Source organism: Leptolyngbya sp. BL0902, from assembly GCF_016403105.1.
Lineage (GTDB): Bacteria > Cyanobacteriota > Cyanobacteriia > Phormidesmidales > Phormidesmidaceae > Nodosilinea.
On the sequence record NZ_CP046155.1, the window covers coordinates 3,100,757 to 3,326,950 of the forward strand.

Here is a 226,194-nt window from a genome sequence, read left to right on the forward strand (position 1 = left end):
AATCAGGGGGTGCGGGCCAGCAGCAACAAAGACAGCCTCTATGCCAGCATTGCCAGTATTCACCTGCTGCAAGGTAACGTTTCCGCCGCCCGATCCGCCCTCACCCAGGCCCTGGCGCTCAACAGCACCAATGCCCAAGCCCAGCACCAAATGGGCTACATCCTATTTCAGGAAGGCAACCGCGAAGCTGCCTTTGAGCACCTCATGCGGGCGGTACGGATCAACCCTGATTTGGTGTCTGCCCACGCCTTGCTAGGGGGCATTCTGCTAGAGCGAGAGCAGTATCTCCAGGCAGTGCTGTCCTATCGTCGCGTGGCGGAGGCCCGTCCTGATGACCCGGCGGCCTTTTATAACCTAGGGCTTGCCCTGTGGGGGCAGGGGCTCCAGGCTCAGGCTGTGTCGAATATCGAACTGGCCCGCTCTATGTACTTGCGCCAGGGCGACCCCGAAGGGGCTGAACGCGCCGCCGCCCTGATGAGTTTTTGGGGCGTTGCACCCTAGGCACGACCCAGGTATTTCCCTATGGATGCCCCCTAAACGCTCTAACGGACGCCGCTAAAATAGCCCAGTCCATTAGAGCGTAGCTGTAGGGGCGCTACACCTTGCCTAGGAAACCAGGGTGATCGTGGTTAGATAACTGCCTGACTGATCACCCCTGGAATGCCTAGGGCAGAGGTGGGTTAGGCGAGGACAGGGGTTTTCGCCTGCAACAGGCTTTGGAACATGGCCAAGCCATCGGTACTGCCCAACAGAGAGTCAGCGGCCCGTTCGGGGTGGGGCATTAGGCCCAGCACATTACCCTGGCGGTTGCAGATTCCGGCGATGTTATTCAGCGATCCGTTGGGGTTGGCGGCATCGGTAACGTTGCCCTGGGTATCGCAGTAGCGCAACACCACCTGCTGATGTTCCTCTAGCTCCGCCAGGGTAGCGGCATCGGCGTAGTAGCTGCCTTCCCCGTGGGCAATGGGTAGGGTGATGACCTGGCCCTGGCGGTAGCCTGCGGTAAACGGTAGCGTAGTGCGTTCGATGCGGAGGGGCACTCGGTCGCAAATGAACTGCATATCCCGATTCCGCACCAGGGCACCGGGCAGTAGGCCCACTTCAGTCAAAATTTGGAACCCGTTGCAGATGCCCAGCACCCATTTGCCTTGGTTGGCGTGGGCCACCGTGGCCTGCATGGCGGGGGAGAATCGAGCAATGGCCCCACAGCGCAGATAGTCGCCGTAGCTAAAGCCCCCCGGCACCACCACCACATCGAGGTCGCTGAGGTCGCTGTCTTCGTGCCAGACCATGCGGGTGGGTTGCCCCAACAAATCGCGGGTGACGTAGGCCACATCGCGGTCACAATTGGCTCCAGGAAAGACGATTACGCCAAATTTCATCGGGGTGAAGGGGTAAGGTGTGGTGTCCTAGGGACATTGAATTTTGAACTTTGAATTCTGAACTTTGAATTCTGAACGCTAGCCGCCCTAAACTGGCACCGCTAGAGCCTCCAGCTCAAAACGATAATTCTCAATAACGGGGTTAGCCAAAAGCTGATCACACATGCGGTCGATCTGCTGGCTGGCGGCGGCCTCGTCAGCGGCTTCTAGGGAAAGTTCAATATACTTGCCGATGCGGATGGAATCGACATTGGTGTAGCCCATGTGGGCTAATCCAGACTGCACCGCCGTCCCCGCCGGGTCTAGCACCGACGGACGCAGGGTGACATAAATACGAGCGCTGTACTGAGGCATGGCCGACTCCGCCACGGACTGAACTAAAACGGTCTCCACCGAATACATTATCGTTGAACCAACGGCAACTGCATCGATTACGAACCAGCCCCATCCTACCCCATCCCGTGGGTTGGTAGAATAGAGCCAGCACGAACGAGCAAGCATGGCCCGACGCACCCGCAGTCAAGAGAAGATTCTATCCACCCTCAAGGGCGTAAGCCAACCGATCTCTGCCCAGTCCCTCTACATCGAAATGCGACAGGAGGGATCGACCCTAGGTTTGGCCACAATTTATCGCGCCCTCGATGCCCTCAAGCTGGAAGGGGCTGTGCAGATGCGGACGCTGCCCTCCGGGGAAGCCCTCTACAGCCTGCCCCAGGAAGATCGCCACCACCTCACCTGCTTACAGTGCGGCAACTCCATCGCCATTGATGAATGCCCCGTCCACGAGCTAGAGAAACAGCTCCATACCGCCCATCAGTTCAAAATTTTCTACCACACCCTAGAATTTTTCGGCCTCTGTCCCCAGTGCCAGGGCCTTCTCTCCGCCACCTCCTAAGACCGTAGTTATCGGTCAGGGTTGGGTGATGTTTTGAATCACTGGAGCAGGTGTGATCCTTAGGGGATTCTAAGCATTCCTGATCCCCGAAACGATCTCCGCTACTATCCACCTAGGCGGCGTGCAGGGGGTTGATCTGGGCTGTTTCCCCAAAATAGACCCTCGCCTGGATAATCGTTGCCAAAGGTACGCTATTTCGCGGCTTTAACCCGGTAGGATACTACAGGTTTACCCGCTGGTTTGCTGCCCCAAAGGTCATTCTGGATCGGCCCATGACTGATTGGCCTATCCCTTTGAGGGCAACGGCACTGAATCTCACTGGATTGAATCTCACTGGAGGAATAGTCATGGTTGCAATCGCGTCGGTACATGGGAGAGAAATCCTAGATTCTCGCGGCAATCCAACGGTTGAAGTGGATGTGGTGCTGGAGGACGGCAGCAAGGGACGGGCCGCTGTGCCCTCCGGCGCGTCTACCGGGATTCGCGAAGCCGTGGAACTGCGGGACGGCGACAAGGCCCGCTACGGTGGCAAGGGCGTCCTCAAGGCCGTGGCCAACGTCAACGACACCATCGCCCCGGCGGTGAAAGGCATGGACGCCGCTGACCTCGCGGCGGTGGACGGCAAAATGCTGGAGCTGGACGGCACCGAGAACAAGGGCAACCTAGGGGCCAACGCTATCCTGGGTGTGTCCATGGCCGTGGCCCGTGCCGCTGCGGAGTCTGCCGGGGTGCCCCTCTACGTGGCCCTGGGCAGTACCGATTCGGTGCTGTTGCCCGTGCCCTGCTTCAATATCATCAACGGCGGTGCCCACGCCGACAACAGCGTAGACTTCCAGGAATTCATGATTGCCCCCGTGGGTGCCCCCAGCTTCACCGAAGCTCTGCGCTACGGGGCCGAGGTCTACCATGCCCTCAAGTCTGTGCTCAAAAAGGCGGGCTATAGCACCGGAATCGGCGACGAAGGCGGCTTTGCCCCCAACCTCAAGAGCAACGTCGAAGCCATCGAGGTGATTTTGCAGGGCATCGAAAAAGCTGGCCTGCGCCCCGGTGACGACATCGCCATCGCCCTCGACCCCGCCGTCAGCGAACTCTACCAAGAGGACGGCAGCTACCTGTTCTACAAATCCGACCAAAGCCGCAAATCCTCCGACGAAATGATTGACCTCTGGGAAAGCTGGGTGAACCAGTTCCCCATCGTCTCCATCGAAGACGGCCTGGGTGAGCAAGACTGGGAGGGCTGGAAACGGATGACCCAGCGCCTCGGTGGCCGCATTCAACTGGTGGGCGACGATGCCTTTGTCACCAACCCCGCCATCATCGCCAAGGCCATCCAAGACGGTGTGGGTAACTCCACCCTAGTCAAGGTGAACCAAATCGGCTCCATCACCGAAACCCTGGCCGCCATCAAAATGTCCCACGATGCGGGCTACACCTGCATGGTCAGCCACCGCTCCGGCGAAACCCCCGACGACTTCATCGCCGATCTTGTCGTCGGTGCCATGACCGGACAAATCAAAACCGGAGCCCCCTGTCGAGGCGAACGACTCTCCAAATACAACCAACTGCTCCGCATTGAAGAAGAACTGGGTGCTAAGGCAAAATACGCCGGAACCAGCGCCTTCAAGCAGTAGGCCCAGCCTACCCATCGCCCTAGCGCCACCAACACCAAAGGGTCGCACCGCTCGGCGCAGCCCAGCCGCAGAACCCAACGCCTTTCAGGGGTGTTGGGTTCTGACCATTCTCAGCCTGCCCTGGGACAATGCCTGCTTTCCCGCCCCCTGGTTGGCCCGCTAAGATCGGGATTGAGCCAAGTTTTCCTTCGGTGGCCCCGGATGATCCCGACGGGTGGAAAGGTTAATGTAGAAATATTGTTATTTAGGAGGCGAGGCGAACTCCGTCCTAGCCTAGGGGTATTCTCAGTGTCATCCCCCGCCCCGCCGATGGTGCAGGATCATCTTTGCTGACCACCCCAAAGCATGACACCCTGCCTAGGGTTGTGATCCCTTTTCTCCGCAGCTAGCCGCCGGATTCGGAATTCATGGCGTTTCAACGATATCCCCTTCCAACCGTTCAAAAAGTGAGTCAGTTGATTCGCGGAACGTTGGTGCTGCCCATGGCCGAAGCTCAGCCCAAGGAGACGGCCTCGGAGGACGACGAAAACATCCCAGACTCCCTCGATGCCCTCGGAGACCTCTTTCGAGTGGGGGACGATCTGGACGAAAACCTGCCTGCTCCCAATACCGACGGGCGCTGGTATGTCAGCACGCTGGATCCTTCAGAGGTGTTGACCAAGCTTCCCGGCCTGTGGCTGGCCCCTGGCATTCGGCTCGTCACCTATCTGCGCCAAGACAAGGAGGGCGGCATGGGGATGACCGTGGCCCTGCCGAGTTTGCTCAGCACCACCGAGCGCCTAGAATCGGCCATTGAAGCCCTAGCTCCCGATCAAATGCCCAATCCCATGGGGTCGCTGCCTAATTTAATGGGCGGCATTGAGGGGGATGGATCCCTAGCATCTTTTTTGTCGGCGTCTATTTTCATGCGAGAAATTCGAGAATTTGGCCGCTTTGGCCGCTATACCCGCTGGACTTACCATCGTTTTGTGGATGCTGTGCCTGCCAAGCTTCCCTGGCAGTGGCGGGCCAAAATGCCGGAGGACTTTTTGCCCAAGGTGGTGCTGCGGCCCGACTCGGAGGTCATCGTGGAGTTCTATACCTGTCGGGTGCAAAAGCCCATCGCCCTCTTCCGCCACCTGGATCGCTATCCTCCCAATAGCTACGCGGCGACCCACCAAGACCAAGTTATTGCGGTTGCAGGGGCTCCCGGAGCTTAGCAGAGAACTGGGGAGAGCCGCGGGTGACGTTTCTCTGACGGTTTCTAAAGATCCTCCCAAGGATAGCGGCGGAAACTCAGCCCCAACCAGTAGACTTAGACATAGTTGGAATCATAATTCCGCATTTTCCCTGTTTTCAAGGAGCCCCTCCAGCCGATTTGTGCCGCCGCGATTGCCATGCAGAACCGCCCTCCCTATCCCCTCCAACCCCTCGCCACCCTCACCCAGACCGAGACCGAGCGAGTGGAAGAAGTGCTGCGACTGCTAGAGAATCTGTTTCAGCGGGAGAAGGCCACGGCCCAATCGGTTCTGGACTGTCTCTATGACGTGGGGGCGGTGCGATTGATTGATCAAAAAGTGCCCATTAGCGCCCTGCGCTGGCCCCTTAAGGGGGTTGCCCGCCTCAGCAAACCAATCTTTCGCATCTTTGCCCTGCGCTGGATGATGCAGAATTGCCCCTGGCTGATTACTCGCTGGATGTTTAACCTACTGCGCTTTGACGGGCCTCCTCTCATTGAAACTGAGGAAGTGGCTCCGGTCATTGATGTCGCCCCCACCCCTGCGGCCCTGCCCCCGCGCCTGGAAGCACCCTTGCTAGAACGGCAGGCTGCGGAAATCAATGCCCTGCGTGGCCGGGTCAGTTGGCTAACGGCAACGGTAGTGGTGTTGCTCATTCTGGGCGGCATGAACTGGATGAGCTAGAGCCCCCAGACTAGTCGGCAATGGGGCCATCGGAGGGTAAGGGTTGCGACGGCGACGGACTCCCTGATCCTGGGGCTAGGGGGAAGCGTTCCGATGGGCTGAGGGGGGCTGACAGAGAAGGATTCGACGGGTTAAGGGGCATGGCGGGATTGGTGAGCCCGTCTGGATCTCCCAGCGGATTAGCGCCGGGATCGCCTAAACTGGGCGCACCAGGCACACCTTGGGGAAGGGCATCGGGGAAGGGGAAGGTATTGGCATTGGGGTCGCTGAGGTCAATGTCGCGGGGTAGGGTCGCTAGGGCCACCCGCTCGCCGCCGACGGAACGCAGAATATCCAGCACCCCCACCACATCTTCGTAGCGGGCATCGCGGGCGGCATAGAGCACCATCAGCCCGTTGGGGTTGACCTGGCTAAACTGAAGCAGCACATCGTAGAGCAGGTCAATGCTGACGGGCTGCTGATCTAAATACACCTGGCCTAGGTCATCGACACTAACGTAGAGCCGATCTCCCATGGAACCCATCTGACCGGGCAGAGGCTGTCCGGTTTGGGCCGAGGGCAAATCTAGACTAATGGCCTGCTGCCGGGTGAGGCCCACCGCCGCCAGAATAAAAAAGGTGAGGATACAGAAGATCACGTCGATCATTGGAATGATCTCTAGCCGTACGTCTTCCTTGGGGCTGTCGAGCAAGTCAACCTTCATAGGGGGCTAACCTCCGGGGTAGGGTCGGTTGAAGGGGACAGGGAGGCCGAGGCTTCCGAGGGAGCAAGGATTTTCCCCTGGGCCCAGCTTTGGCGGTAGAACAGTTCGAGTTCGCTGCCCGCCTGCCGAAACATTTTTGCCTGTCCGAAGATAAAACCCTGGAACAAGCGGTAAAAAGCCAAGCTGATGATGGCCACAATCAACCCCGTAGCAGTGCTAATCAGGGCTTCGCTAATGCCCAGGGAGGTGCCAGCGGTGGCATCGCCGCTGCCCAGGTCGCTAATTTGAATGGAGCCCAGGGAGTTAATCAACCCCAGCACCGTACCCAACAGCCCCAGCAGCGGGGAGAGGGCAATGACGGCCTCTAGAACTTTGTCGCCCTTGCCCATGATCGCCAGTTCTTCGTTGGCGGCGGTCTCTAGGGCAAGGCGAAACACTTCAGGATCGGGGGCTTGCAGATTTAACGCCGAGGACAAAAACCGCCCCATGGGCAGGGCACTGGATCGCTGGGCAATGTCTGCCGCTGCGCCCCAGTCTCGCCGTGCCGCCTCCAGCACCCGCCCCGACACCTCCCGTTCGCGGGTGAGGATGCGCGACCAAAACCAGATCCGTTCTAGAATCGTCCCCACTGCCAAAATGGACAACAGCAGCAGGGGCCACATGGCGATGCCGCCCCGTTCAAATAATTCCGGTATACTCACACCACTCTCCTCATTGCCACAGCATCTAGGGCATTCTCACGGATACTTCGCCACGGATATCTCGTAACGGATATTTCGCGAAAGCATAACAATTGTAGTGAAGATAGGCCCCTTTCAACAGGACTGCCGAGCAACGGCCCTTCAGATAGTCCTAGTCCTTCAGCTATCTTTGAGGGATCTCCTCCCTAGGTCTGCGGTGAGCACGTCATTGGCCCAAAATCTGATCCAAAATCTTTGCCGCCGCCCGCCGACAGGCTCCCGGTTCTCCTAGGGTTTGGCGCAGGGTTGCATAGCCTGCCAGCATAGCTTGGCGATGGTCGGAGTTTTGCAGCAGATCCAGCGCCGCCGTTGCCAGGGCTGCGGGGGTGGCTTCCCACTGCAAAAATTCTGGCACGATGGCCTGGTTCACGGCCAGGTTCACGGGCGACACGTAGGCCACCTTGAAGTTGAGCAGGTAGTAGGCAATGCGGGCGCTGAGGGGGTTGAGGCGGTAGGCCACCACCTGGGGCACGTTCATCAGGGCAATTTCGAGGTTGGCGGTGCCGGATTTGGTAATCGCCACATCGGCGGCAGCAATGGCATCGGTGGGTTGATACTCGGCGGTGGGTGTGACCAATCGCCCCGGTAGCTGGGCCTGGGCGAGGGCTTGGTCAAAGGCGGGTTGCAGTTCCGCCGATGAGACGGGCAGCAGAAAGAGAACGTCGGGACACTGTTTCTGGATAATCTGCGCCGCCTGGATTATCGTGGGCAGCAGGTATTTGACTTCCTGGCGACGGGAGGCGGGCAACAGGGTAACGATGGGTTGATCTGCCTTTAGGCCCAACCGTTGACGGGCTTCCTGGCGGTCTGGCGGCACCGGGTAGCGGTCTAGTAGGGGATGGCCCACCCAAGACACCTTGGCCCCAAAGCGCTGGTAGTAGTCGGCTTCGGCGGGAAAAATAGCCAGCATTTGATCGCTGTAGCGCACCAGTTTTTGGCTGTCCTTTTCGGAAAAGGCCCACACCCACTGCTGGGGGGCAATGTAGTAGGTGATGGGCACCTGGGGCAGGGATTGCCGCAGAAATTGGCCCATGGCCAGGTTGGGGTTCATGTAGTCGATCAGCACCACCGCATCGGGAGGCTGGGCCAGCAGGGCACGTTTGGCCTGCCGTTGCAGCCGCAGGGTGGGCAGCAGGTAGGGCAGGGCTTCAAAAATGCCGACGGAGCCGATGGTGGTGGTATCGCCCACCAAGTCTGCCCCGGCCTGGGCCATGCGGGGGCCACCCAGCCCCGCAATCGTGATATCCAGACCCCGATCAGCGGCTTCCTGGCGCAGAGCCGTCACCAAAAACGCCCCCTGAAGGTCGCCCGATACCTCTCCGGTGCTGATAAAAATCCGCCGGGTGGAGCCGGATGTTGCCGTCGGTGCCGCCATCCCTAGTCTGCCTCGGTGGAACGGCTGGAACGCTTGCGGCTGGGGGTGGCCCCTCGACGGTCGGGCTGCTGGGAGGACGCCTTCAGGAATTGGCTAAAGTGGCGCACCAACTCGTTATCCGACCAAGGTTCTAGCTTGTCTAGGGCGCTGGCTAGGGATGCGCCAGAGCGATAAACCAGACGATAGGCTTGCTTCAGTTGGCGGTAGTCTTGGCCCTCGTTTTGGTCGGCCAGTCCAGCCCGCTGCAAGCCTACTTGGTTCAGCCCCCGCACCAGGGCCGGGTTGCCGTTCACCATGGTAAAGGGGGGCACATCCCGGTCGATACGGCTGAGGCCACCGATGTAGGCATAGCGGCCAATGTGGACAAATTGGTGTACTCCCACCAGGCCACTAATCCGCGCCCAGGATTCTACATGGACGTGCCCTGCTAGGGCCACGGAGTTGGCCAACACAATCTGATCTTCGAGGATGCAGTTGTGGGCCACATGGGCGTAGGCCATCAGCAAATTGTGATTGCCCAGCCGTGTCACCACATCGGGGGTGGTGGGGCGGTTGATGGTGACATATTCGCGAATCAAGTTGTGATCGCCAATCTCCACCTGGGTGATGGCCCCGTCGTACTTGAGGTCTTGGGGTTCTAGGCCAATGGCGGCACCGGGGTAAACGCGGTTGTGGGCACCTAGGGTAGTGTGGCCGTCAATCACCACATGGGCTCCAATGTCGGTGTTGGGGCCAATGGTAACGTGTTCGCCAATCACCGCATAGGGGCCAACTTTCACACTGGGATGGAGACTGGCCCCGCTGTGGATCACGGCGGTGGGGTGAATCAGCGTAGTAGTCAACGACTTGCCTCCAGAAGCCAGCACTTGAAAGACACAAACGGGAATAGGGAAATGCCGCCACGGGCTAAAACAGGGCTCAGGGCTGACCATCTTCCCTGTTCTAGGGAAGTGCCCCTCACCCGCCTAATCAACAACCGAGAACATCAGTTCTCCTTCGCAGGCCAGTTGGCCATCCACCTCGGCTCGACCAAACATTTTGCCAAACCGCATCCGTTTAATGGCCAACAGTTCCACGGTCATGATCAGCTGATCACCGGGGACTACCGGACGCCGAAACCGCACCTTATCAATCCCAGCAAACACACACAGGCCGCTGACCCCGTCAATTTGGGTGAGCACAATGCCGCCCACCTGGGCCATGGCCTCCACAATCAGCACCCCCGGCATGATGGGCCGACCGGGAAAGTGCCCCTGAAAGTGGGGCTCGTTGAAGGTGACGTTTTTAATCCCCGTGGCCTGCTTCCCCGGCACATAGTCAATGATCCGATCCACCAGGGCAAAGGGGTAGCGGTGGGGCAAAAGGGCCTGGATTTCCTCGGTGGTGTAGGTGGTTTTTACCACGGGCTGGGTGTCTGCCGCTGTGTCGAGGCTGGCAACCGCCGTTTGGGGGCTGGGGGAAGTGGCTTCAATCACGGTGATGTCGATACGCTCCTAGGTCTGCAATGGAAAGGGCAGGATTTCGGTTTGATCTACCCAGGGTTAGCCCTGGGCTGGTTCCGGCCCACGCGCTGGGGACGATGCCAACTGGCCTACGGCTTTCCAGTTCTGTCACTATACCGCCCCTGGGGGACATTCCAGGGCCGAACGCTGGATCGCCTGGGCGAGGGCGGCATGGAGGCGGTGGCTAGCCTTGTAGGCCACCACATGGGCCAAGGGCAAGCGCCCCAGCAGGCCCAAATCGCCGATTAAATCGAGCAGCTTGTGGCGCACGGGTTCTTGGTCAAACCGCAGGGGCGGGTTTACCCAGCCCTCATGGCTGCACACCAGAGCATTGTCTAGGCTGCCGCCCTTGATCAGTCCCTGCTGCTGAAGGGCGTCGATCTGGTGGGCGAGACCAAAGGTACGGGCCGGGGCAATGGCGGCGGCAAAGCTATCGGGGGCAAAGGGATCCGCTGTGGGTTGCCAGCTAAACCACTGATGCCCAATGGCCGCAACGTCAAAATCAATGCCGTAGGTGAGGCGGGGGGCCTCCGCTGGAAAAGCGGCGATCCAGGCATCGCCCTGCTGGAGGGTGATGGGTTGGGCCAAGGTCAGCGCTGGGGCGGGTTCTGGTTGGGCCACCGTTCCGGCCTCCCGAATCGCCTCTACCCAGCCCAGGGCCGATCCATCAAGCAGGGGCAGTTCCGGGCCGTCGATGTCGATGTACAGATTATCCACCCCCAGCCCCACCAGGGCCGCCAGCAAATGTTCGACGGTGCGTACCGTGGCCTCGCCTTGGCGCAGTTCGGTGGACAGCAGGGTTTGATCCACCGCCGCCACCTGGGCTGGAACCTGGGGCTGGTTGGGCAAATCCGTTCGCACAAAGACGCGCCCGGTGTGGGCCGGGGCCGGACGCAGGGTGACGGTAGTGACAATACCAGAATGCAGCCCGATGCCCTGGCGCTGCACCGCCGCCGCTAGGGTCGCCTGCCCGGAATCATGGCCAGATGCGACCCTAGCCACGGTTAGAGCGAGATTCGGAACTGTCTCGGAACCAGGGATCGGGGAATCAGTGCCCACCATTAGAATCGCTCCCCAATGCCAAAGTGTAGGCGGCCCTCGCCTTCATTGCTGAAGCCGTAGTCAATCCGCAGGGGGCCAAGGGGGGTTTGCACCCGTGCACCCAGACCATAGCCAAAGCCGCTGCCCGGTTTGCCCCGCGACGGCCCTGGTGCCCCCGGCACAGCATTGCCGCTGCCTAGGGATGACCCAGCATCAAAGAACAATGCCCCACCCAGGAAAGAGAACAGCGGGAAGCGGTACTCCGCTGTGAACTGGGCATAGCTGCGACCACTGCCCACTTCGCCTTCTTCATAGCCGCGAATGGAGTTGGTGCCTCCCAGGGCAAAGGCTTCGTAGGGGGGCACATCCCCCACAATGGTGCCCAGTTGGATGTTGAAGGCGAGAGCTTGGGGGCCGTCGCTGAAGTTGATCCACCGCACGGGGAGATACTGGCTGTAGCTGCCCCGCAGGCGGTTCATGAAAATACTGCCCTGACCCAGGGGAATTGACTGTTCAGAATTGAGGCGCAGTACGCTACCGCTGGTGGGGTTAAAGACGTCATTGCGGCGATCTAGGGTGGCCGATACCGGAACCGTCCACAGCAGATCCGTCCCCGTACCGCTGAGGGTGAGGGGGTTTCCCGCCGCATCCACCGGGCTGATGGTGCCATCGGCATCGCGGGCCGAGATATTTTGAGCCGTGGTGCCCACCGCGACGACCCAGCCATTGTTTAACGGACGACTGAACGTGACGCCGCCGCCCAGTCGCCGAATCCGCACGCGGTCGCCGTTCGGGAGGTCGATAGGGTTGGGGCCACCGTCAAAGTTTAGGTTGATGGCACGACGGGCAAAGGCATTGGCGGTATAGGAGGTGCGGAAGGGATCCCCGGCAATCCAGGGATCGGTGAAGGATACGTCAAAGAGGAGATCCCGCGTACTGACCTGGGCCTCCGCCGAGAGCTTTTGGTTGTTGCCGCCAAAGTTGTCCTGGCGATAGCTGACCGTACCAAAAATATCTCCAGTGAAGTTAAAGCCCAGACCCGCCGCCACCGATCCCGTGCTGCGTTCGGTAACGTTGACAATTAACTTCACCTGGCGGGGGTCGTTTGCTGCGGGTTCTAGCCCAGGCCGCACATCTTCAAAGATCTGTAGCCCAAACACCCGCTGGAAGTCCCGCTCGATCTGAGCCTGGTTGAATACATCCCCTGGCTGGGTCTGAAATTCGCGGGTGATGATGTGGTCGTGGGTGCGGCCCCGCAGGGGGTTGCCTTCCTCGTCCACGCTCTCCCCTTGGTCGTTGAAGAACCGCACTTCAATGGTTTCTACCACGCCCTCGGCCACTTCTAGGGTCACAACTCCAGCTTCGGTGACGCGGGGAGCCGCCACCACCTGGGCCAGCACAAAACCATTGTCTTGGTACCACTGGTTCAGTTCCAGGATGCCGTCCTGGAAGTCGAGCAGGTTGATGATTTCACCCCGTTGATCGTCAAAAATCTCATCCACCACCGCCTGGGGCAACACCTGATTCCCCGTTACCCGTACTTCGGTCAAGACCGGGTTGGGCTGGGCCAAAAAGGTAACGCGCACCCCTAGGTTGGTATCTTCGGGGCGGGCGTCCACATCGGCAAAAAAGCCCGTAGCAAAAATACTGTTGATGTCCCGCTGGAGTTGGGTGCGGGTGGTGGTGCGTCCGGCGCGGGTTTCGATCACGCTATAAACCAGATTGATCAAGTCTGGAGACAGATCACCATCGGGGGCCGTCACCAACACCTCCGACACCAGCACCCTGGGTTCTTCGGGTTCTGTGGCGGCCGGGGGCGGAGTTGCAGGAGTTGGGGGGGCTGCGGGTTCCGTGGCTTCCCCTGGTGCAGGGCTGGCCTCCTCCGGGCTGGGTTGAGGCACCCCCTGGGGTTGGTTGCGTCGCTCTACCGCGCCATCCAAAATGCGCTGGGCATCGTCGGGGCTAATCTCACGCGGGCCAGTTTGGCTGAGGGCAGTGCCTTCCGAAACAGGTGCCCCCAACCCCTGCAAGCTAGGGCTTTGGCTCAGGTCTAGGGTGGGCTGGGGCGGCTCGGCCATCCACTCCACCACTGCACTGGGCCGATACTCATCGACCACCGCCTGCAAATCTTCGGGCACGGTGCTGACCGGAATCAAGGTTGTGACCTCCGGGAGACCGATGGGCAGGGTTTGATCCCCAGATGCCGATGCAGTCGGCAAGGTCTCCATCGGGCCAGACTCTTCCGGCAACCCAGCCTCGTCAGCGCTTGGGGTCGCCGCTAGGGGGTCTGCCCCCGCAGAAGCCGAGTTCTGCGGGGGTGGGGTCGGCACCGCAGGACGCAGGGCGTCTGCCGATAGGGCAGCGGGGGGCAGATCCTGGAGCGTACTTGTTGCCTCAGTGGCCTCCGTCAGCGTCGGATCGGCCTGCGCCGCCGTTGGGGACAGCCCTACCAGCCCAGCAGCCGTCAGAAGCACTAACCATTTAGGAGATACCTGCATCCACACACCTATGAACGACATCCACACACCACGCGGCCTAATCCGTTACTGGGCCTAGGGCACCCTACATTAGCCCTGAACCAAGCCGCCCCCAGGGTCGGACAAATTCTACCGCATTGACGGATTTCAACGCTGATGGGACTGTGCCATTACACGCTCTAGCACACGCTGATAAGCCTGCTCGACCTGGCCCAGATCCTGGCGAAACCGATCCTTATCCATCACCCGCTGGGTTTCATCCTCCGTGGCTTGATCCCACAGACGACAGGTGTCGGGGCTGATTTCATCCCCCAGCAGCACATTCTGCTGGCGATCTAGGCCAAACTCCAATTTGAAGTCCACTAGGGTGATGGCGCAACTGGCAAAGAACTCGGTCAGAATTTGGTTGATGCGTTCAGCTTGACGGCGCAGCTCGGCGATCTGTTCCTCGGTGGCCACCTGCATAACTCGCATCCGGTCGGGCGTCAGCAGTGGATCCCCTAGGTTGTCGTCCTTATAATAAAACTCCACCAGCGGCGGATTGAGGATCTGGCCCAGGGGCAACCCCGTTTGGCGACACAGGCTCCCCGCCGCCACATTCCGCACCACCACCTCCAGGGGAATAATGGTCAGCGCCTTCACCCGCATCTCCCGCTCGCCCGTGGTTTCCAGCCAGTGGGTGGGCACCCCCGCCGCCTCTAGTCGCTGGAAGAGATAGGTGGAAATAGCGCAGTTAATCTTGCCCTTATCGACGATTTGACCCCGCTTTTGGGCATTGAATGCCGTGGCATCGTCTTTAAAGTAGGTCAGCAGCACCGCCGGATCATCGGTGGTGTAGATGATTTTGGCTTTGCCTTCGTAGAGTTTTTTGCCAGCCATGGTGCAAGAGACATAGAGGGGCGTCCCTATATTAGCGGTTTATTGGGCGCTGTTTTTTGTGGTTTCGCGCCCATTATCTTCCAGCCATTCCGCTGCATTCATATTTTGAACCAGCTTAGGCATTCCCTCGGTCTTAGCACTGAGCCCCTAACGAACTCATCTAAAACCTAGCTCAAGGATGCAGCCTTCAACGATGCAGCGTTTTTAACAATTCCCTAGGTCGTGCCAATACGACATCAGGATAACGGTCGCGGTGATGAACAAACATATAGTGCTCATACTGATACCAGTGCATTTCACCCTTTTCTTTGTTGCAGGGATAGCAAATCACCCAGAAGTTTCTAAAATCTAGCGACAACCAGGGATATTGAGATCTGGGCAACTTGTGATCGATGCTACGAACTTTGAATTGGCTAAAGTAGTCACCACAAACAGGGCACTGCTGATCAGAGTTTTCCCACACCCACTGACGACTTTCCTCTGTGGTGCCACAGTCATGATCGCCGTTGACATAGCGCCATCGGTCAAATTCATGATATTTCTCTAAATCCTGCTCTGTCAGGCGATGGTAGCGATAGCCACCCACCTTGTCGGCCAGCTTAAATAGCTCTTCTAGGGAATAATCCTTTTGAAAGTCCATAGGAATCAGTTAAGGGAATAAGTAGAATGGCTAAATTAACATTAATGTTGGCTCTGGGTTTCGACTATGCTCAACCCTCTGGCTACTTGGCGGGTGGGCGTTGAGCGAAGTCGAAATGCATCTTACAAACAATTGTGACCATGGACTTAAAACTCAGTTCAAATATTAGGCGATAAGCATTGAGTGGTTTTATCGCTTTCGTTTCTTAGACTTGATGACATTCGATGAGCGCGACTGGCGAGGACGAAAGTCAATCATCTCAGGTTCTTCATCTGGAAAGAACTGATCGATCTTCTGGGCGATACTTTCCATGGTTTCACTCAGCGTTTGGTGAAACCCATTGATCTCTTCTGAGGTCTGATATCGACTACCAATTCTATCGGCCTCTAAAAATAAATCTTCTAGGGATACATCGTCTTCTTGATAGGTTGCCAAAAAGGCATTGATTTTGCGATGAAGCTGGATGACATTCTCCCAGCCCACATTTTTATAATGCTTTTGCCTTAGCCAATCTTGATCGATTTTAGACAACAGCTTTCTCCGCTGGGTATTCGAGCTTTGCAGCTCTCGATATCCCATGCCATCAAACAAGCGCTTCTTCGCTGATTTATTTGCCATTATGCTATCCTAATGTCCATCTCAAGACGCGAATCATGGCCTTGCGTAGCTCGCTGTCTTCATAGCGCAATAGCTCGTCAATGTCGCGGGCCAAGCGTAGCCGAATTTGGTCAAGGATATTTTTGAGAGCCTTGTTGTCCTTTTGTAGGCGCTCATTGGCGTCTATCAGTTCATCATTGCGGGTTGTCAAGGTTTGAACCTTTGATGCTAAGGCTTGATTCTGCTGATTGAGCGCTTCAATTTTGCGTTGAAGTTCACTCTCTTCCTGAGCTAGTTCCTCTTTGTAATGGGCCAAATTCTGATTGCGTTCTTCCTGCTTGGCCACCGCTGCTTCCAGGCGCTGACAGTCTTGGGTGAGGCGTTCTAGCCGCTTCTCAGCCTGACTGCGCCGTTGACCGAGGGCACGGTTATTGTTGGATAGCTCGTTATTTTTTTGAATGAACGCTGCGACTAGCCCCCTAGCCGCAGGTCTATCCCTCAGAAGCGACAATAGCTGTTCGCAGTCCTCTGGGCTGAGGGCTTGGCTCACGTTTTTGTTAATGCCATAGCGATCTTTGAGGAGGGCTTGTAGGTCAGATTTCGATGGCATGGGTGGACAAACAGGCTGTGGGGCACGAGCATCTGAGATCAGTGTACCCAGACTGTTGCCCAGATCAGACCCACAGATTTACGGCGATTGAGTTTTGTTTTGTGACGCCTCACCGATGGATCTAAATCCCCAAAATTATACGGGCGATGTTGAGGTAAATCAGCACCCCCAGCACGTCTACGGCGGTGGTGATGAAGGGGGCGGACATCAGGGCGGGGTCAAATTTGAGGGATTTGAACAAAAAGGGCAGGGCCGATCCAGCGAAGGAGGCAATGACGGAAATGGCGAACAGGCTGCTGCCCACCGCCAGGGCCACGCCCCAATCGCCCTGGAGTAGGTAGGCCCAGAGGGTGACGGCTAGCCCCAGCAACAGCCCCAGCAGGCTTCCGGCCAGGGTTTCTCGGCGGATGATGCGAACCATGGCGGAGGGTTGCAGGTCTTCGGTGTTGAGGCCGCGAATCACCACGGTGGAGGACTGGGCACCGACGTTGCCCCCGGCGTCGATCAGCAGCGGGATAAACGCCGCCAGCACCACCACCTGGGTTAGCACCTCCTCCTGGCCTTTGATCACCGCACTGGTGGCGGTGTTGGTGACCAGCAGCACCAGCAGCCACACCACCCGTCGCCGCACCACCGTCCACAGGTTGACCTGGAAATAGTCGTCCTTGGCGGGCTGCACCCCCCCAGCGGTGTAGATGTCTTCGGTCACTTCCGCCTCAATTACGTCCATCAGGTCATCCACGGTGACGATGCCCACCAGCCGCCGTTCGCTATCCACCACGGGCAGGGCGATGAAGTCGTAGCGCTGGATCAGGCGGGCGGCTTCCTCCTGGTCGGTTTCGGTGTAGACGTAGATCACGTCTGGGTTCATGATCTCCCGCAGGGGTTGTTCCAATGGAGCCACCACCAAATCCCGCAGCGAGAACGCCCCCAACAAGCGGCGCGAGTCGTCGGTGACGTAGAGGGTGTAGATGGTTTCGGAACGGCGGGCCACCTGGCGAATGTGCTCGATGGCCTGCTGAGCCGTCCAGCCCTGCCGCAGGGTGACGAACTCCGAGGTCATGATTCGTCCGGCACTGTCGGCGGGGTAGCCCAACAGCAGGGCGGTGGCCTCCCGTTCGGCGGGGCTGAGGGCGGGCAGCAGGCGGTTCACCACCTTGGCGGGCAGTTCCTCAAACAGTTGCGCCCGGTCGTCGGGAGACATCCGGTCGATAATTTCCAGCACCTCCGGCTGCCGAAATTCCGCCAGCAGCGCTTCCTGTACCCGCCGAGGCAGGTGTTCATAGACCTCAATAGCCTCATCCTTGGGCAACAGCCGAAAGGCGACGGCCTGGTAGGTGTCGGGCAATTCGTCAATAATTTCCGCCACGTCGGCGGGCTGCATAGGGGCCAACTGGGCACGCACGGCCTCGTATTGGTTAGCCTCTAGCTGGGTTTGGATATCTTGGGTGGTGTCTAGCATGGGGGATGGTTTTCTTTGGCGGTGGACAGCCCTTGATCTAGGACGATTTAACGAATAACAAATAAGGTTGAGCGACAATTTCTAATGATTCTCGTGTCTAGCTTTTCCCTCGTTCCCCAATCCCTGATTGACGTTTTGAAGGAGAGAAATAATTCTTTTCATCCGTTTTTATCTGAAGGTCAGATATACGACGCAGAGAGACAATAGTAAACTTCATATTCTGTTGAAAGTTCCTTTTTAGGGGTTGCCCAACGAGGTGGTACATTGCTTCGCGAATGCATCCTACGTATTGAAATAGGCGCTTTAAGCTGGTCATTTCATGACGGTTTTAGATGCCCAAAATCAGGCGGGCGATGTTGAGGTAAATCAGCACCCCCAGCACGTCTACGGCGGTGGTGATGAAGGGGGCGGACATCAGGGCTGGGTCAAATTTGAGGGCTTTGAAGAGGAAGGGGAGGGCAGCTCCGGCGAAGGTAGCAATCAGGGAAATAGCGATCAAACTGAGGCCCACCGAGACCGCAACGCCCAGATCCCCCTCTAGGACAAAGGCCCAGAGGGTGACGGCACTGCCCAGCAGCAGGCCCAGCAACAGCCCCGCTAGGGTTTCGCGCCCGACGATGTAGACCATATCCGAGGGTTGCACATCTTCGGTGTTGAGGCCGCGAATCACCACGGTGGAGGACTGGGCACCGACGTTGCCCCCGGCCCCAATCAGCAGCGGAATAAAGGCGGTGAGGATGACCACCTGCTGAAGCAAGTCTTCCTGGCCTTTGATCACCGCACTGGTGGCGGTATTCGTCACCAGCAGCACCAGCAGCCACACCACCCGCTTGCGGGCCACGGTCAGCAGGTTAGTCTCGAAATAGTCATCGCCGACGGATTGCACCCCCCCGGCGGTGTAGATGTCCTCGGTGACTTCCGCCTCAATCACGTCCATCAGGTCATCCACCGTGACGATGCCCACTAGGCGCTGCTCTCGATCCACCACGGGCAGGGCCAAAAAGTCGTAGTGCTGGATCAGCAGGGCCGCTTCTTCCTGGTCGGTGTCGGTCTGCACATACACCACCTCCTGGGTCATGAGTTCTTCGACCCGTTGATCGGGCTGCGCCACCACCAAATCCCGCAGGGACAGGGTGCCCAGCAAGCGACGGGAATTGTCGGTGACGTAGAGGGTGTAGATGGTTTCGGAACTGCGGGCCAAACGCCGGATGCGATCCAGCGCTTGGGCAGCGGTGAGACTCCCCCGCAGGGTGACAAACTCGGAGGTCATGATCCGTCCGGCGCTTTCGTCCGGGTAGCCCAGCAGCAGGGCCGTAGCCGAGCGCTCCGCCGGACTCATATCCACCAACAGCCGCCGCACCACCTTGGCCGGAAGCTCATCAAACAACCGCGCCCGGTCATCCGGCGACATGCGATCTACAATGTCCAACACCTCCGGGTGCCGAAACTCCGTCAGCAAATTTTGCTGTACTCGGCTGGGCAGATATTCGTAAACCTCAATCGCCTCATCCTTGGGCAACAGCCGAAAGGCCACCGCCTGAAAGGTATCAGGCAGTTCGTCAATCATCTCGGCCACATCGGCGGGCTGCATGGGAATCAGCATGGCCCTCACATCGTCAAAACGCCCGCTTTCGAGCAACCCCTGTAGTGACGCCTGGGCTGTGTCTTGAACCATAGCCATCTCCTGCCCCAACGATTGTTAAGATAGCCTACATCGGTGCCCAAACCCCTTAACCTGCTGTAAACCTTAGCTCTGCCCGACTCCATTCTGGCCTCGTGTTCTCCGGTGAAACGGCCTAGGTGGGTTCCTCAAGCTCGTGGAGTGAGCCTAGGCGGGGGAGAGGGGGTTGAGGCCAACCAACGGCGATCTAGTTCTGGGGGTTGAGACGGTTGGCAATCAGCGCCACAACGATCATCGGCAGCGACACACCCATGCAGATAAGCCAGTGTTCTAGGTTGAGGGGCGCGGTGCGGAAGAGAAAGTTCATCACTCCCACCTGGCTAAAGCAGATTTGCAACACCACCGCCACCAAAATGCCGTAGCCGATGGCCGAGGCATCTCCTAGGGGCACCTTCATGCCTTGCAGCCGCGCTGATACGGAAGCCCAGAACTGGGTCATGCTGAGTAGGTAGATAATGCGTCCGGCTACGAGGGCTTGGATGGCCATGGTGCGGGCGAGGGCCAGGAGTTGCTGATTGGCCTCGTCACCGCTGAGGTCGGCGGGGATCCAGCCCAAGTCCACCCCATTGCGGCGCACCCACTCGAACATACCGAAGATCAAAATCCAGTTGAAGACGGAAATCAGGGCGATGCGGTGCAGCAGCGGTTTTGACAATAGCGGCTGGTTGGGGGTGCGAGGGGGGCGGTTCATTAGATTAAAGGATTTTGGCTCGAAGGCGAGGGGCACGGTCATGGCGATGGAATTGACCATGTTTAGCCACAGCACTTGTAGGGAGAGGATGGGCAGTACGTCCCCCCGGCCAATCAGCACGCTGAGCAGAATGGTCATGGATTCGCCGCCGTTGACGGGCAGGATGAAGGCGATGGCTTTCATCAGGTTGCGGAACACGTTGCGCCCTTCCTCCACCGCCGCTTTGATGGAGGCAAAATTGTCGTCCGTGAGGATCATATCGGCGGCTTCCTTGGCCACTTCGGTGCCCGCCTTGCCCATGGCGATGCCGATGTCCGCTTGCTTGAGGGCGGGGGCGTCGTTCACCCCATCCCCTGTCATGGCGACGATGTGACCCTTACTTTGCAGGGCTTCCACCAGGCGGAGTTTTTGCTCTGGGGCCACCCGCGCAAACACGGAGCCGTTTTGGACAGCGTTGGTCAATTCGGTGGCATCAAAGGTGGCCAGTTCCTTTCCGGTGTAGGCGATTACCTCCTCGGTGGGGCTCAGGCCCATGCGGTCGGCAATGGCGGCGGCGGTGACTTTGTGATCTCCGGTGATCATCTTCACTTCGATGCCAGCGGTTTGGCAGGCTTCCACGGCGCGGATGGCCTCGGAACGGGGCGGGTCGATCATGCCCTGCAACCCCAGGAACACCATCTCGGCCTTCAGGTCGTCGTGGTCAAAATGGTGGCCGTGGAAGGCTTTTCCTGCAAAGGCCAACACCCGCAGCCCCCGTGAGGCCATGCGTTCGGCCTGAAGGACAAGATGATCCCGATTGATCGGCTGGGCGGTGCCGTCGCCCATCAGCACCGCATTGCAACAGGCCACAATGGCTTCCACGGAACCCTTCATCAACAGCCACTGCCCCGGCCCATCCTGCTGGTGCAGGGTGGCCATGTACTGAAATTCCGACTCGAAGGGGATGCTGTCGATGCGGGGATAGCTGGCGTTGAGTTCCTGGCGGTCAAACCCGGCCTTCCGCGCCGCCACCAGCAAGGCTCCCTCGGTGGGGTCGCCCACCACGCTCCAGTCGTGATCCTTATGTTCCAGTTCCGAATCGTTGCAGAGCATTCCTGCTTGCAAACACTGGGCTAGGGGCAGGGGCAGAGCCTCCGAGGGCACGGGGTTATCTTCCCCGTCGCGCAGTTCGCCGTGGGGGGCATAGCCCACACCCGTTATGTCGTAGTGATGACCTCCGGCGTAGAGGGTTTGGACGGTCATCTGGTTTTCGGTCAGGGTTCCGGTTTTGTCGGAGCAGATCACCGTGGCGCTGCCCAGGGTTTCCACGGCGGGCAACTTGCGAACAATGGCGTTGCGGCTGGCCATGCGCGACACCCCAATGGCCAGGGTAATCGTCACCACGGCGGGCAAGCCTTCGGGGATGGCACTCACCGCTAGGGCCACCGCCGCCTCAAACATCTCCAGGGGAGAATTGCCCCAACCCAGCCCCACGGCAAAGGTGACTGCCGCCACGGAGAGGATGGCATAGAGCAGGGTTTTGCTGAAGCGGTCAAACTTGCGCGTCAGGGGCGTCACCAAACTGCCCCCCGCCTCCATCAGTTTGGAAATGCGCCCGGTTTCCGTATTCAACCCGGTGGCGACGACGATGCCTTCCCCCTGGCCAAAGGTGACGAAACTACCCGCATAGGCCATGTTGTGACGGTCGGCCAAACTCGTATCAGCGGGAAGGGTCTCCAAATCCGGCTGCTTTTCCACCGCCACGGATTCCCCCGTTAGGGCAGATTCATTAATTTGCAGCGTCCGCCCCCGCAGCAATCGCAAATCAGCGGGCACCTTATCGCCAGAGTTCAGCAGCACAATATCCCCCGGAACCAGGTCGCGGGAGGACACTTGCTTGGTCTGGCCATCCCGCCGTACCATGGCCTCGGTTTCCACCGCCGCCGCCAGGGCTGCAATGGCGCTTTCCGCCTTCGATTCCTGAACAAAGCCGATAATGGCGTTGATCACCGTGACGCCCCAAATCACCCCGGCATTCGTCCACGACCCCAGCAGCGCCTTGATTAACCCCGCCACCAGCAGAATGTAGAGCAACGGCTGATTGAACTGGAGCAGGAACAAAATAATCGGGTGCTTGCCCTTTTTGCCTTTAATTTCGTTGGGGCCGTAGCGATCTAATCGGGCATGGCTCTCCTTCTTCGAGAGCCCCTGATCGGGATCGACCCCCAACTGCTGAATCACCACCTGGGCCGACACATGGTGCCACGCCAACTCCTCTGCACCGGGCTGAGGGGACGTGGGCTGGGATGGGGAAAGGGACTGCGCCATGGCACATCCTCCTTGAACTAACAAACCATTGGGGAAGGGATTTACGGGAGCATGACCTTGCGATAGGGGCTATATCAACGCGCACCTTTGCCCTTCCCGGCACTGGTTCCATACTACACGGCACCCTGAAGCAAGCGGCTTTGGCACGGACGTTTGAGAGGGGCACCGTCGGAATCATCTCCGTTCTCACCCATCCTGCCCAACACCCCGAGGCTGATCCACTGACCGTCGCGAGGGTGTCTTGGGTTGAGGCTGGTTTTCTCATACTGAATCCGGCTTGCTTCCCCCAGGGTGGGCTGACCGGGCCTCAGGCCACGGAGCTTAACCCGCACTGAGGTTCCCCTAAGGTTTATCGAAGTGGAAATCGGGGTTTTCGAGATCTGATTTGGTATCAGACCTCCATGCGTCCCTGGCAGCGGGGACAAAGGCCGTAGACGGTAAACTGTCCATCTAGCAGCGCAAAACCACGATTTCGGGTTTCTCGAGCAGTGACTTCGGTGATAGCGTCGTCTTCAAATTCCTGCACATCGCCGCACTGCACACAAACCAGGTGGTGATGCTGTTCCCAAATGGGGCTTTTGAGTTCGTAGTATTTGCGCCCTTCTGCCAGTTCTAGCTCTTGCAAAAGGCCTAATTTCACCATCACATGTAGTGCGCGATACACGGTAGACACGCTAATTTTTTCGCCCTGCTCCCCAAGGTACTGATAAATTTCTTCGGCACTAAGATGATGGCAGTTAGCCTTTTCTTTGAACAGGGTGAGAATTTTTTGTCGCTGCACCGTCAGCCGAAAGCCTTCCCGATTTAGGGTTTCTTTCAACAGTCCAGGGCTAATCATCGCCTGGGAGTCTGGGGTGTCTGGTAGTGGTGTGTCGTGCTCACCCATTCTGACCTCTAGCATGGATACCCTGCGCTACGTTTGTAAAAGCTTGTCCTTTAGAACAATTTGGGAAGGACATAGAGTTGAAGATGGAATCGTTATTGAAAATGATTTTCGATATTTAGATAACGATATTTTAAGTTTGCTTTCCGCGAGTGAAGTGGTTATTGAAAATCATTTTCGCTAGGCAAAAATATCGCTTTCATGGCATCGTTCTCCTTGTGTTTAATCAGTAAAGAAACTATCATCAAAGGCCATGGACGATGGTTCAACCGTCATCATGACCTGATGCCACGGTTGACAACATGACCGCTGGAATGGGCCAAAAACGCCAATTTTGAAGGAGAGTGCTATGCCTATCACCGAAACCTTGCTGCAATCCTACGGAGAGGTTGTGGATAACTGCATTGGGCTGGAAAAATCGGTGACGGAGCCGATTATTGAGGGACTGGGCACCGTCTACGCCAGCTTTATGGCGCTGTATATGCAGTACCAAAAACACCATTTTGTGGTGGAAGGTTCGGAGTATTACATGCTCCACGACTTTTTCTCGGAGAGCTACGAGGCCGTCCAAGATCATGCCCATGAGGTGGGTGAGCGGCTGCACGGGCTGGGTGGCGTTCCTGCCGGACGGCTGACCACCCTGGCCAACCTCTGCGCCTTCGAGCCGGAGGGGGATGATGTCTACCGCTGCCGGGTGATGATTGCCAACGACATGAAGGCCGAACAGGCCATGATTGAGCTGATTCGTCGGCTGGCGTCCCAGGCTGAAAGTATGGGCGACCGCGCCACCCGCCACCTCTACGAGCAAATTTTGCTGAAAACCGAGGAACGGGCCTATCACCTGGAGCACTTCCTCACCCCCGACAGCCTGAAGCTGGCTTGGTAAGGCAAGTTCGCTCGATAAGACCATTGGTCTACGCCGTTTTGTCGTCAGCTTAGACGCTACGGCTCTGAGATCCATAGCGATGGGATCCCTAGCACTGAACGGCTTTGGGTGAAATGAATCCATCCGGCCCATCATTGAACGTGGGCCAAAAGTGCGATTGCACGGTCGGGGGTGACTCGGCTGTGCATTTTTTTCTGGGGCATCACCCGCAGGTTTGGCCCCTGTTTACAGGCTCCCATGCAGCCCGTGCCTTCTACGGTGATGTGCCGCAAATCGGGGTTGCCCTCCACTTCACCCTGAAGCGCTTGCAGGATGTGCTGTCCGCCCTGCCGAAAACATTTGCCCTTGCGGCACACCTGAATGCAGGCAGGTTTGGTGGCAGCGGGTTTTGGACAAGTCTTTCCATTGGTCTCGACCGCTTTTCTGGCCACCGTAGCAGCCTCAGCCAGGGCGTCTTTCAGGGCTTGGGGCACCTCGGTTTCGGGCCAGGGGATGAGGTTTAAGCCCCGCCAGCGGTCGTCGTCGCGGTAGGCCCACACCTGCACCCAGGCACCGGGTTGCAGTTCGCGCACCAGCATCGGACGCAGATACTTGGGCAGCTTAACCGCTACCTCTCCCTCGGCGGCGTGGAGGATCAGCCCCTTAAGTTTGCCCTTGGCCGACCGCATTGGCCCAGTGTATTGCCCCCGTAGCACCTGACCCTGGGGACTAGAGCTAGGTTGGGAAAGACCTGGTTGAGGCGCAGGGGCCACCACCATAGCCGAAGCAGACCGAGAAAATCGAGAGGATTCGTCACGCATTATTTAGCAATCCTTTGCTGCCAGCAGCGATTGAGGTGGGCGGCGAGATCGGCCTTGGGGGCGGTTTGGGTTTTGACGACGCTCCAAATTTGAGCCAGGGCCAGGGGCGTTTCGGCGGAGACCCGCAGGGGTTGATGCACCCCGCACTGGCAGGGAATGGCGAGGGTTTGCAAACGGCGGTAGACCTCCCAAGTGGCGACCCGGTCGAGGTCGAGGGGAAGGGTTAGCGCGGAGGATGGGCCAATGAGGACAGGGGAAGAAGAGAGCGGCATAGCCAGGGGAATGAGAGACCTTTGGTATGGGGGACGACCAGGGCAAAACCCACCGCTGGCCCACGATCCTCTTGCCATTGGTTCTGAATAAAGGATGCCTGGGTGCCTCAACCAAAGGGCTGGCGTGACTCCCAAAGAGGGCTCAAGTTCTCTGCTAGCAAACGCTTGAGAGGTCTACAGCGCTGTGCTAGAGCATTTGAGGAACCATCCTTAATGAAGATCGTTTCCACTAAGATAACCAACCCCTGAGTTTAATGCAATAGACTTTCAATAAGGAGATTCTGTGAAAGCTGGAAAACCCTTGTATATGAATCAATTCAAGCTTTAACCTGAAATTAACTCTCAATGAAAAAATGCAGCAGCTTAGACTAACTTTCGATAAGCCCAGTTCTTAGCCCCCCTACTCCGACTCCTACAACGTCTGAAGTGTGACCAGTCTGTCCTCGGTGAGCGGCGTGGGGGTGAGGCTGTAGAGAATGCCATCGGCCACGGATACCAGGTTGAGGTAGTAGGGATCCTCCCCTGCCTTAGCTACTCGATAAATCCGCACGCCCGTTTCGGTAGAGAGCACTTCCCCCGTGATGTTGCTGAGGGTGTAGCCCTGGGCTTCCAAATTGTCTTGAAGGGATCGTGCTGCGCCGCGCCAGCCGCCTTCTACGGGGCTAGTCCAGCAGGCTTCACCACCGCAGTCGGCCTGTTGCGCCCCCTGGAAGTGGGGAAAATTAGCAAAGGGCTGGGGTTCAGGAGCGGTGGTGTCTGCTGCGATGGTTTCCGCGATGGGTTCCGGTGCTGGATCCGCCGCAATCGGTTCTGGGACAGGTGACTCAGGGGCAGCGGTTACGGGAGGTTCAACAGCCGCAGGGGCCACCTCCGAAATGGCTTCCGGGACAGGTTGTGGACTGGGGGGAATGACCCTCGGTGCTGGATCCACCGCTACCGCAGCGGGCATTGTTTCGGGAGGAGAAACAACCGGAAGGGGTAGCTCTGGTTCCGCTTGGTCTGGACGGGTTGGCAGTACGGCCACATCCATCGTCACCGTGGGCGGTTCTTCGAGGGCTGCGAGATCTTCGGTTTCGGGGGTGCTAGACGACCAGGGTAAACCCAGTAATACCCCATGGGCACCCAAGGATGCCGCCAAACACAGCCCTCCTAGCCAAGGCTTGAGCTTGGCCAGCCCCAATGGTCGGCCTGAGGTGCGTGGAATGGGGGTGGAATGGGTGGAAACCTGTAGAGTCATTATCGCAAGACTTTGGCAGTAGTTTTGGCTAGATAACGGGATCAGTTCACCATTAGCTTACGCCAAATCACCTGATCAATCTATGAGTTTACAGGGAAATTAAGGATTTCCAAGCCCGTCAGGCGGCGATATTGCGCCTATGCCAGTTGCCACTCGCCGCCACCTATACGGGGATGATTTTTTAATTTGTTGGGAAACTATGTCAATAAGCGCTACAATGCAGTCGAAGTTGACGCCCGGAGACATTCCTCTGAGGGCGCTTTGAAGGTTTGAGGTATTCGACGTGTCAAGCAAATTAGGACGACGTGCATTTTTAGGGGCCGGAGCCGCCGCTACCGCCATCGCAGTGGGAGGCTTAAAATCACAATCTGCCCAGGCTCAGTTTCCGTGGTTCCGCAATCGAGGTCAGGTTGTTAATCTCTACTCGTCGCGCCACTACGACACCGACGAACAGCTCTACGACGGCTTTCGACAGGCCACTGGAATCCGAGTCAACGTGGTGGAAGCTGAGGCTGATCAGCTCATTGAGCGCATTAGAAGCGAAGGCCAAAATAGCCCTGCCGACCTCTTGATGACTGTCGATGCAGGTCGTCTATGGCGGGCAGAACAGGAAGGTCTATTCCAGGCGGTCAACTCCTCGGTGCTGACGGGGGCCATTCCTGACCACCTGCGCCACCCCGATGGGCAATGGTTTGGCCTGACCCAACGGGCTAGAGTGCTGATGTACCACAAAGATCGGGTTAACCCCTCAGAACTGTCTTCCTACGAAGATCTCGTTGATCCCAAGTGGCGGGGACGCATCCTCACCCGGAGTTCCACCAACATTTACAGCCAGTCTTTGGTCGGGTCTCTGATTGCCGCCCATGGCTCCGAGGAAACCGAAACTTGGGCGCGGGGCTTGGTGGCCAACCTAGCCCGCGATCCCCAGGGGGGCGACACCGACCAAATCAGAGCCGTGGCGGCTGGTTTGGGGGATGTGGCTATCTCCAACACCTACTACCTGGCTCGGCTGATTAAGTCGGATAACGCCGCAGATCGGGCCGTGGCCGAAGCGATTGGCGTGTTCTTCCCCAACCAAAATGACCGGGGCACCCACGTCAATATCAGTGGAGCTGGAGTGCTACGCAGCGCCCCCAACGCCGCCGCCGCCATTCAGTTTCTAGAGTACTTGGTGAGCCCAGAGGCTCAGCGCATCTTCGCTGAAAGCAACAACGAGTACCCCGTGGTAGAAGGCGTCGCCATCGACTCCGTAGTGGCCAGCTTTGGCGAGTTCAGGGCCGATCCCCTCAATGCCGCCGTCTTTGGCCGCAATAATCCCGAAGCTCTTCGCATTACCGACCGCGCTGGCTGGAAGTAATTCCACGCCCGCCACAGACGGCCCGCTCCCCACCCGTCAAACCGTAGGGGCGAGGAAACCTCGCCCTGCCAGATGTCTACCTGTGGGCAGCATCAGGGTTGCGTCCTGTCTTAAATCAGCGAAGATGGGAAGCGACGCATCTTGTATTAACCCCATGGCCGAGGCTCTGAAACTAGCGGTAAACGGCACCCTCATGCGGGGGCTAGAACTCAACCCCAACCTGATCCAGGCTGGGGCTGAGTTTTTGTATGAAGCTACAACCACGCCCAACTATCGCCTATGGTCGATTCAAGATCGGCATCCGGCCATGGTGCGCGTGGCTGAAGACGGTGTAGCCGTAGCCCTAGAGGTCTGGCAAATGTCCGCTGGGGGGTTGGTGCAGGTGCTCTTGCAAGAACCGCCCGGATTGTCTATCGGCAAAGTTACCCTCAGCACAGGGGAAACGGTGTTGGGGGTGCTGGGGGAACCGATCCTCTGCGAAGGCCAGCGGGAAATTTCCGAATTCGGCGGCTGGCGGGCCTATAGGGCGCAGTCTGCCCACCCATAATAGGGGGCTCTCCGGCAGAGTATCCTGCCAGCGGCGGAAATGTTAGGGCCACCGTCAGATTGTGAGGGGGGATACGGCCAGGTCACAGTGCCTCTGCTAGGGTAGGGTAAATCCGTAAATTCCACATTTCACATTTCACTTTATTACGTTCCCTCCCAGAGATAGAAAAAACAAAAAAGAGGGCACTATAACAATGGTTGACCTTATCACTCCAGGAAATGCAGGTCATGGAAATTCCCCAAGCTATCATTGACGATCTGATTTTGACCCTCCACCAGTCCCAGCGATCTACGGTATTGATCGGCGGCACCAGCGGTCAAGCAGCCAATGACGTCAACCTCCACAATCAGAGCCGTCGCCATCGTCAGCAGCAACAGGCCATTGCCTCGGTCATTGGCACCGTGATGGAGTTTGCCAGCGACGATGTCAAAGCCCGGTTGGCCTCCAGCTACCAGCAATCGCCCAGCTTGCCCAAACCCCAATAGGCCCAATCAATCCGTTTTTTGCTCGACCCCAAACCCCACCAGCACCAGGGTATCGAGGGGTTGTCCAGGCTCAGGATGCTGATAGTTGAGAATGCGACGAATCCGCATCTTGGGATTAACCAACACAATGGAATCCACGGAAACTACGCGGGTGTAGGGCGTAGTCATCAAGAGTTCGCGGTTGCTGGGGTCGTAGCGAAAGCTCGACACAATGGGACGGGCTTCCTCGTAGGCTCGATCTCGCAGGTAGTCTCCGGTGATGATGCCATGGGTCTGTTGTTTGGGCACAAACAGCGCCCGCAGCTCCTGGGAAACCTTTTCGCCCTTATCAGAAACCGTGTGAAAGACCAGGTTGAACCCCGGTAGGCCATCGAGGTTGTCTGGAACGGCGTAGGCGTTGTCGGCCAAGACTTGGCGCTTTAGATCAGGGGAGATGGCCTCTACCTGAAAATCGGTGTGGGAACGCTCAACCTCCTGGTGGGTGAGGTAGTGGTAGGTGCGCTCAATCGACCAATGGCCAATGCAGCACTCAAAAAAATAGTGAATGTCCGAAAGATTCATTGCCATTGGCGACCTAAAAACCTCAGTATTCAGCCTCCCTTATCGTAACCCTAGCGCGAAACAGCCACGATTCAGCCATCGGTGCATAGCGCCTAGATCCGGGTTGACCAGGAAAACTGGCTAGATCCCATAGCGGTCGAAGGGGCCAGAGACCTAACCCCTAGGTGAATCCAATGCTGTAGAGGCGCAGTTTTCGCGCCCGCCACAGAATCCTGGGTTAGTCAGGCAGGTCTAGTCCCCATTGTTAGGAATTGCAGGTAGCCATGGCCATTGAGTAAAAATGCTTACAGATTATCCTAGCCAGGGGCGTACAATCAGCCCCAACACTGGGTGTACCGGATCGCGCTCCACCTTGCCGACCCGCATCACCATGGCTATAGTGAAGAGAGAAAAATATTAAGAAACGTAAATTAAAGTCTCATTTTTTGTCGATTGCTTGACCTCAGCTTTTCCTAGCCCTGCTCCCATTGTGGATGTTGCCCTATGCCCTTCTCCGCTGAAACTGCCCGCATTCTTGCTGAGCCCCTCGTCACAGCATTCTTTCAGGAAACGGCGGGGGAGTGGCGGTCAGAGCGCCGTTACTACACCCTCAGCAGCGGCGAAACCCAGGAGGTAATCAGCCAAATCACCATTGATTTTTTGGAGCCGGGGCATCCCCAACTGCTGCACCTCGCCGATCTGCACCAGATCGGCCCCAACACGCCGCTCATTTGTGGCACCGCCGTATCCTGGGAAAGTAACTATGTGGGCACAGGCAAAAAGCCTGTCAAGGGCAGCACCCTGTTTGGTGTGCGCGGCACCACACTGTATCGAGATCGGGGCTTTGCCACTAGCAAACCCGTCACCGCCCAATACACCTTCCGCGATAACCGCACCCTGCAACTCAAAACCCAGTACAACGGATCCTCCTTTGAAGAAGAAATTCGGCTGATTGGCCAACGCTACCGCACTCGGCAAACGGTGATCTCCCGCGCCGGAGAAGAACTGATGATTGGCCAATACCTCGAAACCCGCTGTTAGGGATTCTGCACTAATTCTGCTACCCACGGGAGGAGGGAGGAACTGTAGCGCGGCGGGAACGTTGGGTGAGCAATCCGTGGCGGGGGCTGAGGAAAAATGCTAGGACAAAGAACCCAGAGGCCACCAGCACAATGGCGGGGCCAGAGGGTAGGTTGAAATAGTAGCTGAGGTACATGCCGCTAAGGCTGGAAATGACGCCAATGCCTGCCCCCAGCGCCATGACCTGATGCATCCGGGGCACCAGCAGGTAGGCCGTTGCGCCAGGGGTAATCAACAGCGCTAGGACGAGGATTACCCCCACCACTTTCATGCTGGCCACCACGGTGAGGGCAATCAGCACCATGAGGCCAAGGTTGAGCCGCCCCACGGGCAAGCCACTGGCCTGGGCACCGAGGGGGTCGAAGCTATAGAACAGTAATTCTTTATAGAACAAAGCCACCGCCAACAGCACTAAGGCGGCAATGATGGCGGTATCTCGCACATCGCCGGGGGTAACGCCGAGAATGTTGCCAAAGAGAAAGTGATTCAGGTCGATTTTGTTGTCTTTTTGAATCGTCGTAATTAACGTAATGCCGAGGGCAAAAAAGGCCGAAAAGACAATGCCCATGGCGGCATCTTCTTTGATGGGCGACCGTCGATGAATCCAGGCGATCAGCACCGTGCTAATCACCCCGGCGATGAACGCCCCCGCAAAGATATTCACCCCCAGCCAAAAGGCCAAGGCCAGACCGGGCAACACCGAATGGCTAATGGCATCCCCCAGCAGGGCGAGGCGCTGCACCATTAGGTAGCTGCCCACCACCGAGCAAATGATGCCCACCATCACCGCCACCGCGAGGGATCGCTGCATGAAGGCGAATTGCAGCGGCTCGTAGAACCAATTCAGCAGGGCCAAACTGGGCCACAACGTAGGGGATAACACCGAGCTAGGCGGCATGGCCAAAGAAACCAATGTGGCCCCCGTAGGCGCGGGTCATGTTGTCACGGGTGAGCACCCACTCGCGGGGGCCAGCGGCAATGAGTTCTTTATTTAAGAGAATAATCTGATCAAAATTGGTGATGGATTCGCCCAAATCGTGGTTTACCACCAGGACGGTTTTTCCGGCATTGGCCAGCTCATGGAAAATCTGAAAAATCACCGCCTCAGTTTTTTGATCCACCCCCACAAAGGGTTCATCAAAACAGAAGATTTCCGCTTCCTGGGCCAGGGCACGGGCCAAAAATACCCGCTGCTGCTGTCCACCCGAGAGGGCACCGATGGGGCGATCTTGAAAGTCCAGCATCCCCACCCGATCCAGAGCATCCCTTGCGATTTGGCGACTGGTGGCCGAAAACCGATGCAGCCAGCCCGTTTTTTTCACGCGGCCCATCATCACCACATCCCACACCGTGGCCGGAAACGTCCAGTCAATCTGGGAGCGCTGGGGCACGTAGGCCACCCGATCCAGTTGGTGCGCCAGAAGATCATCGCCGTAGGTCACGCGCCCCGTCACCGTCGGAATCAGCCCCAGCATCGCCTTCATCAGCGTGCTTTTGCCTGCACCGTTGGGGCCAAAGACACCCACCAGCCGACCGGGCCGCACCGTGAGGTTAATGTTCCGCAACGCCTGGGTATCGCGGTAGTTCACCGTGAGGTGATCCACGGTGATTTTGGGGGCGTTTTGGGCGTCGCCGTTGGGGATGCGAGGGGAACGGGGTGCCATAAAAATCTCCAAAGATCGCCGAGTCTGGATGGCCCTCTCCCCCAGCCCCTCTCCTTCCTGGGAGAGGGGAGCTAGAAGCTTTTAAAGTTCCTTTTCCTTAGGGAGAGGGATTTAGGGTGAGGGGACAGAAAGGGAAGCTTTCAAAAATGAAACGATTATGAAAGATAGTGTACCGTAAAAATGAAAGGATTATGAAATGTAGCCCATGCAACGAATTGTTAACCTCTCCCAATCTCCACGCTATCGATCCCTGGCCCTGTTGTTATCGGTCGTTGGGGCAGGATTGATGGGCTGCGACTCCGCCGAGCGAGGGAATGTCGCCGCTGGGGATGACTCCGGCAGACCTGCTGTAGTCGCGACGAGTACGATCATTGCCGACTGGGCTGATCAGATTGGCGGCGACCAGATTGAACTGACCAGCATCCTCCAGCCCGGTGCCGATCCCCATGTGTATGAGCCTGTGCCCGCCGACAGCATTGCCTTTGAGCGGGCCGATTTGATTCTCTACAACGGCTACAACCTAGAGCCGGGTCTGATTCGGCTGCTGAATGCGGCGGGGGCCAATGCCCAACGACTGGCCGTGGGCGAAGTGGTGCCGCCCCTGGATTTGGAAGACAACGGCAGTACCGTCCCCGACCCCCACGTGTGGGGCGATGTTAGCAACGCCGTGCCCATGGTGGAGGCGATTCGGGATGCGCTGATCGAGTTACATCCCGACCAGGCGGAAACCTTCCGGGCGAATGCCGCCGCCTATATCGAAGAACTGAACCAACTGCACGACTGGATTGGAACCCAAACTGCCACCATTCCCTCGGCCCAACGCCAGCTCGTCACCACCCACGACGCCTTTCAGTACTACGCCAACGCCTACGGCCTGACCGTAGCTGGAACCCTGATCGGCCTCAGCACCGAGGAGCAGCCCAGCGCCCAAACGGTGCAGCAGTTGGTGACGGTGATTCGCAACCTGGGCGTACCCGCCATCTTTGCCGAAACCACCATCAACCCCCAATTAATCCGCACCGTAGCCCAGGAGGCCGGAGTCACCCTAGCCGATCAAGAACTCTACGCCGACTCCATCGGTGAACCGGGCAGCGAGGGCGACAGCTATCTACGCATGATGGCCGCCAATACCCGGGCCATTGTCACCAACCTAGGCGGCACGGTGACGGAACCGTAGCCCTGCATCAGTCCCCATGGCCCCTGTCTCTACTGCGAGATAGAGATGTTTTTAGGAAACGTAAACTAAAGTGAAGACAGTCTCGCCGCCGTCGCCTAGTTTAGCCATCTCCCCTGCGGTGGGAGAGGCCCACTGAAGCCAGGACGGCGGGGATTCGTGGTCAGACGCAGTTGGCTAGAGGATGATCGTCGGTATGGCTACAGATATCAAGGACAACGGGCATCCCAGGCGATGGCGAAATGAGTCCCATCGGCCCTGGCTCGGTAGTATTTTGTTAGTGGCCTTGGCCCTACTGGGTAGCGGCTGTCGGGGTTGGCAAGAACCTACGGCCCTGGCCCAACCCCAGCCATCAACCGAGGAGGCTGGCCCGATTGTGGTGGATGTAGCCACCGCCCAAGCCGCCGCCGCCGAAGCCCGCAGCTACACGGGTAGCACCCAGCCCGTTCGTCAGGTGTCTTTGCGTTCCCAGGCGGAGGGGAGTTTGCTCAACCTCAGCTACAACGTGGGCGACACGGTGGCCCAGGGGCAAGTGGTGGGCACCCTAGAACAAACCCTGCTGCAAACCGCCGTGGGCGAGGCCGAAGCGGAACTGGCGGCGCGGCAGTTTGAAGTTACCCGCGCCGAGGCGGAACTGGCAGACATTCGCACCCGCATCAACCAGGCCAACCTCGACCTTCAACAGGCCCGCAACGATGCCCAACGCCTGCGCACCCTCGCCAACGAGGGAGCCATCGCCGAACAAACCGCCGAACAGGCCGAAACCACCCTGGGCGGTGCCCAACAGGCGCTTACCTCCGCCCAGGAACAGGTGCGCACCCGTGAGCAATCCGTGGCGGCGGCAAGGCAGCGGGTGGTGGCCCAGCAGGCCATTGTGCAAGAAACCCGCCAGCGCCTGTCCTTTGCCAACCTCACCGCCCCCCTCAGCGGCGTGGTGCTAGAGCGGGTGGTGGAACCGGGGGATTTGGTGCGCCCCGGAGAAGCGGTGCTGACCTTGGGCGACCTCTCCGAGGTGGTGGTGGTGATTGAGGTGGCCGACCGCAACCTCAGCGATGTTCGCCTGGGCCAATCCGCCACCGTGACTATCGACGCCCTGCCGGGGGAAACCTTCCGAGGCCAAGTGACGCGCATTTCGCCCCTGGCCGACCGTACCTCTCGCCTAGTGCCCGTAGAAATTACCCTGCCTAACCCCGGTAGCCGCATCGGTAGCGGTCTGCTGGCCAGGGTGACGGGGCTAGGAACGACCACCAACGCTGTTTTGGTACCCGAAAGCGCCCTCTCCGTGGGCGAGGGGGGAGGCCAGGGTGGCCGACCCGGTGGTGGGCCAGGTAGCGCTCCATCGGGAGGGGGAAACAACGGTCAAGCCACTGGCCAAGGCGGTGCCCCAGGAAACCAAATCTTTGTCCTCCAGCCCCAGGGTGATGTCTTCGTTGCGGCCCCTCGTTCGGTGCAAATCGGTGAACGCAGCGACGGCCAAGTGACGGTTCTGGCTGGGCTTTCTCCCGGAGATCGTTATATTGTCCGTAGTGGCCAACCCATTACCCCAGGGGCCACCGTGCAGCCCAGTTTGCTATCGGATTAGGATGCTCCAAGCTAGGGCAGGCGTCCGGCCTGTCAGCCTTGAAGCCCTGCTTCTACCTGAGATTCTGGAATCCTATCGCGGGCCTTGCCCACCCTACCATTCACCCGACTCCTGACTCCCGACTTCTCACGACCCCATTCCCATGACTCAATCTCCCCTTTCTCCCCAACGCTTTAGCATCAGCGGCTTGGCGATTCGGCGGCACATTGGCACCCTGATGCTAGGTCTGACGGTGTTTGTGATGGGCTTTTTCATCACCAGCCAGTTGCCCGTGGATTTGCTGCCGTCAATTACCTATCCGCGCATTGGTCTGCGGGGAAGCGCTCCGGGGTTGTCGCCCGTGGTGGCGGTGGATGAGGTGACGCGCCCCCTAGAAGAAGCCCTAGCAACGACGGAAGGGGTGGTGCAGATTTATTCCCAAACCCGCGAAGGCCAGATCAGTATTGACCTGTTTTTTGAACCGGGCGGCGATATCGATCAAGCCCTCAACGACGCCACCGCAACCTTAAACCGCGCCCGTGGCACTTTGCCCGACAGTGTTGAAACACCGCGCCTGTTCAAGTTTGATCCCTCCCAGCTTCCGGTCTACGAAATGGCGCTGACCTCGGATCGGCTGAGTTCCCAGGAACTGCGGATCTTTGCCGAAGAGGAACTAGAGCGGGAACTGCAACAGGTGCCCGGAGTGGCCAACACCGATGTCTCCGGTGGCGTGGAGGAGCAGGTGCAGGTGAATGTGGATTTGCCTCGGCTGCAAGCGGTGGGTTTGGGCCTGAATGACGTGATTGCGGCCCTGCGGGAGCGCAACCAGGATGTCTCCGGCGGACGACTGCGGGGGGGCGAGGCGGAAACCCTGACCCGACTGGTGGGACGCTTTACCTCGGCGGCGGAACTGGAAACGTTGCCGATTACCGTTCCCGGCACCAACCCGCCCCGGCAGGTGTTTTTGCGGGATGTGGCCACCATTCAGGACGACACCGAGGAACAGCGGGTATTTGTCACCCTCAATGGCCAGCCAGCGGTGAAGGTGAGTGTGCAAAAGCAGCCCGCCGCCAACACCGTGGATGTGGTGGATGGGGTGAAGGCCAAGCTAGCGGAAATGCAGCAGGCAGGCCAAATGCCCGACGGCATGGACATGACCGCCACCCTAGACGAGTCGCGCTTTATCCGTAATTCCATCCAAAATGTGGCCGTCGCGGGGCTAACCGGGGCCACCCTGGCGGCGATTACAGTGCTGCTATTTTTGGGTTCCCTGCGCCAAACCTTGATTATTGTGCTGGCGATTCCCCTGGCGTCCCTAGCCGCTCTGATCATGATGGGGCTGTTTGGCCTGTCGCTGAATGTGTTTAGCCTGGGCGGCTTGGCTCTGGGGGTGGGTATTGTGGTAGATAACTCCATCGTCATGCTGGAGAACATTGCCCAGCGGGCCGAAATGATGGAGCGCTCCCCCCTGAAGGGCCGTTTTCGCCAGCAGGAAGCCCTGTTCCAAGCCGAGGCCAGTAGCCGCGAACTCGAATCCGCACTCCTAGCTTCGACAACGACAAACCTAGTGGCGGTGCTGCCCTTTCTGCTGATTGGCGGCTTCATTTCCCTGATTTTTAACGAACTGATTTTGACCGTCAGCTTCTCGGTGGCGGCGTCCTTGGCCGTGGCCCTCACCATCGTCCCGGCCCTATCCGCCCGGATGTTGATGGGACGCCCCACCCCGTCACTGCAAAATGTGGGGCCGTTTCGGTGGTTTAACCAGCAATTGGAGGGCGTTACCCTGGGCTACAGCCGCTTTTTGGGTCACGTTTTGCGCCATCGCCTTTGGGTGATTGCCTTGGCCCTGCTGGTGTTTGGCGGCAGCAGCCTGTGGATGGTGCAGCGCATTCCCCAGGAAATTTTGCCCAGCATCAACACAGGCCAAGCCCGTGTCTTCGTCCAATTTCCAGCGGGCACCACCGTGGAGGCCAATCGGCGGGTGATGCAGGCGGTGGATGAGGTGCTGCTGTCCCAGCCCGAAACGGCCTACGTCTTCACCACGGCGGGGGGCTTCCTGTTTGGCAGCAACACCAGCGCCAACCCCCTGCGCGGCAGCAGCACCATCAGCCTGCAACCGGGCAGCAACACCGCCGCCTATGTGGAGCGAGTCAACCGCGAACTGAGCCAACTGCCCCTGGTGGGCACCCTGATTCGGGTTAGCCAAGAAACCGTGCGCGGCCTGGTGCTCAGCAATTCCCCGGTGCGGGCCGATGTGGACTTGGGGCTTCAGGGTGACGATCCCCAAGCCCTGGCCCTGGCCGGACGGCAGTTGGTTGCGGCCCTCGGTGAGCAAGCCACCCTCGCCCGCTATCGCCCCGACGGTGAAGCGCCCCAGGATGAGCTCCAAATCTTGCCCGATTGGGGGCGGGCGACGGACTTGGGCCTTTCGGCCACGGATCTGGGGGCGACGATTCAAACGGCGCTGAATGGATCAGTACCCACCCAGCTTCAGCGGGGCAATCGCCTGGTGGATATCCAGGTGCAGCTCACCCCCGGCACTGTGCAGCAATCGGCCCAACTGCTGGATATTCCCCTGGTCTCCCGCACCGGACAGCGGGTGCAACTGGGCGACATTGCCACCGTAGCCCTCGCCCCCGCTCCGGGGGAAATTCAGCGCATCAACCGACGGCAGGTGTTTCTGGTGGCGGGTAGCCTCTCCGAAGGGGCCAGCCTCGGTGCCGCCCTGGCCGAAGCCGATGCCATCTTTGACCAGTTGGAACTGCCCCCCGGCGTCACCCGTCTGCCCAGTGCCGCCGCCGCCACCAACGATGGCCTTCAGCAGTCCCTCGCCGTCCTCGGTGCCCTGGCCACCTTCCTGGTGTTTGTGGTGATGGCGGTGCAGTACAACTCCCTGATCGACCCGCTGGTGATTATGCTGACGGTTCCCCTAGCCCTAGCGGGGGGGATTTTGGGCCTATTTGCGACCCAAACCGCCATTGGGGCAACCGTGGTGGTGGGTGCCGTGCTGCTGGTGGGCATCGTGGTCAACAACGCCATCATCATGGTGGAATTGGCCAACCAGATTTACAACGACACCGGATGCTCCCGCCAGCAGGCGATTCTGCAAGCGGCTCCCCGCCGTCTGCGCCCGATTTTGATGACCACCGTCACCACGGTACTGGGCCTGTTCCCCTTGGCCCTAGGCATCGGCGAAGGCTCAGAATTTCTGCAACCCCTGGGCGTGGTGGTGTTCTCCGGCCTCTCCCTGGCCACGGTGTTGACCCTGTTCATCATCCCCTGCTTCTACACCCTGCTCCACGGCGATCTAGGCCGGGGCCGAGGCCGGGGCGAAGTCCTAACCGTAGAAAAGCGCCTCGATCCCCCCGAACCCATCACCCCAGCGGAATTGCCCCTGCCCTAGACCTCCGGCATCGCTATTCCCCTAGTGGTCAACCTTCGTTGAGGCGAGAACATACGGTAGGTTGGACAATGTCCAACCTACTGTGCTTTATGGCGGTTTTGGCCTACATAGAGGGTGCATTTGTGGCTCTACCCAACCCTTGGCGATGCTCTGGCCGCCTTAATGGGTCGCAATACGCCCCTGGGAAATCGAGGAAATCTAATCAGGACTTGGTATCACACGGTGGATAACCCTATGGATGATGTGCTGACCTTTTGGTTCAAAGATCTTCAGCCCCAGCAATGGTGGGCAGCGGATCCCGCTTTCGATGCCCAGCTCAGGGAACGCTTTTGGGATCTCCTGCAACGGGCGGCGGCGGGAGAATTATGGCCTTGGCGGGCCACCGCTGCCGGACGCTTGGCGGAAATTATCGTCCTCGACCAGTTTTCTCGCAATATCTATCGCCAGACCCCCCAGGCTTTTGCCCAGGACGGCATGGCGCTGGTGCTAGCCCAGGAGGCCGTAGCCGCCGGAGCCCTGGCCGATCTGGCCGATCCAATGGAACGTGCCTTCTTACTCATGCCCTACATGCACAGCGAGTCGAAGCCCATCCACGCCCAGGCCGAACCCCTGTTTCAGGAGCATACCCCTGCCGACAACCTAGACTTTGAGCGCCGACATCGGGCCATTATTGACCGATTTGGCCGCTATCCCCACCGCAATGCCATCCTGGGACGGGCTTCTACCGAGGAGGAACTTGAGTTTCTCAAGCAGCCCGGATCTCGCTTTTAACCCCCGCTGGACGCCCTCCGTCCCCTTTCAACTGCCCCTAGGACTCCCCGCCCAGTCGAACTCTCCCTGCATCTCCCTCGCTGTTCCCGCCTTTCAGCCATGACTTCTACCTTTCCTCTGTCCCCCCCATCGTTCCAAACCCAGTACACCAACGACCAAATCCAGGGCATTGCCGTCGTCAGCCAACTGGCCGTGGCGGATCTGGAGCCCAGCCGAACCCATCGCTTTTACTTTCAGGGGGTGCAGATGGGCACCGGGCAGCATTGGTACGTCCCGGTGATGGTGGCAAAGGGGAATCGCCCTGGCCCCTGCGTGGGCTTGGTGGCGGGAGTCCATGGCGATGAGGTGAGTTCCTTTCGGGCCGTGCAGCGGATTATGGCGCAGTTAGACCCGTCAACCATGGCGGGTTCGGTCTTGGCGACCCTGGGGGTATCGCGTCCGGCGGTGGAATATACCCAGTCTTGGTGGCCCACGGCCCAAGGGGGCGGCACCTCCTACGACCCCAACCGCCTATGGCCTGGGGATGAACAGGGCGACACCGCCCCCAGCCGCCATGCGGGGTTGCTGTGGAATCGGCTGTTTCGGCCCAATGTGGATCTGGCGATGGACTATCACACCGTCACCACAGGCAGCGACTTCACCCTCTTTCTCTACGCCGATTTGCGCCAGCCAGCGGTGCGCCAGATGGCGGAACTGTTCCCGGTCGATCAGGTGATGGATGACCCAGGGATCGACGGTACCCTGGAGACCGCCTTTGTCACCGCCGGGATTCCAGCCATGACCGTGGAAATTGGCCCCCCTCGACGCTTTGATGCCGACAAAATTGACCGGGCGGTGGAGGGCAGCCTCAACGTCCTCAAGCACCACGGGGTAATCCCTGGCCCCCTGGGTCGCACCGCTGCCGATAGGGGCGCGGTTTTTGGTAATGCCATGGCATCTATTCGGGCCACCCAGGGCGGATTTTTGGAACTCCTGGTGGATCTCAACGCCCCAGTCACGCAAGAGCAGCGGGTAGCCCTTCAACTCAATGCCTTTGGGGATGTGGTGGCCGAGTATCATAGCCCCGTAGCGGGGGTTGTGGCCATTGTGGCACGGGATGCCCTCTGTGAACCCGGTTCGCGGGTGATGCAAATTTTGTATCGCCAGGATTAACCGGAGAACGACCGCAGGATCTCAGTTTCCTCGCTCTCCCAATCAAGACGGTGGCCCGAACAATCTACACCGGAAGGGCAGCAACCTGATACCCTACTGGCTATCCCTTTCTGTGATGTGCAACCCATGGCCGACCCCAACGACTTTAACGACTACCTCCCCGAACAAAAGCCGGAGGAGTACTCCATCGAAATCCCGGCGGATCAGTCACCGCTCAACCTAGATCAAGTGCCCTCTGGCCAAGATGTGATGGGCCGCATCGAGCAGCGGGGCATGGCCTACAGCCGTCTGTCCCGTGGGCTGGCCCCGTGGTGGATTCTGATTTCGGGCTGGGTAGTATTTGGCGGGTTGGCCCTGGGGTTGCTGAAGATGGCCCTGGCGGGCAATGTCCTGTCTTGGGTGCTGCTAGGAATCGTGGTTCTGCCCCTGATCATTCTGGCCCAGGGCACCCTGGCAAAGGTCTCTGCGCGTTCCTAGCAACAGCGTGGATCCAGTTTTTCATCAGCTCAGGAAACCGCTATAGTTAGCTTCAACTTCCTGGATAATCTGGACTATAAGGATATCGCCATGTCTGCAAATTTGCTGCCCCCAACAGAAATCAAAAAAGCCACAAACTGGGTGATTGGCCTGAGTATTGTGCTGGTGATTCTGGGAACGTTAGCTATTTTTTCACCTCTGTTCGCCTCTGCCTTTTTCGTCCTTATGCTGGGCTGGATCAGCCTGATTAGCGGCATCATCATGATTATCCAGTCATTTCAGGCCGATCCTGTGCGCGGACGCTGGCTCACACTGGTGGTAGGGCTATTCTACAGTTTGGCAGGGCTATTCATCATTTTTAATACTACAAAAAGCGTTGCTATCCTCACCCTCAGCTTTGGCATTTTGTTCATTGCTGAAGGTATCACGACCATTGGGATGGGATTTACCAATCGGGTAGGGCAGTCGATGTCCTGGCTGGTGGTGCTCAACGGAATTATCACCCTCATTTTGGGGATCTTAGTCATTAATGGCTGGCCCTCCACCGCCTTCTGGTTCATTGGCACCTATGTCGGTATCAGCATTTTATTTAGCGGGATGTCCCTACTGGCTGCGGCCCTCGCCGCCCGAAAAGCCATGGCAGACTCTCCGGCTAGCCCAGCGGTCAGCGATGCCGAGTAAGCCACTCATCCCCCTGTCCCTTCTACCCTAGCGACTGGAGACAGCTGCGTAGGTTTGGATCAAGGTTTCGGCCTGGTCAGCGGTGAGGGATCGAGCGACGAGAAAACCCTGGATGGCGTCGCAGTTCAGTTCCCGCAGGCGCTGGGCTTGGAATTTGGTTTCCACACCTTCAGCCACAACCGCCATACCGAGGGATTTGGCGATTTGAATAATGGCGGTGACGATACTGACGTCATCGTGGTCAATGTCGATATTTTCGACAAAGGACTGGTCAATTTTGAGGGTGTCGATGGGAAACCGCTTGAGGTAGCTGAGGGACGAGTAGCCCGTACCAAAGTCATCAATACTGATGCTGACGCCCATCCGTTGCAGGGTGGATAGGGTACTTAGCACCAATTCTCCGTGGCTGAGCAGCATACTTTCGGTGACTTCTAGGCCCAGGCTGGTGGCAGGCAGCCCGGTGCGCCCCAGCATAGCGGCAACATAGTCAGGAAATTCAGGCTGTTCAAATTGGGCGGCGGCAACGTTGACATTCACCCGCAGGGATTGGGTCGAAGATCGCCGTTGTTGCCAGGTGGCCATCTGCCGACAGGCGGTTTCAAAAATCCAATCACTGAGGGGCACCATCAGCCCAGTTTCTTCGGCCAGAGGGATGAAGTCGATGGGGGCAACGAGGCCCCGCTGGGGATGCTGCCAGCGCACCAGAGCCTCGAAGCCCACCAGGGTTTGGCTGGCCAAATGCACAATAGGCTGATAGTGCAGCACAAATTCCTGCCGTTCTAGGGCTTGGCGCAGGTGGGTTTCCATTTCAAAAAGCTGGATTGCGCTTTCGTGCATGGCAGGGTTGAAAATTTCGTAGTCTGAGGACGGCCCCCTGGCCTTGGCTCGATACATGGCATTGTCGGCGTCGCGCAGCAGGTCGTCGCCCCGCTGGTATTTGGGGCTGCCCAGGGCCACGCCCAGGCTGGCAGAGGTGAAAATAGTGTGCCCCATCACCGTAAAGGGGGCTTTCATGTCGGTTTGGATGCGCTCGACCACCTGGATCACCTCGGTGACGGTGGCAATGGATTCCAGCAAAATCACAAACTCGTCCCCGCCTAAACGGGCCACGGTGTCGGCACTGCGAATGTGGCGCAGCAATACCTGGGCAATCTGAATCAACAACTGATCCCCTACCAGGTGGCCCAGGCTGTCGTTGATCACCTTGAAGCGGTCGAGATCAATAAACAGCACCGCAAATTGCTGATCGGGGTAGCGCTTGGCCCGCTCCAGCGCCCAATCAAGCCGTTCGGTGAACAAGGTGCGGTTGGGGAGTCCGGTGAGGGCATCGTGGAGGGCTTGGTGGCGTAGTTCCTCTTCGGCTAGTTTACGGTCGCTGATGTCAATAAAGGTGACGACCACTTGGTTAATCTGTTGCTGTTCATCAAAGGTGGGGAAGGCGTTGATTAAGGCCCAGGTGCAGTCCTCGGGCTGTTCAGAATGACGAATGCCGACCAGTTGATTTTCCATGGGTCGCCCCGTCGCCAAGACTCGGTTGACCGGATACTGTTCCACCGGAATGAGGGTGCCGCTTTCGTCCATCAGGGGCCAGGTGGGTTCCAGTGCCCCTTGGCCCAAAATGTCTTCCACAGGGAATCCTAGGAGCTGCGACCCCATGCGATTGCACATGGTGATGGTGGTATCCGGCGCATGGACGATCACCCCCGCTTGCAGATGATCCACCAGCAGGCGATAGTTGGCTTCGCTGTGGCCCAACCGTTGCAGCGCCACCGCTAGCGATTGGGTCTGTTCCTGAAGGGCTTGGTTGGCCTGGGCCAGGGCTTCGGTGCGTTCCTCCACCCGCTGCTCTAGGTTGGCCAGGGTAGATCGTACCTGGGTAGCCATATGGTTAAAGGCATCGGCCACCGCTGCAAATTCGTCCTCCCCGGTCAGTTCCAGGGGCTGATCGAGATCTTGTCGGGCAATGCGTTCTGCCGCCGCCACCAGTTGATCGAGGGGCTGGATAATCCGCCGCCCCAGCAGCACACTGGCCCCCACCGCCAGGCCCAGGGCACTCAGGGCCGTTACCACCAGAGCCGCACTGCTTTGGTGAGCGGTGCGAGCCAGGGCTTGGCGGGCATAGTCTGATCGTTCCTGGGCCTGCTGGCCGATCTCGTCCAGAATTTGGTCAATGTCGCGGTTGATATTGCTCGATACAATGCGGCTCACCTGCACCTGTTGGTCTAGCAGCAGCAGCGATCTCATACTTGCCAGGTAGGTCTGGGCAAGGGCTCGGTTTTCCGCCGTCCACCCCGCCCCAAGGGGTTGGGCCAGGGCCCGATCAGCCTGGTCTAAGCTGCGCTGAAGATCGCTGAGGTAGGCCGGGTTGTGGGTACTCATGTAGGCTTGCTGCTGAGCCAACAGTTGCCACAACTGAACCTCTAGGGTTGGGTTTTCGGTCGCGGCTATCGCCTCGGCCAGCGACCGCAGCTTGGGGTAGAGGTTGTGGTGAACCCCATCGCCGCTCACCTGCTGGATGGTGCCTTGGAAGGCCATCTCATAGTTTTCAAAGAGCGCAGCTAAAAGCGCAAAGGAGGGGGCAAAATCGGCGTCTTTTGCGGTTAATTCCTTCAGATCGGTGAGGTTTTCCCTTGCCCGTGCTAGATACTGCTCGTTGGTTTCGATATAGTGCTGACTGCGCCGGGGATCCTCCCCCTGTCGCCAGCGATCAAAATATTCCCGTTCGGCCCGACGGGCCAGCAGAAAATTCCGTTGCAGCCGCAGGCTCAGTTCCCGCACTTGGTGAGCCTGGTTGAGGGTGGTTTGGCTGTGGTAGCGCAGCCGCTGCAAGCTGCTGTAGCCAATCACTGCACTCAGGCCGTGGAGAATCAAAATCACCCCAAACCCCAGCCGTAGCTGACCGCGAATGGTTTTGGGCATATATCGGCAGAGCCAAGCCATCTTCATCGCACCTCCGTTGCCTGGGCCAGGTATTGCAGGGCTGTAGCCTGGAGTTGATCGGCAGCGATGCGGGGATCTTCGCCGTCATAGATACGGTGAATGGCGTTAGTAATGGCCATCGCCACCCGGTTCCACTGGGGGTGCAAGACAACGGTGGGGCGCGATGTCCGCATCGCTGTTTGCACCGTCAGAGCGTAGTTCAGATCCATGGCTTCGGTGTAGACCGACGGCGTCAACCAACTGGAAAAGCGCGGTGCCCCCCCGGTGGCTACGGCAATTTTGGCCTCCATGGCGGCACTGGTTGCCCACTGGATAAATAACCAAGCCGCCGAGGGCTGGGGTGATGTTTTCGGGATTCCTAGCCCCCAAAGCCAGTGGCCCGTCAGGCTTTGGCCCTGCCCTAGGGGCAGCCCTGCATAGCCCACATCTCCAGCAATGGCAGAGGTGACAGGATCTTCAAAACTGGGGCCAAACAGGCTGGCGTCAATGTAAAAGGCGGCTTTTCCAGCGCGGAACAGGTCGGTGGCCTCGGCCCAGTCCATCTGTTTAATGGTGGGTGGCCCAGCCCGCATCAGGTTGGCATAGGTGGTCAACCCGGCCACAATACGCGGGTCGGTCATGCGGGGGCGGCTCCAGTCGCCGTCAAACCAGAGGTTAAAGGGCAGCGGCGTAGGATCATTGCCCCACTCATTCAGCACAACCCCCGTCACCGTATCAATAATCGTGTCGGCGGGCACACCCCGCAGCACCATGCCCACCGCCTCTCCGCTGGCATTGATTTGGCTGGCGGCTTGCACCAGTTCCACCATGGTTTGGGGCACTCGCCCATCCAAAAAGCGATTGACCAGTCGCTGGTTGTAAAACAGGATGTAGACCTCCACCGTGGCCGGGATCCCAAACAACGCAGCACCCTCATCACCGGGGGGAAACATCGCCGTCTGCCGAAAGCCCTCTGGAAAATCGTAGAGGTTGTAGTCGCGGGCGGTGAGGGTAGGGTCGTGGATGAAAGGGGTCAGGGGTTGGAGACAGTCCCTTTGCCAGAGGCGATAGGCGGTGGAGTCCATCGGCAAGAAGAACACATCAACATCCGATCCCTCGCGATGGAGAGCCGCTTCCATCTCGGTAAAATAGTCCGACTCTGGCACCACTTCAAGGTTCAGGGTCATCCCTGTTATCGCCTCAAACTCGCCCAAGTGGGGGCGCAGTCCGGTCGTCCAGGGATGATCATTCAACAAGAGATGCAGCGCCGTTCCCGCAAATTGCCGCCCCATCTCCCCATTGGGTTGCGTAGAGTCTTCCTCGGGCTCATCAACCACGGGAGGCAGAGCAGGCGGATGACAACTTGTCGCTAGGCTGGGCAGCAAACCCGACGCCAGCGCCAGCTTCAGCAGGTGCCGACGGGGAAAAGCCCCAAAACGATCCCAGGGATCTGGCATGGCAAGCGACCTTGTAACGATGATCCTAGGCTGTAGATCTCAAGACAGCAGGCTCGGCATGGGAGAGCCGCTCACAGGCACGAAGGCTACCGCCCAGCCCTGCCCCCAGCTCCAATTTTCCCACCGTCAGGGGCAATCGCTTCAGGATAGCGACCCTACTCCAAGGCTGTTCTCCCATTAGAACCCCTAGGAACTCGGAACATGCCCAGAGAAAGCCCCGCTGTGTCACAGATCGTTACATTTCTCGATTGTTCTTCATTGAAGAATACCGATCCCAACCATCGAAAATCACGATGGCTGCTCCCTTTGCCCCCACACCCCCACTCCGGTGGGCCATTCCCACGCCTATTCAGCACCTAGCCAAGGGGTTCCCGTGTCGAATAGTTAACATTTATTTACAAAAAGTGCCTATTCGAGAATCAATCGGCCCAAAAACTCGCTACTTAATTGAGTTTTGTTAATAGCCCCTATATCTGAGTTCAATTTTGTGATCAAAGGATTTTTGGAATGCCCACAAATCAAGGGTTTCCGCAGGTTGAATTATTGTTAACCTGTGCCAAGAACCGTCAATTTACGCGACTATAATGCTCAAGAGCAATCACCGTCCGAGGAGCGGTTATACCGACAGGCCCCAGGGCCGAGGGTATAGTGACCCCCAAGGCGATATGATGCTCGCTGTTTGCTTTTGTCTAGAGAGAGGAGAGTCTCCATGACAACTACCCCGCGCGAGCGGGAGGCGAAGGTCAAAGTCATCGTTGACAAGGATCCGGTGCCTACTTCCTTTGAGAAGTGGGGCAAGCCCGGACACTTTGATCGGACTTTGGCTAAAGGCCCCAAAACCACCACTTGGATTTGGAACCTCCACGCTGACGCTCACGATTTCGATAGTCATACCAGTGACCTAGAAGATATTTCGCGCAAGATCTTTAGTGCGCACTTCGGTCACCTAGCCGTCATCTTTATCTGGCTGAGCGGCATGTACTTCCATGGCGCTAAGTTTTCCAACTACGAAGCCTGGATGACCAACCCCACGGGCTTCAAGCCCAGCGCCCAGGTCGTTTGGCCCATCTTTGGCCAAGAGATCCTGAACGCCGATGTGGGCGGCGGTTTCCAGGGGATTCAAATTACCTCTGGTCTGTTCCAGCTCTGGCGGGCCTCCGGCTTTACCAACGGCTTCCAGCTTTACTGCACCGCCATTGGTGCCCTGGTGATGGCTGGCCTGATGCTGTTTGCGGGCTGGTTCCACTACCACAAGGCCGCTCCCAAGCTGGAATGGTTCCAAAACGTGGAATCCATGATGAACCACCACCTGGCGGGCCTGCTTGGTCTGGGCTGTCTGGGTTGGGCGGGGCACCAAATCCACGTCTCGCTGCCTGTAAACAAAATGCTGGATGCGGGCGTGGCTCCGCAGGATATTCCCCTGCCCCACGAGTTCATCCTGAATAAGAGCTTGATGGCGGATCTGTACCCCAGTTTTGCCGAGGGTCTGAAGCCCTTCTTCACCCTCAACTGGGGCGTCTACGCCGACTTCCTCACCTTCAAGGGTGGGATCAACCCCGTCACGGGCGGTCTGTGGCTGTCGGATACGGCTCACCACCACCTGGCGCTGGCGGTTCTCTTCATCGTTGCGGGCCACATGTACCGCACCAACTGGGGCATCGGCCACAGCATGAAGGAAATTCTGGAAGGCCACAAGGGTGATCCCCTGCTGTTTGGTGGCAAGGGCCACGATGGCCTGTACGAGAACCTGACCACCTCCTGGCACGCCCAGTTGGCGGTGAACCTGGCCATCCTCGGTTCCATCACCATCATCGTGGCGCAGCACATGTACGCCATGCCGCCCTATCCGTACATCGCGACGGATTACCCCACCCAACTGTCGCTGTTTACCCACCACATGTGGATTGGCGGCTTCCTGATTGTGGGGGCTGCGGCCCACGCCGCGATCTTCATGGTGCGCGACTATGATCCCGCCGTGAACATGGATAACGCCCTGGATCGGATGCTCCGCTCCCGCGATGCGATTATCTCCCACCTCAACTGGGTCTGTATTTTCCTCGGCTTCCACAGCTTTGGTCTGTACATCCACAACGACACCATGCGGGCTCTGGGCCGTCCCCAGGATATGTTCTCGGATTCCGCCATTCAGCTTCAGCCCATCTTTGCTCAGTGGGTGCAAAGCTTCCACGCCGCCGCCGCTGGCGGTACCGCGCCCAACGCCCTGGCTGGGGTTAGCCCCATCTTCGGTGGCGATGTGATTGCGGTGGCTGGCAAAGTGGCCATGATGCCCATGACCCTCGGCACCGCCGACTTCATGGTGCACCACATCCATGCCTTCACCATCCACGTGACGGCGCTGATTCTTCTCAAGGGCGTGCTGTACGCTCGCAGCTCTCGTCTGGTGCCCGACAAAGGCGAACTGGGTTTCCGGTTCCCCTGCGATGGCCCCGGTCGGGGTGGCACCTGTCAGGTTTCCGGTTGGGACCACGTGTTCCTGGGCCTGTTCTGGATGTACAACTCCCTGTCCATCGTAATTTTCCACTTTAGCTGGAAGATGCAGTCCGACATTTGGGGTACCGTTAGCCCCGATGGCACCGTGTCTCACATCACGGGTGGCAATTTTGCCCAAAGCGCCATCACCATCAACGGTTGGCTGCGCGACTTCCTGTGGGCTCAGGCTTCCCAGGTGATCGGTTCCTACGGTTCCGCCCTGTCCGCCTACGGCCTCATGTTCCTGGGTGCCCACTTCGTTTGGGCCTTCAGCCTCATGTTCCTGTTCAGTGGTCGCGGCTACTGGCAAGAACTGATCGAGTCCATTGTGTGGGCTCACAACAAACTCAAGGTGGCTCCCGCCATCCAGCCTCGCGCTCTGAGCATCACTCAGGGTCGGGCGGTGGGTGTGGCTCACTACCTCCTCGGAGGCATTGCCACCACCTGGGCCTTCTTCCTGGCTCGTATCATCGCGGTGGGCTAGGTTTCTCGTCATGGAATCTCCTGGGGGCGCGAAAGCTTCGGCCCAGCGCCCCTACCAGCCGCAACATGACTCAAATGTCGTACTAAATCCGTTTTGATTCATGGCAACTAAATTCCCTAAATTTAGCCAGGATCTGGCAGCCGATCCGACCACACGGCGGATCTGGTACGGGATTGCCACCGCCCACGACTTTGAAAGCCACGATGGCATGACGGAGGAGAATCTTTACCAAAAGATTTTCGCCTCCCACTTTGGCCACCTGGCAATCATCTTCCTGTGGACTTCGGGCAACCTGTTCCACGTCGCCTGGCAAGGTAACTTCGAGCAGTGGATCAAAGATCCGCTCAACGTGAAACCCATCGCCCACGCGATTTGGGATCCCCACTTTGGTCAGCCTGCGGTAGATGCCTTCTCCCAAGCTGGTTCCTCTACTCCCGTTAACGTCGCCTTCTCCGGGGTCTACCACTGGTGGTACACCATCGGGATGCGAACCAACACCGACCTGTACTCCGGGGCTGTGTTCCTGCTGATTCTGTCCGCCATCTTCCTGTTCGCAGGTTGGCTGCACCTTCAGCCCAAGTTCCGCCCCAGCCTGTCCTGGTTCAAAAACGCCGAGTCTCGCCTCAACCACCACCTAGCTGGTCTGTTTGGGGTTAGCTCCCTGGCTTGGACGGGTCACTTGGTACACGTCGCCATCCCCGAATCTCGTGGTGTGCATGTGGGTTGGGATAACTTCCTCTCCATGAAGCCCCACCCCGAAGGTCTGCTGCCCTTCTTCACCGGAAACTGGGGCGTGTATGCCCAGAACCCCGACACCTCTAGCCACGTCTTCGGCACGGCCACGGGTGCAGGTTCTGCCATCCTCACCTTCCTGGGTGGGTTCCATCCCCAGACCGAGTCTCTGTGGTTGACCGACATGGCTCACCACCACCTGGCCATCGCGGTGATCTTCATCGTGGCTGGGCACATGTACCGCACCAACTTTGGTATCGGCCACAGCATTAAGGAAATCCTGAATGCCCACAAGCCCCCCAAAGGCGGTCTTGGCGAGGGTCACAAGGGTCTCTATGACACCCTGAACAACTCTCTGCACTTCCAACTGGCGCTGGCCCTGGCTAGCCTCGGTGTCGTCACCTCCCTGGTGGCGCAGCACATGTACGCGCTGCCTCCCTACGCCTTCATGGCCAAGGACTACACCACCATGGCGGCCCTGTACACCCACCACCAGTACATCGCTGGCTTCATCATGGTGGGGGCTTTCGCCCACGGTGCCATCTTCCTGATTCGGGACTACGATCCCGCCGCTAACAAGAACAACGTCCTCGACCGCGTTCTTCAGCACAAGGAAGCCATCATCTCCCACCTGAGCTGGGTGTCCCTGTTCCTGGGTTTCCACACCCTAGGACTCTACGTCCACAACGACGTAGTGGTGGCCTTTGGCACCCCCGAAAAGCAAATCCTGGTTGAGCCTGTCTTCGCTCAGTTTGTGCAAGCGGCCTCCGGTAAGCTGCTCTACGGCTTCGATACCCTGCTATCGAACGCCGACAGCGTGACCCAAACCGCCAACGCCGTTTGGCTGCCCGGCTGGTTTGAGGCCATCAACAGCAACGCCAACTCGCTGTTCCTGACCATTGGCCCTGGCGACTTCCTGGTACACCACGCCATCGCCCTGGGTCTGCACACCACCACCCTGATTCTAGTCAAGGGTGCCCTGGATGCCCGTGGTTCCAAGCTGATGCCCGACAAGAAGGACTTCGGCTACAGCTTCCCCTGCGACGGCCCTGGCCGTGGCGGCACCTGCGACATCTCCGCCTGGGACTCCTTCTACCTGGCGATGTTCTGGATGCTGAACACCATCGGTTGGACCACCTTCTACTGGCACTGGAAGCACCTCAGCATCTGGTCTGGTAACGTGGCTCAGTTCAATGAGTCCTCCAACTACCTGATGGGCTGGCTGCGCGACTACCTGTGGCTCAACAGCTCTCAGCTGATCAACGGCTACAACCCCTACGGCATGAACAACCTCGCCGTCTGGGCCTGGATGTTCCTCTTTGGACACCTGGTTTGGGCTACCGGATTCATGTTCCTGATCTCCTGGCGGGGCTACTGGCAAGAGCTGATCGAAACCATCGTGTGGGCGCACGAGCGCACTCCCCTGGCGAACCTGGTTCGCTGGAAGGACAAGCCCGTTGCCCTCTCCATCGTGCAAGCTCGTCTGGTGGGTCTGGCTCACTTCACCGTGGGTTACATCCTCACCTACGCCGCTTTCCTAATCGCCTCCACCTCCAGCCGCTTCGGCTAAGGCTCGGCTAATTAGGTAAACGGTTTGGTAAAGCCTGCTCTCACTCGTTGGGAGCGGGCTTTATCGTTTTTAGCGATAGAAATTGCCCATCATTTTTTCTTGCTATGCTAAAGCTAGCCATAATCGGGGTTCTCCTATGACAGACTCCAATGAATTGATGGGCGATAAATCCTCAGCCACTATTCCCGACCAAAACCAAATTTTTGCAAAAGGAAATCGGGTGATTGCCTTTGCCTCTGGTGGTTCCTTCCTTGGCGCGATGGTTGGACAAATTCCAGGGGCCGTGCTTCTCAGTCTGCTTGGGGCTATGTTTGCCTTAGTTTATAACCCTGAAACGGCGAATGCTGGTGGAAAGGAATAAATGAGTCAGTCTATTTTGACTCTCTGGGGGCTGCTGTCGGGCTTCTTGATTGTTTCCGTGATGGTGGTTAAGGTTTAGCGTGGACAACGGCTGAAAATTCCCCTAGGAGGCTTCATTGTTGAGGGACTTAGATTTCAAAGTCAACTTCTTTCCGAAATAAAAAGACTTGTTGTTGTATTTAAATATCAACGACTAAAACCTCAAAGTATTGAACATCTAGATCTACTAGTTCACAGGCTCAACTCTACAGCAATGGCAAATGATACTCGCGCTCAACTACCTTGGGTCTTGATAATCCTTATAGCTATTGGCTCTATTGCAGTTTTTTTTCTTATTCTTACAGGAAGGTGTTCAAAGGTTGAGGTAGAGGCTTGGAGACTAGCTCTTGATTGTCCTACATCCGAGGGAAGCATTCAGAACAATCCTTCAAACCCAGCTTCAGAATTAGCTGAGGAGAGTCCTGAAGAGAAATTTAGATCAATTAGCAATATAGATAGTGGCCACGAAGAACTAATGGAAGGTGAGGCAATAGCCTTAGTTCAAGCATGGCTTGCAGCAAAATCAAGTGTTTATGGCCCCAGTTATGACAGGCAACTTGCCAGTGTTCACATCAATTTCCCAGGAATCGATGCTATATACAATCACCTTGATCAACTTCAGCGAAATGATACCCATGGCCCCTACTATTGGCTGTATGATGCACCTTCAAATATAGATGAAGTCCATAGGTTTGAATATTTCCCATCCCAGGGAACAGCAGAGTTAGTCGTCACTATTAGTGAACATAGATCCTTCTATACAAGAAGAGGGAAAAGTCCTGAGCATTCAGGTTCGTCTACCACGGTAAGCAAATACACTTTTGGGCGTGACTCTAACGGCAACTGGAAAATTGCTGACATTGAAGAGCAAAGAATGTGATAGAGCCCATGAATTAATTCAAGCAGTTCTATATCAGTAGGTTAAGTTTTTTGATCATTGTCATTTCACTATCTTTTTTACTGATCGATTAGAGTATTTAGTATGACGACGTTAACTGTATGAGTAAAGAAATCCATCAGAATATTGCTTCAGAAGTACAACGATTCCAGATAATTGATCAAAAAGAAAACTTTCTCTTTTTGATTGGTGCCCTGCTAGCCAGAGTCATCAGCCTCAAGAAAGCCTCAGAGGTCATGCAGCTTGAACCTTCGGAGTTTCTCAAAATTCTGGATCTGATGGGAATCGAGTTTTCCTATCTTTCTGAGAAAGATATCGAGATGGAGAAAAACTGGTAAATAGATGTAAATGATTATTAGTTTACAGGAGTAATCAACCTAGCAAGGTGCATCTTGAACTATAGGATCCAGATATGACTAAGAGTCTGGGCCTTGCACTGTACCTCACGTGACTCAAAAGCGCTGTATCTCACTAGATCAAGAGACGCTGTTTTGTTTTAATAAAAATTACTGTAAAAGCAGGAATAATCTTTCCTTTTACCTTGATTCTTACTTACTTTTTAGTTTCTAGATGCCTTTTCAGTATCCCCATTGGTTCACCAGTTCTGACTTAGGCGGGTTCAGGCAATCGCAATTACAACAAAAAGCAGGCAGTCTAGCAGTTTTCTGAGATATTTCGGCTAGTCAATCAAAGGTCTTGTTCACAAAAGGCTTTGAGCCGTTTAGTATAAATTCGTTACTTAGTTGCTATAGAGACTTGACATGGTAGACGTTCCAGCCTCCAACCCCCTTCCCCATCAGGATACATCGTCTGGTTTTGATCCTATCCCGTTTGTGTCTGTAATCATTCCGGTCTATCAAGATCGAGAGCGCTTAGAGATTTGCCTTGATCACTTAGGACGTCAAAGCTATCCAGAAAATCGCTATGAGGTCATCGTGGCCGATAACGGCTCAGACAACTACGATAGCATCGAAGCCTTAGTAGAACAGTACGATAATGTGCGTATTGTTCAAGAGTTAAGTCCTGGCTCCTACGCTGCTCGCAATAAAGGCATTGAAGCTGCCCAGGGGGAGATTCTCGCTTTTACCGATGCCGATTGTCAGCCCTCACCCACCTGGATAGAAATGGGGGTCAAACACCTTGTTAATAATCCTGATTGTGGGGCCGTAGGTGGGCGCATTGAAATGTTCTACGCCAATCCTGAAAATGTCACCATACCTGACTTGTTTGATCGGGTCATTTTTGGTTTTCCCTATCAAGAAATGCTGGAGGGGTACGGCGGCATGATTACCGCTAATCTGTTCACGCGCAGAGCTGTTATTGACGACATTGGCCCATTTTTAGCCCGGATTAAGTCCTTTGGCGACCAGGAGTGGGGAATGCGGGTACGGGCCGCAGGCTATGGGCAAATCTACGCTGATGATGCTTGGGTGGGGCATCCGGTGCGGGGCAGTGTGGCCGGGATCGCCCGCAAGAAAATTCGCTGTTCTGGCGGTGTGTACGACCTCTACGTACGGGAGGAAACCTCCTGGTTTGTGCGCTATCGTCGCCTTGCCCGCCTAATTTTTGAGGAATTATTCATCCAGTCTCCACCTCAGCTTGTCACTGCATTTACCGATCCACGCCTTGCCCCTTTGACAACTCGCCTTCAAATTGCGGGCATGGTGGTGATGATGCAGGGTCTTAGCGCCTGGGAAAAGCTGCGCCTCAACTTTGTAGGCGGCAGTGCTGAACGGCTCTAATAAAATTCGGCTTGTTTGCCCCTGGTATCATTGGCGGGCGAGGAGCCTAATCCCTACCGTTGGTGGGGTCAGGAGTCGGGGGTTCCTGACTCGGATTTGGTATAACCTTTGCGGTATTTCGCTGAAGCGAACATCTTATGTCGCGACTTGCTAGCGTAACTTGCGATGGGGAGCTTACTGATCTGATCCCTGGTCAGGCGATTCCCAACGGTGTAGCCACTGCTCCATCCCGGTGGGCAGGGGATGGCGGCGACGGGGTTGAGTTTCGATGCAGGTATGGCGAGTGAGGGCTTCCGCCAGGGGACGGTTTGCTTTGGACTCTGGCTCAGCATCAACCTCGGCATTGAGAGCTAGGTGGTAGGTGATTTCAAAGCTGAACGCATCCAACCGTCGAGGATGTAGGGTAATCCTGACGAGGTCGCCGCAGTGGAGGGGGCGATGGTAATCCATGCTGGCGTGAACGATGGGATAGGCGAGGCGGGCGCTGGCGCTAAAAAAATCGCGCAGATCGAAACCTGCGGATTGGAGCGAGTCTTCGTAGGCCGCATGGCACAGGGCCAGACCATTGGCAAAGTAAAGCACCCCGGCAGCGTCCGTATCACGGAATTGGATGGGGTAGCTGCGCGTAAAGGCCATGGATCAGCGACGATGATCAGCGAGGAGCAATGGCCTAGCTAGCATTGGGCTGGGCTGGGCGATAGGGGTAGTCTATCGATCCTTCTAGGGCGCTGGCATCTCCATCGGCGGCGGGCTGAGCTTGTCCTAGGGCAGCCATGGGGTTGTTGATAATGTTCATCAGGTTGGCGAGGCCGTACTCCAGCACTTCGCCAGGATCCATAGCGACCCAGCCTTCTCCGGTGAGTTGCCGCACCTCAAAGTGCAGGTGGGGGCCAGTGGAGGTGCCCGTGCTACCCACTAGGCCGATCACCTCACCTTGTTCAATCCATTCCCCAGAACGCACCGAAATTTGGGACAGGTGGGCGTAGCGCGATTCTAGGTTGCCGTCCCCGTGGCGCAGGATGACGGTGAGGCCATAGCCGCCGAGGAAATCTGCCACAGCCACCCGTCCGGCTTGGGTGGCCAGTACCGGAGTGCCCATAGGCGCGGCGATATCCGTACCCGCGTGGAACCGCCAGGTTTGGTGAACAGGGTGCATCCGCCAGCCAAAGACCGAGGAAATGGGGGCGGGAATGGACAGCGGGAAGACAAATTGCTCGCTGCCCCGCCGCAGAATGTTGAGGGGCCGGATGCGGTCGTTGAGGGCGGCACGACTGATGACGGTGCTGCCGAGGCTAACCCCACGGGGGGCCACGGTGACTGGCCCACTGGGTAATCGAGACCCACCCACCAGAGAACCGTTGGGGGCTAGGGCTCCGCCTGCCGTAGTGGCTACACCGGGCAGGGTATCAGAACCATTGCCGCAGTCAGACACGGGCTGCCCTCCTGCTACGGTGATTTGGCAGCCTGTAGCGCGATTGGAAAACACCACACTGGGGGCCGCTGGAGCCGTGGTGGCCCCTACGTCGTAGGTGGTGGGATCGATGAAGACGCTGTTGTACCCCGCTGGCACCGAGTCATCGGCGGCAATGCTTCCAGGCACCACCAAATCCGCTGCCCTAGGCAGAGAAGAACCGGGCTCTGGAGTTACAACAGGGGCACTGGGGGCGGCCTGTAGCAAGCTCTCGGCCATGGTTGGCGCAGCGGTTGTCTCAGGGACAACGATAGCCGCTGCGGGAGGTGGGGGAACCGGGGGTTGCATGGATTGGCTCAGGTGGGGGGGAGACGTCTGGGCAGGGAGCGCGGCTGGAGACGGTGAAAACTGGGGCTGTGCTGTGGTGGGTACCGACAGATTAACCGATGCCGAAGAACGGGGAGAACCGCTCACGTGCGACTGACGGCCCAGGGAATCGGGGCTGACCACTGCGGGGGATGCCGTTGGAGCCTCTGCTCCAGAACCAGGACTAGCGCTAACCGCTGCGGTATCAGCGATGGCCATGCTACCGCCCACCAAGCCCAAGCTCCCCATCAAGACTAGCCCTTGGGATCGCTTGAGGGTTGGCCGTGGGCTAAGGGCCGCAACCCCAAGCAGCCGAGCAGGCCGAGAAGTTTCCACAGAATCAGGTTTAGAATTCACCATCCATCAACCGCTACGCATTGTAGCCTAAACTGACATCACCGGGCAGAACTTCCACCTCCAGGGGCGCACCAGTACCGTCGGACGCAATCCGCACCGACAGGTTCCCGGAGGACGCCAAACCCACTACGGTTCCGGTTTGATGGTGAACCACCACCGACTGGCCCAGGTGGGTCATGCGTTGCTGATAAAGCGCCAGAAAGGCTTGGTCTCCCTGGCTTTGCCAAACGTGGTAGCCCTGCATCAACCCGTAAAGGGCGACGGCGGCCACACCTTCCAGGCTATTCAAGGGATGGGTGGACTGATCCGGGAAATTTAGAAGCTGCCCTAGGGAAATTCCCGTAGGCGGAATAGGGTTCGTGTAGTTCAGACCTAGGCCCACGGTGGCGGCTAGCACCTGATCGCCCTGTACCCGCGTTTCAACCAAAATGCCGCCCAGCTTGCGGCCATTCACCACCAAATCGTTGGGCCATTTCACCTGGGCCGGAATGCCCAAATTCTCTAGGCTAGTGGCCAATCCCCAGGCACTGGCTAAGGTGAGGCATAGACTACGCTGCACCGTCATTTCTGGCCGCAGCCCCAAAGAAAGATACAGCCCCCCCGATGGAGACTGCCACTGTCGCCCCCATTGCCCCCGTCCCGCCCGCTGGGTGGCCGCAATCAGCACCGTTCCTGCCGCCGCCCCCGCCACCATTTGGGTCATTAGGTTTTGGTTAGTCGATCCGGTTTCCTCCACCCACTGCACCTGAAAACGCGGACGCAATCCGCCTAGTTCTGGCACCACGCCAAGGGTGCTGGGGGGCTGCTGAAGGGTTTGGTGTAGTCGGCGGAGATCCAAGGTTTGACGGGAATTAGAAGACGGAAACTGGGGATAAAGGGGGACTCGTTTAGGAACGAATCAGGACTCGTTTAGACACAAATTTAGACACAAATGAGCCCTCGTCTGGAACTGATGTTGAGTCTCGCTGGGCGCGAATCCTTGGGCATGAATCGAAGCCGCCCCATGGGATGCTGATTCGGCAACGGCCATCCCCCACCCCACAGAAACTTGGCCTATAGTTAAGCGTAGACGGTAAGTAGCACTCCAGAAATATCTATGGTTTTCTTTGGCTTAGGTAAAGGCAAAAAGACTGAAATGCCCTCTCCCAAGGAGGCTCTGCCGGGACGCGACACCCCCATTCCCGTGCCGAGCCAGCACTATGTCAACGGCAACCCGCTCCAGCCGCCCTTTCCGGCGGGGATGGAAACGGCGATGTTTGGCCTGGGCTGTTTTTGGGGAGCTGAGCGCAAGTTTTGGCAGCAGGAAGGCGTCTTCACCACGGCGGTGGGCTATGCGGCGGGCTACACCCCCAACCCCACCTACCAAGAGGTGTGCTCTAGCCTGACGGGCCACAATGAGGTGGTGCTGGTGGTGTTTGACCCCAAAGTCATCAGCTACGAGCAACTGCTGAAGGTGTTTTGGGAAAGCCACAACCCCACCCAGGGCATGCGCCAAGGCAACGATGTGGGCACCCAATACCGCTCTGGCATTTACACCTACTCGCCGGAACAAAAGCAGCAGGCCGAAGCCTCTCGGCAGGTCTACCAGCAGGCGCTATCGGCGGCGGGCTATGGCACCATCACCACCGAAATTCTGGAGGCCCCAGAGTTCTACTACGCCGAAGCCTATCACCAGCAGTATTTGGCCAAAAATCCTGGCGGCTACTGCGGCCTAGGCGGCACCAATGTGGCCTGCCCGGTGGGCCTCACCGTCTAGATCGAGATCATCGAGATCATCGAGATTGCTGCCCCATCGTTGCCCGACCCGCTGATTCCATCCCCATGAGCACCCCCATCACCGTCGCCGACCTGATCCAGCGCCTAGAAACCTGGGCACCGCCCCAGTGGCAGGAAAGCTGGGATAACTGCGGCTGGCAGGTGGAACCGGGGGTGCTCGATCAGCCAGCCAGGGTGTTGGTATGCCTAACGCCTACCCTAGCCGTGCTGGAGGAAGCCCTCGCGCTGCGGCAACAGGGCATTGCGATCAACCTAATCTTGGCCCACCATCCGCTAATTTTTAGCCCGCTGAAGTCGGTTTCAAAGGTCGATCCCGTCGGCCAGATGGTCTACCAAGCCATCACCCAGGGCATCGGCCTTTACAGCGCCCACACCAATTTTGACCAAGTGGCCGGAGGAACGGCGGATACCCTGTCCCAACTCCTCCACCTCCAAAACCCGGAACCCGTCGTTCCCACCCAGCCGGAGGTAGGCTATGGCCGGGTGGGAAATCTAGCGCCAGCCCTCGCTCTGGGAGACCTGCTCAGGGAAATTCAACACAAACTGGTTCCCCCTCGGCTGATCTATTCTCCGGCGGCTGACTTGGGCCAGCCGATTCAGCGCCTTGCGGTGTTGGGCGGTTCGGGGGCTAGTTTTCTCGGAGCCGTCGCCAAAACCGGAGCCCAGGCTTACCTTACAGCAGACGTCAAGTTTCACCAGTTCCAAGAAGCCCGTGATCGCGGCATTGTCCTAATTGACGCCGGACACTACGCCACCGAACGCCCCGCCTGTGCCGCCTTGGCCGACTGGGTACAGGCCCAAGGAGCCGACTGGGCTGCACTAAGCCAGCAGGATGAGGATTTTCGTCAGTTTTTGGGGAGTGGCTTCGCGGAAGATGGGTCGTCCGCAACGTCTGTGACCGCTGCGGGTTGACCCACCTGGGCGCACACATAGTCGAGGGTTTGGGCATTCAGAGGATCCCCATCGACCGAGTGCCAGATTAAATCACCGGGTTGCCCGTCGTACACCACATCCCGAAACTCGCGGGCTGGGCAGCGATATTCCGTCTGGTAGGTGGTGCGCTGTTCGGGCCGCTGCCGCTGATCGACATAGAGGCTCTGCACCTGCACCGTGCCCCCTGGCAGAATTTGGAGGGAGCTAGGATCGATAAACTGTCGCTCCTGCGCGGGGGGTGTGGTGGGCACCCAGGTATTGGCCCAGGCGGGGAGGCTCCAGGTTAGCACCATGCCGCACAGCCCGATAAGCCAGAGGCGCATCCCCCAGCGTCCAAATCCTATCCACTTACCCAACCCATCTATCTGTCTCGGAGCAGTCACCCAGGCAGCCTTTAAGCGATTCATCATCTGTTTCCTTACGGACTCAGTATTCAACCGTTGCACAAAAAAAGACCCTGCCTAGCAGAGTCTTTCTTGTAACTTAGCAAGGTTTTAAGGACGGGAAACCGCCAACCTTGGGGGCATCAGCCTAGAAGCTGGTGCGACGATATTGGCCACCGCCACCGCCGGAGCGGCTACCGCTAGCGGCTTGATTATCATCACGGGGACGAGCTTTGTTCACCCGCATCTCGCGACCCATCCACTCAGCACCGTCGAGGGCTTCGATGACGGTGTCTTCTTGGGTTTCGGCGGTCATGTCCACAAAGGCAAAACCACGAGGACGCCCGGTTTCCCGGTCGATGGGCAGGCTGACGCGGCTGACTTCACCGTATTCGTTGAAGACGCGCTCTAGGTCTTCACGGGTGACATCGTAGGACAAATTACCAACATAAATAGACATAGGATTCTCTCCAGATTAGCGAATGTATCGAGTAAACGGAGAAGAACCTGCGTCGGAAATCGAAATCGAAATGAAACAAGCGTAATCTACCGAAAACTGAACACGCCCATGGTAACACTCTCTTGAGGCGATTGGGGAAAGGTGGCTGCAACTTGGCTCCACGGCCCTCTCCTAGGGATCCTCCTGCGAGACGGTCGGCTAATTTTCTAGACGATACGGCTTCGATTCACGGTGGCAGAAAGCGGTTTAGGGGCTACTTTCTACGGCAAATTGTTGAGCATAGAACTGAGCATAGCGGCTCTTTTGGGCCAACAGTTCGCTGTGGGTGCCGGACTCAATAATTTGGCCTTTTTCGATCACCAAAATGCGGTCGGCGCGGCGCACGGTGGCAAGGCGGTGGGCAATGATGAACACGGTGCGATCCCGCATGATCCGCTCTAGGGCTTCCTGCACAAGGGCTTCCGATTCGGCATCGAGGGCGGAGGTGGCTTCGTCCAAAATCAGGATGCGGGGGTTGAGCAGCACAGCTCTGGCGATGGCGACCCGCTGGCGCTGACCACCGGAGAGGTTCACCCCCCGTTCGCCCACCCAGGTGTAGTAGCCCTGGGAAAATTGGCTGATGAAGTCGTGAGCATTGGCGACGCGGGCGGCTTCTTCCACGGCTTTGATATCAAACTCTTTTTGGCCAAAGGCGATGTTTTGGGCGATGGTGCCGGAAAATAGCGTGTTTTCTTGAGGAACAATGCCGATTTGGCGGCGTAGGCTGCGTAGAGACACCGTGGCAATGTCTACGTCGTCAATTAAGACCTGGCCGGATTGCGGATCATAGAAGCGGGGCAGCAAGTTCACCAAGGTGGATTTTCCGGCCCCGGAAGCACCGACGAGGGCGATTTTTTCACCGGGAAGGGCAATTAAGTCCAGGTTTCGTAGAATCGGCTCGGTGGGATCGTAGCCAAAGGTGAGGTTGCGGTACTCGACCCGTCCGGTCACGGGGGGGAGTTCGATGGCGTTGGGCAGTTCGCGGACGGCGGGTTCGATGTCCAGCAGTTCCACGATGCGGTCTACGGAGGCTTCGCCCTGTTTGAATTCGCTGTAGTTGTGGATGAAGTGGTTGACGGGGTCAATCAGCATCAGCGCCGCGATCACGTAGCTGCCGAAGGACGCCCCCGTGAGGTTGCCCTGGGAAATTTGCCAGGTGCCCATCAGCAAAATCATCACCACGACTAGGCCGTAGAGGAACCCCACCACAGGATACTGCACTGCCTGGAGCCACGCCGCTCGGTACTTGGCTTGGCGGTTCTTTTCCGCCTCCTGGGTGAAGCGTTCAATTTCGTAGTCTTCGGCGGCAAAGGCGCGGACGAGGCGAATGCCGCTGAACACCTCCGTGACCAGCGACGACAAATCCGACACCAGGTTTTGGCTGCGGCGAGAGGACTTCAGCATTTGGTTGCCAAACCAGCCCGCCAGCACCGCCAGCAGCGGAATCAGCACCATCGCCGTTAGGGTCAACTGCCAGTTGAGGTAGACCATGTAGCCCACCACCACAATCAGTTGCAGCAGGGAGGGAATGAAGTCGTGGAATAGCTTCAGTACCACTTCCCCAATGCGGTCGATGTCTTCCGTGAGGCGGTAGGCCAAGTCTCCGGTTTGGCTACGTTCAAAATAGGCCAAGCTGAGGTCGTGAATGTGGGTATAGACCTGCCGCCGCACCTTAAAGGCCACTTCTAGCGCGGCCTTGGACATGAAGGAGTCCTGGATGTATTGCCCCACCTTCTGCACCGCAAAGCCCGCCATGGTGACGGCAATCAGCCGCGACACCGCCGGAACATTGCCCTCCGCCAGCAGTGCCAGCACCTGCCCCGACAGCCAGGCCAAAATCGGCCAATAGCCCACAAAAATCAGCGTCCCAAACATGGCCTTGGCAATGGTGGGCCACTGCTGCCGCACGTAGGGGGCCAGAATCCAGTAGTTTGAGCCTTGGCGACGAGGGTGGGTCAACGGAACAATACCTATAAGCAATTGTTTCCTCAACCTATCAGGTTTAGCGGTTCTATGTGATGCGATGGTGTGACATTTTGCCGAGGGGACGGGCAAGACTACAATCGATAGGCTGTCTATGTCGATAGCTTGCCTGCGGCGACGTAGGCTCCATGAAAATCTGAAACCCTGAAGCCGTCACCCCCGACCCCGATCCCAGGGAGGAGAGGGAAGTCAGAAATAGCCGCTGTCTCGCTCAACTTGTCCCTTGCAAACCCAGACGAATCCCCTATGCCTACCGTTGTTGTTGCCACCGGAAACCCCGGAAAACTGAAGGAAATGCAAGCCTACCTGGGCGATTTGAACTGGGACTTGCAGCTTAAACCCGATGAGTTGGACATCGACGAAACGGGCACCACGTTTTTGGAAAATGCTCGCCTAAAAGCCTCTGAAGTGGCCAAAGCCCTAGGACAATGGGCCATTGCCGACGATTCGGGCCTAGAGGTGGATGCCCTAGACGGTGCCCCCGGTTTGTACTCCGCCCGCTATGCCGACAGCGACCCCGCTCGCATTGAGCGAGTATTGCGAGAACTGGAGGGCCAATCCAACCGGGAAGCGCAGTTTGTCTGTGCCATTGCCCTCGCTCGTCCCGATGGCACTATTGCCCTCGAAACCCTAGGCATCTGCCGAGGGGAAATCCTCACTAGCCCCAAGGGCAGCGGTGGCTTTGGCTACGACCCAATTTTTTATGTGCCAGAACTGGGACGCAGCTTTGCAGAACTTTCCCCTCCTGAGAAGGAGGCCCACAGCCACCGAGGCGTCGCCTTTCGGCAGTTGATGCCTGAGCTCAAAACGCTGGATCTGGGTCGCTGACCCTACACAGATTCAGGACAGTTTGCCAGCTCTGGATGGTGCTGTTAGCCTAATTAGGCTCGGTAGATCGCAAACTCAATGTAGAACAGCCATCTTAGCTGTCTTTCTGGCAGGCAGGATGCCCGCCCTACCGTGGTCTTTTCGATCTACTCAGGTTGGCTATCAAGGGAGATCAGCCCATTACACCTTGGGTCAGGTCGGCTGAATTCGGGAATAGCTTAAGCAGCTAGGGCGTCAGCACTTTGCCTTTGAATTGGCTGGTGTAGAGGTCGTAGTATAGTCCTCCCATTTGGAGCAGTTCGTCGTGGGTGCCTTGTTCTACGATAGCTCCGGCGTTGAGGACGAGGATTTGGTCGGCGTGGCGGATGGTACTGAGGCGGTGGGCGATGACGAAGCTGGTGCGTCCAGCCATCAGGCGGTTGAGGGCGGTTTGGATGTTGGCTTCGGTGCGGGTATCGACGTTGCTGGTGGCTTCATCGAGGATGACCAGGCGGGGGTTGGCCACCATCATGCGGGCGATGGTGAGCAGTTGGCGTTGGCCCTGGCTGAGGTTGCTGCCCCGTTCGGTGAGCAGGGTGTCGTAGCCGTGGGGTAGGCGCAGGATGAAGTCGTGGGCGTTGGCCCGCTGAGCGGCTTCGATGCAGTCGGCTTCGCTGGCTTCGAGGCGGGCGTAGCGTAGGTTGTTGAGGACGGTGTCGGAGAACAGGAAGGGTTCCTGGAGGACGATGCCGACCTGTTGGCGCAGGCTGTCTTGCTGGATATCGAACAGGTTGTGGCCGTCGATGAGGATGGCTCCGGCGTCGATGTCGTAGTAACGGGTGAGCAGGTTGATGATGGTGCTTTTTCCGGCTCCGGTGGGGCCGCAGAGGCCGATAGTTTGGCCCGGTTCGGCGATGAAGCTGTTCTGCCGCAGTACCCGCTGCCCCGGCACGTAGCCAAAGTCCACCTGGCGAAATTCCACGCGGCCCTCGATGGGGGGCAGGGGGATGGCGTGGGGGGCATCCTGCACGGCGGGGGCTTCGTCCAAAATTTGGAAGATGCGCTCGGAGGCGGAGACAGCGGCGAGGAGGAAGTCCAGGGTGTTGGCAATGTTGATGATCGGCAGGCCAAACTGGCGGGTGTATTGCAAAAAGGCGGTGACGGTGCCCACATCGGCCTGTCCGCGCAGGGTCAGCAGGCTGCCGACCAGGGCCACCAGGGCCACATCCAGGTTGGTCAGCACCAGGGTGAGGGGACGGCTGAGCAGGGCCACGAACCGCGCCCGAATGCCCACTTCCATGGCGGCGCGGCTGACCTCCTCAAAATTGGCGATGGCTTCTTCTTGGCGTTGGTAGGCAATCACCACCCGTTCGCCGCTGACGGTTTCTTCCAGGATGCCGTTGAGTTCGCCCATTTCCGCTTGCAGGGCGGCAAAGGCGGGGCCAGAAATGCGGCTGACCATGCCCAAAAAGCCCAGCACCAGGGGCACAATCACGCAGGCGGCGATGGCCATGCGCCAGTTCAGCAGCACCATAGCCAGGATGATGAACAGCACCTTGATGGTCTCGCTCAGCAGCATCCCCAGGCCGTTGCGGAAAAATTGGGCCACCACCTCGGCATCGTCGCTGACCCGGCTCATCAACTGGCCGATGGGCTGACGGTCAAAAAAGTTCAAGGACAGGGTTTGCATATACTCAAACACCTGTTTGCGTAGGACGTAGAGGGCGCGTTGGGTGACGTTGGCCAGCACCTCGCCCTGGATCACCAGCAGCAGCCAGCTCACCGCCGCCGCCGCCACCATCCACCCTGCCAACTGGGTCAGGTAGGGGCCATCGAACCCGGCGCTGAGGCTGTTGAGCCCCTGGCCTAGGAGAAACGGGATGAACAGATTCAGGGCTGTGCCGACGAGCAGCAGCACCACCACCAGGGCCATTTCCCAACGGTAGCGGGTGACATAACCGAAGAGCCGACCCAAGGCTTGCCGAGGGGGGGCCAACTCCGGCGGCGCAATTTTGACCCGATGACGACGCAGAAACCGTTTCATAGCGGGGCACCCCCTAGCTGGGATTGGTAGATGTCTTGGTAGAGGGGGCTGCTGGCCAGCAGGGTTTCGTGGGTGCCCTGGGCCACCAGTTCTCCGGCCTCCAGTAAAAAGATGCGGTCGGCGGTGAGAACGGTGCTGATCCGCTGGGCCACGTAGAGTTTGGTGGTGGCGGCCATCAGGTCTTGGACGGCCTCCTGAACGCGGGCCTCGGTGGCCATATCCAGGGCGCTGGTGCTGTCGTCGAGGATGAGGATCTTCGGCTGCACCGCCAGGGCACGGGCAATGGAAATCCGCTGCCGTTGTCCGCCGGAAAAGTTGCTGCCTCGTCTTGCCACGGGCGCATCGTAGCCCTCCGGTATGGTGCTGATGAAGCCGTGGGCATCCGCCGCTGCCGCCGCCGCTACCAGTTCCTCCTGTTCCGCCTCAGGCCGACCGTAGCCGACATTTTCCCGCACCGTACCGCTAAAGAGAACGGCCTCCTGGAGGGCAATGCCCACCCACTGGTGCAGGATTTCCGGGGCCAAATCGCGCACGTCGATGCCGTCGATCAGAATGCGGCCCTCGGTCACGTCATAGAAACGCGGGATCAGATTCACCAGGGTAGACTTACCGGAACCCGTCGCCCCCAAAAAGGCCACGGTCTGCCCCGGCTCGATGGTGAGGTTGATGTTTCGCAGCACGGGGGTGGGCGTTTCCCCCGGTGGGGCAGGATAGCCAAAGCTGACGTTCTCAAACACAATTCGGCCCTGGGTAGTCGCCGTTGCCGAGGGCAGAACGGGCTGGCTGGGTTGGTCGATGTCAGGCAGGGTATCCATCACCTCAAACATGCGCTCCGCCGAGGCTTCCGCTGCCGTCACCTGGGGGGTAATCGTGGCCAACACCACCAGGGGTACCAGGATAGTAACGAGATACTGGGTAAAGGCCATCAGTTCACCCACGGTACTGTCCCCCTGACTAACTGCTCGCCCCCCAAACCACAGCACCAAGGCCGTCGCCAGGTTCACAATCAAGAAAAAGCTGGGCTGCAACGCCGCCACATAACGCATCGGGTGCAAAGACGCCTGCCGAAAGGCCTGATTGGCCCGGTCGTAGCGACGATTTTCGTAGTCCCCCTGCACAAACGCCTTCACCACCCGCACCCCGGCGAGGCTCTCCTGCAACACCTGGTTGAGGTCGTCCAACTTCTGCTGCTGCACCTCAAACAGAGGGGAAATCTTGAACAAAAACACCGCCAAAATGGCCAGCACCGCCGGAATCACCAGCAGCAAAATCCACATCAGCCCTGGACTGTTGCGGTAGATCAAAAACAGCGCCCCCACAAACATCACCGGAGCCTGGGCCAGGGACAAAATTACCTGCTGCACCGCCCCCTTAATGGCCGTCACATCGCTGGTCATCCGCACCATTAGGTCGCTGGTGGGGAACTGATCCAGGTTGCCAAAGGTGAAGGTCTGAATTTTGCGATACTGCCGCATCCGCACCGCATGGGCCGTCCGCTCGGCAAATTGCACGGCATAGTAGGCATTGGCGATGGTAAACACCGCACTGCACACCGCAAACAACACCATCCACAGCACCGCCCGCACCATAGCATCACGATTGCCGGGAATAATGCCATCGTCAATGAGGCTTTGGCTCATCAACGGGATCAGCAGGGTAAACAGGGCCGAAATCGCCAAAAAACCCTGCGACATCCAAAAGGGTTGCTCGTAGCCCCGGTAAATCTGGATAAACCGCCGCAGATTCGGCAAAAAGCCCGTCAAAATTTTGGAATTCTCTGGTGCGAAGTTCATCTAACCCTCCTCAGCCCAGCGTCCTAGAGAATTACCACGTTTTTCCAGGCTTAGGCGGATTAATTACAAAAGCCTAACAAAGGCTCCCTTGGCTTTAGATCATCCCTCGCGTTGAACCCATAACCATCACAATCCCAGGGATTCTTCGTGCGGCGACCACAGATAAGGGTGCCTCACCAACCATCCCTGGGATAATTCAGCCCATGCTTAGGGCAATATCAACGCTCAGATATAGGGTGCTGTCGTGTGCATTTGCGAAGCCATGCACCATCCACAAACCAGCTCTAAGCAACCCAGGTAGACTTGGGCATGAGGCAGTGGACATGGTAAGCACCGGAATCCAGGCGACCAATGCGGGCATCCAGGGCCAAGCTAGCTAGGGAATAGGCATCCAGTGCTGCCAGACCTTTTTCGTCCTGGATGCGTTCAATCAGCGCGAGGGCGGCTTGGTTCATGGCTTCCATCGCGTCAGCATTCACCGCATGGGTGACAAAATCCGTGCGGGTGTCCATCATAGGCAAGGGAGCCATGGCGGGGCCGTCGGTTTTGGGCAGCATACAGTACACGCCCTTGAGCTGGTTCACCACCTCGGCCACCCGGAAATCGCCATAGGTGTTCATGTAGCGACGGGCATCGCTGCTGTTCATGCCCTTCCATTCCGCCAGAAACTTGACGGTTTCCTCTTCCATAATGCGGATGGCGGTGTTCATGTCCCGGTCGTAGCCCACGGTCATCCAGTGGGTATCAGACTCAATCCGGGGCCAAGTGAGGGGCTTGTTCTTGATTACCTCTACGGTGAGATTGAGTTCGTTAAAGGCCGATTCCACTGCCGTGAGGTTGATTTCGCCGTTGCCCTGCACTGCGTGGGAATCTCCCGACCACAGCAATGCCCCCTCCACAAACACCGGGATGTAAACCGTGGTGCCCGCTACCATTTCGCGACAGTCCATATTGCCGCCAAAGGGGCCAGGGGGAACGGTGCTGTACTGGCCGCTCTCGGCTCGGGCTACACCCAGAATGCCGGGGAAGGGACGCACAGGCAGCTCAATACCGGGCAGAAATTCCGTCTTACCCCGCGCCATATCTAAGAAGAAATGCTTGGCCTGGGGTTCGGGGAAAAGCTGCGGAAACTGGCCCAAACCCAATTCACCAGGTAGGTTCCAGTTGCAGCCGTAGGTGCGAGGCACGATTCGGTTAATTTTCACCTTCAGCACGTCGCCCGGTTCAGCCCCTTCCACAAAAATTGGCCCGGTAATGGTGTGGGGGCCACGGCCAGGATGATCCACCCGCAAACGGGTAATTTCTTCGATGGAAACGCCGGGGAGAACTTGGTTCTGAGAGGCCATCATCGTTTCCATGATGACGGTATCCCCCGACTGAATCCGAGCACGCGGGGGTTCTGCATTGTTAAACCAGCCCCACTGCACCGTTTCATCCGTGGCAGGCAGGAGGTAAACCCCTCCCTGGTATTGCCCCACAAAGCCCTCCTGCAAGGCAATCATTTCTTCCCGATTGGTTTGAGCCTTAGTCTTGGAGGGATGCAGGACAGCAGCAGCGGCAGCCGTGGCAGCAGCGCTACCGAATAAGAAATCGCGACGTTTTGCCATAGATGAAAAATCGTAAACAAACCTAATCAACAAGGATTAATTATTTGTTAAGGATTTTTCGCCGGATGTAGCAAAAAGTACATTCACCATCAAAAATGCTGAGCAAAGAAAAGACCCAGATGCCGTGACCTCCATTTAAGATCACCCCTGTTCTGTTTTGGCACAACTTTTGCAGGGCAGGGGTTTAAGGCTCCTTAATAGCGGCTCAACCTCAGCTCACTTACCCTCAAAATACTGATACCACACCCAACTCCCTACCGAAGTCAGCCCTAGCGCCACGCCACCCCCGATCCAACCGAGGCTGGGGTTGTAGCCGCCTCGACTGAGGTTCGTCATCCACAGGTGGGTGCGGTCATTGCCAAAGAGGGCGTCGGCAATGGCTGGAAACAGATACATCATCGCCGCCCCTACGATCAGCCAACCCGCCATGGAAACGAGGAGAAAGATGGTTTTGGCGGTGGATTGCTGGCCGATCATAGGGTTCGGGTTCGGGATAGACGTTGGTTGTGGGCCGTGCCCACCCTACAAAGTAGCGTAAGGCGCATTCGCGAAGCAATGCACCACCCGATCTCAGCACAATAGAACATCATCCAAAACACCAAAAACGCCCAGATCTCCTAAAGAGAAACTGGACGCTCAGGTTGCCATTTAAGGCTGGACGACTTAGGACTGGATTGAGTCCTGAGATTAGTCCTTGGTAATACGGGGGGGTTCGCGGAAAGCGATGGCAAAGAACAGGGTGCCAATGATGCAGGCAAAGATGAAGATGTAAGCGACAGCTTCCATGGTTAAAGAGCTCCTACTCTATCTATAGATAGTCTACAAGGATTTCAATGGGGTCTGCGCCCCTGAGAACTTGAAAAGCCCGACCGATGTTGCGAAACGCGGTTGGCGAAACGCTCACCAGTCGGGCCATGGGTTAAACCCTCAGATCAAGCGTGGATTAGACGCGCTCTTCGTTGCGGGTGCTGGTGTCGCCCACTTTTTGGAAGAAGCCCCACTCCACCTGTTCGGGGGAGAGGTCGGGGTCGATCCCGGCGAACACATCGCGGAACAGAGTACGAGACCCGTGCCAGATGTGGCCGAAGAAGAACAGCAGCGCAAACACAGCATGGCCGTAGGTGAACCAACCACGGGTGCTGGTGCGGAACACACCGTCAGAACCCAGGGTTTCGAGGTCAAACTCGAAGGGTTCGCCCAGTTGAGCCTTACGGGCGTAGCGCTTCAGCAGGGTGGGATCGGTGATGGTTTGGCCATCCAGTTCACCGCCGTAGAAGGTAGCGGTAACGCCCGTCTGCTCGAAGCTGTACTTAGACTCGGCCCGACGGAAGGGGATGTCGGCGCGGACGATGCCGTCCTTATCCACCAGAACCACGGGGAAGGTTTCAAAGAAGTTGGGCAGACGACGAACGCTGAGTTCGCGGCCTTCGCCATCCTTGAAGACGGGGTGCCCCAGCCAGCCCTGAGCCAGACCATCGCCTTGGTTCATGGGGCCAACCCGGAACAGACCACCCTTGGCAGGGCTGTTACCCACGTAGTCGTAGAAGGCCAGTTTTTCGGGAATTTGAGCATAGGCCGTAGCCAGGGTGCCGCCAGCGTTCACTTCAGCCTGAACTCGACGCTGAATTTCTTGCTGGAAGTAGTTGCTATCCCACTGATAGCGGGTGGGGCCAAACAGTTCGATGGGGGTGGCGGCGCTGCCGTACCACATGGTGCCTGCAACCACGAAGGCAGCGAAGAACACAGCGGCGATACTGCTAGACAGCACGGTTTCGATGTTCCCCATCCGCAGGGCCTTGTAGAGCCGCTGGGGAGGACGCACGGTGAGGTGGAACAGTCCGGCAATAATCCCCACAATGCCAGCCGCAATGTGGTGAGCCACAATGCCACCGGGGTTGAAGGGGTTAAAGCCTGCGGCACCCCACTCAGGGGCCACGCCTTGGACATGTCCGGTTAGACCGTAGGGGTCAGACACCCACATCCCAGGCCCCCAAAGGCCCGTGAGGTGGAAGGCCCCAAAGCCGAAGCAAAGAAGACCCGACAAAAACAGGTGAATCCCAAACATCTTGGGCAGATCCAGGGCCGGTTCCCCGGTGCGGGGGTCGCGGAACAGATCGAGATCCCAGAAAACCCAGTGCCAGCAGGCGGCTAGGAACAGCAGACCGGACAGCACGATGTGCGCCGCCGCCACGCCCTCAAAAGACCAGAAGCCAGGGTTCACAGCGGTTTCGCCCGTGACGCTCCAGCCACCCCAGGATTGGGTGACGCCGAGACGCGCCATGAAGGGCAGCACGAACATCCCCTGCCGCCACATGGGGTTGAGCACGGGATCGCTTGGATCAAAGGTAGCTAGCTCGAACAATGCCATCGAACCAGCCCAACCAGCCACAAGGGCCGTATGCATTAGGTGTACAGAAATCAGTCGCCCGGGATCATTGATGACGACGGTGTGTACCCGGTACCAGGGTAGTCCCATTGACTACTCTCCTCCTCTAGGTAAAACAGTGAATGTTTTGGAAGTTGTCTTAACCATGCCAGATACTGATAAGCCTATCAGATAGGGCTACCAGATCCCCCACAGCAACCCCCTTTCAGCGCCGAACTCTGGGCTTGGCCAGAACGGCTAGGGGATAGAAGCTCATTTGGTACAGATCAGATGTAACAATGAAATTGCTTAAAGAAGTGTAACTACTTCAAATGCCCCCCGCAAGCTCATTTGGCGACGATCTTGATCGCCGACGGAGCCTAAAACAACTGAGGGAAGCCGCCTAAAGCCCGGAAAACATAGCTTTAGTCAAACAACAGACGCCAACGTGAAGGAGTGTGACCCAATGGCTACTATTAAGTTTCTTAACGAAGACCAAGAGATCATTGTGGCGGATGGGGCGAATCTACGGTTCAAGGCGCTGGAGAACCGTATTGATCTATACACCTTCAGCGGCAAGCTGATGAACTGCGGCGGCTATGGCCAATGCGGCACCTGCATTGTGGATGTGGTGTCGGGCGGCGAGAACCTCTCCCCCCGGACAGCGGTGGAGGAACGCAAGCTGAAGAAGTGGCCCAGCACCTGCCGCCTCGCCTGCCAAGCCACGGTGAACGGCCCCGTCACCGTCGTCACTAAACCCAAGCGTTAGATCAAGGAGGGGCGAAGTCTCCTCGTCCACTTGTCGTCGTAGTGCTATTTTTCCTGGCGGGGAGAGTGATATTCTAAAGGCGTTATAGATGATCGCCTGGTCGAGCATCCCTTTGGTTGAGAGTAGAGGCAAGCGCTCATGGAAGTTAACAAGCTCGGTTTTGTGGCCAGCATTCTCTTTGTGTTGGTGCCCACGGTGTTCCTGCTGATTCTGTACATCCAAACCTCCAGCAAGCAAACCGGGGCCTAGCCTTGGTTTTCGGTGGATGAATTGGATAGATCCCAAAAATCAGATTATCCGGTGATATACAAAGGGCGCTGGCGGTTGTCAGCGCCTTTTTAAGGAGTACGGAACTCATCGTAGACGCCATGACGTATTGCTTAGGGATATTGGCCCGGTCGGGTCTGGTACTGGCGGCGGATTCTCGCACCAATGCCGGGGTAGACTACATCTCCTCCTACCGCAAGCTGTTTGATTTTTCGCTGCCGGGGGAGCGGGTGATCCTGCTCTGCACCTCCGGCAACCTCTCCGTGACCCAAGGGGTTGTCCACACCCTCAGCCAAGATATCAAGGGCAACCAAGCCGCCAACCTACATACGTTACCGACGATGTACGACGTGGCCCGCTACGTGGGGAAGCAAATTCGGGCCATGCAGGAGATGGATCGGGCCTGGTTAGAGAAGGATCGCATTGACTTTCAGTGCAGCTTTTTGGTGGGGGGGCAAATTATGGGCGAAGAACCTGCCCTGTTTTTGGTCTATAGCCAGGGCAACTGCATCCAGGCCACCCCAGAAACTCCGTTTTTGCAAATCGGCGAAACCAAGTACGGCAAGCCCATCCTAGACCGCACCATTCGCTTCGATGCGCCCCTGGATGCCATCGCCAAATGTGCCCTGCTGTCTTTGGATAGCACCATGCGGTCGAATCTCTCCGTGGGGCCACCGATTAACATGACCATGTATCAGGCGGATAGCTTTGTGGTCAAACACCGGGCCCAGTTCCATGCCGGGGATCCTTACCTGCTGAAAATGCGGAAACATTGGGAGGTCTCCCTGCGGGAAGCTTCGGCCAGTATGCCTGATATTGACTGGAACCAAGCCGACGAAAACTTGCTGCCCACGGAAACCGCCGACCTAGAGAAAAATTAGGGCGTCGGTTCAGAAACCTGGTTCTACCGTCGTGAAGACCAAATCTTGTGTACCTAGGCTGATACTTTCAATGCCAGGGCCGCCGCATAACCTGGGGTAGGTTGCCACTGATAGAGTTGCCAGCCCGGTTCTAGTCCTTGGGCCGATGCAATCCCCTGGGGTTCTATGGAGTGAACGTTAGGGGGCAGGGTGAGATCGACGGTGTTGAGCGGAATCGTCAGCCCCACCCCCAGCCCTTTGACGTAGGCTTCTTTGCACGTCCAATACCGCAGAAATTGGGTAGTGGCTTGGTCAAACGACAGGTTCAGCACCGATTGAGCCTCGTTCTCGCTGAGGTAGCGGCGGCAAAGTTGGGTTAACCGCTGACGGGGCTGAATGGGCTCGATATCAATTCCGACGGCGTGGCGATCACTCAGAGCAATCATCAACCAGTCGCCGCCGTGGGAGAGGTTGAAGTGAAGGGTGGGAGCCTCCACCAAAAAGGGTTTGCCGTGGGGGCCAGTGCCCAAAGTGAGGCGATTCGCAGGTTGCCCTGTCACCTGGCTCAGCCATTGTCGCAGCACGGTACGGCTCGCTAAAAAGGCGTGTCGCCGCTGTTGGTGATGAATCTCGCTTGCCCGGTGCTGCTCCGCTGGGCTCAGGGCTTGGAGATTGGACGTTATGGCGGCTAGGGGCAGGGCCATCACCACGCTATCCGCCACCCGCCAAACCTTGGCCGATGGATCCGGAGATCGGGGCAACAGCCTATCGGAGGGGTGACTACGGAACTGCAACCTATCCACAGCTTCCGTAGGGATCGTGATGGGGCATCGGTCGAATTTCGGCATTACTACGGAGTTAGGATATAAAGAGTCTTCTGCATTTTCCCTTCCTGAATCAGGGTATCGCCTTGCCCGCGTCATCGTCGTCTTCCTCCCCTACCGAACCCCACCCTCCCCAGCCCCACGTCTGCATTGTGGGCGGCGGATTTGGCGGGCTCTACTGTGCCCTCGCCCTCCAACGTTACCAGCGGCGAACGGCCCCCACCTTTCGGATTACCCTAATAGAACCCAGGGATCGATTTCTGTTTACGCCCCTGCTCTACGAGGTGTTGACCGACGAACTCAAACCCTGGGAAATTGCCCCCAGCTACCGGGATCTGATTGGCCCCTACCCCATCGACCACTGCCAAGACTGGGTCGAGCAGATCGACATTCACCATCAGCACATTACCCTACGGCAGGGCGAAACGCTGGCCTACGATTACTTAGTGGTAGCCACCGGAAGCCGTCTCAAACCGCCCGCTACCGAGGGCAGTCACCATGCCATGCCCTTCACCACCTTGGAAGATGCCTGGACGCTAGAAAAACGGTTAGCCGAGCTAGAACCCACCGCCACCGAAGCCAATCCCATCCACATTGTTGTCACGGGGGCAGGGCCGAGCGGGGTAGAACTGGCCTGCAAGCTGGCGGATCGCCTAGGGCGGCAGGGGCACATCACCGTCCTAGACCGACGGGCGGTAATTTTGCGATCCCATTCCCTAGCCATTCAGCGGGCGGCCTCTAGGGCGATGGCCAAACGGGGCATTGAGGTATTTACCGATGTGGCGCTCGAAGTCGTGAAGGCGAATCAGGTGGTGTACCAGCACGATGGCCGTACCCACCATTGCCCTGCCGATATTGTTGTTTGGACGGTGGGCACCATTCCGCAACCTTGGCTAGGGATGGAGATTCCCAAGCAGTCTCCCTTGGCCCAATGCCTGGTTAAACCGACCCTGCAACTCTTGGACTACGAGAACGTCTTTGTGCTGGGCGATCTGGCCGAAATGCCGGGGCCAAACAAAAGCCGTGCCCCCATGACGGCCCAAGCCGCTTACCAGGCCGCTCCCGTGGTGGCACACAACCTTTGGGCCAGCGTCCACCATCGTTCCCTGCGCCCCTTTCACTACCATCACCTGGGCAATATGCTCACCCTAGGCAAGGGTGAAGCGGTGGTGCATGGGCTTGGCCTCTGCCTAACTGGACGATTGGGGGCCATTGCCCGTCGCTGGGGCTACTGGCTACGGTTGCCCACCATCCACCATCGCTGGCGAGTGTTCAAGCACTGGCTGGGCTTCGGCAAATAGTCATGATCCGCACAGCCCCTACCCAGGGGTTTGTGTAGAGCGTGGGGAAAGCCCCCATCGTGGCGCGGCAGCCCTGGCTGGTTAGCCCTATTGGTCGGAAGTTTCAAACTTGTGGGCGTGGTCTTGTAGCAGGCTGCTCACCTGGTTGAGAACGCTGTCGTCAGCTTTCTTCTGGATGGTTTGGCGTTCGGGGAAGAATTCGGGCTTGTCGAGGTTGCGGGCGATGGCTTGGCGCACCTGTTCCGCAATCAGATCGGCCAGTTCGCCACGGGCGGTGTCTCGCTGGAAGTTCGCCCCTTCCTCGGTGGTGGCGTAGAGGGGCGGCAGACGGTTGAGGGCATAGGCGGCGATGTCTCCCAAATCTAGGGTAGTATCGGAGGCCGCTTCGATTTCCGCCACGCGGGAGATCGCCTCGGTCAGCACCAGTTCTTCCATCACGTTGATGAACTGCTTGCGGGGCACCGCCACCACTTCCCCCGTGAGCAACGCACCCATGAGGCGGTCGAGGGCCATGTATTCTTCGATGGATAGCTCGGAGGCAGTATCGCAAATACGACCCACCTCGGCCTCCATGGCCGGGGTTAAGTAGCCATCTTGCAGGGCCTGCTCAACAATCTTTTCAATAGTCATGTGGCCAAACGCTCCAGTGTTGATAGAGGGGGTGAGCAGCCGCTGCTGCCAAGGAATTTGAGGGACATTACCGATTGCCTACGGAGCATAGTGTGCCCTAAGCATTCAGGAGAGGCAATAGAAAATCGTGATGATTTACATCTCCTAGGCAACCATCAATACTTCATAAAGCCAATCGCCTGCTTCCAAATTTGATGCTTCCCTTGGTGCTCCACCTCCAGACAAATGCAGTGAGGATCCTGCCAGAGCACTCGTCCAGAAATCAAGTCGCCCGTCAGCAGCTTCACCTCGATAGTCTTTTTCTCACGAATCAGGGTTTGAAGTTGACGAACACTGGGAAATCCGGTTGCGAACTCTTGGGACATGGCAGCTAAGATCATCGACATCTGCTGCCTTTACGTTACCGTGAACTTACAGATTCAGAATGCTTAGGTGGAAAATCGTTAGAAAACGTCCCCTTCAGCCCTAGAACAGGGTTTAATTTTAAGAGCATTTCACAACGCGATGGGCGGGCCGGATGATGGAATTTAGCAAATACCACGGACTGGGGAACGATTTTATTCTGGTGGACAATCGCCATCAGCCCGATCCGCTGATTTCCCCAGAGACCGCAGCGGCCTGGTGTGATCGCCACTTTGGTGTTGGGGCGGATGGGGTGATTTTTGCCCTCCCCGGCCAAAACGGCACCGACTACACCATGCGAATCTACAACTCCGATGGCTCGGAACCGGAGATGTGCGGCAACGGCATTCGCTGTTTGGCCAAGTTCCTAGAGGCGCTGGAAACCGCTGACGGCACAGCACCCCAGGCTCCCCACACCTACCGCATTCACACCCTGGCCGGGGTGATTTCCCCCACCCTGCAAGCCGATGGCCAAGTCACCGTCGATATGGGAACGCCCATTCTGGTGGCTAAGGACATCCCGACCACGCTAGGCACTCCCGATGACAAGGTCGTTAGCCTGCCGCTCTCCGTGGCGGGGCAAGAGTGGGCCGTTACCTGTGTCAGCATGGGCAACCCTCACTGCATCACCTTTGTGGAGGATGTCGCAGCGGTGGATCTCGAAAAAATTGGCCCCCAGTTCGAGCATCACCCCGCCTTTCCCCAGCGCATCAACACCGAATTTATCCAGGTGGTGCGGCCCGATTACCTGAAAATGCGGGTGTGGGAACGGGGGGCAGGCATCACCCTCGCCTGCGGCACCGGAGCCTGTGCTTCCCTAGTGGCTGGGGTGCTGAATGGCCGTTGTGATCGAGCGGCTACGGTGGAACTGCCCGGTGGCCCTCTCCACATCGAATGGTCGGCGGCGGATGATCGCATTTATATGACTGGCCCTGCCCAGTTGGTCTTTCGCGGCATGATCGGCTGAGATCGGCCAAGAACTCGCTGCGCCACATTGGGCACACAGCGATAGACTGACAGGCTGGAGTTACCCCCCTGGGCGTTTATATTCGGCCTGGGCGTCTGTCTATGAACGAAGGCGCAGATCAACGTCGTATCAGCTATCGCCTGCTGTTAGCTACCCTTTGGGCCACGCTGCTGCTGCTGGCGGTGGAGGTGATTGGCGGCTGGGCGACCGGGTCTTTAACGCTGCTTGCGGAGTCCTTACATACCCTGATCGACGGCTTCAGCACCATTCTCAGCCTGGTGGCCGTCACGTCGCCCCAGCGACAACTAGGCCGCGAGGTGTGGGGCCACGGGCGGGGAGAGGTGGCAGCCACGCTGATTCTGTGCGCCTTTTTAGGATTTACGGGGATCAGCCTGCTGTTCATTGCCCTCCGTCATCTGTGGGACGGGCTGAATGGCATCGCCGATCCCTTCCCCGTTGACCTGGATGCCCACGTCCTGCGGCTCACGGCGCTGATGGTGATTGTAAACGTGGCCCTCGGCGTCTACGCCAACTACCAGGCTCGCAGCCTCAACAGCCTAGCCCTGCGGCTAAATACCCAGCATTTTTTGGCCGATGTTTGGCTGAGTTTGGTCATGGTGGCGGTGCTGATGGCCGTTCACTACAACCAGCACTGGCTCGATCCCATCTTTGCCCTAGGGTTGCTGTCCCTAGTGGCCAACAGCCTGTGGCGGGTGCTCAACGAACAGTTGCCCATGCTTTTGCGACCCACGGCTATCGCCCCAGAGGCCATTGCCCACCTCGTTACCCAGGTGGAGGGTGTCACCCGTTGTCAACGCATTCGGTCGCGGGGCATGGTGGGGCGACAGGTGTGGGTAGAACTGCATCTGGCGCTGCATCCTGAATATATGGAACTGGCCGACGACATTGGCGAACAGATCGAAGCCCTGCTGCGCCGCCAGTATGGCCCCCTCCGCACCCAAATTTGGGTAGAGCCCAGCCGTCGCCAAGAGCAATACTGGGATCCGGGCCTCTCTGGGTATTAGCCCCTTGGATCACCTGCATCTAAGGGAATTGGGGAGCATCCTTGACCAGGGCATCAAGGAACTGACTGGGATCCTGTTGTCCATATCGATTCTCCTGAAAACCAGAGAGGTGCAGGGATTGCTTGGCGCGGGTCAGGGCCACGTAGAACAGGTGCTTTTCCTGCTCCAAATCCTCCCAACGGCGGCAGCGGAAGTCGGGAAATTCGTCTTCTACCAAGCCTGCAATGAACACATGGTCAAATTCCAAGCCTTTGGACTGATGGGCCGTGATCACCAATACTTGGTCATCACGGGCTGAGAGATAGTCGAGGGTGGTGGCGAGGGCCGTAAATTCCAGCAGGGTTCTGAGGGCGAGGTGGGGAGGCAACGTTGGATCATCCTGGGCGGCGAAGATGTCTACCAGTTGCCCCAGGCTTTGGAGGCGCTGGGGTTCGTCCTGGTAGTGCTGAAGCAGGCCAGAGGTGTTCAGAATGTGGTTCAGCAAATCCGCAGGGCGGCGTTTATCGATCAGGGCTTTCCATCCGGCGAGGGCATCTGCAAGGGGCGCAAAGAGATCGCGATGGCGGCAATACAGGTCGATGCGGGCGGCGGCGGTGGCCTCCAGTTTGGGGATCAGGTGGTGCAGCAATTCCACCGTGGTGGACACATCGTCCATAGCATGGTGGTTAGGCGTGGTGGGCAGGTTCAACACCTGGGCTAGGTGTTCCAGGCGATAGTTTTCGGCCTTCAGGAACCGTCGCGCCAGATTGAGGGTATCGGCCCAAACCCAATCCGGGACAGGCATTCCCAGCCGTTGTGCCTGGGCTGTCACCATGCCGATATCAAAGCCCACATTGTGCCCTACGAGCAGAGCATTTCCAACGAACTGAAAAAATTGCGCCAAAACCTGCCGCCTGGGTTGGCCCTTCTGACGCAGGAACTCGTTGCTGTAGCCGTGGATGTGCTGAGAGTCACCCACATCGCCAGCATCGCTAATGTAAGTATGGAAACGGTCGATAATCTGGCCCTTCACCAGCTTTTGGGCGGCAATTTCCACCACCTCATCCTCGATGGCAACGCCCGTAGTTTCTACGTCAAACACCACCAGGGTGCCGTGGCGATAGGCGTCGATTACCGCTCCTAGGGGATCACCATTCACCCAGGGTTGGAGCAGAGCCATATCCGTCAGCCATAGGCCGCAGGATCGTCCTTGCCCATAAATGTAACGCAGGGTACCAACCTCAATAGGGAGGGCATGACGATTCAGCAACCGTTTCAAGGCTCCGGTATCGAAGGGATGAACCAAAAGGCGCAGATAGGCGAGGGCGTCCTTCACCTCCTGACGCATAAAAAACTGGTAGCTGTCTGCGGTGAGGCAGGGCAGTCCTCGACGCTCCAATCCACTGGCAATGGTGGTGGCTCGTAGGTTCGTTCGCGCCAGCACAGCCACCCGGTTATAGGCGAAATTTGGCTGATTCTGGGCCAGGGCTTGGATGCGCTGGGCAATCCAGGCCGATTCTTCATTCTCATCAACCGCGAGGTAAGACCGAATAGGCTCTCCCGGGGCGCTGGTGGCAGGAATCTTAATCTGAGTTTGACGGGCGGCAAAGGTGTCGGCAAAGGCATCAGCGGCCTCCAGTAGGCTCCGGGTAGCCCGATAGTTTTCGGTCAAACTGTATTCCGTCGGGGAAAATTCTGCCCGAAACTGCTCCAGCACCGCCTCCGGTTCCGACCCTCGCCAAGCGTAGATCGTCTGATCGAGGTCGCCAATCATGGCCAGGTTGCGGCATTTTTGGGCCAAATGGCGCACCACCTCATACTCGCCCATGTGGGTATCCTGCACCTCATCCACCTGAATGAAGTCATAACGATTGGCCCAGTAGTCTGCCACCTCTGGCACCAGGCGCAGCAGGGATCGGGTGAAGAAAATCAAATCATCAAAATCCAACGCTTGGCGGCGCTGCAATTCGGCTTGGTAGCGTTTGGCCCACGGTTGATCCCGATCATCCAACTGGGCAAAAAGATCCTCTAGGCTAAGGTCTAGGGTGAGTTGGTCGGGGCTGGCTTGGGCCTTGGCCTCGCTCATCGCCGATTTCACGGCCTTGGCCCTATCCTCAATGCGTTTCTCTTCCTGTTGGCGCTGCGACTCCGTCAGAGAATCGTTCTCCTGCCGCCGCATAAAGCCCTTCAGAATATCGGCACTGTCCTCGGCGTCATAAATCACAAAGTCCGACGGTATCCCCAGAGATTCTGCCCCCATCCGCAACATTCGCACACAGAGCCCGTGGAAGGTTTTGATCGTTACCTGCCGTCCCACTTGGGCCTGGGTAAGGCGATCAGCCATTTCCTTGGCGGCTCGGTTGGTAAAGGTGAGGCACAGCACCCGATTCGGGTCTGCCCCCTTCGACAATGCATGGACAACCCGCGCCGATAGCACCGAGGTTTTGCCCGTCCCCACCGGAGCTAGCACCAAGAGGCTCCCCGCTAAGTGTTGAATGACCTGTCGCTGTTCATCGTTGAAAGAAAAGGAAGATGGCATGGGTAACTATCAGTTGATCCGCTAGGCTCAAGTTACCCAAAAAATAGACTTTATAGTGATTTATGACCTAAACCATGGAACTGTCCGTTCAGCCCTTCACCGTCCACAAGCGGGTACCGCTCACCATCAGTCGCGGCACCACGGCCAACTCCACCAACCTCTGGCTCAAAATTCAAGCCGACGGCATCGAGGGCTGGGGCGAGGCGGCTCCCTTTTCCATCGGCACCACGCACCAAACCCTGGAGCAGCTTCAGCAAGACTTTGCTCATCTGTCATCCCTCTTGGCGAATTATCATCCCTGGGATCGCCAAGCCATTGAAGCCGCCATCCAACCCCTAAACCTTCAGTCCGCCAGCCGCGCCGCCCTGGATGTGGCCCTGTGGGACTGGTGTGGTAAGGCTACGCAGCAGCCGATTTGGAAACTGCTGGGGCTAGATCTGAGTCAAATTTCCCCAACCTCCGTCACCGTGGGGATTATGGCCCCCAGTGACGCCTGTCAACGCGCCCAGGACTGGCTACAGCAAACCCAGGCGCGGTCGATCAAAATCAAGCTGGGCCAGCCCGCCGGACTGGAGGCCGATCAGGCGATGTTCCAGGCTATCGCCGAGGGCATTCCCACCGATATTCGCCTCAGCGTTGATGCCAATGGCGGCTGGAACCTCGATCAAGCCATCACCATGGCCCAATGGCTGGGGGAACGCGGCATCACCCACCTCGAACAACCACTGCCCGTCGGTCTCGATCACCAACTGCCCCAACTCCGACAACAGTCTCCCGTCCCTGTGTTTGTGGACGAAAGCTGCTTCAACACCGCCGATATTCCGCGCCTCGCCAGCTTAGCCGATGGCATTAACATTAAACTGATGAAAGCGGGGGGCCTCACCGAGGTGCTGCGGATGATTCACGTCGCCCGCGCCTGTAGGTTGCAGGTGATGTTCGGCTGTTATTCCGACAGCAGCCTCGCCAACGGAGCCATGGCCCAACTGTCTCCCCTGGCCGACTACCTCGACCTCGATAGCCACCTCAACCTGCGAGACGATCCCTTCACCGGGCTCACGCTGGCCCAAGGATGCCTCCTCCCCCCCTCAACTCCCGGACTTGGACTCACCCATGTATCTCACTGCTGACAGTCGCATCGCCCTCCTCATGCACGAAGGCACCCAAAGCAACATGGGGAAAACGGGGCTGTCCATGCTGCGCTATAGCTCGTCCCCCATCGTGGCGGTGGTGGATTATCAGACCGCAGGACGTTCTCTCCAGGAACTCACAGGTATTCCAAAAGCCATTCCCGTTGTAGAGTCGGTGGCAGCGGCCCTAGCCTATCACCCCACCGTGCTGGCCATCGGCATTGCTCCCTCCGGCGGCAAACTTCCCGATCCGTGGTTCCAGGAACTAGAGCAGGCCGTTCAATCAGGACTGAGCCTGGTCAACGGCCTGCACACGCCCCTCGCCCAGCATCCGGCCCTTGCGCCGCACCTGGGGCCAAACCAGTGGATTTGGGATGTGCGCCAAGAACCGCCAGGGCTCACCGTCGGCACGGGGCAAGCCAGCCAGCTCCCTTGCCAACGAGTTTTGGCTGTTGGCACCGATATGGCCGTCGGCAAAATGTCCACCATTTTGGAACTCAACCGGGCGGCACAGGGGCGAGGGTTGAAGTCGAAAGTCATTGCCACAGGCCAAACCAACCTCATGTTGGGCGACGATGGCGTTGCCCTCGATGCCGTGCGGGTAGATTACGCCTCTGGAGCCGTTGAATCCGCTGTCCTGCGCTACGGCCACGACTACGATTACCTGTTTATCGAAGGTCAGGGATCTTTGCTAAACCCGGCCTCCACAGCGACGCTACCGCTCCTGCGCGGCTCCCAGCCCACCCACCTCATCCTCTGCCACAGGGCAGGACAAACCCACATCGCCAATTGTCCCCACGTCCCGATTCCGCCCCTCCCTCAAGTCGTCGATCTTTACGAACAAGTCTCCAGAGCCGGGGGAGCCTTTGCAGGCAGCAAGGTGGTCGCCATTGCGTTGAATACCGGGCATCTTTCCCAGGCAGAAGCAGCCCAAGCCCTTCAAGAGGCCCAAACCGCCACAGGTCTACCCTGCACCGATCCCTTCCGCCACGGCGTCGATCTGTTACTGAATGCGATTCTAGCTTATCCCATTTGACATCCTGGGTATAAGCCAAAACCCCTCTCCCACACCAGGGAAAGGGGTTTCAGGCGCAGACAAGATTACACCCAAGCAGGGATAATTCAGGCGAATCAGCCTACTTTTTGCGAAGACGGTACGTAATGCGGCCTTTGGTCAAGTCGTAGGGGGTAAGTTCCACCTTCACACGGTCTCCAGGCAGGATTTTGATGTAATTACGGCGAATTTTGCCGGAAATGTGGGCTAAGACGTTAAAGCCATTGTCGAGATCCACCCGAAACATGGCGTTCGGCAAGGACTCCGTCACGGTGCCTTCCATTTCAATGAGATCCTGCTTAGACAAGTGAAACTCTCCTCTACGTAGTACTTAAACAATAGGCTCAAGACCCATCTCTAGGTGTCATTTAAGCGGCAATCACCTGCTGAAGAGAAGCGTAAACCGCTTCCATGGGCTGATTGCCATCTACCGAAACCAGTTGCTGGCGGCTGCGATAGAAATCAATTAGCGGCTCAGTTTGCTGACGATAGACTTCTAATCGATGGCGAATCACCGACTCCTCATCGTCAGCCCGACCCCGCTTGAGCAAGCGAGACACAATGACCTCATCGGTCACATCCAGGTTAACCACGAAATCAGCGGGCTGCTCAATTTGCTCAAGCAACTGGCCCAAAAATTCCGCCTGAGGGACGTTGCGAGGGAAGCCATCCAAAACCCAACCCACCTGGGCATCGTCTTGGCTGAGGCGTTCTTTGATCAAATCCAGGATGAGCTCATCGGGAACTAATTCCCCAGCACTCATATATTGCTGTGCTTTTTGGCCCAAGTCGGATCCTTCAGCCACCGCCGCACGGAGAATATCTCCCGTTGAAATATGGGGAACGCCAGCCTCCGACGCAATTTTCAGCGCCTGAGTTCCTTTACCAGCCCCCGGTGGCCCCAAGAAAATGAGTCGAGTCACTATTGTTTCACCATTCCTTCGTAGCGTTGGGAAATGACATAGGTCTGAATTTGCTTGGCCGTATCAATGGCAACCCCCACCAAAATCAGTAGAGACGTTGCACCAAAGCCACGGAAGGTAGGAATACGAGTCAGACTCTCAACGGCACTGGGGACAACCGCAACTAATCCCAAGAAAATGGCCCCCAGGAAGGTTAGGCGATTCAGGATGCGGCTGATGTAATCCGTCGTAGCCTTACCAGGGCGAATACCTGGGATGCTGGCCCCCATTTTCTTCAGGTTGCGGGACAAATCCTCAGGATTAATCACCAGAGAAGAATAGAAGTAGCTGAAGAACAAAATCAACAGCAGGTAAACCACCACGTAGAGCAAGGAGGTCGGATTGAAGTAGTTACTAACAAAGCGGTTGAAGGCTGGATTGGTAACGTACTGCGTGACCGAAATAGGCAACACCAGAACCGCCGATGCAAAAATAATTGGCATCACCCCACCCTGGTTAAGCCGGAGGGGCAGGTAGTTGCTCTGCTCCAGGTACATTTTCCGTCCCACCTGGCGCTTAGCGGAAATGATGGGGATCCGGCGAGTGCCCTCCTGAACAAACACAATCCCAACAATCATGGCCAGGAAGGTAATCATCAGGATGATGATACCGCCGACGATGTTGCGATCTCCGCTTTGAGCTAGCTCAACGGTTTGCCCTAGGGATCGGGGCAGGGTGGACACAATGTTCAGGAAAATCAGCAGCGAAGCACCGTTGCCGATACCGCGCTCGGTAATCAGTTCCCCAGCCCACATGACAAACATCGATCCAGCCGTGAGGGCCACGACCGTCTCAAAGACGAAGGGAATACCGGGCTCTCTCGCAAATTGGTAGAGCAGGAAGGAGGACAGCAGGGTACTTTGCAGAATCGCCCACCCCAGAGCCACGTAGCGGGTGATCTGAGAGATTTTCCGGCGTCCTGCTTCCCCTTCATTCTTCTGTAGGTCTTCCAGAGCTGGGAGCGCTGCCGTCAACAACTGAATAATGATGGACGCATTAATGAACGGCAAAATGCCCAGGGCAAAAATGCCTAGGGCAGATAGACCGCCACCCACAAAGATGTCGAGGAATCCGACAACTCCGCCCAGACTTCCTGATTGGATGGACGCCGCAAAGGCCTGCCGATCAATACCGGGAACCGGGATAAAAATCCCCAATCTAACTAAGAGCAAAAGCCCCAGAGTAACCAATAGACGACTACGCAAGCCAGCGGCTTGGGCCATCTGCATAAAGGTTTCCTGAGCGCTTGGAGTTTTACCCCGATTAACGACCATGCAATAGCTCCTCGAACCTTAGCGCCTTTTTTCAACAAGTAGAGTGAAACACACAGGTGTTATTACCCTAGACTTAGTCTAAGGGATAGAGGCCCAACCGGGCTAACCCACCACTTCGCAGGTGCCGCCTGCCGCTTCAATCTTGGTCTTGGCAGATTGGGTAAAGGCCGCTGCTTTCACATTCAGCGCCACGGACACTTCGCCATCACCCAAGATTTTCAGAGGCCCGTCGTTGGTGGTAAGGATACCCGCATCCAGAAGGGAATCCAGAGTCACTTCCGTACCCGCTGCCAGATCGGTCAGAGACTTCAGGTTGATGATGGTGTACTGCTTTTGGTTCACCAAGGGGAAGTGCTTCAGCTTGGGAATCCGGCGATAGAGGGGCATTTGACCACCCTCAAAGCCGGGGCGGGTGCCGCTACCAGAGCGGGATTTTTGACCCCGCATCCCAAACCCACAGCTTGCCCCTTGGCCCGCCGAGATACCCCGGCCTACCCGGCGACGGCGGCGCTTAGAGCCAGGTTGGGGTTGTGCGTCGTTAATTCTCATGGCCTAGTCAAGGTAAAGGGTCTAAACGTACAGGTTTTCAACGGGAATGTCGCGTTCCTCGGCTACCTCGGAGAAGGTGCGGAGGGAGGCCAGGGCATTGGCTGCGGCGCGGGCGTTGTTGAGGGGGTTGTTAGAGCCAAGCTGTTTGGCCAGCACGTTTTTCACGCCCGCCATCTCTAGCACGGTACGCACGGCACCCCCGGCAATTACCCCGGTACCGGGAGCCGCAGGCCGCATGAAGACCTTAGCACCACCGCCCACACCGCTGGAGGGATGGGGAATGGAGTTGGAGCGAGTGAGGGGCACATCGACCAGATGCTTTTTGCCATCGGCGACGCCTTTTTTGACGGCCCCGATCACATCGCTGGCTTTACCAACGCCAACGCCAACCTGGCCTTTTTCATTGCCAATCACCACGATGGCCCGGAAGCTGAGCTTTTTGCCCCCTTTTACCACCTTCGTCACCCGGCGGATTTGAACGACCCGCTCTTGCCACTCGGTTTTCTTTTCTTTGGTACGTGCTTCTTTACGACGGTTTGCCATGCTTTTCCCCAGCCTTGTTGTGTTCCGCGAAATTCGATGGGTATCTATGGGTATCTAACGAACGGTGCTCGTTGGAGGTTACAGGCTTAGCCCTGCTTCCCGAGCCGCCTCTGCCAGAGCCGCCACACGACCGTGGTAGAGCTTGCCGCCCCGGTCAAAGACCACCTGGGTAATCCCAGCCTTCAGAGCGCGTTCCGCCAACGCTTTACCCACCGCTGCCGCCGCTTCCTGGGTAGCACCGGAGGCGTCTTTTTCGAGAACGTCGGACTCCAGGGTGGACGCCGCCGCTAGGGTGTGATGGGCGGTATCGTCAATGATCTGAGCGTAGATGTGCTGGTTAGACCGAAATACCGCCAGACGAGGCCGCTCAGGGGTGCCAAACACGCGCCGACGGATGCGGGCGTGGCGACGACGGGTTAATTCTTTACGACTTGCTTTCATGGCTTACTTCTTACCTGACTTCCCAGCCTTACGTCGAACCTGTTCCCCGGCATAGCGAACGCCCTTGCCCTTATAGGGCTCAGGGGGACGGCTAGCCCGAATACTGGCAGCGATGTTTCCCACCAGCTCTTTGTCAATGCCGCTGATGATGACGTTCGTGTTGTTTTCAACGGCGAACTCAATGCCAGCAGGGGGCTCAAACACCACCGGATGGCTGTAGCCCAAGCTCAGGTTGAGATTGCGGCCTTGAACCTGAGCCCGATACCCAATCCCCTGGATTTCCAGGCGCTTTTGGTAGCCGTTAGCCACCCCTTCAACCATGTTCGCCACCAGGGTGCGGCACAAACCATGACGCTCCCGTGCCAGCCGAGAATCATCCACACGATTCACCAGAACCGTGTCACCCTCCTGAAGGATAACCACCCCGGTAGGCAGGGTGCGGGACAGTTCGCCCTTTGGCCCTTTCACCTGAACATCCCGGCCGTCAATCGTAATTGACACCTTAGCCGGAATAGGAATTGGCCGTTTGCCAATACGTGACATGATGCAATACTCCTAAATCCTTAGCACTCAATAACACTGGGTCTTTGGACAGACCCAAAACCGAAGCCGACGCTGTTCTACCAAACGTAGCAGAGCACTTCACCGCCAATCCCTTGGCGACGGGCGTCGCGGTCGGTCATGATGCCGCTGGAGGTAGAAATGATCGCAATCCCGATGCCCCCCAGCACCCGAGGCAGTTCTTTCCGGTTGGAATACACCCGCAGACCAGGCTTGCTAACACGCGTTAGGTTGCGAATAATGGGCTGACGAGTTTTACCTTTGTACTTCAGGGCAATCACCAACTGGGGCCGATCATCTTCAGTCGCCTCAGAGTAATCGGTGATAAATCCTTCTTCCTTGAGTACCTTGGCAATACTCCGAGTCATCCGGGTCGAGGGAATATTCACGGTTTGGTGCCGCGCCAAGTTCGCATTCCGAATGCGAGTCAGCATATCCGCAATTGTGTCGTTAGCAGCCATAGTCCTAATTTCGCGTATAAACCTGTGTTAGTTGTCCCGGAATGGCATACCCAATGCCTTGAGTAGCGCTCGCCCTTCTTCGTCGGTATTGGCCGTGGTCACAATGGTGATGTCCATGCCGCGAATTTGATCGATACCGTCGTACTCAATCTCTGGAAAAATGAGCTGTTCTCGCAGACCCAGGGTGTAGTTCCCACGACCATCAAAACTCTTGGGGCTAATCCCACGGAAGTCACGGATTCGGGGGAGAGCCAGGTTGATCAGGCGGTTCAGGAAGGAATACATCCGATCCGCACGGAGGGTAACGGCCACCCCCACAGGCATCCCTTGACGAATTTTGAAGCCTGCAATGGCTTTCTTGGCGCGGGTGACGACGGGACGTTGGCCCGTAATCAGCGCCAGTTCGTTCAGGGAGGATTCCAACGCCTTAGCGTTTTGGGAAGCTTCCCCTAGGCCACGGTTTACCGTGACTTTGACCACCTTAGGCACCTGGTGGATGTTTTCGTACTTAAACTGTTCCATCAGTTTCGGTACGACGGTGTCTTTGTAGAACGTTTTGAGCTGGTCTGTCATGGATGGTATCTACTTCTTTCCTGGGCTGGGTCAGGAATACAACTAAAGGATCGAGAGCAGCGAGAGGGGCCGGAGCCTAGTCGATGATTTCGCCTGTTTTTTTCAGCATCCGCACCTTACGACCGTCTTTATCAAAGGTGTAGGCGATGCGGCTGGCGACCTTTTCCTTCTCGGAATACAGCATCACATTGGAGCTGTGGATGGGCGCTTCTTGGGTCACAATCTGGCCAGACTCACCCTCTTGTTGAGGCTTAACGTGCTTGGTGCGAATGTTGACGCCCTGCACAATCACCTGGCTTTTCTTGGGGTTTACGGCTAGGATTTCCCCCACCTTGCCCCGGTCACGTCCGGCAATCACCTGCACGGTGTCGCCCTTGCGGACATGCATTTTGTACCGAACGGGTTTCTTCGTAGACGTTGCCATTACAGTACCTCCGGTGCCAGGGAAACGATCTTTGTGAAGTTCTTATCCCGCAGTTCCCGCGCTACGGGGCCAAACACCCGCGTTCCTTTGGGGTTGCCGTCTTGGTTGATGATCACCGCTGCGTTGTCATCGAAGCGAATGCTCATGCCGCTGGTGCGACGGAGCCCTTTCTTGGTGCGAACCACCACGGCCCGAACCACGTCAGACTTCTTCACGGCCATGTTGGGGATGGCATCTTTCACAACGGCGATGATCACATCGCCCACTCCGGCGTAGCGACGGTTGCCGCCCAGAACCCGGATACACATCAACTTACGAGCGCCGCTGTTGTCGGCCACATTGAGATAGGTTTCTTGCTGAATCATGAGTTCCCCCGCTAGGCGTCTGCCGCTCTGTTAACAATGTCAGCCACGACCCAGCGCTTCGTCCGACTCAGGGGACGGGTTTCAAGAATGCGAACACGGTCGCCCTCTTGGCAGGTATTGTCTTCGTCGTGGGCTTTGTAGCGCTTGGTGCTAACCACAATTTTCCCGTACTTGGGATGGGCGGAGCGGCTTTCCACGGCAACGACGACGGTTTTATCCATCTTGTTGCTCACTACCGTTCCTACTCGTTCTTTAACCGCCATCTGGATTCCCTATCTCCCCTATGCTGATACCGATTCTGCTGTGGCCGAAGTCGCCTCGGCAGCTTGAGCGGCGGCTAGTTCCCGCTCCCGTTGCACCGTCATCAACTGAGCTAGGCGATGACGCGTGTGCTTAAATTGATGAACTTCCTTAGTCAGCTGACGAGTGGCCTTTTTAAACCGAAGCTGGAACAGATCGCGCTTGGCTTCAACGATGGCCTCTAGCAGTTCAGCATCACTCAGGCTTCGCGCCTCTTTAATCTTGGGTAGTGCCATGACCCTAGGCCTCCTTGCTGTCTCGAACAATAAACTTGGTCTTGAAGGGAAGCTTGAAGGCCGCCAGTCGCATGGCTTCACGGGCCGTTGCCTCAGGCACTCCAGCAATTTCAAAGACAATCCGACCGGGCTTCACCACCGCCACCCAGTATTCGGGGTTCCCTTTACCGGAGCCCATCCGGGTTTCCGCAGGGCGCATGGTGACAGGCTTATCGGGGAACACTCGGATCCAGATTTTCCCACCCCGGCGGACATAGCGGGTCATGGCTCGACGGGCGGCCTCAATCTGGCGAGAGGTCAACCAGCAGGGTTCAGTGGCCTGAAGGGCGAAATCCCCAAAGCTGATGTCGCTGCCCCGCTGGGCCATTCCGCGCATACGGCCACGGTGATGCTTGCGAAATTTTGTTCGTTTTGGACTAAGCATGGCTCGGCACTCGTCAATTCACAGGTCAAAAGTTAGTTCGAGAAAACGTAGGGTCAGCCGTTATTCTTCGTTGGAGCGATCTTCAAATTGCTGGCGACGGCGAGGCTGACGGCGACGAGGCTGGGCATTGCTGGGGGCCGGAGCCTGCTCTTCTTGGCCAGGGATAATCTCACCCTTGAAGATCCAGACCTTAACGCCCAGGATGCCGTAGGTGGTTTGGGCGGTAGTGTAGGCGTAGTCCACATCGGCCCGCAGGGTGTGTAGGGGCACCCGACCTTCGCGAGTCCACTCTGTCCGGGCAATTTCAGCCCCGTTCAGACGACCGCTCACCTGGATTTTGATGCCTTCAACCCCAGCCCGCTGAGCCCGCTGGATGGCCTGACGCACCACGCGGCGGAAGGACACCCGACGCTCCAGTTGTTGAATGATGTATTCCGCCACCAGGGCCGCATCGGCATCCACGCGGCTCACTTCCACCACGTTGACCCGAATTTGACGGCTAGAATCCTTCAGCAGCTTTTGCAGACCCACCCGGAGGGATTCAATCCCGGCACCGCCTCGGCCCACCACCACCCCAGGACGGGCGGTGCGAACTTCGAGATCAATCTGATCGGCCTTGCGCTCGATCCGAATATCGGCGATCCCCGCGTTGTTCAGGGTCTTCTGAACATACTCGCGAATACGATGATCCTCTTGGAGCAGTTCAGGGTAGCGCATTCCCTCCGCAAACCAGCGGGAGCGGTGCTCCTGAACCACGCCTAGGCGAAACCCGGTTGGATGAATCTTGTGTCCCACGAACTAACCCTCTGCAAAGTATTGCTGAATGACTGCTGCTGAATGCTTGCTGCTAAACAATGACGGTGCTGAATACTCAACGTAACTCAATTAAGCCTTGACCCAGCGCCCTACTCAACCGCCGGAGCAACGGCGATGGTGATGTGACAGGTGGGCTTACGGATTTGGTAAGCCCGACCTTGGGCTCTGGGGCGGAAGCGGCGCAGGGTTGGGCCTGCATCCGCAAAGGCTTCGCTAATCACCAGGCTCGCCGGATCGAGGCCATTGTTGTGCTCAGCGTTGGCCACCGCCGACCGCAGCACCTTGATGATAGGTTCACAGGCCTTGTAGGGCATGAACTCCAGGATAATCAGCGCGTCTCGGTAGCTTTTGCCCCGGATTTGGTCGAGCACCCGACGAACTTTGCGGGGCGACATCCGGACATATTTGGCTACTGCCTTAACCTGCTCGGAGGTATCTACAGCCATGACTCTAACTTCCTCTACCTACCTAACGACGGGCTTTTTTATCACTTTTGGCATGGCCCCGGAAGGTTCGCGTGGGGGCGAACTCACCCAGTTTGTGACCCACCATTTGCTCGGTCACGTAGACGGGAACGTGCTGGCGACCGTTGTGGACGGCGATGGTATGCCCAATCATTTGGGGCAGAATCGTCGAAGCCCGCGACCAGGTCTTAATCACCTGCTTGTCGCCCTTCGCATTGAGGGCTTCAACTTTTGAGAGTAAGTGGTCAGCCACGAAAGGCCCTTTTTTTAACGAGCGCGACATGATTCAGTCCCTACACAACAATCTGATACCGTCCAGTTACGTACCTTGCCCAGCCTAGGCATTCCGTCCACCGCGTCCCCGCTTGGACACCCGACGACGCTTCCGTACCACGTACTTGTCGCTGTCCTTCTTCTTCTTGCGGGTCTTGAAGCCCAGAGCTGGCTTACCCCAAGGGGTGACAGGGCCAGAGCGGCCAATGGGAGCCCGACCTTCACCACCACCGTGGGGGTGATCCACCGGGTTCATTACACTACCGCGCACCTCAGGACGACGGCCCAGCCAGCGCTTACGGCCCGCCTTACCCAGGCTGACGTTCCGCACATCGGCGTTGCCCACTTGGCCAATGGTGGCGTAGCACTCGCGGCGCACCATCCGAACTTCCGTAGAAGGCAGCTTCAGGGTGACATAGTCCCCTTCCTTCGCCACCACCTGAGCCCCGGCACCAGCGGAACGCACCATCTGACCGCCTTTTCCAGGCTGCATCTCGATGTTGTGAACGGTGGTACCCAGAGGAATCTTGTACAGGGGCAGAGCATTCCCCACTTCCAGGGGAGACTCAGGACCAGACACCACGGTGCTACCCACAGTCAGACCAGCGGGGGCCAGGATGTAGCGCTTCTCGCCGTCTTCGTAGTGAAGCAGGCAAATGCGAGCGTTGCGGTTGGGATCGTACTCAACGGAAGCGACTTTGGCGGGAACGCCGACTTTATCCCGGCGGAAGTCAATCACCCGATAAAGACGCTTGTGGCCACCGCCGCGATGGCGACAGGTGATCACGCCGCGATTATTACGCCCCTTGGGACGGTGCTTGGATCGGGTCAGCGACTTTTCAGGCTCACTGCGGGTGATTTCGGCAAACTCGGATACAGTTCGCTCACGCGTGCCCGGGGTATAAGGTCGGTAAGAACGGATGCCCATGGAAATACTTGCTGGCTACACGGCAAAAGTTGCGGAAGTCTCTAAGATCAAATTCCTTAGAGATCAGGGAAGAGGGGAATGGAATCCCCAGCGGCGAGGGTGACAATGGCCCGCTTATAGTGAGCCCGGTTGCCGACAAAGCGACCATAGCGGCGCTTTTTCTTGGGAGGGTTGTAGGTGTTCACGGAGACCACCTTGACCTCAAACAGTTCTTCGATGGCGGCTCCGATATCGAGCTTGGTGGCGCGGGGATCCACCTCGAAGACGTACTGGTTGTTTTCCAGCAGTAGGGTAGCCTTTTCAGTCACCAGGGGGCGACGAATGATGTCAGCCAGGGTTGGCGCAGTATTAGTCACAATAAACCTCCTGAATGGCCTCAAGGGCGGGGGATGTAATTACAATCTGGTCAGCGGCAAGCAAATCGTGGACGTTTAGGTTCGCCGCCGTCAGCAGCTTGACGTTTTCGATGTTGCGGGCAGAGAGGTAGACCAGTTCTTGCTTTTCAGAGATGATCAGCAGAATTTTGCCCTCGATATCCGCTCCCCAACGCCCCAGAGCCTCCAGCAGCTCCTTGGTTTTGGGACGTTCAAACTTGTCGGCAAACGCCTCGACCACAATCAGGTCATCGACCCGGCTTTGGAACGCGGTACGTAGAGCCAGACGCCGCTCTTTGCGGTTCATCTTGACACTGAAATCCCGAGGCTTGGGGCCGAAGGTGACACCACCGCCCCGCCACAGGGGAGAGCGATTAGAGCCAGCCCGGGCCCGACCCGTCCCTTTTTGCCGCCAGGGCTTACGACCACCCCCGCTCACTTCGGCGCGGGTTTTGGTGGATACCGTTCCCTGCCGAGCGTTATGCATCTGCCGCACCAGGGCACGGTGGACGATGTGAGAGGCGGTTTCTTCGCTGGCGACTTTGAGATCTAAAGTCGCGCTACCAGCCTCTTGGCCCTCCCAGTTTTTTACGGCGCACTCAACCATTGTCTTGACCTATCCCTACAACTCCGAAAGTCTCTCAAAAACGGCCCATCTCAATGCTTGAGGGACTAGGCCTTCACCCATTTGGCCGGGGCAACGCTCAGCAGCGCACCGGGCTTACCCGGAACTGCGCCCTTAATCAGCAGCAGGTTGCGCTCGTTGTCTACCCGCACCACTTCCAGCTTGCGAACCGTCACCTGGGTGTTGCCCAACTGACCCGCCATCCGCTTGCCGGGATAGACACGACCAGGGGTGGTACCCGCTCCGGTGGAACCGGGCAGGCGGTGGTTCTTAGAACCGTGGGCCATGGGGCCACGGCGGAAGTTGTGGCGCTTTTGATAGCCCGCAAACCCACGACCAATGCTCTTGCCCGTGACGTCCACCAACTGACCAGCGGCGAAGGACTCGGCGGTGATTGCTTGGCCGAGTTCGTAGCCCTCTGCCGCATCCACCCGATACTCTTTCAGGTGGCGCAGGGGGGCGCTGCCAGATTTTGCCAGGTGGCCCAATTCAGGCTTGTTGAGGGCTTTTTCAGCCACTTCATCAAAGCCCAGTTGGATCGCCGCATAGCCATCGGTATCTGGAGTTTTCACCTGCGTTACCACGCAAGGCCCAGCCTGGACGACAGTGACCGGGACGGCGTTCCCCGCGTCATCAAATATTTGGGTCATGCCCAGCTTTTTGCCGAGAATACCGACTGCCACAGCCTTTCTCCCTAACTTACACACTACAAAATGCGCTTTCACCTTCTCAGAAGGCTGATGCGCATCTCAACTACGTCAACTTTTGAACGTCACTCAGACGCAGAGGCTCTTAGAGCTTCCTTGACTCAATCGGTCACTATTCAAAAGAAAGCTGGCTTCTGAAGGCTCAAGGAGAAGACCCTGTAAAGATCTCAGCCGTTATCTGGCCCTGAACCGAAACAGCCATTTGCCAGGACTTGAGCGGTGCGCTGACCCCTCAGTATCCTTTTCGGCGGCGATTTACTATATTACATTCCTAAAATGGATATGTCTATAGCCATGGCAAAAGTTTTTTGATCTGGCCATCGGGACGGCATCCAAAGGGCCTCAAGCACCCAGCAGGAGACCCTTTGGGGACAATTCAGGAAAAATTCAGCGATTAGCCCTGATTATCACAGCCCTAGGGAATCCTGGGTGAATTGCCGCCCCTAGGCCGTCGATATACCGCCGCAATGGCATTACAATTTCTGTAGTCTTGGGACTGTCTCTTAGGAAAAATCGACCCTTGCGCTCCGCCTAGGGCTACTAGACACGGTTCTAAGTCTCGGAATCGACTACTAATCGACGACTTGAGGGCAAGTATGGCGTTATTGACCACTGGTAAAGGGTTCATTCGTGATGTCGAAACCCACCGGGCCATTGCGGTGCGAATGCCCTTGGAAGGAGGCTTTGAGGGCCGCTATGAGCGTCGGCTGAAGGCCAAGGGCTACGAAACCATGAACATCACGGCCCGAGGACTGGGCGATATTGCCGCCTATTTGACCGATGTTCACGGGGTGCGCCCCCCCCACCTGGGCAAAAAGACCGTCGGCAATTCCGCTGCCGTGGGCTACACCTACTTTGTGCCACCCATGCTGACCTATCGCCTAGACACCTTGGCCCCCAAGGCAAAGGGGATGGTGCTGTGGCTGATCGAAGGACACATTCTCTCCCGTCAAGAACTCGCCTACCTGGTGAATTTGCCCCAGATCGAACCCCGTGTGCGCGTGGTCGTGGAAATGGGCGGAGAGCGCTACTTTAGCTGGGAACCACTGGCTAATTTGCTCTAGTCCTGCACCGATTGCGTCTTCATCTTTGTGGCCTGTTCCCCAGCCTTGTCCGTTGCGTTTGAGCCTCAACCCACACCCTACCAGTCACTCCAGGCAGGGCAATGGGTGAAGCTAATTTGTGGCGCAAGCTATCAGGATATGCCCACCATCCGGCGGCTGGCGATGATCTACGCCCTGGCAGGTGTGGACTGTGTGGACGTGGCAGCGGATGTGGCGGTGGTGGCAGCGGCGCGGCAAGGGTTAGCAGATGCCCAGAGTTTGGTAAAGCGGTGGGCTAGGGACGAATCCCTGAACCAGACGAATACTTCAGCGACACCAGGCATATGGCACTATCTTGGTCAAGACTTACCCTGGCTGATGGTGAGCCTCAACGACAGCGAAGATCCTCATTTTCGGAAGGCTCACTTTGATCCGAATCGGTGTCCGCCGGATTGTCATCGCCCCTGTGAAACCCTTTGCCCCACCCAGGCGATTCAGTTTGCGGATGCATCCCTAGAACCTTCTGCGTCCCCCGACCTGTCGGGCGTGATCCCCAACCTCTGCTACGGCTGCGGGCGCTGCATTGCGGTTTGTCCGGTGCAGAATATTGTGGCGCAGTCTCACCAGGCGAGGCCCGAGGACTTTTCGGCGGAGGCGCTGAGTCTGGTGGATGCGGTGGAAATCCATACCCAGGCGGGGCGACAGCGGGAATTTGCAGCCCTGTGGCGGCGTCTAGAACCCTGGCGCAACCATCTCAAATTAGTGTCGATTAGTTGCCCAGACGATCCTCACCTTGAAGCTTACCTTCAGGATCTCTACGCGATCATGGCTCCCTTGGATATTCCCTTGATTTGGCAAACCGATGGCCGACCGATGAGCGGCGATTTGGGCAAAGGCACCACCCACGCCACCATTCGCCTTGCCCAAAAGGTGTTAGCCACCAACTTGCCGGGATATGTCCAACTGGCGGGGGGCACCAACGGCTACACAGCCTCCAAACTTCGGGAACTGGGCCTCGTGCGGCCTGATTCCTCTACCCAGATGGATTATTCAGATGGGCCAACCACGGATCCTACTCCGGCCATAGGTCATCACCCTCAGCGGAGAATTGCCGGGATCGCCTACGGCAGCTACGCCCGTACGCTGGTGATGCCTATCCTGGAAAAGCTGGAGCCGACGTTGCCGGGACTGCTGGAGTTGGGAAAGGTAGAGATCGCCTCTCCATCGGGAGTCGTGAGGCATTTAGAGGACGCCCTAGACGCCACCGATGACCTGGGCCGATCCCAAAAATCTGAATCTCTTTCTACAATAGACAGTACAGGCGATCTGAAGGTGGCCATTGACCAAGCCCGGCAGCTTGTCGGGGCATTGAAGGCAGGCGGTGAGGCTAAAGCCCCTGGCGATGTCAGAAACCCCTGAGGGATCAAGCCAATTCAAGCCGATTACTTTAAAATTGTGGGCATTCGTCCCCAGCAATCTATGGTTAGCGATCACAACGCCCAGTCCTTGGCTAACAATTCCCCAAAGGTTGAGTCGCCCTCTGCTAGCTCACCTGCCCCCGCTGCCCCGTCTACTGAACCCAACCCGTCTGCCACCGCTGCCCCACCCCAGGCCAACCTCCAAACCAGCACCGATATCACCGACGATTTAGGCCAACTTCTCAGCATTCTGCCCCCCAGCATTCGAGACAGCGTCACTCAGCATCCCCAGCGGGCTAGCCTGGTAGAAGTGGTGCTGGATTTAGGGCGCTTGCCCGAAGCCCGGTTTTTCAACGGTGTGGAGTACCTGTCGGAAACGCCTGTCACCCACGCAGATTTGGAACACTGCATTGAGCGGGTGGGCACCTTTGGCGGCGATAACCGAGCCGGAATTGAAAAAACCCTCCACCGCATCAGCGCTATTCGTAACCGTTCCGGCACCATCATTGGGCTGACCTGCCGGGTGGGTCGAGCCGTGTTTGGCACCATCGGCATGATTCGCGACTTAGTGGAAACCGGGAAGTCGATCCTGATGCTGGGGCGTCCTGGGGTAGGGAAAACCACCGCCCTGCGCGAAATCGCCCGCGTTTTGGCCGATGATCTGCAAAAACGGGTCGTCATCATCGACACCTCCAACGAAATTGCGGGCGATGGCGATATTCCCCACCCCGCCATTGGCCGCGCCCGTCGGATGCAGGTGGCCCGTCCAGAGGAACAGCATCGGGTGATGATCGAGGCGGTGGAAAACCACATGCCAGAAGTGATCGTCATCGACGAAATCGGGACAGAGCTAGAAGCTCTCGCGGCCCGCACCATTGCCGAACGGGGGGTGCAGCTCGTCGGCACGGCCCACGGCAATCGGCTGGAAAACCTGATCAAAAACCCCACTCTCTCCGACCTGATTGGCGGCATCCAGTCCGTTACCCTGGGCGATGAGGAAGCCCGCCGCCGAGGCAGTCAGAAAAGCGTGCTGGAACGCAAGGCCCCGCCCACCTTTGACATTGCGGTGGAAATGCTGGAGCGTCAGCGCTGGGTGGTTCATGACGACGTGACCGTCACCATCGACAACCTATTGCGGGGTCGCCAGCCCGGTCAGCAAATTCGCACCGTAGACGAAAACCAAAAGGTGATCATCACCCACGAACTCCCCGGTTCTGGGCGGGAAGTGTCCAAGCCTTCCCGGTCGGGTCTAGGTTGGCGGGCCGCTGGCCAAATGATGCCCCCCAACAGCCCATCTCGCCGCAGCCTAGACAACGGATCCTACCTGCGGGCCAGCCTCGGCAGCGATGCCCCCCTACCTCAGCCCCGGTCTGAGTGGATGGAGCTACTGGAGCCAGCGGACGACCGCGAAGATTTAGAGAATGCCCTAGGGGACAGCCTGCGTCTCTATCCCTATGGGGTCAGTCGCCATCAAATTGAGCGCGTCATCCAGACGATGGGAATGCCCGTCGTGATTACCAAGGATCTCGATAACGCCGATGCCGTGCTGGCGCTACGATCCCACAGCAAAACCCAGGCCAAACTCAAACACATGGCCCAGGGGCGCAACCTCCCGGTTCACCTGGTGAAGGCCAACAGCATTCCCCAAATTACCCGCGCCCTTCAGCGTCTCCTGCGCCTAGACGACGACCCTGAATCCGTCAACCTAGAGCTGTTTACCCACAGTGGTGGCGAAGATGAATTGGAAGCCCTAGAGGAAGCCCGCCTCGCCGTCGAGCAAATTGTGATTCCTAAAGGGCAACCCGTAGAACTTCTGCCCCGCTCCGCCCGCATCCGCAAAATGCAGCACGAACTCGCGGAACACTATCGCCTGAAGTCCCTCAGTTGCGGCGAGGAACCCAACCGACGCCTGCGTATCTACCCGGCCTAAACCACCCTAGCCCTGCCTCTCCATCGTCCTGAGGACAGGGCTATGGCAGGGCGAGGACTTTGGCTAGGAAGCATTTTGAGGAAGAGAACGTCTTAGATCACCGCTCAATATAAAATAGGAAGACCTGAATGACGCTTAATCGGCCTTGATCGCTGGTCGTTCGGCCTTGAAATTCTTCCAAGACGCCTATGAAAACCCTACTTTCTCGCTTATTTGCGCTGATGCTCGTTGCAGTCATTGGCCTCACCGGGTGTAGCGCTGGCACCAGCGGCCTTCTCTCCGGGGACTACCGCCAGGATACCCTGATGCTCGTTGATAGCCTCAGAACTGCCATCACGCTCCCTGACGATGATCCAGCCAAGGCCGAAGCCCAGGCCACCGCTAAAGTTGTGATCAGCGACTTTGCCTCCCGCTACCGCCGGGATTCCTCCGTGGCGACCCTGAGCTCCTTCACCACCATGCGTACTGCCCTGAATGCCATCGCAGGGCACTACAGTTCCTACCCCAATCGGCCCCTGCCCGAAAAGCTCAAAACCCGAGTTGAGCAAGAACTGAAGCAAGTAGAGGCCGCACTCAAGCGAGAAGCCTAACCGTCTAAGACTTAGACTGAGGACAAATCGCTTACCAGAACCCGCCCCAGCGGGTTTTTTAGATTAATTGGAAGATTGATTGGAAGTCTGATACTGAATCCCGACCCCTTCCCCCACCTTAAAGACCAATCCCGCTCAGGCTGAGCTTATCGCAGCCAAGCAAGGAGAGATCAAACCGATGTTTGACGATATGGACATCCCTTTGCTAGGATAGCAATTCTGTAGTGAAGTGCGAGTTGGACATGAAAGTCCGTGCGTCTGTTCGCAAAATGTGCGACAAGTGTAGGGTGATTCGCCGTCGAGGGCGAGTCATGGTGATTTGCTCTAACCCTAAACACAAGCAACGCCAAGGTTAGCGAGGTTTGGGGGTAAGCCATCGGCTTGCTGAGTAAGTACAGGATTAGATAGGTTTCGGAATACCTCGGTCGCCTTCTTGGACTTGTGCCTTTGGCACTAGGCGATTACGGGAAACACAGCCTTAGCCGTCAGCATCAATGCTCTGGGAATAAGCTCAATGTTTGGGGAGATAGTTTAGGTGGCACGGATAGCAGGCGTGGACTTGCCACGCGACAAACGAGTTGAAATTGGCCTGACCTACATCTACGGTATTGGCCTCACCCGCTCCAAGGAAATTCTAGCGAAGACTGGGGTCAGCCCTGACATCAGGGTCAAAGATCTGACGGATACGGATGTCGCTAAACTGCGGGATGCCGTTGAAAGCGACTACCAGGTTGAAGGGGATCTGCGTCGTCTAGAGAGCATGAACATCAAGCGATTGATGGACATCGGCTCCTATCGGGGACGTCGTCATCGGGCTGGGCTACCTGTGCGCGGTCAACGGACTCGCACCAATTCTCGCACTCGCCGAGGCGGCACCCGTCGCACGGTGGCAGGCAAGAAGAAAGCACCCAAGAAGTAAACCCTAGCCTCAGCTTTGAGCTAGTTCTCAAAGCACCTGTAATAGGTAACGCTCGCTGACATCAGTAGCGAGTTTTTTGACTGTCTATTGATTGTCTATGTTCATTCTGATTTAGTGACAGCACCATGGCCAAACCAACCCGAAAAACTGGTCCCCGTAAGAGTAAGAAAAACATTCCGAGCGGGGTTGCCCACATTCGCTCCACCTTTAACAACACGATTGTGACCATCACAGATCAGTCCGGTGAGGCGATTTCTTGGGCCTCAGCGGGATCAAGTGGTTTCAAGGGAGCCAAGAAGGGCACCCCCTTTGCCGCCCAAACCGCTGCTGACAGCGCTGCCCGCCGTGCAATGGATCAGGGGATGCGCCAGATCGAGGTCATGGTGAGTGGCCCAGGTGCAGGGCGTGAAACCGCCATCCGTGCTCTGCAAGGAGCAGGTCTAGAGATCACCCTAATTCGGGACGTGACCCCCATTCCTCACAATGGCTGCCGTCCTCCCAAACGGCGACGGGTCTAAGGTGCTGGAATTTTCTCTGTCCAGCTAGGTCTATCGAGGTTGAAGGAAGGCGGCACCGTGGCACAGTTTCATGTCGATTGTATCGAGTCAGTTGTAGAGCCCGACAAAGGGCAGTATGGGCGTTTTATCATTGAGCCCTTGGAGCGCAGTCAGGGCATTACCGTAGGCAATGCGCTACGGCGAGTTCTGCTCTCCAACCTAGAGGGTGTGGCAATCACCGCCGTACGAATTGCTGGGGCGACCCATGAATTTTCGACTATTACGGGGGTGCGGGAGGATGTGCTAGACATTCTCCTAAATATGAAGGCCATCACCCTCAAGAGCCACTCCAACCAGGCTCAAATTGGGCGTCTTCTCGTCCAAGGCCCAGCTCGCGTTACCGCTGATCACTTTGACCTACCCTCCGAAGTTGAGGTGGTTAACCCTGGTCAGTACGTAGCGACCGTTGCTGAGGGGCACACCCTTGAAATGGAGTTTCGCATCGAGCGGGGCCAAGGCTACCGGGCGGTGGATCGCAGCAAAGACGATGCAACGGCCCTAGACTTCATTCAGATCGACTCCGTGTTTATGCCTGTCACTAAGGTGAATTACACCGTCGATGAAGTGGTGATTTCTGGTTCTATGCAAAAAGACCAGCTCACCATGGATATTTGGACTAACGGCAGCATCACCCCTCAACAGGCGATGAGTCAGGCGGCGGATATCTTGGTCAACCTTTTTGTTCCTCTCAAAGACGTCACCCTTGAGCCCAAGCCAGACGCCGATCCAGAGGAAAACGACAATCCGCACAACCAGATTCCCATTGAGGAACTACGGCTGTCGGTACGCGCCTACAACTGCCTCAAGCGGGCTCAGATCAACTCCGTTGCTGACCTGCTCGACTTCAGCCAAGAAGATCTTCTAGAGATCAAAAACTTTGGCCAGAAGTCGGCGGAAGAGGTCATTGAGGCCCTACAGGATCGCCTTGGGATTACCCTGCCCCTAGAGAAAGCGTCTAAGACCGCCTAGGGTTTGGCTGTGGTCTGAGACCCTGGCCCAACGACGTCCTTATTGTTTACCCTATTGTTCACCTGAGTTAAGAGTCATGCGCCACCGTTGTCGCGTTCATCAATTGAGTAAGCCTGCTGATCAGCGCAAAGCCCTGCTGCGGGCCTTGACGACCGAGCTGATTCGCCATGGCCGCATCACCACCACCAAAGCCCGTGCCCAAGCCGTTCGGGAAGAAGCCGACCGGATGATCACCCTGGCGAAGGATGGATCTCTGTCAGCGCGTCGTCGTGCCCTGGGCTACATCTACGACAAACAGCTTGTCCACGCCCTCTTCAATGAAGCGCCTCAGCGCTATGCGGATCGCCAAGGTGGCTATACCCGCATCCTGAAAACCATCAGCCGTCGGGGAGATAACTCCGAGATGGCGATCATTGAGCTCACCTAGGGTCGCTCGTCGCCCGTCCTCATGTCGGTCATGGAAAAGATTTCCCCCATCCAGCGCAGCCTAGCCCAAAACCCCGCCGAGTTTGGCCAGTCCACTCAGCGGGTGGCTTTGATTGTGCAGTATGTAGGAACCGATCTCCATGGGTGGCAGTGGCAGCCCAATGCCCGCACGGTGCAAGGGGAGCTGGAACAGGCTTTAGCTTCTGTGGTGGGTTATCCCATCCGGGTAAGTGGGGCAGGACGCACGGATACCGGAGTTCACGCGGCGGCTCAGGTCGCTCATTTTGATGCCCCGGCTTTTATCCCTGCCCATCGCTGGGCCGAGGTGTTGAACGCCAGACTGTCCCAGGATATCTTGGTGCGTGCTTCGGCGCAGGTAGAGGAGGACTGGCACGCCCAGTTTTCCGCCCAGTGGCGGCGCTACCGTTACACCCTATACACCGGAGCCTGTCCTAACTTGTTTGTGCGACCCTTTGTGTGGCACTACCACCACCATGATCTAGATCAGGCTAGGATCCAGGCGGCCCTAGACGCGATGGTCGGCTACCACGACATGACCGCCTTCCATCGGGCGAGATCGGGCAAGTCCCACTCCTGGGTGGACATGCAGGAGGCCCAGTGCCAGCGCCAGGGGGATTTTGTGACCGTGGAACTCCAGGCCAAGGGATTTCTCTACGGCATGGTCAGGCTAATCATGGGCCTGGTGGTGAAGGTGGGCCAAGGGGAGATGTCGCCCGGTGCTTTCCACCAGCTTTGGCAGAAACGCCAGCGGGATCGAGTTAAATACTCGGCCCCTGCCAAGGGCCTCTGCCTGCTCAGGGTTGGCTATGACCCGTCTCCCTTCCCCAGGGAGGTGTGGTTTGATGCCCAGCCTCAGTTTTATCTGGGTATGGCGGCCTAGGCGGGCAAGCTCAGGTCTTGTGTGGATTCTCTCAAAATAATGCCTAAACAACGGATAACAGTGCTATGACAACGAAAACCTACATCCCCTCCCAAGCGTCCATTGATCGGCAGTGGTACGTGGTTGACGCGGAAGGCCAGCGCCTCGGTCGTCTGGCGGCAGAGATTGCTTCCATCCTGCGGGGCAAAAACAAGCCGACCTTCACCCCGAATATGGACACCGGGGACTTTGTGATTGTGGTGAACGCGGACAAGGTCGTGGTGACGGGGCGCAAGTCTACCACCAAGCTCTATCGCCGTCACTCCGGTCGTCCGGGCGGGATGAAAACCGAGACCTTTGACAAGCTGCAAGCTCGCATTCCCAGCCGGATCATCGAGCAAGCGGTGAAGGGGATGCTGCCCAAGACCACCCTGGGCCGTCAGCAGTTCACCAAGCTCAAAGTGTACGCTGGGGCTGAGCATCCCCACCAAGCTCAGTCTCCCCAAACCCTTGTTATCAACACGATTCCTGGAGAAGTGAAGTAATGCAGGCCACCGATCAATCTGACCGCGCAGTTTACTGGGGCACCGGACGCCGGAAGTCCGCCATTGCTCGGGTTCGTCTGGTTCCCGGCAGCGGACAACTGACCATCAACAAGCGCCCCGGCGAAGAATATCTGCAATTTAACCCCGCCTACCTGACGTCCACCAAAGCTCCCCTTGAGGTGCTGGGTCTGGAAAACGACTACGACATCCTGGTCAACGTCAAGGGCGGTGGCTTGACCGGACAAGCCGATGCAATTCGGCTGGGGGTGGCCCGCGCTCTGTGCGAACTGGCCCCTGAAAACCGCAAGCCCCTGAAGGTGGAAGGCTATCTGACCCGTGACCCCCGCGCCAAAGAGCGGAAAAAGTACGGTCTCAAGAAAGCCCGCAAGGCACCTCAGTTCTCCAAGCGTTAATTGTTCGTACCTCTCCCCCTGGGGAGGGGTTTTGTTGGTTCATTTCTATTATTTTTGGCACGAGCTATGGCGAAGTCTGACATCCACCCCACCTGGTATCCCGAAGCCAAGGTTTTTTGCGACGGTCAGGAAGTGATGACCGTGGGTTCTACCAAACCCGAACTCCACGTTGATGTGTGGTCGGGCAACCACCCCTTCTACACGGGCACCCAGAAGATTATCGACACGGAAGGCCGTGTGGAGCGCTTCCTGCGGAAGTACGGCATGACCGATTCCACCGCCAAGCAAGACGACAAAGCCTAGACCTGTTTCTGCGGATTGTCGATCTTGGCATCGACCGTTTGAGAAACGTCCACTGGTTAGTCTCTCCCTGGGATAGGGCAAGCGTTGTGCACTATGGCTGAAGCGTATCTGATTGAGAAGCTCAATTCCGTTGAGCAAACCTTCCAAGAACTGACCCGCAAGCTAGCGGATCCTGACGTAGCGCAGGATCCGACAGAGTTTCAGCGCATTGCCAAATCCCGCTCCTCCTTAGAAGAAACCGTCAACGTCTACGCCGACTGGAAGCAAACCAAGGAGGAGTTGGCGGGGGCGAAGGAAGTGTATAAGGAGTCGATCAATGATCCCGACCTGCGGGAGATGGCATCCTTAGAAGTCGAGGAGCTTGAGGAGCGCTTGGCCAACCTAGAGGCCAAACTCAAGGTGCTGCTGCTGCCCCGAGACCCCAATGATGACAAAAACATCATGCTGGAAATCCGGGCCGGGGCCGGGGGCGACGAGGCCAGCATCTGGGCTGGGGATTTGGTTCGGCTGTATTCTCGCTATGCCGAGGGTCAGGGCTGGCAGGTCAAGCTTTTGAGCGAATCCGCCGCTGACATGGGTGGCTTTAAAGAAGCCATCCTAGAAATTGCTGGGGATCGGGTCTACAGCAAGCTGAAGTTTGAAGCGGGCGTGCACCGAGTTCAGCGGGTTCCCGTAACTGAAGCGGGCGGACGGGTGCATACCTCCACGGCCACCGTGGCGATTATGCCGGAGGTGGATGATGTAGAAGTAGAAATCGACCCCAAAGATATTGAGCTCACCACGGCGCGGTCTGGTGGGGCGGGCGGACAGAACGTGAACAAGGTGGAAACGGCGGTTGACCTGTTCCACAAACCCACGGGTATTCGGGTGTTTTGTACGGAGGAGCGCTCCCAGCTCAAAAACCGGGAGCGGGCGATGCAGATTCTCCGGGCCAAACTGTACGACATTAAACTACGGGAACAGCAGGAGGCCGTGACCTCCATGCGGCGTTCCCAGGTGGGCAGTGGCGATCGGTCGGAGAAAATTCGTACCTATAATTACAAGGACAACCGGGTGACGGATCACCGCCTTAACCAGAACTTCACCCTGACCCCGGTGCTGGAGGGGGACATTGAAGACCTAGTCGAGTCCTGCGTGAGCCGCGATCAGCAGGAGCGCCTAGAGGAACTGGCAGCGGAGTCGTCCCCGGTCTAGGTCGCGAGTCTAGGTCACAACTAGAGGGCACCCCATGGTTAAATTTCTGCACATCGCCGACATCCACCTGGGGTTTGACCGCTACAACAGTCCTGAGCGCACGAAGGACTTTTTTTACGCCCTGCAAACCACTCTAGATCGCCACGCTATTCAGCGCGAGGTAGACTTTGTGCTGATTGCGGGTGATCTATTCGAGCACCGCAACATCAAGCCCGCCACCCTAAATCAGGCCCAGATTTGTCTCCAGGCGTTGCAGCAGGCGAATATCCCGGTTTTTGCCATTGAGGGCAACCACGACAACCGCCCCTACGGCACGACCACAAGCTGGCTCAAGTACCTCTCGGAGTGGGGGCTGCTGATGCTGCTGGAACCCCAGGATCCCAAGCATGGCGATGAGTTTCTGGTGCCCTGGAATCCCCAGACCCGCAGCGGTAGCTACTACGACCTCGACTGCGGGGTGCGGGTGATTGGCTCCAACTGGTATGGTTCTACGGCCCCACGGGCGATTGAGCAACTGGCAGTGGCGATTGAGGCGCTTCCCCCCGGCCCTGACACCACGGTGCTGATGTTTCACCACGGTTTAGAAGGTCAAATTGCCCGCTACGAAGGGGCGCTGCGCTACACCGATCTGCTGCCCCTGAAGACAGCGGGGGTGGACTACCTGGCGTTGGGGCATATTCACCGCGAGTACCAGGCAGAGGGCTGGGTGTTTAATCCGGGTTCGTTGGAAGCCAATAACGTCGAGGAGAGCCTGCACCGTCGAGGAGCCTATCTAGTAGAAGTAACGGACGCAGGGTTGAGGGCTGAACTGCAAACCGACTATTTTCAGCGGCCCATCCTGCGCCTAGAGGTCGCCGCTACGGGGGATGACAGCGTGGACAAGGTGCGGGCTCACTGCCACGAGGTAGTGGAATCGGCGGTTAAACGCTTGCCAGCGGATAGTGTCAGTCCGATTGTGGAGGTGCGGATTACGGGCCAGGTCGGGTTTGATCGCCTTGATCTGGATACTCGCAGCCTTCAGGAGGAACTGTGTCTGGGCAGTGGAGCTTTATTTGTGCTGCTGAAGTATGACGCCGAAGCCGTAGCCTACCAGTCTCCCATCATGGAAGGTCAGAACCGTCTCGCCATTGAGCAGGGCATTTTTATGGATATGCTGGTGGCCCACCGGGACTACAAAAGACAGGCCGAGGCCCTAGCCCTGGGGCTGACGGATTTAAAGGATCGCCAACTGGGGGGCGCAGACGAGGTGAGTCTTTATCAATTTGTGGGGACTCTGTTGAGCTTGGACTCACCACAGGGGGATTAAGCTACGTTGCTGCCAGATCATCAGCAGCCCACTAAATGCCACAAAGGTGTAGACCATCTGCCGGAATTGCTGGGTCGATAGCTTGGCGAGGACGATTTTCCCTAGCCAGTTGGCCGGAATTGCCCCCAGACCGATAAACAGGCCGTAGGTAATGTACTTCAGATTGAGGGTACCTAGTCCGGCGTAGGCCATGATTTTGATGGTGTGGAGCGCAACTTTATGCACAGCCTTGGTAGCAACCAAGGATTCTTTTTCTAGGCCATAGCCAAAGTACAGCGGATTCATCACCGGGCCAGTGCTGCCAATTAACCCAGAACCAATGGCGTTAATTAGGGCATAGGGGAGAAAGTGCCAAGCTTTGACAGTCAGCCGGGTATCTTTGGGGCCAAAAATTTTGTGCAGCACCATGACAACGAGACCCACGCCCAGCACCAGTTGCAGCCCCTCAGCATGGACATGGGTGAGCCCGTAACAGCCAATCAGCGCCCCTATCGCGGCCCCAGGCACGTACCAGCGGGTGAGCGACCAGTCCACATGGGATTGGAGCAGCAGGCCGCGCTGGGCATTGCCAATCAGCATCCCGATGGTAATCACCGGAGCCACAGCCTGGGCACCCAGCAGCACCGACACCAGGGGAATCAGAATAAAAGGACTCCCACCGCCCGCCAACATACTAAAAAACCAGGCCACAGAGCTTGCACTGAACAGGTAGAAGGCGATCATGTTGGCAGGCGGCAAAGGTGATTGAGCTTTCTTTACCTATTCTTAAGTTTAGGGGGTTGACCTCGCCCCTGACTAGCGCCTTCCTGGGATCCTAGGTCGAGATTTAGGCAAGATTGGCTAGAGTGGGTGCTGTGGGTATCTTGATCTCCGTGAGGTTGCGGGAGTGAGATGGCAGGAGTGAGATGGCAGGAGTGAGATGGCAGGAGTGAGATTATTGAAGTGAGATTGTTGTTGTAAACGGCTTAACCTCCTATGGCTGATGTTTCGGAACCGCAACCCTCGCCCCGCCGCTCTGGGAATGGGCAAACGTCAGGTCATGGGGCCTTGGCAACTACCCTCTATCGTCAGGGAGAACTGGCATTCAAGCAGGGGCAGTACCCCATTGCCCTAGAGCGGTTCCAGCAGATCCTCGACAGCCCCGACACCGATCCGTCATGGCGACTGAAGGGCCAAATGGGCCTGATTCTGACACAGCAAAAGCTGGGACAACTAGAACAAGCCCGTCAAGGGTGCCAGCGGGTGATGGCGAGTGATATTCCCGAAGCTCGCCGCTGGGCTGCATCGCTCTTAGCCAAATGGCCGGAGTTGCCGTCGCCAGAGTCACCTCCGGCACCAGCGCCCTCCCCTAGCAATTCACGACCATCGCCAAACTCCTCAACACCCGCCGACCCCATCGGCTTTGTACCGCTAGAGCCTGCCCATGCCGCCAGCCCCACCACGGTTCCAGATCCACCGCTATCAACCAGCCCTACTACCGACCCCATCGGCTTTACCCCCTTAGTCTCAGACTCTACCCAGGCGGCATCCCTAGGGCCATCGCCACCGCCCCCGCCAGACAGCGCTGAACCCATTACCCCAGCCTCTCTGTTCCACTATCAGCACCTGAACCAGGAGACGAGGGATCTTGCCCCAGAAGAGGCTGGCCCTCCGGCAGCGGCAGCGGCAGCGGCAGCGGCTCAGCGGCCCAGCCCTGCCCCCTCCAAGCCTCCGACGGTGGTAAAGTCTGCCCCTAGCCCCGCGCCCCCGGTCGCCAGGGCTCCTCAACGGCGGCAACCGATACGCCCCCTTCCCAAGCCCTATGACCTGTGGGGAGCGCAAGTTATTACCTTAGTAGCGGTGCTATGGGTCGCCATTACGGGGCTCCACTGGGGACTTCGCAGTCTCAACGCGCTGGTGCGCCAGGTGACTTGGCCCATCCGCCTAGGCGGTTTTTCCTGGATGGATCAAGCCTACACAATCCCCATGATTGTCCTCATGCTGGGGCTGATCTTTGCTAGTCCGTGGTGGATGGATCTGCTGCTAGCCCAAGTCTATGGCCAGCGACCCTTGACCCCGCGCCAACTCCAAAGCCAACACCCCGAAGCCCTGAAGCGCCTGCGGCAACAGTGCCAAAAGCAGGGGTGGAGTCTGCCTGAACTGCGAGTCTTACCCGATCCAGTGCCCCTGTGTTTTAGCTATGGCTGGCAACCGCGCTATCTTCGGATTGCGGTAAGTCAGGGGCTAATCGAGAGCAGTGACGACGAAACCTTAGGCCTTTTCCTCACCTACGAGCTGGCCCACATGGCAAACCAGGCTACGGCTCTGATCTCCGGCCTCGGTGGTCTGTTGCTCGTTCTCCATACGGCTTACCGAATCCTGTCCCACTGGGCCGATGGCCAGCCGTCAGGATTTTTGAGGATTCTCCTAGGCCTAGTTGCCCAAGGCTTCTATGGCCTGTTTTGGAGCCTGCGGCGGGGGCTGCTGTGGCTCTCCAGGCTCCGCAGTCGGTGGGCGGATCGGCGGCTAGAAGCCCTCTTGCAACGTCCCGATTTGCAGCAAACCAGCCTGATCTGGCTGACCCAACAGCTTCCGGCCCACGCCAATCAGCGCCAAACCTTCTCGCCCCTGTGGTGGAGTTTAGACCTGTTGATGCCCCTCAGCCCCCAAGCCGCTCTCAGCCCCGGCAGCTTCCTCCCCGCCCTGGGAGAGGTCGCCACCGTCCTCAACGACTGGGCCAATCCCTATCGGCAATGGCTCCTGGGTGGAGCTTCCCACCCGCCCCTGGGGGATCGTCTACGCTGGCTGAACCAACGGGCAGCCCAGCGACAACAGCCCATCCTCGACCTTGCGGAACCCATGACGGCGGCACCGCCCTTCTCCATTGGTCGATTACTGCGCCAAAAGAGCCCGATAGTGGGGCTGCTGGCGGGTGGAGGGCTGGCCTTCGGGTTCTGGTTTGTGGGGGGGCTGGTGATGCGGTTTGGCTGGCAGCGCCTGAGCTGGTGGTATCAGGATGAAAGCCTGCTGTACGGCGGGATTCTGCTGGGGTTGGGGGTTGGGCTGCTGCTTCGCATTAATGCCCTATATCCCGATATTGCCGCCAACCAGCCCATCGTTGACAACCCCAGTTTCTTCCTGGGCTCCCCGGATCAGCTTCCCGTAGAAGGAGAACCCTGCCGCCTGTCGGGCACCCTACTCGGCCCCCTAGGCATAGCGCAGGGCATGGGCCAAGACCTCTATCTCGCCACCCTCGGCGGCATCGTCAAAATCGGAGTGTCTTCCCCAAACCTGGGCCTTCAGACCCTCCGCCGGGGAACCTTTCCCCTCAGCGGGTGGGTGGGGCGGGCCGTGACCGTATCTGGATGGCGGCGGCGCAGCGATGGCGTGGTCTGGATCGATTTAGAAACCATCCGCCTCACGGCCCAATCTCGGGTAATCAGTGTAGCTACTCCCCTCTGGAGCACCCTCATCAGCCTAGGGCTTTGCCTATGGGGCATTGTCATCCTGTGGACAGGCGGCTAACCCCTGGCCATTGTCCTCGATAGTGACACGGGGCAACAGGATAAAAAGCCGCACTTTAGAGCAGTTTCTAGGGCCAGGTTGCGAAACACGCGAGTCAATGTTACATTTGTTTACGAAATCCGATGCCTTCGTATGCTTAGCTCGTTCAGAGTTGGACTGGACGACGGTTTAGAGTTCGTAGGTATCAGGTTCTCCTACTCTCAACACAGCAAATGAACCAGCCCGCAACGGCTGGTTTTTATTTAGATAAGCTGGGTTGACACCAGAATCAAAAAACAGCGTCAAGTTTTTGGGCATTCTCGTACAACCCCTAATCCCGTGCTACCTTAATGAATGGTTCTCCTGAGGGGATCAGCAACATCCATCAGCATCGGATGAGTCATCATCCACCGCTGGGGATCAACGATTTTGCCGAAGGCAACGTTTGGGCAGAGAGGCGACATGGCACTGAAAGCAATGGTGACATTGTTAGCTAAGTCGTAGACTTCGAGCAGGACATTCCTGGCAGAAAGCAGCGGCTGATTTTTATTTAGCCCTCTTTTCAAAGTCACAAGTACGCCTTGTTTTAAACCCATTTCCCTTAAGAAAATCAAATTTTAGGTATCAGGTTAGCAATGTTGATGATTTGGCCTAGCCGCCAGCCATCCCATTCTCCGGTATAGATGCAGGCTTAGATTGTTGGAACACGAGAGGTATCTTAAGATGTCAATCCGTCTTTATGTTGGCAATCTCTCTAGAGATTTGCAGCGTCCAGATTTTGAAAACGTTTTTGCGCCCTACAACGATGATCTGGTCTCTGTAAAACTTATTTCCGACAAAAAAACAGGCAAATGTCGGGGTTTTGGGTTTGTGACGGTGAAGACCGAAGAGAAAGCCGACGAGATTGTGGCCCAACTCAATGGCCACGTCTTGGAAGAACTTCCCCTCAAAATTGAGAAAGCCCTACCCCGCACGAAGGCCGAGCCCGAAGCCGAGGCGCGGGAAACCAGCAGCAATAGCGGCGGCAAGCGTGCTCGTAGCAATAACCGTAAGACCAATAATGCGGCGACCACCGTTTCTTCAGCTAGTACGACCGCACAACCGGATCCTCGCTGGGCCAATCAGTTGGAGCAACTGAAAGCCATGCTAGCCGCCCAAACGACGGCATCCTAGCATCACCCCTCAGGGGATCTAGCTAAAAGCGGGTTCTTTTGGAGTCCCATCATTGTTCAAACGCCGTCAGGCTAAAAACCCTGACGGTTTTTTGTTGGGCTGTTGGCCCATCCTGGGTTGGCTGGTCATGGGTTGCCCTATCCCACAACGGCGGCGCTAGCTCTGGCCCTCGGCGAGGGTTTTGAGGCGTTGCAACTGGGCTTGCATATCGCGCTGAGTCCAGGGGGCCGCTACCTGGTGAAAGCCCCAGGCCACTAGGGGATTGGGAATCTCAAACTCAAAGCGATTCAGCAGAATGGTGCCCTGGGGGGTGGGGTCGTACTGCCAACGGTCTTGGCCGTGGAAAAAGCCCTCAAAGGCCCAGACAATTAGCCCCGGTGCTCGATCCACCACGGTGCAGCGAAGACTGGGCTGCCACAGAGGAATTTGTAGCTGAAATCGACAGCGGCTTCCCGGTTGGATATCCCATGGGTCAATGGGTTCGCACCGCAGGGCGGGGTTGAGCCAGCGATGCATCCAGTCCAAATCGGTGAAGCAACGATCCACCCTGGCGGGATCTGCTCGGATAGTGATCGACTGTTGGAATACGGTGGCGGTGGACATAGTGAACCCAAGGAATTTGGCCTAAATTCGGCTAGTTTTTCCAATTTCCGTCTAGGGACGTAGAAAAGCAAGACCCTGGGGGGACGTCTGGAGAAATTGGAACAGGGATGATACCGTTACGGGGTAACGGCGCAGGATTCCCCCATCCCTAAGACAATGGTACGGGCCTCCGGGCCTAGGGTAGCCAAGTCAGAGCCTAGGATGGAGGGTCATCGCGCCAAAGGTCCCCTTCGAGCTGTTTTAAGCCCCCATTGTGTATGCTGTTCACCTATCTTATATCGCGCCTATCGCCGTCGATGGGCGTTTCCCTGATCGCCCAAGTTGTTCCTGTTCCACCCACCGACCCAGTGCCCGCCGATCCAGTTCCCATAGAGATTCCCTCCCTGGATGCGGCACCGACCCCAGCGCCCCTTTCGGTGGATCCCGTCACATCCCCCAGTCGCTTTTTGGAGGAGGTTTCGGTGCAGTTGGGCCAGTTTTTGCCCAGTTTGGTATGGGCTATTGTGCTGCTGGTGCTGGGCTGGCTGTTGGCGACGGTGGTAGCCCTTGCCATTAAAAACCTGCTGAAGCGAATCCGTGTCAATGATCGCCTTACCCAGTGGGCCGGGGGCGGGCCAGAGGCTCAGCGGTTGCCCGTCGAGCAATGGGTGTCCACCGTGGTGTATTGGCTGATCTTTTTGTTCGCCATCATCGCCTCCCTCAATGCCCTAAACCTAACGGCGGTTTCTACACCCCTCAACAACTTTTTGGATCAAATTTTTGCCTACCTGCCTAGGGTGGGTGGCGCGGCCCTGTTGTTGGGCATCGCTTGGATCGTAGCAACGTTGGTACGCGCCCTCGTGGTCAGCGGCCTGGGGCGGTTTAACTTGGATGACCGCCTCGCTCAGCAAGCCGGACTGGAGGGCGGCAGCAGCCCCGTAGTGCTGAATGAAACCATTGGCAACGTGCTGTTTTGGTTCATTTTGCTGCTGTTCATTCCCCTTGTCCTCAGCGCCCTTCAGTTGCCGGGGCTGCTGGCTCCGGTGGAGGAACTGATCAATGCCTTCCTCCAGGCCATTCCCCGGTTGATTACGGCGGGCCTGATTTTGGCCCTAGGTTGGATCATTGCCCGCATTGTGCGCGGCGTTGCCACCAACCTGCTGATTGCCATTGGGGCCGACCAGATTGGCCCCCGCATGGGTTTGAAGGCCGACGCTCGCCAGGGGCTTTCCCTCTCCGGGCTGGTGGGTACCTTGGCCTATATCCTGGTGCTGATTCCAACGGTGGTCGCTGCCCTCAATGAGCTGGCCATCGACGCCATTTCGGCCCCGGCCATTGTCATGCTAGAGCAGGTGATGACGGCCATTCCCCAGGTGATTATGGCGGGGGTGGTGCTGGCTGCGGCTTACTTTGTGGGTCAGTTTGTGGCCAATCTGGTCACGGAGCTGCTGCGTAGCGCCGGGTTTGACAACATCTTGACGGTTTTGGGCTTGCCAGAACTCCACCCAGACACCCAACCCACCGTTCCCCCCGGTTTAGAGGACGCGGAGTTACCTCCGGTGCCTGCGGCCCCTGCAAACCGGACACCCTCGGAGTTAGTGGGTATTGTTGCCCTGGTGGCCATTGTGCTGTTTGGGGCCGTCACCGCCACCGAAATTCTCAACTTTGCCGGATTGACCGACATTGTGCGGGCCGTTCTGCGGGTTGGGGTGCGGGTGCTTAGCGGCTTGGTGGTGTTTGCGGTGGGGTTGTATTTGGCAAACCTGGCCTTCCGGCTCGTCCGCGCCATGGGCACAGGCCAAGCCAAAATTTTGGCCCAGGCCACCCGCATCGTCATTTTGATTTTTGTGGGAGCGATGGCCCTTCAGCAGATGGGCGTGGCTCCCGATATTGTGAACCTGGCCTTTGGGCTGCTCTTGGGTGCCGTGGCGGTGGCGATTGCCATTGCCTTTGGCCTGGGCGGACGGGAAGTGGCCACCGAGCAACTGCGCGAATGGATTGCTGACTTCAAGCAGCGCCGCTAGTCCAGCCGTATTAACTCATCATCGAGTTGTTGGGGCGAGATAGTCTCGCCCCATTTTTGTTGAATCTGATTTATTGAATCTGACGAACTCAGCCCGGAAGCCAGAGGCAGGCTAGGCCGCAACTTCCTCGGCAAAGCTGGCCCGTCGCTTAAACTGAAACGGCCCCGCCAAGGCACCCCAAAGGTGTTCATCGGTTTCGGGGTCGCGGCCTCTATCCCAGCTAATAAACTGGTCGGCGTCAATTTCAAATTCGCTGTCGAGATAAGTAAGCCTGCCGTTGCGCTCCACCATGCAGGCTTTGCCCGGTTCCACCGCGCCCCGAAAACTGCGCCCCGTCCAGTGAACCAGTAGGTTACAACCCGGCGTACGCTGAAAATGGTCGGAGGTAAACTGAGCCAGCCGCTCTGGATTTCGGGACGCCCCGTAGAAGGTTTCGGGATCCTTGACCGAGTAGTTTTCAATCACGATGTGATCGCCGTCGGCCACCAGCTTCATGCCTCGGGCACGGTAGGGGCGATCTAGCATATAGTCGTAGGCTTGTTCGATGTAGAACCCGTAGCCATCCAGGATGGTCTTGGGCAAAGGCCGCATACACACCCGAATGTGGGCAAACAGGGGCGGATTGTCAAAGGCTTGCTGCTGATTGCTAAAGTCGGCGGCCATCCAGCGGGCCAGAGTCTGCACATCGGTGGCGTGGGTCATGGCGTTGGGCTACAGAAGTCATCCATCTTTCTCAGTTTACAGGGTGGAAGCCCCCACCCCCAGCCCCTCTCCCACGAGGAAAGACACGCCAGACAGTCCCCCAGTCCCGTTTCCTGTGGAAGCCCTCTCCCACAAGGAGAGGGGAGCAAGACAGTTTTCAAAGTCCCTCTCCTGTGAGAGCTACCGTGTATATCCATCTCGGCCCTCACCCCCTCAGTCCCCCTCTCCCAAAAATGGGCGAGGGGGAGGCCAGACAAAGATTGTAAGAATTTTCTAGCTCCCCTTCTCCCGCCCTGGGCTACTAAGTACACACAACTGAGCTTTGGGCGAGTGACCATCCCTCAAAGATGGCCTCAAATTTTCTAAGTCCTTGGCTCAAGGTACGAATGCCGGGTGGCGGTTGGGAGCGATAGCCCGACCATCCCCCCAGGCGTGCAATGAGCCAAGTGGCCCAAGGTAGGGAGCCTGGGGAGAAGGGATTCTGCTGTTTTCGGGTTCGCCCCTGCAACGTCGGCATCAACTGCTCCAGGCATTGCTGTTGCGGTTCGCTAAAGGTCACCGAGGCGGAGAGAGATTCATCGGCTCGACCGGTTTTCAGTTGGAGCAGCCTCAAGGTCACCATTAAGGCCAGGATGGTGAGGCGTTCAATGGCCTTAACCGACTCCAGGCGGGTGGATTCAAGGTCAAGGCCGACTCGCTTAAGCAACGCAAAGAACTGTTCAATCTGCCAGCGCCACCGATACCACTGAATCACTTGTAACGCTTGCTCCACGGTCGTGACGGGATGGGTCGTCAGTAAGCGCCAATGAATGGGCTTGACTCCGGCAGGTGGCGTGACCTCTTTGGCCTCCACGGCATAGAGGGAAACCAATTCGGGATAGTCGTGGGCATCGACCTTCCGGGGGCGGCGAAGGGTAACGGGCGTAAAGCGCACCGCTAGCCAAGCTTCACGGGACTCTCGGTGACCACGAGGGTCGGCCAGCACCTCAACGGCATAGGTGCCCTCAACGGGTTGCTGAGCCAGTGTCTCGTAGAGCATCGTGGACTTATCGTGCAGTCGTCGGTTACGGCAAGCGCGCACTAACAGGTGCGTGTGGGCATCAGGCACCCGAACCCACTCTTCGTAGATATCGCTCTCACGGTCACCCACATGGGTCACACACACAGCATCCCCAGCCATCAAGGGGACTCGACTGTCCTCGGCAGAGCGCAGCCACTTATAGGATTCTTTCTCCTCAATCGGCAACTGAGGATAGTGCCGCTGATGTTTGTCGGGTCGTTTCGGGTCACGATGCCATCGTTGAATCGCACTCAAGCCCAAGGGAAAGCCACTCTCCGCATCGGCCACTAGGGTCGGATGGACGAAAAACCCGATATCACGATGATTGCCGACCACCCCGACGTCCTCAGGCTTGAGATGCTTCGCCTGAGCCTGCAAGTTAATTTCGCTACTGTCGCTGATAGCCAACACATGACGCCCCGCCACCTGTTGCTGGCAGTGGTCTGCGGCACTCCTGACCAGTTCTGAGACGCTCACATTCTGATTCTCCAGAAAGCGATAGTACCCTACCTGTTCCGCTCGGTTGCGGCTCATCGCCCGGATGTTCACCGATAGCGACTCACGCATAGAGTCATACAGCGCCGCCCCCTTTTTTCCAGGCGGCGATCCCCAAAAGCACTGCCCTGTGATACTTCAGCGTGAATTAGGATAGGATTTTCCACCGCAATTCCCCCACGATTACTAACCGCATCCTACTCCAACCTGACTTGTGTGTACTTAGTAGCCCGCCCTGGGAGAAGGGGCTGGGGGATGAGGGCTAGAGCCACTGGGCAATCTACCCAGCCTACCCAAGTTAAGAATTCTCTCGCGACGATCCAATCTCCCAGACCATTACCGACAATAGAACCCATGCCAACGGTTGATGGGTCTGGCCAGTTCAGGGTGTTTCGGCAAACTCACGCTGACCACTGCCACCCAGGAGACTCACGGTATGAAACTGGCCTATTGGATGTACGCTGGCCCCGCCCACATTGGCACCCTGCGTATCGCCAGTTCCTTCAAAAATGTGCATGCCATCATGCACGCCCCCCTTGGGGACGACTACTTTAATGTGATGCGTTCCATGCTAGAGCGGGAGCGGGACTTTACCCCCGTCACCGCCAGCATTGTAGATCGCAACGTGTTGGCGCGAGGCTCCCAGGAAAAGGTGGTCGATAACATCGTCCGCAAAGACCAGGAGGAACGCCCCGACCTGATCGTGCTGACCCCCACCTGCACCTCCAGCATTTTGCAGGAGGACTTGGCCAACTTTGTGCAGCGGGCCAGTATCGAAGCTAAGGGCGACGTACTGCTGGCGGATGTGAACCACTACCGCGTCAACGAACTGCAAGCGGCGGATCGCACCCTGCAACAGATCGTCCAGTTTTACACCGAAAAAGCCCGCAAACAGGGCACCCTACCCCAGGGCAAAACCGAAAAGCCCTCGGTCAACATCATCGGCCTGACGACCCTAGGCTTCCACAACAACCACGACTGCCGCGAACTGCGTACCCTGATGGCGCAGCTCGGCATTGAGGTGAACCTCGTCATGCCCGATGGCGCGTCCGTCCACGACATCCAAACCATGTCCCGCGCCTGGTTTAACCTGGTGCCCTACCGAGAAGTGGGCCACCTCACGGCCGAATATCTGCACACCGAGTTTGGGATGCCCTGCGTCGATATCACTCCCATGGGCATTGTGGAAACCGCCCGCTGCATCCGCGCCATCCAGCACGTCCTCAACCAGCAGGGGGCCGAGGTAGATTACGAAGGCTTCATCGACGAGCAAACCCGCTTTGTCTCCCAAGCGGCCTGGTTTTCCCGCTCCATCGACTGCCAAAACCTCACCGGAAAGCGAGCCGTCGTCTTTGGCGACAGCACCCACGCCGCCGCCATGACCAAAATTCTGGCGCGGGAAATGGGTATCAAAGTCGTCCTCGCAGGCACCTACTGCAAATACGATGCCGACTGGTTCACCGAGCAGGTGGGCGATTTCTGCGATGAAATCCTGGTCAGCGAAGACAATGGAGCCATCGCCGACCGCATCGCCCAACTGGAACCCGCCGCCATCTTTGGCACCCAAATGGAACGCCACGTCGGCAAACGGCTGGATATTCCCTGCGGAGTCATCGCCGCCCCCATCCACATCCAAAACTTCCCGGTGGGCTATCGGCCTTTCCTCGGCTATGAAGGTGCCAATCAGATCGTCGATCTGGTCTACAACTCCTTCACCCTGGGGATGGAAGACCACCTGCTAGAGTTCTTCGGCGGCCACGACACCAAGGAAATTCTCACCACCACCCTCTCCGCCAATGATGAGATGGGCTGGAGTGCCGATGGCATGGCGGAACTGCAAAAAATCCCCGGCTTTGTGCGCGGCAAGGTGAAACGCAACACCGAAACGTTTGCCCGCGAGCAGGGCATCGGCCAAATTACTGCCGAGGTGCTCTATGCTGCGAAGGAGGCTGTGGGGGCGTAGGGGTTGCCTAGGGTTTGGGCGTACTGCGGTGCGCCCTTACTGGGAGAAGCTAAATTATTTCTAGAAGGTTTTCGTGTAATGGTCTGACCCAGTGTACCTATGCGGAAATTATTGATATAACTACCCTGTAGGGGGCAGTTATACGGAAATCATCAGTATAATGATAAGTTGCTAGCCCTTCTTTAGCCATTGGCAGGAAGATTACAGAAAAGTCATGGTTGAGAAGGAATACTATGGAGTAGTTAGGTTATTACATTCATAGATTTTCACTGCTTCAACCTGTTGTGTAAGTATGACTAATCAGCGCCAGACTTTACTTCAGTCTATTGCAACGATAGTTGCCGATTACAGGCAAGGCGAAATCGCTGCAATTGATCCAAATCATATAGATAGATGGGTAAGGCAATTCAGTGAATTTGGTTTTGATGATGAAGCACAGATCATTATTCTCGGCGAGATGGAGCGCATCTTAAAGTCTTACTATATCTCTCGGATCTGTGCTCAAAGCTTTCTCACCAATGTCTTGACTTCCCAAAAACTGTTTGGAGATAATCCCGCTGCAACGATACGGAACGCTCAATTCCTACAAATTCAGAGGAAGGGAAACAGTCAGCACGACTTACTGGCTCTTTGCGAACCAATTCTGCAATCTAAGTATGGATTGAGTTTGAGAGATTGTGGAAGCTCCCCAGCTATATACATTTACTTTGATGATTGTCTTTACTCTGGAAATACGGCATGGCGTGATGTTAATGCATGGATGCCTAATGCTGCAAAAGGGACAACTTTACACTTGATATTTTTTGCTTTTCATACTGAAGGGCTTAGATACTCACGAAGACAAATTGAATCAGAAGCCCAAAAGTATGACGTTAATATCAAATTTTGGCGGCTTCACAAATTTCATAATTCACGATGGAATCCATCACAATTCGACTGCTTCTGGGCATTGCAAACTTCTGGAGATGAATTTATTGATAGATATCTGAAAGAAATAGATGAACGCCGTCAAAATTCTAATCGAAGCTTGCCAGATCTATTTCGTCCCGCCAATATGCCGAAACAGGATAAAATTTTTTCCTCGGCTGTTGCCCGTAATCTGATCGAATACGCTTTTCTAAAAGTTGGTGCGTACATTGTTTCACTCCCCAGAAATCCAAATGCGAGTATGAAACCTTTGGGGTACGACTATTTTGACTCTTTAGGTTTTGGCGCAATTTTTATAACATATCGTAATATCGCAAACAATTGTCCATTGGCACTATGGTGGGGTGATCCCCACAAGGCTTATCCGCTAAATACTTGGTATCCGCTTTTTCCTCGGACAGTTAATACTACGCAAGCCCCAGGGTGGGAGGGATTCTGACGATGGTATCAGTAATGAAGTTTCCTGAGACAAGAACTTATACTAGGCAGGAGTCCATTACTTTCCGCAAGACCGCTGAAAGATTCGGCGGTTTGTCGAATATGGCGGGAGGCTACCTGCTGAATGTCAATGGTGTAAAAATTTTGACCTCAGAGGCATTATATCAAGCCTGTCGTTTTCCCCATCTACCTGAAGTTCAGCGTCAAATTATTGCTGAACGCAGTCCAATGACGGCAAAGATGAGAAGTAAGCCTTACCGTGACAACTCTCGTTCTGATTGGGACATAGTCCGAACAAAGATCATGCGTTGGTGTTTACAAGTAAAGCTTGTTCAAAACTGGGAGAAGTTTAGCAAGCTTTTACTCGAAACAGGAGACTTGCCAATTGTTGAAGACTCTCGAAAAGATTCTTTTTGGGGTGCCAAACCAGAAGACGAGGAAATTCTTGTTGGCGCTAATGTCCTTGGACGCTTATTAATGCAACTAAGAGAACAGATGAAAAATGAGGAAATTACTCCTCAAACCATCATAAATCCTCTTCCTATTTCAGATTTTTTGTTGTACGGACGAGAAATTAACTCAATCTCAAAAGATGGCGAATATTACTTAGCTAAATACAGCAATTTCTTAGAAGATGAAGCAACATCTAGTCATTTGAATTTAAGCTCAAGTGGAAATGAGGCTCATTCTTGTGACGAAAGAAATTTGGCTTTCAACTTAGAGGAAGATCTGGTTAATCAATCTCGACTTGAATTTGATGAGTATGACAGTTTGCAGTTTATTCTGCCACATATAGTAGAGAGTTTGCAAAAAGCTGAACGCACTGACAAAGAGCTAGCCGAACTCTTTAAAACCAATCTAGCGCAGATGCGTGAGTGGCTGAAGAGAGCTGTGCAGCTACGTAAGATTAGAAAAATTTCTAAGCCTGTTAGGTACGTTGCAGAATCTCAATTACCTTTAATCCGTTAGCCTATAGAGTGGACATGGCCAACCATTATGCCCATATAGTTTTACTACTTTGCTGTGTTGGCTAAGCCCGCCCTACTTACTAATTAAGCCAATGAGCCTGAGATAGGATAGAAGCAAGTCATCATGGGGCTAAACTATGACTCCAAAACTTGAAGTCGCCCTTGCCGCCATCCAGCCGCTTTCACCCGCAGAGCGCCAGCAACTCCTGCAAATTCTTACCCAAGACGAGCCCGTAGGATAGGTATTGCCCACCATTCTTCCCTTAATTACAATAACGGTTCTGAGGAAACTGAAATCGCTTAACTCATGAGCGGAATTGACCGAGACATCATCCCCGATCCCCGCCCAAGCTTAGTTGATCGTCACTTGCCAAATACCCCTCAAGTCCAACGGCTACTCCGAAGAGAAGGCAGAGCGCATGTCTTCAATAATCTCGAAACCCTAAAACGAGTCACGCAGGCGATCATTGAGGGCGGAGAGCGAACCGGAATCGAGGATGAGAACGATGATTACGAACGATATGGCCTCTACTTCTCAGAGCCAATCGGATACATAATTAGAGCAGACGGGAGCCAAACGCCTCTTTACTACGGCGAGATCAAAATTGTGAAGACAACAGGTGAGTATCATGCAATCCCACGCACCAGCCCTCGCAGAACAAGCTAAAACCTGGAAATTCCTGGAACTTTGGGTTGATCCATTTATTTTTCCACCCAAGATTCTAATGCTAGTGGGTAATCAGGACGGTACTTGTCATATTTTCAACCCTGCGCTGAATTACAAGCTTGTCGTCACTCACTCCAACTATGAAGCCGCCCAAGATTGGCTTCTTGAAGATGAATATGAACGGGTCAAGGGTCAACTTTTAGCTGAAGAGGTTACGTAAGCCCGCAGGGTAAACATTGCCCACTATTACTCCTGTAGAGGTCTATTACTTGGCTATGTGGGTCCTACTCTCCTAATCACTAATTAAGCCAATGTGTCTGAGATAGGAGAGAAGCAAGTCATTATAGGGCTGAACGATGACACCACAACTTGAAGCCGCCCTCGCCGCCCTCCAGCCGCTTTCACCCGCCGAGCGCCAGCAACTCCTGCAAATTCTTACCCAAGACGAACTAGCTGAAAACCCCTTAACAGAACTCAGAAATCTCAGCATACAGTTTTGGCAAGGCATTTCGCTCCAACAGCTACGCACAACCCAAACCCCAGCAACCGTCCATAACCTCCAAGATCTTTCTGCCGACTTTTGGCCTCAAGAAGACTCCATCGAAGAATTCCTCGCATTCCTGCAACAGCAGCGCCAAGAGGTAAGTTAGTCCACAAAGACAAACTTAATTCTTCACGGTATTATTGGGACTGAACGTTTAGACGACTTCACCGCTGCATCTTTGTATGAATAGCCTGCAAGAAATTGAAAGTGCTATCAGTAAGCTATTCGCCGATGAGCTTGCTGCTTTCCGGGTCTGGTTTGCAGAGTTCGATGCTGAGCTATGGGATCGGCAGTTTGAAGAAGATGTTGCTGCTAGTTGCCTCGATGAATTAGCAGCGCGGGCGCGGCAGCACTTGCAAGAAGGGCGCTGTACCGATCTGTGAGACATCGCGCAACGCCTGACTTCTGGTATCACTATCGGCAATTACCCGATGAAATTCAAGAACTAGCAGATCGATGCTACGAGCTACTCAAGCAAGATTCTCGATATCCGTCATTGCATTTCAAAAAAGCGGGCCAATTTTGGTCAGTTCGGATTGGGATTCACTATCGCGCTCTGGCCATAGAGGAAGGCGACAATATCGCATAGTTTTGGATTGGAACCCATGCAGAATATGACCAATTGTTACGACGTGGATAGCACAAATTCGTAGTAGGCATCATCCACCATTCTTCCTGCTCAGGGTTTTACAATAAGACAACCTATGTAACGAGCGGCCTATGCTGAACTCATCGGATACGCGGGAACAGATTTATCGCTATGTTGATCAACTGTCCCAAGAGCGATTGGCCGTGGTGCTAGATTTCTTGGCTTACCTCGTAGAGCGCGACAATAGCGATGCCACAGAAGATCTGTTGGCCATTCTCCCCAAGCCCAACCCCGCACGATTGTGATTGCCCTCATCACCGACTCAGGTGGGCGGGGGAGGCGGAGCTTCATCTAGGCGGGGACAGGTTAGGCCCTAGGGTGATCGGGGTAGAGTTCCATCACTCGGCTGAGGTCTAGGCGAGATTGGGCGCTGAGGCTAAAGGTGGATCGGTGGCCTCGGTTAAAGTGATCGGCAGCGGCGCAGGCAATCATGGCAGCGTTGTCGGTGCAGAGGCTGAGGGGCGGAAAGAGGACACGCAGGCTGTGGGCCTCTGCGGCAGTCTGTAAATGGTGCCGCAGGGCGCTATTGGCCGCAACGCCACCGCCGACCGCGATGGTGGTAAAGCCGTGGTCGCGGGCGCAGTTGATTGCTCGTTTGGTCAGGCTTTTGGCCACGGTCGCTTGGAAACTTGCCGCTAAATCGGCTACGGGTAAAGGATCGACGCCCTCCGCCCTGAGTTTTTCCACCAGGCGCAGCACCGCCGTTTTTAGACCGCTAAAGCTGGAGTCATAGGGATGGAAGCCACCCTCTGGTAACGAAATGTTGCCTTCTGGCAGGGGAAAAGCCTTATCGTTACCTTCCTTGGCAAGGCGATCAATCACTGGCCCGCCGGGATAGCCCAGTCCTAGGAGCCTCGCTACTTTATCGAAGGCTTCCCCCGCTGCATCGTCGCGGGTTTGGCCCAGGGTTTTGTAGTTGCCGCAGTCGTTGACGCCGATCAGGCTAGTGTGTCCGCCAGAAACCAGCAGACAGAGGTAGGGCGGCTGGAGGTCGGGCTGGGCGAGATAGTTGGCGTAGATGTGCCCTTCTAGGTGGTGGACGCCCAAAAATGGCTTGTTGTGAACCATGGCCAAGGTTTTTCCCGCTGTTAGGCCCACCATCAGCGCACCGACCAGGCCGGGGGCACTGGTGGCGGCGATGCCGTCGATCTCTCCCCAATCCAGCCCTGCCTTGTCCAAAGCCGCCTCTAGCTCCGTCCCCAGGGTGAGGACGTGCTGGCGGGAAGCCACTTCGGGCACAATGCCGCCGTAGCGTTGGTGGATGTCGATCTGGGTGGAAACGACGCTACTGAGGACGGTGCGGTCGCGGACAATTGCCACCGCCGTTTCGTCACAACTGGTTTCAAGCGCTAAAATCGTGGCCATTGGGTTAAGGGACGTAACGTTTGAGGAAATTTGTAGAGATGTAAACACCCTACCGATCTTAGCTTTACGCTGTTTCGGCGGCGGGGTATTATGGCCTCCAAGTTGGGTGAATTTTTGTACAAAAAACTTAACGTTCGTTTGAATCGCCCCAGTTTCTTCGGTCATTAAAAGGAACAGTTTATGCGACGGTTTTTTGCTGTAGCTCTGGTCATTTGTCTCTGGTTCGGGATTGCGGCCCCGGCCTCCGCTAGCATTGCTGGCGATAACGTCTCTGGCCTCACCCCCTGTGGCCAAAACGAAGCCTTCCTGAAGCGGGCCGCTGCGGCCAAGACGGAACAGGCCAAGGCTCGCTTCGATTTCTATGGAAACTCTAGCCTGCTGTGCGGCACCGACGGTCTACCCCACCTGGTGGTAGATGGTGATCTGGCCCACGCCGGGGAATTCCTAATTCCTAGCCTGCTCTTCCTGTACATCGCGGGTTGGATTGGCTGGGTGGGTCGCTCCTACCTGATCGCCGTGCGTGGCGAGAAGAGCCCCGAAGAGAAGGAAATCATCATCGACGTGCCCCTGGCCGTCAAGTGCTCTCTGACTGGTTTTGCATGGCCTCTCGCGGCGTTCAAGGACATCGCCAGCGGTGCCATGTTTGCCAAAGACGACGAGATCACCGTTTCCCCTCGCTAGGCAACCCTAGCCCCCTGATGTATTCCTTGCTGTTCAGGAGAAAATTCCATGGATAACCTGCTCAAGTATCTGTCTACCGCTCCGGTGTTGGCCACCGTTTGGATGGTCATCACCGCTGGCATCATCATCGAATTCAACCGCTTCTTCCCCGACCTGCTGCTCCATCCCTAGGGAAACCCTAGGGGTTAAGGGAACCCATCCTGCTTTGAAGTCCTTTGAAGTCAGGAGAAGGTTCATCTTTTCTAAGCTGTTCCAAGGTCTGAGTGACTGTTTTATGAGGTTCAAGACTGTCCCTATCGCCTAGCGATCCCCTCGCCCAGCGATACCGACCAGAGCTACATAAGCAGTCACTTTTATTGCTGTGATACCTGTTTGAGTTGGAGAACGACATCCTATGTCCGACATGATTAAGCCCGCCTTTGGCGATCCCCAAATCGGCAACCTCGAAACCCCCGTCAACTCATCGGCCTTTACCAAAGCCTTCATTGGCAACCTGCCCGCCTACCGGGCTGGTCTGTCTCCCCAGCGTCGTGGCCTAGAAATTGGCATGGCCCACGGCTACCTGCTCTATGGCCCCTTCGCCCTGCTTGGCCCCCTGCGGGATTCTGATATCCCTGGTCTGGCTGGTCTGCTTGGCGCTGCTGCCCTGGTGGTGATCCTCACCGCTTGCCTGTCCATCTACTCTGGGGCTGGCATCAACTCCGCCGTTACCAAGGCCACCGCGCCCTTCACCCCGCCCTCTGGTTTTGATACCAACGAAGGCTGGAGCGAATTTGCCGGAAGCTTCCTCATCGGCGGCATCGGCGGGGCCACCTTTGCCTACCTGCTGGCGGCGAATATGCCCATGTTGACCGGACTGGTGAGCGGTGGCCACAGCTAAAAGCGGAACTGTCCCTCACCCCCAGCCCCTTTCCTGGGGGTGAGCGCTAACCCCGCTGCCCCCTCAACAAAAGCCGCCCGGAGTTCTAGATTCTGGGCGGCTTTGTGTTGCGATGGAGGATGGGGGGATTGCTTGGCGTCCATGTACCCGCCGGGGCCGTGGGGCTAACGACGTTTTTTCCACCACGTCCAGCCAAGGCCGCTGACGACGGCCATCAGCCAGGGCATGAGGGTGGCGGCGGCGATGATGTAATGGCGATCTAGGCTGTCGTCTAGGCTAATGGCGTCGTAGATGATGCCCTTTGCACCCACGGGCACAACCCAATAGTCGGCGTGGCTCACGTCTTCGGATTCGATGGCGACTTCCCAGTTGCCGGGAATAGCTTCGTCGGGGAGAAAGGCAAAACGGCCTTCATCATCGGTCATCAGGGTTTGCCAAGGGCGGCTGGGCTGGTTGGGGGCATGGATGGTAACGGTGGCCCCAGCGAAGGGTTCCTCTCCCCCCAAAACAGATTGAAACTCTAGCTGATCGCCAAGGGTGAAGAAGGTTTCTACTTGGTGTGCCCAGGCGGCACTGGGCAGGCCCACCAAGGCAAGACAGGCAACCAGCGCCACAAGTAAGCTTTTCATGACAGGGAAATCGTGAGGGACAGTGCCCATTGTAGCGATTGGTTCAGCTATCGCCCTACCCCTGGGGGAGATTAGAACCGCAGCCCTGGGGAATGAACGCCATCGCTATTTTGCCCAATTCAAGGATTTGTCATAATAGTCTTAGTGGCAGCCCTAGCCTCCTAGCGCTGGTCTGTCACACTTTGGTCTTAATGTTGTCCTTGTCCCGCCGTTGTTGCCCTGGGGTGCTGCCCTGCTAGCGGTGGGAACATCTTTCCGTGGCCGTTATCTTTCGTCAACCCTCGTTCTGTCAAATCCTATGGCAACCACAATTTTAGACTCCAGTGCTGATGTCTCTGTTCCGGTGGAGTCTGCCAACGGAAGGGGGACGATTGTGTTGGCGAATATCGACCAAGAATCCGACTGTCCGGTTCCGGCGGTGCGGAAGCTGCTGGAAGCCCACCGAGGGGAACGGCAGATTATTTTGCTGCAAGATTTTCCAGACCCCGATGCCCTGTCGTCGGCCTGGGCCTATAAGCTGATTGCCGCCACCTACGGCATCGAGTGCGACATTTTCTATGGCGGCACCCTCAGCCACCAAGAAAACATCGCCCTCGTGAAGCTGACGGGGTTGCCCGCCCGCCGCTGGACGCTGACCAACAACGACGGCCCCAACCTGTCCCAGTATCAGGGCATTGTGCTGGTGGATAACCAAGGCACCACCAGCCAGCTCTACCACACCGTCCGCAAGGCCGGAGTTCCGCTGACTCTGGTGATTGACCACCACGCGCCCCAGGATGACCTAGACGCCGAATACATTGATCTGCGGCCCCACATTCGCGCCACCGCCACCATTCTGACGCAATACCTCCAGCAAGGCTTGTTGCGCCTAGACCGCAGCAACACCAAGCACAGCAAATGTGCCACCGCCCTAATGCACGGCCTGCGGGCAGACACCAACCAACTGATGAACGCCGCCGCCGATGACTTTTTGGCCGCCGCCTACCTCAGCCAGTTCTACGATGGCCAACTCCTCAACGCTGTCCTCCAAGCCTCCCGATCCAAGCGGGTGATGGATGTAATTGAACGATCCCTCCGCAACCGCAAGGTGCAAAACAACGTCTCCATTGCTGGGGTGGGCTACCTGCGCTACGAAGACCGGGACGCCATTCCCCAAGCCGCCGATTTCCTTGTCACCGAAGAAAATATCCACACCGCTGTGGTCTACGGCATCGTCCACGATGAAGACGAAGAACGGGAGGTGGTGATCGGCTCTCTTCGTACCAGCAAAATTACCCTAGACCCCGATGAATTTATCAAAGAAGCCTTTGGCCAAGATGGGGCAGGGCGTTTTTTTGGTGGAGGCCGTTCCATGGCCGGAGGCTTTGAAATTCCCGTTGGTTTCCTCTCTGGTTTCTACGAAAACCCCGACTATAACCGCCTGAAGTGGGATGTCTTTGATATGCAAATCAAACAAAAACTCTGGCGTTTGGTGAACCCCGAAGAGGGCATTATCACGACGGACTAGATTTCTCCTCACCAGAGTACCAAGAGGTTCCGTCAGATGAACAGATTACAAGGTAGATTCGAGGCGCAGAAGCGAATCGTCAGCAAGGATATGGGTAAGCCATGGAACGTTTGGGCTAAGATGGCCAATAACGAGGTTTGGTAAAGCCGCCTTGGTCAGTTTCCTAGCTCTCCTTCCCCGGACGTTAACCACCTTTCTTTTCGCCCTTGCAGCGCTTCTCCGGTTCTATGGCAACACCGAAAGCAAATTCCTCCACCTCACCTCCCTCCAGTGGAGCCTCCTGGCGTTCAGTCTGGGGTCAGCGGCTCTCGTGGTTAATCTCGGCCTTGAGTGGCACACTGGAAGCCGAAGCCGAACACAGGCAAACGATGAACGATTACGAGCAGAGAGAGAAAGACTACGAGCAGAGGAAGAAAGACGACGAGCAAGAGAACGCGAAACTCGACGCGATGATCTTGCAGACGAGGAGCGAGAACGCGCGGCTCGCCGAGCTAGAATCCAAAATCGATGGATTGTTCTCCAAGTACAATATCAACTCGATCCCAGAGACGAAACCCGATCAGCCATAGCCGATTTTGTCGCTTTTTTGCAGGAGTATGGGGAGTAGAAAATGGCCTAACAAAAGGTGCTCTATCCCAAAAACCTCGCGACGGAACCTACAGTGTCCTGTCCTTAACACGGGATATGAAGTCCACAAAGGTAATGGTTATAAATCCTTCAATGTCTAGCCTGCTTAGCCGCATTACCCAAACGCCTGGGCAGTGTGGCGGTAAGCCGTGTATTCGTGGCATGCGAATCCGAGTGGCTGATATTTTAGAAATGCTGGCTGAAAATGTGAGCAGCACCGAAATTCTGGAGAATTTTCCTGATTTAGAATTGGCTGATATTCAAGCCTGTCTGATTTTCGCCGCACGACGCACTGATTTTCCACGATTGACGGCATGAAGATTTGGGTTGATGCTCAACCGCCGCCAACTTTGGCAAATTGGCTATCTGATACTTTTAGCGTAGAAGCCTACGCGCTGCGAGAACTATCGCTACGAGATGCCAAAGATATTGAAATTTTTGAGGCTGCTAGATCTGAAGGCGCAATAATTTTGACTAAGGATAGCGATTTTATTGACTTGGTTTGTCGATTAGGAATTCCGCCGCAAATTTTATGGCTGACCTGCGGAAATGTAACCAATCGAAACTTGCGTCAATTACTGATGCTGACGCTACCTGAAGCCCTAGAACAACTGAATCAGGAAATGATGATGATTGAAATTGGCAATATCAATAGCTAGCCCCCACCGCCACCATTCCCATTTTCTTCACAAAAAACCACCCAGCAAAACCGCTAGGTGGTCTTCAAAACGTACTCAATACAGCCCGTTGCTAACGCCGGGGATTCTCTAGGATTTCCTGCACTTGCTCGCTGGGAGTATAACGATAGCCCCAAATCGCTTGGTCAGAGTCATCTAGAACTTGAGGCGTTACCATTACCAACACCTCATTCCTGCTGCTAGTTGTGGTTTCGCTCCTGAATAAAGCACCCAGGATGGGAATATCCCCTAAGATTGGTACCTTGCTGACGTCTGTACGTTCAGATTCTTGAATGATCCCGGTAAGCAGCAAGGTTTGTCCATCCCGTAGACGGATGGAACCAGATGACACCTCACGGGTTGATAAGAGGCCAATCACGTTAGCCCCTGCCGCCGTATTAATCGTTTGTGAACCTGTCAATGATGTAACTCGCGGCGCTACGTTGAGCGTGACGAAGCCATTATCATCGATTCTTTCTACCTGAAGGTTCAAGGTTAAGCCAGCAGGCGTTCGATCAACTGTTGTAGTAATGACAGGTGGTGTGCTGGTAGATACCGTTGACGTGATATCAGTGACGACATCCTGGGTCAGGTTGACAGAAGCAGCTTGACCTTCCTGGACAATTAAGGTAGGGTCAGTCAGAATTTTGCCGTTTCCGCTGCTAACTTGAGCTTGAATTTGGACTAGAATTTGCGACGGAATTGAGAAGAGAGAAGCACCAGGATTGACTGAAGTAATACCTCCTGGCGCAATCGGTGAAGGTACTCCAGCAGGAGACCTGCCTCCAAAATTAATTACCCCAGCACCACCTGTATTGATGATACCCAGATCTCCAACCGCTGTTGAGAAACTGGTGCCAAATCGATCAATGGCGCTGAGATTAATGTCAATAATTTTGACATTAACAGCAACTTGACGACGGCGTAAATCTAATCGAGTAACGTACTCACTTGCTAGGTTAACTAACGCAGTTTCGCCGATTAGAGTAATGGAGTTGAGTCGATCATCAGTGACAACTTGTAGTCCACGAAGAGGTGTTGCCACCTGACTATCATCAGGAGGACTAAAGGTGAGAGGCACAATTTGTGTGGAATCAAATTCAAGAACTCTTGTGATAGGAAGTGTATTTTCATCACTTCCTTCAATAGATACAGTTTCAATTTGGGGACGAGTCACCAACTGCGTAGCTTCAGCACCCAAAGATGCCAAAAAACCAGCCGCTTGAACAGCTCCAGCTTGATTTAAGCGAAGTGTTCGACTGACAAGGCTTCGGGCACCATCGGGTAATCTTGGTCCAACATAGATTGAGCGGCCCACCCTGTTAGCCTGTAGGCCAGAAATACGGAGGACGTGGTTAAACACATCCTGCACCGATTCATTTTCAATATCGAGGCTGACCAATGTATCTGAATTGCCTTCTCCCGGAGCACTACTGCCAGCCGTACCAGGGGCGAAGACCAAATTCATGCCAGCGGCCCGTGCCAGAAGGCCCAGAACTTCGCGGGCAGGGGCATCACGCAACAGTAGGCGAGGGATGCGCTCATTGGTACCGAGGTCAATGGTGAATGGAATAATCGTGGTTTCCGCAAAGGACATATCGCCCACCGGGGGAGCCACAGCACGGGGCAAGAAAGGGGGAGCCTGTTGCAGTTGGGGCCGGGGCACGGGCACACCGTCGATTACCACTTCGGGGTTAGGCACCAGCACATCGGGCTGGGCCGGGGGCGGCATAACGGGGATAGGTTCAGCGGCCTGGGCTAGGGCGGGGGGCGTTTCGGGGCCGGGTACCGTCACCAGGGTATCGGGGACGGGGGTGGGCGCTTGGCGGGTTTCGCCATCGGGCCGCAGGGAGAGGACGACCCGGTTGCGGCGGGAATTGATTTGGCTGACGGGGGCTTGGTCGGTGCCTTCAATGGTGACACGGACACTGTTGGCATCGAGGGGCACCACCGAAACACTGGCAATGCCGGGAGCGGGGTTCTCCTGTTGGAAAAGCTCGCCTTCGGGCAAATTGAGCTGGGTGCGGGTAAGGTCGGCCCGCAGGGTATTGCCCTGGTGGACGGTAAAGACATCGCCATTGCCGCCCTCGGTGTCAAACACGAGGTCTAGGCCCTGGGCAGTGGGGTTGAGGCGGACATTGGTGATGCTAGCTGCCGCCGTGGCCGGAGATGCCACCAGGGCAAGGAGCGCACCACTCATCAACAGGGGGGATAAACGGGTTAAAGGGTTCACAGGTCACTCCTCATTCACGGTTGCGGTGGCAGGTTTTCAGGATGTTCAGCGATGCAGGATCAGGGCTGTGGTAGATGGAATTAGCGTTAGCCACCCTCCGGCGGCGGCGCACCTTCGGCTCCAGCTTCGGCCTCCGGCGGGGGCGGCGGCGGGGGTGGTTCGGTGGGATCAATGGCAGGCACCAAGACCTCTAGGGTGAAGGTGGTATTCAGTGGACGGGTAATGCCCTGCACCTGCTCCTCGGAAATGCCTGCCCGCAGGGGGGCCTGCTCCTGTTCAAGGTCACGGATTACAATCAGGGGTTCTAGCCGCTCGATGTTGCGGAGAATATTCAGGGTTTGGGGAAACAACGCCTGCATACTCACGGACACAGACTGGGAATTGATTTTGCCCTCCAGTTCTACCGGGGCAGCGGCCCAGGGGATCACTTCCGTGGGGGTAAACTCCCAAAGCTCAGAGGCATAGAGCACCCGCTGAATGACTGGATCTCCAGCAAATTCGGCCCGAATCCGGGCAATTTGGGCCTGATTTAGCCCCAGCCCCGCCAGTTGCCCTTGGTCGATGCGGTCAAAGTCAGAGCGCAGCACGTCTTCAATGGCGGCATTGCTGTTCTGAATCTGTTGGTTGATGTCAATCAGCAGAGTTTCGAGGCTGGTGCTAGTGCCCAACAGACCATAGACCGCCACCCGTTGCTGAATGACCTCATCCAACTGGGCTTGGAGCACCGCCAAATCTTGCAGACTGGCCCGCTGCTGATCTACCTGGGCCTGGACGGTGTTAACTTCGGTCTGGACAGCGGTAATTTGCTGTCGCACAGGCCGCACCAGGAAGTTATACAGCGCAAAGGACGCCGCCACCCCCAGCAGCACAATGGCCAAAGCCTGCACCGGAGGGGTAAGCTGCATCCCAAACACCGTGGGATAGGCGGGGCCAAGGTCAAACTCTTGGCCCTCCTCAACGGGCATAAAATCGCCAGATGCCGTCATTACTCGATCACTCCTGTTTCTCTGAGGGCACGTAACCGGGCTACGAGACCGACCGCTCCCTGCCGCTCTAGTTCATCAATTAACTCGGCAGAGGGGGTGCTGGTAATGTTGGCGCGGAGGGTGTAGTCCACTAGGTAGCTGGGCACATTGGGCGGCGTCCCAGGGCAGCGGCCCTGAACCTGGGGATCCAAGAGTTCATCCTGCTGATCCGCCTCGGTAATAGCCACAGTACCCGCCTCCAGCAGGGGCGACCGTTGCAGCACCAGGGCAAAGTCGTTGATGTCCTCAAAGGAGCAGGCTACCCCCTCAATGGTGAGCCCCCCCGCTGAGGCAACGGTGGCCTCTGGGGTAATGGCTGGGATCAGGCCGCCATCCTGGGTAATGGTAGTGATTTGAATGCGGCTGGGGGTGCGGTCGCGAATATCCTCCAGCAAGGCCGACCAAGGCACAATCTCGTTAAAAATAGAGACAAAGGCGCTGTTTTCGGCCCGCACGGCATCAATTTGCCCCTGAATGTTGCCAGCCTCGGCAAGCTGAGCCTGAATTTGAGCAAGTTCGTTGTCTAGCGACACCTTGCGGGCCTGGAGCTGCCGGAGCTGCCCCTGGCTGACAATCCAGTAGACCCCAGCCAAACCAATGGGCACCAAGGCCCCCAGCAAGCCATAGATGAGCGGTCGCCGATCCGCCGGAGCTGCGCCGCCACCGCCGCCCTTGGCCCTTGGTTTAGCGTCATAGACGCGAACTTCACGATCCTTGAGAAAGTTAATATCGAGGCTATACATGGCTACATCACCTCCCGTAGGCCCAACCCAATCACCGTGGCCAGCCCCGCCCGCTGACTTTCGGGGATGTCCTCGGTTAGCTCTAAGGACAGGGCCGAAATCGGGTCAATCTGGCTGGTGGGAATGCTCAACCGCTGGGCCAAGAACTCATCCAGTTGGCCAATGGAGGCCCCCGGCCCCGCCAGCAATAACTGGGCCACCTCCATGTCTTCCTCTTGGTTGAGGTAGAAGTCGATGGATCGACGCAGTTCGTCGGATAACTCGCCCAGCACCCGCAGCATGGCGGTCGTCCCCGGATTGGTGCCGCCCCCCACCTGCATCGCCCCCACCGTATCCATACTCTGAACGGGGACGGTCATCCCCTGAAGCAGCTCCGTATTGCGGGAGGGAGGCAGGTTCATGGCCCGACTGAGGGCGCTTTGGATCTGAAATGTTCCGGTGGGCACCGTGCGGGAAAAGTGGGGCACCCCATCCACCACAATGGAAATTTCGGTGCTTTCAAACTCAATATCCACCACGGCGGCGGCTTCCTGGGGTGTGAACTGCCGTAGCTGTTCGCGAATGGTGCGAATCAGGGCAAAGCTAGAGGTTTCTAGCACATTCAGCCCCAGCCCTGCTTGGGCAAACACATCAATGTAGGGGTCGGTCAAATCCTTGCGTACCCCCACCAGCAGCACCTTCACCTTCTCGATGCCGTCCTCATCCACAAAGTAGCCCAGCTTTTGGTAGTCCACGTCGGCCTCTTCGCGGGGGAAGGGCAGGTAGAGGCTGGCCTCCTGGTTCAGCACCATCTCCCGCAGTTCCTCGTCATCCAACTCCGAGGGCACCGGGATAATCTTGGCAATGGCCCGCCCAGGAATGGCTGTGGTGGCCCGCTTCACCTTCACCTTGCTCTGGGTCAGCAAAGCCTGAATGGCGTCGGCCATGGCGGCGGAGTCAATGATTTGACCTTCCTCGTAGACCCCCTCCGGCAACTCCACCGACTCTAGGGCGGCCAGCTTCAGGCTGTTGCCCTGTTTCTTGAGCTGGGCCAGGGTGACTTTATCGGGGGCCAGTTCGATACCCACACCCCGAGGTTTGCGACTAAAAAGAGCTTTTAAACTATCCACGACAGTATCCGCCAAGTGGGTAAATGAACGCCAGTTCGTCCCATGGCCCCAAAGCCACGACAACCCTTAAACCAAATCCTCAAAACCCTTGCAGATAGGGGATTTAGTGATGCTAAGGAGAGCTGAAGAATACCCCGGCCCCCCAAGCGCTAACGAATGGTACACAATTTGTTTGAGAATTTCCACTGTGATCTAGAGGCTCAAAATGGTGGTGATATCCTTCGCAAAAAAGATAGAGATGCGCCCTGCCGTTAGAGACGTCACCGGAGCAACGACCCTGCCGCCTAGACCCCAGCAATGGTCATAACGTCTAGCCTTATCAGCGATACTAGCGAGATTTCCGGAAACTGAGCCATTAATATTGAGAAACGTCATGGCAATGGGGATCAGGCCCCGTTGCCCCGTTCGCCTCCCCCGGTTTGACCCACCGCCCCACCGTTGTTTATTCCCCGTAGATCCTATGACCCTCTCCCTTGGCACCCCCCTCACCGAATTGGCCCAGCGTTTGCTTTTGCTGGGGTCGGGCGAGTTGGGGCGCGAGGTAGCCCTGGAGGCTATCCGCCTGGGGCTGGAGGTGATTGCGGTGGATCGCTACGACCACGCCCCCGCCATGGCCCTGGCCCATCGCCGCCACGTCATTGACATGCTGGACGGGGAGGCCCTGCGGCGGGTGATCACCCAAGAGCAGCCCAGCCTGATTGTGCCAGAGGTCGAAGCCATCGCCACCGATACCCTAGTGGCCCTAGAGGCCGAGGGCTGGCGCGTCATCCCCACCGCCCGCGCCACCCAACTCACTATGAACCGCGAGGGCATCCGCCGCCTAGCCGCCGAGGAACTGGGCCTGAAAACTTCCCCCTACCGCTTTGCCGCCACCGAAGCCGAGTACCTGGCCGCCGTGGATGCGGTGGGTCTGCCCTGCGTGGTAAAGCCGATCATGAGCTCCTCCGGCAAGGGCCAAAGCACCGTGCGGTCGGAGGCCGACGTGAAAGCCGCCTGGGCCTATGCCCGCGAAGCCGGACGAGGCAAAAGCGACCGGGTGATCGTGGAAGGGTTCATCCCCTTCGACACCGAAATTACCCTGCTGACGGTGCGGGCCAGCGACGGCACCCACTTCTGCCCCCCCATCGGCCACCGCCAAGAGTCCGGCGACTATCGCGAATCCTGGCAACCCTGTCCCCTCCACCCTGATACCCTGGCCACCTGCCAAGCCATCGCCCGCCAAATCACCGACGCCCTCGGCGGCTGGGGGCTCTTCGGCGTGGAACTGTTCATCGCTGGAGCCCCTAACCAGCCCCAAACCGTCTACTTTAGCGAAGTTAGCCCCCGCCCCCACGACACGGGCATGGTAACGCTGGTCAGCCAACACCAGTCGGAATTTGAACTGCACGTTCGGGCCATCCTGGGCCTACCCATCGGCGAGATCACCCAAATCCAGCCCGGTGCCTCGGCGGTGATCCTCGCCCCCGGCCCCAGCAATGCTCCCCGCTACGAAGGCTTAGAAGCTGCCCTGCAAGTGCCAACCAGCAAAGTTCGCCTCTTTGGCAAACCCACCGCCAGCCCCAACCGCCGCCTCGGCGTGGCCCTTGCCCTGGGCGACACCGTAGAACAGGCCAAGGAACGCGCCATCGCCTGCGCCCAAGAGGTTAAGGTCATCCTATAAATCCAACCCGCCACCGTTGGGGCAAAGAAACCTCGCCCCAAATGCCCTTGAGCCGATGCCACCTGGCATTTTGGCGCACCTTTAACCAGACTTCTGGGCCTTGGGATCGTGTTGTTGTTGAGGAATGGATAGCAATGAAGCGCTAGACATTAGCGATTCATGTCCTGAAACACTTCACTTCTAGCTCGACGGATGGCCTGGTGGCTGGGGTCATTGCGGATTTGCTGGCGCAACGCATCCCGCTGACGAGTGAGGGATCGCCGCTGGGCCTCGTTGGTGGTGTTGCGTAATTGTTGTCGCAGGGCACTGTCTCGCTCTTGCAGTTGGCGCACCCGGTCGGAATAGGGCAACCGTTCTTCAAATTGCCGCCGCAAAGCGTTACGTTCCTGCTCGGTGCGAGCCGAGTCTATCGCCGCCTGTAAGTTTTGCATTTCTCTTAGCAGTTGGTCATTCCCCCGCCGCAGGTTGATGATTCCGTTATCAACCGAGGTAGATCGACGACGATTATTCGGGGCACAAAGGTGTTCTAGGTTGAGTACCGACCCACCCGGCAATTCTGCGTAACACACATAATCCACATTGCCTGTTAGGCTAGCCATTGCCCCAGGGACGACCACCGACCACCCCACCAGACTGACCAAACCGCTCACGACAAACTTTCGCATACTAGACATATCACACCTCCCTCAATGAAGAAATTAAAATAAGTAAGATAGAGAACTCGATCAGTATCAATAGAAGTGCCCATATATCCGCTCTAAACTTAGCCCATTGGGCAAGGATTCCATCGCCCCAAGAGCTTGCTGATTGACTCTTAGGACGACGGAAAAACCGATATTGAGATCTATCCATGGGCTGTAAAGTCAGTGCTAAATTCACCTTACAGCCGTAGGACATAGGCTTAGTTCAGGGGGCAGCTATCTTCCACCCGTTCCCCGTTAAAGTTCACATCAGGATGAGCATAGCTAAGCAGATCGCCAACTGCGTTGAAGGCATCGCCACCATAGTACTGAGGATTATTCAACACATAGCCCAGACTAGGAGTAGTGGTTGCCCCAGCCCGTTGCCCTTGCCGACTCAGGCTAGGTGAGTAACCTATTGCGGTAACGAAAGAATCCGTGGGAGCGTAGTTTACCCAAGAATCATAGTGGTGCGCCTGACGCCAGTAGCCCGGAGAGCACCATTCGCTACTGACTACCACGTCATCTTTGTTCCAGCAAAAGGTAACGTGGCTGATGTCCTTATTATCAAACCCAAACAGCCCGGTATCCGAGGCCGTCTGAGGGGTGTACACCCAAACATTAGCTCCCTGCCCAGCTTTAACAATCACAGCACCAATGGTGTTGCCGGAAGCACTCCAGTTAAAGACCTTGCCGTCACTGCCAGAAATCGTAAGGGTATTGCTATGAACTAGGGTGCCGTCCACATCATAGAAGTTGGCCGTTTCAGTGATATTGGGTGCACCTTCCGCACCACCGTCATCGATTTTCCAACCATAGGTGTAATCACCCTCGAGTTGTGCACATTCAGCACCAGCATTGCCAGAGCTCCAGTTGCTATAAACAACTGGATTAGTAGCGGCTTGAGCCGGACTCACCAGGGGAACTGTGGAGAACACCCCCAAGCCCAGCGCTAAGCCTAGAGCTACACCTTTTTTAGCATGAGACATTTGCATTGTTTTTATTCACTCAAAAATTCGAGAACATAGATACAAGCACAAAACATTGAAACCACGTGTGATCGCTGACGATGAACTATGTTGTGCACGCGCCTAAATATAGACAACTCCAGCCCAAGGCAGAATCATCTAAATCTATATCTTGGTTGATGCAGAAACTCTGAAAGCTAGTTTGGAACGACCAAGCGCAAAGCCAAAACTACCTATCTCGATCTCTAGGACTCCTCGGCAAGTTACTGAGAAGGCTAGTCATTACAACCCACGAAGCGACTACTCATGTTGTTGCGTTTGTTATCTTGGGTACAAAACATAGCACCTACGTATTCTCCCTGACAACTTATCTGTGGTGATTACGGACTTATATTACCTAAATTCGTATAGGTGCATATTTTCAGCTCTTATGGAAGTCTTTTTATAGGTTTTTTGGTCCTATCCTTCCCCTGCGCATTGAGGACATAACGGACAAAAAAGACTATAGCGAGCACTTGAGGCTCATGACATTACTCTGTAGCATCACCCCCAAGAAGGGCTAAAGCAGGTATGGGAATACTTAGAAGAGCATCCATATAATTCATGAAAATCCCAGGAGCCTTAAGGCTTTGAGCCGTGCATTTCGGCATACCCTTAGCCAGACTTCTGGGCCTTGAAATCGTGTTGTTGTTGGGAAATAGTCATGAAGCGCTAGGCATTAGCGATTCATGTCCTGAAACACTTCACTTCTAGCTCGACGGATAGCCTGGTGGCTGGGGTCATTGCGGATTTGCTGGCGCAACGCATCCCGCTGACGAGTGAGGGATCGCCGCTGGGCCTCGTTGGTGGTAGTGCGTAATTGTTGTCGCAGGGCACTGTCTCGCTCTTGCAGTTGGCGCACCCGGTCGGAATAGGGCAAGCGTTCTTCAAATTGCCGCCGCAAAGCGTTACGTTCCTGCTCAGTGCGAGCCGAGTCTATCGCCGCCTGCAAGTTTTGCATTTCTCTTAGCAGTTGGTCATTCCCCCGCCGCAGGTTGATGATTCCGTTATCAACCGAGGTAGATCGACGACGATTATTCGGGGCACAAAGGTGTTCTAGATTTAGCACCGACCCACCCGGCAATTCTGCATAACACACATAATCCACATTGCCTGTTAGGCTAGCCATTGCCCCAGGGACAACCACCGACCACCCCACCAGGCTAACCAAACCGCTCACGACAAACTTTCGCATACTAGACATATCACACCTCCCTCAATGGAAAAATTAAAATAAGTAAGATAGAGAACTCGATCAGTATCAATAGAAGTGCTCACATATCCGCTCTAAACTTAGCCCATTAGGCAAGGATTCCATCGTCCCAAGAGCTTGCTGATTGACTCTTAGGACGACGGAAAACTGATGTTGAGATCTATCCATGGGCTGTAAAGTCAGCGCTAAATTCACCTTACAGCCGTAGGATATAGCCTTAGTCCAGGGGGCAGCTATCTTCTACCCGTTCACCAGTGAAATTCACATCAGGGTGAGCCGCGCTAAGCAGATCGCCAACTGCGTTAAATGCCTCGCCACCGTACACTTGAGGAAGCTGCAACACTTGCAATAGCGTTGGATCAGTAGGAGCATCAACAGTAGTTCTATTGACGGTACGCGGAGGGACATAACCTACTTTTTCGCTGAACAAATCATCTGGGCTAAACCCGGTTGCATCCCAAGAATCAAGATGTTGCGGCTGACGCCAGTAGCCAGGAGAACACCATTCATCACCAACTTCTTCCTCCGGGTTCCAGCAGAAAGTCAGGTTGCTTAAGCCAGCAGGTTTTCCACTAGCATTGATTGGTGATGCTAAGCCAGAATCACCTCTTGTTTGCGGGGTGTACTCATAAACATTGGCAGCATTGCCACCTTTAACAATCACAGCCCCAATGCCAAATGTTGAACTGAAAGCAACAAACTTACCCTCCGTCACTGTAACTTCAATTCCTGACGGGAAGGAAGCATCAAACCCATCATTATAGTTAGCCCTGGCACTAGAAAACTCATATCCTAGTTGCTCACAAGTGACGTTACCACCCGTATCGCCTGAAAATTCTGTAGGCGTAACGCCGCTTGATGATACGGCAGCTAGTGCCGCCGTGGGGCTAGCCAGCATTAAGGCGGCTCCGGCTAATCCTGCAAGTCTTGTTTTTTTCATAGCTCTAAAGGCTCCAAAAATGAGTTTTTACCGAAACGGATTTATCCAACTTCAAACGCCTCTGAAACCTTAGCTAGGAGCCAAGGCTAATCAGTGATCTTAAAAACTGAACATCACTAAGGTGATGATCAAAAACGAACGTAAATCTGCCGATGCTTTCCATTCAAGACAATGGAGAGATCAGCCATCGTGTATTCAACCTGTGTATTGCAAACCCTGAGATATCTTGAGGAACCGCCCAGGGAAGTAGTGATTTAACCCAGAAGATTGGACGGCACCTCAACCGTTGCATGACATTTATTCTATAAGTAGTTTCCCTGAAGACACAAGCCCATGAATTACCATTTTTGGGTGAGCCAGCGTCTCCACCAATCTCGACCCAGCCTAAAAAGCTTGTTGCATAAAGGTTTCAGCTCTTTGGGTAGACACTTAAGAAAGCAAAAAATAGCATAATAATTCGCAACAAAATGCAGGGTACTTAAGTAGAAATACGCTTTCATCTCCCTCTGGGCAAAATTTTCAGGCATTAACCGGGTAATTTGATAGCTATTTAGAATGGCCCCTCAAAAGGCAAGAAAAGTCCAAAAAGTAATCAAGGTATGAAGTGTCTGTGAGCTTGCTGTCCTGCGATCAGCGGGGCAGGCATGACTTGACAAGGATCATGGGAAGTGGTGGGATCGGATATTATGGGTGAAAGTACGTAGGCTTCTCTAGGTTCATGGCCTCAAGGCTTCAGTCAGTAGGATCTGAGGTCATCCTTGCGAACGGAATAGGCCGCTATCCAGGCTCACGCGCTGATGCGGCCTAGGAAATGGGGAATCTGTACGGGAGGATTTGGGGCGGACGCGGCTTTGAGGAGCGTCCGATCAATTATGGAATTTGCCCCTTTTTATCCTAAAAAGCTCGATATAGATCTTAATATATGAACTGGTAAGCTGGAAGCAGCGTTCTGGATTATGGCTACAGAAATGGGCTGAGATGAAGGCTATCTCAAGGTTAAGTCAAATTAATCTTTGATTAACCTTTTGGTTTAAGTAAAATCATTTTTTAAGCGGTTATTATCCAATGAGTGATTCCCTGCAAAAGCAGCTTCGGCATCGTGAAATTTCCCTGGAAGATGCGCTCAAGCAATTTCAGGGCACGACCGATGATTGGTCGGTGACTTGGGTAGATCGGGCGCTGTGCAAGCAGTTTCTTCGGAAAACGAAAAACACCCCTGGATTGCCGCCCATCGTTCCCCTAATTCTTTGGCAGAATTGCTATTATTTGGGGTCGATTTCCCCGCTTAACCAAGAACAACGTCTCAGCCTGGGAGATTGTCTGGGGGCCGACATTAAGGTACTGCCCATTACGGCGGATCACTACCGTCAATGGTTCCGCTACTACAATTCCGAGCACCATCGCAACAGTGCTGAAACCCAGCGCGATCCGCTGACCGGGGAAATTCTACCGGAAAATTTGCAGGAAACCGCCCAACTCCATCTATCCCAGGTGGATGACCAGATTGAGCGGATTAAAACATTGATTTTGAGTGCGTTGCGGAACCGGGCCAGCGATATTCACCTAGAGCCGACGGTGGATGGGCTGCGGGTGCGCTACCGCATTGATGGGATGCTGCGCCAGGTGACGACCTTTCCGGCGGATGTGGGGCGGCGCATGGTGGTGGCCCTGAAGGTGATGTCGGAGATGGACATTGCCGATAGTCGTCGGCCCCAGGATGGCCGCATTGGCGAAAAGTATCAGCTTGGCCAGATGGATTATGGCCTAGACTTGCGGGTGAACACCCTGCCCTGCGTCAGCAGCGTGAAGGGTAAGGCCAGCGAAAAGGCGGTGCTGCGGTTGCTGAAGCAGGATAATTCCTGCACGCCGCTTCAGGAGATTGGCTTTACCCCCACCACCTTTCCGGTGTACCAAAGCTGGCTAGAGCAGCCCCAGGGCATGATTATCCTCACCGGGCCAACGGGGTCGGGCAAAACCAGCACCCTCTACGCCAGCCTGAAGGAAATCGCCACCGATTCGGTGAATGTGGTGACGGTGGAAGACCCGGTGGAATACGTGCTTCCCGGCATTACCCAAACCCAGGTGAACGAGGCGGCGGGGATGACCTTTGCGGCGGGGTTGCGATCCATCCTGCGCCAGGATCCAGACATTATTATGATCGGTGAAATCCGCGATAGTGAAACTGCCGAAACCGCCGTCCGGGCTGCTCTCACCGGGCACCTGGTCTTTACTACCCTGCACACCAACGACGCCATCGGGGCCATCCCTCGCCTGAAGGACATCGGCCCCGACCCCGGCCTGATTAGCGATGCCCTGCTGGGGGTGGTGGCCCAGCGCTTGGTGCGGCGGGTGTGCCCCCACTGTGCCGAACCCTATACCCCTACGGCCCAGGAGCTAGCGATTTTGGGCCTCTCGGTCAGCGAAACCAACACCGAGTCCTTCCGCAAAGGGCGGGGCTGCACCCAATGTTTTGACACGGGCTACCTAGGCCGCGAAGCCCTGATTGAACTGCTGAATGTGGACGACCGAGTCCGCCAAATTATCTACGAAGGCTCCCTCACCCAACTCAACCACTACCTCCACAGCATCGACTATCCCTGCTTCCGGGTGGCGGCCATTGCCAAAGTTGCTGCGGGGGCTACCACCATCGAGGAAATTAAGCGGGTGATTCCCTCCAGCGCGTTGATTCAACGGACGGGCAAATCCCCCCGCGAAGATGTGGGTCTGCGGGCCATTTAGGGGCTTTCCATTGGGGGATTTCTCTGCGGGAGAGTTCTATTCCTATGGGGGGCTTTCTGTTGAGTATTTCATAATGGATCTCAGCGCCCCCGCGTCTGGAGATCATCCATTACCATGGCGACTACATCCGAAGAAGTTTGGCGAATTTTAGGCGAACTGGCAGAGGCCCAAAAGGAGACGGAGCGACGTTTCCAGGAAACCGAGCAACGCTTCCAGAAAACCGATGAGCTATTGAAACAACGCTTTCAGGAAACCGAACGCTTGATGCGTCGCCAAAACCAGCAGTTCAACGAACAGTTGGGCAAACTGGGCAACCGCCTAGGGGAATTTGTGGAATGGCAGGTGCGTCCGGTGGTGGTGCGCTTGTTTCAGGAACGGGGCATTGCCGTCCATGAGTTTTACCCTGGAGCCTCGGCCCAGCGTGATGGAGAGGGCATCGAAATCGACCTGCTGGTTGTAAATTCCACGGAAGCCATCCTGGTGGAAGTGAAAAGCAAACTTACCCAGACCGATGTGGATGAACATTTGGAACGGCTGAGCAAATTTAAGCGGCTGATGCCCCGCTACGGCGATGTCCATGCCATGGGAGCCGTGGCCGGAATGGTGGTGCCCGACGAGGTGGCCCGCTACGCCTATCGACAAGGGCTGTTTGTGATGGCGCAATCGGGGGATAGCGTTGTTATCCTCAACGATGCCACCTTTCAACCCCGTCGTTGGTAATCACACCTAGCGGTAGGATAGGGTAGATCAATGCCAACCCTGCTAGGCAGGGCTTTGATGCGTGGTAGCCATGGCTCGGATATTCCGAGTGGATCGCACAGTCCCCCTAGCCCTCACCCCCAACCCCTCTCCCATACAGGAGAGGGGAGCCGGAAATGCTTCAAAGTCCCTCTCCCAAAGTGGAAGAGGGATTTAGGGTGAGGGCCAACTACATTCAAATTGACCCAACCTCCTATGAAACGACGTTCCTGGTTCCGTTACACCCTGCTTGCCTTCACCGGACTCCTGCTGAGTTGGCTGGTGGCCTGTGGTGGAGGACAACCGAGCGGGTCGGGAACCGGGGCCGATGGCACCCAGGAAGTCGAGTTCTGGACGATGCAGCTCCAGCCAGACTTTACCGATTATTTCAATGAGTTGATCGCCCAGTACGAGAGCGAAAATCCCGGTGTTACCGTGCGCTGGGTGGATGTGCCCTGGGCCGATATGCAGAGCAAAATCCTCACCGCCGTTACTGCTGGCACCGCGCCGGATGTGGTGAACCTCAACCCCGACTTTGCCGCCCAACTGGCTAGCCGCAATGCCTGGTTGCCCCTCGATGACAAAGTGAGCGAGGCAGATCGGGCGGTGTATTTACCCAACATTTGGCAGGCCAATACGCTAAACGGCCAAAGCTTCGGCATTCCCTGGTACCTCACCACCAACGTTACCCTCTACAACCAAACCCTGCTAGAGCAAGCCGGGGTAGAGCCGCCCACCACCTATGCCGAACTGGCGGACGTGGCCCAGGCGGTGAGGGAGAAAACCGGGAAATACGCCTACTTCACCACCTTTGTGCCGGAGGATTCCGCCGATGTGCTGCAATCCTTCGTGCAGATGGGGGTCGAACTGGTGGACGACCAAGGCAAGGCCGCGTTTAATACCCCCGAAGGCAAGGCTGTGTTCCAATACTGGACGGACTTGTACACCAACGACCTACTCCCCAGGGAAGTGCTGACCCAGGGCCACCGTCGCGCCATTGAACTGTTTCAGGCCGGAGAAGTGGCGCTGCTATCTACCGGGGCCGAGTTTTTCCCCACCATCGAAACCAACGCCCCTGATATTGCTGCCGTCACCAGCAGCGCCCCCCAAATTAGCGGCGACACGGGCAAAAAGAACGTGGCCGTGATGAACCTGGTCATCCCCGCCAGCAGCGATGTACCGGAAGCGGCGATTAACTTTGCCCTTTACGTGACCAACGACGCTAACCAACTTGCCTTTGCCCAAGCCGCCAACGTGCTGCCCTCCACCACCGCCGCCCTGCAAGACGACTACTTCCAAGTCAACGACAATGCCGCCCCAGGGGTAGAGCAGGCCCGCTCCGTCAGTGCCGCCCAGATGGGCCAAGCCGAAGTGCTGATTCCCGCCATGGACGGCATCAAACAACTCCAAGCCATCCTCTATGACAACCTGCAAGCCGCCATGCTGGGCCAAAAAACCGTAGACCAAGCCATCACCGATGCCGCCGCCGAGTGGGATGCTCGGTAGGCACGCGCCTTCAGCCCATCGGCCCTCACCCCCAGCCCCTCTCCCACGGGGAGAGGGGGGCCAGAAGGACGCAAAGTTTTTTCCACAGGGCGAGGGATTTAGGATAAGGGCAACTAGGGCAAGCCGGAAGCTAGGCTTGTTTTATCCCGAACTCAGGTTAGCCTCATGCTTTTTCGAGTCTGCTGTAGGACTCTGTGACCTGACTTTCTGTGGCAAAGAAATGGCCAATCAAATACAGCGACCCGCAAAATACTTTGAGCGATGCCGCATCCCTCACCATAGCCGTTAGCCCCTGACGCAGATCAGCGTAGGTGCCACAGTGGGACAGATCGGGACAGACCGCTTTAGCTATCGCCGCCAGTTCTGACGGATCCGCTGACAGGTGTTCCGGCACAGGCACCAAGTACAGGCTGTCCCCCGGTCGCAGCAGGGCTTCAAACACCTCGCGATGATCCTTGGTAGTCAGCATCCCCATCAGCCATGCCACGCCCTGAGTTGCCGTTGGGGTCGTCGTTGGAGACAGCCCATCGGACTTGGCCAACTGAGCATCCACATAGCGGCGCAATACCTGGGCCGCAGCGGGGTTATGGGCACCGTCAATCAGCAGCGGGTGAGCCTGTCCAGCGTCGTCCTGCCAGCGGATCCACTGCAACCGCCCAGGCCATCGAGCCGCCCCCATCCCCTGCACAATCGCCGCATCGGAGATGTCCCACCCCTGCCGCCGCAGTTCCAGCAGCGCCGCCACCGCCAGGGCCGAATTGGTGAGTTGGTGCTCCCCCGGAAAGGGCAGCGGGTAGGTGAGGCTGTCCTGGGTCAGGCTGTCCTGAGCCATTTCGTAGCGGGCCCGATGTTCACCCACGGGCTGGGCTGGATGGGGCCACACCACCGGACAATCCAACTCCGCCAGCCGCGCCTTCACCACTGCCTCCGCCTCTGGGGGCAGCGGCCCAACCACCGCAGGCCGTCCGGGCTTGAGGATACCCGCCTTTTCCCGCGCAATGTCTGCCAGGGTGGGGCCAAGGCGCTGCCAATGCTCCCGGCTGAGGGAGGTAATCACGCTCACCAGGGGCGTTTCGACTACGTTGGTGGCATCCAGCCGCCCGCCTAGGCCCACCTCAATCACCGCCACATCCACCTCAGACTCGGCAAAATACAGCCACGCCGCCGCCGTAAACACCTCAAACTGGGTGGGCGAAGGTTGATCGGGGTCAATGGCAGCAATCACCCGATCCAGCACTCGGCGCAGATCCTCGGCGGCAATGGGCTGATCGTTAATGCAAATACGCTCTCGCCAGCTCACCAAATGGGGCGAGGTATAGCGTCCCACTCGGTAGCCCGCCGCCCCCAGTACCGAAGACAAATAGGCGCAGACCGAACCCTTGCCGTTGCTGCCCGCCACATGGATCATCGGCACCCGCCGCTGGGGATAGCCCAAGGTCCCCAGCAATACCTCGATACGTTCTAAGCCCAGATCCACCCCAAAGCGACCAAAGCCATCGAGGAGTGCCGTAATTTGAGAATCGGCGGTTGTCACGGGCTAGACCTATCCTGTTTAATGCTCAACGGTTTGATCCTACATGGGGCTAATCACCGTTGGAAGCTGAACTGAAGATAAAAAAGACGCAACTCTGGGCTGCGTCTTTTAGTCCACCATGAAAGCCTCAGATCAGATAGCAGATAAAAGCCATTGTGGTTGAGGAAACCCTAGGCCCTGGTTCTTCTGACAATGACTTAGACGGCCTCGGTATTCTTTTCGCCAGTCCGAATCCGAATAATTTCATCCACGGGGCTGACAAAAATCTTGCCGTCCCCAATTTCTCCCGTACGGGCGGCAGAAATGATTTTGTCCACCACAGTATCAACTTGGGCTTCATCCACCACAATTTCAATCTTGAGCTTCTGCAAAAACTCAACGGTGTATTCAGAACCCCGATAGCGCTCGGTCTGGCCCTTCTGACGGCCAAACCCACGCACCTCAGACACCGTCATCCCGACGATGCCCGCGTTGACTAGGGCAATTTTGACTTCATCGAGCTTAAAAGGGCGAATGATAGCTTCTATCTTCTTCATACCTAAACCTAATGTGCTTTGGGCGTTAGCCGCTGACAATCTCAGCCGACCTATGTTTAGCGATCTTGTCCCTCAGAATACTGTATCAAAGGATACTTTTTCAGGAAGTTGGGTTGGGGAACCGATGATTTTCGCTAGCGGGAGGTATTCAACAGCGGTCTCATAATCAAGAATCCAGCCCCGAAAGCGCTTACCACAATCAGCAAAATCGTCGCGGCTAGCCACAGACCGCTCACGTCTGCGTTTCGGCCCTGGCTTTGACCAGGACGAGAAGGCTCTAGGCGTTCCTCGGTGTAGAGCATACGGGGCGGAGGAACGGGCTGTGGACGCTTGGCCTTGGGCTTCATCGCCTTGTTTGGCCCCCGTGCTGCCGGAGCTTTGGCTCCCAGCATTTGCGTAACCTGACTGGTCAGTTGCGAGACACCTCCTAGGGCAAAGCCTGGGCTGCTGCCTTGGGGATCGGGGCGTTCTACCCCTGACGGCGACTCAAAGGCAGGGGTGGGGGGTGGCTCAATGGCAATGGGTTGGAGGGGATAGGTTTTCCCCGATGCAGTATCCCCCGTAACCACCGGGCGACCATCCACCACCTGTTTGAGTTGGGCCGCTGATTCAGCGAACTTCATCATTTCCTGGCGCAGAAATAGATTTTGCTGGCCAAGCTGCTGATTCTGCTGAGTTAGGGAGTCCACGAGGGCCTGGGTAGCCTTAAGTTCCGTGGCCAACTCGCGATAGACCGAGATGGGCACCGAGGGAGCCTGTCGTGAGCCATGACTCCAATCCGCCGCTGCGGCTGGAACCATGGATTCTGAAGAGTAGGAGGCGTTCATAACGGTATCGGCAGCAAGTAACGACAGAGGGTGAAGGGATTAAAATTGGTCTGCCCAAGGGTAAAACAGATCGGAAAAACTGAACCAGTTTTTGTTAGGAATTTCGTGAAGAAAATTATAGGACGCCCTCTCTTCCACAACCTTAGATCGACCGCTTGACCCTAGGCTGACGATCCGGTTCCCAGAGGCACCCACACCTCCACCGACTATCCTAGGGCAGGGGTGAGTGATAGCTATGGCCATAGTGTAGCCCTTTTCCTTCGTCCACAGAAAAGAGCCAATCGTGATGATGACAGTCAAGGACTTCGCGCAACGAGGCCGGGAGTCTTTCCCCAAGGCCCTAGCCCCAGATAGCAGCCAGCGCGACCAAAATAGCTGTGATCCCATAGGCGGCCCCCACTACCTGGGTTTCTGACCATCCGGACAGCTCAAAGTGGTGGTGTAGAGGAGCCATTTTGAATAGACGCTTGCCGATCCCATCGGGGCCTTTCGTGGCCTTGAAGTAGCCCACCTGAAGAATGACAGACATCGTCTCGGCGAAAAAGAGCAGGGTCAGCAGCAGCAGGGCAAAAAGGTTGTGGCTGAGGATTCCCACCGCCCCCAAGGCAGCGCCCAGGGCCAGCGATCCGGTGTCGCCCATGAAGACTTTGGCTGGGTTGCGATTGTGCAGCAGGAAGCCCAGGCAAGCACCGCTCATTGCGGCACAAAACACCATCAGGTCGGGGTGAGTCGGGGCTGTTACCAGGGCCAAACCCCAAAAGGCGATGGCTCCGGTGCCGCCCATGAGCCCATCTAGGCCATCGGTTAGGTTGGTGGCGTTACTTTCGGCCACTAGCACAAACCCGGCCAAGGGCCAAAACAGCAGTCCTAGGGGCAGCGCTAAACCTAGGGGTAAGGCGACCGTCGTCACCGAGGCGGGCTGACTGGTCATCACCCATAGGCAAAACAGCACGGCCAGGGCAATTTGTAGAAAGAGTTTAGTTTTGGGTGTGATGCCTTGGTTAGACCGCAGCCGCAGCACTTGCCAGTCATCCAACCAGCCAATGGCACCGTAGGCTAGGGTGAGGGCCGAGACCGCCAGCACGGCCTGAGAAAAACCCGTAGCCAGTAGCGCCACCGCCACCGCCACAGGAACAAAGAAAATACCCCCCATCGTAGGGGTTCCGGCTTTCTTTAGGTGTCCCTGGGGGCCTTCTTGACGAATAAACTGCCCCGTTTTGAAGGCGCGTAGCAGGGGCACCACCCAGTAGCCCAGCAGGCCGCTAGCTGCCGCCGCTAGAAGCAAAGGAACGGTTATCGATGCCCCCAAGCCGTAGCCATGACCAAGGCTGGCATCAACCACAATGGAGGCGGATCCTAGGCTAGCTATGAGAATCCACAGCATGGCCTTGCCATTGAGGCCAGCCCCCCCTGAGGCGAAAAATTTCGCGTCCACGATAATTCCTCAACATTGCGTCACACCACACACCACAGGAGTCTACTGGAGAATCTTCCCCTTGGCTAGTCATGGGCGGTGGAAATTAGTCAGGAAGTGTAGGGGATAATAGCCGACTGGCGCTTAACCGTTACAAGACTTAATGGGCTAGAGGGGTCTCAGGAACCTCAAGGTTAGTCGTCATCATCGAGGGCCAGATCGCTGTCGTCGTCGTCATCCTCGAAGCTGTCATCACCACCCATAAGATCTGAGATCTCTTCACTCTCAGCCTCATCCGGGAAGTTTTCGATGGGTTCGCGAGTGCGAAGGCGGCCAATGCCCTCTAGCCAAGCCAAAATCGATGACTCGCCAGAGGAGGGCAGAATCGGAGCCTTAGCGCTGCGAGGCACCTGCCGGAGAGATGGGTTGTAATTCGGGTTGGACATGGGCAAGCCAAATAGATAGGAGTTGGGCGGGTTGTGGGAACAACTGTCAGCCTTTCATTATAGCAGGGCATTCCCGGTGCAATAGGGGTCAGGCGGGTGAGCCGATCTCCCCGACTCGCCCAGAGGGTCTAGAATCCTCCAGGGAGGAAGGCTGGGTCGTTTTCGCCTATGATGCGGAGGACGGTTCACGACGAACACCATGCTGGGCAAAGCTGAATTACTCGAAGCTATCGCTCCCCTCAATCGGGGGATTCGCGCCACCGCTGCGGATCGCCTCATGGTGGAAGCAGCGGCGGTTCGCCTAGAGGAGCGCAACCCAACTGCTCACCCCCTCACGGCAACACCTCGTCTGGAGGGCGACTGGCGCTTGCTCTACACCACCAGCCGGGAATTACTCAACCTTGACCGCCTGCCCTTGGCGTCCCTAGGCTCCATCTATCAGTGCATTCGCCTTCAGGAAGGCCGGATTTACAACGTGGCCGAGGTGGCTGGCCCGCCGCTGCTATCTGGGCTAGTGGCGGTGGCGGCCCGTCTAGAGCCCGTGTCGGATCGGCGGGTGAACGTCCGATTTGAGCGCGGTGTGTTGGGGCTTCAAAATCGGCTGAATTACCAATCTCCCAGCCAATTTATTGCCACCCTAACCACCACTCGTCGATTCTCCCTGCTCCAGGGCATTGACTTTCCTATCCAGGCTGAGCGCCAGTCTGGCTGGCTCGAAGTTACCTACCTCGACGACGACCTACGGATTAGTCGCGGCAACCAAGGCAGTCTTTTTATTCTCAGGAAGGGCTAACGTCCGGTCTCGTATCCCATCCAACCCCATACCCCCGATTTGCAAACGGTAGAACCTAGGGTGCATTCGTGGCCAATGCAATCAGCCTAATTATCCCTAAAAACTACGAAGGGGAAGGCTTAGTGAACCTACCCCTTGCTGTGCCGTGACTTTGGGCCATCAATCATCCCTAGAACTGGATCAACCAGGGACGAGGTAAGACCGTCTCTCGGTAAAACCGCGTTGGCTTAGCCCTGGAGAACGCTGGCAACGATCTGGGTTTGGTCGCCTGCAACGATGGCCCCTTCAGGCAGGTTGAGGTCAGCCACCGTGAGGTTATCGCCGACCCGAAGCCCAGAGACATCAACGTTGATCACCTCAGGGATATCAACCGCCTTACACTTGACGGTGACTTCATTCACCTCAGTGTTGAGAACGCCGCCGTCGTCCTTGACCCCGATGGGCTCACCGACAAAGTTCAGGGTAACGCCGACTTCCACGGCATCCTGGGCTTGGACAGCAAAAAAGCTGAGGTGATACACCAACTGCTTCCAAGGGTGGGATTGAACTTCCCGCAGCAGGGCTTTGCCGCTCCAGGGGAGGTCGGGCACATTGATGTCGATCATGGTGTTGTTGATCGCCACCTTCCGCAGCAGTAGATCAGCGGACTTCTGATCTAGGGTCAGCCCCACCGATTCGGTGCCGTTGTGGCCGTAGAGAACAGCCGGGAGCAGCCCTTCACGCCGCAGAGCATTGGGCTTTGCCTTGGGATCCCGTGCCTTACATTCAATCGTCAGTTCCATAGCCAATCTCCCCCGTAGGTAATCTAGATAATGAACAAAAGGTACAAAACAGGCGGCGCAACCCTAGCTGGCGGCCTCGCCATTTTCATAGAGCAAGGCTCGCTTTGGCCCGTGGATGGGATCTTCCACAATGATGGTTTGATCGCGACTGGCTCCCAAGGACACAATGGCAATGGGCACCTCCATCAGTTCGGCGAGGAACTTGAGGTAGTCTAGAGCCGCCTTGGGCAGATCACTCAGCGACCGACAGTGATCCGTCGGCTGCTTCCACCCCGGCAGGGTTTTGTAGATGGGCTTGCAGCGGGCAAAGGCGTTGGCACTACCCGGCAGTTCTTCACATCGCTCCCCATCTAGCTCATAGGCCACGCAAACCTGGATTTCATCGGCATCGTCAAGGACGTCTAGCTTGGTGATCGCTAAACAGTCAAGGCCGTTAATCCGTACGGCATAGCGACCAATGACCGCATCAAACCAGCCGCAGCGGCGCTGCCGCCCCGTTGTGGTGCCAAACTCAGCCCCCCGTGAGCAGAGTTGTTCCCCCACACCACAGGTAAGTTCTGTGGGGAAGGGGCCTTCACCGACGCGGGTGGTATAGGCTTTGGCCACGCCAATCACCCGATCAATGACGGTGGGGCCAATGCCCGTGCCGATGCAGGCTCCCCCCGCCACCGGATTGGAGGAGGTGACGTAGGGGTAGGTGCCGTGGTCGAGGTCGAGCAGGGTGCCCTGGGCTCCTTCAAACAAGACGTTTTTCCGCTCGCGGATGGCGCGGTAGACGTGGAGGGAGCTGTCGATGACGTGGGGACGCAGGCGTTCGGCGTACTCGATGTATTCCTCGATCACCGTAGCGGGATCGAGGGGCTCCAGGTCGTAGAGCTTCTCAAGAATGCCGTTTTTATACTGAATGGTCCATTCCAACTGCTCGCGCAGCTTGGCGTAGTCCAGCAGGTCAATGATGCGGATGCCGATACGCTCGGATTTATCAGCATAGGTGGGGCCAATGCCGCGCTTGGTGGTGCCGATTTTGTTGGTGCCCCGACGCTCCTCCGCTGCCTGATCGATCAGGCGATGGTAGGGCATGGTGACATGGGCCGCGTTGGAAATGAAGAGGTTTTGGGTAGAAATGCCCAGGTCAGCGAGCTTATCGAGCTCTGCGATGAGTGCTTTGGGGTCAATAACGGTTCCGCTCCCAATCACGCATTCCGTATCGGGGTAGAGGATGCCGGAGGGAATTAGGTGCAGCTTGAAGGTCTGATCCTTGACAACGACGGTGTGCCCCGCGTTCACCCCGCCCTGATAGCGCACAACCACATCCGCTGAGCGGCTCAGCAGGTCAGTGATTTTGCCCTTTCCTTCGTCGCCCCATTGGGCACCAATTACTACAACGTTTGCCAAGGGAATCTAGACTCTTAAGTTCACACAAATTCCCATTATCGTTAGCGGCCCCCACCTGTGTCAAGATTTTCGTGGAGAAGTTTCAGAATCTAGGCATTCTAAGGGTCGGCTAGACCGTCCAGGCATTCCAGCCCCGAACGGATCCAGCTAGCCCAGTTCTCCCTAGCCTGCGGTAGCGGCTTTGTAAGCGGCCCAGCCGCCGTACTCCGAAATGTCGGGCCAGCCATGCTCATCAATCAGCGCCTTGGGGTACAAAAAGGCCGTGGCGGTGCCCCCATCAGCGAGCTGCACGGTTTGGGGATACATGTGGGGCGGTTCGTTATCTTTCAGGTAGGTGTACTGATCGGGGGTCATGGCGTAGAGTTCGCCGGGGATGGAAATGCCCCCATCGCCAATTTCGTAGATACCAGGGTGCCAGCCGTCTTTCACAGCGTGCAGGCGGTAGATGGGAGCGGTCTGAGCTTCTCCCAAGAAGGTGGCGTCCTGAAGATTTTGGTTGTCGGGTTGTCCGCGCAGGGCGGATCCGCAGATAAAAACAGTAATGGATTCGGATGGCTGGGTCATGGCAACCTCGTAACTCGTAATAGGTGTTCCTGCTGGGTCGTGTTGGCGGGGTTTGGGCGCACAGGCAGGCTTCACCGGAAACGTCCCCCGTATCCAAACAGGGCCCAGCTTAAACCTATCACTTAAACCGAAGCTCCCTGCCTACCTAAATCACTCGACCACTGGGCTCTAGGAGCCCTAGGCGATAGGTGCTGTCCGTTAGCGTCAGCAGGGTGTCGTCGCCCCGACGGGCCAGCTTAGCGGTAATGTCTAGCAGTCTAGCCGCGTCTTGATCCTGTTTAAAGATGCTGTAGTAGCGGTTGCGGTAGGCGATGGCGTCAAGGGGCTTAGCCACATCCGGTACCTGGATTTGGCAGAGTTGGTAAGCCTGGGGGTCGATGAGCAGCAGGCAGTTCTTCGGGCCAAAGACAGGGTAGATCCGGTGGCCGGGCTGGCGAGCAGGAGGGGCATACTGGGCCTGGGGCTCGTAGGCCCAAATGGCATAGCCCTGCTTGGTGAGGGTAATGGCAACTTTGTCGTCCCGCTTGCCCAGGCGGGCCACGATGTCGAGGAGCTTGTTGGGGTCGCCTACCACCTTAAAGAAGCTATAGAACTGGTTGTCTACGTACACCGCTGAAAGTCGATGGTCCACATCGGCCGCCCAGATATGGCAAGGCGTATAGAGATCCCGTTCAAAGAGGAACTTACATTCGATGGCATGGGCTGGAGAATCGGCAAGAGCCGTGAGGGAGTCAAGGGGAGAGGGCACGGGCGTAGGGAAGGTAGAGCGATAGATCACGATCAGAACCGAGGCTGAGCCCCAGATGCGGGGTGGATCGCCCCTACCATGGAAGAGGCAGCGGGATTTTCCAACCCTGAAATAACGGATTTTCGTCTCGCGAAGAAATAACGCGTCGGGAAAAATTACTGAGATCGCTAGCGTCTAGTGTACTGACTTTATTTTCTATGGAGAGTGCGGATCCACACCTTTTTTGTCCTTTCTGTCTGGCTGAGGCCACAGTCCGGCTAAAACCCGGTTTCCCCTCGGTGCCGCCGCCCTGAGGCGAGTCAATTCCTGATATGGTGGGAGTAAACGCCCTTACAGTCCCTATGGTTGCCACGGTAGATTCTCCGATTCCAGTTGTGTTTCCCCTCGCGGCGGTGGTTGAGCAGGGGGCGATCAAAATGGCGCTGCTCCTGGCGGCGGTGGATCCAACCTTGGGAGGAGTAGTCATCGCTGGGCGACGGGGAACGGCCAAGTCGGTGATGGCGCGGGCACTCCACCAGCTCTTGCCCCCCATTGAAGTGGTGGATGGATCCTGCTGCAACGCTGACCCCACCGATGCCCGCCTGTGGGACGACCAAACCCAGGCCCGCTTTCCGGCTGGGGAGGCCACCGTTGACCTGCCCACGCGGGTGGTTCCGGCTCCCTTCATCCAGGTGCCCCTGGGTGTCACCGAAGACCGACTGCTGGGGTCTGTGGACGTGGCTAAGTCCATTCAGGCGGGAGAAAGTGTGTTCTTGCCCGGTCTGTTGGCAGAGGCTAACCGGGGCGTGTTGTATGTGGACGAAATCAATCTTCTCGACGACCAGATTGCCAACCTGCTCCTCGCCGCCCTGACGGATCGGCGCAACCAGCTTGAGCGGGAGGGTATGAGTTTTCAGCACCCCTGCGCCCCTCTGCTGATTGCCACCTACAACCCCGAAGAAGGGCCGCTGCGGGAGCACTTGCTGGATCGCATTGCCATTGCCCTGTCGGCGGACGGCGCGATGACCCTCGACAATCGGGTGACGGTGGTCGATCAAACCAGCCGCTATGCCTCAGATGCCCAAGCTTTCTTGGCCGAGTACGCCGACGAAATTGATGCCCTCAGAACCCAGATCATCCTGGCACGGGAGTGGCTGAAGGAAGTCACCATCAGCCGCGAGCAGGTGCAATACCTGGTGACAGAAGCCCTGCGTGGCGGCATTCAGGGCCATCGAGCCGAAATCTTCGCGGTGCGGGTGGCCAAGGCCCACGCAGCCCTAGAGGGGCGGGCGGAGGTGAACGCCGATGACCTACGGGTGGCCGTAGAGCTGGTGATTGTACCCCGTTCTCAGATGCCCCAAGATTTACCGCCAGAGGAAGCGCCGCCGCCGCCGCCACCACCCCAAACCAATCCAGAGGATAACGATCCCCAGGATCAGCAGGAGGATCAGGACAATCAGGAAGACGAAGACGAGGACGAGCCCGACAACGACGAGGAAGAGGCTCCTCCCAGCATCCCCGAAGAGTTTGTGTTTGATCCAGAGGGGGTGATCCTCGATCCCTCCATGCTGGTGTTTGCCCAAACCATGAGCCGTCAGGGCAAGTCGGGTCGCCAAAGTTTAGTGTTTTCCGATGAGCGGGGGCGCTACATCAAGCCCTTTCTGCCCCAAGGCCCGGTGCGCCGCATTGCCGTCGATGCCACCCTGCGGGCCGCTGCCCCCTACCAAAAGTCGCGGCGGGAGCGCCAGCCCCATCGGCGGGTGGTGGTGGAATCGGGCGATATTCGAGCCAAGCGTTTGGCACGGCGGGCGGGTTCGCTGATTATCTTTGTGGTGGATGCTTCGGGGTCTATGGCCCTCAACCGGATGCAGTCGGCCAAGGGTGCGGTGCTGAATTTGCTCACCGAAGCCTACCAAAACCGCGACCAGGTGGCCCTAATTCCCTTTCGGGGGGAGCAGGCGGAGGTCTTGCTGCCCCCCACCCGATCCATCGCCATGGCCCGCCGTCGCCTAGAGCGCATGCCCTGCGGGGGTGGATCGCCCCTGGCCCACGGCCTCACCCAGGCGGTGCGGGTGGGCACCAATGCCCAGCAGTCGGGCGATATCGGCAACGTCGTTATTGTTGCCATCACCGATGGTCGAGGCAATATTCCCCTGGCCCGCTCCCTCGGTGAGACCCTCGATGCGGAGGAAAAACCGGACATCAAGCAGGAGTTGCTAGATATCGCCGCCCGGATTCGCAGTATTGGCCACCAGCTTTTAATTATTGATACCGAACGTAAGTTTGTGTCTACGGGCTTTGGCAAGGAATTGGCTAGAACCGCTGGTGGACGCTACTATCAATTACCAAAGGCTACCGATCAGGCGATTGCCGCCATGGCGCGGGGGGCCATCGCTGATATGAAGACTGGGTAAATTCCGGTAACTTTGGGGGGTTCCATGGCACTTCTCCTGGCGTATCCGGGCAATATGAGGATGGTTTGATAGGGGCGTTTCCCGTCTCTGCCCGAGTAGATTGCTGGGTTCTCACGTGAGTGGCTATGGAACATCGAGTGTCATCCTTTCTTGACGGACAGCGCCTCTTAGCCGCCATCATGGTGACGGATGCGGTCGGCTTCAGTGCCCGTATGTCGGTGGATGAGGGGCTTACCCTGCGGTTAATTGATCGAGACTTATCCCTGATTGCCCAAATCTGCGTGGATTTTGGCGGCAAAGTGCTGAAGTCTACGGGAGATGGGCTACTGATGTACTTCCTCAGTGCCGTGGAAGCGGTTTCCTGTGGTCTGGAGATGCAGCGACGGCTCGTGGATCAGTCGCTGGGTCTACCGCCAGGGCAGTATCTAGAGCACCGCATTGGCATTCACCTAGGAGACATCGTTGTCAGCGAACAGGATGTGATGGGCAACGGCGTCAATATTACCGCCCGCCTTCAAACCTATGCCAAACCCCGTGGCCTTTGTGTCTCCCAAACCATTTTTGACGTTGTGAAAGCCCGCCTCAATCTCAATGCGGTTTTTCTGGGGGCGCTGGATCTGAAAAATATTCATGAGCCCGTTCCGGCCTACCAGATTACGCTGTACCCTGACCCCGATTCTGGGCCGCCTTCTACGGGGGAGCCCACCTACACGGTGCCCATGAGCGCCGAAGCCCTGCTCGGATCGGCCATCCATGCCCTGACGGTTCATGAGCAATCGGTGCGGATCAAAAAGCTGATCTTTGCTACCTACCAGCAGGCGTGGGAGAACGATACCTCGGTGCTCAACCAGTTTGATCTGCACACCCTGCTGCTGGCCCTGCGGGAACGCTATCCTACCCTAGGCGACCTAGAGCAGCAGATCCAGCGAGTGGTGATGGGATTGAATCGGCAGGGGGTATATGCCGAAGTAGCGGCCCTGATTTTGCGAGAGCTTCAGCCTTGGTATGTGCGTACCCTGCGGCCTACCACAGAGGAGCTTCAAAACGAATCCACGGTGCTAACGGTACGATCCCTCGAAGAGCGGTGTGGCTTGGTGGCCCAACGGTTGGATCAACAGGCCGATAGCCTGCGTCTACGGAAGCTGCTGTACTGTCTCGCCTACAATACCTGGGAAAACGACGTCTCGATCCTTGAACAGGCCAACCTACCGCAGTTAATCCAGCAGGTGTTCCAAGCCACGCCCCAAATTCAAGATCTGCGCTATCACCTGGGGCGGATTGTCAAACGCCTCAACCGCAAGCGGGAGTATACGCGGTTGGCCAATATGCTTATCCAATCGCTCCAGCCCATCTATGCCACTGCCGGAGCCCAGCTTGCGGTACCCCCCAGCAGCGATCCCCAAGACTCTGCCCCCGATCACACCGTGGTAACGCCGCTGCCGCCCGCCACCTCTGGAGAGCGTGAGGTAACGGTAATTCAGACGGCGTCTCCTCCCCTCGTTCACCAGGGTATTGTCGTGTCTGGGGCGGGTCTGGGGAGCCGTCCGGCGCGAGATCGCCGAGTGTTGTTTGACCTGCGAACGGATATTTTGCAGTATGCTAACCCTCTGCGGGCTAAGATTCTCCTGCACTCCTGTCTCCATGGCCCTTTTAGCTATACCGACCAGGATTGGGTGAACCTCAGGCATACTACCCTGGAGGACTTGCTTCACGGGATTTTTGAGTATTGTCCTAGCTTTGCAGACCTGGAGAGCAAGCTAACGATCATGGCCCATTGTTTGGGGCAAGCTGAGGAGGTTCTTCCGGTTGCCGATAGTATTACCCGCGCCATTCGGGCATACTATCCCCAGGATCCTGAGGTGGCCCTAGAGCCCCTGCCCCCCCTGTCAGAGCCCGTGCCATCGGCTGATGCCTCGACGACCCATGCGTCCTCCCCGACTTCTCCTAGTTCTCCGTCGTCGCCCCCATCTTCGGCGCTTTTCTCCGCCTAAGGTCCCTAGGGTCTTTGTATGAATGCCACTGAATTGCTGCAATCCTATGCCCGTGGGGACATGGACTTTAAAGGTCTAACCCTAGTGGGGATTGACCTAGCTGGAGCTGACTTGATCGGAGCCAATTTAGTGCAGGCCGATTTGGAAAATGCCAATCTGACCCTGGCCTATCTGAATCGCGTGCGGCTGCGGCAGGCCAATCTGTCTCGGGCGCAGATGGGGGGAGCCAATTTGAACCAGGCAGATTTATCAGCAGCCATTTTGCACGATGCCGATCTGCACGGTGCATCGCTCCAAGGGGCCGACCTCCGCAGCGCCAACATTACCTTAGCCGATCTCCTCGATGCCAATCTGATGGGGGCCGACCTTCGCAATGCCGACCTCAGCGGCGCGAACCTCACGGGAGCCTGTCTGCGGGGGGCCAACCTGCGCCAAGAAAATCGTAAGTACATTACCAACCTGCGAGGCGCTAAGCTGCACCAGGCCGATCTGCGGGGCACCAACCTTTCCGGGGCAAACCTAGCCGCCGTTGACCTCAGCCGTGCCAACCTCAGTGAAGCCGTCCTGCGAGAGGCTAACCTGAAGGGAGCCAACCTGAAGGGAGCCATCTTGATCAATGCCAATTTTTCGGGTGCTGACCTCAGTGGGGCCAATTTAGATGACACCGACCTCACCCAAGGCCGATTCTCCCGCAGCGATTTGACCCTGGCTCAGATTAACCGCGTTCGAGGCCGGGGCGCAGACTTTACCGATGCCCTGCTGAAACAAGCTCAGCTCAACCGCTGCGACTTCCAGAACAGCCGCTTTACCCGTGCCGACCTCGCCCGCGCCAGCCTGCGCGGCAGTTGCCTGGTGAAAGCGATGTTTGTGCAAGCCTATCTCGGACGGGCTGACCTCACCGACACCGACTTCACAGAAGCCGTTCTGGATCGAGCCGAAATGAGCAGCGCCATCGTCATGAACACGCTTTTGACCAACGCCACCATGCCCGATGGCAGCATTCACGAATAACCTATGCCCTAGATGAGGGCGTCTTGCCCACGAGTGAGGGGGAAAGTTATTGGGCCATAGGAGCGTCAGCCAAGGTCGTCAGCGCCAACTTGGCCCTAGCCTGCACTGCTAGGGTGTTATCCTGTTGCATCACTCGCTGAAGCTGTTGCTGAATCGCTGTGAACTCCTGCGTACATGAGGTTTCGTCGATAGCGAGAGCCAAGCCTTGCAACCCCACCACGGCGGCATAGCGCACCACCCATTCGGGGTCTTCGGTGCCTTGAATCAACGCTTGCAAACTCTGGGATTGGGCGGCGGCGACTTGCTCAGCCGGGAGTAACGCCCAGTTGAGGTGTCCTAATCCCTTCGCCGCTGCCCGCCGGACACTGAGGGCAAAATCTCCGGTGGCGGTTTCCAGCAAAATCTTCAACGCACGGGGATCGCCAATCAGCGACAGGGCACGAATCGCCCAAGCCCTCGCCCCGTAGTTATAGCCGTCCAACTCTTCTAGCAGAGCCGGAACCGCAGATTCGCCCAGGGCCACTAGGCCATCCACCGCCGCCACCGCCGCCCCAGGATTGTTGTAGCCCAAGACCTGAATTAGGGTCGGAATCGCCCCCGGATGCCGTTGCGCCGCCAACCGCCCCACAGCCACCACCATCGCCCCCTTCGAGTCGGCCTCTTCTACGGCACGAATCAACGGGGCCAAGTCTTCGTTAATGGTGCTGGGTTGATCCACGCTAGGACTCTCTTTCACAATCGCTGACCTAAGTAAGTGGTCATAAGTAAGTGGTCACAATTATTTGTAAAACGCATTTCGACTTCGCTCAATGCCCCCACGCAAAGTAGCAAGAGGGTTGAGCGCAGTCGAAACCCGGAGCCAAAATTAATTTTAATTGAGCTATTCTACGTGTCACCCCGATTAGCAATTTAGATACGAGAAACCTCAGATACCTCGTGCTTAACCTAGGGCATTCCCAGATCCTAGCCTCTGACCCTAGAGCAAATCATCCATCAACGCCAATACCCGCTGCGCCTCTGGGGAAAGATCCGCATCAGGAAAGCGAATGTCTTGCAGGTGAGCTTCCAAGACCCCTTGAAGGGCAATGAGTTTCAGGCTATTTTCCGCCAGAGTCGCCGCAATGGGTTCTGCCGCCGGGAGGTAGCCAATCGCCCCCAAATCCATCATGGCCGAACGCCGTAGTTGCAGATTGGGTTCCTGAAGCCGCTCCACCAACCGCTGGCAGTAGCTATCGTCCCCAGTGAGCTGATACATGGCCCGCGCTGCCGCATTTTGTACCTGGGCCACGGAATGGCTCAAAAAGGGGCGAATCTCCTCTACTGCCAACTGTGCCCCCAAACAACCCAGGGCTTCCAAAATGGCGTTGTAGGGCTGAACCAGGTGGGGCTTGCCTTCTACGGTCACTGCCGCTTCCACGCCCCCCGCCAACAAATTGACCAGAGATGGAATCGCCCGATCATCACCTAGGGCACCCAATGCCTGAGCTGCCGACTCCCGCACGTAGTAATCGTCGCAGGCCAAGCACTGAATCAGCGGAGCCACCGCACGGGATTGACCCAACTTACCCAGGGCACGAGCCGCATTCCGCCGCAGGGGATAGCCCCCATCCGGTGCCCGATCCGATTCGTCGTCTAGGGCTTGAATCAAGGCATCCACGGCATCGGGCTGTGTTACCCGAAAGCGCCCCAACCACCAGGCCGCATAGTAGCGCAGGCCCGTATCCTCCGTTTGCTGAAGGTTCACCACGGCCTGCTCCACCGTCAAGGATTCGCCCTGGGCATTGACCAATTGTTGCGCGTCGGTCTCCATGGATAACCTGTCTTTGACCTAACCTATTTTTCATCACAGTCATGGATGGCCCGTAGGGTGGTGCATTCGCGGCACTAATCCCACCTGGCCGTAGTCCAGTCTTCCATATCCGCCGCAATGCACCACCCAAGTATCAGACACCCAACCTCAGAACCCCTCTCCACGTGGGAGAGGGGCAGGGGTGAGGGCTGTTAGGCAGCCTAGCTCGCCGAAAGGGGCTGAATGCTGACGATTTTGCCGCCCATGCGGGTAATCCGCTGCATTTCTTCGTTCATGCGGCTGTAGGGCACTTTGATAAAAATGCTGCCGCTCTTGCGGATGGGGTAGTTGGATTTATCGGTTTCGTCGTTCTGGCGCAGCCCTTCCACTTCGTACAGGAAAATGCGGCTGCCAGAGGGGGACGAAGTTTGGCTGCCAAAGGCGGTTTGAGTGAGCATGGTAGGGAGTTCTCCTAAGCGTAGACAGTGAACGGGTAGGGAAAGCGGCGTCATAATCAACACAGACGCCGACGGAAAAGGCCTTTAACAGGCGTAGGGACGCCATCTGCGGATGACACCCCTACACACTGGTCACGATGGCGTGAACTTACATGCTGGCTTGGGTGATGCTAGTTACCCGACCGCCCATTTTGTTGATCTGTTGCAGCTTAGTGGAAAGCTGCTCGTAGGGCACCAGGTAGGCGGTGTTGATCCGACGCACCTTGGGATAGCGGGGCAGGTTAGCACCCACCACCTCAATGCGGTAGACCTTGCCAGCGGTGCCGTAGGGGGTAGACCCACCCAGGGCCAGGGCCGGAGTAGCCAGCTTGTTGACCTGGGACGATGCGCCCGCCGAAACCCCGGTGGGGCTGATGATGGAAGAGGAGGTGTTACGCCCCAATTCCCCAGCTAGGCGAGACTTTTTGCCACCCGCCTGGGAGCGGTCGCTGTTGGCGTAGCCGCGATACATCTGGAACATCCGGGTGAAACCCACGGAACGCTGCCCTGCCTGGTAGACAAAGCTGCGGTAGTAGGGCACCACGTTGTCGCCAAAGTTGGACTGGTATTCTTCGCTATCGATGAAGGAATCGACATCGGCGTCGTAGCCTTCGTTTTCGTAGCGATCCAGGTGTTCCACCACTTCCGATTCGTCGTACACGGCACGGCCCAGCAGGTGCTTGGTGTGCAGTTCAATCACGCGGGTTTGGAAGTTGGGATAGAAGAACTTTTCTTTGTAAAGCTCCGACTTGGCCACGGCCCGCACGAACTCGCGCACGGTGATGTAGCCGTTCTTCAGCAGCGACTCGGCACTGGTGAGGCGCTCGGAGTTCATCAGGTAGTCGTTGCCCAGAAGCTGACGGTAGACGGCCCGAATCACCACTTCGGCATCTTCAGGCGTCCAATTGGCCCGCAGTTCTACCGGGGACGTTTCGCTAAACGCAGCGGTTCCCAACCGGGACGACGCAGTTGTAATTGGCACAGGATTATCCTCCCTTTTAAAAAGGCTTCTCAACACAGCAGGGGTCAGACTAGCGCCCAAGGGCTGCGCCTTTCTCCGGGGAGGTAGGGCCATGCCCTTTCTAAAGCGTGTTGGCAACGCTGGCACCAGCTTTCCCAAGGCACCGAAGTACACCCTTCGGCCCCTATAGACATCCCTAGACACAACCATGTCTAGATACAACAATGCCCGGAGCAACAAACAATTGCTAACAAGTCGCTAACAACTGTCTGCCCCTCCGGGCAAATCGCCAAACTAGCTCAGGGCGTTGATGGCGTAGTCGATGTAGGAGTTGGCTTCGGTGGCTGCATCGCCAGACAGACCGTGGTTAGCTTTGATGTACTTCAGAGCTTCCACGTACCAGCTGGGGGACAGTTCAAAGGTGCTGTTGATCTCGTCGAGACCAGCAATCAGGTACTCATCCATGGGGCCAGTGCCACCAGCCACGCAGCAGTAGGTCACCATCCGCAGGTAGTAGCCGATGTCGCGGGCGCACTTGGCTTTGCCGCGCTCGTCGGAGGCGTAGTTAGCGCCTTGCATTTGGGTGGTGTAGGGGAACTTGTTGTAAACGGCTTGAGCAGCGCCGCTCACGAGGGAATCTGCTTTGTTGGTCAGGGCTTTAGCGGCTTCCAGACCAGCGGTGGCTTGACGCAGACGGCCAAAAGCCACTTGCAGTTCAGAGGCGCTCAGAAAACGGCCTTGGGAATCGGCTGCTGCAACAGCTTCGGTTAGAGGGGTTTTCATAGTTTAAGGTTCTCCTTCAATGGTCTTCACAGCGAATGAACGGAAAGGGAAGAATTAAGCCAACCTGGCCCAATTCCAGTGAGGTTCAATGAGGTTGAACCTAGGCCACAGCAGCAGCAGCCAGGTCGAAGTAGCTACCGATTTCAGAAACCAGGGAGCTGCAATCGCCGGGGGTGATGTTGGCGGGGTCGTTCACGATGGCGATGGCGGCGGCCTTCATTTTTTCGATGCCAGCAGCCACGGAAGCGCCGGGGGTGCCCAGAGCCACGTAGGTTTCGCGCAGACCGTTCAGGCAGCGGTCGTTCAGAACGCTGGCGTCACCGGTGAAGGTGGCGTAGGTCACATAGCGCAGGATGATTTCCATGTCGCGCAGGCAAGCAGCCATACGACGGTTGGTGTAAGCGTTGCCGCCGGGGGCGATCAGTTGGGGCTGCTCAGCGAACAGAGCGCGAGCGGCATCAGCCACAATCTTGGAAGCGCTACCGGTCATGCGGTTCACAGCATCGATCCGCTTGAGGCCATCGCTGGTCACGCGGGACAGAGCATCCAACTGATCGTTGGAGAGGAAATCCCCACGGGCGTCAGCTTGAGAAACAACTTTGGTATATGCGTCAAACATCGACTCAAATCTCCTAATTTTTGTCGCTGAGTTTGCTTGAAATGGTCTAGAGACCGGATTGCTAATCAGTTCAGCCGAGGCGGCTTTACTAATCTATAGAGAGGATCTTAAAGAGCGGCGTGGCTTGTTTTCTCATTTAGTTAACATTTCTTCAAGGTTGTTCAAAGTCATACATATTCCGTAAGACTACCCTTGAAGAATCGTTGAGAAGTTCTCGAAGCGCAATTCTGGATAAACCAGGGCGTTTCTCGAAACCGTTGCCTGAATTAGCTTTCGCTGATTCAACAAACCCTCCAAACAAGTTTATACACTGCTGTCGTGTATTTATCTTTTACAAGTTGTTAAGAGAGACAGCTCTATGTAAAGAGGAAAAAAGTAGCCAAATCAACTGTTTGAGCGCTTTGACCCACCGCCCACCCCGCCAGTGATCTCAGGTTTTGTCACAAAACGCAACCTTGTTGACGGGGACTTTACGGTTGTGTCTAGGCAGTGGCCATGGAATTGAGGCGGGCACTGGGGGCATCCTGGGTCAAAAAGGAGCGCAGGGTGGCGGCGTTGAGGGCTTTGCCGATAATCACCAGCTTGGTGTGGCGATGCTCGTCGGGTTGCCAAGGACGGTCATAGAACCAGTCGAAGCGCTGCCCCACGCCATGTACCACCATCCGCATGGCCTTCTGGGGCACCTGCACAAAGCCTTTGATCCGGTAGATCTCATACTGCTCGGTGAGGGCTTCGAGACGCTGGATCAGGTCGCTGGGCTCAAATTCCTGAGACAGCAGTAACGGAATCGCCACAATGTCGTCGTCGTGGTCGTGCTCCTCTTCGTGGTCGTGGTGGCTGGGGCGGCTGTCCAAATTGTCCTCAACGGCTGCGTTGAACCCCAGCAACACGTCAGGGCTAATCAACCCCTGGCCGCATTCCACCACCCGCACCGGACGGGGCAGTTGGCCGGACAGCCAGCGCTCCACCCGTTCCCGTTCAGTGGCGTCTACCAAATCCGTCTTGGTCAGCAGCACCAGGTCAGCGCAATTCAACTGGTCTTCAAACAGTTCCTCGATGGGGGTTTCGTGATCCAAACTGTCGTCGGCTTGGCGCTGGGCTTCCAGGGCGTCCAAATCGCCTACCAGACGACCGGAGGCCAGAGCGTCGCAGTCCACCACCGTCACCACACTGTCCACGGTGGCCGCAGTGCGAATTTCCGGCCAGCGGAAGGCTTGCACCAGCGGCTTCGGCAGGGCTAGCCCGGAGGTTTCGATCACAATGCAGTCGATTTCATCGCGGCGCTGCATCAATTCCTGCATGGTGGGCAGAAATTCTTCCTGCACGGTGCAGCAGAGGCAACCGTTGGTCAATTCAACAATGTTGTTCACGGCTGGGGTAGCGTCCACCGCCCCATCACCTGCGCCCGGTTCCTCGTCACACACCTGGCAGGATTTCAACAGGTCGCCATCAATGCCCACCTCGCCAAACTCGTTCACCAGAACGGCAATGCGCTGGCCCTGGGGATTTTGCAGCAGATGGCGAATCAGGGTGGTCTTCCCTGCGCCGAGAAAGCCAGTGATGATGGTAACGGGAATTTTGTGCATGATTAGCTAAAACCGTAGAAAGCAGCCTTGCGGGTCAGAGGTGGTGCTTGCTTGGAGCTGTTCTGTCTGCAAGGCAACCCCAGAAGGGGCCATCCCCCAGTTTAGGTCGCTTTGACGGTTCCCTGTTCCAGAAGTTTGTGAACGATGACCTCGCGGCAACCAGGATGACCCGAGACAGGCTCACACTCCTCTGAATCCGCTGCTAGAACAACTTGTCGCCCACAACGGCTAACTCCACCTCACCAAAAATGGCGCTGGGAGAAACATAGAACTTAAATTCCAGCAGGTTGTAGAACGGATCTTCTAGGAAAAAGGTGCGGTGCTCTAGGGGCATTCCTGGAAAGCGGCGTTTTTCCTTTTGGTAAAACTTCAGCCCTCTATCCTTCGCCCGTGTCAGCAGATCTTCCCAATCCTGTTCCGCCAAAAACACCAGCCCAAAGTGGCGCGGATAAATGCCCCGTTGCGGCGTCAGATCGGCGGATAGGTGAGCCACCAGTTGATGACCATAGAGGTTCAAAATCAGCGAGGACGAGGTTTCACGGCCCGGTTCGCAGCCTAAGCCCTCAACGTAAAATTGCTTAGCGGTGGCAATATCGCCCACCGGAAAGGCCAAATGGAACAGCGCAGCAGCCTGGGTCATGGTCGGTACCCTTGGGTCAACAGCAGATCAAGGCAAACGCTTTTATCCTAACCAGTTCCACAAAAAACGCCCCCAGATACGTCTGGAGGCGCTGACTAAAGGGCTGTTTCAAAGTCCCTCTCCCTGGGGGAGAGGGATTTAGGATGAGGGCCAGCCCTAATAGGCGTCCTGGAGTTCGTAGAAATCGGGGGAAATGTAGTCCTTCCGCAGGGGCCAGCCCACCCAATCTTCGGGCATCAGCAGCCGCTTCAGGTTGGGGTGCCCTTCGTAGATGATGCCGTACATGTCGTAGCATTCCCGCTCTTGCCAGTCGGCGGCCTTCCAAATCCAGTAGACCGAGGGCACACGAGGGTTATCCCGTGGCAGGAAGACCTTCACCCGCACTTCCTCAGGACGGTCGGCGTCATCGCTCACCTTAATCAGGTGGTAGAAGCTGACCAATTCTTTGCCGGGGCCAGCATCATAGGCCCCTTGGCACTGGAGGTAGTTGAACCCGTAGGCATAGAGGGCGGTGGCGGTGGGAATCAGCAGTTCCGGCGTCACCTGGATGATTTCAACCCCTAGGTGATCCGGCTCGGCTAACTCATGGGAAAACCCGTTTTCCGTCAGCCATTTGGAGACGGCCCCAGCTTCCACAATCGAGGACTCGGAGGCCGCTTCTGCCTCCGGCGTGACCTTAGATTCGTCTTCAGCCATTAAACCTTGTCCTCCTGGGCAGTCGTTTCAGCAAGGGCTTCGGGCATGGGCATCCCCATCGCCTGCATCAGTTCCTTGGGCGGGGTGGCGTGGGTACCCAGTTGCAGGTATTCCCCGGTCAAAATGGGCGGCACAGGCTTGAGCTTGTGGGTGCGCTCATAGAACCGATGGGTCTGCATGGTGTAGGCCCGATCCTGCATGGATTCGGTCGCCACTTTTTTCCGCAGTTTGATGATGGCGTCGATGATCGCCTCCGGTCGGGGCGGGCAGCCAGGGATATACACATCCACCGGAATCAGCTTGTCCACACCGCGCACCGCCGAGGGCGAATCGCTGCTGAACATACCGCCCGTGATGGTGCAAGCGCCCATGGCAATCACGTACTTGGGATCGGGCATTTGCTCATAGAGCCGCACCAGGGCCGGGGCCATTTTCATGGTGACGGTGCCCGCCGTGATCAGCAAATCCGCCTGCCGGGGACTGGCCCGGGGCAGCAAGCCAAAACGGTCGAAGTCGAACCGGGATCCGATCAACGCCGCAAATTCAATGAAGCAACAGGCGGTGCCGTAGAGCAGGGGGAACAGGCTCGACAGGCGACACCAGTTGTAGAGGTCATCCACGGTGGTCAGAATCACGTTTTCTGACAAATCGTGGGTGATGGTGGGTGGAGCGGCTGGATTCATCAGCGCCTCACCGGGGGCTAACATACCGCTCTTATCGGCGGCTGAGGGCGGATTCATGACCATTCCAAGGCTCCCTTGCGCCAAGCATAGACAAGACCGATGACCAAAATGCCAATGAAAATCAGGGCTTCTATAAAGGCTAACAAGCCCAACTGATTAAAAGCCACTGCCCAGGGGTATAGGAACACCGTCTCCACGTCGAAGATGACGAAGACCAGGGCAAACATGTAGTAGCGGATGTTGAACTGAATCCAGGCTCCGCCGATGGGCTCCATCCCCGATTCGTAGGTGGTGCGGCGGGCAGGGCCACGACCCACGGGCCGCAAAAACTTGGCAATACCCAGGGCCGAGACGGGCACCAGGCAGGCAATCATCAAGAAAACTAGGAAGTACTCGTAGCCGGATAAGACAAACACGAGTTCACCGCCACAACTAAAGCAACAGAGGGTGAGGGCAAGGCAAATCGGCGGGGAGTGACCTCAGGCGATTGGCCCTCAATTCATAGTCATTCTAGGCCACATTGGTCGGAAAATCAGGGCCGACCTATCAAAACCCTGGATAGTAATGATTACGCTTCCTAAGATGACCCCACCGTTCAATGGCCTCTACCCTGCTACGGCGACGGACTTTTTGGATCCCATCTGGGCTCAAAATCACCCAAAATTGGGAAAACCAGTGGGGGACACGGCTATGTCATAATTGTTTACATCAAATTCATTTTTCGGTTGCGTCCGGCTGGGTTGTAGCAATTTCTGTGGCCTGCCAGAGCATCCTTTGTTGATCCAAACCCTATGACTCCACCCCTGAGAGGGCGAATGCCATGAGTGTTGAACCCGAAAATCCGCTAGAACTCACCGAAACGGTGAGCCTTGTTCAGGAGACATCTGAGGAGGTTATTCCCGAAGTTGTTCCCCTGACCCCAGAGGAAATGGACTGCTACGAATGCCGTTCCTGCGGTTACTCCTACGAGCCATCCAAAGGAGATGATCGGGCCAAAATCTCGGCGGGCACGCCCTTCGAGGAATTGCCAATCAACTGGCGCTGTCCGGTGTGTAGCGCTCCCAAAAAGCAGTTCAGCAACATCGGCCCCGTTAACAAGCCCTCTGGGTTCAAAGAAAACCTAGACTACGGGTTGGGCGTGAATCGGCTCACCCCAGGACAGAAAAATATTCTAATTTTCGGCGCTCTGGCCGTGGGCTTTCTCTTTTTCCTCAGTTTGTACGGCTTGAAATAGCCTTGGATGGGGGCCTCAACCCCAGCGATGGAACTGAGGCGATAGCAGAAAAAGCCCCGGCTTCGAGTAGCGTAGATTTAGCCCTAGCCGATTTAGCTCATACAGATTCGTTAGTACACGACAGGTTTGGACACGTTATGCCCGCAGCATTGGATTGGTTAAAACGAGGTTTGATTGCCCTGGTGGCCCTCGTGCTGGTTTCTGGATGTTCCAAGTACTTCCTTTCAGATTCCGATGTGCATCCCTGGCAGGTGGTGCAGGTGCCCACCGAAGCCACGCTCTCGGACATCGCCTTCACCGGGGATGACAACCACGGTTGGATTGTGGGAAGCCGCAACACCCTGCTGGAAACCCGTGACGGCGGGGATAACTGGACGGTGCGCGAGCTAGCGCTGGATGAGCAACCCTACACCTTTACCTCCGTAGACTTCGCGGGTGAGGAAGGCTGGGTGACGGGGACGCCCTCAATCCTGCTGCACACCGACGATGGCGGCAAAAGCTGGGCCAAGGTGCCCCTCAGCAATGAACTGCCAGGAACACCTTTTCTCGTGACGGCGCTGGGGCCAAAATCCGCTGAAATGGCGACGGATATTGGTGCGATTTACCGCACAGAGGACGAAGGCCGCACCTGGAAAGCCATGGTGCAAGGGGCTGTGGGCGTGGTGCGGAACATGACCCGCTCCCAGGATGGGCGCTACGTGGCGGTGTCTTCCCGTGGTAATTTCTACTCCACCTGGGCACCGGGGCAGGACGAATGGATTCCCCACAACCGCCAAAGTTCTCGCCGCTTGCAGAATATGGGCTTTGACAAGGTCGGTAAGCTGTGGGCCATTGCCCGTGGGGGCCAAGTGCGCTTCTCCAATTCCCGCGCCTCCGACGACTTCACGGACGCCATCAGCCCCGAATTTGGCACTAGTTGGGGCCTGATCGACATGGCCTTCCGCACCGAAAATGAGGTGTGGGTCACGGGCGGCGGCGGCAACCTGCTGGTCAGCTTTGACGGCGGCGAAACCTGGTACAAAGATAATGCGGTGAACGACGTGCCCTCCAATTTCTACCGGATTATCTTTTCCGGCAGCGACAAGGGCTTTGTACTCGGTCAGCAGGGCACCATTCTCCGATACGATCCCTCCCTGGCCTAGACCTTGTGGGGGAGCTGATGGTTGCACCTCGGCTATCCAGCAACAGCTTTTTTCTGACTCCGCCCTGGAGAACTTCCAAGATCCACCAGAGAATACCTTGTTAGGGTTTCCAGGGTTCCCTATGATTAGATAAGTTTCATCGTGTTAAGAGAGGAGACGTAAACCATGGCAGGTACCACAGGAGAGCGCCCCTTTGGGGACATCGTTACCAGTATTCGCTACTGGATTATTCACAGCATCACCATTCCCATGCTGTTCATTGCTGGGTGGCTGTTTGTTAGCACGGGCTTGGCCTACGATGCCTTTGGCACCCCTCGCCCCAACGACTACTACCCCGACAACCAAATGCAGCTTCCCATCGTGACCGACCGCTTCGAGGCGAAGCAGCAGATCGACCTGTTCTCAGCCCAATAAGATTTCTCTTTCCCACTACGTTGTTTTAATTCAGCGCCATGCAAAGCAACTCCCCCGAACAAATTACCTACCCCATTTTCACCATTCGCTGGCTAGCCGTACATACCCTCGGCGTGCCTAGCGTGTTTTTCCTGGGCGCAATTGCGGCCATGCAGTTTATCCAACGGTAAGAGAAAATCATGGATCGTACTCCAAACCCAAATAAGCAGCCTGTAGAACTTAACCGTACCTCCCTTTACCTAGGGTTGTTGCTGGTTTTTGTCCTGGGTCTGCTGTTTTCCAGCTACTTCTTTAACTAACCTCCGTTAAAGAAATGAGGCTTAGGGGGTCACGATTCCCTAGGCTGTGTTGAGATCATTCATTCACCAAACTTGGCTGTAGGAGATTTAAGCAATGCTTCAGAGTGGGCGAATTCCCCTGTGGATTGTGGCGACGGTCGCTGGCACTGGCGTTCTAGTAGTGGTAGGTCTCTTCTTCTATGGAGCCTATGCGGGTGTAGGTTCTGCCATGTAAGGCACTCAGCCTAACTCTAGAATCTTGGATAGGGGCTAAGACATCCATGCTTGGCCCTTTTTCATGCTTTCACCATGGCAGAGGCCGCGACGGCTTTCATCCCGCCGGATTCTGTAACGGGCTGAGGATAAACAGGGGGCGGTGGGTTTATCGATACCATAGCGAAGATACCTGGATGGGCAAGCCCTTCTGCCGTCTGAACAGCTCCGTTCCCCAGTAAAATATGTTGAGTTTTGTTTAGCCGCCTTGGGCCGTGTGGGGTCGTCAATATGGATCAGCCTTCTAGGGTTAGCCGTCTGTGGACATCGAAGCGCAAAGCCCTGATTGGTGCTGGATCGGGTGCGTTGGTGCTTGGCCTTGCCCTGCCTGTGCTGGGGGCACTGAATGGTCGGTGGATAGCCCCAGCCGCCCTCAATCCAAACCTGGTGGCCCTGCGTGACGCCATGGGCATAGAGGCATTTCCCAAGGCTGTGAGCAGTGAGCGGATGTGCCTACCCACTACCTTGCTCAGAACCCCAGGGGCAAGTTCGCTAGAAGCCTCGGTGCCAGAGATTTTTCAACCTGGTGGGCTCCAGGGGCTTGCCAGCCAGCTCGATCCGGGGCAAATTCAGCAGCTTGGAGTGGTCGCTTGGCCCGAAATTCATCCCCAGGCTACCCAAGCGCGGGTGCCGATCTTGATGTATCACGATGTGCTGTCGGAGCCTGAAGTCTTTTTTGACCTAGTGCCTGAACAGTTTGAGGATCACTTAAAAACCCTCAAAGACAACGGCTTTACGGCCATTAGCCTCGACCAACTCATGCAGCATTTGCGGACGGGGGCACCTCTACCCGAAAAACCCGTGGTGCTGAGCTTTGACGATGGCTATGCCGGACACTACGAGCACGTCTTCCCGCTGTTACAGAAGTACCAAATGCCGGGGGTTTTCTTCGTCTTCCCTGGCAAGGTGGATGGAGACATTGTGGGACGGTCTACTCTCACCTGGGATCAGGTGAAGGAGATGGCTGCTGATCCGCTGATTACCATTGCCTCCCACAGCGTCACCCATCCCCCCGACTTGCGCGAGTTTAACGACGCCGATCTCGCCTATGAGATGACGGAATCGAAGCGGCGTTTGGAGGAAATGATCGGCCAGCCTGTCCATTACTTTAGCTATCCCGCCGGACATTACGACGAGCGGGTGGCCCAGGCGGCAGCGGATGCAGGCTATCTGGCGGCGTTCACCATGCGCCAGAATGATGAGCAATTTGCAGGGGCCTCGGAGTCGCTCCTGGCGGTTGAGCGATTTGGCCAATCCAACCTGCCCCGCCTGCTGCGACGGGCTTGGGGCGGTGAGTCGGAGACTATCCCACCGATCACGGTCGCTCACCCTGTCCCGCCATCGGCAGCCAGATCAGTGCTGGGAAACCAGAGCTTCGATTTTCAAACGCCCGTGGAGCGGGAGCGCTACGAAATTGGGAGTCATACCCTCACCCTGATCAGCGGGGGACGCCCCGTAACCATCCATGCCAACAGCCGCTACCAAGTGCCGGAAATTGTGGCGGGCACCAACGCAGTCGGGGCGGTGGACGGAGGCTTTTTCTCCCTCAGATATCTGGATTCCAACGTGATGATTGGCCCAGTGCTTAGCCAGAGTAGCCGCAAGTTTATTCCGGGCAATGCCAGCGAAAATCCGCTGCTGAATGGTCGTCCTCTGGTGCTCATTTCGCCCAATCACGTGCGATTTGCTTCCTTCGAGGCTTCCCGGCACAATACCCTAGCTGGGGTCTACCGCGAACTGCCCGGTGTAACCGACGCTTTTGTTGCCGCCGCCTGGTTGGTGCGCGATGGCGAGGCACAACCGGAGGCCAGCTTTGGCACCCTGTTTGATTTTAATGAGAAGCGGCACCGGGCCTTTTGGGGCGTTCATCGGGATGGACACCCAGTCATTGGTGTTACCCACACGATGGTCGGATCTGTGGAACTCGGGCAACTGCTCTACGACGCGGGCCTGCGCGATGCGGTGATGCTGGATTCTGGCGCGAGCACATCCCTGGCCTACGAGGGCGAATCCTTGGTGGGCTACATTCCTCGGCCTGTGCCCCACGTGGTGGCGCTCATTCCACCAGAGGCCAACGATGGCAGCCCCTGTCCCTTGGTGCTCGATCCCTCCAATCGTACCGGGGTGGCACGCAACTAGGCATCCCAGTCCCCTAAAGGTCTAACGCAAGCTGACAACCTCGGAAGGACTGGCGGTGTTGTCGGGTCGGCCCTAGGGTTTGAATGGCTTGGCGATGTTCGGCGCTGCCATAGCCCTTATGCTTAGCCAGTCCATAGCCTGGATAGCGACAGTCTAGGCGGATAATCAACTGGTCGCGCCACACTTTAGCCAGAATACTCGCAGCGGCGATGGCCGTATCGCTCTGATCTCCCTGAATCACGGTTTGCTGAGGGATAGCTAGGTGGGGAATCCTCTGGTTGCCATCCACTCGACACAGGGTTGGGGGCGGAGACAAACGACGCACCGCCCGATGCATCGCCAGCAGAGATGCCTGCAAAATGTTGATCCGATCAATCTCCTGCACCGAGGCATAGCCAATGGCACAGGTGGTCGCCAAGGCTTTAATCGGCTCAATGAGCAGCTCTCGGCGGCGAGGGCTGAGGCGCTTGCTGTCGGTCACGCCTAGGGATTGTAGATCCATCGCTGCCGATTCAGACAAAATCACCGCCGCCGCCACCACCGGGCCAAACAGTGCCCCTCGCCCCACCTCGTCCACTCCGGCGATCAGGGGACTCAGTTCAGGGGGTGTCCTAGGTCTGTCACGGCCAGACTGGCCACCCCCTGCCATGGTGCTAGTCATCCGCTCCGCTGCTATTCGCCGAAGGACGGCGGCGACGACGGCGGCGCACGGTGCTGCCCTCTGCGGAGGCATCACCATTCTCAGTCGCTTCGACCTCAGGGGATGGTTTTTCTTCTGGGGCAATCACTGGCTCAGCATCCGGCGAGGGCACGGGGGCAACCTCTGGTGTCCGCTGCATTTTGATAGGCACCTTGCTAGGCGCAGGCGGCTTGTCCGTCTCAACGGGTACGTCGGTGGCGACGGGTTCAGGCACAGCAGCCACCACAGGGGCTTCATCCTGGGGGGCGGCAACAGCGCCAAGGATTGGGGTAGGATTAGCCGCCGCGCTTTCCCCCGGTGCCCGAACGGCAATGGTCACATTGCGAGGGTCGAGGATGGTTTCATTGGTGGCTAATACCAGGGGCGAAATCCCCATCATGGCGTAGATCCGCTGTTCGTCGGAGGTCATTTCCACCGTGACTACCTGGGGCGGTGCAGTGGGTTTCTTATCGTGGCGTCCCCCGCTGCGGCTGCGGCTGGTGCGGGCGGCGGGCTTTTCCTCCTCGGCGGAGCTATCAGCAATCGGCGCAAAATCTGCTACAGGACTGGGGAGATCCTTGGGCGCACTAGGCAGAGTTTCGCGGGGGATAGGTGCTTCTTTGCCAGTACTGCGGCCGGGCAGGGGTTCCCGGCGGCGGCGACGACGATTGCCCTTATTCAGCTTGTCCTGATAGCTGGGATGGTTGATCAGATCTAGTTCCTGCAAGTCGGACTGGGTGCCTAGGCCATCTAGCTGCGATTCTCGCAGGGCAGGCGTCCAGCTACTCTCAGACCGGGCGCTGGGGTAGGAGGAGATCACCGGACTCAGGACAGGTTCGTCCTCCGTAGGATGGGCACCAGGTAGATGCACCAGATGGCCCAATCCACTACAGGTGGGGCAGGGGCGGCCAAACAGTTCATAGATGTTTTGCCCCTGGCGTTTACGGGTCAGTTCCACCAGCCCCAGTTCCGACAGTTGAGAAATCTGGGGCCGAGCCTTATCCGACCGCAGGGCTTTGCTGAAGTGTTCGAGGACTTGCAGCTTGTCCCGCCGCGAATCCATATCGATGAAGTCAACGATGATCACCCCAGCAATGTTGCGAAGGCGCAGTTGGCGGGCAATTTCCGTGGCGGCTTCGCAGTTCGTCCACAGCACCGTTTCGCGGGCGGTGGCGGATCGAGTGAAGGAACCGGAGTTCACATCAACCACCGTCAGCGCTTCCGTTGGTTCGATGATGATGTAGCCGCCGGAGGGCAGGTCTACCCTAGGTTTCAGGGCTTCGCGAATGGCCGCATTCACCCGGAAGTATTCCAGGATGGAAATGCGCTCCCGGTGTTGGTCAATCAGCACGCCGCCGGGGAGTTGGCCGTCGCTCCAGCTAGAGAGGTGCTGCTTCACCCGCTTCAGACCAGAGCTGGAGTCCGTGACAATGCGGTTCACATCAGAGTTGTAGGTATCCCGCAAGACCCGCTGTACAAAGTCATCGTCACGATTTAGCAGGGCCGGGGGCCGGGTAGAGAGCGCCTGCTGTTGGATGCTCTCCCACTGTTTTTGTAGGGTTTCCAGGTCTTCGATAATGGCGTTTTCGCTAATACCATCGGCCTCAGTGCGCACCAGCAAGCCCATGCCAGCGGGTTTGATCAAAATGGCCAGGGCCCGGAGGCGGTTGCGCTCGTTTTCGCTACGAATGCGGCGGGACAGGTTGACGCCTTTGCCGTAGGGCATCAGCACCAGATAACGACCAGGCAGGGAGATGTTGCCCGTGAGCCGGGGGCCTTTATTGCCCGTGGGCTCCTTCATAATCTGCACCAGCACCTTTTGCTGGGGGGCTACCAGCTCGGTGATGGAACCAGCCATGCGCTTCAGCCGCAGGGGGCCGAGATCGGTGACATGCATAAACCCGTTGCGCTCACTGTCGCCAATGTTGACGAAGGCCGCATCAATACCGGGTAGGACGTTCTCAACGGTGCCCAGATAAATGTCGCTAACCTGGTGGCTCCCGGTGGCCACAATTAATTCTTGAATCTGATCTTCCGAGAAAACCGCAGCGATCCGATGCTGCTCAGCAATAACAATCTGCTTCGGCATTCAAATTCCTCATACAACGCTCACTAGGGCGGATAAAATGCAAAACTTTCACTGGGAATGAAGCCGCGAGACCCACAGAGCCTACCGAAATACTCCATCCAGATCGGGGAAAACGAGATTGCAAGGGTTCCACTGTCACAGCCGTCATAGCAACGGCTACGACGATGACATTGCAGGGCACACCGGGGTCACTCTGGGCCACCGAGCTACTTCGAGAATTCTTGGCGATGCCAGAACAGGCGTTGGAACGGCAAACCTGCACAAGAGCTCTTAACTAAAGCGCCCAGGGCTAAGGACTGATAGCCACCTAAACACTTGCCATGTGCTATCCGTCTAAGCACACTTGGTCTTGTTTAGATGCATTATAGCGTTAAGGCTTGCCCATAGCATATAACTGCGGATCTTTGTAGGGAGAATCCGAGAAAACTTGCGCCGTGGCCCCGAGCCTGCGCCCCCGTCCTGAACGGACGCCCTGATTTTGAGCGAAGGCGATGACCCTAAACAAAACCGCCACCGATAGGGTTTCCATCGGTGGCGGCTGGGGGTGATTTAGGAGGCCGAAGCGGCGACCGGACTACGCCCCCGCTTGGTTTGTTGAGGCTCGGCGGCGGTGCCTTGCAGCAGCAGCATTAGCAGCGGGTCACGCTTATCCAGTTCGCGCCGCAGCAGCCGACGCAGATCGCGATCCATCAAGCCCTTGAGGCCATCCCAGTCGATGCTGGCCTGTCCTTTTTGGCCCTTGACGATCAGTTCAGAACCGTGGGTTTCCAGCACCTGCTCCAGCACCTGCTGAACGGCCTTTTGGAATCGCTCTGGGTTGACGCTATGGGCGACGCCGCGCAGTTGCACCGTTGGCCCCGCCACCAGTTTGCCGTTATCGCCAATGGTGGCGGCAATGGTGACAACGCCATCCTCCGCCAGTTGTTGGCGATCCTTGAGAATGTCGCGACCCACCACACCCACACGGGAGGAATCCACCAGTTCAATGCCGGAGGGCACTTTCCCCGCCACACGAATACCGGAGGGATCCAACTCGACCATATCGCCGTTTTGGATAATCACCATATTCTCCGCCGGAATCCCCATGCTTTGGGCGGTTTCGGCATGTTTCACCAGCATCCGGTGCTCGCCGTGGACGGGCAGGAAATACTTGGGCTTGGTCAGGGCCAGCATCAGTTTGTGGTCTTCTTGGGAGCCATGGCCCGAAACGTGGATGCCCTTATCCTTGCCGTAGACCACCTTAGCTCCGCGCATCATCAGCTTGTCGATGGTGTTGACCACGGCGATGGTGTTGCCGGGAATGGGGTTAGCGGAGAACACCACGGTATCTCCCCGCTTGATTTTGAGCTGGCGGTGGGAATCTTCGGCAATGCGAGTGAGGGCCGCCAGCGGTTCGCCCTGGGAACCCGTGGTGAGGATCAGCACGTTTTCATCGGCGGTTTGGCCCAGGTTGCGGAGGGGCAAAAACAGGCTTTCTGGGCATTTGATGTAGCCCAAATCCCGCGCATGGGCAATCACGTTGAGCATGGAACGCCCCACCACAAACACCTTGCGGTTGTGCTTTTGGGCCAGTTCCAAAATCATGTTGACCCGGTGCACCGAGGAAGAGAAGGTGGTGACGAACAGCCGACCTTCCGCCTTGCCAAACTCCCGATCCAGGTTGGGGAACACCGACCGCTCCGAAGGCGTGTGACCGGGCAGTTCGGCATTGGTGGAGTCGCTGATTAGGCACAGCACGCCCCGTTCGCCCGCTTCGGCCAGCCGCTGCACGTCAAAGGTTTCGCCATCCACGGGGGTGAAATCAAACTTGAAGTCGCCCGTGTGGATCACCACGCCGACGGGGGTGTGGATAATCACCGAGCAGCTATCGGCGATGGAGTGGGTGTTGCGAATGTACTCCACCAAAAACGAGTTACCGACCCGTACCGTTTCGCGGGGGCGCACCTGGCGCAGTTCCGTGCGGTCGGCCACCCCGGCTTCCTCCAGTTTGTCCTCCAGCAGGGCCATGGCGAGGCGGGGGCCGTAGATCACCGGAATATCAAACTGCTTGAGGTGGAAGGCAATGCCGCCAATGTGGTCTTCGTGGCCGTGGGTAACGATCATGCCCTTGATTTTGTCGCGGTTTTCCCGCAGGTAGGTGACATCAGGCAGAACGATGTTGACCCCGTGCATCCCGTCGGTGGGAAAGGCCAAGCCGGCATCGAGCAACATGATTTCGTTGTTGATCTCAAACACACAGGTGTTTTTGCCGATTTCGTGCAGCCCCCCTAGGGGAACAATTTTGAGGGCTGACTGGTTTTGTTTGGCTGTCATAAAAAACGTCTCGTAAGTAAAAAACAGAACGGAAAAGCTAAAAATTGGTGGGATGGTCTAGGGCATCGTGCCTGACATGGGCGACCTATCCCTGGAACCTATGGCTAACCGGAAAAGCCGCTTTCTCAACAGTGGGGAGTAAGGCATGGGAGAGGGGCTTGTCCAGTCGCTATCCCCCGTCCCTCAGCGAAGGAGAGATCGGGGCTGGCTCAGACGGCATCGATGGCGATGGGGAAAAGGGGTAAAACGCAACAGCGCATAGAGGAGAAATCCTAGGAGAAGGAGTAGAGAACAACGTCGGAATTTTCAGCGTTTATGGGAAATGGGCAAGATGAATAGATCAAACAGGTAGTAGAACAAAAGTAGACGAAACTAAATAGAGAGTAGTCAAGGAGTCAATGGCCAGGAGGATTGAGTTGTCGGACAAGCCAGAGGATCTAGAGGAGCTTTATCGAGGCATCGCCTGAAGGGTAAGGCGAATCTAGGAATTAGGACTAACGCAATCTAAGACTTAATCTAGGGCTAAGGGTTGCAGCACTTGGTCTAGGAGGGACAGCACATCCTCCCCAGCGGGGCAAAGGGGCAGTCGCACAGACCCCACATCCCAACCCTGTTTTACCAGCGCCGCCTTCACCGGAACTGGATTTGTTGTTACAAACAGCGCCTTAAACAAGGGTAGAAGTTTCAGGTGAATCTCGGTGGCCTGTTTTACTTGGCCCGCTTCGTAGGCTTGCACCATCTGCTGAACCTGATCGCCGACGAGATGACTGGCCACACTCACAACTCCGCAACCGCCCACGGACAGCGTCGGCAGGGTGAGAGAATCATCGCCGGAGTAGATCAAAAAATCGGCGGGGGTATGGCAGCGGATTTGGCTAACCTGATCCAGACTACCGCTAGCTTCCTTGATCGCCAGGATGTTGTCAACCTCCGCCAGACGAGTTACCGTCTCCACGGCGAGGTTACACCCCGTCCGTCCCGGAATGTTGTAGAGCATGATCGGCAGATCGGGCACCGCCTCAGCGATCTGTCGAAAGTGCTGGTAGAGGCCCTCTTGGGGCGGTTTGTTGTAGTAGGGCACCACCTGAAGCGCCCCATCCAGGTCGAGGTGGCTGGCTTTTTGGGTGGCCTCAATGGCTTCGTGGGTGGAGTTAGACCCCGTCCCCGCCACCACCTTGGCCCGACCGCCCACCGCCTGCTTCACCGCCTGGAACAGTTGGTATTCCTCATCCCAGGTCAGGGTCGGTGATTCTCCTGTGGTACCGCACACCACCAGGCCATCGCTACCGTGGTTGACCAAGTGATCCGCCAGACGTTCGGCCATTGCGTAATCGACGGAGCCATCCTGAGAGAATGGCGTCACCATGGCCGTAAGCACTCTGCCGAAATATACCACTCGAATCTACTGTCCTCTGGGTTAAGGGCAGGACGCCGCCCGCCTGACGTTTGGATTATACCAACTTAGCCGAAAATCTCAGGATGTGAGTTCCCTAAGTCCGTGATTAGATGGCCTAGATCGCTCCTAGGCCGTGACGGGATCCGCTACTCCGGCCTTGACAGTGAGCAATTCCGCAATTTGGACGGCATTGAGGGCCGCGCCCTTGCGAATTTGGTCGCCGCAGAGCCACAGTTCCAGGGCGTTGGGGTTGGACAAATCCTGACGGATACGCCCCACCAGCACGTCATCCTGGCCGCTGGCCTCCATGGGCATGGGGAAATAGTTGCGGCCCCAGTCTTCCACCACCTTCACCCCAGGGGCTTGGCTGAGCAGTTGCTTGGCTTCGGCCACGGGGAAGGGGGAACCAAACTCAATGTTCAGCGCTTCGGAGTGGGCTCGCAATACGGGAACCCGTACACAGGTGGCCGAAATCCGCAGGCTGGCATCCCCAAAAATCTTGCGGGTTTCGTTCACCATTTTCATTTCCTCCTGGCAATAGCCCAACTCGTTCAGTTCCGAGTTGTGGGGAAACAGATTGAAGGCCAAGGGATAGGGAAAGGCTTCGGCCACGGGTTCTTCACCGTTCAAAATCGCCTGGGCTTGGCGCTTCACCTCTTCCATGGCCCGTGCCCCCGCGCCGCTGGCGGATTGATAGGTGGCCACCACCAGCCGCTGAATGGGCCGCACCTGATGCAGGGGCCACAGGGCCAAGGACATCAGAATGGTGGTGCAGTTGGGGTTGGCGATGATGCCCTGGTGCTGGTAGGTGGCTTCTGGGTTCACCTCTGGCACCACCAGGGGAACGGTGGGATCCATGCGGAAGGCGCTGGAGTTGTCGATGGAAACGGCCCCCGCCGCTGCGGCCTTGGGCAACCATTCCTTAGAAATGGATCCCCCTGCCGAAGCCAGCACCAAATCCACCCCGTCGAAGGCTCCATCAGCCAAGGCTTCCACGGTCAAAGTTTCGCCCATGAAGGGGATCTGGGTGCCCGCCGACCGGGAGGAGGCCAGCAGCTTCAGGGTTTTGACGGGAAACGACCGCTGTTCCAAAAGGGCTAAAAGCTCGGCCCCCACCGCCCCAGTGGCTCCCAAAACAGCGACATTCAACCCGTTTGCCACAGCCGTTCTCCCGTTTTCTTTAAATGTTCCTAAACAAGCCTACCCGCTGATGGTAGCATCTGAGCCCCATCCCTCAGCGCTTTTGAATCCTGTCTTCATACCGAATAGGGGCTTGCCTTTGGAGTATGCTTATTAATTACGTCAATTTTTTTAGCAGCAGACCCCATGAAAGTTACCCAGGAAGTATTGCCCGACAGCCAAGTTGGTCTGGAGATTGAGATCCCCTCAGAGATGTCTCAGAAGACCTACGACAAGGTGCTCCAGCAAATGATGCGCACCATCAATATTCCTGGCTTTCGTAAGGGGAAGGTGCCCAAGCCCGTGTTTCTGCAACGGGTGGGGATGCCTCAGTTTAAGGCAGCGGTACTCGAAGAACTGGTGCAGTCGGCGGTGGATGCGGCGATCAAGCAAGAAAAAATCGACGCCATCGGTAACTACCAGCTCAAGTCTGACTTCGAGGCGTTGCTCAACCAGTACGAACCCACCCAAGGGCTGACCCTCCAGGTGTCTGTGGACGTGCCCCCCCGCGTCACCCTGAAGCAGTATAAAGATCTGTCGGTGCAGGCAGAGGAAATTAAGCCCGACCTGGAACAGGTGGATAAGACCCTGGAGCGCTACCAGAACAACCTAGCCACCCTGGTGCCCGTGGAAGATCGTCCCTCCAAAATGGGCGACATTGCGGTAATCGACTTCGTGGGCAAGGTGCAAGACGAAGCAGGCGAGTGGGAAGCCTTTGAAGGCGGTTCCGCCGAAGATTTCCAGGTGGAATTGTCCGAAGGGCGCTTTATTCCTGGCTTCATTGAAGGCATTGCCGGGATGGCCCTAGAGGAAACCAAGGATCTGGATATTGCCTTCCCCGAAGACTATTCTCAGCCCGATCTGGCTGGCAAGCCCGCCCTGTTCTCCATCACCCTGAAGGAGATTAAGGAGAAGGAACTGCCGGATCTGGACGACGACTTTGCCCAGGAAGTGAGCGAGTACGAAACCATCGCCGAACTGCGGGCTTCCCTGGAGGAGCGCTACACCAAAGAAGCCACCGACCGCACCCAGAGCAACAAAAATGAGGCGCTGATTGCCGCCCTGGTGGAGCACCTGGAAGCCGAAATCCCCAACACCCTGATTCAGCGGGAAGTGGATTTTCTGCTCACCCAAACCATCATGCAGTTCAGCCGCCAGGGCATTGACGTGAACAAACTGCTGACCCGCGAAATTGTGGACAACATGCGGAAACAGGCCCGTCCTGAAGCCGTGGCCCGCCTCCAGCGCACCCTGGCCCTGGGCGAAGTGGCCAAGCTGGAAGGGATCACCGTGGAGGAGGATGTTCTCGAAGCCAAGGTTGAGGAAACTATGGCCGAAATTGAGGACGTGAACCAGATCGATCCGGATCGGCTGGTGCAGGTGCTTGAGGAAGAACTGCTCCAGGCAAAAATCCTCACCTGGCTGGAAGGGGTGAACACCGTGGAACTGGTGCCCGAAGGCAGCCTGAAGCAGGCTGACGAAGCCGAAGATGCTGACGAGGCAGAATCCGTAGACGCCGCAGACGCCGTCGTGGACGTGGACGCCGCAGACGCCGAATAGCGTCGGGCGTTAGGTCGGGGATGGTCTGGCCCTAGGTTTTTGGGTCAGATCGATCCCCCACCGGGGTAGCCCTTGGGTTTTGGGGCATAATGACGGTAGGGGGATGCGTTGATCCCAGAGGCGGCAGCCATCGCCCATCACCCCGATTTGCCCCTAACCCTTGCAATATTCCGTAAACCCACTATGATTGCATCGAACATTGATCACAGGTTGATTACGAGCTTGAGTTCTACCGCTGCCAGCCTCAATCAGTTGCAGAACATGCTGCCCGTCGTCGTCGAGCAATCCGGTCGGGGCGAGCGGGCCTTTGACATTTACTCTCGGCTACTCCGGGAGCGGATTGTCTTCTTGGGCACCCCAGTCACCGGGGAAGTGGCCGACTCCATCGTGGCCCAACTGCTGTACCTCGATGCGGAAGATCCCGAAAAGGATGTCCAGATCTACATCAATTCTCCGGGCGGATCCGTCACCGCTGGCATGGCCATCTACGACACCATGCAGCAAATTCGTCCCGATGTCGTCACCATTTGCTTTGGCCTAGCCGCCAGTATGGGCGCGTTTTTGCTCTGCGCTGGGGCCAAGGGTAAGCGGTTGTCCTTGCCCAGTTCTCGGATTATGATTCACCAACCCCTCGGCGGTGCCCAGGGCCAAGCGGTGGACATTGCCATCCAAGCCAAGGAAATTCTTTACCATAAGAACCGTTTGAACGAGTTGATCGCTTACCATACAGGGCAACCCCTAGAGCGCATCGAAGCCGACACCGAGCGAGACTTCTATATGTCGGCGGAAGATGCCAAGCAATATGGGTTGATTGATAGCGTGGTGGAGCAGCACTCCCTGTCCAATCCTCCGGCAATGACTGCACTTCATTAGGGTCAGATAGATGTCTAAGTACGACTCCCATCTCAAGTGCTCCTTTTGTGGCAAGTCCCAAGAGCAGGTTCGCAAGTTGATTGCGGGGCCGGGGGTCTACATCTGCGACGAATGCGTTGACCTGTGCAACGAAATCTTGGATGAGGAGCTGTTCGACGCCGGAGCCACCGCGCCCCAGCCCGTCCCCCGTCGGGAAATGGCCACCAGCGAACGGCCTCGAACCGCCTCAACTCCCATTTCTCTGAGCCAAATTCCCAAACCGAGGGAAATTAAGCAGTACCTCGACGATCATGTGATTGGCCAAGACGAGGCTAAAAAGGTGCTGTCCGTGGCGGTGTATAACCACTACAAGCGGCTCAGCTACCTGCAAAGCATCGAGGGCGAAGCCACGGACGACACCATCGAACTGCAAAAATCCAACATTCTGCTGATTGGCCCCACGGGCTGCGGCAAAACCCTGCTGGCCCAAACCCTGGCCCGCATTTTGGATGTGCCCTTCGCCGTTGCCGATGCCACCACCCTGACCGAAGCAGGCTATGTCGGTGAAGACGTGGAAAACATCCTGCTGCGGCTGTTGCAGGTGGCGGATTTAGACGTGGAAGAAGCCCAGCGCGGCATCATCTACATCGACGAAATTGACAAAATTGCCCGCAAGAGCGAAAACCCCTCCATCACCCGCGATGTGTCGGGCGAAGGGGTACAGCAAGCCCTGCTGAAAATGCTGGAGGGCACCGTGGCCAATGTGCCACCCCAGGGAGGCCGCAAGCATCCCTACCAAGACTGCATCCAGATCGACACTAGCAATATTCTGTTTATCTGCGGCGGCGCGTTCGTGGGGCTAGAGAAAATCGTCGAGCAGCGCATCGGCAAGAAATCCATCGGCTTTGTGCAGCCCGGTGAAGGCCAACTCTCCCGCGAAAAACGGGCGGCGGACGTGCTGCAAAACCTAGAGCCCGACGATCTGGTCAAATTTGGCCTCATTCCTGAATTTATTGGCCGGATTCCTGCCACCACGGTGGTCGAACCCCTGGATGAAGAATCCCTCGTTGCCATCCTCACCGAGCCGAAGAACGCCCTGGTGAAGCAGTTCCAAAAGCTGATGCGGATGGACAACGTGCAGCTTGAGTTCAAACCCGACGCCCTCACGGCCATTGCGCGGGAAGCCTATCGCCGCAAAACCGGAGCCCGTGCCCTGCGCGGCATCATCGAAGAGCTGATGCTGGATGTGATGTATGAACTGCCCTCCCGCAAAGACCTGAAGCGCTGTATGATCACCCGCGAAATGGTCGAACAGCGTTCCACAGCGGATTTGCTGCTCCATCCTTCTTCCCTGCCCACCCCTGAGTCGGCCTAGCTATGCCCTACGTTCAGGTCAACCAGGTCGATCACTACTACGAGTGGGTGGGGACAGAGACGCCACGCCCTGCGGGTTCCTCTAAACCCGTGATGGTCTTTGTCCACGGCTGGGCTGGGTCAGCCCGCTATTGGCGCACCACCGCCGAGGCGTTATCCCAGGACTATGACTGCTTACTCTACGATATGCGCGGCTTTGGCCGATCCGTCATCGCCCCCGACCAAGTGGATGCCCAAAAGGCACGGGGCTATGAGCTAGAAACCTTTGCCGACGATCTGGCCGCTCTACTGGATGCCCTCGGTTTAGCCAACGTTTCGATCAACGCCCACTCCATGGGAGCCTCGGTAGCCGTTTACTTTTTGAACCGCTATCCCCAGCGCGTCGAGCGGGCCATCCTCACCTGCAACGGCATTTTTGAATACGACAAAGCTGCCTTTGATGCCTTCTATCGCTTCGGTGGCTATGTGGTGGCGTTCCGGCCCCAGTGGCTCGGCAAGATTCCCCTCGCGCCCCGCTTTTTCATGGCGCGATTTCTCCATAAGCCCATCCCTGCGGCGGAAAAGATCGCCTTTTTAGAGGATTTTCTCAACGCCGATTACGACACCGCCCTCGGCACCATTTTTACCTCCGTCAGCAAACAAGCCACTGAGGTCATGCCCGTAGAATTTGCCAAAATCTCCGTGCCCACGCTGCTGGTATCTGGCGAATTTGACCAAATCACCCCGGCTCCCCTAGGCCAAAAGGCAGCGGAGTTGAATCCCAAGATTCAGTATGCCCTCGTGAAGAAAACCGGGCATTTCCCCATGCTGGAAGATGCCGACACTTACCTAGGCTATGTGCGTCCTTTTCTGGTAGCTCCGGTCTAATCCTCAATCGGGCTAGTTTACCCCTGGTATCAGCGGACGAGGACACCTCGGCCCTACAGTTTTTGGGTTCTGATCAAACCTAATTTTATGATTTGGTTTGGTGATCGACGGTATCGGGCATTTGGTGGATGATTTCCATGGTGCGGATGCTGACGGTGCAGACTCGTTTGAGTAGGTCGATAACGTGGTCTTTGTAGTCGGCAAATTTGTAGGTGTTGAAGAGTTCGCGAATCGTGGGATCTTTGGGGGTTTTCTCTTTGTATTGATCCAAAATCCATTCTAGGGCGGAGCGGTTGCCGAGTTTGTAGTCCCAGGCGAGGGCGGGGATGCCTTCTAGGGTGGTTTCGGTGTCGAGGATGATTGTGCCGTCGGTTTTGTCGGCTTTGAGCTTGGCTTTTGGGGTGGTGGGTCGGGTGGGCTTTTGGGGATTGGGATCTTCGGTGGGCAGTAGGGAGACTTGGACGGGTCTGGTTTTGCCCGTGGATTTATCGACTCGTTTTAGATCGTAGGGTTCGATGGTTTCGTAGTTGAGGTGCAAGTCCATGAGGGTTTTGCCCCAGGTGGCCCACTGGTGGAAGTTGGCGTAGAAGGGTAGGCGGGGAAATTCGCGTTTGAGGTTGATTTCGTATTTGGTGCGATAGGCAGGATGGTGGAGAACGGCGTAGGTGTAGTGGAAAATGTGGTCTTTGGTGATGGTGGAGTCTTGGTAGTGGGTTTGGAATTGGGTTAAGGCCCAATCGGTGATGTTGTCGATACGGTTGCCGTTTTCGTCGTAGCGGTAGAGGGGGATAGACTGTATGGGATCAAGTGAAAATAAACTAAGGTTAGTAAGTTGGTTAGTAGACAAAGTAGACAAAGAGAGCCGCGAACCATCAACTAAATTAATTAAAGAATTGATCTCCTGTAAATTCCTACCAAACATCTCATAGTGATTTGATGTCAGTCTATGATTAAAATTTTTCTCTGAATAATGATATAGCCTAACAAAAGGTCTATAAATATTTTGAATAATCAGACTTTCATGAAAATTTACTTTGACTTTACTTTGAAAATGTCTTTCTAGAGAAGAACTCCACTTAATAGATTCACTTTGACTCTTCTCATTCAAACTCTTCTTGTATTCAGACGCAAAAAAATTCATCTTTTTATGAAGAGCCGTTTTGTCAAAATCATACACCCACTCATCCCTTGTTGTTTCAACACCTCTAGAGAAAAGGATGAAAACTGCTTTTTGCGAATTACCATCTTTTACGTTTTTATCAATCAGCGGCAAAAGGCTATCAAAGTCGTTGTCGGTTAGGTTAATCCAGTTGACTTTTTTGTCTGGGGTGATGTGGTCAAAGGGGATCTGCTCGAAAGGAGTGTTTTCAAACCATTCGAGTTTTTCTTCCTTGGTTTGTTCATCTTGCAGGGTAAAGTAAAAAATCTTGGCGTTGGCCATACTGCATCTATACCTTAGTCAGAAACTAATTACGCGGATTCGACAATGATTTTTGCATTGAGCAGGGTAAAGATACGATCTAGCTCTAAAATGCCTGTTAATTCAGCTTCCTCATCAGGATTGAGGCAAGATGCCCTTTGTTTTTCGTTTAGGCTTTCTAGCCTATCTTGCAAGACATCACTAAACTTGAACAGATACAACCCTCTAACCATCTTCATTTGAATGTCTGCATCAATGAAAGATGATGGCTGAATCATAAGCTGTGCATTCATTGCCTAAGCCTCTTGGTAGTTGTCTGGCTAAAAATAGTCTATGGGCTACATATATTTTTTAAGTCTTTCAGAGGTTCATCAAAATCGTCAGCCATCCAAATTTTCCCCTTGAGGATACCAAAGCCACCTCGTTTGCTGGGAAGTTGCTTTACGTCTTCCTGATCTACTTTATTCTGAGAATAATTCTCGATTAAATATTTGGAATAATGTATTATCTCCTGTTTTAATGCTTCTAGCATTTGTGCTACGGCTTCCAGAATTTTTGTCTCGGTTGTCATACCTATATTCCTTAAGAAAACAAGGACTTGATTCATTGATCTAAGGATAACGTACACTGCGAGGTTAAGAAGCCTGTAGGTTAGCCTGATAAGCAAACACATCTACAGAAATAGATTTAATCGGCTGAGCTTCACTATGCAGCATTACCCGAATCTGTTCTGTTGTTTCCCGACTAAAACTCTCTTCGCCACAATGAGAACATACCGTTGCGGGAATACCTTCAACCAAATAGAACTTTCCATCAACCTGGAAAATCTCAGTGACTAATTCTTCTTGAGATTCTTCTGAATTGCAAACATGACACTTAAACATCATTTTCTCCTGACTTTATAATCTATCCATTTACTTTCGTTAGGCTCATACAACGTAATAATCCTTGCAACATCTGACTCTATTACCGAAACTTGAATGTGTAGAGCACGACCATCTTTTGTAAAGCCTAATAGAAGAGAACTGGGCGATTATTTGTCATTTGGGTAGTGCTCGATTATGGTTAAATTTTTACCAATCTCTCGAATATCCTTCTCGCTAATATTTCGTTCGATTGATCGCTTAAAAGCATGGCGTGTAAATTCAAAATATCCTTCTTGCAACTGCCTCCTTATTTCTGGAAGAGACTTCATGGGGATACTCCATCCTCCCCTCGCTTTCGGACTAAAAACATTACAGCGATGCCAGCCTGAATGCCAAAGACATTATTTTTGGTTCCAGAAATTTTAGGATTATTTCTCACATCAGACTGAGTATCGACAATATAAACATAGTCAAACTCTCGATCAACGCACTTACGAAAGCCATCAAAGGTTTTGGAATCAATAAAAGATCGGTTAGTGATAAAGGCAATAATACCGTTTGGCCCCAATCTATCCGAAGCCCATCGAAAGAAGCGGGTATACATATCATAAACAACGATTTGGTTTTGGGCCGTACCTTCTTTGATGTAGGTGCTTTTGATTCGGTCGTCAATGCCTTTATAGCCTCGATTGGCGTTGCGTTGATTAAAGTTTTCCTGGTGGGCGTTGTAGGGCGGATTGCCGATAATCACCGAAATGGTGCGATCATTCTGCTGCTGAATGCGGGCCGTATTTTGCACGCTCATGGCAAACAAATCAAACTGGTGCCCGTCTGCTGTGCAGTGATCTAGCGTATCTACTAGGCAAATATTCTTAAATTCTTCGTATTGACCCATCTTTTGCTGATAGGTGTATTCAATATTTAGATTAGCAATGTAGTAGGGCAGAATCGCCAACTCGTTACAGTGAATCTCATGCTTGTATTTATGCTCTAGCTTGCTTTCGGGTAAATAATCAATCAGTTCTGTAATGTAGGTTCCCGTCCCGGTGCAAGGATCGAGAATTTCTACCCCCGGATCGCTCAGCAACTTGCCAAAGTGCTTATGAACCAGGTGTTCGGTGCTTTCGATCATAAACCGGACGATCTCGTTGGGCGTATAGACAATGCCCAGCCGATCCGCTGCCTTGGGGTTATAGGCTTGGTAGAAATTTTCGTAGACCGCCTTGAGGAATTTTTGCTTTTCGTGGTGGTTGGCAATATTTTCAGACTTGCGACGGATGATAGAATAGTAATGCTCAATATTTTTGAGGGTGTTCCTCCGCGTTGCGCCCGTAAAAAAGGTGTTGATAATCTCCGACAGTTCCCGCGCAATGTTGTTTTCGCGATGAAACTGAGAATCGTGGAAAATGTTGGTAAAAATATCCTCCGTGAGAATATGCTGAATCAGCATTTCATACACATCGGAAATCACTATCTCTGGATTGATAGACTGCCGACAGATCTCTAGAAATGCCTGGGTGCGCTCCTGAAAAGCGGTATTGTCGCCCTCTTGTTGAGTAATGATTTGGCGTAACGCCTCTAGAATGTCGGGCACATCCTCCTTAAACCGGAGAATCGCCGCCCGAAAATCGCGCACCTCTGGGCGTTCGTAGTCTACAAAGGCATTCAGCAGCCCATCCAACCCCGCCGCATCCTGCATCGGAATCCGGGCCACCTCCTGGCTATGCTGAATTAGCACAGCGGTTTGAGAATCCTCAAACAAAATATTTTCGTCGGGATAGCCCTTGGCAAACTTTTTCTCAATTTCCTCATCCAGCCGATCATACTGATCCTTGCTTTCCCACCAGCCATGCTCTAGCCGAATGGCATCCTTGATCGTGCCATCGGGGTAGACGGTGGTATTCAGGCGGGTTTTGTAGTCTAGTTCTGGAACCAGAAGATAGTTGCGGGGTTTGCAATAGCCATTTAATAACCGCTCAAAGGCACCCCGAATACTGGTTTCCTTGCGAGAGCCACCGTAGCGAATGATTTGCTCCACTTCGGTCTGATATTGCGTCACCAGCAACCGAGACATACTCCATCCCTCATCCTGAACCTAGGGCAGACCCATCCGCCCACCTGTCCCGATTTTGACGCATTTGCCCAATCCAGGGGTAGCTACCGAGGGCTAGATTAGCAAAGCGTAACCCACGGCAAGCTAAGGATTCGCGCCCCTGGACTGGGGAATAGTCAGTTCGTCCTAGAGGCCGTCATGGGGTCATGGCTCACGTTGTCGTGGGTCACAGGGAGGCGAATGAAGCCTATAGTTGGGTTTACCTGAATTGTGTTGCCCTCAGTTCATCCCCAACAGCTATGGAATTTTTGCCTACGGATCGCCTGATGGCGTTGGATCGTCAGCATGTGTGGCATCCCTACGCGCCCATGCCCAATACGGGGCCGACTTTCCCGGTGCGTTCGGCCCAGGGCGTTTACCTAGAACTCGAAACCGGGGAGCGATTGGTGGATGGCATGTCTTCCTGGTGGACGTGCATTCATGGGTATAACCATCCCGCGTTAAATCAGGCGGCGATTGACCAGATGGGGCGCATGAGCCATGTGATGTTTGGCGGATTGACCCATCAGCCCGCCGTTCAGTTGGCGCAAAAACTGGTGGCACTAACTCCGGCCCCGCTTCAGCATGTGTTTTTCTGCGATTCGGGCTCGGTGGCGGTGGAGGTGGCGATGAAGATGGCCATCCAGTATTGGCACAACAAAGGCCAGCCACAGAAGCAGCATTTTTTGACCATTCGCAACGGCTACCACGGCGATACCTTTGCGGCCATGGCGGTGTGCGATCCGGTGAACGGAATGCATCATTTATTCCGCAACAGTTTGGTGGAGCAATATTTTGCCGATGCGCCCCAAATTCCCTTCGATGGCGACTGGCAGGAGGCGGATATTGCTAGTTTTGCCACGATTCTAGAAACCCATCACCAAAATCTGGCGGCGGCGATTTTTGAACCCGTGGTGCAGGGGGCGGGGGGAATGCGGTTCTACAGTCCGCAATACGTGAAACGGGCGCGGGAATTGTGCGATCAGTACGGGGTGCTGCTGATTTTGGACGAAATTGCCACGGGCTTTGGCCGCACGGGCAAGGGTTTTGCTTGTGATTATGCCCAGGTAGCCCCCGATTTGATGTGTATGGGCAAGGCGCTGACGGGGGGCTTCATGTCCCTCGCAGCTACCCTGGCGACGACGGAAATTAGCCAAACCTTTGCCCAGGGCGAGGCGGGGGTTTTTATGCATGGGCCAACCTTTATGGCTAATCCCCTGGCCTGTGCGGTGGCCTTGGCGAGTTTGGAAATTCTAGACAGCGGCGACTGGGTGGGGCAGGTTCACCGCATCGAAGCCCAACTGCGGCAGGAGTTGGCCCCTTGTCGGGATTTCCCCGCCGTGAAAGATGTGCGGGTGTTGGGGGCGATTGGCGTGGTGGAACTGCATCAGCCCGTGGATATGGCGGTGGTGCAGCCTCAGTTTGTGCAGCAGGGTGTGTGGCTGCGGCCCTTTGGGCGGCTGATCTACACCATGCCGCCCTACATCATCGAGCCGGATCAACTGCGCCGCATCACGGAAGCCATCGTCACCGTCACGGGTCAGATCGGGGCGGTGGCTGAGTCCTAGGGCGTGTCATCAAATAAGCCAGATGACGCAAGCCGCCATGTAAATGGCGCTGAGAAAGGTCTCGGCCAGCTTGTCATAGCGGGTGGCAATGGCTCGGTATTGTTTGAGTTTGGCAAAGAAATTCTCAATCAGGTGACGGGCCTTGTACAAGTCTCGGTCATACTCCCGGGGTGTCTTGCGGTTGCGTTTGGGCGGAATCACCGCCGTTTTGCCCTGGGCTTCGAGCGGCTCAATCACCCGTTTGTCGGCGTCATAGCCCTTATCGGCAAGCACGGTGTCGGTGGGAATATCGGCCAACAGAACATCTGCCCCATCGAGGTCACAGGCTTGTCCGGGCGTCAGATGAAGCCCCGTCGGGTTTCCCAAAGCATCGCAGGTGGCATGGATTTTGGTGCTTAATCCGCCTTTGCTGCGACCGATGCACTGAGCGTTGGCATCCCCCCCTTTGCCCCAGCACTGTGCTGGTGGGCGCGGACGATAGTGCTGTCAATCATCTGGTATTCGTTATCGGCATCGTTGGCTAAGGCGCGAAAGAGCCGTTCCCAGACTCCGGTTTTCGCCCAGCGACGGAAGCGGGTATGGACTTTGCGATAATGCCCAAAGCGCTCTGGCAAATCTCGCCAGGGGATGCCGGCCCGATAGCGATACAGCACCGCCTCCACAAATCGGCGATTGTCCTGGGCGGTCACGCCGACCCAGCCTTTAGAACCGGGCAGCAGATCCTGAATGCGTTCCCATTGGTCGTCGCGTAGGGCATGGCGGCGGGTCGTCATGGTTGGGTATATCAGGTTAACAATAGCCTTTCCAATTTACCTCAATTGATGACACGCCCTAGGTGCCGTGTTCCGCGACACCCAAGCCTCACCCCAGAGGCGCTAGATTAGGGGCTATGTCGATCCAGTTTCTAGCTCAGCGGTTGCGATTTCAGCGGGTGCTCAAGCACCTGGGGGTGGTTGTCGCCTGCTATGCCTTCATTGCCATGGGCCTGGTGGAAGCCAGCCTAGGGGTGCTGCTGCCGTCGATTTTGGCGGCCTTTCAACTCACAACCGCCACGGTGACGCTGCTGTTTCTCAGTCAAATTAGCGGCTACCTAGTGGCGGCCTTGGGTAGCAGTTTGATCAGCCACAGGCTAGGGCTGGGGCGCATGGTGCTGCTGGCGGCTGGCCTGCTAACGGCAACCCTTGTGATCTATGCCACAACGCCGATGTGGGGGCTGATGGTGGCGGCGGGGATCTTCCTGGGGCTGGGGATTGGCCTGATGGACGCGGGCATCAACACCTACATGGTGCAGGATGCGGAGCGGGCCAACGGCATCGGTGCCCTGCACGGGTTCTATGGCGTTGGTGCCCTGGCTGGCCCAGCCCTAGCTACCACGTTGTTAGCCCTGGGCCTATCCTGGCGGCAGGTCTATGGAATGTTAGCCCTGTTGGTCAGCGGCCTGGTGGTACTGGTGCTGATGGCGTTAGGACGGCGCTATCCCGGCCTCGGCAGAACGCCCACCGAAGAACACACCTCGGCCCTGCAATCCCTCGGTCAAGCCCTGCGATCCCCGATGGTGCTGCTGACGGGTCTGCTGTTGGGCCTCTATGTGGGGGTGGAAGCGGCCATTACCCACTGGGCCTTTATGGTGGAAACCGTGGCCCGTCAAACGCCGACCCTGGTGGCAGGCTATGGGGTCAGCCTCTACTGGCTGGGGCTGACGGTAGGCCGCTTTGGGTTAAACATCCTCTTGCCCAGGGTGGGCGCGGTGAGGTTGATCACCCTTTCCCTCGGCCTGCTGCTGGTGGGCCTGCTGACCTGGGGTCAAGGGTTGCATCCCTGGTTTAGCCTGCCGCTGGTGGGCGTCGCCCTCGCGGTGATTTTTCCCACCGTCATGTGGCTGATTCCCAAACGGGTTGCGCCTAGCCAAGTGCCCGCTGCCGTGGGGTTTGCCAGCAGTGCCGCCAGCCTGGGCGCGGCGATCATTCCCTCTGGCGTGGGCTGGGTGGCAAATGCCTGGGGGCTGGGCGTTGTGCCCTGGTTGATGTTGCCCCTGGCCGTTGCGATGCTCGTGCTCCATGTCGGATTGGGACGCCTGCCCCGCCCTAGCTCTGGGGAAGCCCCTACTTGAAAACTGAGGTCAGAATGACGGTGATGGTGGCGCTGGCGATGAGGGTAAAGGCCAACTGCACCACCCACTGGGTTCCTTTTTGGTAAGCGTCAAACTTATCGTTCGAGCGCTCCATCTCGCAGCTGAGGGCATCAAACCGCTTATCCACGTCGGCGGTTAGTTTATCGACATCTAATGTGATCTGATCCAGCTTGTTAGCCAGGTCTCTTAGGGTGGGTTCGGGTTGGGGCTGGGTGGTCATGGCGCTAGAACCAAGGGGAGATGCTGATGTAGTCCCCGTATGGTCATTCTAGCTTTGATTTTCCCATTCCCCTTGACCCTACAGTTCGCTGTAGGCTTCACAATGAGGTATGCACGATTGGGACATTGGTTTTCTGTCGGTGGGCGGTGCCCATCCTACGGGTGAGTCTCAGTCATGCCCCTAGTTTTAGTCTTGAGGTGTAGCGATGACGTTGGATTTCAAAGTTCCTAACTTGGCCTGTTCCGCCTGTGTGGAGGCTGTGACCAAGGCGGTGAAGGCGGTGGATGATGGGGCCGAAGTGGCGGCAGATCCCAAAACGAAGGATGTCTCTGTGACCACCAGCGCCTCGGAAGCTGCGATTAAAGAGGCCATCGTGGCGGCTGGCTATACCGTCGCCTAGTCATATCAGCCCTGTCCCTATTTGTAACCTTGTTTTAGGAGAGCCGCCATGCTCACCCAATCGGCCCAAGTCGCCCAATCCACCACCCAAACCTTCAAGTTGCGGGGCATGAGTTGTGCCGCCTGTGCGGGCAATGTGGAAGGTGCGATTTTGGCGGTGCCGGGGGTGGAAGCCTGCAACGTGAACTTTGGGGCGGAGCAAGCCTCTGTCACCTACAATGCCCAAGCCGTCAGCGTTGCCGATATTCAGGCGGCGGTGGAAGCAGCGGGCTATGGTGCCCAACCCCTCAACGACAACGTGCTGGATTTTGACGACGAGGCCGACCGTCGGGAGCGGGACACCGAGCGACGGCACCTGATGCGGAAGGCGGTATTTAGCCTGGTGATCGGGGCGATTTTAATCGTCGGTTCCCTGCCGATGATGACGGGAATTCCCATGCCCTTCATTCCGGCGTGGCTCCATGCGCCTTGGTTTCAGTTTGTGCTAACCACTCCGGTGATGGTGTGGGCGGGGCAGGCGTTTTTTATCAACGCCTGGAAAGCCCTGAAGCGTCGTACCGCCACAATGGATACCCTGGTGGCCGTGGGCACCGGAGCCGCCTACCTCTACTCGGTGGTGGTAATGCTGTTCCCTCAGCAATTCCACGGCCACGGCGACATGGTGGAGGTCTACTTTGAGGTGGCGGCGGTGATCATCGCCATGATTTTGCTGGGGAATCTGCTGGAAAATCGGGCCAAGGGCCAGACCTCCGAGGCGATTCGCAACCTGATTGGCCTGCAACCGAAGACGGCGCGGGTGGTGCGCGGGGGCCAAACGCTGGATATCCCCATTACCGAGGTGATGCTGGGGGATGTGGTGGTGGTGCGTCCGGGGGAAAAAATTCCCGTGGATGGCGAAATTTTGGAGGGCAGTTCCACCCTGGATGAGTCGATGGTGACGGGGGAAAGCGTCCCGGTGCAAAAGGGCGTGGGCGATGAGGTGATTGGGGCCACCCTCAACAAGACGGGTAGCTTCAAGTTTCGGGCCACCCGTGTCGGCAAGGATACCTTCCTGGCGCAGATTGTCACCCTGGTACAACAGGCCCAGGGGTCGAAGGCTCCCATTCAGCGGGTGGCCGACCGGGTGACGGCCTGGTTTGTGCCTGTGGTGATGGCCATTGCGGGGCTGACCCTGGCGGTGTGGCTGCTGGCCACGGGCGATCTCACCATGGCGCTGACCACCACCGTGGGCGTACTGATTATCGCCTGCCCCTGTGCTTTGGGTTTGGCCACGCCGACCTCGATTATGGTGGGCACGGGCAAGGGGGCGGAACACGGCATTTTGATCAAAGGGGCCGACAGTTTGGAGTTAGCCCACCGCATTCAGACCATCGTGCTGGATAAAACCGGAACCATCACCCAGGGCAAACCCACGGTGACGGATTATGTGACGGTACGCGGTACGGCTAACGGCAACGAACTAGCGCTACTGCGGCTGGCGGCGTCCGTAGAGCAGTCTTCCGAACATCCCCTAGCTGAAGCAGTGGTAGCCTATGCCGAATCCCAGCAAGTCCGGCTGACCGAGGCCCAAGACTTTGAAGCCATGGCCGGAAGCGGTGTCCAGGGTTCGGTGGAGGGCCATTGGGTACAGATCGGCACCCATCGCTGGCTGCGGGAATTGGGCATCGCCACGGAGGCGCTTCAGGAGGATTGGGAACGGCTGGAATCCCAGGGGCGCACGGTGGTTTGGCTGGCGGTGGATGGCCAGGTGGAGGCAATCTTGGCCATCGCCGATGCGGTGAAGCCCTCCTCCGTCCACGCCATCAGCCTGTTGCAGCGGATGGGTTTGGAAGTAGTGATGCTGACCGGAGACAACCGCCGCACCGCCGAAGCCATCGCCCAGGAGGTCGGGATTACCCGCGTCATCGCCGAGGTACGTCCTGACCAAAAAGCCTCGGTGATCCAGGACTTGCAGCGGGAACAGAAAATCGTGGCCATGGTGGGCGACGGCATCAACGACGCCCCCGCCCTGGCCCAGGCCGATGTGGGCATGGCCATCGGCACCGGAACCGATGTGGCCATTGCTGCCAGCGACATCACCCTGATCTCCGGCGACCTCCACGGCATCGTCACCGCCATTCAGCTTTCGCGGGCCACCCTGCGGAACATTCGCCAAAACCTGTTCTTCGCCTTCATCTACAACGTGCTGGGCATTCCCATTGCAGCGGGGGTGCTCTATCCCCTGGTGGGCTGGCTGCTGAACCCGATCATTGCCGGGGTGGCCATGGCCTTTAGCTCGGTATCCGTGGTCAGCAACGCCCTGCGTTTGCGGAAATTCAAACCCCGCCTCTCCTAATGCGATAATCCCAATGGCCCACCCAGCCCCCTGTAGGGGCGAGATCCCCTCGCCCTGCCCCACCCCTTTTTGCCGCCTATGACGCTCACCCTTGCCTACCTCGGCCCCGAAGGCACCTACTCTCAGCTTGCCGCCCTGGCCTACAGCCTCGAACTCGAACAGCAGCGCCAGGAATCGGTGACGTTGCGGGCCTTTCCCAGCATCCCCAAAGCTATGCAGGCCACGGCCACCGGGGAAACCACGCTCACCATTGTTCCGGTAGAAAACTCCATTGAAGGCGGCGTCACCACCACCCTCGATACCCTTTGGCGGCTAGAGATGCTGCGGGTTCACCGTGCTTTGGTGATGCCCATCCGCCACGGCTTTCTGTCCTACGCCTCTGGCTTAGACCACATTCAGACCGTCTATTCCCACCCCCAAGCCCTGTCTCAGTGCCAAAACTGGCTAGAACAACAGGTGCCCCAGGCCACCCTCGTCCCCACCAGTTCCACCACCGAAGCCCTTCAGCATTTAGCTGATAATCCCATCATCGCCGCCATCGCCTCGGAATGGGCCGCCGAACTCTACGACCTGCCCATCCTCGCCCACGACATCAACGATCTCGCCGACAACTGCACCAAGTTCTGGGTGCTCGGCCCACCGGATAGCATCGTTGCCCCCGCCAGCGGCACCTATACTTCCCTGGCCTTCACCCTACCCGTCAATGCTCCAGGGGCTTTGCTGAAGCCCCTGCAAGTTTTTTCTCACCATGCCATCAACCTCAGCCGCATCGAGTCCCGTCCGGCCAAACGGGCGTTGGGCGACTACCTCTTTTTCGCTGATCTAGAAGCCGACTGTCACCAAGACAAAACGCTCCAAGCTATTCAAGAACTTGCCCAATGCACGGAGCAACTGATGGATTTTGGCAGCTACGACCTGGTGATGGTGAACAGCAGCCTCTCTGAAGCCAAGGCCAAACATCGCCGCACGCTGTCAGCACCTTGATAGAGTGCTTTGATGGAGTGTCTTGATGGAGATCCACTGATGCGCTAGGCATCTTGCCAAAGTTTGGCGCTGAAAAATTACGACCAACGGTGGCTGAAGTAAAGCTGAAGACGCTTACCCGCCTTGAGGTAGCGCAGGGCAAGATACGTGACATAGCAATCCAACTTACGTCGCCAGCCGGGGATGGTCGGGTCTTTCATACAAGCGACGGCATAGCGCAGGGAGGGCTTGAACTCTGGCAGCACCCCCGCCAAAAAGGCCGTCAGGGCTTGATCGTTGGTCTGGCTCAACTCGTGATCGCCGACGGTGACGCGCAGAACCTTACGGCGCAACTCGCCAAAGCTATGGCGGGCGGGATGATCAATCACCACATCATCAGCGTAGAGCGAGGGATAGCCAGCGGCAAACACCCGTTCTCCCCACTCCCGATCTCCGCCAGAATAGAGGCGGCTGTTGAACAACCCAACGGCCTCAAACCGGGATTTGAAGGTGAACAGGTTGGCGGTGGCCCCAAAGTGGTATTCCTCGGCGTAGGTTTTTTGCTGGAGAAAATGGCGACTGTCGTAGAGTTCAGCTGCCGTGGGGGCGTCAGGATTTTGGAAGAAAAAGCGAATCTGTCCGGCCACAAAGCCGCAGTCGGGATGGCGACGAAGCCAGTCTGCCCCTCGCTCTAGCCAGGTAGCCGCTGGGAGACAATCGGCATCGGTAAAGGCGATAATCGAGCCCTTCGCCAACCCTAGACCATGGTTACGCGCCGCATAGGAACCCCGCTGCGGCTCATGGGCCAGCACAACCCACGGAAATTGTGCCGCCAATGGGGGCAGGTTGGGATCCGGCGTGGGGCTGTTGTCCACCACAATCACCTCGTAGCGATCCTGGGGATAGGTCTGTTGCGCCAGCGCTTGCAGGCAAGGCTTCAGACAATCCGCGTCGTTAAACACAGGAATGATGACGGAAATCAACGGATGGGTCTCGTTCACCATGGTGCTTCGTTGCAGAGGGCAGGATTTATTAGGGCTTGCGTTTAAGGTCTTGGGTGACTTGGAGGAGCTCCACCAGGGTTTTTCTCCCGCCCGGAATCGTCAGCCACAGGGCCAAATATAGGCCACCGTAGAGCAGAGCCTCTAGCCCTAAATTCAGCCAGGGGGGAAGGGGTAGCGCAACCGAACGGTTGAAACCGACCAGCAGAGCCGCCGCGCCCAAGGCGGCAAAACCCGGTTTCGCCAAAGTTTGCAGCAATTCCACCGGGCTGAGGTGGGTGCCTCGATAACAGTAGACCACCTCAATCGCCAGCAAAATCGGCTGGAGGACACCGTAGGCCGCAGCCACCCCCACCGCCCCCCAGCGCACACTCACCAGAAAAGTGATGACGTTGATGCCAGAGGAAAAAATACCCCAGCGAAACTGACGATCCACTCGCCCTAGGGATTGGTAGACCCAACCCATGGAAATGGTAAAGGTGGCCACAAAGGCCGCAGGCATGAGGAACTGGAAAATGGGCACCACCCCCATCCAGGTTTGCCCTAGCAAGAGCTCAATCACCTGTTCTGCCGTGGCAAACAGAAAGGCCACTAGGGGCATCCCTAGGGTGGTGATGCCCAACACCGCCTTAAAGTAAACCCGGCGGTAGCGTTCTGGATCCTGCTGCAACCGACTCAGGGTTGACAGCACCACGCTATACACCGGGCCGTTAATCTGGTTGATGGGCAACAGCAGCAGTTGGTATGCCTTGCTGTAGAGGCCCAACTCCCCTGCTCCCCACACCCGACCAATCAGGACATTGTCAAAATTGCGGGAAAAATAGTTCAAGCCACGAAACCCGGTGAGGTTGCCGCCAAAACTCAGCATCGGCCATAGGTCTGGCGTCCAGCGAGGGACACCGGGTTTCCAGCGGCAGGCTAGCCAAGCCCCCAGTACATAGACTAGGGCACTGGCCAACTGCATATAAACCAGCGCCCAATAGCCCGCCCCATAGAAAGCCGTCCCCTGGGCAATCAGTACCCCCACCAGCAAGGCCGCGATTTCGATTTTGGCCAGTACCGCAAAGGCCATTTGCCGCCGCAGCAGGGCTTGGTGCTGTACCGCTAACCCGCTAAAGATAAAGGTTGTCGCTAGGACTAAGGTAATCGAAATCAGGCGGGGCTCTCGGTAAAACCAGGCGACCACCGGAGCCAGCAGCGCCACCACAAGGGCAATGCCCAAGCTAAACCCCACATTGATCCAAAACAGGGTACTCACCTGGCGATGGGTAATCTCCTCCTGCTGGATCGTGGCCTCGGCTAACCCTAAATCTTTGAAAAGCTGAACAAACCCCGTCACCACCGTCACCATGCCAATTAGGCCGTAGTCATCGGGAGACAGCAGACGGGCCAAAATGACCGTAGACCCCATGGTGATGACAAACTTCAACCCCTGGGCAGAAATGGTGACGGCACTGCTGCGAACCGTGCGCGTCCGCAATTCCTCCGTCAGGTGATCCGTCCGAAAAAACGCTTGGTTAGGATCAGAAGCTTGACGCTCAGAATCTTGGGGGGGCTCAGGGGGCATCAACGGCAAAATCCTCCGGTTAGCAACGCTAAAACCCATCCCCTGCTATCGGGGGAAGTAGGCCCAAGAGCGACGCCCTAAGGTTGCGGGTCACAAACACCTGTTCATCATGCCACGTTCCGAACAGGGACGACGGAGCACAGCCCCCGACCCGTGACTATCACTCCAAGACTTCTTTTAGGGCCGTACGAGCCGCCAGGTGATTGCGCGTGGAGGTCAAAATCTCGGCTTCTCGTTCTAGTCGAGCCTCTGTGTCATCCATTTCCAGCAAAGACTGCTGCTCTAAAGCCACCCCGTAGAGGTTGCTCGCTACCCAATAGGAGAGTTCGCGGGGCAGGGTTGGAATGTTGTCAGGAATCTCAAGGTCTTGGCTGGTTAACTTCGCCGACAGACGTACAACGTCCCGGAGCAGGCGATCTACTTCTGAAGCCAAGGGAGCCAAATTCTGATCGGTTGGCTTATCCTCAAGCCATTCTACAAGCCCAACCCGGTAGGGCTTTTCTCGAACATAGTTCAACACACGGAAGCGCTGCTGCCCAATCGTCAAGATTTTCATGCGATCATCGGGTAGGCGCTGGTAATGCAAAATCTCGGCGCAGCAACCCACCTGGGCAGGCTCCCCAGTAGTTGGATCCAGCATCAGTACACCGAACCGCCGATCCCCCTGGAGCAGCGTATTCATCATGATCCGATAGCGAAACTCAAAAATATGCAGGGGCAGATGCCGTCCTGGAAACAGCACTAGTTCTGGTAGCGGAAATAGTGGTAGCTCTCGAACTGAAATTGATTCAGAGAATGCCATGAACGCCCCTATGGATCACAATGCCTCCCTACTTAGCGTCGCCCGATGCAGCGCCACCGCATCGCAACACTTCGTAATATACATTTCCCACATTTTAGCTTAACTTCCCAAGGGAATGCGACTCCTCGAGGGAGAGCGTTTTCCAAGCCCCGGTCAGTGCCCATGACTAGGCCATAAAATCAAGTTGACTGAGGAGAAGTTCATGGATAGGCGACACCCTTTGCCCCCAGAAACAGGCTTCTAGGAAAACCAAGGGATGATTCATACATGAGATTCTGATAGCTAGAACTGGGCTTCAATGTGTCCTTGCCGCCCAGTTTCTAGGCTTGAGAAGCAGAGGCAGGATCTACAGCTTCACTTCAATATCAACTCCGGCGGGCAAATCCAGCTTCATCAGCGCGTCAATGGTTTTAGAAGAAGGCTGGTAAATATCGATGATGCGGCGGTGGGTGCGGCTTTCAAAATGCTCGCGAGAATCTTTATCCACGTGGGGCGAACGAAGCACGCAGTAAATACGACGCTTTGTCGGAAGGGGAATAGGGCCAACAGCCGTAGCGTTAGTGCGGTTGGCGGTGTCTACAATTTTTTCGCAGGAGGTATCGAGCAATCTGCGGTCAAAGGCTTTTAGGCGAATGCGAATTTTCTGCTGTTGAATAGTGGCCATAGGGCTAACTCCAATTAAATTGTCAAGGTTCAACAAAAAGAGAAATCAGAAAAAGCAAGGACAGGGAGATATACCTGCCCTTGCCTTTCAACGGTAGAGCCCTAGGGCCTACTTGATGATTTTGGACACAACACCAGCGCCCACGGTGCGGCCACCTTCGCGAATAGCAAAGCGCATGTTGGGCTCAATAGCAACGGGGTTGATCAGCTCTACGGTCATCTTGATGCGATCACCGGGCATCACCATTTCAGCGGCACCACCGTCATCGGAGGTAAACGCTTTGATGCTGCCAGTTACGTCGGTTGTACGCACGTAGAACTGGGGCTTGTAGCCAGGGAAGAAGGGAGTCTTACGTCCGCCTTCTTTTTCAGCCAAGATGTAGACTTCTCCCTCGAACTCGGTGTGGGGAGTAATGCTGCCGGGCTTGGCTAGCACCATGCCCCGCTCCACATCTTCCTTCTGGATACCCCGCAGCAGCAGGCCAGCGTTATCACCGGCTTGGCCTTGGTCGAGGCTCTTCTTGAACATTTCGATCCCCGTGACCGTCGTGTTGCGAGTGTCGCGGATACCCACCAGTTCAACCACATCGCCAACCTTGACCACCCCGCGCTCGATCCGTCCGGTTGCCACGGTACCCCGACCGGTGATGGAGAAGACGTCTTCAACCGCCATCAGGAAGGGCTTATCGACATCGCGCTCGGGGGTGGGGATGTACTCGTCTACGGAGTCCATCAGGGCCAGGATTTTGTCCACCCACTTGTCTTCACCGCGCTTGATGCTGGGGTTCGCGGTCAGAGCTTCCACCGCTTGCAGCGCAGAGCCAGAGGTGATGGGCAGATCATCGCCAGGGAACTCATAGGAGCTGAGCAGTTCGCGCACTTCCAGCTCTACCAGTTCCAGCAGTTCTTCATCGTCCACCATGTCCTGCTTGTTGAGGAACACCACCAGGCTAGGTACACCCACCTGACGGGCTAGGAGGATGTGCTCCCGGGTTTGGGGCATGGGGCCATCAGCCGCAGAGCACACCAGGATAGCACCGTCCATCTGGGCCGCACCGGTGATCATGTTCTTCACGTAGTCAGCGTGACCGGGGCAATCTACGTGGGCATAGTGACGGGTTGCCGTTTCATACTCCACGTGGGCGGTGTTGATGGTAATCCCACGAGCTTTTTCCTCGGGGGCGGCATCAATCTCATCGTACTTGCGAGCTTTAGCAGAACCAGCCGCCGCTAGAGCCATGGTGATTGCCGCCGTGAGGGTGGTTTTGCCATGGTCAACGTGGCCGATGGTGCCAATGTTAACGTGCGGTTTAGTCCGTTCAAACTTTTCGCGTGCCATTTACGTTACGTGTCCTTTCTTTTTCTAAGCGTTCCCACTGTTTTTCGAGATAATGGCTTCAGCCACATTCCGAGGAACCTCGCCATAATGGCTAAATTCCATCGAAAAAATGCCCCGACCCTGCGTTTTTGAGCGGATGTCGGTAGCATAACCAAACATCTCAGCTAAGGGAACTTCGGCAGTAACCTTTGCAATACTAGCCTCAGACCCCATACCCTCGATGTGACCACGTCGGGAGTTCAAGTCTCCCATGACATCACCCAGAAAGTCTTCCGGAACTTCAACCTCGACCTTCATAATGGGCTCAAGAAGGACGGGAGACGCCTTCATGACGGCTTCTTTCATCGCCATTGACCCGGCGATCTTAAAGGCCATTTCCGAAGAATCTACCTCATGGTAAGACCCATCGGTTAGTGTAACCTTTAAATCGATCACAGGATACCCAGCTAGGATACCAGATTCGCAGGCTTCTTTCATGCCTTGTTCGGCAGAAGGGATGTATTCTTTTGGAATTGTCCCCCCTACAATTTTAGACACAAACTCAAAACCGCTGCCCTCTTCCGCAGGCTCGACTTCCACCACCACGTGGCCATACTGCCCTTTTCCGCCGCTTTGGCGGATGAAGCGGCCCTCGGCTTTAGTGGGCTGGCGGATGGTTTCACGGTAGGCGACCTGGGGTGCGCCGATGTTGGCTTCCACCTTAAATTCCCGCAGCATGCGGTCTACGAGAATATCTAGGTGCAGTTCTCCCATGCCCGCAATCACGGTTTGGTTAGTTTCCGGATCGGTGCTGACTCGGAAGGTGGGATCTTCCTCCGACAGAGATTGCAGCGCCTTAGCCAGCTTATCCATGTCCTGTTTAGTCTTGGGTTCTACCGCCACTGAAATGACGGGTTCCGGTACAAACAAAGATTCTAGGATAATGGGATGTTCTGGTTCGCAGATGGTGTCGCCCGTAAAAGTTTCCTTGAGGCCAATGGCGGCTCCCAAATCTCCAGCCCGTAGCTCATCTACTTCAATCCGATCATCGGCTTTAAGCACGATAAGTCGTGATATGCGCTCCTTTTTGTCCTTAGTGGCGTTGTAGATGTAGCTGCCTTTTTTCAAAACCCCGGAGTAGACCCGCACAAAGGTGAGGCGACCGTAGGGATCAGCCATAATTTTGAAGGCCAATGCCGCTAGGGGATCCTCATCCTTGGCATGGCGCTCGGCAGTGCTGCCATCGGGCAATAGACCCTGGATCGCAGGGACATCGATGGGAGCAGGCAGGTAATCTACCACGGCATCCAAAAGCCGTTGAATGCCTCGGTTTTTGAAGGCAGAACCACAGAGGACAGGTACCATCCCCTGATTAGTAGTGCCCTGGCGCAGGGCGGCGATGATTTCCGCCGTTGTGAGGTCTTCCCCTTCCAGGTACTTCTCCATGAGGTCATCGCTGGTTTCGGCCACGGCCTCTAATAGTTTGGTGCGGTACTCTTCCGCTAGATCTTGAACCTCGGCAGGAATCTCCGTCTCTTCGACGTTCTTTCCCAGATCGTCGTGGTAGATCAGAGCTCGCATAGCCACGAGATCGATGACGCCCTGAAAGTTGCCTTCCGCGCCAATGGGAATTTGCACCGGAACGGCATTGGCCCCCAGACGGTCACGAAGCTGCTGATAAACCCTGAAGAAGTTGGCCCCCGTCCGATCCATTTTGTTGACGAAGGCAATGCGCGGCACATTGTACCGATTGGCTTGTCGCCAAACGGTTTCAGATTGAGGTTGCACCCCGCCAACCGAGCAGAAAACAGCGATAACGCCGTCCAGCACCCGCATGGAGCGCTCAACTTCGATGGTGAAATCGACGTGGCCAGGGGTGTCAATGATATTGATTTGGTGATCCCGCCAACTGGTGGTGATGGCCGCAGCGGTAATGGTGATGCCGCGCTCCCGCTCCTGCTCCATCCAGTCAGTGACGGCGGTGCCTTCGTGGACTTCACCAATTTTATGAACGATCCCAGAGTAGTAGAGAATGCGTTCCGTTGTGGTGGTCTTACCCGCGTCAATGTGAGCGGCAATCCCGATATTTCTAACCCGCTCTAGGGGCGTTGTCCGTGCCACAGCTACCTCCTGATCCCAATGGAGCTAGTCCATTAACCGAACTGTTTTCGGCCTATCAAAATAGACCCAATGCTTCATGAAGTGAGACCCATTGCTGGTCTTAGGCTTTACCCAAACTTCCCAGCAATGGGGCATCGTCAACAATCTAGTAGCGATAGTGGGCAAAGGCCTTGTTCGCTTCGGCCATGCGGTGGGTTTCTTCCCGCTTACGCACAGCACCGCCCGTTTCGTTGGCGGCATCCATCAGTTCGTTGGCCAGCTTGATGGCCATGGACTTACCGGAACGCTGGCGAGAAAACTGGGTCAACCAGCGCAGGGACAGGGCCACACCCCGCTCAGGGCGCACTTCCATAGGCACCTGATAGGTGGCACCACCGACCCGACGAGCCTTCACTTCCACGAGGGGTGTGGTGTTGCGAACAGCCCGCTCGAATACTTCGAGGGGATCGCCACCGCTGCGTTCTTTGATGATGTTGAAGGCATCGTAGACAATGCGATCGGCCAGAGAGCGCTTGCCGCTAGTCATCAGCCGACGGCTCATCATGGTAATGAGGCGACTGTTGTAAACGGAATCGGGAGGGATGGGACGCTTTTGAACAACGGTACGACGGGACATAACTTATCTTCCGAGGTCTGTAGAACGTAATGATCAAAGAAATGAGGGGGAGGCCACCGTAGCAAGCAGGGCACTCCCCGAAAAATGGGAGCAGCGAACCCGCTGTCGAAGACCAATATTTGCTTTCCAGACACGATGTACCGCTGCAACTAGCCACACCATCGCCGAAAGCCAGCACCTTGAGTCTAGGACTTGGGACGCTTCGCGCCGTACTTGGAGCGTCCTTGACGACGATCCTTCACGCCAGCGGTGTCTAGGGTGCCGCGAATGATGTGATAGCGGACACCAGGCAAATCCTTAACCCGACCGCCCCGGATCATCACGACGGAGTGCTCTTGCAGGTTGTGTCCAATACCAGGGATGTAAGCAGTGACTTCAAAACCAGAGGTAAGACGCACCCGCGCAACTTTACGGAGAGCAGAGTTGGGCTTTTTGGGGGTGGTGGTGTAGACACGGGTACATACCCCACGACGCTGGGGGCAGCTTTTTAGGGCAGGAGACTTCGTCTTTTTCTCGGTTTTCTGACGCTCACTCCGGATGAGTTGCTGAATCGTGGGCATAGATCAGGTGCTCTAGACGCTACAGTATGGCTAGTGATTCAAAAGTTTTCACAAGGGTCTAGCGTATCATTGTGGAGACGCTTTCGTCAATTTGGGTTTATCTCCGTTGACAATGCCCCTACATTGGCGGACACCCATCCGCCTAGGATCCGCCTAGTGAGCCGTCTCAGCCACGGCATGACAGTCTTCGACCGTTGCAGCGGTGGTGGTCACAGAAAACGCGTTGCCGCAGCCGCAGGTTTGGCGGGCTTGGGGGTTAATGAAGCGAAAGCCCCCCCCCATCAAATCCTCAGCGTAGTCAATGGTGAGGTCGTTAAGGAGTGGCCTCATCGATTCAGCCATGACGATTTGGAGAGCGCCGACTTGAAAGGTCGTGTCGTCAGGATTCACCCCCTGGGCTGGGCTGAGGTCGTAGCTCCACTCGGCACAGTCGCTGGGCTGGAGATGAATTCTCAGGCCGTGATGATGGGAAGACGACTGCAAAAGGCGCTGAATTTCTTGGGCAGCGGCGGGGCGCAGGTGAATCATGGTGACGGGCAAACTAGGATTAGATGGCCTAAACCGGGCCGACTCTCAGCCTATCACGTCGGCCTCGGGCATCCACGGGCGAGCCCTGAGCGGTGCAGCAGTCGTGCAGCCTATCTCGCTTGATCATGCCAAAAATGCCGACAGATATTCACTCTGTCGGCATGATGTTCTGAGGCGAGGAGCCCCCCAGGGGATCTCTGCGAAGCGGGATTCTATCAACCGCCTACTTGGCCTTGTCGCCCGTGCGGGCATAGTCATCTTGGAAGCGGACGATGTCATCTTCGCCCAGATATTCGCCGTTTTGCACTTCAATCAGCACTAGGGGAAGGACGCCGACGTTTTCGAGACGGTGCTGGGTGCAGGGAGGCACGTAGGTGGATTGGTTCGTAGACAGGAGGATTTCCTTGTCGGCACAGGTCACTTTGGCGGTGCCAGACACCACAATCCAGTGTTCGCTGCGGTGGTGGTGGAGCTGCAAGCTGAGGCGATGACCGGGTTTCACTTCAATGCGCTTAATTTTGTAGCCCCTCCCCTCCTCTAGCACGGTATAGGAACCCCAGGGACGCATACCAGTTTCGGCAACCTCTTTCTCTTTTCCCTGGCCATTGCCGTTGGTGAGGGTGGCTGACGCGGTGGATTGTTCTAGCTTAGGCATGATGGTAGGGTCTCCTAGCGATGAATGAGGTAACGGTTTCAATAGGGCTACGGCGGTGGGCTTACAGCGGTAGGCTTAGCCTGGATGGGGCCTTAAGATAAGGTTCCCATGTTGATAGAATACGAACTCCGCATATTCACTGAAATAAGCGGCTGGCTACAGCGGTAGTTGCACGACAGGCGGCGGAAGCGATCGTCAGCACTACGGAAGGAGCCTTACGAGGCTGTGGCCAACCCATAGAGATGGGCCACTAGCCATCAGGGAAATCCCCCATACTTGCAGCCTAGTTTAGCAAGCCAGTTTCGGGACGCAAGGGGACAAACCAGAGAAGCCCCGAAACTATACTGACTCTTCAACTGGTTAAAGCAATCGGCAGGGGTGGGGCATCCCTTGAGCATGACGCCATAGGAAGGGCTGACCGCGTTGCAGGCCGTTGAGTTTTCATCAGGGCAGAAATAGGCCAATGCCGTTGTTCACGCGGGCGGCGGTGCGCGGATGGCGGTTAATCAAGCGTCCGCCTAGGTAGAGACTGGCGGAACTGCCCCCATCCAGATTGAGGGCATCGATACTACCCAGTTGGGCCATGACTTGAGCCGTTTCCGCCAGGGTGGGGCCAGCGCCCGTGGGGCTGTTGTGGATGGCGACAAGCAGGATGTCTCCATTGGCGGTGTAGCCGATGGCGCTGCGGGGGGCGGCTTGGCTGGCAAAGGCGCTGCCGAATTGCTCTAAGGCAGCATCTAGAACAATGCCACGGTTGCGGATCAACAATGGGCCACCGCCGACGATGTGGGGGAAGGGCGCGAGGCTGGCGGGGAGGAAGTCAGATTGAATAGTGACGGCGGTACCAGAAACTAGCACGGGGGCAGGGGTATCGTAGGCGCGGAGGGCAAGAATATAGCCGTCTGGGGGAATGGGGACGCTCCCATCACCTGTCACCGATTGTTGACCCACGACCTGCTGATTCCGCACCGTCACAATCCGTTCTGCCTCGGTAATCGGGCGATAGGTGCTGCCCCAGGCGGGGGTGTAGAGGCCCATGCCCGCTTGCACGTAGCCGCTGTTGACGGCCTGGATGGGGAAGGTTTGGCCGTTGCCCGTCCGCAGGGTTTGCCGCAGGGCGAGGCGATCCATCTGCACCTGGCCATTGCCCCAGCCCACCACCCCACGACCGAGGATGGGGCCAGAGATCCAGTCGTTGTTGTAGCGGACGGCCCCCAGGGGGTACTGATTGTTGCGGTTAAAAAATCCGGCGTTGATGGCGGCTGCCGCCTGCCAGCGCTGGGCCATGGTTTGCAGGGGAGCGGTTCCCGTCGCAGTGGTGGGATCTGTCCAAATCGGGCGCAGGGCAGTTTGGGCCTCCCGATGGCTGAGCTGGAGCCAGTAGACAGGCAGGGCTTTGTTGCCTGCCATAAAGTACTGTTGCCGCCAGCGCAGACCCGGTGCCCAGAGAATATCCACGGGTCGGAGGTGGTCGGTGCGAATATCTACTACCACCCGATGGGGATTGGTGAGGGTAAACAACACCGGGCGGGCGTTGGCATTGGGGATGGGCAGGGTGATTTGGGTGGATTGCCCCGCTGGGGTAATTTGCGCTGGGGTCTGGCCACTGGGCGGACGCGCAACGGATTGGGCCACGGCGGCGGTGGCGGTGGCCGCTAGGGTGACGGTGGCCGCTCCGGCGGTTTCAGTAATTTGCGCCACGGTTGGCCCAGAGACATCAATCACCCAGCGCTGGCCCCAGGGCTGATTGCCGGATCGCAGGGCGGTGATTTGGGTGGTGGGTACCGTCACGTTCAGGGTTTGCCCTTGCACCGTGGCCGACCAGCCATGGTTAGTTTGCAGCGGCACGAGGTCGAGGTAGCGGTAGCCTCCCTGCACCCAGGCACTCAGGAAGGTCGGTGTTTGGGCACTGGAGAACCACTGCACGGGCTGGCGCTGGGCGTCGTTGCTGTTCAGCAGCGTGATACCCAAGTGATCCGTCAGGCCATAGTCCGCGAGGCCAATCTGGTTCTGCCGCTGCATCCAAGGCACAGCAACGCCGATACCATTGACGCTGACCCGATTTCCCGTGGCCACACCTGCCTGGGCCAAGGAATCCGGAACCTGGGCTAGCGTGGCGGCTGGCATTTCCCAGTCCACCTCCGCTTCGGAGGGCATGGCATCGGCACCCAAAGCTGGGGCAGCAGCCGTAGCCGCACCGTGGAAGATGGCCGGAGCGGTCAAGCCAAGGAATAGACTCGTCAACAGAGGCCCGTGGAGGCCGATGCGGGGCAGTAGCGTCATGGAAAACCGACTTTCTTGGAAGATAGGATGAAGGCTGGAAGGGGTAGGCATCGGGCGGGGCGGGTCAATCCATTATCGAACCTTGACCCAAGGAGATGCTAAGGTCTGTAAACTACTGATAAAGTCTGTAAACTATGTAAGTTACAGGCAGAGTGGTGTGATCTGTTCGGCTCCACTTCTCCTAACTCAACAGGACGGTGTTACAGCGGTTTAGGTGCCGGGGCTGGATGGTTTATCATACGGATCCTGCCTTGCCTCTATGACATCACCGCCTCGGCCTTGTGAGGCTTCTTAAATTGTCCAAGGTTTCGACCATGATTTAGCCAATTCTTTGATGGATTGGCTCATTCTTTGACCGCTTGCTTCAGCCTTAACCCCTCGCTTGTTAACCTGCTATCCCATGGGACATACACCTGTGAACCACTCGCATCCCTCGCTGCCTCAATCCTCTGCTCCTTGGCCCAACTGGGGGCCAAAGTCCATCGTAGAAGAGCGGGATGCTTGCGGCGTTGGCTTTTTGGCCGATCAGCAGAATCGCGCCAGCCACGACCTCGTTTCCAGAGCCTTGGCGGCGTTGGACTGCATGGAACACCGAGGCGGCTGTTGTGCGGATCAAGATTCCGGCGATGGCGCTGGGGTGATGACGGCCATTCCCTGGGCAATTTTGCAGGATTGGGCAGCGGCGTCTGGTAAATCGGCCCTCAATCCCGCACAAACGGGCGTGAGCATGATCTTTTTGCCCCAGCATGAGGCCGCAGCGGCCCTGGTTCGTGATGCCTTCGAGCGCGTCATTAAAGACGAAGGTTTCACGCTCGTAGGCTGGCGGCAGGTGCCCGTTAATCCCGATGTTTTGGGCGCTTTGGCCAAGCAGTTCCAGCCCCATATTGAACAGTTGGTTGTTGCTTCGGAGTCGGCCACTGGGGAAGACCTGGAGCGCAAGCTCTACCTCGTGCGGCGGCAGGTGCTCCATGCCATTGCCCAACTGAAAACAGGCGGTACACTACCTGCTGAGCAGGTGGCCGCTCTAGGAGATTTCTACGTCTGCTCCTTCTCCTGCCGCACGATTGTATACAAGGGGATGGTGCGCTCCTCGGTGCTGGCCAGCTTCTACAGCGACCTGACCAACCCCGCCTTTGTTAGCGCCTTTGCGGTGTATCACCGTCGCTTTAGCACCAACACCATGCCCAAGTGGCCCCTGGCGCACCCCATGCGGTTGCTGGGGCACAACGGCGAAATCAATACCCTGGTGGGCAACGTCAACTGGATGATGGCGCGGCAGGCGGATCTCGCCAACGAGGTGTGGGGCGACCGGGTGGATTTGCTGAAGCCCATCGTTAACCTCGACAACAGCGACTCCGCCAACCTCGATAACGTGATGGAGATGCTGGTGCGGTCGGGTCGCACGCCCCAGGAAGCGCTAATGATCCTAGTGCCGGAGGCCTACAACAACCAGCCTGCCCTCGATCAATATCCCGAAATTACCGATTTCTACGAGTACTACAGCGGCCTGCAAGAACCCTGGGATGGCCCTGCACTGGTGGTCTTCAGCGACGGTCATCAGGTGGGGGCAACCCTGGATCGCAACGGTTTGCGTCCCGCCCGCTACGTGGTGACGAAGGACGGTCTGCTGATGGTGTCCTCGGAAGCGGGTGTGCTGGATGTGGCCGCCAGCGACATTGTGGAAAAGGGGCGGCTTGGCCCTGGCCAGATGATCGCTGTGGATCTCGATACCCACGAAATTTTGAAGAACTGGACGCTGAAGCAGCGGGTGGCCCACCGTCATCCCTACGGCGACTGGCTGAAAGCGAACCGCAAGGACATTTCGCCCCAGTTGTTCGCGGAAGCCAGCCTCTACGACGGCGAGGCACTGCTGAAGCAGCAAAACGCCTTTGGCTACACCGTCGAGGATGTGGACATGATCATCCAAGACATGGCGGCCCAGGGCAAGGAACCCACCTACTGCATGGGCGACGACATCCCCCTGGCGGTGCTGTCCGACAAGCCTCACCTGCTCTACGACTACTTCAAACAGCGCTTTGCCCAGGTGACGAACCCCGCCATTGACCCCCTGCGGGAGCGGCTGGTAATGTCGCTGACGACCCAACTGGGGGCACGGGGCAACCTGCTGGATGAAAAGCCCGAATATGCTCGTCTGCTGAAGCTGGAAAGCCCGGTGATCAACGAGGTGGAACTCAACCAAATTCACCAGTCCGGCTTTGACACCGCAACGCTCTCGACCCTATACACCCTGGCCGCTGGCCCTGGTGACCTGGCCAAGGCAGTGGATGCCCTCTGTGAGCAGGCCGACCAGGCGGTGAAGGCTGGGAAAACCATTCTGGTGCTGAGCGATCGCGTCGATGCCAGCGGCAACCCCATCACCCTCAGCGCCGACACCACCTACATTCCGCCCCTGCTGGCCGTGGGTGCCGTGCACCATCACCTGATCCGCAACGGTCTACGGATGCACACCTCCCTGGTGGTCGATACCGCCCAGTGCTGGAGCACCCACCACTTTGCCTGTTTGATTGGCTATGGGGCCAGTGCCGTGTGTCCTTACCTGGCGCTGGAATCGGTGCGCCACTGGTGGTCGGATAGCCGCACCCAAAAGCTGATGGAAAGCGGCAAGCTGCCTGTGTCTACCCTCAACGGTGCCCAAGACAACTACCGGAAGGCGGTGGATGCGGGTCTGCTGAAAATCCTCTCCAAGATGGGGATTTCCCTGATCACCAGCTACCAGGGGGCGCAGATTTTTGAGGCCATTGGCATTGGCGAAGACCTGCTGGAACTGGCCTTCCGGGGCACCACCTCGCGGCTGGGGGGCTTGTCCTTGGCAGACCTGGCCCAGGAGACAATGAGCTTCCACCAGCGGGCCTTCCCCGAAACCGCCAAGCGCCTGCAAAACATGGGCTTTGTGCAGTCTCGGCCCAGCGGCGAGTATCACATGAACAACCCGGCCATGACCAAGCTGCTGCACAAGGCCGTGGCGGATCGCCAGTACGACCACTACGAACTCTACAAAGAGCAGCTTGAGAACCGTCCCCTCACTGCCCTGCGCGACCTGCTGGATCTCCAGAGCGACCGTCAGCCCATTCCCCTGGATCAGGTGGAGTCGGTGGAGTCGATTATGAAGCGGTTCTGCACCGGGGGGATGTCCCTGGGGGCGCTGTCCCGCGAGGCCCACGAGGTGCTGGCCATCGCCATGAACCGCATCGGCGGCAAGTCCAACTCCGGCGAGGGCGGCGAAGATCCCGTGCGCTTCAACGTGCTGAAGGATGTGGATGGCGAGGGCAACTCTCCTACCTTCCCCCACCTGCGCGGCCTGAAGAACGGCGACACCGCCAGTTCCGCCATCAAACAGGTAGCCTCCGGTCGGTTTGGGGTAACGCCGGAATACCTGATGCACGCCCAGCAGATTGAAATCAAGCTGGCCCAAGGCGCGAAACCCGGTGAAGGGGGCCAGCTCCCCGGTAAGAAGGTCAGCCCCTACATCGCCATGCTGCGCCGCTCCAAGCCGGGAGTATCGCTGATTTCGCCGCCGCCCCACCACGATATTTACTCCATCGAAGACCTAGCCCAGCTCATCTTTGACCTGCACCAGATCAACCCCAAGGCGGGCGTTTCCGTGAAGCTGGTGTCTGAGGTGGGCATTGGCACCATTGCGGCGGGGGTGGCCAAGGCCAACGCCGATATCATCCAAGTCTCTGGCCACGATGGCGGTACGGGCGCGTCGCCCCTCAGCTCCATCAAGCACGCCGGGGTGCCCTGGGAACTGGGCCTCACCGAAGTCCACAAGGTGCTGCTGGATAACCAACTGCGCGACCGTGTGACCTTGCGCGTGGATGGCGGCCTGAAGACGGGCTGGGATGTGGTTATGGGTGCCCTGATGGGGGCCGAGGAATTCGGCTTTGGCTCCATCGCCATGATTGCCGAGGGCTGCATTATGGCCCGCGTGTGCCACACCAACAACTGCCCCGTCGGCGTCGCCACCCAGAAGGAGGAACTCCGCAAGCGGTTTACGGGCATTCCCGAACACGTCGTCAACTTCTTCTACTACATCGCCGAGGAAGTGCGCTCCCTGCTGGCACGGCTGGGCTATGCCAACCTGCTCGACATCGTCGGTCGCTCTGACCTCCTGAAGCCCCGCGACGGTGTGAAACCTGCCAAAACCCAGTCCCTCCACCTGGAGACCCTGATCAACCTGCCCGACGTGCGCCAAGACCGGAGCTGGCTCACCCATGAGGCCGTCCACAGTAACGGCCCCGTGCTGGATGACACCATCCTGGCCGATGCCGACGTGCAGCAGGCCATCCACAACCAGGGCACCGTCGCCAAGTCCTATAAAGTCATCAACACCGACCGCACCGTGGGCGCACGGGTGGCGGGGGTGATTGCCGATAAGTACGGCAATGCTGGCTTTGAGGGGCAACTGAACCTCACCTTTGAGGGCAGCGCTGGCCAAAGCTTTGGCGCGTTCAACCTGCCGGGGATGACCCTTACTTTGATCGGCGAGTCGAACGACTATGTGGGCAAAGGCATGAACGGCGGCGAACTGGTGGTGAAACCCCCCGTAGACATCACCTACGATCCCTCCCAGAACGTGATCATCGGCAACACCTGCCTCTATGGCGCAACGGGCGGCACCCTCTATGCCCTTGGTCGGGCTGGGGAACGCTTTGCGGTACGGAACTCCAAGGGGCAAGCCGTCATCGAAGGGGCAGGCGACCACTGCTGCGAATACATGACGGGCGGTGTCGTCGTCGTCCTCGGCCCGGTGGGTCGCAATGTGGGTGCCGGGATGACGGGCGGCTTGGCCTACTTCCTCGATGAAGACGGCAACTTCCCCACCCTGGTGAACCCGGAAATCGTGAAGGTGCAGCGAGTGATTACCCCCGCCGGAGAGGCCCAGTTGAAGAGCCTGATTGAGGCCCACGTTGCCCACACGGGCAGCGCCAAGGCCCAGCGGATTTTGGATAACTGGAGTGAGTATCTACCCAAGTTCTGGCAGGTGGTGCCCCCCTCCGAGGCGGATAGCCCAGAGGCAAATCCATCGGAAAAGGTGCTGAGTTCAGCGCAGTCCTAATGTCCTGATACCAAGAACCCCGGCTTCTTAAAGAAACCGGGGTTTTGAGTAATAAGGGAATCGTGGTAAGGCTATTCCCAAACATGGGTAAAATCGCCATGAAATTTAGTTGTCCACAAAGTGAACTCAATCATCACCTGTCCCTGGTGAGTCGGGCGGTGCCCTCACGTCCAAGTCGGCCCGTCCTCGGCAACATTTTAGTGATGGCGGATGCAAAACAGCAAACCGTTACCTTAGTAGGCTCCGATGAAGCGTTGGGGATTGAGAGCTACTTTTCTGCGAAAGTTGAAACCTCTGGCAGTTTGACGGTGCCCCCTAAGCTGTGGGGTGACATTGTTTCTCGGTTGCCTAATGACGTGATACGACTCGAAACCAATGTCGATGATGAGATAACAGTCACAATAACCAGTAGCTCAGGGCGCTACGAGATTCGTGGACTGGATGCGGAAGACTATCCTTCTCTAGCAACGGTGGAGGAAGGGAATGCGGTATCCCTGTCAGCAAAGTCGCTGCTGTATGGATTAGAAGGGACTCTATTTGCCACAAGTAATGATGAAACCAAGCAGGTTTTGACCGGGGTTCATGTTCTATCAGATGCCGATACCCTCGAATTTGCGGCTACTGATGATCATCGTTTAGCCGTGGTCAAAACGGCAACTAGTGCGGCCAGTTCTATTTCAGAAATGGATATGACTGTTCCCGCTAAAGCCCTGCGGGACATAGCCTATGCCCTTAAAATCCAAGCCTTTACAGGGACAGTGGAAGTGCGTTGGGATGACACCTATGTGCTATTCGATATGGGTATTCATAGGCTAACTACGAAACTACTGGAAGGGCAATATCCAAACTATCGCCAGTTGATGCCCAAGCAGTTCGCTCGTCAAGTCATCCTTGCTCGAGATGAACTAATCAAAAGCCTGAGTCGCATAGCGCTACTGGCCAGTCAAAGAAATGACATTGCTCAATTCTCTTTGAATAACGAAGACCAGAAGATAACTCTGTCGATAGAAGTCCAGGAAGTGGCGAAGGGGCGTGAGGGCTTATCGGCCCAAATGATAGGCGATGATCTAGAAATTGCTTTTAATGTGCGCTATTTGCTGGACGGATTGAAAGCGATAGATAGCAATCAGGTGAAGATTCAGTGCAATGCAGCTACAAGTCCTGCAATATTCAGTCCTTTTGGAGAGGATGACATTACCTATCTGGTTATGCCGATTCAAATTCGCAACGGGTCGGCAAAAGATTCTGAGGATGAAGACCGGGCAGATATTAAACAAGAAGAATCAAAAGAAATCAAGGCCGTAAAGTCAGAAATTCTTAGGGACGAAGAATCAGGAAATATTGATTCTGAAGAGTCTGAAGATCTTAGTCTCAATGAATCTGACTGGCTAGACTCCATTGAAATTGCTGCTCTTGAAGATGAGAGGGAAAAAGATCTAAAGCTGGTCATCATTCGCGAAGGCCAAGCTGTATTCAGGGAAAAACTGCTCTCTGCCTATGACGGACGGTGTGCAATCACAGGTTATTCAGTCAAGGATGTTTTAGAGGCGGCCCATATTGTTCCCTGTCTAGGTGTGAAAACTAATCACCTATCCAATGGGTTGATTCTGAGATCCGACTTACATAAGCTATTTGACTCATTCAAGATTACCGTCAACCCAGACACATTAACGGTCTGCGTAGCTCCAGATTTAATGAACACTGAGTACCATGAGTTGGATGGAAGACCTCTGAGAAAGGTGCAGCCTAACTATCCACCCGTGAGCAGGGCAGCTTTAAGGCATCATCTGAATCAATGTATTTGGTTTAACGATGATGTCCTTAATCACCATGAAGTACCGTAACAGAACAGATGGACAACCGCTAGGCTAGGCTAGCCTAGAAAGTCTTTTATGATGGGATAAGGCCGTTACTGGGGCATGGGTTTGCGATGACATCACCCTTTCCGGGCATGGATCCTTATCTGGAACAGTCGTCGTTTCCATGGCCTCACGGATGCAGAATTGTAAGTTATTCAAGGAGCCTAAAATGAAAACTCTGACTCCACCTTTGTCAGCCAGCATTCAACTCACTCTCACCCATTGCAAGCAGCGGCTACAGCAATACTATGCCGATAGATTTAAAGTCCTAATTCTCTATGGATCTGCGGCCAAACAGCAATTAACCCCCCAGAGTGATCTAGATTTGTTAGTGCTGTTAGAACCGCCCTTAGACTATTTCCAAGAACTGCGGGCTATTGTTGATTTACTCTATCCCTTACAACTAGATTCCAGTTATTGGATTTCAGCTAAACCAGCCGCTACTACTGAGTTTGAGCAAGGTTTAACTCAACTTTATCGCAATATCCATCAAGAAGGTATTGCCCTATGAGTAGTACGCCTGAGATAGAATCTCATCTAGAACGAGCGGCTTCGTCCTTGCAAGCGGCAAACCTGTTGCGTTCGGCTGAGTTGCCCAATGATGCCGTATCCAGAGCCTATTATGCTATTTTCCACGCAGCATCTGCTTTGTTGCTAGCACAAAATTTAGAGTTTAAGAGTCATGCCGGGGTTTTGAGAGCGATCAGCTTAAATTTTGTGAAACCTGGAATATTGGAAAATAGTATGGGACGAGATTTGAATTGGTTAGCCGAGTTGCGCCAAATCGCTGACTATGGGGAAATACGCAATGTTTCTATCCTAGATGTCGATAATGCAATCACGATTGCTGATGCTTTCCTGAACCAAGTGCATCAACTCCTAGAACGTGACCTGTGATCCCCATCAAAACCCTTGTGTAGCAAGCCCTAAACGGCCAGGGGAAAGCCATCGCCGCCTACGAAGCGACAATTGATACTAATGACAACTGATTAGACACCGTTAGCGTTGAAATGGGACGAGTTACGGAGAGTGTCGTACCCTAGAAAACATAGGGCGGGTAAGGTGTCATGATAGAGAGCCTGTGTTTTGTCCTTTCGATTCTGTTCTGGCTCAGACGATTTCATGATGCGTAAATCTTCCATCAACACAGCCATTTACATTCTGGCGATCCTGGTGGCCAACTATACAGCGGCCTGGTTTATCCCGCTACTGAACTTGAACCGTAGATGATATTTATAGCTACCTCCAATAGTTGTGGTGAAGATAGAACCCCGGTTTCTTTAAGAAGCCGGGGTTCTTTGGTGAGATAGCCCTTTATTCTACAGTGACGCTCTTGGCGAGGTTGCGGGGTTGATCCACATCCAACCCCCGTCGGGCGGCGATGTGGTAGGCCAGCAGTTGCAGTGGGATCACCGCCACGATGGGCGACAGCAGTTCGTCCACCGGGGGCACGGGCAGCAGTTTGTCGAAGGTTTCGGCGGCATCAGCATCCCCGATGGGCACCACGCCGATCAGTTGGGCGTCGCGGGCCTTGGCCTCCTGGGCATTGGAGAGCACCTTGTCGTAGACGCTTCCCGGCATGGCGATGGCCACCACGGGCACCTTGGCATCCAGCAGGGCAATGGGGCCGTGCTTCATTTCGCCAGCGGGGTAGCCCTCGGCGTGGATGTAGCTAATTTCCTTCAGTTTCAGGGCACCCTCTAGGGCAATGGGGAAGTTCACCCCTCGGCCTAGGTAGATGAAGTCTTGGGTGTCATTGAAGTCGTGGGCCAGTTCTTCGATGTAGCGCTCTTGACTTTCGAGCACTTGCTCGATGTAGGCCGGGAGCTGGTGCAGTTGCTCAATGATTTCCTCGATGCGCTGGGGCGAGAGGGTCTTGCGACGATAGGCCAAATCTAGGGCCAGGAAGTAGAAAGCCATCACCTGGGCGGTGAAGGTTTTGGTGGCGGCCACGCCGATTTCAATCCCGGCGTGGGTGTCGATGATGTGGGGCACTAATCGCGAGAGGGAGCTTTCGGGGCGGTTGGTGATGCCCACCAGGCGCGGCGCAAAGCGGGGATCGCCCTGGGCACGGCGGCGTTCCTGCTCCATTTCCAGAGCCGCGAGGGTGTCGGCGGTTTCGCCGGATTGGGTGACGCCGATAGTGAGGGTGTTGGGGATCAGTGGCGTGGGGGAGTAGCGAAACTCTGAGGCGTACTGCACCATCACAGGTAGTTCCGCCAGTTGTTCAATCAGATACTTACCCACTAGGGCGGCGTGCCAACTGGTGCCACAGGCCACAATTTGTACATGATCCAACCCGTCCAGCACGCCATCAGCCATGCCCAACTGCACCGGGGAACGCCCCGATTCTGCCGTGGCCTCGTTATCGATGTAGGTTTCTAGGCAGGTGCGTACCACTCCGGGCTGTTCGTAGATTTCCTTCAGCATGAAGTGTTTGAAGCCCTGCTTTTCCACCATAATCGGGTTCCAGTTCAGGGTGATGGGGTGCTTGCGCTGGCGGTCTCCGGCGAAGTTGTAGACCGCCACGCCGAGGGGCGAGAGACTGGCCAGTTCGCCATTTTCCAACGGCAGCACGGCGCGGGTGTAGGGCACAATGGCGGGGGTGTCGCTGGCGCAGAAAAATTCCCCTTGGCCAAAGCCGATGACGAGGGGAGCCTGCTGCCGCACGACGACGAGTTCATCGGGAAAGTCCGCCGACACAATCGCCAGGGCAAAGGCTCCCTGAAGCTCCTGACAGGCCAGCCGCACCGCTTCCAGCAGTGGGGATCGGCCCTGAAAGTCCCCGGTTTTGCCGATCTTGGCCAAGTGGGAGGACACCAAATGGGGCACCACCTCGGTATCGGTGTCGGAGACAAACGTATGACCTGCGGCCTTCAGGGTTTCTCGCAGTTCTCGGTAGTTTTCGACGATGCCGTTTTGCACGACGGCCAAACGACCCTCGTTGTCGCGGTGGGGGTGGGCGTTGTATTCTTCGGGCTTGCCGTGGGTGGCCCAGCGAGTATGGCCAATGCCGAGGCGGGCCGGATTTTCTAGGCCGTCGATTTTATCTTGCAAATTTTGCAGCTTGCCCTTGGCCCGCACACAGTGCAGATCGCCCTCAAACACCGTGGCAATGCCCGCCGAATCGTAGCCGCGATATTCCAGCTTACGCAGCCCCTCCATCAAAATCGTGGTCGCGGCCTGGGTTCCGATATATCCGACAATGCCACACATAGCCGTTCCTCCGCAGCGCTAGGCTCAGTTAGTTTTCCTAGGGTAGCGCCCTTGGGGATCAGAACCTAGCTACCCAAAGTGCACCCGCCAGAATGCAGACTAGGATACACGGTGATCCCCGTTCTGTGTGATGTTAGCGGAGGGGACTAAGGGCTAGACTGAGCCGATCCTAGAGCCAACCCCGCAGGGTCAGGGCTTCTGCTAAGGACATCCCGGTGACAGATTGGTCGTAGCGGGCGACCTGGATTTGGGCCACCGTTACCTTGCCGTCGGCCAAAAGCTGATCAATCAACGCCGATTCCTCTTCATTGCCGGAGGGATCGGTGGGCTGAGAGGCCGTCGCCGGAGGTTGGGGCTGGTTGGGGGCTGTTTTTTGTTGATACTCCACCAGCGCCGCAGAGGCATTGTCCGTATCGCGGTTCATCAACGCATGGCCCGTGGGAAAGATGTAAACCACGGTGTCTCCGGTTTGGCCTAGAACATAATCCGCATCATCGGCGTTGGCCGAAGAACTCGCAGAGAAAGACGACATCATAGAACGACCTGGGTAAAAGAAGGGACTGAAACGACCGAGCAGAGGCAGAGACCTCCGAGGAGCACAACAGAGCCGTCTGATGAGCAAATACCCACAACAGAGGCATCTATTATGTGCTTCTTAATACTATTTTACAGAGTTTATCCAGGGTCGATGTATTGGAAATGTGAATCCAGATTATGGCCCTATGAAATCTTGGAGGTGCAGTCTTCGATGAGTTGTGGTAGAACCTCTGTTGTGCCTATGTCTTGGCAGGGGAACCCCCATGGCCCCACGAAAACCATCTCAAAAAAGTGGCCCATCTCAGAAAAGTGGCCCCCTATCGCCCCCGCCTCCACCCCCCGCCTCTGGCAGCAAGGGCTATCAGGTGCAGGTGTTTTACCTAGCGGCCCGCAGCAAGCACCCCAATGCCCCCGACAAAGATGCCCTGTGGTTTGCCATCTACTCGATCATCCCTCGTGTGGGCGACTGCCTCTTTCGGGACGGCGTGTACTACCAGGTGGAGCGCGTCTTTCTCTACGAAAACCTCACGGCCAGTTGGTGTGCCGACCTTGAGGTGTCCTTCTATGGTCGCCGCTAGGGGGTACCCTCGGTTGCCAAGACTCAATTCCCAAGGTCGGACTCCCAAGGTCGGATTCCTAAGGTCAGCCTCCAAGAGGCCCGTTGCCAAGCCCTAGGCCGCTCCTTGCCCCTATTCCTGCCCCAGGCTGGGAGCCAGTTGCCGGAAGCGCCTCAAAACCCCTTCCCCAACGTGGGAGAGAGATGGAGGGGGAGGGGAAAGCTCAGGGCTGTCAGACAAGTGAGTGATCGCCTGAGCCTAGGATAGGGCCAGGGCTTCTCGGTCGGCGGCCATGGCGTCGTCTAGATCCATGCCGTTGGCCTCCAGCAGCATATCCGTCAGCAGGGCGCTGGGGGGGTGGTTGTGGGGCCATGCAAAGGCGTGGCGGAAGGAGGCTTCTTGGCAAGCTTGGAGGACATCAAAGCCGATTACATCGTGGGTGAGCAGGTTTTCGTACTCGAAGGGCAGGCGGACGTTGTGCAATCCGGCGTTGTCGGTGCAGATGGCGATGTCTACCCCAGCCTCAAAGCAGCGGTCAAACACGGTGCGGAGCTGGTGAATCTCTTGCAGGGTGCCTGTTTTGAGGTAGGTGGTGGGGCACACCTCTAGGCACTGCCCCCGGGCCGCCAGTTCCGGCAACAGTTCTGGATAACGCAGGGGAATTTGAATGCCGTGGCCAATCCGCATTAGGTAGGGTAAGAGCTGGGGATGGCATCCGGCGGGGGTTTCGTAGAGGTGCCCGGTGGTCTTCAGGCCCAACTGCTGTGCCCGCTGGTAGAGCTGGATGAACTCCTCCATCCGTTCGACGTATTGAGCATCGCCCCCGGCCACATCCACCGCACAGACGTATTCGGGGTACTGCGCCGCCAGTTCCACAATCGCCCGGTTCACCTCGTGGGGCAGGCTGGAGTGTATACACAAAATTTGCCGGGTGATGATGGGATATTCCACCTGCTGGCTGGCGCGGCCCACCACCTCCACAATGTTGGCCATGGCCTCGATGCGCTGGTGTTGGGGCAGGTGTTCGGGGGTGCGGAGGTAGGGGGTGTAGCGCAGTTCGAGGTAGGCCAGGTTTTCAAAAATGTAGGCTCCGCGAATCAGGCGATAGATGAAGTAGGGCAGGGCTTCCTGGGTTTGCACGCTCTCCACCAGGGTATGTAGCTCCAGGTATTCGGCCAGGGTGTTGCGGGGTTGGGTATAAAACCGCTCGAAGGCGGCATAGTCGGCAAATTGGCCAGAGAGATCGGGCCGATTGCGCTGAAAGTAGCGCCAGAGGATGCGGGGCACCACAGATCCGCCCAGATGGCGGTGAAGTTCGGCATAGAGACTCATCGCAAGTGTCCTTAGTAAGGTAATGTCGCAAAAAATCGGAAAACTAACTGTAGATAAAGCAAAACCATCAGGTGTGCCAAACCACCCTGATAACGGAGATAACCCTTCACGGAATACAGCTTTCGTTGCGCAAGGAGAAGAACCTTGCCCTGGCCGATGTCCCTTGGCCCACGATGCCTAGCTGGGCTCTCCCAGGATGGGATCTGCACCCGCGACGAGATCAGAATGCCCTCAAACTACCGAAGTTGGAACCCCAACCCTCAGCGGACATCGACAGGCGCAACGCCTTGTAGGTAACGAAAAACGTTAAAAAAATTATGGTTCTATCTGTTCTATCGTAAATTCTACGGATTGACCATATATTCAACTACATAAATATCAGAGGCTAGATATCCAGCTAGGCCAAATACGCCACCACGGCCTCGGCGATGGGGGTGTTGCCGTCGGTGGCCAGAGAGATATCGGTGCGGGGTGGGTGGAGGGGGGCTGTGAGAAAGTCCCAGTCTTGCTGAAAAAACTCCTCCGGCTGCAACACGCGATGCCAGCTATGGTCTTGCAACCCGTTGACCAACACGGGCGCTTCGGCAAAGTCATCGCGGGGAATGGTAATGACGGGTACTCCTAGGCGGCAGGCTTCCGAAAAAGTGCTGTATCCCGGCTTGCATACCATCCGACTACACAGCGGCATCACATCCACCGGGCGAAACCCTTTCCGGGGCACCTGCAAGAGATTGGGCAGATCCGGCAAACCCACATCAAAGGATAAAAACTGCCAGTCGGGGAAGCGGCTAAGTTGGTCGTAGGGCACCGCTTGCACCCCCAACCCGCCAAAGGTGAGCAGTACTGTGCGCTCTGGTGACGTGGAGAGGCTGAATGTCTCCCGCAGGTCGGCCACCGAGTAGCGTGGGCTTCCCCCGGTGAGGCCCACGTCTTCTATCCTGGGAAACGCCGCCATCTCCTCATGGAAGGGCAACCGAAACAGGCGATCACACTGGCGAAACCAGCCCTCAATCCAGGCTACCGCTTCGGCAAACTCGGCCCCAAAGGCGCGATAGATAAAGTCCCAGCCGAAGTTGCTCATCATCCAGCAGGGCACCCCCGCCGCCTGAGCCAAGGGCACCGCCAGGGGGGGAATATCCGCCAGCACCAAATCCACCCCCCGCTGTTTCAGGTACGCCGCCTCCTCGGCCACCAGATCGGCCTGGTGGGCGCGAAGGTAATCCAGCTTCGCGAGGGTAGCAGGCAGGTTCATGGTCAGACTATCGGCCTGGATCACCCCAATATCCAGCGCCACCGGACGATACTCATACTCTATGGGCAAGTATTCGTCCAGCAGCCACTGGGGGGCCGTGGTCGCCACAATCAGGTCAACCGCTGGAGCAAGTTCCTTCACCCTCGCCGCCACCGATGCCGCCCGCGTGGCATGGCCAAAGCCATGGTTAGTAATGGAGACGTAGAGGGTGGGGGCCGTCATGGAGAACCTCGCTAGGGGCTGGATAAGGCGTGCCTTCATTCAACCACGGTAGTTATCGCGGTTGAATGAACCTCGGTTGCAGCCCAGTCGTCCGACCGATGGGATCTCGATTGCAGCCCAAGCGTTTGACCTAACGGCCAAAGCCCTTGCCCCGGCTGGCGGTGGGCATACAGAGACAGTGGTTGAGTTGTTCCCGCAGGGTGTCGTGATCGAGGTTTTGGCCAATCAGCACCAGTTGGTTTTTGGGGGCACCTTTCCACTCGTCGTCATCTAAGGAAAAGCGCTTGCCGCTGAGGTGGAAAATGTGGCGTTTGGGGCTTTCCTCAAACCAGAGAATGCCCTTGGCCCGGAAGACGGATTCCGGCAGTTGGTTATCGAGGAAGTATTGAAACCTGCGAATGGCAAAGGGACGGTCGCTGGCAAAGGACAGGGAGGTAAACCCATCAATGGCCAGGTGGTCGGAATGGTGGTGATCATGCCCGTGATCATGCTCACAGTGGCCATGATCGTGATCGCAATGGCTATGGTCGTGGTGATCGTGGCCGTGGTGATCGTGGCTGTGATCATGGGCGTGGGCATCATGGTCATGGCCGTGATCGTGACCGTGAGCGTCGTGGTCATGGCCACGGCTGGAAGCAAAGTATTGATCAGTCTCAAACAGGCCCACGCTGAGGATCAGCGGCAGCGGCACTTCTGACTTCACGGTACGCAAAATCCGCGCCCCTTCTTTGACATCGCGAATTTTCACCTCCAGCAAATCCAAATCCGCCTCGTCTACCAGGTCGGCTTTGTTCAGCAAAATGATGTCGCCGTAGGCAATTTGGTTGTGCGCCGCTTGGCTGTTGAACAGATCCAGGCTGTAGTTTTCGGCATCCACCACCGTGACGATGGAATCGAGGCGCGTCAGATCCCGCAGCTCCGTGCCCAAAAACGTCAGGGCGATGGGCAGCGGATCGGCCAAGCCCGTGGTTTCGACCACTAGATAATCGATCTTGTCCTGGCGCTCCAGCACCTTATACACCGCCTCCATCAGGTCATTGTTGATGGTGCAGCAAATACAGCCGTTGCTGAGTTCCACCATGGTGTCGTCGCCCGTGTCGGCGGTGATCAGCAAGTCGTTATCAATGCCAATCTCCCCAAATTCGTTGACCAGCACGGCGGTTTTTAGCCCTTCCTGGTTGGTCAGAATGTGGTTGAGCAGGGTGGTTTTGCCGCTGCCCAGAAAGCCAGTGATGATGGTGACGGGAAGCCCATGCTTAGTGTCATCCATCGTGGAGGACGACAGGGGAGGCGCAACGGTAGACATAATGGATCGCACAACGGAGAACATTCTCCATACTAGCGATCAATCCCCCTGAATGCTTGACCACCTGCCGTGGGGCTCTATGGGCGGAACGAGCAACGGAAAGAGGGTAAGGAAACCTCACCCTCTCGGTTTGGGAAAATGCCCGCCTTAGTGGAGGGCTTGATTTTAGTGCATCGCTTCCACCGCCTGGTCTGCCGATTGGGGTAGGGTGGCCTCTACCTGAACGCCTCGATAGGCCGCTGTATAGAGATCCTTGAGGTCTGAGATTAGGGGATAGCGGGGGTTGGCTCCGGTGCATTGATCGTCGAAGGCTTGGTCGGCGATGCCTTCCAGGTGGGCGAAGAAGGTATGTTCATCCTCGTTGATCACCTCACGGATGGAGGAGGGGATGTTGACTTTGCGCTTCAGGTCTTCGATGGCCGCAATCAGGAGTTCCACCTTTTCGTCCTCGCTGCTGCCGCCCAGTTGCAGGTGGTCGGCAATGCGGGCGTAGCGCCACTTGGCATTAGGGTATTTGTACTGCGGGAAAATGGCCTGTTTGAAGGGCACATCGGTGGCGTTGTAGCGGATGACGTGGGAGATCATCAGCGCGTTGGCCAACCCGTGGGGGACGTGGAAGGTGGCCCCTAGCTGGTGGGCCATGGAGTGACAAATGCCCAAAAAGGCGTTGGCGAAGGCCATTCCGGCCATGGTGGCGGCATAGTGAACCTTTTCCCGCGCTTTGGGATCGTTGGCTCCGTTTTCGTAGGCGCTGGGCAGGTATTTCATCAACAGCCGAATTGCCTCCAACGCTAGGCCGTTGGTATATTCCGAGGCATAGACCGACACGTAGGATTCCAGCGCATGGGTGAGAGCATCCACGCCGCCGTAGGCCGTTAGGCCCTTGGGCATATTCAACACCAGTTCGGGATCCACAATGGCCATATTGGGGGTGAGGGCATAGTCCGCCAGGGGGTACTTGATTCCGGTGCGCTCGTCCGTGACTACGGCAAAGGGCGTGACTTCGGAACCTGTACCCGACGTGGTGGGAATGGCGATCATCATGGCCTTTTGGCCCAGTTCCGGCAGGTCGTAAACCCGCTTGCGGATGTCCATAAACCGAGTGGCCAGCCCCTCAAACTCAATTTCGGGGTGTTCGTACATCATCCACATCACCTTGGCCGCATCCATAGGCGAGCCGCCGCCAAAGGCAATGATCATGTCGGGATTAAAGGTGTTCATCACCGCGAGGCCCCGCCGCACCGTGGCCAGGGAGGGATCGGGTTCCACGTTATAGAAAATGTCGTACTTGAGGCCAACCTCTTCGAGGACTTCCTCTAGACCCTTGGTCATGCCCAGGTCGTAGAGGGGTTTGTCGGTGACGATGAAGGCCCGCTGTTTGCCCGCCAACTCCCGCAGGGCCACGGGCAGACAGCCGTACTTGAAGTAAACCTTGGGCGGCACCCGGAACCACAGCATATTTTCCCGCCGTTCGCTGATGGTTTTGATGTTGAGGACGTGCTGCACGCCCACGTTTTCGCTGACGGAATTGCCGCCCCAGGTGCCGCAACCCAGGGTGAGGGAGGGGTCGAGGCGGAAGTTGAACAGGTCGCCAATCGCCCCCTGGGAAGCGGGGGTGTTGATCAGCACACGGGCGGTTTCTACCTTGTGCTCAAACTGGCGAATGTGGGTTTGGTTGTCGGGGGAGGTGTAGAGGACGGCGGTGTGGCCCCGTCCGCCAAAGCTGATTAGCGCCTGGGCCTTGTCCACGGCGTCCGCAAAATCCTTGGCCCGATACATGGCCAGGATGGGGGAAAGCTTTTCAAAGGCGAAGGGTTCTTCGCTGCCGATGATGTCCACCTCGCCGATGATCACCCGTGCGGTGGGGGGAATGGTGATCCCCGCCAGTTCCGCCAGTTTTTGGACGGGCTGGCCCACAATCGCGCCGTTCAGGTGGCCATCCTTGAGGATAATCTGCCGCACCTTGTCCAGTTCTTCAGCGTTGAGCAGGTAGGCTCCCCGGTCGGCAAACTCCTGGCGCACGGTATCGTAGACCGAGTCTTCCACCACCACCGACTGCTCGCTGGCGCAGATCATGCCGTTGTCGAAGGTTTTACTGAGCAGGATGGAGGACACCGCCATTTTCAGGTGAGCCGTAGCGTCGATCACCGCCGGAGTGTTGCCCGCCCCCACGCCGAGGGAGGGATTGCCGGAGGAATAGGCCGCCCGCACCATACCGGGGCCACCCGTGGCCAGAATCAGGCTAATGTCCCGGTGCTGCATCAGGGCTTGGGAGAGGGGCACCGTGGGTTCGTCAATCCAGCCGATGATATCCGCCGGAGCCCCCGCCGCCACCGCCGCATCCAAGACCACCTTGGCGGCGGCAATGGTGCAGCCCTTGGCCCTGGGGTGGGGGGAGAAGATAATACCGTTGCGGGTTTTCAGCGCCAGCAGAGCCTTGAAAATCGCCGTCGAGGTCGGGTTCGTGGTGGGCACAATCCCCGCTAGCAGGCCCACGGGTTCGGCAATCTTCTGCATCCCAAAGGACTTGTCCTCCTCCAACACGCCGCAGGTTTTTTCGTCCCGGTACTTGTTGTAG

The 226,194-nt window shown here is 56.8% G+C and carries 225 protein-coding genes (2 of these 225 only partly in view); 98 read left to right on the forward strand and 127 right to left on the reverse strand.

Going from position 1 to position 226,194, the window contains the following annotated elements; genetic code table 11:
• A protein-coding gene (locus GFS31_RS13615) for a tetratricopeptide repeat protein (protein ID WP_198805333.1) crosses the window boundary here: on the forward strand, window positions 1–501 show its final stretch. Its footprint begins 675 nt before the window's first position; only the last 501 of its 1,176 coding nucleotides appear in the window; its start codon lies off the left edge, out of view; it ends in the stop codon at window positions 499–501.
• Window positions 502–680: 179 nt separating this feature from the next.
• On the opposite strand, the gene purQ is transcribed toward GFS31_RS13615, so the two are convergent.
• Together purQ and purS are read right to left on the reverse strand one after the other, a co-directional pair.
• Complete coding sequence (gene purQ / locus GFS31_RS13620) at window positions 681–1,382, reverse strand: phosphoribosylformylglycinamidine synthase subunit PurQ (RefSeq protein WP_198805334.1); 702 nt, start codon at window positions 1,380–1,382, stop codon at window positions 681–683.
• A gap of 87 nt (window positions 1,383–1,469) precedes the next feature.
• A complete protein-coding gene (gene purS, locus GFS31_RS13625) occupies window positions 1,470–1,784 on the reverse strand; it encodes a phosphoribosylformylglycinamidine synthase subunit PurS (protein WP_317135032.1) in 315 nt (104 codons plus the stop codon).
• A gap of 97 nt (window positions 1,785–1,881) precedes the next feature.
• On the opposite strand from purS, the gene GFS31_RS13630 reads away from it, so the two are divergent.
• The 4 genes from GFS31_RS13630 to GFS31_RS13645 all read left to right on the forward strand — a co-directional run bounded on the left by GFS31_RS13630 (window position 1,882) and on the right by GFS31_RS13645 (window position 5,809).
• On the forward strand, window positions 1,882–2,277 hold the full coding sequence (locus GFS31_RS13630; RefSeq protein ID WP_198805335.1) for a Fur family transcriptional regulator: 396 nt from the start codon (window positions 1,882–1,884) through the stop codon (window positions 2,275–2,277).
• 347 nt (window positions 2,278–2,624) lie between these two features.
• Window positions 2,625–3,908, forward strand: coding sequence for a phosphopyruvate hydratase (eno, locus tag GFS31_RS13635; RefSeq protein WP_198805336.1), 1,284 nt, complete (start codon window positions 2,625–2,627; stop codon window positions 3,906–3,908).
• Between the two features lie 407 nt (window positions 3,909–4,315).
• On the forward strand, window positions 4,316–5,107 hold the full coding sequence (locus GFS31_RS13640) for a hypothetical protein (protein ID WP_198805337.1): 792 nt from the start codon (window positions 4,316–4,318) through the stop codon (window positions 5,105–5,107).
• 177 nt (window positions 5,108–5,284) lie between these two features.
• Window positions 5,285–5,809, forward strand: coding sequence for a hypothetical protein (locus tag GFS31_RS13645; protein ID WP_198805338.1), 525 nt, complete (start codon window positions 5,285–5,287; stop codon window positions 5,807–5,809).
• 10 nt (window positions 5,810–5,819) lie between these two features.
• On the opposite strand, the gene GFS31_RS13650 is transcribed toward GFS31_RS13645, so the two are convergent.
• The 15 genes from GFS31_RS13650 to GFS31_RS13720 form a co-directional block, all read right to left on the reverse strand.
• On the reverse strand, window positions 5,820–6,512 hold the full coding sequence (locus GFS31_RS13650) for an ExbD/TolR family protein (protein WP_198805339.1): 693 nt from the start codon (window positions 6,510–6,512) through the stop codon (window positions 5,820–5,822).
• Window positions 6,509–7,213 (reverse strand): MotA/TolQ/ExbB proton channel family protein, encoded by a 705-nt coding sequence (locus GFS31_RS13655; protein WP_198805340.1) that lies wholly within the window; start codon window positions 7,211–7,213, stop codon window positions 6,509–6,511. Before GFS31_RS13655 ends, GFS31_RS13650 begins: the two co-directional genes overlap by 4 nt.
• Before the next feature lie 205 nt (window positions 7,214–7,418).
• Window positions 7,419–8,627, reverse strand: a complete 1,209-nt coding sequence (gene lpxB / locus GFS31_RS13660) for a lipid-A-disaccharide synthase (RefSeq protein ID WP_198805341.1) — start codon at window positions 8,625–8,627, stop codon at window positions 7,419–7,421.
• A gap of 2 nt (window positions 8,628–8,629) precedes the next feature.
• Window positions 8,630–9,469, reverse strand: coding sequence for an acyl-ACP--UDP-N-acetylglucosamine O-acyltransferase (lpxA, locus tag GFS31_RS13665; RefSeq protein ID WP_225907416.1), 840 nt, complete (start codon window positions 9,467–9,469; stop codon window positions 8,630–8,632).
• Between the two features lie 123 nt (window positions 9,470–9,592).
• Entirely contained in the window at window positions 9,593–10,030 is a 438-nt protein-coding gene (gene fabZ / locus GFS31_RS13670; protein WP_263974938.1) for a 3-hydroxyacyl-ACP dehydratase FabZ, read from the reverse strand.
• A gap of 210 nt (window positions 10,031–10,240) precedes the next feature.
• Window positions 10,241–11,131: a UDP-3-O-acyl-N-acetylglucosamine deacetylase gene (gene lpxC / locus GFS31_RS13675; protein ID WP_225907418.1), complete on the reverse strand. Its 891-nt coding sequence runs from the start codon at window positions 11,129–11,131 to the stop codon at window positions 10,241–10,243.
• Between the two features lie 59 nt (window positions 11,132–11,190).
• Window positions 11,191–13,668: a BamA/TamA family outer membrane protein gene (locus GFS31_RS13680; protein ID WP_198805344.1), complete on the reverse strand. Its 2,478-nt coding sequence runs from the start codon at window positions 13,666–13,668 to the stop codon at window positions 11,191–11,193.
• A gap of 126 nt (window positions 13,669–13,794) precedes the next feature.
• Window positions 13,795–14,526: a phosphoribosylaminoimidazolesuccinocarboxamide synthase gene (gene purC / locus GFS31_RS13685; protein ID WP_198805345.1), complete on the reverse strand. Its 732-nt coding sequence runs from the start codon at window positions 14,524–14,526 to the stop codon at window positions 13,795–13,797.
• Window positions 14,527–14,713: 187 nt separating this feature from the next.
• The gene (locus GFS31_RS13690; protein ID WP_198805346.1) at window positions 14,714–15,166 is read right to left on the reverse strand and encodes an HNH endonuclease; all 453 of its coding nucleotides are present in this window, start codon (window positions 15,164–15,166) and stop codon (window positions 14,714–14,716) included.
• A 189-nt stretch (window positions 15,167–15,355) separates the two neighbouring features.
• A complete protein-coding gene (locus tag GFS31_RS13695) occupies window positions 15,356–15,784 on the reverse strand; it encodes a hypothetical protein (RefSeq protein WP_225907419.1) in 429 nt (142 codons plus the stop codon).
• A gap of 4 nt (window positions 15,785–15,788) precedes the next feature.
• Entirely contained in the window at window positions 15,789–16,373 is a 585-nt protein-coding gene (locus GFS31_RS13700; protein ID WP_198805347.1) for a hypothetical protein, read from the reverse strand.
• A 121-nt stretch (window positions 16,374–16,494) separates the two neighbouring features.
• Window positions 16,495–17,835, reverse strand: coding sequence for a magnesium transporter (gene mgtE / locus GFS31_RS13705; RefSeq protein ID WP_198805348.1), 1,341 nt, complete (start codon window positions 17,833–17,835; stop codon window positions 16,495–16,497).
• 328 nt (window positions 17,836–18,163) lie between these two features.
• Window positions 18,164–19,510: a magnesium transporter gene (mgtE, locus tag GFS31_RS13710; protein ID WP_225907420.1), complete on the reverse strand. Its 1,347-nt coding sequence runs from the start codon at window positions 19,508–19,510 to the stop codon at window positions 18,164–18,166.
• A gap of 193 nt (window positions 19,511–19,703) precedes the next feature.
• Window positions 19,704–22,514 (reverse strand): HAD-IC family P-type ATPase, encoded by a 2,811-nt coding sequence (locus GFS31_RS13715; RefSeq protein WP_198805350.1) that lies wholly within the window; start codon window positions 22,512–22,514, stop codon window positions 19,704–19,706.
• A gap of 391 nt (window positions 22,515–22,905) precedes the next feature.
• The gene (locus tag GFS31_RS13720; protein WP_225907421.1) at window positions 22,906–23,415 is read right to left on the reverse strand and encodes a Fur family transcriptional regulator; all 510 of its coding nucleotides are present in this window, start codon (window positions 23,413–23,415) and stop codon (window positions 22,906–22,908) included.
• On the opposite strand from GFS31_RS13720, the gene GFS31_RS13725 reads away from it, so the two are divergent.
• Complete coding sequence (locus GFS31_RS13725) at window positions 23,414–23,581, forward strand: hypothetical protein (RefSeq protein WP_198805351.1); 168 nt, start codon at window positions 23,414–23,416, stop codon at window positions 23,579–23,581. The two genes, GFS31_RS13720 and GFS31_RS13725, sit on opposite strands and share 2 nt — an antisense overlap.
• A gap of 165 nt (window positions 23,582–23,746) precedes the next feature.
• Window positions 23,747–24,283 carry a DNA starvation/stationary phase protection protein gene (locus GFS31_RS13730; RefSeq protein WP_198805352.1) on the forward strand — a complete coding sequence of 179 codons (537 nt, stop codon included), beginning with the start codon at window positions 23,747–23,749 and terminating at the stop codon, window positions 24,281–24,283.
• 131 nt (window positions 24,284–24,414) lie between these two features.
• Here GFS31_RS13730 and GFS31_RS13735 read toward each other — a convergent pair whose 3' ends face one another.
• The 3 genes from GFS31_RS13735 to GFS31_RS13745 form a co-directional block, all read right to left on the reverse strand.
• Window positions 24,415–25,083: a (2Fe-2S) ferredoxin domain-containing protein gene (locus GFS31_RS13735; RefSeq protein ID WP_198805353.1), complete on the reverse strand. Its 669-nt coding sequence runs from the start codon at window positions 25,081–25,083 to the stop codon at window positions 24,415–24,417.
• The gene (locus GFS31_RS13740; RefSeq protein WP_198805354.1) at window positions 25,083–25,355 is read right to left on the reverse strand and encodes an Asr1405/Asl0597 family protein; all 273 of its coding nucleotides are present in this window, start codon (window positions 25,353–25,355) and stop codon (window positions 25,083–25,085) included. Before GFS31_RS13740 ends, GFS31_RS13735 begins: the two co-directional genes overlap by 1 nt.
• 412 nt (window positions 25,356–25,767) lie before the next feature.
• Window positions 25,768–26,592 carry a hypothetical protein gene (locus GFS31_RS13745; RefSeq protein ID WP_198805355.1) on the reverse strand — a complete coding sequence of 275 codons (825 nt, stop codon included), beginning with the start codon at window positions 26,590–26,592 and terminating at the stop codon, window positions 25,768–25,770.
• A 283-nt stretch (window positions 26,593–26,875) separates the two neighbouring features.
• Here GFS31_RS13745 and GFS31_RS13750 point away from each other — a divergent pair, with 283 nt between their 5' ends.
• The 3 genes from GFS31_RS13750 (at window position 26,876) to GFS31_RS13760 (ending at window position 28,981) form a co-directional block, all read left to right on the forward strand.
• Window positions 26,876–27,949, forward strand: coding sequence for a Fe(3+) ABC transporter substrate-binding protein (locus GFS31_RS13750; RefSeq protein WP_198805356.1), 1,074 nt, complete (start codon window positions 26,876–26,878; stop codon window positions 27,947–27,949).
• 154 nt (window positions 27,950–28,103) lie between these two features.
• Window positions 28,104–28,496 carry a glutamyl-tRNA amidotransferase gene (locus GFS31_RS13755; RefSeq protein ID WP_198805357.1) on the forward strand — a complete coding sequence of 131 codons (393 nt, stop codon included), beginning with the start codon at window positions 28,104–28,106 and terminating at the stop codon, window positions 28,494–28,496.
• 197 nt (window positions 28,497–28,693) lie between these two features.
• Window positions 28,694–28,981: a hypothetical protein gene (locus GFS31_RS13760; RefSeq protein ID WP_198805358.1), complete on the forward strand. Its 288-nt coding sequence runs from the start codon at window positions 28,694–28,696 to the stop codon at window positions 28,979–28,981.
• Between the two features lie 6 nt (window positions 28,982–28,987).
• On the opposite strand, the gene GFS31_RS13765 is transcribed toward GFS31_RS13760, so the two are convergent.
• A complete protein-coding gene (locus GFS31_RS13765; RefSeq protein WP_198805359.1) occupies window positions 28,988–29,542 on the reverse strand; it encodes a phycobiliprotein lyase in 555 nt (184 codons plus the stop codon).
• A gap of 483 nt (window positions 29,543–30,025) precedes the next feature.
• On the opposite strand from GFS31_RS13765, the gene GFS31_RS13770 reads away from it, so the two are divergent.
• Window positions 30,026–30,562: a phycobiliprotein lyase gene (locus tag GFS31_RS13770; protein WP_198805360.1), complete on the forward strand. Its 537-nt coding sequence runs from the start codon at window positions 30,026–30,028 to the stop codon at window positions 30,560–30,562.
• Window positions 30,563–30,581: 19 nt separating this feature from the next.
• On the opposite strand, the gene GFS31_RS13775 is transcribed toward GFS31_RS13770, so the two are convergent.
• Window positions 30,582–31,499: a metal ABC transporter permease gene (locus GFS31_RS13775; RefSeq protein WP_198805361.1), complete on the reverse strand. Its 918-nt coding sequence runs from the start codon at window positions 31,497–31,499 to the stop codon at window positions 30,582–30,584.
• Entirely contained in the window at window positions 31,489–32,265 is a 777-nt protein-coding gene (locus GFS31_RS13780) for a metal ABC transporter ATP-binding protein (protein WP_198805362.1), read from the reverse strand. Before GFS31_RS13780 ends, GFS31_RS13775 begins: the two co-directional genes overlap by 11 nt.
• 205 nt (window positions 32,266–32,470) lie before the next feature.
• On the opposite strand from GFS31_RS13780, the gene GFS31_RS13785 reads away from it, so the two are divergent.
• The 7 genes from GFS31_RS13785 to GFS31_RS13815 all read left to right on the forward strand — a co-directional run bounded on the left by GFS31_RS13785 (window position 32,471) and on the right by GFS31_RS13815 (window position 41,484).
• Window positions 32,471–33,442: a metal ABC transporter solute-binding protein, Zn/Mn family gene (locus GFS31_RS13785; RefSeq protein WP_225907422.1), complete on the forward strand. Its 972-nt coding sequence runs from the start codon at window positions 32,471–32,473 to the stop codon at window positions 33,440–33,442.
• A 193-nt stretch (window positions 33,443–33,635) separates the two neighbouring features.
• A complete protein-coding gene (locus GFS31_RS13790) occupies window positions 33,636–35,021 on the forward strand; it encodes an efflux RND transporter periplasmic adaptor subunit (RefSeq protein WP_198805363.1) in 1,386 nt (461 codons plus the stop codon).
• Window positions 35,022–35,163: 142 nt separating this feature from the next.
• Entirely contained in the window at window positions 35,164–38,403 is a 3,240-nt protein-coding gene (locus tag GFS31_RS13795; RefSeq protein ID WP_198805364.1) for an efflux RND transporter permease subunit, read from the forward strand.
• Between the two features lie 234 nt (window positions 38,404–38,637).
• Window positions 38,638–39,174 carry a DUF924 family protein gene (locus GFS31_RS13800; RefSeq protein ID WP_198805365.1) on the forward strand — a complete coding sequence of 179 codons (537 nt, stop codon included), beginning with the start codon at window positions 38,638–38,640 and terminating at the stop codon, window positions 39,172–39,174.
• 99 nt (window positions 39,175–39,273) lie between these two features.
• Window positions 39,274–40,326 (forward strand): succinylglutamate desuccinylase/aspartoacylase family protein, encoded by a 1,053-nt coding sequence (locus GFS31_RS13805; RefSeq protein ID WP_198805366.1) that lies wholly within the window; start codon window positions 39,274–39,276, stop codon window positions 40,324–40,326.
• A gap of 126 nt (window positions 40,327–40,452) precedes the next feature.
• The gene (locus tag GFS31_RS13810) at window positions 40,453–40,803 is read left to right on the forward strand and encodes a hypothetical protein (protein ID WP_198805367.1); all 351 of its coding nucleotides are present in this window, start codon (window positions 40,453–40,455) and stop codon (window positions 40,801–40,803) included.
• A gap of 90 nt (window positions 40,804–40,893) precedes the next feature.
• Window positions 40,894–41,484, forward strand: coding sequence for an HdeD family acid-resistance protein (locus GFS31_RS13815; protein ID WP_198805368.1), 591 nt, complete (start codon window positions 40,894–40,896; stop codon window positions 41,482–41,484).
• A 27-nt stretch (window positions 41,485–41,511) separates the two neighbouring features.
• Here the strand turns inward: GFS31_RS13815 and GFS31_RS13820 are convergent, their stop codons facing one another.
• Entirely contained in the window at window positions 41,512–44,424 is a 2,913-nt protein-coding gene (locus tag GFS31_RS13820) for a GGDEF and EAL domain-containing protein (protein ID WP_198805369.1), read from the reverse strand.
• Between the two features lie 2 nt (window positions 44,425–44,426).
• Entirely contained in the window at window positions 44,427–45,860 is a 1,434-nt protein-coding gene (locus GFS31_RS13825; RefSeq protein ID WP_198805370.1) for an extracellular solute-binding protein, read from the reverse strand.
• A gap of 709 nt (window positions 45,861–46,569) precedes the next feature.
• On the opposite strand from GFS31_RS13825, the gene psaA reads away from it, so the two are divergent.
• The 6 genes from psaA (at window position 46,570) to GFS31_RS13855 (ending at window position 54,175) form a co-directional block, all read left to right on the forward strand.
• Entirely contained in the window at window positions 46,570–48,834 is a 2,265-nt protein-coding gene (psaA, locus tag GFS31_RS13830; RefSeq protein ID WP_198805371.1) for a photosystem I core protein PsaA, read from the forward strand.
• 100 nt (window positions 48,835–48,934) lie between these two features.
• Entirely contained in the window at window positions 48,935–51,136 is a 2,202-nt protein-coding gene (psaB, locus tag GFS31_RS13835; RefSeq protein ID WP_198805372.1) for a photosystem I core protein PsaB, read from the forward strand.
• Between the two features lie 136 nt (window positions 51,137–51,272).
• The gene (locus tag GFS31_RS13840; protein ID WP_198805373.1) at window positions 51,273–51,497 is read left to right on the forward strand and encodes a hypothetical protein; all 225 of its coding nucleotides are present in this window, start codon (window positions 51,273–51,275) and stop codon (window positions 51,495–51,497) included.
• A 252-nt stretch (window positions 51,498–51,749) separates the two neighbouring features.
• The gene (locus tag GFS31_RS13845) at window positions 51,750–52,415 is read left to right on the forward strand and encodes an IMS domain-containing protein (RefSeq protein ID WP_198805374.1); all 666 of its coding nucleotides are present in this window, start codon (window positions 51,750–51,752) and stop codon (window positions 52,413–52,415) included.
• Between the two features lie 119 nt (window positions 52,416–52,534).
• Window positions 52,535–52,771 carry a hypothetical protein gene (locus tag GFS31_RS13850; protein WP_198805375.1) on the forward strand — a complete coding sequence of 79 codons (237 nt, stop codon included), beginning with the start codon at window positions 52,535–52,537 and terminating at the stop codon, window positions 52,769–52,771.
• A 495-nt stretch (window positions 52,772–53,266) separates the two neighbouring features.
• Entirely contained in the window at window positions 53,267–54,175 is a 909-nt protein-coding gene (locus GFS31_RS13855) for a glycosyltransferase (RefSeq protein ID WP_225907423.1), read from the forward strand.
• 174 nt (window positions 54,176–54,349) lie between these two features.
• Here GFS31_RS13855 and GFS31_RS13860 read toward each other — a convergent pair whose 3' ends face one another.
• Genes GFS31_RS13860 through GFS31_RS13870 form a run of 3 tightly spaced genes read right to left on the reverse strand, consistent with a single transcriptional unit; the run spans window position 54,350 to window position 57,147 of the window.
• Window positions 54,350–54,811, reverse strand: a complete 462-nt coding sequence (locus GFS31_RS13860; protein WP_198805377.1) for an acyl-CoA thioesterase — start codon at window positions 54,809–54,811, stop codon at window positions 54,350–54,352.
• Between the two features lie 34 nt (window positions 54,812–54,845).
• Window positions 54,846–56,312, reverse strand: a complete 1,467-nt coding sequence (locus tag GFS31_RS13865) for a M23 family metallopeptidase (RefSeq protein ID WP_225907424.1) — start codon at window positions 56,310–56,312, stop codon at window positions 54,846–54,848.
• 10 nt (window positions 56,313–56,322) lie between these two features.
• Window positions 56,323–57,147: a biotin--[acetyl-CoA-carboxylase] ligase gene (locus tag GFS31_RS13870; protein WP_198805378.1), complete on the reverse strand. Its 825-nt coding sequence runs from the start codon at window positions 57,145–57,147 to the stop codon at window positions 56,323–56,325.
• Between the two features lie 258 nt (window positions 57,148–57,405).
• Between GFS31_RS13870 and msrA the strand changes: the two genes are divergently transcribed.
• A complete protein-coding gene (msrA, locus tag GFS31_RS13875; RefSeq protein WP_198805379.1) occupies window positions 57,406–58,065 on the forward strand; it encodes a peptide-methionine (S)-S-oxide reductase MsrA in 660 nt (219 codons plus the stop codon).
• A gap of 65 nt (window positions 58,066–58,130) precedes the next feature.
• Window positions 58,131–58,997, forward strand: a complete 867-nt coding sequence (locus GFS31_RS13880) for a Nif3-like dinuclear metal center hexameric protein (protein WP_263974839.1) — start codon at window positions 58,131–58,133, stop codon at window positions 58,995–58,997.
• Here GFS31_RS13880 and GFS31_RS13885 read toward each other — a convergent pair.
• The 3 genes from GFS31_RS13885 to GFS31_RS13895 form a co-directional block, all read right to left on the reverse strand.
• The gene (locus GFS31_RS13885) at window positions 58,931–59,341 is read right to left on the reverse strand and encodes a hypothetical protein (protein ID WP_198805380.1); all 411 of its coding nucleotides are present in this window, start codon (window positions 59,339–59,341) and stop codon (window positions 58,931–58,933) included. The two genes, GFS31_RS13880 and GFS31_RS13885, sit on opposite strands and share 67 nt — an antisense overlap.
• A 208-nt stretch (window positions 59,342–59,549) precedes the next feature.
• Window positions 59,550–59,861, reverse strand: coding sequence for an RNA recognition motif domain-containing protein (locus GFS31_RS13890; protein ID WP_198805381.1), 312 nt, complete (start codon window positions 59,859–59,861; stop codon window positions 59,550–59,552).
• 246 nt (window positions 59,862–60,107) lie between these two features.
• Window positions 60,108–61,859, reverse strand: a complete 1,752-nt coding sequence (locus tag GFS31_RS13895; protein WP_317135033.1) for an ABC transporter ATP-binding protein — start codon at window positions 61,857–61,859, stop codon at window positions 60,108–60,110.
• Window positions 61,860–62,129: 270 nt separating this feature from the next.
• Between GFS31_RS13895 and rdgB the strand changes: the two genes are divergently transcribed.
• On the forward strand, window positions 62,130–62,711 hold the full coding sequence (gene rdgB / locus GFS31_RS13900; RefSeq protein ID WP_198805382.1) for an RdgB/HAM1 family non-canonical purine NTP pyrophosphatase: 582 nt from the start codon (window positions 62,130–62,132) through the stop codon (window positions 62,709–62,711).
• Between the two features lie 226 nt (window positions 62,712–62,937).
• Here rdgB and GFS31_RS13905 read toward each other — a convergent pair whose 3' ends face one another.
• The 6 genes from GFS31_RS13905 to psbB all read right to left on the reverse strand — a co-directional run bounded on the left by GFS31_RS13905 (window position 62,938) and on the right by psbB (window position 70,610).
• Entirely contained in the window at window positions 62,938–64,734 is a 1,797-nt protein-coding gene (locus GFS31_RS13905) for an ABC transporter ATP-binding protein (protein ID WP_198805383.1), read from the reverse strand.
• Window positions 64,731–66,527 carry an ABC transporter ATP-binding protein gene (locus GFS31_RS13910; protein WP_198805384.1) on the reverse strand — a complete coding sequence of 599 codons (1,797 nt, stop codon included), beginning with the start codon at window positions 66,525–66,527 and terminating at the stop codon, window positions 64,731–64,733. Before GFS31_RS13910 ends, GFS31_RS13905 begins: the two co-directional genes overlap by 4 nt.
• A gap of 284 nt (window positions 66,528–66,811) precedes the next feature.
• A complete protein-coding gene (locus tag GFS31_RS13915; RefSeq protein WP_198805385.1) occupies window positions 66,812–68,134 on the reverse strand; it encodes an acetamidase/formamidase family protein in 1,323 nt (440 codons plus the stop codon).
• A 216-nt stretch (window positions 68,135–68,350) separates the two neighbouring features.
• The gene (locus tag GFS31_RS13920; protein ID WP_263974840.1) at window positions 68,351–68,611 is read right to left on the reverse strand and encodes a hypothetical protein; all 261 of its coding nucleotides are present in this window, start codon (window positions 68,609–68,611) and stop codon (window positions 68,351–68,353) included.
• Between the two features lie 210 nt (window positions 68,612–68,821).
• A complete protein-coding gene (locus GFS31_RS13925) occupies window positions 68,822–68,920 on the reverse strand; it encodes a photosystem II reaction center protein T (protein WP_198805386.1) in 99 nt (32 codons plus the stop codon).
• Window positions 68,921–69,077: 157 nt separating this feature from the next.
• Window positions 69,078–70,610 (reverse strand): photosystem II chlorophyll-binding protein CP47, encoded by a 1,533-nt coding sequence (gene psbB, locus GFS31_RS13930; protein ID WP_198805387.1) that lies wholly within the window; start codon window positions 70,608–70,610, stop codon window positions 69,078–69,080.
• 355 nt (window positions 70,611–70,965) lie between these two features.
• On the opposite strand from psbB, the gene GFS31_RS13935 reads away from it, so the two are divergent.
• The 3 genes from GFS31_RS13935 (at window position 70,966) to GFS31_RS13945 (ending at window position 72,416) form a co-directional block, all read left to right on the forward strand.
• Complete coding sequence (locus tag GFS31_RS13935; protein ID WP_198805388.1) at window positions 70,966–71,268, forward strand: 2Fe-2S iron-sulfur cluster-binding protein; 303 nt, start codon at window positions 70,966–70,968, stop codon at window positions 71,266–71,268.
• A gap of 138 nt (window positions 71,269–71,406) precedes the next feature.
• Window positions 71,407–71,517: a photosystem II reaction center protein PsbM gene (psbM, locus tag GFS31_RS13940; RefSeq protein WP_169611793.1), complete on the forward strand. Its 111-nt coding sequence runs from the start codon at window positions 71,407–71,409 to the stop codon at window positions 71,515–71,517.
• A 119-nt stretch (window positions 71,518–71,636) separates the two neighbouring features.
• Entirely contained in the window at window positions 71,637–72,416 is a 780-nt protein-coding gene (locus tag GFS31_RS13945) for a proteasome-type protease (RefSeq protein ID WP_198805389.1), read from the forward strand.
• A 53-nt stretch (window positions 72,417–72,469) separates the two neighbouring features.
• Here GFS31_RS13945 and GFS31_RS13950 read toward each other — a convergent pair whose 3' ends face one another.
• A complete protein-coding gene (locus GFS31_RS13950; protein ID WP_198805390.1) occupies window positions 72,470–73,156 on the reverse strand; it encodes a 4'-phosphopantetheinyl transferase family protein in 687 nt (228 codons plus the stop codon).
• Between the two features lie 149 nt (window positions 73,157–73,305).
• Here GFS31_RS13950 and GFS31_RS13955 point away from each other — a divergent pair, with 149 nt between their 5' ends.
• On the forward strand, window positions 73,306–74,520 hold the full coding sequence (locus GFS31_RS13955) for an NAD(P)/FAD-dependent oxidoreductase (protein ID WP_198805391.1): 1,215 nt from the start codon (window positions 73,306–73,308) through the stop codon (window positions 74,518–74,520).
• 87 nt (window positions 74,521–74,607) lie between these two features.
• Here GFS31_RS13955 and GFS31_RS13960 read toward each other — a convergent pair whose 3' ends face one another.
• Together GFS31_RS13960 and GFS31_RS13965 are read right to left on the reverse strand one after the other, a co-directional pair.
• On the reverse strand, window positions 74,608–75,150 hold the full coding sequence (locus tag GFS31_RS13960) for a late competence development ComFB family protein (RefSeq protein ID WP_198805392.1): 543 nt from the start codon (window positions 75,148–75,150) through the stop codon (window positions 74,608–74,610).
• A gap of 155 nt (window positions 75,151–75,305) precedes the next feature.
• Window positions 75,306–75,515: an Hfq-related RNA-binding protein gene (locus GFS31_RS13965; RefSeq protein WP_198805393.1), complete on the reverse strand. Its 210-nt coding sequence runs from the start codon at window positions 75,513–75,515 to the stop codon at window positions 75,306–75,308.
• Between the two features lie 152 nt (window positions 75,516–75,667).
• On the opposite strand from GFS31_RS13965, the gene dapF reads away from it, so the two are divergent.
• Both dapF and GFS31_RS13975 read left to right on the forward strand, forming a co-directional pair.
• Window positions 75,668–76,519: a diaminopimelate epimerase gene (gene dapF / locus GFS31_RS13970; RefSeq protein WP_317135034.1), complete on the forward strand. Its 852-nt coding sequence runs from the start codon at window positions 75,668–75,670 to the stop codon at window positions 76,517–76,519.
• Between the two features lie 101 nt (window positions 76,520–76,620).
• Window positions 76,621–77,544 (forward strand): cation diffusion facilitator family transporter, encoded by a 924-nt coding sequence (locus tag GFS31_RS13975; RefSeq protein ID WP_198805394.1) that lies wholly within the window; start codon window positions 76,621–76,623, stop codon window positions 77,542–77,544.
• A 19-nt stretch (window positions 77,545–77,563) separates the two neighbouring features.
• Here GFS31_RS13975 and GFS31_RS13980 read toward each other — a convergent pair whose 3' ends face one another.
• On the reverse strand, window positions 77,564–80,062 hold the full coding sequence (locus tag GFS31_RS13980; RefSeq protein ID WP_198805395.1) for an ATP-dependent helicase: 2,499 nt from the start codon (window positions 80,060–80,062) through the stop codon (window positions 77,564–77,566).
• Between the two features lie 74 nt (window positions 80,063–80,136).
• Here GFS31_RS13980 and GFS31_RS13985 point away from each other — a divergent pair, with 74 nt between their 5' ends.
• A complete protein-coding gene (locus GFS31_RS13985; protein WP_198805396.1) occupies window positions 80,137–81,189 on the forward strand; it encodes a mandelate racemase/muconate lactonizing enzyme family protein in 1,053 nt (350 codons plus the stop codon).
• Complete coding sequence (locus GFS31_RS13990; protein WP_198805397.1) at window positions 81,173–82,225, forward strand: DUF1611 domain-containing protein; 1,053 nt, start codon at window positions 81,173–81,175, stop codon at window positions 82,223–82,225. The genes GFS31_RS13985 and GFS31_RS13990 overlap by 17 nt, the downstream gene beginning before the upstream one ends.
• Before the next feature lie 100 nt (window positions 82,226–82,325).
• Here GFS31_RS13990 and infA read toward each other — a convergent pair whose 3' ends face one another.
• The 21 genes from infA to rplC all read right to left on the reverse strand — a co-directional run bounded on the left by infA (window position 82,326) and on the right by rplC (window position 93,519).
• A complete protein-coding gene (gene infA, locus GFS31_RS13995; protein ID WP_006276978.1) occupies window positions 82,326–82,550 on the reverse strand; it encodes a translation initiation factor IF-1 in 225 nt (74 codons plus the stop codon).
• 61 nt (window positions 82,551–82,611) lie between these two features.
• Window positions 82,612–83,166 carry an adenylate kinase gene (locus GFS31_RS14000; RefSeq protein ID WP_198805398.1) on the reverse strand — a complete coding sequence of 185 codons (555 nt, stop codon included), beginning with the start codon at window positions 83,164–83,166 and terminating at the stop codon, window positions 82,612–82,614.
• On the reverse strand, window positions 83,166–84,479 hold the full coding sequence (gene secY, locus GFS31_RS14005) for a preprotein translocase subunit SecY (RefSeq protein ID WP_198805399.1): 1,314 nt from the start codon (window positions 84,477–84,479) through the stop codon (window positions 83,166–83,168). The genes GFS31_RS14000 and secY overlap by 1 nt, the downstream gene beginning before the upstream one ends.
• Window positions 84,480–84,581: 102 nt before the next feature.
• A complete protein-coding gene (gene rplO, locus GFS31_RS14010) occupies window positions 84,582–85,028 on the reverse strand; it encodes a 50S ribosomal protein L15 (protein WP_198805400.1) in 447 nt (148 codons plus the stop codon).
• 21 nt (window positions 85,029–85,049) lie between these two features.
• Window positions 85,050–85,571, reverse strand: a complete 522-nt coding sequence (rpsE, locus tag GFS31_RS14015) for a 30S ribosomal protein S5 (RefSeq protein ID WP_190496259.1) — start codon at window positions 85,569–85,571, stop codon at window positions 85,050–85,052.
• 78 nt (window positions 85,572–85,649) lie between these two features.
• Entirely contained in the window at window positions 85,650–86,012 is a 363-nt protein-coding gene (gene rplR / locus GFS31_RS14020; RefSeq protein ID WP_198805401.1) for a 50S ribosomal protein L18, read from the reverse strand.
• Window positions 86,013–86,015: 3 nt separating this feature from the next.
• The gene (rplF, locus tag GFS31_RS14025) at window positions 86,016–86,555 is read right to left on the reverse strand and encodes a 50S ribosomal protein L6 (RefSeq protein WP_198805402.1); all 540 of its coding nucleotides are present in this window, start codon (window positions 86,553–86,555) and stop codon (window positions 86,016–86,018) included.
• A gap of 77 nt (window positions 86,556–86,632) precedes the next feature.
• Window positions 86,633–87,034: a 30S ribosomal protein S8 gene (gene rpsH / locus GFS31_RS14030; protein WP_190496265.1), complete on the reverse strand. Its 402-nt coding sequence runs from the start codon at window positions 87,032–87,034 to the stop codon at window positions 86,633–86,635.
• Between the two features lie 27 nt (window positions 87,035–87,061).
• On the reverse strand, window positions 87,062–87,607 hold the full coding sequence (rplE, locus tag GFS31_RS14035; RefSeq protein ID WP_198805403.1) for a 50S ribosomal protein L5: 546 nt from the start codon (window positions 87,605–87,607) through the stop codon (window positions 87,062–87,064).
• Window positions 87,608–87,683: 76 nt separating this feature from the next.
• Complete coding sequence (gene rplX / locus GFS31_RS14040) at window positions 87,684–87,995, reverse strand: 50S ribosomal protein L24 (RefSeq protein WP_198808223.1); 312 nt, start codon at window positions 87,993–87,995, stop codon at window positions 87,684–87,686.
• A gap of 35 nt (window positions 87,996–88,030) precedes the next feature.
• A complete protein-coding gene (gene rplN / locus GFS31_RS14045; RefSeq protein WP_190496271.1) occupies window positions 88,031–88,396 on the reverse strand; it encodes a 50S ribosomal protein L14 in 366 nt (121 codons plus the stop codon).
• Between the two features lie 11 nt (window positions 88,397–88,407).
• Window positions 88,408–88,659: a 30S ribosomal protein S17 gene (rpsQ, locus tag GFS31_RS14050; RefSeq protein WP_198805404.1), complete on the reverse strand. Its 252-nt coding sequence runs from the start codon at window positions 88,657–88,659 to the stop codon at window positions 88,408–88,410.
• An 18-nt stretch (window positions 88,660–88,677) separates the two neighbouring features.
• Window positions 88,678–88,932 carry a 50S ribosomal protein L29 gene (rpmC, locus tag GFS31_RS14055; protein ID WP_198805405.1) on the reverse strand — a complete coding sequence of 85 codons (255 nt, stop codon included), beginning with the start codon at window positions 88,930–88,932 and terminating at the stop codon, window positions 88,678–88,680.
• A 4-nt stretch (window positions 88,933–88,936) separates the two neighbouring features.
• On the reverse strand, window positions 88,937–89,356 hold the full coding sequence (rplP, locus tag GFS31_RS14060; protein WP_198805406.1) for a 50S ribosomal protein L16: 420 nt from the start codon (window positions 89,354–89,356) through the stop codon (window positions 88,937–88,939).
• Window positions 89,357–89,416: 60 nt separating this feature from the next.
• Window positions 89,417–90,151 (reverse strand): 30S ribosomal protein S3, encoded by a 735-nt coding sequence (rpsC, locus tag GFS31_RS14065; RefSeq protein WP_190496279.1) that lies wholly within the window; start codon window positions 90,149–90,151, stop codon window positions 89,417–89,419.
• A gap of 110 nt (window positions 90,152–90,261) precedes the next feature.
• Window positions 90,262–90,618, reverse strand: a complete 357-nt coding sequence (gene rplV, locus GFS31_RS14070) for a 50S ribosomal protein L22 (protein ID WP_198805407.1) — start codon at window positions 90,616–90,618, stop codon at window positions 90,262–90,264.
• 22 nt (window positions 90,619–90,640) lie between these two features.
• Entirely contained in the window at window positions 90,641–90,919 is a 279-nt protein-coding gene (gene rpsS / locus GFS31_RS14075; RefSeq protein WP_190496283.1) for a 30S ribosomal protein S19, read from the reverse strand.
• A 54-nt stretch (window positions 90,920–90,973) separates the two neighbouring features.
• On the reverse strand, window positions 90,974–91,837 hold the full coding sequence (gene rplB / locus GFS31_RS14080; protein ID WP_198805408.1) for a 50S ribosomal protein L2: 864 nt from the start codon (window positions 91,835–91,837) through the stop codon (window positions 90,974–90,976).
• 56 nt (window positions 91,838–91,893) lie between these two features.
• Window positions 91,894–92,196, reverse strand: a complete 303-nt coding sequence (locus GFS31_RS14085; RefSeq protein WP_263974939.1) for a 50S ribosomal protein L23 — start codon at window positions 92,194–92,196, stop codon at window positions 91,894–91,896.
• Window positions 92,186–92,818 (reverse strand): 50S ribosomal protein L4, encoded by a 633-nt coding sequence (gene rplD, locus GFS31_RS14090; protein WP_198805410.1) that lies wholly within the window; start codon window positions 92,816–92,818, stop codon window positions 92,186–92,188. The genes GFS31_RS14085 and rplD overlap by 11 nt, the downstream gene beginning before the upstream one ends.
• A gap of 65 nt (window positions 92,819–92,883) precedes the next feature.
• On the reverse strand, window positions 92,884–93,519 hold the full coding sequence (gene rplC / locus GFS31_RS14095) for a 50S ribosomal protein L3 (RefSeq protein ID WP_198805411.1): 636 nt from the start codon (window positions 93,517–93,519) through the stop codon (window positions 92,884–92,886).
• Window positions 93,520–94,139: 620 nt separating this feature from the next.
• Between rplC and GFS31_RS14100 the strand changes: the two genes are divergently transcribed.
• The 15 genes from GFS31_RS14100 to GFS31_RS14170 all read left to right on the forward strand — a co-directional run bounded on the left by GFS31_RS14100 (window position 94,140) and on the right by GFS31_RS14170 (window position 106,036).
• Window positions 94,140–94,607, forward strand: a complete 468-nt coding sequence (locus tag GFS31_RS14100; RefSeq protein ID WP_198805412.1) for an NAD(P)H-quinone oxidoreductase subunit N — start codon at window positions 94,140–94,142, stop codon at window positions 94,605–94,607.
• A 45-nt stretch (window positions 94,608–94,652) separates the two neighbouring features.
• Window positions 94,653–96,005: a circadian clock protein LdpA gene (ldpA, locus tag GFS31_RS14105; protein ID WP_198805413.1), complete on the forward strand. Its 1,353-nt coding sequence runs from the start codon at window positions 94,653–94,655 to the stop codon at window positions 96,003–96,005.
• Window positions 96,006–96,065: 60 nt separating this feature from the next.
• A complete protein-coding gene (locus GFS31_RS14110; protein ID WP_198805414.1) occupies window positions 96,066–97,934 on the forward strand; it encodes a R3H domain-containing nucleic acid-binding protein in 1,869 nt (622 codons plus the stop codon).
• Window positions 97,935–98,122: 188 nt separating this feature from the next.
• Window positions 98,123–98,524, forward strand: a complete 402-nt coding sequence (gene psb27 / locus GFS31_RS14115; RefSeq protein ID WP_198805415.1) for a photosystem II protein Psb27 — start codon at window positions 98,123–98,125, stop codon at window positions 98,522–98,524.
• 242 nt (window positions 98,525–98,766) lie between these two features.
• Window positions 98,767–98,880 (forward strand): 50S ribosomal protein L36, encoded by a 114-nt coding sequence (gene rpmJ / locus GFS31_RS14120; RefSeq protein WP_071527191.1) that lies wholly within the window; start codon window positions 98,767–98,769, stop codon window positions 98,878–98,880.
• Window positions 98,881–99,059: 179 nt separating this feature from the next.
• On the forward strand, window positions 99,060–99,443 hold the full coding sequence (rpsM, locus tag GFS31_RS14125) for a 30S ribosomal protein S13 (RefSeq protein ID WP_198805416.1): 384 nt from the start codon (window positions 99,060–99,062) through the stop codon (window positions 99,441–99,443).
• A 125-nt stretch (window positions 99,444–99,568) separates the two neighbouring features.
• Window positions 99,569–99,961 (forward strand): 30S ribosomal protein S11, encoded by a 393-nt coding sequence (gene rpsK, locus GFS31_RS14130; RefSeq protein WP_017297653.1) that lies wholly within the window; start codon window positions 99,569–99,571, stop codon window positions 99,959–99,961.
• Window positions 99,962–100,018: 57 nt separating this feature from the next.
• Complete coding sequence (locus GFS31_RS14135) at window positions 100,019–100,969, forward strand: DNA-directed RNA polymerase subunit alpha (RefSeq protein ID WP_198805417.1); 951 nt, start codon at window positions 100,019–100,021, stop codon at window positions 100,967–100,969.
• Window positions 100,970–101,045: 76 nt separating this feature from the next.
• Entirely contained in the window at window positions 101,046–101,396 is a 351-nt protein-coding gene (rplQ, locus tag GFS31_RS14140; RefSeq protein ID WP_198805418.1) for a 50S ribosomal protein L17, read from the forward strand.
• A 30-nt stretch (window positions 101,397–101,426) separates the two neighbouring features.
• Complete coding sequence (gene truA, locus GFS31_RS14145) at window positions 101,427–102,296, forward strand: tRNA pseudouridine(38-40) synthase TruA (RefSeq protein WP_198805419.1); 870 nt, start codon at window positions 101,427–101,429, stop codon at window positions 102,294–102,296.
• Window positions 102,297–102,361: 65 nt separating this feature from the next.
• Window positions 102,362–102,820, forward strand: a complete 459-nt coding sequence (gene rplM, locus GFS31_RS14150; RefSeq protein ID WP_198805420.1) for a 50S ribosomal protein L13 — start codon at window positions 102,362–102,364, stop codon at window positions 102,818–102,820.
• Window positions 102,820–103,233: a 30S ribosomal protein S9 gene (rpsI, locus tag GFS31_RS14155; RefSeq protein WP_198805421.1), complete on the forward strand. Its 414-nt coding sequence runs from the start codon at window positions 102,820–102,822 to the stop codon at window positions 103,231–103,233. Before rplM ends, rpsI begins: the two co-directional genes overlap by 1 nt.
• A 66-nt stretch (window positions 103,234–103,299) precedes the next feature.
• Window positions 103,300–103,536 carry a 50S ribosomal protein L31 gene (gene rpmE, locus GFS31_RS14160; protein ID WP_198805422.1) on the forward strand — a complete coding sequence of 79 codons (237 nt, stop codon included), beginning with the start codon at window positions 103,300–103,302 and terminating at the stop codon, window positions 103,534–103,536.
• Between the two features lie 93 nt (window positions 103,537–103,629).
• Window positions 103,630–104,730: a peptide chain release factor 1 gene (gene prfA, locus GFS31_RS14165; RefSeq protein ID WP_198805423.1), complete on the forward strand. Its 1,101-nt coding sequence runs from the start codon at window positions 103,630–103,632 to the stop codon at window positions 104,728–104,730.
• 34 nt (window positions 104,731–104,764) lie between these two features.
• Window positions 104,765–106,036, forward strand: a complete 1,272-nt coding sequence (locus GFS31_RS14170) for an exonuclease SbcCD subunit D (protein ID WP_198805424.1) — start codon at window positions 104,765–104,767, stop codon at window positions 106,034–106,036.
• On the opposite strand, the gene GFS31_RS14175 is transcribed toward GFS31_RS14170, so the two are convergent.
• Window positions 106,019–106,759, reverse strand: coding sequence for a sulfite exporter TauE/SafE family protein (locus GFS31_RS14175; RefSeq protein ID WP_198808224.1), 741 nt, complete (start codon window positions 106,757–106,759; stop codon window positions 106,019–106,021). The two genes, GFS31_RS14170 and GFS31_RS14175, sit on opposite strands and share 18 nt — an antisense overlap.
• Window positions 106,760–107,011: 252 nt before the next feature.
• Between GFS31_RS14175 and GFS31_RS14180 the strand changes: the two genes are divergently transcribed.
• A complete protein-coding gene (locus tag GFS31_RS14180) occupies window positions 107,012–109,540 on the forward strand; it encodes a M48 family metalloprotease (RefSeq protein WP_198805425.1) in 2,529 nt (842 codons plus the stop codon).
• 326 nt (window positions 109,541–109,866) lie between these two features.
• On the opposite strand, the gene GFS31_RS14185 is transcribed toward GFS31_RS14180, so the two are convergent.
• Entirely contained in the window at window positions 109,867–110,115 is a 249-nt protein-coding gene (locus tag GFS31_RS14185) for a hypothetical protein (RefSeq protein ID WP_198805426.1), read from the reverse strand.
• A gap of 127 nt (window positions 110,116–110,242) precedes the next feature.
• On the opposite strand from GFS31_RS14185, the gene GFS31_RS14190 reads away from it, so the two are divergent.
• The gene (locus GFS31_RS14190; RefSeq protein ID WP_198805427.1) at window positions 110,243–110,692 is read left to right on the forward strand and encodes an RNA recognition motif domain-containing protein; all 450 of its coding nucleotides are present in this window, start codon (window positions 110,243–110,245) and stop codon (window positions 110,690–110,692) included.
• Between the two features lie 156 nt (window positions 110,693–110,848).
• Here GFS31_RS14190 and GFS31_RS14195 read toward each other — a convergent pair whose 3' ends face one another.
• Window positions 110,849–111,295 (reverse strand): SRPBCC family protein, encoded by a 447-nt coding sequence (locus GFS31_RS14195; RefSeq protein ID WP_198805428.1) that lies wholly within the window; start codon window positions 111,293–111,295, stop codon window positions 110,849–110,851.
• A gap of 257 nt (window positions 111,296–111,552) precedes the next feature.
• Here GFS31_RS14195 and GFS31_RS14200 point away from each other — a divergent pair, with 257 nt between their 5' ends.
• On the forward strand, window positions 111,553–113,298 hold the full coding sequence (locus tag GFS31_RS14200) for a mechanosensitive ion channel (RefSeq protein WP_225907426.1): 1,746 nt from the start codon (window positions 111,553–111,555) through the stop codon (window positions 113,296–113,298).
• Window positions 113,299–113,409: 111 nt separating this feature from the next.
• On the opposite strand, the gene GFS31_RS14205 is transcribed toward GFS31_RS14200, so the two are convergent.
• Window positions 113,410–114,000 carry a chromophore lyase CpcT/CpeT gene (locus tag GFS31_RS14205; protein ID WP_198805429.1) on the reverse strand — a complete coding sequence of 197 codons (591 nt, stop codon included), beginning with the start codon at window positions 113,998–114,000 and terminating at the stop codon, window positions 113,410–113,412.
• A gap of 301 nt (window positions 114,001–114,301) precedes the next feature.
• Window positions 114,302–115,627 (reverse strand): IS4 family transposase, encoded by a 1,326-nt coding sequence (locus tag GFS31_RS14210; RefSeq protein WP_198805430.1) that lies wholly within the window; start codon window positions 115,625–115,627, stop codon window positions 114,302–114,304.
• Between the two features lie 364 nt (window positions 115,628–115,991).
• Here GFS31_RS14210 and bchB point away from each other — a divergent pair, with 364 nt between their 5' ends.
• The 8 genes from bchB (at window position 115,992) to GFS31_RS14245 (ending at window position 121,956) form a co-directional block, all read left to right on the forward strand.
• Entirely contained in the window at window positions 115,992–117,518 is a 1,527-nt protein-coding gene (gene bchB, locus GFS31_RS14215) for a ferredoxin:protochlorophyllide reductase (ATP-dependent) subunit B (RefSeq protein ID WP_198805431.1), read from the forward strand.
• 292 nt (window positions 117,519–117,810) lie between these two features.
• Window positions 117,811–118,884 carry a hypothetical protein gene (locus tag GFS31_RS14220; RefSeq protein WP_198805432.1) on the forward strand — a complete coding sequence of 358 codons (1,074 nt, stop codon included), beginning with the start codon at window positions 117,811–117,813 and terminating at the stop codon, window positions 118,882–118,884.
• A gap of 14 nt (window positions 118,885–118,898) precedes the next feature.
• Window positions 118,899–119,852, forward strand: a complete 954-nt coding sequence (locus GFS31_RS14225; RefSeq protein WP_225907427.1) for an NADAR family protein — start codon at window positions 118,899–118,901, stop codon at window positions 119,850–119,852.
• 306 nt (window positions 119,853–120,158) lie between these two features.
• Entirely contained in the window at window positions 120,159–120,518 is a 360-nt protein-coding gene (locus GFS31_RS21685; RefSeq protein ID WP_225907428.1) for a DUF6972 family protein, read from the forward strand.
• A complete protein-coding gene (locus tag GFS31_RS14230) occupies window positions 120,481–120,738 on the forward strand; it encodes a hypothetical protein (RefSeq protein ID WP_198805434.1) in 258 nt (85 codons plus the stop codon). The genes GFS31_RS21685 and GFS31_RS14230 overlap by 38 nt, the downstream gene beginning before the upstream one ends.
• A gap of 136 nt (window positions 120,739–120,874) precedes the next feature.
• Complete coding sequence (locus tag GFS31_RS14235; protein ID WP_198805435.1) at window positions 120,875–121,168, forward strand: hypothetical protein; 294 nt, start codon at window positions 120,875–120,877, stop codon at window positions 121,166–121,168.
• Between the two features lie 76 nt (window positions 121,169–121,244).
• Window positions 121,245–121,445 (forward strand): hypothetical protein, encoded by a 201-nt coding sequence (locus GFS31_RS14240; protein WP_198805437.1) that lies wholly within the window; start codon window positions 121,245–121,247, stop codon window positions 121,443–121,445.
• Window positions 121,446–121,782: 337 nt separating this feature from the next.
• Window positions 121,783–121,956 carry a hypothetical protein gene (locus tag GFS31_RS14245; protein ID WP_198805439.1) on the forward strand — a complete coding sequence of 58 codons (174 nt, stop codon included), beginning with the start codon at window positions 121,783–121,785 and terminating at the stop codon, window positions 121,954–121,956.
• Between the two features lie 61 nt (window positions 121,957–122,017).
• On the opposite strand, the gene tsaD is transcribed toward GFS31_RS14245, so the two are convergent.
• A complete protein-coding gene (tsaD, locus tag GFS31_RS14250; RefSeq protein ID WP_198805440.1) occupies window positions 122,018–123,076 on the reverse strand; it encodes a tRNA (adenosine(37)-N6)-threonylcarbamoyltransferase complex transferase subunit TsaD in 1,059 nt (352 codons plus the stop codon).
• A gap of 180 nt (window positions 123,077–123,256) precedes the next feature.
• Between tsaD and GFS31_RS14255 the strand changes: the two genes are divergently transcribed.
• From GFS31_RS14255 to GFS31_RS14265, 3 genes are all read left to right on the forward strand, one after another.
• Window positions 123,257–123,757, forward strand: a complete 501-nt coding sequence (locus GFS31_RS14255) for a Photosystem I reaction center subunit III (RefSeq protein WP_198805441.1) — start codon at window positions 123,257–123,259, stop codon at window positions 123,755–123,757.
• Window positions 123,758–123,805: 48 nt separating this feature from the next.
• Window positions 123,806–123,928 carry a photosystem I reaction center subunit IX gene (psaJ, locus tag GFS31_RS14260; protein ID WP_190494970.1) on the forward strand — a complete coding sequence of 41 codons (123 nt, stop codon included), beginning with the start codon at window positions 123,806–123,808 and terminating at the stop codon, window positions 123,926–123,928.
• A 223-nt stretch (window positions 123,929–124,151) separates the two neighbouring features.
• Window positions 124,152–124,637, forward strand: coding sequence for a photosystem I reaction center subunit XI (locus GFS31_RS14265; RefSeq protein ID WP_198805442.1), 486 nt, complete (start codon window positions 124,152–124,154; stop codon window positions 124,635–124,637).
• 164 nt (window positions 124,638–124,801) lie between these two features.
• On the opposite strand, the gene GFS31_RS14270 is transcribed toward GFS31_RS14265, so the two are convergent.
• Window positions 124,802–125,266, reverse strand: a complete 465-nt coding sequence (locus tag GFS31_RS14270) for a carboxypeptidase regulatory-like domain-containing protein (protein ID WP_198805444.1) — start codon at window positions 125,264–125,266, stop codon at window positions 124,802–124,804.
• Window positions 125,267–125,564: 298 nt separating this feature from the next.
• Here GFS31_RS14270 and GFS31_RS14275 point away from each other — a divergent pair, with 298 nt between their 5' ends.
• The 4 genes from GFS31_RS14275 to GFS31_RS14290 all read left to right on the forward strand — a co-directional run bounded on the left by GFS31_RS14275 (window position 125,565) and on the right by GFS31_RS14290 (window position 128,059).
• Window positions 125,565–126,773 carry a DHH family phosphoesterase gene (locus GFS31_RS14275; RefSeq protein WP_198805445.1) on the forward strand — a complete coding sequence of 403 codons (1,209 nt, stop codon included), beginning with the start codon at window positions 125,565–125,567 and terminating at the stop codon, window positions 126,771–126,773.
• A gap of 206 nt (window positions 126,774–126,979) precedes the next feature.
• On the forward strand, window positions 126,980–127,342 hold the full coding sequence (locus tag GFS31_RS14280; protein WP_198805446.1) for a hypothetical protein: 363 nt from the start codon (window positions 126,980–126,982) through the stop codon (window positions 127,340–127,342).
• A gap of 151 nt (window positions 127,343–127,493) precedes the next feature.
• Window positions 127,494–127,718, forward strand: coding sequence for a DUF433 domain-containing protein (locus GFS31_RS14285; RefSeq protein WP_198808226.1), 225 nt, complete (start codon window positions 127,494–127,496; stop codon window positions 127,716–127,718).
• A complete protein-coding gene (locus GFS31_RS14290; RefSeq protein ID WP_198805448.1) occupies window positions 127,715–128,059 on the forward strand; it encodes a DUF5615 family PIN-like protein in 345 nt (114 codons plus the stop codon). The genes GFS31_RS14285 and GFS31_RS14290 overlap by 4 nt, the downstream gene beginning before the upstream one ends.
• Before the next feature lie 91 nt (window positions 128,060–128,150).
• Here GFS31_RS14290 and GFS31_RS14295 read toward each other — a convergent pair whose 3' ends face one another.
• From GFS31_RS14295 to pilM, 4 genes are all read right to left on the reverse strand, one after another.
• The gene (locus GFS31_RS14295) at window positions 128,151–130,277 is read right to left on the reverse strand and encodes an AMIN domain-containing protein (protein WP_225907431.1); all 2,127 of its coding nucleotides are present in this window, start codon (window positions 130,275–130,277) and stop codon (window positions 128,151–128,153) included.
• 119 nt (window positions 130,278–130,396) lie between these two features.
• Window positions 130,397–131,296, reverse strand: a complete 900-nt coding sequence (locus GFS31_RS14300) for a hypothetical protein (protein WP_198805450.1) — start codon at window positions 131,294–131,296, stop codon at window positions 130,397–130,399.
• On the reverse strand, window positions 131,296–132,078 hold the full coding sequence (locus GFS31_RS14305; protein WP_198805452.1) for a PilN domain-containing protein: 783 nt from the start codon (window positions 132,076–132,078) through the stop codon (window positions 131,296–131,298). The genes GFS31_RS14300 and GFS31_RS14305 overlap by 1 nt, the downstream gene beginning before the upstream one ends.
• Before the next feature lie 2 nt (window positions 132,079–132,080).
• The gene (gene pilM, locus GFS31_RS14310) at window positions 132,081–133,187 is read right to left on the reverse strand and encodes a type IV pilus assembly protein PilM (protein WP_198805453.1); all 1,107 of its coding nucleotides are present in this window, start codon (window positions 133,185–133,187) and stop codon (window positions 132,081–132,083) included.
• Window positions 133,188–133,647: 460 nt separating this feature from the next.
• Here pilM and purT point away from each other — a divergent pair, with 460 nt between their 5' ends.
• Window positions 133,648–134,847: a formate-dependent phosphoribosylglycinamide formyltransferase gene (gene purT / locus GFS31_RS14315; RefSeq protein WP_198805454.1), complete on the forward strand. Its 1,200-nt coding sequence runs from the start codon at window positions 133,648–133,650 to the stop codon at window positions 134,845–134,847.
• Between the two features lie 149 nt (window positions 134,848–134,996).
• On the opposite strand, the gene GFS31_RS14320 is transcribed toward purT, so the two are convergent.
• From GFS31_RS14320 to GFS31_RS14335, 4 genes are all read right to left on the reverse strand, one after another.
• Window positions 134,997–135,521, reverse strand: a complete 525-nt coding sequence (locus GFS31_RS14320; protein WP_198805456.1) for a hypothetical protein — start codon at window positions 135,519–135,521, stop codon at window positions 134,997–134,999.
• Between the two features lie 227 nt (window positions 135,522–135,748).
• Window positions 135,749–136,522, reverse strand: a complete 774-nt coding sequence (locus GFS31_RS14325; RefSeq protein WP_198805457.1) for a hypothetical protein — start codon at window positions 136,520–136,522, stop codon at window positions 135,749–135,751.
• Window positions 136,523–137,213: 691 nt separating this feature from the next.
• Window positions 137,214–137,738 carry a hypothetical protein gene (locus GFS31_RS14330; RefSeq protein ID WP_198805458.1) on the reverse strand — a complete coding sequence of 175 codons (525 nt, stop codon included), beginning with the start codon at window positions 137,736–137,738 and terminating at the stop codon, window positions 137,214–137,216.
• A 226-nt stretch (window positions 137,739–137,964) separates the two neighbouring features.
• Window positions 137,965–138,687, reverse strand: coding sequence for a hypothetical protein (locus tag GFS31_RS14335; RefSeq protein ID WP_198805460.1), 723 nt, complete (start codon window positions 138,685–138,687; stop codon window positions 137,965–137,967).
• 1,065 nt (window positions 138,688–139,752) lie between these two features.
• Here GFS31_RS14335 and GFS31_RS14340 point away from each other — a divergent pair.
• From GFS31_RS14340 to GFS31_RS14350, 3 genes are all read left to right on the forward strand, one after another.
• On the forward strand, window positions 139,753–141,426 hold the full coding sequence (locus GFS31_RS14340) for a GspE/PulE family protein (protein ID WP_198805462.1): 1,674 nt from the start codon (window positions 139,753–139,755) through the stop codon (window positions 141,424–141,426).
• 114 nt (window positions 141,427–141,540) lie between these two features.
• On the forward strand, window positions 141,541–142,146 hold the full coding sequence (locus tag GFS31_RS14345) for a DUF3782 domain-containing protein (RefSeq protein WP_198805463.1): 606 nt from the start codon (window positions 141,541–141,543) through the stop codon (window positions 142,144–142,146).
• A gap of 234 nt (window positions 142,147–142,380) precedes the next feature.
• On the forward strand, window positions 142,381–143,670 hold the full coding sequence (locus tag GFS31_RS14350; protein ID WP_198805465.1) for an ABC transporter substrate-binding protein: 1,290 nt from the start codon (window positions 142,381–142,383) through the stop codon (window positions 143,668–143,670).
• A 163-nt stretch (window positions 143,671–143,833) separates the two neighbouring features.
• Here the strand turns inward: GFS31_RS14350 and GFS31_RS14355 are convergent, their stop codons facing one another.
• From GFS31_RS14355 to GFS31_RS14375, 5 genes are all read right to left on the reverse strand, one after another.
• Window positions 143,834–145,204, reverse strand: a complete 1,371-nt coding sequence (locus GFS31_RS14355) for a bifunctional folylpolyglutamate synthase/dihydrofolate synthase (RefSeq protein ID WP_198805466.1) — start codon at window positions 145,202–145,204, stop codon at window positions 143,834–143,836.
• A 197-nt stretch (window positions 145,205–145,401) separates the two neighbouring features.
• Window positions 145,402–145,740 carry a P-II family nitrogen regulator gene (locus tag GFS31_RS14360; RefSeq protein ID WP_198805468.1) on the reverse strand — a complete coding sequence of 113 codons (339 nt, stop codon included), beginning with the start codon at window positions 145,738–145,740 and terminating at the stop codon, window positions 145,402–145,404.
• Between the two features lie 134 nt (window positions 145,741–145,874).
• A complete protein-coding gene (locus tag GFS31_RS14365; protein ID WP_198805470.1) occupies window positions 145,875–146,567 on the reverse strand; it encodes a hypothetical protein in 693 nt (230 codons plus the stop codon).
• Between the two features lie 340 nt (window positions 146,568–146,907).
• Entirely contained in the window at window positions 146,908–148,002 is a 1,095-nt protein-coding gene (mraY, locus tag GFS31_RS14370; protein ID WP_225907432.1) for a phospho-N-acetylmuramoyl-pentapeptide-transferase, read from the reverse strand.
• Window positions 148,003–148,175: 173 nt separating this feature from the next.
• Complete coding sequence (locus tag GFS31_RS14375; RefSeq protein WP_198805471.1) at window positions 148,176–148,427, reverse strand: DUF3134 domain-containing protein; 252 nt, start codon at window positions 148,425–148,427, stop codon at window positions 148,176–148,178.
• Window positions 148,428–148,626: 199 nt separating this feature from the next.
• On the opposite strand from GFS31_RS14375, the gene GFS31_RS14380 reads away from it, so the two are divergent.
• Window positions 148,627–149,220, forward strand: a complete 594-nt coding sequence (locus GFS31_RS14380) for a PAP/fibrillin family protein (RefSeq protein ID WP_198805472.1) — start codon at window positions 148,627–148,629, stop codon at window positions 149,218–149,220.
• A 227-nt stretch (window positions 149,221–149,447) separates the two neighbouring features.
• On the opposite strand, the gene GFS31_RS14385 is transcribed toward GFS31_RS14380, so the two are convergent.
• The 4 genes from GFS31_RS14385 to GFS31_RS14400 all read right to left on the reverse strand — a co-directional run bounded on the left by GFS31_RS14385 (window position 149,448) and on the right by GFS31_RS14400 (window position 152,709).
• Window positions 149,448–150,002 (reverse strand): 50S ribosomal protein L25/general stress protein Ctc, encoded by a 555-nt coding sequence (locus GFS31_RS14385; RefSeq protein WP_198805474.1) that lies wholly within the window; start codon window positions 150,000–150,002, stop codon window positions 149,448–149,450.
• 63 nt (window positions 150,003–150,065) lie between these two features.
• Window positions 150,066–151,397, reverse strand: a complete 1,332-nt coding sequence (locus GFS31_RS14390) for an adenylosuccinate synthase (RefSeq protein WP_198805476.1) — start codon at window positions 151,395–151,397, stop codon at window positions 150,066–150,068.
• A 162-nt stretch (window positions 151,398–151,559) separates the two neighbouring features.
• Complete coding sequence (locus GFS31_RS14395; RefSeq protein WP_198805477.1) at window positions 151,560–151,961, reverse strand: gamma-glutamylcyclotransferase; 402 nt, start codon at window positions 151,959–151,961, stop codon at window positions 151,560–151,562.
• Window positions 151,962–152,106: 145 nt separating this feature from the next.
• Window positions 152,107–152,709: a hypothetical protein gene (locus GFS31_RS14400; protein WP_198805479.1), complete on the reverse strand. Its 603-nt coding sequence runs from the start codon at window positions 152,707–152,709 to the stop codon at window positions 152,107–152,109.
• Window positions 152,710–153,050: 341 nt separating this feature from the next.
• Between GFS31_RS14400 and bchD the strand changes: the two genes are divergently transcribed.
• The 3 genes from bchD (at window position 153,051) to GFS31_RS14415 (ending at window position 158,104) form a co-directional block, all read left to right on the forward strand.
• Window positions 153,051–155,102: a magnesium chelatase ATPase subunit D gene (gene bchD / locus GFS31_RS14405; RefSeq protein WP_198805480.1), complete on the forward strand. Its 2,052-nt coding sequence runs from the start codon at window positions 153,051–153,053 to the stop codon at window positions 155,100–155,102.
• Between the two features lie 137 nt (window positions 155,103–155,239).
• Window positions 155,240–157,093: an adenylate/guanylate cyclase domain-containing protein gene (locus GFS31_RS14410; RefSeq protein ID WP_198805482.1), complete on the forward strand. Its 1,854-nt coding sequence runs from the start codon at window positions 155,240–155,242 to the stop codon at window positions 157,091–157,093.
• 18 nt (window positions 157,094–157,111) lie between these two features.
• Window positions 157,112–158,104 carry a pentapeptide repeat-containing protein gene (locus GFS31_RS14415; RefSeq protein ID WP_198805483.1) on the forward strand — a complete coding sequence of 331 codons (993 nt, stop codon included), beginning with the start codon at window positions 157,112–157,114 and terminating at the stop codon, window positions 158,102–158,104.
• A 46-nt stretch (window positions 158,105–158,150) separates the two neighbouring features.
• Here GFS31_RS14415 and GFS31_RS14420 read toward each other — a convergent pair whose 3' ends face one another.
• The 11 genes from GFS31_RS14420 to ndhC form a co-directional block, all read right to left on the reverse strand.
• The gene (locus tag GFS31_RS14420; protein WP_263974841.1) at window positions 158,151–158,840 is read right to left on the reverse strand and encodes a HEAT repeat domain-containing protein; all 690 of its coding nucleotides are present in this window, start codon (window positions 158,838–158,840) and stop codon (window positions 158,151–158,153) included.
• Between the two features lie 240 nt (window positions 158,841–159,080).
• On the reverse strand, window positions 159,081–159,914 hold the full coding sequence (locus tag GFS31_RS14425; RefSeq protein ID WP_198805484.1) for a HEAT repeat domain-containing protein: 834 nt from the start codon (window positions 159,912–159,914) through the stop codon (window positions 159,081–159,083).
• Between the two features lie 200 nt (window positions 159,915–160,114).
• Window positions 160,115–160,351: a phycobilisome linker polypeptide gene (locus tag GFS31_RS14430; protein WP_198805486.1), complete on the reverse strand. Its 237-nt coding sequence runs from the start codon at window positions 160,349–160,351 to the stop codon at window positions 160,115–160,117.
• A gap of 148 nt (window positions 160,352–160,499) precedes the next feature.
• Entirely contained in the window at window positions 160,500–161,372 is an 873-nt protein-coding gene (locus GFS31_RS14435) for a phycobilisome linker polypeptide (RefSeq protein WP_198805487.1), read from the reverse strand.
• Between the two features lie 273 nt (window positions 161,373–161,645).
• Window positions 161,646–162,134 carry a phycocyanin subunit alpha gene (cpcA, locus tag GFS31_RS14440; RefSeq protein ID WP_190492307.1) on the reverse strand — a complete coding sequence of 163 codons (489 nt, stop codon included), beginning with the start codon at window positions 162,132–162,134 and terminating at the stop codon, window positions 161,646–161,648.
• Between the two features lie 100 nt (window positions 162,135–162,234).
• The gene (locus tag GFS31_RS14445) at window positions 162,235–162,753 is read right to left on the reverse strand and encodes a phycocyanin subunit beta (RefSeq protein ID WP_198805488.1); all 519 of its coding nucleotides are present in this window, start codon (window positions 162,751–162,753) and stop codon (window positions 162,235–162,237) included.
• A 482-nt stretch (window positions 162,754–163,235) separates the two neighbouring features.
• Entirely contained in the window at window positions 163,236–164,339 is a 1,104-nt protein-coding gene (gene cobW, locus GFS31_RS14450) for a cobalamin biosynthesis protein CobW (protein WP_198805490.1), read from the reverse strand.
• A 202-nt stretch (window positions 164,340–164,541) separates the two neighbouring features.
• The gene (locus tag GFS31_RS14455) at window positions 164,542–164,979 is read right to left on the reverse strand and encodes a VOC family protein (protein WP_198805492.1); all 438 of its coding nucleotides are present in this window, start codon (window positions 164,977–164,979) and stop codon (window positions 164,542–164,544) included.
• A gap of 156 nt (window positions 164,980–165,135) precedes the next feature.
• On the reverse strand, window positions 165,136–165,675 hold the full coding sequence (locus tag GFS31_RS14460; RefSeq protein WP_198805493.1) for an NAD(P)H-quinone oxidoreductase subunit J: 540 nt from the start codon (window positions 165,673–165,675) through the stop codon (window positions 165,136–165,138).
• The gene (locus GFS31_RS14465) at window positions 165,675–166,382 is read right to left on the reverse strand and encodes an NADH dehydrogenase subunit K (RefSeq protein ID WP_225907690.1); all 708 of its coding nucleotides are present in this window, start codon (window positions 166,380–166,382) and stop codon (window positions 165,675–165,677) included. The genes GFS31_RS14460 and GFS31_RS14465 overlap by 1 nt, the downstream gene beginning before the upstream one ends.
• A gap of 29 nt (window positions 166,383–166,411) precedes the next feature.
• Entirely contained in the window at window positions 166,412–166,774 is a 363-nt protein-coding gene (ndhC, locus tag GFS31_RS14470; RefSeq protein ID WP_198805497.1) for a photosynthetic/respiratory NAD(P)H-quinone oxidoreductase subunit C, read from the reverse strand.
• Between the two features lie 404 nt (window positions 166,775–167,178).
• Between ndhC and GFS31_RS14475 the strand changes: the two genes are divergently transcribed.
• The 7 genes from GFS31_RS14475 to GFS31_RS14505 all read left to right on the forward strand — a co-directional run bounded on the left by GFS31_RS14475 (window position 167,179) and on the right by GFS31_RS14505 (window position 171,838).
• Window positions 167,179–167,592, forward strand: a complete 414-nt coding sequence (locus GFS31_RS14475) for a rubredoxin (protein WP_198805498.1) — start codon at window positions 167,179–167,181, stop codon at window positions 167,590–167,592.
• Window positions 167,593–167,729: 137 nt separating this feature from the next.
• On the forward strand, window positions 167,730–168,734 hold the full coding sequence (locus GFS31_RS14480) for a photosynthesis system II assembly factor Ycf48 (RefSeq protein ID WP_198805499.1): 1,005 nt from the start codon (window positions 167,730–167,732) through the stop codon (window positions 168,732–168,734).
• Between the two features lie 165 nt (window positions 168,735–168,899).
• Window positions 168,900–169,148, forward strand: a complete 249-nt coding sequence (gene psbE / locus GFS31_RS14485) for a cytochrome b559 subunit alpha (RefSeq protein WP_190492315.1) — start codon at window positions 168,900–168,902, stop codon at window positions 169,146–169,148.
• Window positions 169,149–169,186: 38 nt separating this feature from the next.
• A complete protein-coding gene (gene psbF / locus GFS31_RS14490; RefSeq protein ID WP_190492316.1) occupies window positions 169,187–169,318 on the forward strand; it encodes a cytochrome b559 subunit beta in 132 nt (43 codons plus the stop codon).
• Window positions 169,319–169,327: 9 nt separating this feature from the next.
• Window positions 169,328–169,447 (forward strand): photosystem II reaction center protein L, encoded by a 120-nt coding sequence (locus tag GFS31_RS14495; RefSeq protein ID WP_198805501.1) that lies wholly within the window; start codon window positions 169,328–169,330, stop codon window positions 169,445–169,447.
• 94 nt (window positions 169,448–169,541) lie between these two features.
• The gene (locus tag GFS31_RS14500) at window positions 169,542–169,661 is read left to right on the forward strand and encodes a photosystem II reaction center protein J (RefSeq protein ID WP_071527210.1); all 120 of its coding nucleotides are present in this window, start codon (window positions 169,542–169,544) and stop codon (window positions 169,659–169,661) included.
• 269 nt (window positions 169,662–169,930) lie between these two features.
• A complete protein-coding gene (locus tag GFS31_RS14505; protein ID WP_198805503.1) occupies window positions 169,931–171,838 on the forward strand; it encodes a polysaccharide deacetylase family protein in 1,908 nt (635 codons plus the stop codon).
• Window positions 171,839–171,851: 13 nt separating this feature from the next.
• Here the strand turns inward: GFS31_RS14505 and GFS31_RS14510 are convergent, their stop codons facing one another.
• From GFS31_RS14510 to GFS31_RS14530, 5 genes are all read right to left on the reverse strand, one after another.
• A complete protein-coding gene (locus GFS31_RS14510; RefSeq protein WP_225907433.1) occupies window positions 171,852–172,499 on the reverse strand; it encodes a ribonuclease HII in 648 nt (215 codons plus the stop codon).
• Window positions 172,492–174,606, reverse strand: coding sequence for an Rne/Rng family ribonuclease (locus GFS31_RS14515; protein ID WP_198805504.1), 2,115 nt, complete (start codon window positions 174,604–174,606; stop codon window positions 172,492–172,494). Before GFS31_RS14515 ends, GFS31_RS14510 begins: the two co-directional genes overlap by 8 nt.
• Before the next feature lie 549 nt (window positions 174,607–175,155).
• The gene (locus GFS31_RS14520; RefSeq protein WP_198805506.1) at window positions 175,156–176,919 is read right to left on the reverse strand and encodes a ribonuclease J; all 1,764 of its coding nucleotides are present in this window, start codon (window positions 176,917–176,919) and stop codon (window positions 175,156–175,158) included.
• Window positions 176,920–177,430: 511 nt separating this feature from the next.
• A complete protein-coding gene (dapA, locus tag GFS31_RS14525; protein ID WP_198805507.1) occupies window positions 177,431–178,315 on the reverse strand; it encodes a 4-hydroxy-tetrahydrodipicolinate synthase in 885 nt (294 codons plus the stop codon).
• A 126-nt stretch (window positions 178,316–178,441) separates the two neighbouring features.
• The gene (locus GFS31_RS14530; RefSeq protein ID WP_198805509.1) at window positions 178,442–179,476 is read right to left on the reverse strand and encodes an aspartate-semialdehyde dehydrogenase; all 1,035 of its coding nucleotides are present in this window, start codon (window positions 179,474–179,476) and stop codon (window positions 178,442–178,444) included.
• Between the two features lie 165 nt (window positions 179,477–179,641).
• Here GFS31_RS14530 and tig point away from each other — a divergent pair, with 165 nt between their 5' ends.
• The 4 genes from tig to GFS31_RS14550 all read left to right on the forward strand — a co-directional run bounded on the left by tig (window position 179,642) and on the right by GFS31_RS14550 (window position 184,147).
• Window positions 179,642–181,054, forward strand: coding sequence for a trigger factor (tig, locus tag GFS31_RS14535; protein ID WP_198805510.1), 1,413 nt, complete (start codon window positions 179,642–179,644; stop codon window positions 181,052–181,054).
• Between the two features lie 183 nt (window positions 181,055–181,237).
• Window positions 181,238–181,927 carry an ATP-dependent Clp endopeptidase proteolytic subunit ClpP gene (gene clpP, locus GFS31_RS14540; protein WP_198805511.1) on the forward strand — a complete coding sequence of 230 codons (690 nt, stop codon included), beginning with the start codon at window positions 181,238–181,240 and terminating at the stop codon, window positions 181,925–181,927.
• Window positions 181,928–181,937: 10 nt separating this feature from the next.
• Window positions 181,938–183,281, forward strand: coding sequence for an ATP-dependent protease ATP-binding subunit ClpX (clpX, locus tag GFS31_RS14545; protein ID WP_198805513.1), 1,344 nt, complete (start codon window positions 181,938–181,940; stop codon window positions 183,279–183,281).
• Window positions 183,282–183,283: 2 nt separating this feature from the next.
• Window positions 183,284–184,147, forward strand: a complete 864-nt coding sequence (locus tag GFS31_RS14550) for an alpha/beta fold hydrolase (RefSeq protein ID WP_198805514.1) — start codon at window positions 183,284–183,286, stop codon at window positions 184,145–184,147.
• Window positions 184,148–184,232: 85 nt separating this feature from the next.
• On the opposite strand, the gene GFS31_RS14555 is transcribed toward GFS31_RS14550, so the two are convergent.
• The 6 genes from GFS31_RS14555 to GFS31_RS14580 all read right to left on the reverse strand — a co-directional run bounded on the left by GFS31_RS14555 (window position 184,233) and on the right by GFS31_RS14580 (window position 188,507).
• Entirely contained in the window at window positions 184,233–185,588 is a 1,356-nt protein-coding gene (locus GFS31_RS14555) for a type ISP restriction/modification enzyme (RefSeq protein ID WP_198805515.1), read from the reverse strand.
• A 29-nt stretch (window positions 185,589–185,617) separates the two neighbouring features.
• Window positions 185,618–185,860, reverse strand: a complete 243-nt coding sequence (locus GFS31_RS14560; protein ID WP_198805516.1) for a hypothetical protein — start codon at window positions 185,858–185,860, stop codon at window positions 185,618–185,620.
• Between the two features lie 38 nt (window positions 185,861–185,898).
• Window positions 185,899–186,138: a DUF2281 domain-containing protein gene (locus tag GFS31_RS14565; RefSeq protein WP_198805518.1), complete on the reverse strand. Its 240-nt coding sequence runs from the start codon at window positions 186,136–186,138 to the stop codon at window positions 185,899–185,901.
• A 64-nt stretch (window positions 186,139–186,202) separates the two neighbouring features.
• Complete coding sequence (locus GFS31_RS14570; RefSeq protein ID WP_263974843.1) at window positions 186,203–186,454, reverse strand: YgiT-type zinc finger protein; 252 nt, start codon at window positions 186,452–186,454, stop codon at window positions 186,203–186,205.
• A gap of 146 nt (window positions 186,455–186,600) precedes the next feature.
• Window positions 186,601–186,762, reverse strand: a complete 162-nt coding sequence (locus GFS31_RS21690) for a DUF4258 domain-containing protein (RefSeq protein ID WP_198805520.1) — start codon at window positions 186,760–186,762, stop codon at window positions 186,601–186,603.
• Window positions 186,759–188,507, reverse strand: coding sequence for an N-6 DNA methylase (locus GFS31_RS14580; RefSeq protein ID WP_198805522.1), 1,749 nt, complete (start codon window positions 188,505–188,507; stop codon window positions 186,759–186,761). The genes GFS31_RS21690 and GFS31_RS14580 overlap by 4 nt, the downstream gene beginning before the upstream one ends.
• 278 nt (window positions 188,508–188,785) lie before the next feature.
• Here GFS31_RS14580 and bioA point away from each other — a divergent pair, with 278 nt between their 5' ends.
• The gene (bioA, locus tag GFS31_RS14585) at window positions 188,786–190,093 is read left to right on the forward strand and encodes an adenosylmethionine--8-amino-7-oxononanoate transaminase (protein ID WP_198805523.1); all 1,308 of its coding nucleotides are present in this window, start codon (window positions 188,786–188,788) and stop codon (window positions 190,091–190,093) included.
• A 9-nt stretch (window positions 190,094–190,102) separates the two neighbouring features.
• Here bioA and GFS31_RS14590 read toward each other — a convergent pair.
• Window positions 190,103–190,866, reverse strand: a protein-coding gene (locus tag GFS31_RS14590; RefSeq protein ID WP_410503851.1) for an IS5 family transposase whose coding sequence is annotated in 2 segments (ribosomal slippage) — window positions 190,103–190,528 and window positions 190,531–190,866 — 762 coding nt in all. Because the reading frame shifts where the segments join, the coding sequence is not laid out codon by codon here.
• Window positions 190,867–190,982: 116 nt separating this feature from the next.
• On the opposite strand from GFS31_RS14590, the gene GFS31_RS14595 reads away from it, so the two are divergent.
• Window positions 190,983–192,203 carry an MFS transporter gene (locus tag GFS31_RS14595; protein ID WP_198805525.1) on the forward strand — a complete coding sequence of 407 codons (1,221 nt, stop codon included), beginning with the start codon at window positions 190,983–190,985 and terminating at the stop codon, window positions 192,201–192,203.
• Here the strand turns inward: GFS31_RS14595 and GFS31_RS14600 are convergent.
• Complete coding sequence (locus GFS31_RS14600) at window positions 192,196–192,444, reverse strand: hypothetical protein (protein ID WP_198805526.1); 249 nt, start codon at window positions 192,442–192,444, stop codon at window positions 192,196–192,198. The two genes, GFS31_RS14595 and GFS31_RS14600, sit on opposite strands and share 8 nt — an antisense overlap.
• 205 nt (window positions 192,445–192,649) lie before the next feature.
• On the opposite strand from GFS31_RS14600, the gene GFS31_RS14605 reads away from it, so the two are divergent.
• The 3 genes from GFS31_RS14605 (at window position 192,650) to pheA (ending at window position 196,162) form a co-directional block, all read left to right on the forward strand.
• Window positions 192,650–192,844 carry a heavy-metal-associated domain-containing protein gene (locus GFS31_RS14605; protein WP_198805528.1) on the forward strand — a complete coding sequence of 65 codons (195 nt, stop codon included), beginning with the start codon at window positions 192,650–192,652 and terminating at the stop codon, window positions 192,842–192,844.
• A gap of 48 nt (window positions 192,845–192,892) precedes the next feature.
• A complete protein-coding gene (locus GFS31_RS14610; protein ID WP_198805530.1) occupies window positions 192,893–195,178 on the forward strand; it encodes a heavy metal translocating P-type ATPase in 2,286 nt (761 codons plus the stop codon).
• A gap of 78 nt (window positions 195,179–195,256) precedes the next feature.
• Window positions 195,257–196,162: a prephenate dehydratase gene (gene pheA, locus GFS31_RS14615; protein ID WP_198805531.1), complete on the forward strand. Its 906-nt coding sequence runs from the start codon at window positions 195,257–195,259 to the stop codon at window positions 196,160–196,162.
• Between the two features lie 77 nt (window positions 196,163–196,239).
• Here the strand turns inward: pheA and GFS31_RS14620 are convergent, their stop codons facing one another.
• From GFS31_RS14620 to GFS31_RS14670, 11 genes are all read right to left on the reverse strand, one after another.
• Window positions 196,240–197,145 carry a glycosyltransferase gene (locus tag GFS31_RS14620; protein WP_198805533.1) on the reverse strand — a complete coding sequence of 302 codons (906 nt, stop codon included), beginning with the start codon at window positions 197,143–197,145 and terminating at the stop codon, window positions 196,240–196,242.
• A gap of 28 nt (window positions 197,146–197,173) precedes the next feature.
• Window positions 197,174–198,709: a lipopolysaccharide biosynthesis protein gene (locus GFS31_RS14625; RefSeq protein ID WP_198805534.1), complete on the reverse strand. Its 1,536-nt coding sequence runs from the start codon at window positions 198,707–198,709 to the stop codon at window positions 197,174–197,176.
• A 160-nt stretch (window positions 198,710–198,869) separates the two neighbouring features.
• Complete coding sequence (locus GFS31_RS14630; protein ID WP_198805536.1) at window positions 198,870–199,511, reverse strand: LON peptidase substrate-binding domain-containing protein; 642 nt, start codon at window positions 199,509–199,511, stop codon at window positions 198,870–198,872.
• 346 nt (window positions 199,512–199,857) lie between these two features.
• Complete coding sequence (rpsJ, locus tag GFS31_RS14635) at window positions 199,858–200,166, reverse strand: 30S ribosomal protein S10 (protein ID WP_263974940.1); 309 nt, start codon at window positions 200,164–200,166, stop codon at window positions 199,858–199,860.
• Window positions 200,167–200,283: 117 nt separating this feature from the next.
• Window positions 200,284–201,513, reverse strand: a complete 1,230-nt coding sequence (gene tuf / locus GFS31_RS14640) for an elongation factor Tu (protein ID WP_198805538.1) — start codon at window positions 201,511–201,513, stop codon at window positions 200,284–200,286.
• Window positions 201,514–201,537: 24 nt separating this feature from the next.
• Complete coding sequence (fusA, locus tag GFS31_RS14645) at window positions 201,538–203,613, reverse strand: elongation factor G (protein ID WP_198805540.1); 2,076 nt, start codon at window positions 203,611–203,613, stop codon at window positions 201,538–201,540.
• 145 nt (window positions 203,614–203,758) lie between these two features.
• Window positions 203,759–204,229 (reverse strand): 30S ribosomal protein S7, encoded by a 471-nt coding sequence (gene rpsG, locus GFS31_RS14650; protein ID WP_198805542.1) that lies wholly within the window; start codon window positions 204,227–204,229, stop codon window positions 203,759–203,761.
• A gap of 185 nt (window positions 204,230–204,414) precedes the next feature.
• Window positions 204,415–204,789, reverse strand: coding sequence for a 30S ribosomal protein S12 (rpsL, locus tag GFS31_RS14655; protein ID WP_198805544.1), 375 nt, complete (start codon window positions 204,787–204,789; stop codon window positions 204,415–204,417).
• A gap of 153 nt (window positions 204,790–204,942) precedes the next feature.
• On the reverse strand, window positions 204,943–205,317 hold the full coding sequence (locus GFS31_RS14660) for a HesB/IscA family protein (RefSeq protein ID WP_198805545.1): 375 nt from the start codon (window positions 205,315–205,317) through the stop codon (window positions 204,943–204,945).
• A 223-nt stretch (window positions 205,318–205,540) separates the two neighbouring features.
• Entirely contained in the window at window positions 205,541–205,972 is a 432-nt protein-coding gene (locus tag GFS31_RS14665) for a phosphomannose isomerase type II C-terminal cupin domain (RefSeq protein WP_198805547.1), read from the reverse strand.
• A gap of 444 nt (window positions 205,973–206,416) precedes the next feature.
• Complete coding sequence (locus tag GFS31_RS14670) at window positions 206,417–208,306, reverse strand: phosphodiester glycosidase family protein (RefSeq protein WP_198805549.1); 1,890 nt, start codon at window positions 208,304–208,306, stop codon at window positions 206,417–206,419.
• A gap of 364 nt (window positions 208,307–208,670) precedes the next feature.
• Here GFS31_RS14670 and gltB point away from each other — a divergent pair, with 364 nt between their 5' ends.
• From gltB to GFS31_RS14695, 5 genes are all read left to right on the forward strand, one after another.
• Window positions 208,671–213,335, forward strand: coding sequence for a glutamate synthase large subunit (gene gltB / locus GFS31_RS14675; RefSeq protein WP_317135035.1), 4,665 nt, complete (start codon window positions 208,671–208,673; stop codon window positions 213,333–213,335).
• An 83-nt stretch (window positions 213,336–213,418) separates the two neighbouring features.
• Window positions 213,419–215,179: a DNA polymerase III subunit beta gene (gene dnaN / locus GFS31_RS21480; protein WP_198805551.1), complete on the forward strand. Its 1,761-nt coding sequence runs from the start codon at window positions 213,419–213,421 to the stop codon at window positions 215,177–215,179.
• A gap of 86 nt (window positions 215,180–215,265) precedes the next feature.
• On the forward strand, window positions 215,266–215,367 hold the full coding sequence (locus tag GFS31_RS21695; RefSeq protein WP_198805552.1) for a DUF4058 family protein: 102 nt from the start codon (window positions 215,266–215,268) through the stop codon (window positions 215,365–215,367).
• A complete protein-coding gene (locus GFS31_RS14690) occupies window positions 215,364–215,705 on the forward strand; it encodes a nucleotidyltransferase family protein (protein WP_198805553.1) in 342 nt (113 codons plus the stop codon). Before GFS31_RS21695 ends, GFS31_RS14690 begins: the two co-directional genes overlap by 4 nt.
• The gene (locus tag GFS31_RS14695; RefSeq protein ID WP_198805554.1) at window positions 215,702–216,091 is read left to right on the forward strand and encodes a HEPN domain-containing protein; all 390 of its coding nucleotides are present in this window, start codon (window positions 215,702–215,704) and stop codon (window positions 216,089–216,091) included. Before GFS31_RS14690 ends, GFS31_RS14695 begins: the two co-directional genes overlap by 4 nt.
• 417 nt (window positions 216,092–216,508) lie before the next feature.
• Here the strand turns inward: GFS31_RS14695 and glmS are convergent, their stop codons facing one another.
• Together glmS and GFS31_RS14705 are read right to left on the reverse strand one after the other, a co-directional pair.
• The gene (glmS, locus tag GFS31_RS14700) at window positions 216,509–218,410 is read right to left on the reverse strand and encodes a glutamine--fructose-6-phosphate transaminase (isomerizing) (RefSeq protein ID WP_198805555.1); all 1,902 of its coding nucleotides are present in this window, start codon (window positions 218,408–218,410) and stop codon (window positions 216,509–216,511) included.
• Window positions 218,411–218,579: 169 nt separating this feature from the next.
• On the reverse strand, window positions 218,580–218,945 hold the full coding sequence (locus tag GFS31_RS14705) for a hypothetical protein (RefSeq protein WP_198805556.1): 366 nt from the start codon (window positions 218,943–218,945) through the stop codon (window positions 218,580–218,582).
• A 265-nt stretch (window positions 218,946–219,210) separates the two neighbouring features.
• Between GFS31_RS14705 and GFS31_RS14710 the strand changes: the two genes are divergently transcribed.
• Window positions 219,211–219,525: a hypothetical protein gene (locus tag GFS31_RS14710; protein WP_198805557.1), complete on the forward strand. Its 315-nt coding sequence runs from the start codon at window positions 219,211–219,213 to the stop codon at window positions 219,523–219,525.
• A 237-nt stretch (window positions 219,526–219,762) separates the two neighbouring features.
• Here the strand turns inward: GFS31_RS14710 and GFS31_RS14715 are convergent, their stop codons facing one another.
• The 4 genes from GFS31_RS14715 to adhE all read right to left on the reverse strand — a co-directional run.
• Complete coding sequence (locus GFS31_RS14715) at window positions 219,763–220,836, reverse strand: adenosine deaminase (protein WP_198805558.1); 1,074 nt, start codon at window positions 220,834–220,836, stop codon at window positions 219,763–219,765.
• A 397-nt stretch (window positions 220,837–221,233) separates the two neighbouring features.
• Entirely contained in the window at window positions 221,234–222,310 is a 1,077-nt protein-coding gene (locus tag GFS31_RS14720; protein WP_198805559.1) for a glycosyl transferase, read from the reverse strand.
• Between the two features lie 130 nt (window positions 222,311–222,440).
• Window positions 222,441–223,616 (reverse strand): CobW family GTP-binding protein, encoded by a 1,176-nt coding sequence (locus tag GFS31_RS14725; protein ID WP_225907434.1) that lies wholly within the window; start codon window positions 223,614–223,616, stop codon window positions 222,441–222,443.
• A 165-nt stretch (window positions 223,617–223,781) separates the two neighbouring features.
• Window positions 223,782–226,194, reverse strand: the 3' portion of a protein-coding gene (adhE, locus tag GFS31_RS14730) for a bifunctional acetaldehyde-CoA/alcohol dehydrogenase (protein ID WP_198805560.1). Its footprint extends 227 nt past the window's final position; the window shows 2,413 of its 2,640 coding nt (coding positions 228–2,640); the start codon falls outside the window, past its right edge; the stop codon is at window positions 223,782–223,784.

Excerpts from the sequence above, each read along its gene's own strand:
- purQ (WP_198805334.1), bottom strand. The coding sequence starts at position 1,382 with ATGAAATTTGGCGTAATCGTCTTTCCTGGAGCCAATTGTGACCGCGAT.
- purS (WP_317135032.1), bottom strand. The coding sequence starts at position 1,784 with ATGTATTCGGTGGAGACCGTTTTAGTTCAGTCCGTGGCGGAGTCGGCC.
- GFS31_RS13630 (WP_198805335.1), top strand. The coding sequence starts at position 1,882 with ATGGCCCGACGCACCCGCAGTCAAGAGAAGATTCTATCCACCCTCAAG.
- eno (WP_198805336.1), top strand. The coding sequence starts at position 2,625 with ATGGTTGCAATCGCGTCGGTACATGGGAGAGAAATCCTAGATTCTCGC.
- GFS31_RS13640 (WP_198805337.1), top strand. The coding sequence starts at position 4,316 with ATGGCGTTTCAACGATATCCCCTTCCAACCGTTCAAAAAGTGAGTCAG.
- GFS31_RS13645 (WP_198805338.1), top strand. The coding sequence starts at position 5,285 with ATGCAGAACCGCCCTCCCTATCCCCTCCAACCCCTCGCCACCCTCACC.
- GFS31_RS13650 (WP_198805339.1), bottom strand. The coding sequence starts at position 6,512 with ATGAAGGTTGACTTGCTCGACAGCCCCAAGGAAGACGTACGGCTAGAG.
- lpxB (WP_198805341.1), bottom strand. The coding sequence starts at position 8,627 with ATGGCGGCACCGACGGCAACATCCGGCTCCACCCGGCGGATTTTTATC.
- GFS31_RS13680 (WP_198805344.1), bottom strand. The coding sequence starts at position 13,668 with ATGCAGGTATCTCCTAAATGGTTAGTGCTTCTGACGGCTGCTGGGCTG.
- purC (WP_198805345.1), bottom strand. The coding sequence starts at position 14,526 with ATGGCTGGCAAAAAACTCTACGAAGGCAAAGCCAAAATCATCTACACC.
- GFS31_RS13690 (WP_198805346.1), bottom strand. The coding sequence starts at position 15,166 with ATGGACTTTCAAAAGGATTATTCCCTAGAAGAGCTATTTAAGCTGGCC.
- GFS31_RS13695 (WP_225907419.1), bottom strand. The coding sequence starts at position 15,784 with ATGGCAAATAAATCAGCGAAGAAGCGCTTGTTTGATGGCATGGGATAT.
- GFS31_RS13700 (WP_198805347.1), bottom strand. The coding sequence starts at position 16,373 with ATGCCATCGAAATCTGACCTACAAGCCCTCCTCAAAGATCGCTATGGC.
- mgtE (WP_198805348.1), bottom strand. The coding sequence starts at position 17,835 with ATGCTAGACACCACCCAAGATATCCAAACCCAGCTAGAGGCTAACCAA.
- mgtE (WP_225907420.1), bottom strand. The coding sequence starts at position 19,510 with ATGGTTCAAGACACAGCCCAGGCGTCACTACAGGGGTTGCTCGAAAGC.
- GFS31_RS13715 (WP_198805350.1), bottom strand. The coding sequence starts at position 22,514 with ATGGCGCAGTCCCTTTCCCCATCCCAGCCCACGTCCCCTCAGCCCGGT.
- GFS31_RS13725 (WP_198805351.1), top strand. The coding sequence starts at position 23,414 with ATGGATACCCTGCGCTACGTTTGTAAAAGCTTGTCCTTTAGAACAATT.
- GFS31_RS13720 (WP_225907421.1), bottom strand. The coding sequence starts at position 23,415 with ATGCTAGAGGTCAGAATGGGTGAGCACGACACACCACTACCAGACACC.
- GFS31_RS13730 (WP_198805352.1), top strand. The coding sequence starts at position 23,747 with ATGCCTATCACCGAAACCTTGCTGCAATCCTACGGAGAGGTTGTGGAT.
- GFS31_RS13735 (WP_198805353.1), bottom strand. The coding sequence starts at position 25,083 with ATGCGTGACGAATCCTCTCGATTTTCTCGGTCTGCTTCGGCTATGGTG.
- GFS31_RS13740 (WP_198805354.1), bottom strand. The coding sequence starts at position 25,355 with ATGCCGCTCTCTTCTTCCCCTGTCCTCATTGGCCCATCCTCCGCGCTA.
- GFS31_RS13745 (WP_198805355.1), bottom strand. The coding sequence starts at position 26,592 with ATGACTCTACAGGTTTCCACCCATTCCACCCCCATTCCACGCACCTCA.
- GFS31_RS13755 (WP_198805357.1), top strand. The coding sequence starts at position 28,104 with ATGGCCGAGGCTCTGAAACTAGCGGTAAACGGCACCCTCATGCGGGGG.
- GFS31_RS13765 (WP_198805359.1), bottom strand. The coding sequence starts at position 29,542 with ATGAATCTTTCGGACATTCACTATTTTTTTGAGTGCTGCATTGGCCAT.
- GFS31_RS13770 (WP_198805360.1), top strand. The coding sequence starts at position 30,026 with ATGCCCTTCTCCGCTGAAACTGCCCGCATTCTTGCTGAGCCCCTCGTC.
- GFS31_RS13775 (WP_198805361.1), bottom strand. The coding sequence starts at position 31,499 with ATGCCGCCTAGCTCGGTGTTATCCCCTACGTTGTGGCCCAGTTTGGCC.
- GFS31_RS13780 (WP_198805362.1), bottom strand. The coding sequence starts at position 32,265 with ATGGCACCCCGTTCCCCTCGCATCCCCAACGGCGACGCCCAAAACGCC.
- GFS31_RS13785 (WP_225907422.1), top strand. The coding sequence starts at position 32,471 with ATGCAACGAATTGTTAACCTCTCCCAATCTCCACGCTATCGATCCCTG.
- GFS31_RS13790 (WP_198805363.1), top strand. The coding sequence starts at position 33,636 with ATGGCTACAGATATCAAGGACAACGGGCATCCCAGGCGATGGCGAAAT.
- GFS31_RS13795 (WP_198805364.1), top strand. The coding sequence starts at position 35,164 with ATGACTCAATCTCCCCTTTCTCCCCAACGCTTTAGCATCAGCGGCTTG.
- GFS31_RS13800 (WP_198805365.1), top strand. The coding sequence starts at position 38,638 with ATGGATGATGTGCTGACCTTTTGGTTCAAAGATCTTCAGCCCCAGCAA.
- GFS31_RS13805 (WP_198805366.1), top strand. The coding sequence starts at position 39,274 with ATGACTTCTACCTTTCCTCTGTCCCCCCCATCGTTCCAAACCCAGTAC.
- GFS31_RS13810 (WP_198805367.1), top strand. The coding sequence starts at position 40,453 with ATGGCCGACCCCAACGACTTTAACGACTACCTCCCCGAACAAAAGCCG.
- GFS31_RS13815 (WP_198805368.1), top strand. The coding sequence starts at position 40,894 with ATGTCTGCAAATTTGCTGCCCCCAACAGAAATCAAAAAAGCCACAAAC.
- GFS31_RS13820 (WP_198805369.1), bottom strand. The coding sequence starts at position 44,424 with ATGGCTTGGCTCTGCCGATATATGCCCAAAACCATTCGCGGTCAGCTA.
- GFS31_RS13825 (WP_198805370.1), bottom strand. The coding sequence starts at position 45,860 with ATGCCAGATCCCTGGGATCGTTTTGGGGCTTTTCCCCGTCGGCACCTG.
- psaA (WP_198805371.1), top strand. The coding sequence starts at position 46,570 with ATGACAACTACCCCGCGCGAGCGGGAGGCGAAGGTCAAAGTCATCGTT.
- psaB (WP_198805372.1), top strand. The coding sequence starts at position 48,935 with ATGGCAACTAAATTCCCTAAATTTAGCCAGGATCTGGCAGCCGATCCG.
- GFS31_RS13840 (WP_198805373.1), top strand. The coding sequence starts at position 51,273 with ATGACAGACTCCAATGAATTGATGGGCGATAAATCCTCAGCCACTATT.
- GFS31_RS13845 (WP_198805374.1), top strand. The coding sequence starts at position 51,750 with ATGGCAAATGATACTCGCGCTCAACTACCTTGGGTCTTGATAATCCTT.
- GFS31_RS13850 (WP_198805375.1), top strand. The coding sequence starts at position 52,535 with ATGAGTAAAGAAATCCATCAGAATATTGCTTCAGAAGTACAACGATTC.
- GFS31_RS13860 (WP_198805377.1), bottom strand. The coding sequence starts at position 54,811 with ATGGCCTTTACGCGCAGCTACCCCATCCAATTCCGTGATACGGACGCT.
- GFS31_RS13865 (WP_225907424.1), bottom strand. The coding sequence starts at position 56,312 with ATGGTGAATTCTAAACCTGATTCTGTGGAAACTTCTCGGCCTGCTCGG.
- msrA (WP_198805379.1), top strand. The coding sequence starts at position 57,406 with ATGGTTTTCTTTGGCTTAGGTAAAGGCAAAAAGACTGAAATGCCCTCT.
- GFS31_RS13880 (WP_263974839.1), top strand. The coding sequence starts at position 58,131 with ATGAGCACCCCCATCACCGTCGCCGACCTGATCCAGCGCCTAGAAACC.
- GFS31_RS13885 (WP_198805380.1), bottom strand. The coding sequence starts at position 59,341 with ATGCGCCTCTGGCTTATCGGGCTGTGCGGCATGGTGCTAACCTGGAGC.
- GFS31_RS13890 (WP_198805381.1), bottom strand. The coding sequence starts at position 59,861 with ATGTCTATTTATGTTGGTAATTTGTCCTACGATGTCACCCGTGAAGAC.
- rdgB (WP_198805382.1), top strand. The coding sequence starts at position 62,130 with ATGCCTACCGTTGTTGTTGCCACCGGAAACCCCGGAAAACTGAAGGAA.
- GFS31_RS13905 (WP_198805383.1), bottom strand. The coding sequence starts at position 64,734 with ATGAAACGGTTTCTGCGTCGTCATCGGGTCAAAATTGCGCCGCCGGAG.
- GFS31_RS13910 (WP_198805384.1), bottom strand. The coding sequence starts at position 66,527 with ATGAACTTCGCACCAGAGAATTCCAAAATTTTGACGGGCTTTTTGCCG.
- GFS31_RS13915 (WP_198805385.1), bottom strand. The coding sequence starts at position 68,134 with ATGGCAAAACGTCGCGATTTCTTATTCGGTAGCGCTGCTGCCACGGCT.
- GFS31_RS13920 (WP_263974840.1), bottom strand. The coding sequence starts at position 68,611 with ATGATCGGCCAGCAATCCACCGCCAAAACCATCTTTCTCCTCGTTTCC.
- GFS31_RS13925 (WP_198805386.1), bottom strand. The coding sequence starts at position 68,920 with ATGGAAGCTGTCGCTTACATCTTCATCTTTGCCTGCATCATTGGCACC.
- psbB (WP_198805387.1), bottom strand. The coding sequence starts at position 70,610 with ATGGGACTACCCTGGTACCGGGTACACACCGTCGTCATCAATGATCCC.
- GFS31_RS13935 (WP_198805388.1), top strand. The coding sequence starts at position 70,966 with ATGGCTACTATTAAGTTTCTTAACGAAGACCAAGAGATCATTGTGGCG.
- psbM (WP_169611793.1), top strand. The coding sequence starts at position 71,407 with ATGGAAGTTAACAAGCTCGGTTTTGTGGCCAGCATTCTCTTTGTGTTG.
- GFS31_RS13945 (WP_198805389.1), top strand. The coding sequence starts at position 71,637 with ATGACGTATTGCTTAGGGATATTGGCCCGGTCGGGTCTGGTACTGGCG.
- GFS31_RS13960 (WP_198805392.1), bottom strand. The coding sequence starts at position 75,150 with ATGACTATTGAAAAGATTGTTGAGCAGGCCCTGCAAGATGGCTACTTA.
- GFS31_RS13965 (WP_198805393.1), bottom strand. The coding sequence starts at position 75,515 with ATGTCCCAAGAGTTCGCAACCGGATTTCCCAGTGTTCGTCAACTTCAA.
- dapF (WP_317135034.1), top strand. The coding sequence starts at position 75,668 with ATGATGGAATTTAGCAAATACCACGGACTGGGGAACGATTTTATTCTG.
- GFS31_RS13975 (WP_198805394.1), top strand. The coding sequence starts at position 76,621 with ATGAACGAAGGCGCAGATCAACGTCGTATCAGCTATCGCCTGCTGTTA.
- GFS31_RS13980 (WP_198805395.1), bottom strand. The coding sequence starts at position 80,062 with ATGCCATCTTCCTTTTCTTTCAACGATGAACAGCGACAGGTCATTCAA.
- GFS31_RS13985 (WP_198805396.1), top strand. The coding sequence starts at position 80,137 with ATGGAACTGTCCGTTCAGCCCTTCACCGTCCACAAGCGGGTACCGCTC.
- GFS31_RS13990 (WP_198805397.1), top strand. The coding sequence starts at position 81,173 with ATGTATCTCACTGCTGACAGTCGCATCGCCCTCCTCATGCACGAAGGC.
- secY (WP_198805399.1), bottom strand. The coding sequence starts at position 84,479 with ATGGTCGTTAATCGGGGTAAAACTCCAAGCGCTCAGGAAACCTTTATG.
- rplO (WP_198805400.1), bottom strand. The coding sequence starts at position 85,028 with ATGAGAATTAACGACGCACAACCCCAACCTGGCTCTAAGCGCCGCCGT.
- rpsE (WP_190496259.1), bottom strand. The coding sequence starts at position 85,571 with ATGGCAAACCGTCGTAAAGAAGCACGTACCAAAGAAAAGAAAACCGAG.
- rplR (WP_198805401.1), bottom strand. The coding sequence starts at position 86,012 with ATGAAAGCAAGTCGTAAAGAATTAACCCGTCGTCGCCACGCCCGCATC.
- rplF (WP_198805402.1), bottom strand. The coding sequence starts at position 86,555 with ATGTCACGTATTGGCAAACGGCCAATTCCTATTCCGGCTAAGGTGTCA.
- rpsH (WP_190496265.1), bottom strand. The coding sequence starts at position 87,034 with ATGGCTGCTAACGACACAATTGCGGATATGCTGACTCGCATTCGGAAT.
- rplE (WP_198805403.1), bottom strand. The coding sequence starts at position 87,607 with ATGACAGACCAGCTCAAAACGTTCTACAAAGACACCGTCGTACCGAAA.
- rplX (WP_198808223.1), bottom strand. The coding sequence starts at position 87,995 with ATGCATGTCCGCAAGGGCGACACCGTGCAGGTGATTGCCGGACGTGAC.
- rplN (WP_190496271.1), bottom strand. The coding sequence starts at position 88,396 with ATGATTCAGCAAGAAACCTATCTCAATGTGGCCGACAACAGCGGCGCT.
- rpsQ (WP_198805404.1), bottom strand. The coding sequence starts at position 88,659 with ATGGCGGTTAAAGAACGAGTAGGAACGGTAGTGAGCAACAAGATGGAT.
- rpmC (WP_198805405.1), bottom strand. The coding sequence starts at position 88,932 with ATGGCACTACCCAAGATTAAAGAGGCGCGAAGCCTGAGTGATGCTGAA.
- rplP (WP_198805406.1), bottom strand. The coding sequence starts at position 89,356 with ATGCTTAGTCCAAAACGAACAAAATTTCGCAAGCATCACCGTGGCCGT.
- rplV (WP_198805407.1), bottom strand. The coding sequence starts at position 90,618 with ATGGCTGTAGATACCTCCGAGCAGGTTAAGGCAGTAGCCAAATATGTC.
- rpsS (WP_190496283.1), bottom strand. The coding sequence starts at position 90,919 with ATGTCGCGCTCGTTAAAAAAAGGGCCTTTCGTGGCTGACCACTTACTC.
- rplB (WP_198805408.1), bottom strand. The coding sequence starts at position 91,837 with ATGGGCATCCGTTCTTACCGACCTTATACCCCGGGCACGCGTGAGCGA.
- rplD (WP_198805410.1), bottom strand. The coding sequence starts at position 92,818 with ATGGTTGAGTGCGCCGTAAAAAACTGGGAGGGCCAAGAGGCTGGTAGC.
- GFS31_RS14100 (WP_198805412.1), top strand. The coding sequence starts at position 94,140 with ATGGCGTTATTGACCACTGGTAAAGGGTTCATTCGTGATGTCGAAACC.
- GFS31_RS14110 (WP_198805414.1), top strand. The coding sequence starts at position 96,066 with ATGGTTAGCGATCACAACGCCCAGTCCTTGGCTAACAATTCCCCAAAG.
- psb27 (WP_198805415.1), top strand. The coding sequence starts at position 98,123 with ATGAAAACCCTACTTTCTCGCTTATTTGCGCTGATGCTCGTTGCAGTC.
- rpmJ (WP_071527191.1), top strand. The coding sequence starts at position 98,767 with ATGAAAGTCCGTGCGTCTGTTCGCAAAATGTGCGACAAGTGTAGGGTG.
- rpsK (WP_017297653.1), top strand. The coding sequence starts at position 99,569 with ATGGCCAAACCAACCCGAAAAACTGGTCCCCGTAAGAGTAAGAAAAAC.
- rplQ (WP_198805418.1), top strand. The coding sequence starts at position 101,046 with ATGCGCCACCGTTGTCGCGTTCATCAATTGAGTAAGCCTGCTGATCAG.
- truA (WP_198805419.1), top strand. The coding sequence starts at position 101,427 with ATGGAAAAGATTTCCCCCATCCAGCGCAGCCTAGCCCAAAACCCCGCC.
- rplM (WP_198805420.1), top strand. The coding sequence starts at position 102,362 with ATGACAACGAAAACCTACATCCCCTCCCAAGCGTCCATTGATCGGCAG.
- rpsI (WP_198805421.1), top strand. The coding sequence starts at position 102,820 with ATGCAGGCCACCGATCAATCTGACCGCGCAGTTTACTGGGGCACCGGA.
- rpmE (WP_198805422.1), top strand. The coding sequence starts at position 103,300 with ATGGCGAAGTCTGACATCCACCCCACCTGGTATCCCGAAGCCAAGGTT.
- prfA (WP_198805423.1), top strand. The coding sequence starts at position 103,630 with ATGGCTGAAGCGTATCTGATTGAGAAGCTCAATTCCGTTGAGCAAACC.
- GFS31_RS14170 (WP_198805424.1), top strand. The coding sequence starts at position 104,765 with ATGGTTAAATTTCTGCACATCGCCGACATCCACCTGGGGTTTGACCGC.
- GFS31_RS14175 (WP_198808224.1), bottom strand. The coding sequence starts at position 106,759 with ATGATCGCCTTCTACCTGTTCAGTGCAAGCTCTGTGGCCTGGTTTTTT.
- GFS31_RS14180 (WP_198805425.1), top strand. The coding sequence starts at position 107,012 with ATGGCTGATGTTTCGGAACCGCAACCCTCGCCCCGCCGCTCTGGGAAT.
- GFS31_RS14185 (WP_198805426.1), bottom strand. The coding sequence starts at position 110,115 with ATGGGTTTAAAACAAGGCGTACTTGTGACTTTGAAAAGAGGGCTAAAT.
- GFS31_RS14190 (WP_198805427.1), top strand. The coding sequence starts at position 110,243 with ATGTCAATCCGTCTTTATGTTGGCAATCTCTCTAGAGATTTGCAGCGT.
- GFS31_RS14195 (WP_198805428.1), bottom strand. The coding sequence starts at position 111,295 with ATGTCCACCGCCACCGTATTCCAACAGTCGATCACTATCCGAGCAGAT.
- GFS31_RS14200 (WP_225907426.1), top strand. The coding sequence starts at position 111,553 with ATGCTGTTCACCTATCTTATATCGCGCCTATCGCCGTCGATGGGCGTT.
- GFS31_RS14205 (WP_198805429.1), bottom strand. The coding sequence starts at position 114,000 with ATGACCCACGCCACCGATGTGCAGACTCTGGCCCGCTGGATGGCCGCC.
- GFS31_RS14210 (WP_198805430.1), bottom strand. The coding sequence starts at position 115,627 with ATGCGTGAGTCGCTATCGGTGAACATCCGGGCGATGAGCCGCAACCGA.
- bchB (WP_198805431.1), top strand. The coding sequence starts at position 115,992 with ATGAAACTGGCCTATTGGATGTACGCTGGCCCCGCCCACATTGGCACC.
- GFS31_RS14220 (WP_198805432.1), top strand. The coding sequence starts at position 117,811 with ATGACTAATCAGCGCCAGACTTTACTTCAGTCTATTGCAACGATAGTT.
- GFS31_RS14225 (WP_225907427.1), top strand. The coding sequence starts at position 118,899 with ATGAAGTTTCCTGAGACAAGAACTTATACTAGGCAGGAGTCCATTACT.
- GFS31_RS21685 (WP_225907428.1), top strand. The coding sequence starts at position 120,159 with ATGAGCGGAATTGACCGAGACATCATCCCCGATCCCCGCCCAAGCTTA.
- GFS31_RS14230 (WP_198805434.1), top strand. The coding sequence starts at position 120,481 with ATGCAATCCCACGCACCAGCCCTCGCAGAACAAGCTAAAACCTGGAAA.
- GFS31_RS14235 (WP_198805435.1), top strand. The coding sequence starts at position 120,875 with ATGACACCACAACTTGAAGCCGCCCTCGCCGCCCTCCAGCCGCTTTCA.
- GFS31_RS14240 (WP_198805437.1), top strand. The coding sequence starts at position 121,245 with ATGAATAGCCTGCAAGAAATTGAAAGTGCTATCAGTAAGCTATTCGCC.
- GFS31_RS14245 (WP_198805439.1), top strand. The coding sequence starts at position 121,783 with ATGCTGAACTCATCGGATACGCGGGAACAGATTTATCGCTATGTTGAT.
- tsaD (WP_198805440.1), bottom strand. The coding sequence starts at position 123,076 with ATGGCCACGATTTTAGCGCTTGAAACCAGTTGTGACGAAACGGCGGTG.
- GFS31_RS14255 (WP_198805441.1), top strand. The coding sequence starts at position 123,257 with ATGCGACGGTTTTTTGCTGTAGCTCTGGTCATTTGTCTCTGGTTCGGG.
- psaJ (WP_190494970.1), top strand. The coding sequence starts at position 123,806 with ATGGATAACCTGCTCAAGTATCTGTCTACCGCTCCGGTGTTGGCCACC.
- GFS31_RS14265 (WP_198805442.1), top strand. The coding sequence starts at position 124,152 with ATGTCCGACATGATTAAGCCCGCCTTTGGCGATCCCCAAATCGGCAAC.
- GFS31_RS14270 (WP_198805444.1), bottom strand. The coding sequence starts at position 125,266 with ATGAAAAGCTTACTTGTGGCGCTGGTTGCCTGTCTTGCCTTGGTGGGC.
- GFS31_RS14275 (WP_198805445.1), top strand. The coding sequence starts at position 125,565 with ATGGCAACCACAATTTTAGACTCCAGTGCTGATGTCTCTGTTCCGGTG.
- GFS31_RS14285 (WP_198808226.1), top strand. The coding sequence starts at position 127,494 with ATGTCTAGCCTGCTTAGCCGCATTACCCAAACGCCTGGGCAGTGTGGC.
- GFS31_RS14290 (WP_198805448.1), top strand. The coding sequence starts at position 127,715 with ATGAAGATTTGGGTTGATGCTCAACCGCCGCCAACTTTGGCAAATTGG.
- GFS31_RS14295 (WP_225907431.1), bottom strand. The coding sequence starts at position 130,277 with ATGAGTGGTGCGCTCCTTGCCCTGGTGGCATCTCCGGCCACGGCGGCA.
- GFS31_RS14300 (WP_198805450.1), bottom strand. The coding sequence starts at position 131,296 with ATGACGGCATCTGGCGATTTTATGCCCGTTGAGGAGGGCCAAGAGTTT.
- GFS31_RS14305 (WP_198805452.1), bottom strand. The coding sequence starts at position 132,078 with ATGTATAGCCTCGATATTAACTTTCTCAAGGATCGTGAAGTTCGCGTC.
- purT (WP_198805454.1), top strand. The coding sequence starts at position 133,648 with ATGACCCTCTCCCTTGGCACCCCCCTCACCGAATTGGCCCAGCGTTTG.
- GFS31_RS14320 (WP_198805456.1), bottom strand. The coding sequence starts at position 135,521 with ATGTCTAGTATGCGAAAGTTTGTCGTGAGCGGTTTGGTCAGTCTGGTG.
- GFS31_RS14325 (WP_198805457.1), bottom strand. The coding sequence starts at position 136,522 with ATGCAAATGTCTCATGCTAAAAAAGGTGTAGCTCTAGGCTTAGCGCTG.
- GFS31_RS14330 (WP_198805458.1), bottom strand. The coding sequence starts at position 137,738 with ATGTCTAGTATGCGAAAGTTTGTCGTGAGCGGTTTGGTTAGCCTGGTG.
- GFS31_RS14335 (WP_198805460.1), bottom strand. The coding sequence starts at position 138,687 with ATGAAAAAAACAAGACTTGCAGGATTAGCCGGAGCCGCCTTAATGCTG.
- GFS31_RS14340 (WP_198805462.1), top strand. The coding sequence starts at position 139,753 with ATGAGTGATTCCCTGCAAAAGCAGCTTCGGCATCGTGAAATTTCCCTG.
- GFS31_RS14345 (WP_198805463.1), top strand. The coding sequence starts at position 141,541 with ATGGCGACTACATCCGAAGAAGTTTGGCGAATTTTAGGCGAACTGGCA.
- GFS31_RS14350 (WP_198805465.1), top strand. The coding sequence starts at position 142,381 with ATGAAACGACGTTCCTGGTTCCGTTACACCCTGCTTGCCTTCACCGGA.
- GFS31_RS14360 (WP_198805468.1), bottom strand. The coding sequence starts at position 145,740 with ATGAAGAAGATAGAAGCTATCATTCGCCCTTTTAAGCTCGATGAAGTC.
- GFS31_RS14365 (WP_198805470.1), bottom strand. The coding sequence starts at position 146,567 with ATGAACGCCTCCTACTCTTCAGAATCCATGGTTCCAGCCGCAGCGGCG.
- GFS31_RS14375 (WP_198805471.1), bottom strand. The coding sequence starts at position 148,427 with ATGTCCAACCCGAATTACAACCCATCTCTCCGGCAGGTGCCTCGCAGC.
- GFS31_RS14380 (WP_198805472.1), top strand. The coding sequence starts at position 148,627 with ATGCTGGGCAAAGCTGAATTACTCGAAGCTATCGCTCCCCTCAATCGG.
- GFS31_RS14385 (WP_198805474.1), bottom strand. The coding sequence starts at position 150,002 with ATGGAACTGACGATTGAATGTAAGGCACGGGATCCCAAGGCAAAGCCC.
- GFS31_RS14395 (WP_198805477.1), bottom strand. The coding sequence starts at position 151,961 with ATGACCCAGCCATCCGAATCCATTACTGTTTTTATCTGCGGATCCGCC.
- bchD (WP_198805480.1), top strand. The coding sequence starts at position 153,051 with ATGGTTGCCACGGTAGATTCTCCGATTCCAGTTGTGTTTCCCCTCGCG.
- GFS31_RS14415 (WP_198805483.1), top strand. The coding sequence starts at position 157,112 with ATGAATGCCACTGAATTGCTGCAATCCTATGCCCGTGGGGACATGGAC.
- GFS31_RS14425 (WP_198805484.1), bottom strand. The coding sequence starts at position 159,914 with ATGGAGACCGACGCGCAACAATTGGTCAATGCCCAGGGCGAATCCTTG.
- GFS31_RS14430 (WP_198805486.1), bottom strand. The coding sequence starts at position 160,351 with ATGCTCACTCAAACCGCCTTTGGCAGCCAAACTTCGTCCCCCTCTGGC.
- cpcA (WP_190492307.1), bottom strand. The coding sequence starts at position 162,134 with ATGAAAACCCCTCTAACCGAAGCTGTTGCAGCAGCCGATTCCCAAGGC.
- GFS31_RS14445 (WP_198805488.1), bottom strand. The coding sequence starts at position 162,753 with ATGTTTGACGCATATACCAAAGTTGTTTCTCAAGCTGACGCCCGTGGG.
- cobW (WP_198805490.1), bottom strand. The coding sequence starts at position 164,339 with ATGCACAAAATTCCCGTTACCATCATCACTGGCTTTCTCGGCGCAGGG.
- GFS31_RS14455 (WP_198805492.1), bottom strand. The coding sequence starts at position 164,979 with ATGACCCAGGCTGCTGCGCTGTTCCATTTGGCCTTTCCGGTGGGCGAT.
- GFS31_RS14460 (WP_198805493.1), bottom strand. The coding sequence starts at position 165,675 with ATGGCTGAAGACGAATCTAAGGTCACGCCGGAGGCAGAAGCGGCCTCC.
- GFS31_RS14465 (WP_225907690.1), bottom strand. The coding sequence starts at position 166,382 with ATGTTAGCCCCCGGTGAGGCGCTGATGAATCCAGCCGCTCCACCCACC.
- GFS31_RS14475 (WP_198805498.1), top strand. The coding sequence starts at position 167,179 with ATGAGTGTTGAACCCGAAAATCCGCTAGAACTCACCGAAACGGTGAGC.
- GFS31_RS14480 (WP_198805499.1), top strand. The coding sequence starts at position 167,730 with ATGCCCGCAGCATTGGATTGGTTAAAACGAGGTTTGATTGCCCTGGTG.
- psbE (WP_190492315.1), top strand. The coding sequence starts at position 168,900 with ATGGCAGGTACCACAGGAGAGCGCCCCTTTGGGGACATCGTTACCAGT.
- psbF (WP_190492316.1), top strand. The coding sequence starts at position 169,187 with ATGCAAAGCAACTCCCCCGAACAAATTACCTACCCCATTTTCACCATT.
- GFS31_RS14495 (WP_198805501.1), top strand. The coding sequence starts at position 169,328 with ATGGATCGTACTCCAAACCCAAATAAGCAGCCTGTAGAACTTAACCGT.
- GFS31_RS14500 (WP_071527210.1), top strand. The coding sequence starts at position 169,542 with ATGCTTCAGAGTGGGCGAATTCCCCTGTGGATTGTGGCGACGGTCGCT.
- GFS31_RS14505 (WP_198805503.1), top strand. The coding sequence starts at position 169,931 with ATGGATCAGCCTTCTAGGGTTAGCCGTCTGTGGACATCGAAGCGCAAA.
- GFS31_RS14510 (WP_225907433.1), bottom strand. The coding sequence starts at position 172,499 with ATGACTAGCACCATGGCAGGGGGTGGCCAGTCTGGCCGTGACAGACCT.
- GFS31_RS14515 (WP_198805504.1), bottom strand. The coding sequence starts at position 174,606 with ATGCCGAAGCAGATTGTTATTGCTGAGCAGCATCGGATCGCTGCGGTT.
- GFS31_RS14520 (WP_198805506.1), bottom strand. The coding sequence starts at position 176,919 with ATGACAGCCAAACAAAACCAGTCAGCCCTCAAAATTGTTCCCCTAGGG.
- tig (WP_198805510.1), top strand. The coding sequence starts at position 179,642 with ATGAAAGTTACCCAGGAAGTATTGCCCGACAGCCAAGTTGGTCTGGAG.
- clpP (WP_198805511.1), top strand. The coding sequence starts at position 181,238 with ATGATTGCATCGAACATTGATCACAGGTTGATTACGAGCTTGAGTTCT.
- clpX (WP_198805513.1), top strand. The coding sequence starts at position 181,938 with ATGTCTAAGTACGACTCCCATCTCAAGTGCTCCTTTTGTGGCAAGTCC.
- GFS31_RS14550 (WP_198805514.1), top strand. The coding sequence starts at position 183,284 with ATGCCCTACGTTCAGGTCAACCAGGTCGATCACTACTACGAGTGGGTG.
- GFS31_RS14555 (WP_198805515.1), bottom strand. The coding sequence starts at position 185,588 with ATGGCCAACGCCAAGATTTTTTACTTTACCCTGCAAGATGAACAAACC.
- GFS31_RS14560 (WP_198805516.1), bottom strand. The coding sequence starts at position 185,860 with ATGAATGCACAGCTTATGATTCAGCCATCATCTTTCATTGATGCAGAC.
- GFS31_RS14565 (WP_198805518.1), bottom strand. The coding sequence starts at position 186,138 with ATGACAACCGAGACAAAAATTCTGGAAGCCGTAGCACAAATGCTAGAA.
- GFS31_RS14570 (WP_263974843.1), bottom strand. The coding sequence starts at position 186,454 with ATGATGTTTAAGTGTCATGTTTGCAATTCAGAAGAATCTCAAGAAGAA.
- GFS31_RS21690 (WP_198805520.1), bottom strand. The coding sequence starts at position 186,762 with ATGAAGTCTCTTCCAGAAATAAGGAGGCAGTTGCAAGAAGGATATTTT.
- GFS31_RS14580 (WP_198805522.1), bottom strand. The coding sequence starts at position 188,507 with ATGTCTCGGTTGCTGGTGACGCAATATCAGACCGAAGTGGAGCAAATC.
- bioA (WP_198805523.1), top strand. The coding sequence starts at position 188,786 with ATGGAATTTTTGCCTACGGATCGCCTGATGGCGTTGGATCGTCAGCAT.
- GFS31_RS14595 (WP_198805525.1), top strand. The coding sequence starts at position 190,983 with ATGTCGATCCAGTTTCTAGCTCAGCGGTTGCGATTTCAGCGGGTGCTC.
- GFS31_RS14600 (WP_198805526.1), bottom strand. The coding sequence starts at position 192,444 with ATGACCACCCAGCCCCAACCCGAACCCACCCTAAGAGACCTGGCTAAC.
- GFS31_RS14605 (WP_198805528.1), top strand. The coding sequence starts at position 192,650 with ATGACGTTGGATTTCAAAGTTCCTAACTTGGCCTGTTCCGCCTGTGTG.
- GFS31_RS14610 (WP_198805530.1), top strand. The coding sequence starts at position 192,893 with ATGCTCACCCAATCGGCCCAAGTCGCCCAATCCACCACCCAAACCTTC.
- pheA (WP_198805531.1), top strand. The coding sequence starts at position 195,257 with ATGACGCTCACCCTTGCCTACCTCGGCCCCGAAGGCACCTACTCTCAG.
- GFS31_RS14620 (WP_198805533.1), bottom strand. The coding sequence starts at position 197,145 with ATGGTGAACGAGACCCATCCGTTGATTTCCGTCATCATTCCTGTGTTT.
- GFS31_RS14625 (WP_198805534.1), bottom strand. The coding sequence starts at position 198,709 with ATGCCCCCTGAGCCCCCCCAAGATTCTGAGCGTCAAGCTTCTGATCCT.
- GFS31_RS14630 (WP_198805536.1), bottom strand. The coding sequence starts at position 199,511 with ATGGCATTCTCTGAATCAATTTCAGTTCGAGAGCTACCACTATTTCCG.
- tuf (WP_198805538.1), bottom strand. The coding sequence starts at position 201,513 with ATGGCACGCGAAAAGTTTGAACGGACTAAACCGCACGTTAACATTGGC.
- rpsG (WP_198805542.1), bottom strand. The coding sequence starts at position 204,229 with ATGTCCCGTCGTACCGTTGTTCAAAAGCGTCCCATCCCTCCCGATTCC.
- rpsL (WP_198805544.1), bottom strand. The coding sequence starts at position 204,789 with ATGCCCACGATTCAGCAACTCATCCGGAGTGAGCGTCAGAAAACCGAG.
- GFS31_RS14660 (WP_198805545.1), bottom strand. The coding sequence starts at position 205,317 with ATGATTCACCTGCGCCCCGCCGCTGCCCAAGAAATTCAGCGCCTTTTG.
- GFS31_RS14665 (WP_198805547.1), bottom strand. The coding sequence starts at position 205,972 with ATGCCTAAGCTAGAACAATCCACCGCGTCAGCCACCCTCACCAACGGC.
- GFS31_RS14670 (WP_198805549.1), bottom strand. The coding sequence starts at position 208,306 with ATGCCTACCCCTTCCAGCCTTCATCCTATCTTCCAAGAAAGTCGGTTT.
- dnaN (WP_198805551.1), top strand. The coding sequence starts at position 213,419 with ATGGGTAAAATCGCCATGAAATTTAGTTGTCCACAAAGTGAACTCAAT.
- GFS31_RS21695 (WP_198805552.1), top strand. The coding sequence starts at position 215,266 with ATGACATCACCCTTTCCGGGCATGGATCCTTATCTGGAACAGTCGTCG.
- GFS31_RS14690 (WP_198805553.1), top strand. The coding sequence starts at position 215,364 with ATGAAAACTCTGACTCCACCTTTGTCAGCCAGCATTCAACTCACTCTC.
- GFS31_RS14695 (WP_198805554.1), top strand. The coding sequence starts at position 215,702 with ATGAGTAGTACGCCTGAGATAGAATCTCATCTAGAACGAGCGGCTTCG.
- glmS (WP_198805555.1), bottom strand. The coding sequence starts at position 218,410 with ATGTGTGGCATTGTCGGATATATCGGAACCCAGGCCGCGACCACGATT.
- GFS31_RS14705 (WP_198805556.1), bottom strand. The coding sequence starts at position 218,945 with ATGATGTCGTCTTTCTCTGCGAGTTCTTCGGCCAACGCCGATGATGCG.
- GFS31_RS14710 (WP_198805557.1), top strand. The coding sequence starts at position 219,211 with ATGGCCCCACGAAAACCATCTCAAAAAAGTGGCCCATCTCAGAAAAGT.
- GFS31_RS14715 (WP_198805558.1), bottom strand. The coding sequence starts at position 220,836 with ATGAGTCTCTATGCCGAACTTCACCGCCATCTGGGCGGATCTGTGGTG.
- GFS31_RS14720 (WP_198805559.1), bottom strand. The coding sequence starts at position 222,310 with ATGACGGCCCCCACCCTCTACGTCTCCATTACTAACCATGGCTTTGGC.
- GFS31_RS14725 (WP_225907434.1), bottom strand. The coding sequence starts at position 223,616 with ATGTCTACCGTTGCGCCTCCCCTGTCGTCCTCCACGATGGATGACACT.